Annotated in this window: 206 protein-coding genes, 2 tRNA genes and 2 pseudogenes (2 of these 210 only partly in view); 123 read left to right on the forward strand and 87 right to left on the reverse strand. The window is 67.3% G+C overall.

All coding sequences use genetic code 11. The features are described from left to right. The 6 genes and pseudogenes from BACI71_RS14380 to hflX all read left to right on the forward strand — a co-directional run. Positions 1-843, forward strand: the 3' portion of a protein-coding gene (locus BACI71_RS14380) for a two-component system sensor histidine kinase NtrB (RefSeq protein WP_159759736.1). It extends 219 nt beyond the left edge of the window; only the last 843 of its 1,062 coding nucleotides appear in the window; the start codon falls outside the window, past its left edge; its stop codon occupies positions 841-843. After that, positions 840-2,246 carry a nitrogen regulation protein NR(I) gene (gene ntrC / locus BACI71_RS14385; protein WP_159759738.1) on the forward strand — a complete coding sequence of 469 codons (1,407 nt, stop codon included), beginning with the start codon at positions 840-842 and terminating at the stop codon, positions 2,244-2,246. The genes BACI71_RS14380 and ntrC overlap by 4 nt, the downstream gene beginning before the upstream one ends. 310 nt (positions 2,247-2,556) lie before the next feature. After that, positions 2,557-4,794: a sensor histidine kinase gene (locus BACI71_RS14390; RefSeq protein ID WP_159759740.1), complete on the forward strand. Its 2,238-nt coding sequence runs from the start codon at positions 2,557-2,559 to the stop codon at positions 4,792-4,794. A 5-nt stretch (positions 4,795-4,799) separates the two neighbouring features. Further along, positions 4,800-6,170 (forward strand): nitrogen assimilation response regulator NtrX, encoded by a 1,371-nt coding sequence (gene ntrX / locus BACI71_RS14395; protein WP_159759742.1) that lies wholly within the window; start codon positions 4,800-4,802, stop codon positions 6,168-6,170. A gap of 344 nt (positions 6,171-6,514) precedes the next feature. Next, a pseudogene (gene hfq, locus BACI71_RS14400) lies at positions 6,515-7,033 on the forward strand (RNA chaperone Hfq); the annotation flags it as partial. Between the two features lie 10 nt (positions 7,034-7,043). Then, positions 7,044-8,336 (forward strand): GTPase HflX, encoded by a 1,293-nt coding sequence (gene hflX, locus BACI71_RS14405; RefSeq protein ID WP_159759746.1) that lies wholly within the window; start codon positions 7,044-7,046, stop codon positions 8,334-8,336. Between the two features lie 107 nt (positions 8,337-8,443). On the opposite strand, the gene mazG is transcribed toward hflX, so the two are convergent. The 14 genes from mazG to BACI71_RS14475 all read right to left on the reverse strand — a co-directional run bounded on the left by mazG (position 8,444) and on the right by BACI71_RS14475 (position 24,437). Next, positions 8,444-9,181 (reverse strand): nucleoside triphosphate pyrophosphohydrolase, encoded by a 738-nt coding sequence (gene mazG / locus BACI71_RS14410; protein ID WP_159759748.1) that lies wholly within the window; start codon positions 9,179-9,181, stop codon positions 8,444-8,446. Between the two features lie 18 nt (positions 9,182-9,199). Next, positions 9,200-11,668, reverse strand: coding sequence for a T6SS phospholipase effector Tle1-like catalytic domain-containing protein (locus BACI71_RS14415; RefSeq protein ID WP_159759750.1), 2,469 nt, complete (start codon positions 11,666-11,668; stop codon positions 9,200-9,202). Positions 11,669-11,699: 31 nt separating this feature from the next. After that, a complete protein-coding gene (locus BACI71_RS14420; protein ID WP_159759752.1) occupies positions 11,700-12,002 on the reverse strand; it encodes a GCN5-related N-acetyltransferase in 303 nt (100 codons plus the stop codon). A 157-nt stretch (positions 12,003-12,159) separates the two neighbouring features. Then, the gene (gene lpdA / locus BACI71_RS14425; RefSeq protein ID WP_159759754.1) at positions 12,160-13,560 is read right to left on the reverse strand and encodes a dihydrolipoyl dehydrogenase; all 1,401 of its coding nucleotides are present in this window, start codon (positions 13,558-13,560) and stop codon (positions 12,160-12,162) included. 129 nt (positions 13,561-13,689) lie between these two features. Further along, positions 13,690-14,916, reverse strand: coding sequence for a 2-oxoglutarate dehydrogenase complex dihydrolipoyllysine-residue succinyltransferase (odhB, locus tag BACI71_RS14430; RefSeq protein WP_159759756.1), 1,227 nt, complete (start codon positions 14,914-14,916; stop codon positions 13,690-13,692). Positions 14,917-14,990: 74 nt separating this feature from the next. Beyond that, complete coding sequence (locus BACI71_RS14435; RefSeq protein ID WP_159759758.1) at positions 14,991-17,960, reverse strand: 2-oxoglutarate dehydrogenase E1 component; 2,970 nt, start codon at positions 17,958-17,960, stop codon at positions 14,991-14,993. 130 nt (positions 17,961-18,090) lie between these two features. Next, positions 18,091-18,981 carry a succinate--CoA ligase subunit alpha gene (sucD, locus tag BACI71_RS14440; protein ID WP_159759760.1) on the reverse strand — a complete coding sequence of 297 codons (891 nt, stop codon included), beginning with the start codon at positions 18,979-18,981 and terminating at the stop codon, positions 18,091-18,093. Between the two features lie 66 nt (positions 18,982-19,047). Then, positions 19,048-19,344 carry a GIY-YIG nuclease family protein gene (locus tag BACI71_RS14445; protein ID WP_159759762.1) on the reverse strand — a complete coding sequence of 99 codons (297 nt, stop codon included), beginning with the start codon at positions 19,342-19,344 and terminating at the stop codon, positions 19,048-19,050. A 54-nt stretch (positions 19,345-19,398) separates the two neighbouring features. Continuing rightward, positions 19,399-20,364, reverse strand: a complete 966-nt coding sequence (mdh, locus tag BACI71_RS14450) for a malate dehydrogenase (protein ID WP_159759764.1) — start codon at positions 20,362-20,364, stop codon at positions 19,399-19,401. Positions 20,365-20,481: 117 nt separating this feature from the next. Then, positions 20,482-21,576: a cell division protein ZapE gene (gene zapE, locus BACI71_RS14455; RefSeq protein WP_159759766.1), complete on the reverse strand. Its 1,095-nt coding sequence runs from the start codon at positions 21,574-21,576 to the stop codon at positions 20,482-20,484. A 280-nt stretch (positions 21,577-21,856) separates the two neighbouring features. Beyond that, entirely contained in the window at positions 21,857-22,639 is a 783-nt protein-coding gene (locus tag BACI71_RS14460; protein ID WP_159759768.1) for a succinate dehydrogenase iron-sulfur subunit, read from the reverse strand. A gap of 138 nt (positions 22,640-22,777) precedes the next feature. Next, positions 22,778-23,248, reverse strand: coding sequence for a VOC family protein (locus BACI71_RS14465; protein WP_159759770.1), 471 nt, complete (start codon positions 23,246-23,248; stop codon positions 22,778-22,780). Then, positions 23,248-24,024, reverse strand: coding sequence for a VOC family protein (locus tag BACI71_RS14470; RefSeq protein ID WP_159759772.1), 777 nt, complete (start codon positions 24,022-24,024; stop codon positions 23,248-23,250). Before BACI71_RS14470 ends, BACI71_RS14465 begins: the two co-directional genes overlap by 1 nt. After that, positions 24,021-24,437: a VOC family protein gene (locus BACI71_RS14475; protein ID WP_159759774.1), complete on the reverse strand. Its 417-nt coding sequence runs from the start codon at positions 24,435-24,437 to the stop codon at positions 24,021-24,023. The genes BACI71_RS14470 and BACI71_RS14475 overlap by 4 nt, the downstream gene beginning before the upstream one ends. Positions 24,438-24,638: 201 nt before the next feature. Between BACI71_RS14475 and cobS the strand changes: the two genes are divergently transcribed. The 7 genes from cobS to BACI71_RS14510 all read left to right on the forward strand — a co-directional run bounded on the left by cobS (position 24,639) and on the right by BACI71_RS14510 (position 31,827). Next, entirely contained in the window at positions 24,639-25,643 is a 1,005-nt protein-coding gene (cobS, locus tag BACI71_RS14480; protein ID WP_159759776.1) for a cobaltochelatase subunit CobS, read from the forward strand. A gap of 46 nt (positions 25,644-25,689) precedes the next feature. Next, positions 25,690-25,974 (forward strand): type II toxin-antitoxin system Phd/YefM family antitoxin, encoded by a 285-nt coding sequence (locus BACI71_RS14485; RefSeq protein ID WP_159759778.1) that lies wholly within the window; start codon positions 25,690-25,692, stop codon positions 25,972-25,974. Beyond that, positions 25,974-26,360 (forward strand): type II toxin-antitoxin system VapC family toxin, encoded by a 387-nt coding sequence (locus BACI71_RS14490; protein WP_159759780.1) that lies wholly within the window; start codon positions 25,974-25,976, stop codon positions 26,358-26,360. Before BACI71_RS14485 ends, BACI71_RS14490 begins: the two co-directional genes overlap by 1 nt. After that, on the forward strand, positions 26,360-28,183 hold the full coding sequence (gene cobT, locus BACI71_RS14495; protein ID WP_159759782.1) for a cobaltochelatase subunit CobT: 1,824 nt from the start codon (positions 26,360-26,362) through the stop codon (positions 28,181-28,183). The genes BACI71_RS14490 and cobT overlap by 1 nt, the downstream gene beginning before the upstream one ends. A gap of 93 nt (positions 28,184-28,276) precedes the next feature. Continuing rightward, entirely contained in the window at positions 28,277-28,579 is a 303-nt protein-coding gene (locus tag BACI71_RS14500) for a ribbon-helix-helix domain-containing protein (RefSeq protein WP_159759784.1), read from the forward strand. A gap of 32 nt (positions 28,580-28,611) precedes the next feature. Beyond that, entirely contained in the window at positions 28,612-31,035 is a 2,424-nt protein-coding gene (locus tag BACI71_RS14505; protein ID WP_159759786.1) for a TonB-dependent receptor, read from the forward strand. Between the two features lie 108 nt (positions 31,036-31,143). Continuing rightward, positions 31,144-31,827, forward strand: a complete 684-nt coding sequence (locus tag BACI71_RS14510) for a Fe2+-dependent dioxygenase (RefSeq protein ID WP_159759788.1) — start codon at positions 31,144-31,146, stop codon at positions 31,825-31,827. Positions 31,828-31,831: 4 nt separating this feature from the next. On the opposite strand, the gene BACI71_RS14515 is transcribed toward BACI71_RS14510, so the two are convergent. From BACI71_RS14515 to BACI71_RS14530, 4 genes are all read right to left on the reverse strand, one after another. Further along, positions 31,832-32,533 carry an FkbM family methyltransferase gene (locus BACI71_RS14515; protein ID WP_159759790.1) on the reverse strand — a complete coding sequence of 234 codons (702 nt, stop codon included), beginning with the start codon at positions 32,531-32,533 and terminating at the stop codon, positions 31,832-31,834. Between the two features lie 219 nt (positions 32,534-32,752). Continuing rightward, positions 32,753-33,607, reverse strand: a complete 855-nt coding sequence (locus BACI71_RS14520; RefSeq protein ID WP_159759792.1) for a manganese catalase family protein — start codon at positions 33,605-33,607, stop codon at positions 32,753-32,755. Positions 33,608-33,777: 170 nt separating this feature from the next. Then, positions 33,778-38,406: an NAD-glutamate dehydrogenase gene (locus tag BACI71_RS14525; protein WP_159759794.1), complete on the reverse strand. Its 4,629-nt coding sequence runs from the start codon at positions 38,404-38,406 to the stop codon at positions 33,778-33,780. Between the two features lie 73 nt (positions 38,407-38,479). Beyond that, complete coding sequence (locus tag BACI71_RS14530; protein ID WP_159761229.1) at positions 38,480-39,709, reverse strand: hypothetical protein; 1,230 nt, start codon at positions 39,707-39,709, stop codon at positions 38,480-38,482. A gap of 163 nt (positions 39,710-39,872) precedes the next feature. Here BACI71_RS14530 and BACI71_RS14535 point away from each other — a divergent pair. Further along, positions 39,873-39,948 (forward strand) — tRNA-Thr (locus BACI71_RS14535). A 166-nt stretch (positions 39,949-40,114) separates the two neighbouring features. After that, positions 40,115-41,017: a GIY-YIG nuclease family protein gene (locus BACI71_RS14540; protein WP_236552997.1), complete on the forward strand. Its 903-nt coding sequence runs from the start codon at positions 40,115-40,117 to the stop codon at positions 41,015-41,017. 38 nt (positions 41,018-41,055) lie between these two features. Here BACI71_RS14540 and BACI71_RS14545 read toward each other — a convergent pair. From BACI71_RS14545 to BACI71_RS14565, 5 genes are all read right to left on the reverse strand, one after another. Then, positions 41,056-41,813 (reverse strand): IS5 family transposase gene (locus BACI71_RS14545; protein WP_159759798.1). Its coding sequence is split into 2 segments (ribosomal slippage): positions 41,056-41,480 and positions 41,480-41,813, totalling 759 coding nucleotides; the frame shifts between segments, so codons are not numbered across the junction. A gap of 190 nt (positions 41,814-42,003) precedes the next feature. Further along, positions 42,004-42,618 (reverse strand): hypothetical protein, encoded by a 615-nt coding sequence (locus BACI71_RS14550; protein ID WP_159759800.1) that lies wholly within the window; start codon positions 42,616-42,618, stop codon positions 42,004-42,006. Positions 42,619-43,301: 683 nt separating this feature from the next. Next, positions 43,302-44,258, reverse strand: a complete 957-nt coding sequence (locus BACI71_RS14555; RefSeq protein ID WP_159759802.1) for a hypothetical protein — start codon at positions 44,256-44,258, stop codon at positions 43,302-43,304. Further along, positions 44,255-45,037 carry a TauD/TfdA family dioxygenase gene (locus tag BACI71_RS14560; RefSeq protein WP_159759804.1) on the reverse strand — a complete coding sequence of 261 codons (783 nt, stop codon included), beginning with the start codon at positions 45,035-45,037 and terminating at the stop codon, positions 44,255-44,257. Before BACI71_RS14560 ends, BACI71_RS14555 begins: the two co-directional genes overlap by 4 nt. Beyond that, complete coding sequence (locus tag BACI71_RS14565) at positions 45,019-45,903, reverse strand: helix-turn-helix domain-containing protein (protein ID WP_201297385.1); 885 nt, start codon at positions 45,901-45,903, stop codon at positions 45,019-45,021. Before BACI71_RS14565 ends, BACI71_RS14560 begins: the two co-directional genes overlap by 19 nt. A 110-nt stretch (positions 45,904-46,013) precedes the next feature. Here BACI71_RS14565 and BACI71_RS14570 point away from each other — a divergent pair, with 110 nt between their 5' ends. From BACI71_RS14570 to BACI71_RS14580, 3 genes are read left to right on the forward strand one after another with little or no spacing between them, the layout of a single operon-like run. Beyond that, a complete protein-coding gene (locus BACI71_RS14570; RefSeq protein ID WP_159759807.1) occupies positions 46,014-46,310 on the forward strand; it encodes a type II toxin-antitoxin system RelE/ParE family toxin in 297 nt (98 codons plus the stop codon). Further along, on the forward strand, positions 46,310-47,449 hold the full coding sequence (locus BACI71_RS14575; protein WP_159759809.1) for a HigA family addiction module antitoxin: 1,140 nt from the start codon (positions 46,310-46,312) through the stop codon (positions 47,447-47,449). The genes BACI71_RS14570 and BACI71_RS14575 overlap by 1 nt, the downstream gene beginning before the upstream one ends. Before the next feature lie 9 nt (positions 47,450-47,458). Continuing rightward, the gene (locus BACI71_RS14580) at positions 47,459-47,956 is read left to right on the forward strand and encodes a hypothetical protein (RefSeq protein ID WP_159759811.1); all 498 of its coding nucleotides are present in this window, start codon (positions 47,459-47,461) and stop codon (positions 47,954-47,956) included. A 736-nt stretch (positions 47,957-48,692) separates the two neighbouring features. Here the strand turns inward: BACI71_RS14580 and BACI71_RS14585 are convergent. Continuing rightward, a complete protein-coding gene (locus tag BACI71_RS14585) occupies positions 48,693-48,905 on the reverse strand; it encodes a helix-turn-helix domain-containing protein (protein ID WP_159759813.1) in 213 nt (70 codons plus the stop codon). 247 nt (positions 48,906-49,152) lie between these two features. Here BACI71_RS14585 and BACI71_RS14590 point away from each other — a divergent pair, with 247 nt between their 5' ends. The 12 genes from BACI71_RS14590 to BACI71_RS14640 all read left to right on the forward strand — a co-directional run bounded on the left by BACI71_RS14590 (position 49,153) and on the right by BACI71_RS14640 (position 60,533). Beyond that, positions 49,153-49,722: a DUF805 domain-containing protein gene (locus tag BACI71_RS14590; RefSeq protein ID WP_159759815.1), complete on the forward strand. Its 570-nt coding sequence runs from the start codon at positions 49,153-49,155 to the stop codon at positions 49,720-49,722. Between the two features lie 101 nt (positions 49,723-49,823). Then, complete coding sequence (locus BACI71_RS14595; RefSeq protein WP_159759817.1) at positions 49,824-50,051, forward strand: hypothetical protein; 228 nt, start codon at positions 49,824-49,826, stop codon at positions 50,049-50,051. Positions 50,052-50,123: 72 nt separating this feature from the next. After that, positions 50,124-50,549 carry a hypothetical protein gene (locus BACI71_RS14600; RefSeq protein WP_159759819.1) on the forward strand — a complete coding sequence of 142 codons (426 nt, stop codon included), beginning with the start codon at positions 50,124-50,126 and terminating at the stop codon, positions 50,547-50,549. Positions 50,550-50,677: 128 nt separating this feature from the next. Beyond that, positions 50,678-51,040, forward strand: coding sequence for a hypothetical protein (locus BACI71_RS14605; RefSeq protein ID WP_236552998.1), 363 nt, complete (start codon positions 50,678-50,680; stop codon positions 51,038-51,040). A 275-nt stretch (positions 51,041-51,315) separates the two neighbouring features. Then, complete coding sequence (locus tag BACI71_RS14610) at positions 51,316-51,636, forward strand: hypothetical protein (protein ID WP_159759823.1); 321 nt, start codon at positions 51,316-51,318, stop codon at positions 51,634-51,636. Next, positions 51,636-51,782 carry a hypothetical protein gene (locus BACI71_RS14615; protein ID WP_159759825.1) on the forward strand — a complete coding sequence of 49 codons (147 nt, stop codon included), beginning with the start codon at positions 51,636-51,638 and terminating at the stop codon, positions 51,780-51,782. The genes BACI71_RS14610 and BACI71_RS14615 overlap by 1 nt, the downstream gene beginning before the upstream one ends. Positions 51,783-51,831: 49 nt before the next feature. Continuing rightward, positions 51,832-53,082, forward strand: coding sequence for a VapE domain-containing protein (locus BACI71_RS14620; RefSeq protein ID WP_159759827.1), 1,251 nt, complete (start codon positions 51,832-51,834; stop codon positions 53,080-53,082). Positions 53,083-53,619: 537 nt separating this feature from the next. After that, positions 53,620-53,925 carry an SDR family oxidoreductase gene (locus BACI71_RS18155; protein ID WP_328804048.1) on the forward strand — a complete coding sequence of 102 codons (306 nt, stop codon included), beginning with the start codon at positions 53,620-53,622 and terminating at the stop codon, positions 53,923-53,925. A gap of 104 nt (positions 53,926-54,029) precedes the next feature. After that, on the forward strand, positions 54,030-54,386 hold the full coding sequence (locus BACI71_RS18160) for an SDR family oxidoreductase (RefSeq protein ID WP_328804049.1): 357 nt from the start codon (positions 54,030-54,032) through the stop codon (positions 54,384-54,386). 59 nt (positions 54,387-54,445) lie between these two features. After that, positions 54,446-56,803, forward strand: a complete 2,358-nt coding sequence (locus BACI71_RS14630; protein WP_159759829.1) for a DUF3772 domain-containing protein — start codon at positions 54,446-54,448, stop codon at positions 56,801-56,803. 206 nt (positions 56,804-57,009) lie between these two features. Continuing rightward, positions 57,010-58,815: a putative bifunctional diguanylate cyclase/phosphodiesterase gene (locus BACI71_RS14635; RefSeq protein WP_159759831.1), complete on the forward strand. Its 1,806-nt coding sequence runs from the start codon at positions 57,010-57,012 to the stop codon at positions 58,813-58,815. Positions 58,816-59,327: 512 nt separating this feature from the next. Continuing rightward, entirely contained in the window at positions 59,328-60,533 is a 1,206-nt protein-coding gene (locus tag BACI71_RS14640) for an MFS transporter (RefSeq protein ID WP_159759833.1), read from the forward strand. Here BACI71_RS14640 and BACI71_RS14645 read toward each other — a convergent pair. From BACI71_RS14645 to BACI71_RS14655, 3 genes are read right to left on the reverse strand one after another with little or no spacing between them, the layout of a single operon-like run. Next, positions 60,530-61,321, reverse strand: a complete 792-nt coding sequence (locus BACI71_RS14645; protein ID WP_159759835.1) for a LysR family transcriptional regulator — start codon at positions 61,319-61,321, stop codon at positions 60,530-60,532. The two genes, BACI71_RS14640 and BACI71_RS14645, sit on opposite strands and share 4 nt — an antisense overlap. Before the next feature lie 4 nt (positions 61,322-61,325). After that, entirely contained in the window at positions 61,326-61,724 is a 399-nt protein-coding gene (apaG, locus tag BACI71_RS14650; RefSeq protein ID WP_159761231.1) for a Co2+/Mg2+ efflux protein ApaG, read from the reverse strand. Between the two features lie 14 nt (positions 61,725-61,738). Continuing rightward, positions 61,739-62,944: a trans-sulfuration enzyme family protein gene (locus BACI71_RS14655; RefSeq protein ID WP_159759837.1), complete on the reverse strand. Its 1,206-nt coding sequence runs from the start codon at positions 62,942-62,944 to the stop codon at positions 61,739-61,741. Positions 62,945-63,060: 116 nt separating this feature from the next. Here BACI71_RS14655 and BACI71_RS14660 point away from each other — a divergent pair, with 116 nt between their 5' ends. After that, positions 63,061-64,296 carry a glycosyltransferase family 39 protein gene (locus tag BACI71_RS14660; RefSeq protein WP_201297386.1) on the forward strand — a complete coding sequence of 412 codons (1,236 nt, stop codon included), beginning with the start codon at positions 63,061-63,063 and terminating at the stop codon, positions 64,294-64,296. Between the two features lie 8 nt (positions 64,297-64,304). Here the strand turns inward: BACI71_RS14660 and BACI71_RS14665 are convergent, their stop codons facing one another. From BACI71_RS14665 to BACI71_RS14725, 13 genes are all read right to left on the reverse strand, one after another. Beyond that, complete coding sequence (locus BACI71_RS14665) at positions 64,305-65,399, reverse strand: glycosyltransferase family 2 protein (RefSeq protein ID WP_159759839.1); 1,095 nt, start codon at positions 65,397-65,399, stop codon at positions 64,305-64,307. Positions 65,400-65,519: 120 nt separating this feature from the next. After that, the gene (gene leuB / locus BACI71_RS14670; RefSeq protein ID WP_159761235.1) at positions 65,520-66,572 is read right to left on the reverse strand and encodes a 3-isopropylmalate dehydrogenase; all 1,053 of its coding nucleotides are present in this window, start codon (positions 66,570-66,572) and stop codon (positions 65,520-65,522) included. A gap of 29 nt (positions 66,573-66,601) precedes the next feature. Further along, positions 66,602-67,333 (reverse strand): DNA repair protein RecO, encoded by a 732-nt coding sequence (gene recO / locus BACI71_RS14675; protein ID WP_159759841.1) that lies wholly within the window; start codon positions 67,331-67,333, stop codon positions 66,602-66,604. 249 nt (positions 67,334-67,582) lie between these two features. Continuing rightward, positions 67,583-69,502, reverse strand: coding sequence for an excinuclease ABC subunit UvrC (gene uvrC, locus BACI71_RS14680; protein ID WP_159759843.1), 1,920 nt, complete (start codon positions 69,500-69,502; stop codon positions 67,583-67,585). Positions 69,503-69,696: 194 nt separating this feature from the next. After that, positions 69,697-71,502 (reverse strand): DUF885 domain-containing protein, encoded by a 1,806-nt coding sequence (locus BACI71_RS14685; protein WP_159759845.1) that lies wholly within the window; start codon positions 71,500-71,502, stop codon positions 69,697-69,699. Between the two features lie 251 nt (positions 71,503-71,753). Beyond that, entirely contained in the window at positions 71,754-72,377 is a 624-nt protein-coding gene (locus tag BACI71_RS14690) for a F0F1 ATP synthase subunit B family protein (RefSeq protein WP_159759847.1), read from the reverse strand. Further along, complete coding sequence (locus tag BACI71_RS14695) at positions 72,370-72,864, reverse strand: F0F1 ATP synthase subunit B family protein (protein WP_159759849.1); 495 nt, start codon at positions 72,862-72,864, stop codon at positions 72,370-72,372. Before BACI71_RS14695 ends, BACI71_RS14690 begins: the two co-directional genes overlap by 8 nt. Positions 72,865-72,924: 60 nt before the next feature. Further along, complete coding sequence (locus tag BACI71_RS14700) at positions 72,925-73,152, reverse strand: F0F1 ATP synthase subunit C (protein WP_019515901.1); 228 nt, start codon at positions 73,150-73,152, stop codon at positions 72,925-72,927. A gap of 41 nt (positions 73,153-73,193) precedes the next feature. After that, the gene (locus BACI71_RS14705; RefSeq protein WP_159759851.1) at positions 73,194-73,979 is read right to left on the reverse strand and encodes a F0F1 ATP synthase subunit A; all 786 of its coding nucleotides are present in this window, start codon (positions 73,977-73,979) and stop codon (positions 73,194-73,196) included. Between the two features lie 26 nt (positions 73,980-74,005). Further along, a complete protein-coding gene (locus BACI71_RS14710; RefSeq protein ID WP_159759853.1) occupies positions 74,006-74,338 on the reverse strand; it encodes an AtpZ/AtpI family protein in 333 nt (110 codons plus the stop codon). 332 nt (positions 74,339-74,670) lie between these two features. Continuing rightward, on the reverse strand, positions 74,671-75,042 hold the full coding sequence (locus tag BACI71_RS14715) for a YdbL family protein (RefSeq protein WP_159759855.1): 372 nt from the start codon (positions 75,040-75,042) through the stop codon (positions 74,671-74,673). A 9-nt stretch (positions 75,043-75,051) separates the two neighbouring features. Beyond that, positions 75,052-75,240 (reverse strand): YnbE family lipoprotein, encoded by a 189-nt coding sequence (locus tag BACI71_RS14720; protein ID WP_159761237.1) that lies wholly within the window; start codon positions 75,238-75,240, stop codon positions 75,052-75,054. A gap of 23 nt (positions 75,241-75,263) precedes the next feature. Further along, positions 75,264-78,335, reverse strand: a complete 3,072-nt coding sequence (locus BACI71_RS14725) for a YdbH domain-containing protein (protein WP_159759857.1) — start codon at positions 78,333-78,335, stop codon at positions 75,264-75,266. A 110-nt stretch (positions 78,336-78,445) separates the two neighbouring features. On the opposite strand from BACI71_RS14725, the gene radC reads away from it, so the two are divergent. After that, a complete protein-coding gene (gene radC, locus BACI71_RS14730) occupies positions 78,446-79,135 on the forward strand; it encodes a RadC family protein (protein WP_159759859.1) in 690 nt (229 codons plus the stop codon). 3 nt (positions 79,136-79,138) lie between these two features. Here the strand turns inward: radC and BACI71_RS14735 are convergent, their stop codons facing one another. From BACI71_RS14735 to pdxH, 3 genes are read right to left on the reverse strand one after another with little or no spacing between them, the layout of a single operon-like run. Next, positions 79,139-79,933 (reverse strand): PhzF family phenazine biosynthesis protein, encoded by a 795-nt coding sequence (locus BACI71_RS14735; protein WP_159759861.1) that lies wholly within the window; start codon positions 79,931-79,933, stop codon positions 79,139-79,141. Between the two features lie 10 nt (positions 79,934-79,943). Then, positions 79,944-80,891, reverse strand: a complete 948-nt coding sequence (locus BACI71_RS14740) for a cation diffusion facilitator family transporter (protein ID WP_159759863.1) — start codon at positions 80,889-80,891, stop codon at positions 79,944-79,946. After that, positions 80,888-81,469, reverse strand: a complete 582-nt coding sequence (pdxH, locus tag BACI71_RS14745) for a pyridoxamine 5'-phosphate oxidase (protein ID WP_159759865.1) — start codon at positions 81,467-81,469, stop codon at positions 80,888-80,890. The genes BACI71_RS14740 and pdxH overlap by 4 nt, the downstream gene beginning before the upstream one ends. A gap of 129 nt (positions 81,470-81,598) precedes the next feature. Between pdxH and ku the strand changes: the two genes are divergently transcribed. The 10 genes from ku (at position 81,599) to BACI71_RS14795 (ending at position 93,761) form a co-directional block, all read left to right on the forward strand. Then, positions 81,599-82,507, forward strand: coding sequence for a non-homologous end joining protein Ku (gene ku, locus BACI71_RS14750; RefSeq protein WP_159759867.1), 909 nt, complete (start codon positions 81,599-81,601; stop codon positions 82,505-82,507). A 27-nt stretch (positions 82,508-82,534) separates the two neighbouring features. Continuing rightward, positions 82,535-84,937 (forward strand): DNA ligase D, encoded by a 2,403-nt coding sequence (gene ligD, locus BACI71_RS14755; protein WP_159759869.1) that lies wholly within the window; start codon positions 82,535-82,537, stop codon positions 84,935-84,937. A 156-nt stretch (positions 84,938-85,093) separates the two neighbouring features. Then, complete coding sequence (locus tag BACI71_RS14760) at positions 85,094-87,478, forward strand: circularly permuted type 2 ATP-grasp protein (RefSeq protein WP_201297485.1); 2,385 nt, start codon at positions 85,094-85,096, stop codon at positions 87,476-87,478. A gap of 116 nt (positions 87,479-87,594) precedes the next feature. After that, positions 87,595-88,494: a transglutaminase family protein gene (locus tag BACI71_RS14765; protein WP_159759871.1), complete on the forward strand. Its 900-nt coding sequence runs from the start codon at positions 87,595-87,597 to the stop codon at positions 88,492-88,494. 60 nt (positions 88,495-88,554) lie between these two features. After that, positions 88,555-89,520, forward strand: coding sequence for a DnaJ C-terminal domain-containing protein (locus tag BACI71_RS14770; RefSeq protein WP_159759872.1), 966 nt, complete (start codon positions 88,555-88,557; stop codon positions 89,518-89,520). A gap of 6 nt (positions 89,521-89,526) precedes the next feature. Beyond that, positions 89,527-90,480 carry a YihY/virulence factor BrkB family protein gene (locus BACI71_RS14775; protein WP_159759874.1) on the forward strand — a complete coding sequence of 318 codons (954 nt, stop codon included), beginning with the start codon at positions 89,527-89,529 and terminating at the stop codon, positions 90,478-90,480. Between the two features lie 13 nt (positions 90,481-90,493). Next, entirely contained in the window at positions 90,494-91,297 is an 804-nt protein-coding gene (fabI, locus tag BACI71_RS14780; protein WP_268894067.1) for an enoyl-ACP reductase FabI, read from the forward strand. Next, positions 91,294-91,827, forward strand: coding sequence for a GNAT family N-acetyltransferase (locus BACI71_RS14785; RefSeq protein ID WP_236553001.1), 534 nt, complete (start codon positions 91,294-91,296; stop codon positions 91,825-91,827). The genes fabI and BACI71_RS14785 overlap by 4 nt, the downstream gene beginning before the upstream one ends. Before the next feature lie 66 nt (positions 91,828-91,893). Continuing rightward, a complete protein-coding gene (locus tag BACI71_RS14790; protein WP_159759876.1) occupies positions 91,894-92,214 on the forward strand; it encodes a hypothetical protein in 321 nt (106 codons plus the stop codon). Then, positions 92,211-93,761 (forward strand): methyl-accepting chemotaxis protein, encoded by a 1,551-nt coding sequence (locus BACI71_RS14795; protein ID WP_159759878.1) that lies wholly within the window; start codon positions 92,211-92,213, stop codon positions 93,759-93,761. The genes BACI71_RS14790 and BACI71_RS14795 overlap by 4 nt, the downstream gene beginning before the upstream one ends. 317 nt (positions 93,762-94,078) lie before the next feature. Here BACI71_RS14795 and BACI71_RS14800 read toward each other — a convergent pair whose 3' ends face one another. From BACI71_RS14800 to BACI71_RS14820, 5 genes are all read right to left on the reverse strand, one after another. Then, a complete protein-coding gene (locus tag BACI71_RS14800; protein WP_201297388.1) occupies positions 94,079-94,489 on the reverse strand; it encodes a reverse transcriptase-like protein in 411 nt (136 codons plus the stop codon). Then, positions 94,486-95,025, reverse strand: coding sequence for a pseudouridine synthase (locus BACI71_RS14805; RefSeq protein WP_159759882.1), 540 nt, complete (start codon positions 95,023-95,025; stop codon positions 94,486-94,488). Before BACI71_RS14805 ends, BACI71_RS14800 begins: the two co-directional genes overlap by 4 nt. Next, entirely contained in the window at positions 95,022-96,635 is a 1,614-nt protein-coding gene (locus BACI71_RS14810; RefSeq protein ID WP_159759884.1) for an NAD(P)/FAD-dependent oxidoreductase, read from the reverse strand. Before BACI71_RS14810 ends, BACI71_RS14805 begins: the two co-directional genes overlap by 4 nt. A gap of 218 nt (positions 96,636-96,853) precedes the next feature. After that, on the reverse strand, positions 96,854-97,870 hold the full coding sequence (locus BACI71_RS14815) for an LLM class flavin-dependent oxidoreductase (protein WP_159759886.1): 1,017 nt from the start codon (positions 97,868-97,870) through the stop codon (positions 96,854-96,856). A gap of 105 nt (positions 97,871-97,975) precedes the next feature. Further along, complete coding sequence (locus BACI71_RS14820) at positions 97,976-98,350, reverse strand: winged helix-turn-helix transcriptional regulator (protein ID WP_159759888.1); 375 nt, start codon at positions 98,348-98,350, stop codon at positions 97,976-97,978. A 90-nt stretch (positions 98,351-98,440) separates the two neighbouring features. Here BACI71_RS14820 and BACI71_RS14825 point away from each other — a divergent pair, with 90 nt between their 5' ends. From BACI71_RS14825 to BACI71_RS14840, 4 genes are all read left to right on the forward strand, one after another. Beyond that, positions 98,441-99,565, forward strand: a complete 1,125-nt coding sequence (locus tag BACI71_RS14825) for an NADH:flavin oxidoreductase (protein ID WP_159759890.1) — start codon at positions 98,441-98,443, stop codon at positions 99,563-99,565. A gap of 153 nt (positions 99,566-99,718) precedes the next feature. Then, on the forward strand, positions 99,719-100,243 hold the full coding sequence (locus BACI71_RS14830) for a ferritin-like domain-containing protein (RefSeq protein WP_159759892.1): 525 nt from the start codon (positions 99,719-99,721) through the stop codon (positions 100,241-100,243). Positions 100,244-100,246: 3 nt separating this feature from the next. Further along, entirely contained in the window at positions 100,247-100,789 is a 543-nt protein-coding gene (locus tag BACI71_RS14835) for a hemerythrin domain-containing protein (protein ID WP_159759894.1), read from the forward strand. 48 nt (positions 100,790-100,837) lie between these two features. Then, positions 100,838-101,086, forward strand: coding sequence for a hypothetical protein (locus BACI71_RS14840; RefSeq protein WP_159759896.1), 249 nt, complete (start codon positions 100,838-100,840; stop codon positions 101,084-101,086). 101 nt (positions 101,087-101,187) lie between these two features. On the opposite strand, the gene BACI71_RS14845 is transcribed toward BACI71_RS14840, so the two are convergent. Then, complete coding sequence (locus tag BACI71_RS14845; protein ID WP_159759898.1) at positions 101,188-101,436, reverse strand: hypothetical protein; 249 nt, start codon at positions 101,434-101,436, stop codon at positions 101,188-101,190. 127 nt (positions 101,437-101,563) lie between these two features. On the opposite strand from BACI71_RS14845, the gene BACI71_RS14850 reads away from it, so the two are divergent. The 5 genes from BACI71_RS14850 to BACI71_RS14870 all read left to right on the forward strand — a co-directional run bounded on the left by BACI71_RS14850 (position 101,564) and on the right by BACI71_RS14870 (position 107,134). Then, positions 101,564-102,073, forward strand: a complete 510-nt coding sequence (locus BACI71_RS14850; protein ID WP_159759900.1) for a 2Fe-2S iron-sulfur cluster-binding protein — start codon at positions 101,564-101,566, stop codon at positions 102,071-102,073. Then, on the forward strand, positions 102,070-103,035 hold the full coding sequence (locus tag BACI71_RS14855; RefSeq protein ID WP_159759902.1) for an FAD binding domain-containing protein: 966 nt from the start codon (positions 102,070-102,072) through the stop codon (positions 103,033-103,035). Before BACI71_RS14850 ends, BACI71_RS14855 begins: the two co-directional genes overlap by 4 nt. Continuing rightward, positions 103,032-105,281 (forward strand): xanthine dehydrogenase family protein molybdopterin-binding subunit, encoded by a 2,250-nt coding sequence (locus BACI71_RS14860; protein WP_159759904.1) that lies wholly within the window; start codon positions 103,032-103,034, stop codon positions 105,279-105,281. The genes BACI71_RS14855 and BACI71_RS14860 overlap by 4 nt, the downstream gene beginning before the upstream one ends. Before the next feature lie 271 nt (positions 105,282-105,552). Then, positions 105,553-106,476, forward strand: coding sequence for an XdhC family protein (locus BACI71_RS14865; RefSeq protein WP_159759906.1), 924 nt, complete (start codon positions 105,553-105,555; stop codon positions 106,474-106,476). Continuing rightward, entirely contained in the window at positions 106,463-107,134 is a 672-nt protein-coding gene (locus BACI71_RS14870) for a nucleotidyltransferase family protein (RefSeq protein ID WP_159759908.1), read from the forward strand. The genes BACI71_RS14865 and BACI71_RS14870 overlap by 14 nt, the downstream gene beginning before the upstream one ends. Before the next feature lie 122 nt (positions 107,135-107,256). Here the strand turns inward: BACI71_RS14870 and BACI71_RS14875 are convergent, their stop codons facing one another. The 3 genes from BACI71_RS14875 to BACI71_RS14885 all read right to left on the reverse strand — a co-directional run bounded on the left by BACI71_RS14875 (position 107,257) and on the right by BACI71_RS14885 (position 110,646). Further along, a complete protein-coding gene (locus BACI71_RS14875; RefSeq protein WP_159759909.1) occupies positions 107,257-108,465 on the reverse strand; it encodes an ABC transporter permease in 1,209 nt (402 codons plus the stop codon). Positions 108,466-108,566: 101 nt separating this feature from the next. Further along, complete coding sequence (locus BACI71_RS14880; protein ID WP_159759911.1) at positions 108,567-109,286, reverse strand: ABC transporter ATP-binding protein; 720 nt, start codon at positions 109,284-109,286, stop codon at positions 108,567-108,569. Further along, positions 109,276-110,646: an efflux RND transporter periplasmic adaptor subunit gene (locus tag BACI71_RS14885; RefSeq protein ID WP_159759913.1), complete on the reverse strand. Its 1,371-nt coding sequence runs from the start codon at positions 110,644-110,646 to the stop codon at positions 109,276-109,278. The genes BACI71_RS14880 and BACI71_RS14885 overlap by 11 nt, the downstream gene beginning before the upstream one ends. Before the next feature lie 43 nt (positions 110,647-110,689). On the opposite strand from BACI71_RS14885, the pseudogene BACI71_RS14890 reads away from it, so the two are divergent. Continuing rightward, a pseudogene (locus tag BACI71_RS14890) lies at positions 110,690-111,040 on the forward strand (OmpA family protein); the annotation flags it as partial. Positions 111,041-111,279: 239 nt separating this feature from the next. On the opposite strand, the gene ygfZ reads toward BACI71_RS14890, so the two are convergent. Then, positions 111,280-112,014, reverse strand: coding sequence for a CAF17-like 4Fe-4S cluster assembly/insertion protein YgfZ (gene ygfZ / locus BACI71_RS14895; RefSeq protein WP_159759915.1), 735 nt, complete (start codon positions 112,012-112,014; stop codon positions 111,280-111,282). A gap of 54 nt (positions 112,015-112,068) precedes the next feature. On the opposite strand from ygfZ, the gene BACI71_RS14900 reads away from it, so the two are divergent. Next, complete coding sequence (locus BACI71_RS14900) at positions 112,069-113,406, forward strand: dihydroorotase (RefSeq protein ID WP_159759917.1); 1,338 nt, start codon at positions 112,069-112,071, stop codon at positions 113,404-113,406. 22 nt (positions 113,407-113,428) lie between these two features. On the opposite strand, the gene BACI71_RS14905 is transcribed toward BACI71_RS14900, so the two are convergent. Beyond that, on the reverse strand, positions 113,429-114,193 hold the full coding sequence (locus BACI71_RS14905) for a DUF1134 domain-containing protein (RefSeq protein WP_159759919.1): 765 nt from the start codon (positions 114,191-114,193) through the stop codon (positions 113,429-113,431). A 158-nt stretch (positions 114,194-114,351) separates the two neighbouring features. On the opposite strand from BACI71_RS14905, the gene BACI71_RS14910 reads away from it, so the two are divergent. Beyond that, positions 114,352-114,441, forward strand: a tRNA-Ser gene (locus tag BACI71_RS14910). Between the two features lie 33 nt (positions 114,442-114,474). Here the strand turns inward: BACI71_RS14910 and BACI71_RS14915 are convergent. Both BACI71_RS14915 and BACI71_RS14920 read right to left on the reverse strand, forming a co-directional pair. Further along, the gene (locus BACI71_RS14915; RefSeq protein WP_159759921.1) at positions 114,475-115,428 is read right to left on the reverse strand and encodes a glycosidase; all 954 of its coding nucleotides are present in this window, start codon (positions 115,426-115,428) and stop codon (positions 114,475-114,477) included. Continuing rightward, positions 115,425-116,192: an SDR family oxidoreductase gene (locus tag BACI71_RS14920; protein WP_201297389.1), complete on the reverse strand. Its 768-nt coding sequence runs from the start codon at positions 116,190-116,192 to the stop codon at positions 115,425-115,427. Before BACI71_RS14920 ends, BACI71_RS14915 begins: the two co-directional genes overlap by 4 nt. A gap of 153 nt (positions 116,193-116,345) precedes the next feature. On the opposite strand from BACI71_RS14920, the gene BACI71_RS14925 reads away from it, so the two are divergent. Genes BACI71_RS14925 through BACI71_RS14935 form a run of 3 tightly spaced genes read left to right on the forward strand, consistent with a single transcriptional unit; the run spans position 116,346 to position 119,493 of the window. Beyond that, complete coding sequence (locus BACI71_RS14925; RefSeq protein WP_159759923.1) at positions 116,346-117,083, forward strand: 3-keto-disaccharide hydrolase; 738 nt, start codon at positions 116,346-116,348, stop codon at positions 117,081-117,083. Continuing rightward, on the forward strand, positions 117,080-118,777 hold the full coding sequence (locus BACI71_RS14930) for a GMC family oxidoreductase (protein WP_201297390.1): 1,698 nt from the start codon (positions 117,080-117,082) through the stop codon (positions 118,775-118,777). Before BACI71_RS14925 ends, BACI71_RS14930 begins: the two co-directional genes overlap by 4 nt. Continuing rightward, complete coding sequence (locus BACI71_RS14935; RefSeq protein WP_159759925.1) at positions 118,774-119,493, forward strand: gluconate 2-dehydrogenase subunit 3 family protein; 720 nt, start codon at positions 118,774-118,776, stop codon at positions 119,491-119,493. The genes BACI71_RS14930 and BACI71_RS14935 overlap by 4 nt, the downstream gene beginning before the upstream one ends. Before the next feature lie 146 nt (positions 119,494-119,639). Here the strand turns inward: BACI71_RS14935 and ruvA are convergent, their stop codons facing one another. The 3 genes from ruvA to lnt all read right to left on the reverse strand — a co-directional run bounded on the left by ruvA (position 119,640) and on the right by lnt (position 123,358). Further along, on the reverse strand, positions 119,640-120,236 hold the full coding sequence (ruvA, locus tag BACI71_RS14940) for a Holliday junction branch migration protein RuvA (RefSeq protein WP_159759927.1): 597 nt from the start codon (positions 120,234-120,236) through the stop codon (positions 119,640-119,642). 317 nt (positions 120,237-120,553) lie between these two features. Further along, complete coding sequence (metK, locus tag BACI71_RS14945; protein WP_159759929.1) at positions 120,554-121,771, reverse strand: methionine adenosyltransferase; 1,218 nt, start codon at positions 121,769-121,771, stop codon at positions 120,554-120,556. 42 nt (positions 121,772-121,813) lie between these two features. Next, entirely contained in the window at positions 121,814-123,358 is a 1,545-nt protein-coding gene (gene lnt, locus BACI71_RS14950) for an apolipoprotein N-acyltransferase (RefSeq protein WP_159761249.1), read from the reverse strand. Positions 123,359-123,517: 159 nt separating this feature from the next. Between lnt and BACI71_RS14955 the strand changes: the two genes are divergently transcribed. Then, positions 123,518-123,820 (forward strand): polyhydroxyalkanoic acid system family protein, encoded by a 303-nt coding sequence (locus BACI71_RS14955; RefSeq protein ID WP_028967200.1) that lies wholly within the window; start codon positions 123,518-123,520, stop codon positions 123,818-123,820. 166 nt (positions 123,821-123,986) lie between these two features. Here the strand turns inward: BACI71_RS14955 and BACI71_RS14960 are convergent, their stop codons facing one another. Further along, positions 123,987-126,899, reverse strand: a complete 2,913-nt coding sequence (locus BACI71_RS14960; RefSeq protein ID WP_159759931.1) for a M16 family metallopeptidase — start codon at positions 126,897-126,899, stop codon at positions 123,987-123,989. 151 nt (positions 126,900-127,050) lie between these two features. Here BACI71_RS14960 and BACI71_RS14965 point away from each other — a divergent pair, with 151 nt between their 5' ends. The 17 genes from BACI71_RS14965 (at position 127,051) to BACI71_RS15045 (ending at position 138,860) form a co-directional block, all read left to right on the forward strand. Next, a complete protein-coding gene (locus tag BACI71_RS14965) occupies positions 127,051-127,839 on the forward strand; it encodes an aspartyl/asparaginyl beta-hydroxylase domain-containing protein (RefSeq protein WP_159759933.1) in 789 nt (262 codons plus the stop codon). Between the two features lie 93 nt (positions 127,840-127,932). Then, positions 127,933-128,505: a NifU family protein gene (locus tag BACI71_RS14970; protein WP_159761251.1), complete on the forward strand. Its 573-nt coding sequence runs from the start codon at positions 127,933-127,935 to the stop codon at positions 128,503-128,505. Positions 128,506-128,540: 35 nt separating this feature from the next. Next, positions 128,541-129,134 carry a malonic semialdehyde reductase gene (locus BACI71_RS14975; protein WP_159759935.1) on the forward strand — a complete coding sequence of 198 codons (594 nt, stop codon included), beginning with the start codon at positions 128,541-128,543 and terminating at the stop codon, positions 129,132-129,134. Then, positions 129,134-129,763 (forward strand): tRNA (adenosine(37)-N6)-threonylcarbamoyltransferase complex dimerization subunit type 1 TsaB, encoded by a 630-nt coding sequence (tsaB, locus tag BACI71_RS14980; protein ID WP_159759937.1) that lies wholly within the window; start codon positions 129,134-129,136, stop codon positions 129,761-129,763. The genes BACI71_RS14975 and tsaB overlap by 1 nt, the downstream gene beginning before the upstream one ends. Beyond that, positions 129,760-130,245: a ribosomal protein S18-alanine N-acetyltransferase gene (gene rimI, locus BACI71_RS14985; RefSeq protein WP_159759939.1), complete on the forward strand. Its 486-nt coding sequence runs from the start codon at positions 129,760-129,762 to the stop codon at positions 130,243-130,245. Before tsaB ends, rimI begins: the two co-directional genes overlap by 4 nt. 59 nt (positions 130,246-130,304) lie before the next feature. After that, positions 130,305-130,724: a Fur family transcriptional regulator gene (locus BACI71_RS14990; RefSeq protein WP_159759941.1), complete on the forward strand. Its 420-nt coding sequence runs from the start codon at positions 130,305-130,307 to the stop codon at positions 130,722-130,724. A 1-nt stretch (position 130,725) separates the two neighbouring features. Beyond that, the gene (locus BACI71_RS14995; protein WP_159759943.1) at positions 130,726-131,439 is read left to right on the forward strand and encodes a lysophospholipid acyltransferase family protein; all 714 of its coding nucleotides are present in this window, start codon (positions 130,726-130,728) and stop codon (positions 131,437-131,439) included. Next, positions 131,436-131,864, forward strand: coding sequence for a c-type cytochrome (locus BACI71_RS15000; RefSeq protein WP_159759945.1), 429 nt, complete (start codon positions 131,436-131,438; stop codon positions 131,862-131,864). Before BACI71_RS14995 ends, BACI71_RS15000 begins: the two co-directional genes overlap by 4 nt. Then, positions 131,861-132,322: a GNAT family N-acetyltransferase gene (locus BACI71_RS15005; RefSeq protein WP_159759947.1), complete on the forward strand. Its 462-nt coding sequence runs from the start codon at positions 131,861-131,863 to the stop codon at positions 132,320-132,322. Before BACI71_RS15000 ends, BACI71_RS15005 begins: the two co-directional genes overlap by 4 nt. A 24-nt stretch (positions 132,323-132,346) precedes the next feature. Continuing rightward, positions 132,347-133,681 carry a tRNA (N6-isopentenyl adenosine(37)-C2)-methylthiotransferase MiaB gene (miaB, locus tag BACI71_RS15010; protein ID WP_159759949.1) on the forward strand — a complete coding sequence of 445 codons (1,335 nt, stop codon included), beginning with the start codon at positions 132,347-132,349 and terminating at the stop codon, positions 133,679-133,681. Positions 133,682-133,907: 226 nt separating this feature from the next. Continuing rightward, positions 133,908-134,906 carry a PhoH family protein gene (locus BACI71_RS15015; RefSeq protein WP_159759951.1) on the forward strand — a complete coding sequence of 333 codons (999 nt, stop codon included), beginning with the start codon at positions 133,908-133,910 and terminating at the stop codon, positions 134,904-134,906. Positions 134,907-134,954: 48 nt separating this feature from the next. Beyond that, positions 134,955-135,209, forward strand: a complete 255-nt coding sequence (locus tag BACI71_RS15020) for a type II toxin-antitoxin system VapB family antitoxin (protein ID WP_159759953.1) — start codon at positions 134,955-134,957, stop codon at positions 135,207-135,209. Next, positions 135,206-135,604: a type II toxin-antitoxin system VapC family toxin gene (locus tag BACI71_RS15025; RefSeq protein ID WP_159759955.1), complete on the forward strand. Its 399-nt coding sequence runs from the start codon at positions 135,206-135,208 to the stop codon at positions 135,602-135,604. Before BACI71_RS15020 ends, BACI71_RS15025 begins: the two co-directional genes overlap by 4 nt. A 1-nt stretch (position 135,605) precedes the next feature. Next, positions 135,606-136,115, forward strand: coding sequence for an rRNA maturation RNase YbeY (ybeY, locus tag BACI71_RS15030; protein WP_159759957.1), 510 nt, complete (start codon positions 135,606-135,608; stop codon positions 136,113-136,115). 11 nt (positions 136,116-136,126) lie between these two features. Beyond that, positions 136,127-137,041, forward strand: coding sequence for a hemolysin family protein (locus BACI71_RS15035; protein ID WP_159759959.1), 915 nt, complete (start codon positions 136,127-136,129; stop codon positions 137,039-137,041). Positions 137,042-137,190: 149 nt separating this feature from the next. Further along, positions 137,191-138,519: a PQQ-dependent sugar dehydrogenase gene (locus BACI71_RS15040; protein WP_159759961.1), complete on the forward strand. Its 1,329-nt coding sequence runs from the start codon at positions 137,191-137,193 to the stop codon at positions 138,517-138,519. A gap of 56 nt (positions 138,520-138,575) precedes the next feature. Further along, positions 138,576-138,860 carry a GIY-YIG nuclease family protein gene (locus tag BACI71_RS15045; protein WP_159759963.1) on the forward strand — a complete coding sequence of 95 codons (285 nt, stop codon included), beginning with the start codon at positions 138,576-138,578 and terminating at the stop codon, positions 138,858-138,860. Between the two features lie 179 nt (positions 138,861-139,039). Here the strand turns inward: BACI71_RS15045 and BACI71_RS15050 are convergent, their stop codons facing one another. Beyond that, on the reverse strand, positions 139,040-140,824 hold the full coding sequence (locus BACI71_RS15050; protein WP_159761253.1) for an AMP-dependent synthetase/ligase: 1,785 nt from the start codon (positions 140,822-140,824) through the stop codon (positions 139,040-139,042). 116 nt (positions 140,825-140,940) lie between these two features. Here BACI71_RS15050 and ggt point away from each other — a divergent pair, with 116 nt between their 5' ends. After that, positions 140,941-142,686 carry a gamma-glutamyltransferase gene (ggt, locus tag BACI71_RS15055; protein ID WP_159759965.1) on the forward strand — a complete coding sequence of 582 codons (1,746 nt, stop codon included), beginning with the start codon at positions 140,941-140,943 and terminating at the stop codon, positions 142,684-142,686. 84 nt (positions 142,687-142,770) lie between these two features. Here the strand turns inward: ggt and BACI71_RS15060 are convergent, their stop codons facing one another. Next, positions 142,771-143,796, reverse strand: coding sequence for a quinone-dependent dihydroorotate dehydrogenase (locus BACI71_RS15060; RefSeq protein WP_159759967.1), 1,026 nt, complete (start codon positions 143,794-143,796; stop codon positions 142,771-142,773). A gap of 304 nt (positions 143,797-144,100) precedes the next feature. On the opposite strand from BACI71_RS15060, the gene BACI71_RS15065 reads away from it, so the two are divergent. From BACI71_RS15065 to BACI71_RS15130, 14 genes are all read left to right on the forward strand, one after another. Beyond that, positions 144,101-144,547, forward strand: coding sequence for an SUF system Fe-S cluster assembly regulator (locus tag BACI71_RS15065; protein ID WP_159759969.1), 447 nt, complete (start codon positions 144,101-144,103; stop codon positions 144,545-144,547). A 2-nt stretch (positions 144,548-144,549) separates the two neighbouring features. Continuing rightward, positions 144,550-146,013: a Fe-S cluster assembly protein SufB gene (gene sufB, locus BACI71_RS15070; protein WP_159759971.1), complete on the forward strand. Its 1,464-nt coding sequence runs from the start codon at positions 144,550-144,552 to the stop codon at positions 146,011-146,013. Between the two features lie 110 nt (positions 146,014-146,123). Further along, positions 146,124-146,999: a Fe-S cluster assembly ATPase SufC gene (gene sufC / locus BACI71_RS15075; RefSeq protein WP_159759973.1), complete on the forward strand. Its 876-nt coding sequence runs from the start codon at positions 146,124-146,126 to the stop codon at positions 146,997-146,999. Positions 147,000-147,222: 223 nt separating this feature from the next. After that, entirely contained in the window at positions 147,223-148,287 is a 1,065-nt protein-coding gene (locus tag BACI71_RS15080; RefSeq protein ID WP_159759975.1) for a SufD family Fe-S cluster assembly protein, read from the forward strand. A gap of 127 nt (positions 148,288-148,414) precedes the next feature. After that, positions 148,415-149,620: an aminotransferase class V-fold PLP-dependent enzyme gene (locus BACI71_RS15085; RefSeq protein ID WP_159759977.1), complete on the forward strand. Its 1,206-nt coding sequence runs from the start codon at positions 148,415-148,417 to the stop codon at positions 149,618-149,620. Then, complete coding sequence (locus tag BACI71_RS15090; RefSeq protein ID WP_159759979.1) at positions 149,617-150,081, forward strand: SUF system Fe-S cluster assembly protein; 465 nt, start codon at positions 149,617-149,619, stop codon at positions 150,079-150,081. The genes BACI71_RS15085 and BACI71_RS15090 overlap by 4 nt, the downstream gene beginning before the upstream one ends. Continuing rightward, positions 150,081-150,434, forward strand: a complete 354-nt coding sequence (locus BACI71_RS15095) for a HesB/IscA family protein (RefSeq protein WP_159759981.1) — start codon at positions 150,081-150,083, stop codon at positions 150,432-150,434. Before BACI71_RS15090 ends, BACI71_RS15095 begins: the two co-directional genes overlap by 1 nt. A gap of 333 nt (positions 150,435-150,767) precedes the next feature. Further along, complete coding sequence (locus BACI71_RS15100) at positions 150,768-151,667, forward strand: YihY/virulence factor BrkB family protein (protein WP_159759983.1); 900 nt, start codon at positions 150,768-150,770, stop codon at positions 151,665-151,667. Positions 151,668-151,697: 30 nt separating this feature from the next. Then, positions 151,698-154,121 (forward strand): glycogen/starch/alpha-glucan phosphorylase, encoded by a 2,424-nt coding sequence (locus BACI71_RS15105; protein ID WP_159759985.1) that lies wholly within the window; start codon positions 151,698-151,700, stop codon positions 154,119-154,121. Beyond that, positions 154,118-156,289 (forward strand): 1,4-alpha-glucan branching protein GlgB, encoded by a 2,172-nt coding sequence (gene glgB, locus BACI71_RS15110; protein WP_159759987.1) that lies wholly within the window; start codon positions 154,118-154,120, stop codon positions 156,287-156,289. Before BACI71_RS15105 ends, glgB begins: the two co-directional genes overlap by 4 nt. Positions 156,290-156,553: 264 nt before the next feature. Then, positions 156,554-157,816, forward strand: a complete 1,263-nt coding sequence (gene glgC, locus BACI71_RS15115; RefSeq protein ID WP_159759989.1) for a glucose-1-phosphate adenylyltransferase — start codon at positions 156,554-156,556, stop codon at positions 157,814-157,816. Between the two features lie 4 nt (positions 157,817-157,820). Then, on the forward strand, positions 157,821-159,269 hold the full coding sequence (gene glgA / locus BACI71_RS15120) for a glycogen synthase GlgA (RefSeq protein WP_159759991.1): 1,449 nt from the start codon (positions 157,821-157,823) through the stop codon (positions 159,267-159,269). Continuing rightward, the gene (locus tag BACI71_RS15125; RefSeq protein WP_159759993.1) at positions 159,266-160,885 is read left to right on the forward strand and encodes an alpha-D-glucose phosphate-specific phosphoglucomutase; all 1,620 of its coding nucleotides are present in this window, start codon (positions 159,266-159,268) and stop codon (positions 160,883-160,885) included. Before glgA ends, BACI71_RS15125 begins: the two co-directional genes overlap by 4 nt. Continuing rightward, a complete protein-coding gene (locus BACI71_RS15130) occupies positions 160,882-162,630 on the forward strand; it encodes a glycogen debranching protein (protein WP_159759995.1) in 1,749 nt (582 codons plus the stop codon). The genes BACI71_RS15125 and BACI71_RS15130 overlap by 4 nt, the downstream gene beginning before the upstream one ends. On the opposite strand, the gene BACI71_RS15135 is transcribed toward BACI71_RS15130, so the two are convergent. Continuing rightward, positions 162,612-162,929: a PilZ domain-containing protein gene (locus BACI71_RS15135; protein WP_159759997.1), complete on the reverse strand. Its 318-nt coding sequence runs from the start codon at positions 162,927-162,929 to the stop codon at positions 162,612-162,614. The two genes, BACI71_RS15130 and BACI71_RS15135, sit on opposite strands and share 19 nt — an antisense overlap. 123 nt (positions 162,930-163,052) lie before the next feature. On the opposite strand from BACI71_RS15135, the gene BACI71_RS15140 reads away from it, so the two are divergent. Both BACI71_RS15140 and BACI71_RS15145 read left to right on the forward strand, forming a co-directional pair. After that, positions 163,053-164,234 (forward strand): M24 family metallopeptidase, encoded by a 1,182-nt coding sequence (locus BACI71_RS15140; protein WP_159759999.1) that lies wholly within the window; start codon positions 163,053-163,055, stop codon positions 164,232-164,234. A gap of 43 nt (positions 164,235-164,277) precedes the next feature. Then, positions 164,278-165,471: a multidrug effflux MFS transporter gene (locus BACI71_RS15145; protein ID WP_159761255.1), complete on the forward strand. Its 1,194-nt coding sequence runs from the start codon at positions 164,278-164,280 to the stop codon at positions 165,469-165,471. On the opposite strand, the gene BACI71_RS15150 is transcribed toward BACI71_RS15145, so the two are convergent. The 4 genes from BACI71_RS15150 to BACI71_RS15165 form a co-directional block, all read right to left on the reverse strand. After that, positions 165,426-166,742: a PepSY-associated TM helix domain-containing protein gene (locus tag BACI71_RS15150; RefSeq protein ID WP_159760001.1), complete on the reverse strand. Its 1,317-nt coding sequence runs from the start codon at positions 166,740-166,742 to the stop codon at positions 165,426-165,428. The two genes, BACI71_RS15145 and BACI71_RS15150, sit on opposite strands and share 46 nt — an antisense overlap. A gap of 47 nt (positions 166,743-166,789) precedes the next feature. After that, positions 166,790-167,173 carry a DUF2946 family protein gene (locus BACI71_RS15155; protein ID WP_159760003.1) on the reverse strand — a complete coding sequence of 128 codons (384 nt, stop codon included), beginning with the start codon at positions 167,171-167,173 and terminating at the stop codon, positions 166,790-166,792. A gap of 121 nt (positions 167,174-167,294) precedes the next feature. Beyond that, on the reverse strand, positions 167,295-167,765 hold the full coding sequence (locus BACI71_RS15160; protein WP_159760005.1) for an OsmC family protein: 471 nt from the start codon (positions 167,763-167,765) through the stop codon (positions 167,295-167,297). Continuing rightward, the gene (locus tag BACI71_RS15165; RefSeq protein WP_159760007.1) at positions 167,762-169,699 is read right to left on the reverse strand and encodes an OPT family oligopeptide transporter; all 1,938 of its coding nucleotides are present in this window, start codon (positions 169,697-169,699) and stop codon (positions 167,762-167,764) included. Before BACI71_RS15165 ends, BACI71_RS15160 begins: the two co-directional genes overlap by 4 nt. Before the next feature lie 169 nt (positions 169,700-169,868). Here BACI71_RS15165 and BACI71_RS15170 point away from each other — a divergent pair, with 169 nt between their 5' ends. Then, positions 169,869-170,405, forward strand: a complete 537-nt coding sequence (locus BACI71_RS15170) for an FMN-binding negative transcriptional regulator (RefSeq protein ID WP_201297391.1) — start codon at positions 169,869-169,871, stop codon at positions 170,403-170,405. 4 nt (positions 170,406-170,409) lie between these two features. Here BACI71_RS15170 and BACI71_RS15175 read toward each other — a convergent pair whose 3' ends face one another. Further along, on the reverse strand, positions 170,410-171,198 hold the full coding sequence (locus BACI71_RS15175; protein WP_159760009.1) for a DUF6454 family protein: 789 nt from the start codon (positions 171,196-171,198) through the stop codon (positions 170,410-170,412). A gap of 112 nt (positions 171,199-171,310) precedes the next feature. Between BACI71_RS15175 and BACI71_RS15180 the strand changes: the two genes are divergently transcribed. From BACI71_RS15180 to BACI71_RS15190, 3 genes are all read left to right on the forward strand, one after another. Next, the gene (locus BACI71_RS15180; RefSeq protein ID WP_159760011.1) at positions 171,311-171,793 is read left to right on the forward strand and encodes a GNAT family N-acetyltransferase; all 483 of its coding nucleotides are present in this window, start codon (positions 171,311-171,313) and stop codon (positions 171,791-171,793) included. A 342-nt stretch (positions 171,794-172,135) separates the two neighbouring features. Next, the gene (locus BACI71_RS15185; protein ID WP_159760013.1) at positions 172,136-173,422 is read left to right on the forward strand and encodes a homoserine dehydrogenase; all 1,287 of its coding nucleotides are present in this window, start codon (positions 172,136-172,138) and stop codon (positions 173,420-173,422) included. A 105-nt stretch (positions 173,423-173,527) separates the two neighbouring features. Continuing rightward, a complete protein-coding gene (locus BACI71_RS15190; protein ID WP_159761257.1) occupies positions 173,528-174,751 on the forward strand; it encodes a threonine synthase in 1,224 nt (407 codons plus the stop codon). Between the two features lie 14 nt (positions 174,752-174,765). Here the strand turns inward: BACI71_RS15190 and BACI71_RS15195 are convergent, their stop codons facing one another. The 3 genes from BACI71_RS15195 to murA form a co-directional block, all read right to left on the reverse strand. Further along, on the reverse strand, positions 174,766-175,479 hold the full coding sequence (locus BACI71_RS15195) for an O-methyltransferase (protein ID WP_159760015.1): 714 nt from the start codon (positions 175,477-175,479) through the stop codon (positions 174,766-174,768). A gap of 146 nt (positions 175,480-175,625) precedes the next feature. After that, positions 175,626-175,823: a hypothetical protein gene (locus tag BACI71_RS15200; protein ID WP_236553003.1), complete on the reverse strand. Its 198-nt coding sequence runs from the start codon at positions 175,821-175,823 to the stop codon at positions 175,626-175,628. Between the two features lie 150 nt (positions 175,824-175,973). Further along, positions 175,974-177,257 (reverse strand): UDP-N-acetylglucosamine 1-carboxyvinyltransferase, encoded by a 1,284-nt coding sequence (gene murA, locus BACI71_RS15205; RefSeq protein WP_159760019.1) that lies wholly within the window; start codon positions 177,255-177,257, stop codon positions 175,974-175,976. Between the two features lie 127 nt (positions 177,258-177,384). On the opposite strand from murA, the gene BACI71_RS15210 reads away from it, so the two are divergent. Beyond that, on the forward strand, positions 177,385-178,125 hold the full coding sequence (locus tag BACI71_RS15210) for a Crp/Fnr family transcriptional regulator (RefSeq protein ID WP_159760021.1): 741 nt from the start codon (positions 177,385-177,387) through the stop codon (positions 178,123-178,125). A gap of 6 nt (positions 178,126-178,131) precedes the next feature. On the opposite strand, the gene pgmG is transcribed toward BACI71_RS15210, so the two are convergent. From pgmG to BACI71_RS15225, 3 genes are read right to left on the reverse strand one after another with little or no spacing between them, the layout of a single operon-like run. After that, positions 178,132-179,502, reverse strand: coding sequence for a phosphoglucomutase/phosphomannomutase PgmG (gene pgmG, locus BACI71_RS15215; RefSeq protein WP_159760023.1), 1,371 nt, complete (start codon positions 179,500-179,502; stop codon positions 178,132-178,134). Continuing rightward, positions 179,499-179,765 carry a J domain-containing protein gene (locus BACI71_RS15220; protein WP_328804056.1) on the reverse strand — a complete coding sequence of 89 codons (267 nt, stop codon included), beginning with the start codon at positions 179,763-179,765 and terminating at the stop codon, positions 179,499-179,501. Before BACI71_RS15220 ends, pgmG begins: the two co-directional genes overlap by 4 nt. 2 nt (positions 179,766-179,767) lie before the next feature. Next, positions 179,768-180,550, reverse strand: coding sequence for a division plane positioning ATPase MipZ (locus BACI71_RS15225; RefSeq protein WP_159760025.1), 783 nt, complete (start codon positions 180,548-180,550; stop codon positions 179,768-179,770). Positions 180,551-180,666: 116 nt separating this feature from the next. On the opposite strand from BACI71_RS15225, the gene panC reads away from it, so the two are divergent. The 7 genes from panC to queA all read left to right on the forward strand — a co-directional run bounded on the left by panC (position 180,667) and on the right by queA (position 185,590). Continuing rightward, positions 180,667-181,509 carry a pantoate--beta-alanine ligase gene (gene panC / locus BACI71_RS15230; protein WP_159760027.1) on the forward strand — a complete coding sequence of 281 codons (843 nt, stop codon included), beginning with the start codon at positions 180,667-180,669 and terminating at the stop codon, positions 181,507-181,509. A 109-nt stretch (positions 181,510-181,618) separates the two neighbouring features. Continuing rightward, a complete protein-coding gene (locus BACI71_RS15235; protein WP_159760029.1) occupies positions 181,619-181,909 on the forward strand; it encodes a hypothetical protein in 291 nt (96 codons plus the stop codon). A 50-nt stretch (positions 181,910-181,959) separates the two neighbouring features. Further along, on the forward strand, positions 181,960-182,199 hold the full coding sequence (locus BACI71_RS15240) for an exodeoxyribonuclease VII small subunit (RefSeq protein ID WP_159760031.1): 240 nt from the start codon (positions 181,960-181,962) through the stop codon (positions 182,197-182,199). Beyond that, a complete protein-coding gene (locus BACI71_RS15245) occupies positions 182,196-183,104 on the forward strand; it encodes a polyprenyl synthetase family protein (RefSeq protein ID WP_159760033.1) in 909 nt (302 codons plus the stop codon). The genes BACI71_RS15240 and BACI71_RS15245 overlap by 4 nt, the downstream gene beginning before the upstream one ends. A 16-nt stretch (positions 183,105-183,120) precedes the next feature. Further along, positions 183,121-183,621, forward strand: a complete 501-nt coding sequence (coaD, locus tag BACI71_RS15250) for a pantetheine-phosphate adenylyltransferase (RefSeq protein WP_159760035.1) — start codon at positions 183,121-183,123, stop codon at positions 183,619-183,621. A gap of 243 nt (positions 183,622-183,864) precedes the next feature. After that, positions 183,865-184,545, forward strand: coding sequence for a peptidylprolyl isomerase (locus BACI71_RS15255; protein ID WP_159760037.1), 681 nt, complete (start codon positions 183,865-183,867; stop codon positions 184,543-184,545). 19 nt (positions 184,546-184,564) lie between these two features. Beyond that, positions 184,565-185,590: a tRNA preQ1(34) S-adenosylmethionine ribosyltransferase-isomerase QueA gene (gene queA / locus BACI71_RS15260; protein WP_159760039.1), complete on the forward strand. Its 1,026-nt coding sequence runs from the start codon at positions 184,565-184,567 to the stop codon at positions 185,588-185,590. A gap of 130 nt (positions 185,591-185,720) precedes the next feature. Here the strand turns inward: queA and BACI71_RS15265 are convergent, their stop codons facing one another. Then, entirely contained in the window at positions 185,721-187,748 is a 2,028-nt protein-coding gene (locus BACI71_RS15265; protein WP_236553004.1) for a right-handed parallel beta-helix repeat-containing protein, read from the reverse strand. A 366-nt stretch (positions 187,749-188,114) separates the two neighbouring features. Here BACI71_RS15265 and BACI71_RS15270 point away from each other — a divergent pair, with 366 nt between their 5' ends. Then, positions 188,115-189,599 carry a DUF6418 domain-containing protein gene (locus BACI71_RS15270; RefSeq protein WP_159760043.1) on the forward strand — a complete coding sequence of 495 codons (1,485 nt, stop codon included), beginning with the start codon at positions 188,115-188,117 and terminating at the stop codon, positions 189,597-189,599. Between the two features lie 396 nt (positions 189,600-189,995). On the opposite strand, the gene BACI71_RS15275 is transcribed toward BACI71_RS15270, so the two are convergent. Further along, positions 189,996-191,057 (reverse strand): glycosyltransferase, encoded by a 1,062-nt coding sequence (locus BACI71_RS15275; protein WP_159760045.1) that lies wholly within the window; start codon positions 191,055-191,057, stop codon positions 189,996-189,998. 134 nt (positions 191,058-191,191) lie between these two features. On the opposite strand from BACI71_RS15275, the gene rfbC reads away from it, so the two are divergent. The 5 genes from rfbC to BACI71_RS15300 all read left to right on the forward strand — a co-directional run bounded on the left by rfbC (position 191,192) and on the right by BACI71_RS15300 (position 196,318). After that, entirely contained in the window at positions 191,192-191,767 is a 576-nt protein-coding gene (gene rfbC, locus BACI71_RS15280; protein WP_159760047.1) for a dTDP-4-dehydrorhamnose 3,5-epimerase, read from the forward strand. An 11-nt stretch (positions 191,768-191,778) separates the two neighbouring features. Beyond that, positions 191,779-192,828, forward strand: coding sequence for a dTDP-glucose 4,6-dehydratase (gene rfbB, locus BACI71_RS15285; RefSeq protein ID WP_159760049.1), 1,050 nt, complete (start codon positions 191,779-191,781; stop codon positions 192,826-192,828). Beyond that, a complete protein-coding gene (gene rfbD / locus BACI71_RS15290; RefSeq protein WP_159760051.1) occupies positions 192,828-193,715 on the forward strand; it encodes a dTDP-4-dehydrorhamnose reductase in 888 nt (295 codons plus the stop codon). The genes rfbB and rfbD overlap by 1 nt, the downstream gene beginning before the upstream one ends. Further along, positions 193,712-194,584: a glucose-1-phosphate thymidylyltransferase RfbA gene (rfbA, locus tag BACI71_RS15295; RefSeq protein WP_159760053.1), complete on the forward strand. Its 873-nt coding sequence runs from the start codon at positions 193,712-193,714 to the stop codon at positions 194,582-194,584. The genes rfbD and rfbA overlap by 4 nt, the downstream gene beginning before the upstream one ends. Positions 194,585-194,851: 267 nt before the next feature. Beyond that, positions 194,852-196,318: a lipopolysaccharide biosynthesis protein gene (locus BACI71_RS15300; RefSeq protein WP_159760055.1), complete on the forward strand. Its 1,467-nt coding sequence runs from the start codon at positions 194,852-194,854 to the stop codon at positions 196,316-196,318. Positions 196,319-196,581: 263 nt separating this feature from the next. Here BACI71_RS15300 and BACI71_RS15305 read toward each other — a convergent pair whose 3' ends face one another. Next, the gene (locus BACI71_RS15305; protein WP_159760057.1) at positions 196,582-197,634 is read right to left on the reverse strand and encodes a ferritin-like domain-containing protein; all 1,053 of its coding nucleotides are present in this window, start codon (positions 197,632-197,634) and stop codon (positions 196,582-196,584) included. A gap of 51 nt (positions 197,635-197,685) precedes the next feature. Then, positions 197,686-198,681, reverse strand: a complete 996-nt coding sequence (locus BACI71_RS15310; RefSeq protein ID WP_159760059.1) for a ferritin-like domain-containing protein — start codon at positions 198,679-198,681, stop codon at positions 197,686-197,688. 147 nt (positions 198,682-198,828) lie between these two features. On the opposite strand from BACI71_RS15310, the gene BACI71_RS15315 reads away from it, so the two are divergent. From BACI71_RS15315 to BACI71_RS15335, 5 genes are all read left to right on the forward strand, one after another. After that, a complete protein-coding gene (locus tag BACI71_RS15315) occupies positions 198,829-199,413 on the forward strand; it encodes a sigma-70 family RNA polymerase sigma factor (protein WP_236553005.1) in 585 nt (194 codons plus the stop codon). Continuing rightward, the gene (locus BACI71_RS15320) at positions 199,403-200,107 is read left to right on the forward strand and encodes an anti-sigma factor (protein ID WP_159760061.1); all 705 of its coding nucleotides are present in this window, start codon (positions 199,403-199,405) and stop codon (positions 200,105-200,107) included. The genes BACI71_RS15315 and BACI71_RS15320 overlap by 11 nt, the downstream gene beginning before the upstream one ends. 149 nt (positions 200,108-200,256) lie before the next feature. After that, on the forward strand, positions 200,257-202,266 hold the full coding sequence (locus BACI71_RS15325) for a hypothetical protein (protein WP_159760063.1): 2,010 nt from the start codon (positions 200,257-200,259) through the stop codon (positions 202,264-202,266). Continuing rightward, positions 202,263-202,784, forward strand: a complete 522-nt coding sequence (locus tag BACI71_RS15330) for a TadE/TadG family type IV pilus assembly protein (RefSeq protein WP_159760065.1) — start codon at positions 202,263-202,265, stop codon at positions 202,782-202,784. Before BACI71_RS15325 ends, BACI71_RS15330 begins: the two co-directional genes overlap by 4 nt. Next, on the forward strand, positions 202,781-203,182 hold the full coding sequence (locus BACI71_RS15335; protein WP_159760067.1) for a TadE/TadG family type IV pilus assembly protein: 402 nt from the start codon (positions 202,781-202,783) through the stop codon (positions 203,180-203,182). Before BACI71_RS15330 ends, BACI71_RS15335 begins: the two co-directional genes overlap by 4 nt. A 72-nt stretch (positions 203,183-203,254) precedes the next feature. Here the strand turns inward: BACI71_RS15335 and BACI71_RS15340 are convergent, their stop codons facing one another. Next, a complete protein-coding gene (locus BACI71_RS15340; RefSeq protein ID WP_159760069.1) occupies positions 203,255-203,719 on the reverse strand; it encodes a glycine zipper 2TM domain-containing protein in 465 nt (154 codons plus the stop codon). Between the two features lie 345 nt (positions 203,720-204,064). Continuing rightward, on the reverse strand, positions 204,065-205,774 hold the full coding sequence (locus BACI71_RS15345) for an alpha-L-fucosidase (protein WP_159760071.1): 1,710 nt from the start codon (positions 205,772-205,774) through the stop codon (positions 204,065-204,067). Between the two features lie 151 nt (positions 205,775-205,925). Between BACI71_RS15345 and BACI71_RS15350 the strand changes: the two genes are divergently transcribed. Then, positions 205,926-207,842 (forward strand): CocE/NonD family hydrolase, encoded by a 1,917-nt coding sequence (locus BACI71_RS15350; RefSeq protein ID WP_159760073.1) that lies wholly within the window; start codon positions 205,926-205,928, stop codon positions 207,840-207,842. A gap of 77 nt (positions 207,843-207,919) precedes the next feature. Here BACI71_RS15350 and BACI71_RS15355 read toward each other — a convergent pair whose 3' ends face one another. Together BACI71_RS15355 and BACI71_RS15360 are read right to left on the reverse strand one after the other, a co-directional pair. Beyond that, positions 207,920-209,251 (reverse strand): sensor histidine kinase, encoded by a 1,332-nt coding sequence (locus BACI71_RS15355; protein ID WP_159760075.1) that lies wholly within the window; start codon positions 209,249-209,251, stop codon positions 207,920-207,922. After that, positions 209,248-209,925, reverse strand: a complete 678-nt coding sequence (locus tag BACI71_RS15360) for a response regulator (protein ID WP_159760077.1) — start codon at positions 209,923-209,925, stop codon at positions 209,248-209,250. Before BACI71_RS15360 ends, BACI71_RS15355 begins: the two co-directional genes overlap by 4 nt. Before the next feature lie 85 nt (positions 209,926-210,010). Between BACI71_RS15360 and BACI71_RS15365 the strand changes: the two genes are divergently transcribed. From BACI71_RS15365 to BACI71_RS15380, 4 genes are all read left to right on the forward strand, one after another. After that, entirely contained in the window at positions 210,011-211,273 is a 1,263-nt protein-coding gene (locus tag BACI71_RS15365) for an efflux RND transporter periplasmic adaptor subunit (RefSeq protein WP_159760079.1), read from the forward strand. Continuing rightward, a complete protein-coding gene (locus BACI71_RS15370; protein WP_159760081.1) occupies positions 211,270-214,452 on the forward strand; it encodes an efflux RND transporter permease subunit in 3,183 nt (1,060 codons plus the stop codon). The genes BACI71_RS15365 and BACI71_RS15370 overlap by 4 nt, the downstream gene beginning before the upstream one ends. Further along, positions 214,449-215,879, forward strand: a complete 1,431-nt coding sequence (locus tag BACI71_RS15375; protein ID WP_159760083.1) for an efflux transporter outer membrane subunit — start codon at positions 214,449-214,451, stop codon at positions 215,877-215,879. The genes BACI71_RS15370 and BACI71_RS15375 overlap by 4 nt, the downstream gene beginning before the upstream one ends. 215 nt (positions 215,880-216,094) lie before the next feature. Beyond that, on the forward strand, positions 216,095-218,500 hold the full coding sequence (locus BACI71_RS15380) for a TonB-dependent receptor (protein WP_159760085.1): 2,406 nt from the start codon (positions 216,095-216,097) through the stop codon (positions 218,498-218,500). A 69-nt stretch (positions 218,501-218,569) separates the two neighbouring features. Here the strand turns inward: BACI71_RS15380 and BACI71_RS15385 are convergent, their stop codons facing one another. The 4 genes from BACI71_RS15385 to BACI71_RS15400 all read right to left on the reverse strand — a co-directional run bounded on the left by BACI71_RS15385 (position 218,570) and on the right by BACI71_RS15400 (position 224,959). Next, positions 218,570-219,694 (reverse strand): acyltransferase family protein, encoded by a 1,125-nt coding sequence (locus BACI71_RS15385; protein ID WP_159760087.1) that lies wholly within the window; start codon positions 219,692-219,694, stop codon positions 218,570-218,572. Continuing rightward, a complete protein-coding gene (locus BACI71_RS15390) occupies positions 219,691-221,955 on the reverse strand; it encodes an alpha-N-acetylglucosaminidase (protein WP_159760089.1) in 2,265 nt (754 codons plus the stop codon). Before BACI71_RS15390 ends, BACI71_RS15385 begins: the two co-directional genes overlap by 4 nt. A gap of 207 nt (positions 221,956-222,162) precedes the next feature. Next, the gene (locus tag BACI71_RS15395) at positions 222,163-222,834 is read right to left on the reverse strand and encodes a hypothetical protein (RefSeq protein WP_236553006.1); all 672 of its coding nucleotides are present in this window, start codon (positions 222,832-222,834) and stop codon (positions 222,163-222,165) included. Next, positions 222,818-224,959: a nucleotide pyrophosphatase/phosphodiesterase family protein gene (locus tag BACI71_RS15400; protein ID WP_159760093.1), complete on the reverse strand. Its 2,142-nt coding sequence runs from the start codon at positions 224,957-224,959 to the stop codon at positions 222,818-222,820. Before BACI71_RS15400 ends, BACI71_RS15395 begins: the two co-directional genes overlap by 17 nt. 489 nt (positions 224,960-225,448) lie before the next feature. Here BACI71_RS15400 and BACI71_RS15405 point away from each other — a divergent pair, with 489 nt between their 5' ends. Then, positions 225,449-226,720: an acyltransferase family protein gene (locus BACI71_RS15405; RefSeq protein ID WP_159760095.1), complete on the forward strand. Its 1,272-nt coding sequence runs from the start codon at positions 225,449-225,451 to the stop codon at positions 226,718-226,720. A gap of 170 nt (positions 226,721-226,890) precedes the next feature. On the opposite strand, the gene BACI71_RS15410 is transcribed toward BACI71_RS15405, so the two are convergent. Next, a partial coding sequence (locus BACI71_RS15410) for a transposase (RefSeq protein ID WP_236553007.1) occupies positions 226,891-227,102 on the reverse strand: 212 nt, incomplete at its 5' end. A gap of 65 nt (positions 227,103-227,167) precedes the next feature. Between BACI71_RS15410 and kdpC the strand changes: the two genes are divergently transcribed. Continuing rightward, positions 227,168-227,740, forward strand: coding sequence for a potassium-transporting ATPase subunit KdpC (gene kdpC / locus BACI71_RS15415; RefSeq protein WP_159760097.1), 573 nt, complete (start codon positions 227,168-227,170; stop codon positions 227,738-227,740). Beyond that, a protein-coding gene (locus BACI71_RS15420; protein ID WP_159760099.1) for a sensor histidine kinase crosses the window boundary here: on the forward strand, positions 227,740-228,887 show its 5' portion. Its footprint extends 1,522 nt past the window's final position; 1,148 of the gene's 2,670 nt are visible here — the first part of the coding sequence; the start codon lies at positions 227,740-227,742; the stop codon falls past the right edge of the window. The genes kdpC and BACI71_RS15420 overlap by 1 nt, the downstream gene beginning before the upstream one ends.

Here is a 228,887-nt window from a genome sequence, read left to right on the forward strand (position 1 = left end):
GACGCCGATGTCGAGGCCGCGCGCGGGCTGCGGCTGCGCGTCGACCTGATCGAGGCGGCGGTGGTCGATCATCCCGGCTGGCGCACGATCACGCTCCACCATGCCGGCGCGTCGCGGCGGCTGGGCGTCTCGACCGACCGTGCGGCGGCGGCGCGCTCGGCGGTCGGTGCGGCGGCGATGCTCGCGCACGAGATCAAGAACCCGCTGTCGAGCATCCGCGGCGCGGCGCAACTGATCGCGGACGGCGTCGACACTGCCGAGCTGACGCAATTGATGATCGCCGAGGTCGACCGCATCACCGCGCTGATCGATCATATGGAGGATTTCACCGACACCCGCCCGCGCGAGGTGTCGCCGATGAACATCTATCCCTTGCTCGCGCACGCGCGCGGCGTCGCGCTGGCCGGCTTCGCGCGCGGCGTGACGATCGAGGAACGCTACGATCCGTCGCTGCCGCCCGCGATGGGCAACAGCGACTCGTTGCTGCAGGTGATCCTCAATCTGCTCAAGAACGCCGCCGCCGCGCTGGGCGAGCGCGGCGAGCGTCGCATCACGCTCGCCACCGCCTATCGTCACGGCGTGACGGTCGCGGCGGGGAAGGGGCGCGGGCGCACCCCGCTGCCGATCGAAATCTGCGTGATCGACAGCGGACCCGGCGCGCCCGCCGACATCGCCGACCACCTGTTCGACCCGTTCGTGTCGGGCCACCCGGAGGGCAAGGGGCTGGGGCTCGCTCTGGTCGACAAGCTGGTCCGCGACATGGGCGGGATCGTCCAATATTCGCGCGAGGGTACGCCCCACCAGACCGTGTTCCGCATCCTCCTGCCGCGGGCCAGCGCATGACCCGCGTCCTGCTGGTCGACGACGACGACGCGATCCGCACCGTCGTCGCGCACGCATTGCGCCGCGCCGGGCACGAGGTGCGCACCGCCGCGACCCTCGCCGAACTGGGGCGCGAACTGGCGAGCCACCCGCCCGACGTCTTGCTCAGCGACGTGGTGCTCCCCGATGGCGACGGGATCGACCATGTCGCGCAGGTGCTCGCCGCGCGCCCCGATCTGCCGGTGATCGTGCTGTCGGCGCGTAACACGCTGACCACCGCGGTGCGCGCCACCGAGGCCGGCGCCTACGATTATCTTCCGAAGCCGTTCGACCTTGACACGCTGACCCGCACCGTTGCCGCGGCGCTCGCACGCGGCGGGCGCGGCGGCGAGACGCAGGCGAATGACGACGACCCCTCGCTGCCGTTGATCGGGCGCTCGCCGGCGATGCAGGACGTGTACCGCGTGATCGCGCGCGTCGTCTCGAACGACCTGACCGTGCTGGTGTCGGGCGAGTCGGGCACCGGCAAGGAGCTGGTCGCGCGCGCGATCCACGATCTCGGCGCGCGGCGCGCCGCGCCGTTCGTGCCCATCAACATGGCCGCGATCCCGCGCGAGCTGATCGAGGCGGAATTGTTCGGGCACGAACGCGGCGCCTTCACCGGCGCGGCGCAGCGCAACGCCGGCCGCTTCGAGCAGGCGGCGGGGGGCACGCTGTTCCTCGACGAGATCGGCGACATGCCGATCGAGGCGCAGACGCGGCTGCTGCGCGTGCTGCAATCGGGCGAGTTCACGACCGTCGGCGGCGCGCGCACGATCCGCGCCGACGTCCGCATCGTCGCCGCCACCAACCGCGACCTGCAACAGGCGGTGGCAAGCGGCCAGTTCCGCGAAGACCTCTACTACCGGCTCAACGTCGTCCCGATCGCGCTCCCCCCGCTGCGCGAACGCCGCGGCGACGTTGCGGAGCTGGCGCGGCATTTCCTAGACCGCGCCGCTGCCGAAGGGCTGCCCCGCAAGACGCTCGAGCAGGACGCGGTTGCGGTGCTGGAGGCGCACGACTGGCCCGGCAACGTCCGCGAGCTGGAAAATCTGATGCGCCGGCTCGCCGCGTTATCGCGCGACGACCGGATCGGCGCGGCGGAGCTGAACGCGACGATCGGCGGCGGCGCGACGGCAGAGGCCGCGCCCGATCCGGGGATCGAGGCAGCGGTGCGCGCGATGATCGAGCGGCTGGCGCGGCAGGAACCGCGCGCGCTCGACGACGGCTCGCTCTACGCGCGGATCATCGGCGAGGTGGAACGCCCGTTGATCGAGGCGATGCTCGCGCGCCACGGGGGCAACCAGCTCCGCGCCGCCCGCGCGATCGGCCTCAACCGCAACACGCTGCGCAAGCGGCTGGATATGCTAGGGATCGACGTTTGAGGCCGGTCCTGTCGAATCTCGGACATTGACCCGTCATTGCGAGCGCAGCGAAGCAATCCAGGGCGTCCTGGTCCGGCACTGGATTGCTTCGCTACGCTCGCAATAACGGAAAGGCGCCGCCTTGGCCGTCACCCCGGACTTGATCCGGGGTCCCGCTTCTTGGCGACGCTTGTGTCGGTAGGCAGCGGAGCGCGGATCAAGTCCGGGGCGACGAGCGGCGCTACGCTCGCCCACCCCTGCTCCCTGATCTGCATCACTCATCGGCAATTATGTGTTTTCCATGCAACACTGATGCTGTAGCGAGGGGGGAATGTTCGCAGGAGTGACATCCTCCTCCGCTTCCTCGCCCGGTGCGCTGCGCCGTGTCGGCGTGTCACCGGCGATCGAGCTGATGGTGCTCGCCGCCGCGGTCGCGGTTGCGCTCGTCAGCTATTTCGCGCTGCGTGGCGAGGGTGATCCCGGCCGGCTGCTCGCGCCGCCGCTGGTCGCCTCGCTGCTCGTCGCCAATCTCGTCTGCGGCATTGCGTTGATGATGCTGTACGGCCGGCGCGTCGCACTGCGCCGCGCGGAGCGGTCGTCGATCGGTGCGGGCGGCCGGTTGCACGTCCGGCTGGTGCTCCTTTTCTCACTGGTCGCCGCCATCCCCGCGTTGCTGGTGACGATCTTTGCCTCGCTGCTGTTCCAGTATGGCGTGCAATTCTGGTATTCCGACCGGTCGCGCGGGATGTTCGAGAATGCGGCGTCGCTGACCCGCACGTCGTACGAACAGATCGTCCAGCGATGGCAGGAAGCGACCTTCACGATGGCGTCGGATCTGTCGGTCACGCTGCAGGAAGTCTCGATCGACACGCTGTCGTTTCGCTCGACCTTCGGCCGGCAGGTCTATTACCGCAGCCTGTCGGAAGGGGCGTTGTTCGTCCTCACGCCGCAGGGGGAAGTGCGGACGCTGGCGGTCGTGAATCCGTATGACGTCGATTTCTCGAGGTTCGTGACCCGGCCGGCAATCGCCAAGCTGCGTCAGGGGCAGAACGCGACGATCATCACCGGCGACCGTATCCAGGTCTTCACGCAAATCCCGGGCAGCGACGATCTCTACCTCTACGCAGCGCGGGTCACCGACCCGAAGGAGATGACCACCCAGACCGCGCGTGCCGAGGCCGCGCTGGCAAATTACCGCCAGCTGATCGCCCGCGCCCGCTCGCTGCAACTCCAGTTCAACGCGGCGCTGCTGATCGTCTCGCTGCTGATCGTCGGCGTTGCGGTCTGGATCGCGCTGACCGTCGCCGATCGCCTCGTCCGCCCGGTGGGTGAGCTGGTCGACGCCGCGCGCCGCGTCGAAGGCGGCGATCTGTCGGCGCGCGTTCCCGAAACGCTCGAACGCGACGAGATCGGTACGCTCTCCAATGCCTTCAACAGCATGACCGCGCGGCTGGTCGCGCAGAACACCGCGCTCGTCACTGCCAATGCGCAGCTCGACAGCCGCCGCGCGCTGATCGAGGCGGTGATGTCGGGCGTGTCGGCAGGGGTGATCTCGATCGACGCGCGCGATCGCACGATCCGGCTTATCAACAGCTCGGCGCAGACGCTGATGGGGCTGGCCGAGCCGCCGGTCGGCCGCAAGCTGTACGACATCGCCCCCGAACTCGACGCCTTGCTCGACCAGCCGGGGCGCGAGGCGGCGGTGCAGCTCAACGTCGCCGGCGAGATGCGCACCTTCGCGGCGCGGATCGCGCGCGACGGCAGCGGCCCGATCATCACCTTCGACGACATCACGCAGCAACTTACCGACCAGCGGCGCGCCGCCTGGGCCGATGTCGCGCGACGTATCGCCCATGAGATCAAGAACCCGCTCACCCCGATCCAGCTCGCCGCCGAACGGCTCCAGCGCCGCTACGGCAGCAAGATCGACGCCAGCGACACCACCTTTGCACGGCTCACCGATACGATCGTGCGGCAGGTCGGCGACCTTCGGCGGATGGTCGACGAATTTTCGTCGTTCGCACGGATGCCCAAACCGGTGTTCCGCGAGGAGTCGCTGGTCGACATCGCGCGCCAGACGATGTTCCTCCACGAAGTCGCGCACCCCGGCATCCGCTTCGTCCTCGACCACGCCGACCCCGCGCCGTCACTGGTGTGCGACCGGCGCCAGCTCGGCCAGGCGCTGACCAATATCGTCAAGAATGCGGTCGAGGCGGTCGAGGAAGCCGATGCCAGCGAGGCGAGCATCACGATGACGCTCGCCCAGGGCGATGGCCGCGTCACGATCGCGGTCGCGGACACCGGCGTCGGCCTCCCGCTGGAGCGCGACCGGATCGTCGAGCCCTATATGACCACCCGTGCGCGCGGCACCGGGCTCGGCCTGGCGATCGTCAAGAAGATCGTCGAGGAGCATTTCGGCACGATCAGCTTCGCCGATCGCCCCGGCGGCGGCACGATCGTCACCCTGTCCTTCGACACCGCGCCGCTGGCTGCACTGGCCAGCGACGACCATTCCCCTTCCCACGACGACGATCGTACGATCGCGGCGTTGACCAGAAATCGGATTTGAGACCCATGGCGATCGACATCCTTGTCGTCGACGACGAACTCGACATCCGCGAACTCGTGGCCGGCGTGCTGGAGGACGAGGGCTATGACACGCGCATGGCCGGCGACAGCGATGCGGCGCTGGAGGCGATCGCGACGCGCCGCCCCAGCCTTGTGCTGCTCGACGTGTGGCTGCAGGGCTCGCGGCTCGACGGACTCGACCTGCTCGAGGAGATCAAGCGTCGCGATCCGTCGATCCCGGTGTTGGTCATTTCCGGGCACGGGACGCTCGACACCGCGGTGGCCGCGATCCGCAAGGGTGCGTCCGACTTCATCGAAAAGCCGTTCCAGGCCGAGCGGCTGCTGCTGATGGTCGAGCGCGCGACCGAAACCGAGCGGCTGCGCGCCGAGGTCAAGTCGTTGCGCGCCGCGACGGGGCGCGGCACCGATCTGACCGGCAGCTCGACCGCGATCAACGCGGTCCGCGCGACCCTGAAGCGCGTGGCGGCGACCGGAAGCCGCGTGCTCATCATGGGGCCGGCCGGCGTCGGCAAGGAAGTCGCGGCGCGGCTGCTCCACGGCTGGAGCCAGCGCGCGCACGCCAATTTCGTAATCGCCAGCACCGCGGGGATGAACCCGGAGCGGATCGAGGAGGAACTGTTCGGGGTCGAGGAAGGCGGCGACCTCGTCCGAACCGGGCTGCTCGAACAGGCGCACGGCGGCACGCTGTTCCTCGACGAGATCGCCGACATGCCGCCGGCGACACAGGCACGCATCCTGCGCGTGCTGACCGACCAGAGCTTCACGCGTGTCGGCGGGACGCGCGTCGTCAAGGTCGACGTCCGCGTCGTCTCCGCCACCGCGCGCGACCTGAGCGTCGAGATCGCCGAGAGCCGCTTCCGCGAGGACCTCTACTACCGGCTCAACGTCGTGCCCGTCACGATTCCGCCGCTCGCCGAGCGCCGCGAGGACATCCCCGCGCTGGTCGAACATTTCACTGCGCATTACGCTGCCGACCGCCGCGTGCCCCCGCCCGAGATCGCGACCGACGCGCTGGTCGCGCTGCAATCCTACGAATGGCCCGGCAACGTCCGCGAATTGCGCAACGTCGTCGAGCGGACGATCATCCTCGCGCCCGGCGACCGGATCGGGCGCATCGACCTCGACCTGCTGCCCGCCGAGGTGCTCGGCACGCAGGATGCCGGCACCGGCACCAGCGCGATCATGGGCGCACCACTGCGCGAGGCGCGCGAGACGTTCGAGCGCGAATATCTGCGCGTCCAGATCCGTCGCTTCTCGGGCAACATCTCGCGCACCGCCAGCTTCATCGGCATGGAACGCTCCGCGCTCCACCGGAAGCTCAAGCTGCTCGGCATCACCGAGACGCGGGAAGACTGACATTCGTCATTCCCGAAGGCGGGAATCCAGATGCGCAGCTCCTGTTTGAGCCTCCAGCGTCAGGGGTTCTGGATTCCCGCCTTTGCGGGAATGACGAGGTGGCGGCTGTCCTACACCCTCCAACATCCGCTACGATCGAGGCGCCCCCGCGCATCGTCCGCCACCCGAACCGCGCGCCACCCCCGTTTGGCGCCACCTTCGCAAACTTCCGCCGCGCGCCCGCCGCGCATCTGGACGTTGGCCGACCGGAACCCTAACTTACGCCTGTCGTATTCCGATGCGATGCCACCGACGCCGGCAACGGCGCACGTCGCGGGGAACCTCCCGCCAAGAACAAGGACAATTCTTACATGGCCGAAAAGCCGACGTCGCTTCAGGACCTGTTCCTCAACGCGCTGCGCAAGTCCAAGACGCCCGTCACCATGTTCCTCGTCAAGGGGGTGAAGCTTCAGGGCATCGTCACCTGGTTCGACAATTTCTCGGTCCTGCTGCGCCGTGATGGCCAGTCGCAGCTGATCTACAAGCATGCGATCTCGACGATCATGCCCGCCGGCCCGGTCGACGTCGCCGGGATCGTCGGCCAGATGAACGACAATCCGCGCAAGCAGCCGCTGCTCCAGGACATCTTCCTCAACGCAGTCCGCAAGTCGGAAGACCCGGTGACGATGTTCCTCGTCAACGGCGTCATGCTGCAGGGCGCGATCGCCGGCTTTGACCTGTTCTGCATGTTGCTCCAGCGCGACGGCATGGCGCAGCTCGTCTATAAGCACGCCGTCTCGACCATCCAGCCGTCGCGCCCGCTCAACCTCTCCGACAATGGTGAGGATGACGACGATTCCGGCGACGACGACGGGGAGGATTGATCCACTGTCCGTGACCACTGGCTTTGAGCGCGACCGCGACGAATTCACCCGCGGCGCCCGCGCGATCGTCGTCTATCCCGACCTCGGCGGATCGAGCCGCGATGCCGAGGCGCGGCTGGAAGAAACCACCGGGCTTGCCGAGGCGATCGGCGTGCTCGTCGTCGACCGCGTCGCGCTGCGCATCCGCACCCCGCGCGCCGCGACCCTGCTCGGCTCGGGCCAGATCGAGGAACTCGCGACGCGCGCGCGCATGGAGGAGGCCGGGCTGATCGTCGTCGACGGCAGCCTGACCCCGATCCAGCAGCGCAACCTCGAAACCGCGCTCGAGGCAAAGGTGATCGATCGCACCGGGCTGATCCTCGAAATCTTCGGTGAGCGCGCCGCGACCGCCGAGGGTCGCTTGCAGGTCGAACTGGCGCACCTCGATTACCAGTCGGGACGGCTGGTGCGCAGCTGGACCCACCTCGAACGCCAGCGCGGCGGCTTCGGCTTCCTCGGCGGTCCGGGCGAGACGCAGATCGAGGCCGACCGCCGGCTGATCCGCGACCGGATGGCGCGGCTGCGGCGCGAACTGGATCAGGTTACCCGCACCCGCGGGCTGCACCGCGAGCGGCGTCAGCGTGCGCCGTGGCCGGTGATCGCGCTGGTCGGCTATACCAATGCGGGCAAGTCGACGCTGTTCAACCGGCTGACCGGCGCGCACGTCATGGCCGAGGATTTGCTGTTCGCGACGCTCGACCCGACGCTGCGGCAGGTGTCGCTGCCCGGCATCGACAAGGCGATTCTGTCCGACACGGTCGGCTTCGTCTCGGAATTGCCGACGCAATTGGTCGCGGCGTTCAAGGCGACGCTGGAGGAGGTCGTGTCCGCCGACCTGCTCATCCACGTCCGCGACGTCGCGCACCCGGACAGCGCCGCGCAAAAGGCCGATGTCGAGGGCGTGCTCGCCGATGTCGGCGTGACCGAGACGACCCCGGTGATCGAGGCCTGGAACAAGCTCGACCTGCTCGACGGTGACGCGCGCGACGATCTGCTCGCCGAGGCGGCGCGGCGCGACGACGTGGTGCCGCTCTCCGCGCTCACCGGCGAAGGCGTCGACGCGCTGGTCCGCCACATCGGCGACCTGCTGACGCAGGGGCACGTCCGCTACACGCTGGCGCTTGAGGCGGCGGACGGGGCAGCGGCAGCGTGGCTCCACGCGCATGGCGAGGTGCTCGACAGCCATGTCGAGGATGATCGCGTGGTCTACGAGGTCCGCATGTCCCCCGCCGACCACGAACGCTTCCTGACCCGCGGGGAGTGACCCCGCCCAAACCGTCGCCCCGGACCTGATCCGGGGCCCCGCTTCTTCTTCACCGGCCCGTGGGAAAAGCGGGATCCCGGATCAAGTCCGGGATGACGGGGGAGCGCCTACTCCCCCGCCTTGACCTCTACCCACAGCGCCTCTTTCGCCTCCAGCGCCATCCCCTCGAAGGCCGCCCCAGCGGCCGCCTCCATCGCCCGAAAGCGCCGCTCGAACTTCCCCGTGGCCGCGCGCAACGCCGCCTCCGGCTCCACCCCCAGATGCCGCGCCCAGTTCACGACCGCGAACAGCACGTCGCCGACTTCGTCCGCCACCTCGGCCGGCGTCGTCGCCGCTGCCACCTCGGCCAGCTCCTCGTCGATCTTCGCGCGCGGTCCTTCGGTATCCGGCCAGTCGAAGCCGACCCGCGCCGCCCGGTTCTGGATCTTCTCGGCGCGCAGCAGCGCCGGCAGACCGCGCGCCACCCCGTCCAGCGGGCTTGCCGCGCCCTTGGCGGCTCGCTCGGCGGCCTTCACCTCTTCCCAGCGATGATGCCCGCCCTCGGCCTCGCCGCCGAAGATATGGGGGTGCCGCCGCTCCATCTTGTCGCTGATCGCCGCCGCCACGTCATCGAACGCGAACGCGCCCGCTTCCTCGGCGATGCGGCTGTGGAACACCACCTGCAGCAACAGGTCGCCCAGTTCGTCCTTCAGCTCGCCCGGATCGCCGCGCTCGATCGCGTCGGCGACCTCATACGCCTCCTCGATCGTATAGGGCGCGATCGTCGCGAAGGTCTGCGCGCGGTCCCATTCGCAACCGTCCGGCCCGCGAAGCCGCGCCATGATGGCGATCAGCCGTTCGATCATCTCCGAAATCCTCGTCGCTCAGCGCGCGACCCGCGCACCACACGCGATCGCTGGTGGCGGGGGCAGCGCGATCGCGCAACCGTCCTCACGGCATGACGGCGCGCGCTCCTCGGTAATCGTCACCACGGCTGCGCCCGTGTTGTTGGCGTAGAAGAGCTCCGGGCGAAACGGCGGCGCGGCGTCGTTGAGCGCCAGATAGAGCTGTCCGCCCCATGCTGGTGCGATCAGCCGCGCGCGGTAGCGGCCGGCGCCCAGATAGTCGAAATCGAGCGGATCGATCCGCACCTTTGCACCCGGCACCCGGCCGTCCTCCGAATCGGGGCGGCGGACAATCGCCACCGGCTTCAGCCAGTTGGCACTGGTGACACGCCGGTGGAAGCGCAACGGGGTCAGCCACCAGCCGCCGGTGGCACCGCGTACCGGATCGGCGGCCAGTCCGCCATCGCACCATTGCCGCGTCACCTGCAGCGTGATCGCGTAGGCCGCGTGCGGCTTCAGCATCCGGCGCAGATCGGTGCACGGCTGGTCCGCGGCGAAGGAAATCGTCTCGGCGTTCGCATCCGGGCGCGCACCGGGATCGTGACACAGGGTGCCATCGCGCTCGGCCTTCGCCAGCCACCATTGCATCGGCAGCGCCAGCGGAACAGCGGCCAGCGCCACCAGCACCGCCACGGCCGCGAGGCCCGGCAGCAGCCGCCATTTAAGGAAGCGCAACGTTCCCAGCCATAGCGCCGAGCAGCGGATCGCGCGCGCCACGCCGCCCCGGTCGGGCGCGGCGGGCGTTCCATCGAGCACGCACCGCCACGCCGCCGCTGAGCGCGCGCGGATCGTGCCGCCCATTCGCCCGCCCAGCATCATCCCCACGACGAGCAGCACCAGCAGCGCGCTCGCCGTCACCGGCTGCGCGGTATAGCGGTCGATCCACGGGGAGGCCGCGCCGGGCAGCACCGCCTTGAGCGGGCTGAACAGCCCGGGCAACAGGCAGCGGCTATCGTCGCACCACGGCTCCATGCCCGCGGGGGCCGGCCACAGCGGCATCGAGGCCAGCGCGGCGGTGACGAGGACCGTGGCGAAATAGCCGACGCGTCGCCACCAGACGAGGTCCCAGATCGCCGGCATCATCGCGGTGCGAGCGGCTTTGCGCGCCGCGTCGCGCAGCGTTGCGACATCGGCTGCCGACAGCAGCGGCTTTACGTCGCCCCGGTCCGGTGCTGATCTGGCGTCCGCACCGCTGGCGGGCTGCGGCACGTTTTCGCCGGCGCGCTGCGGCGGATGGATCTCGAAAGTCTCGGGGATCGTGATCGGCGCATAGCGGTCGGTGCCACGGATGATGCGCGCGAGCGCGCTCTCATGGATGCGCGCCGCCGTCAGCAGCCCGCGGCCATCGCGTCGCTCGGGTGGCCAGGTGAGCCGTGTCTCGGGCGCGGGCGGATCGAGCAGCGCGTCGATGCGGCGGGGGAGGTAGCGATAATAGCTGCCCAGCCCCGCGCGGCTGTCATGGATCGGCCCCGCACTGTTGGCGAGCGCGCGATGCCGGTCGGTAATGACGTCGAGCGTGCGTAGACCCGCTTTCTGCGCCTCCTCCAGCATCCACAGCAGCGAGACATAGCTGAGGCTTTCGTCCGGATAGCCGCCGCCGACATCGGCGTGCATCCCGGTGAACCAGAACTGCCGCAGCCGGTCCTCGCGGACCAGCCCACGCACGATCAACTCGCGCTCCGCCAGTTCGTCCCATACGAGCGGGTGGAAGGCGTCGCGCTCGTCGTCGAGCGCCAGCGCGTGGCGCGCGCGGCCGACGCGCTTGCTCAGCGCGTAATTGGGCATCGACAATGGATAGAGCCAATTGTCGATCGCGCGCGTGATCTCGACGCTGGGTCCGCCATAGGCCGCGACCGTGTCCCACACCCCGACGAAGCGGATTTCGGGCCGGCGGTTGCGACGCAGGCGGTAACGATCCTCGGGTCGTCGCAGCGCGTGAATCAGCGCGAGATGGGCGGCGCGCCACAGCTTCGTTGGCCACTGCAGCCGTCGCGGCAGATAGCGTCGGCGATAGGCGCGCCACGCATCCGCGGTTCCCTGCCGCAAGGCGGCTTCGGTGTCGGCAGGCACCAGCCCCTGCGAGGCGATCAATGCGATCACCAGCCGGATCGTGAACGCGCCGCGACTGAAGCCGAAAGCGTAGATCGTGTCCCCGGGAGTGTAATTCCGGCACGCAAAGCGGTACAGATCGAGCACATTGCGCTTCAATCCAATCCCGAAAATGCCGCCGAGGATGGCCAGGGGCCGGAACCACGACGTCCCGACGCCGTCGTCATAAAACGCGATCTGCGGCCGCAGTCCGGGTGGCGGCGGGCCGAGATCGGCGGCTTCATAGGTGCGCCAGACGTTGGTCTTGAACAGCTTGCCGCTGCTGTTGCCGGTGCCGTCCGAGAACAGGAGGATCGATTTGCCGCGCTTCGGTTCGCCCAGCCCTCGATCCTCCGCCATCTCCACCCCTCTTCGGCCTTATGCTGCGCCGTCATCCCCGTCGAGGCAAGCGCGGACGCTTCCCCCGCCAATTCAGCGACGTGTTGTTGAGCGCGGCGAGATCGGCCGCGCCGTTCGCCACCGCCTCGCCCAATGCGATCGCCGCATCGAGGATCGGGTCGGGCGCGTGCGCATAGGCCGGGCGCCGCGCGATATGGTCGTACCAGCACCCGCCACAGGCATGGTCGAGCAGGATCCGCTGGAAGCAATGATCCGCGCTGACCGGCCAGTCGCGCGTGCGTGCCAGCTGCGGCAACCTGACGCGCGTAAGGCTCAGCCAGTGCTGCTCGCGCATTGCCCGGTCGGCTGGTACGGGAGGAAGGGACACCATCCCACGTCTATAGCGGCCTTGCCGGCCCCGCGCTGGCCGAAAAGGAGACGGGGGCCGCACCCGCGACCCCCGCTCCGACTGCATCATGTACGCCGCGGAAGGGCCGCGACGCTGCCTTACGTCAGATGTGGATCGGCTTGCCCTGCACCGCCATCGCGGCTTCCTTGACGGCCTCCGAATGCGTCGGGTGCGCGTGGCAGGTGTAGGCGATGTCCTCGCTGGTCGCGCCGAATTCCATCGCCTGCGCCGCCTGCGCGATCATCGTGCCGGCGACGCTCGCAATGCACCACACGCCCAGCACGCGGTCGGTCTTGGCGTCGGCGATCACCTTAACCAGGCCATCCGGCTCGTGATTGGTCTTGGCGCGGCTGTTGGCCATCATCGGGAACTTGCCGACCTTGATCTCGCCCTGCTCGCGCGCCGCTTCCTCGGTCAGGCCGACGCCCGCGATCTCGGGCCAGGTGTAGACGACCGACGGGATGATCGCGTGGTTCACGATGCCGTGCTGGCCGGCGATATTTTCCGCGACCGCAATGCCTTCGTCCTCGGCCTTGTGCGCGAGCATCGGGCCGGGAACGACATCGCCGATCGCCCATACGCCGTCTGTCTTGGTACGGAAATCGTGGTCGATCTCGATCTGCCCGCGCTGGTTGGTCGACAGGCCGGCGGCTTCGAGGTTGAGGCCATCGGTGTTCGGACGCCGCCCGATCGACACCAGCACATGGCTTGCCTCGATCGTCGTCGCTTCGCCACCGGCGGCAGGCTCGACAGTCAGAACCGCCTTGTCGCCCTCGACCTTGATCGCGGTGACCTTGGTCGAAAGCTGGAATTCAATGCCCTGCTTCTTGAAGATCTTGTTCGATTCCTTGCGGATGTCGCCATCGAACCCGGGCAGGATCTGGTCGAGATATTCGACGCACGTCACCTTCGCACCGAGGCGGCGCCATACGCTGCCCAGCTCGAGCCCAATCACCCCGCCGCCGATCACGACGAGATGCTCGGGGACGGTCGGCAGGTCGAGCGCGCCGGTCGAATCGACGATGATCTTCTGGTCGATCTCGACGCCCGGCAGCGGCGTGACGCTGGAGCCGGTCGCGATCACGATGTTCTTGGCGGTGACGGTTTGCCCGGCGACGTCGACGCTATGCGCATCCTTGAACGCCGCGCGGCCCTTTAGCCACGTCACCTTGTTCTTCTTGAACAGATATTCGATGCCGCCGGTCAGTTGCTTCACCGCGTCGCGACGCTGGCCATGCATCGTGTCGAGGTCGAGTTCGACCGTCGTCTTGATCCCCAGCTTCGCCATCGCGCCATTGGCGGCGTGATCGTAAAGCTCCGACGCGTGGAGCAGTGCCTTCGACGGGATGCAGCCGACGTTGAGGCAGGTACCGCCCAGCGTCTCGCGGCTTTCGGCGCACGCGGTCTTGAGCCCGAGCTGCGCGGCGCGGATCGCCGCGACATAGCCGCCGGGGCCGGCACCGATCACGAGGACGTCATAGTCGTACTGCTGTTCGTCAGCCATTTCCATGCCTCCACCCCGGCGGGCGCCGGAGTCCAGTTTCGGGGCGGAGATAGGAAACGCCGCGCCCGGTTACATCTGCCATCCCAACTGGACCCTGGCGTTCGCCGAGGTGGTACGTTGGGCCGCGTCTTACAGGTCGATCAGGATGCGCGTCGGATCCTCGATCGCATTCTTGAGCGCGACGAGGAAGGTCACCGCTTCGCGGCCGTCGATCAGCCGGTGATCGTAGCTGAGCGCCAGATACATCATCGGGCGCACCACGACCAGACCGTCGCGGACCACCGGGCGCTCCTCGATCCGGTGCAGGCCGAGCACCGCCGACTGCGGCGGGTTGATGATCGGGGTCGACATCAGCGAGCCGAAGACGCCGCCGTTCGAGATCGTGAAGGTGCCGCCCTTCATCTCGTCCATCTTGAGCGTGCCGTCCTTGGCGCGCCTGCCGAAGTCGCCAATTGTCTTCTCGATGCCCGCGACCGACAGGTCCTGCGCATCGCGGATCACCGGCACGACCAGACCGTTCGGTGCGCTGACCGCGACCGAGATGTCGGCGTAATCGTGATAGACGATCTCGTCGCCCTCGACCGATGCGTTGACCGACGGGATGTCCTTCAGCGCCATCGTCGCGGCCTTTACGAAGAAGCCCATGAAGCCCAGCCGGACGCCATGCTTCTTCTCGAACAGGTCCTTGTACTTGGCGCGTGCCTCGATCACCGCGGTCATGTCGACGTCGTTGAACGTTGTCAGCATCGCGGCGGTGTTCTGCGCCTCCTTCAGGCGCTTGGCGATCGTCTGGCGAAGCCGCGTCATCTTGACGCGCTCTTCCTTGCGCCCGCCCGACGCCGGAGCCGGAGCCGCAGCCGGTGCGGCTTGCGGTTCCGGTGCGGTGGCCGGCTTGGTCGACGCCGCGGCGGCGACGTCTTCCTTGGTCAGGCGACCGTCCTTGCCGGTGCCCTTGACAGTCGAGGGATCAACACCGTGCTCGAGCACCGCGCGGCGCACCGACGGCGATAGCGCAGCGGCGGCATCACCCTGCGCAGGAGCCGGCGACGATGCCGCGGCCGGAGCCGGGCTCTCGGTCACCGCCGGCTGCGGCGCGGCGCTCTTGGCGGGCGCGCCGTCGCCGCTCTCGATCGTCGCGATCAGCGCGCCGACCTCGACCGTGTCGCCGACCTTCACCGCATGCTGCCCCATCACGCCAGCAACGGGGGAGGGGACCTCGACCGAGACCTTGTCGGTCTCGAGGCTCGCAATAGGCTCGTCGGCGGCGACCGCATCGCCGGGCTGCTTCAGCCACTCGCCGACCGTCGCTTCGGTGATCGATTCGCCCAGCGTGGGGACCAGAACTTCGGTTGCCATCTCAAACCTCGTCGTCGCGGCCGTGGCCGTCGGGTGTCGTTAGCAGATCCCGGCGTGTGCCGGGACCGTGATCGTCAGGCGGTCGGCGCCGCTGCGTTCTTCGTCGTCTCGGCCTCGCGCGTACGACGAATCTCGTCGCGCACGTTATGGCCCAGAGCGTCGGCGATCAGCGCGCCCTGTTCCGCCTGATGACGCTTCATCAGGCCGGTGGCAGGCGATGCCGCCGCGGTCCGGCCGGCATAGCGCGGCCGCGCGACGCGCGCCTTCGCGATGCCCAGCGCCTCCTCGATGAACGGCTCGACGAAGAACCAGTAACCGTTGTTACGCGGCTCTTCCTGCGCCCAGATGACCTCCTCGAGGTTGGTCATCCGCGCGATCCGTGCAGCCAGCGCCTCGGTCGGGAACGGATAGAGCTGCTCGACACGGACGATCTGCGTGTTCTTGTCGCCCGCGGCGTCGCGCGCTTCCATCAGGTCGTAGGAGACCTTGCCGGTGCACAGCACCAGCCGCTTCGTCTCGGTATCCGCCGGTGCCGACGGGTCGGACAGGATGCGGCGGAAGTGCGAGTCGCCGAGGAAGTCCGCCGCGCTGCTCACTGCCAGCTTGTGACGCAGCAGCGACTTGGGCGTGAACACCACCAGCGGCTTGCGGAAGTTGCGATGCATCTGCCGGCGCAGCAGGTGAAAGTAGTTCGCCGGCGTGGTGCAGTTCGCGACCTGGATATTGTCGCCGGCGCAGAGCTGCAGGAAGCGCTCGGGTCGTGCCGAGCTATGCTCCGGCCCCTGACCTTCGTAACCGTGCGGCAACAGCATCACCAGGCCGTTGGCGCGCAGCCACTTGGCCTCGCCCGACGCAATGAACTGGTCGATCATGATCTGCGCGCCGTTGACGAAATCGCCGAACTGCGCCTCCCACATCACCAGCGTTTTCGGGTCCGCCAGCGCATAGCCGTATTCGAACCCGAGCACGCCATATTCGGACAGCGGGCTGTCGAGCACCTCGAAGCTGCCGTGCGGGATCGTCCACAGCGGCACGAACTTGTGCTCGTCGGCCTGGTCGACCCACACCGCGTGGCGCTGCGAGAAGGTGCCGCGGCCCGAATCCTGACCCGACAGGCGGACGCCATAGCCCTCGTGGAGCAGCGAGCCGAACGCCAGCGCCTCGCCGGTCGCCCAGTCGAAGCTGCTGCCGCTCTCGAACATCTGCCGCTTGGCGTCGAGCACGCGCGACAGCGTCTTGTGGATCGCGATCGTCTCGGGAACCGTCGTCAGCGTGCGGCCGATCGAATCGAACAGCTTCTGCTCGATGCCGGTCTCGACGCTGCGCCGCGCGCTCTCGGCGTCGGCGGGGGCGTGGAGCCCCGACCAGCGACCCGCGAACCAGTCGGCCTTGTTCGGCTTGTAGCTCGCGCCCGCATCGAACTCGCCTTCGAGCAGCGTGACATATTGCTTGACGTTGTCGTCCAGCCACGCCTGATCGATCACGCCCTCGGCGATCAATCGCTTGCTATAGACGTCGCTGACCGGCGGATGCTCGCGAATTGCCTTGTACATCAGCGGCTGGGTGAAGCCGGGCTCGTCGCCCTCGTTGTGACCGAAGCGGCGATAGCACCACATGTCGATCACGACGTCGCGATGGAACTTCTGGCGATATTCGATCGCCATCTTCGTCGCAAAGGTGACCGCCTCGGGATCGTCGCCGTTGACGTGGAAGATCGGCGCCTGCACGCCCTTCGCGACGTCGGACGGGTAGGGCGACGAGCGCGCGAACTGCGGACTGGTCGTGAAGCCGATCTGGTTGTTGATGACGAAGTGGACGCAGCCGCCGGTGTTGTAACCACGGATGCCCGAGAAGCCGAGGCATTCCCACACGATACCCTGGCCCGCGAACGCGGCGTCGCCGTGGATTAGCACCGGCAGCGAGCGCGAATGCGTCTCCAGATCGCCCGCGATCTGCTGGATCGCGCGGATCTTGCCGAGCACGACCGGATCGGCCGCCTCGAGATGCGACGGATTGGCGACCAGTGACATATGGACGTGGTGCCCATCGAACTCGCGGTCGGTCGAGGTGCCGAGGTGATACTTGACGTCGCCCGAGCCGCCGATGTCGTCCGGGTTGGCCGAGCCGCCCGCAAACTCATGGAAGATCACGCGCAGCGGCTTGCCCATCACGTTGGCGAGCACGTTCAGGCGGCCGCGGTGTGCCATGCCGAACACGATCTCGTTGACGCCCGCCGCGCCGCCATACTTGATGACGCTCTCCAGCGCGGGGATCATGCTCTCGCCGCCGTCGAGCCCGAAGCGCTTCGTGCCGACATATTTCCGGCCGAGGAACTTCTCCCACTGCTCGGCCTCGATTACCTTGTTCAGGATCGCCTTCTTGCCCTGCGCGGTGAACTCGACCTGCTTGTCCTTGCCCTCCATGCGCTCCTGGAGGAACTTGCGCTCCTCGACATCGGCGATGTGCATGAACTCGAGCCCGACGTTGCCGCAGTAATTGGCGCGTAGCGTGTCGACCAGCTCCCGGATCGTCGCCCATTGCAGCCCCAGCGAGCCGCCGAGATAGACCGGGCGATCGATGTCGCTGTCGGAGAAGCCGTGATATTCGGTGGTCAGATCGGCCGGCAACTCGCGCAAGCCCGACAGACCGAGCGGGTCGAGGTTGGCGGCGAGATGGCCGCGCACACGATAAGTGCGGATCAGCAGCTGCGCGCGAATCGAGTCCGCCGCCGCCTTGACGATCGCATCCTGCGACGGTGCTGCGACGGCCGGCGCCGCGGCGGGCTTGCCGCCCTTTAGGGGCTTGGGGGCCGGCTCCATCTGCGTCGGGTCGAGCCCGGCGGTCAGGTCGTCGGTGGTGGTCAGCGGCCAACGCTTGTTGGTCCAGGACGGCGCGCTCATCGAGCCTTCAAGCCCTTCGAAGAAGTTGCGCCAGCCGATGTCGACCGAGTCGGGCGATTCCTTGAAGCGCGCATAGAGCGCGTCGATGAACTGGGGGCTGACGCCTCCGGCGATGTCGCTGAAATCTTGGCCTTCGTAGCCCATGTCACGCTTCCCCGGCCGCTCGGCTTCTTCTTTGACGCGTCACCCCGGCGATGGCCGGGGTCCGGAGCCGCGAGCGGCCCGCCTGCCGCTCCGGATCCCGGCCTGTCCGCCGGGATGACGTCGGATCGTCTTACTTGTTGAGCACGCTCAGCAGCGTCGAGCCGAGCTCCGAAGGGCTCGCCGCGACCTTGATCCCGGCGGCTTCCATCGCCGCGATCTTGCTCTCCGCGTCGCCCTTGCCGCCCGACACGATCGCGCCGGCATGGCCCATGCGACGCCCCGGGGGCGCCGTGCGACCCGCGATGAAGCCGGCCATCGGCTTCTTGCGGCCACGCTTGGCCTCGTCGATCAGGAACTGCGCCGCCTGCTCCTCGGCGTCGCCGCCGATCTCGCCGATCATGATGATCGACTGCGTTTCCTCGTCCGCGAGAAACAGTTCGAGCACGTCGATGAAGTTGGTGCCGTTGACCGGATCGCCGCCGATCCCGACCGCCGTGGTCTGACCCAGGCCGGCGTTCGAGGTCTGGAACACCGCCTCATAGGTCAGCGTGCCCGAGCGCGACACGACGCCGACCGAGCCCTTCTTGAAGATGTTGCCCGGCATGATGCCGATCTTGCACTCGCCCGGCGTCAGCACGCCCGGGCAGTTCGGACCGATCAGCCGCGACTTGCTGCCAGACAGCGCGCGCTTCACGCGCACCATGTCGAGCACCGGAATGCCCTCGGTGATCGCGACGATCAGCGGCACCTCGGCGTCGATCGCCTCGAGGATCGAATCGGCGGCGAAGGGCGGCGGCACGTAGATGACGCTGGCGTTGGCGCCGGTGACGGCGACCGCCTCCGCAACGGTGTTGAAGTTCGGCAGGCCCAGCTCTTCGTGGGTCGTGCCGCCCTTGCCGGGCGTCACGCCGCCGACCATCTGCGTGCCGTAATCCAGCGCCGCCCTGGTGTGGAAGGTGCCGGTCTTGCCGGTCATCCCTTGCGTGATGACCTTGGTGTTCTTGTCGACGAGGATGCTCAATGCCGTCTCCCTAAATCCGGGAAGGATTGTGCCCCGGCGAAGGCCGGGGTCCAGTCAGGAAGGCGGTCATGGCAGGGCGATGCGATCGTAAAGGTCTTCCCAATCGGGATTGATCCCCTCGATCTCGCGCACCTTCCAGGCTCGCTTCCACTCCTTCATCTGCAGCTCGCGCTGCCGTGCCACATCAATGCTGTCATACGCCTCGTACCAAACGAGAAGATGACAGCCGTACTTCCGCGTGAAGCCACCGATGACGTCGTTGCGATGTTCCCAAACCCGCTTGGGAAGGTCGCTGGTGACGCCTAGGTAGATCGTGCCGTTGCGTCTGCTCGCCATGATATAGACGAACCCGGCCTTTTCCACTTCGGGGCCTCTCCCAACTGGGCTCCGGCCTACGCCGGGGCACGAAGGGAAGTCCTACTTTTCCAACGAACCGTCGATGCCCTTGCAGGCGACCAGCAGTTCCTTGACCGCGTCGACCGAGACCTGAAGGTTGCCCTTCGCCTCGTCCGACAGCTTGACCTCGACGACCTTCTCGACGCCGCCCGCGCCGATCACCACCGGCACGCCGACGTACAGATCGTCGATGCCATACTGACCGGTCAGGTGCGCCGCAGCAGGCAGGATGCGCTTCTGGTCGTACAGATAAGCCTCGGCCATCGCGATGCCGCTGGTGGCGGGCGCGTAATAGGCCGAGCCGGTCTTGAGCAGCGCGACGATCTCGCCCCCGCCACCGCGCGTACGCTTGATGATCTCGTCGACCTTCTCCCTGGTGGAGAAGCCCATCTCGATCAGGTCGGCAACCGGGATCCCGCTGACGGTCGAATATTCGAGCACCGGCACCATCGTGTCGCCGTGGCCGCCGAGCACGAACGTGTTCACGTCCTTCACCGACACGCCGAATTCCTCGGCGAGGAAGTGCGAGAAGCGTGCCGAGTCAAGCACACCCGCCATGCCAACGACCTTGTTGTGCGGCAGGCCGGAGAATTCGCGCAGCGCCCAGACCATCGCGTCGAGCGGGTTGGTGATGCAGATCACGAACGCGTCGGGCGCGTTGTCGCGGATGCCTTCGCCGACCGCCTTCATCACCTTCAGGTTGATGCCGAGCAGGTCATCGCGGCTCATGCCGGGCTTGCGCGCGACACCGGCGGTGACGATGATGACGTCCGCGCCGGCGATGTCGGCATAGTCGTTCGAGCCCTTGATCGAGGCGTCAAAGCCTTCAACCGGACCGCATTGCGACAGGTCGAGCGCCTTGCCCTGCGGCACGCCTTCGACGACGTCGAACAGGACGATGTCGCCCAGACCCTTCAGTGCTGCGAGGTGCGCGAGCGTGCCGCCGATGTTGCCGGCGCCGATCAGCGCTATCTTCTTGCGGGCCATCCCATCCCTTCCGTCGTTGACGTGTGAATGGTCATGCCGCCTACGCCCTTCGGGGGCAGGGGGCAACCCGTAAAGCGCGCTTCCTCAAACTTTAATTGCAAATGGTTCGCAGCATCATTAACTAGTGCCGTGCCCTTCGACGAGGTAGTTTTCGGAGCGCATCTCCTCCAGCCGGCTTACCGTTCGCTGGAACTCGAACGCGCCGTCGCCGCGCGGATAGAGCTGGTCCGGCTCGGCATCCGCAGAGGCGAGCAGCTTGACCTTGTGCTCATACAACGCGTCGATAAGCTGGACGAAGCGGGCGGCTTCGTTCCGGTTGTCCGGCCCAAGCACCGGAATACCCACGAGGATCACGGTGTGATAGCGACGCGCGATCACGAGATAGTCGGCCGAGCCACGCGCTTCACCGCACAGCTTCTTGAACGCGAAGACCGCGACGCCCTTCAGCGTCTTGGGAACGCGCAACGTGCGGCCCTGCACGATCAGTTCCTCCGCCGGCACATGCTGACGATCTTCGGGTGGGTAATCGGTGAGACGGAAGAAGGCGGCAGAGAGATCGGCGGTCGCCTGCTCGCCATTTGGAACGCACCACGTCCTTTGCGAGCCGAGCCGGTCGCGGCGATAATCAACCGGGCCGTTGAGCGCGATCACGTCCAGCCGTTCCTCGATGAGCGCGATAAACCCAAGGAAATGCTCGCGATTCAGGCCGTTCTTGTAGAGGTCGGCGGGGGCGCGGTTGCTGGTGGTCACCACCGTCACCCCAGCCTCGATCAGCGCGGTAAACAGCCGCGAAAGGATCATCGCGTCGGGCGAGTTGGTGACCATCATCTCGTCAAAGGCGAGCAGTCGCGCTTCCTCCGCCAGCGCCGCGGCGACGGGGAGGATCGGGTCGCCCTGTTCCTTGCGGCGCTCGACCGCGATGCGGGCGTGGATCTCCAGCATGAACTCGGCGAAGTGGACGCGGCGCTTCTTCGCAATGTCCAGATGATTGAAAAAGAGGTCCATTAACATGGACTTGCCGCGGCCGACGCCGCCCCACATGTAGGTGCCGCGCGCCGGAATCGTGCGGCGTCGGAACAGGCCGGTGGTGCGTGGGCGCTCCAGCTCGGCGGCCAGCGTGTCGAGGCGGGCGGCGCCGGCGGCCTGCTCGGGGTCGGGACGCAGTTCGTCGGCCGCGATCAGCGTTTGATAGGCGGCCAGCACCTTGCCCATGTCGTTCCTTCCAGCGTCGATGTTGCTGTGCACAATAGGGGCTGCTTTGGGCGAGCCGGCGCGATGGATCAAGTCGGCGTCCGGTGACGCTTCTGCCGGAGCGGGTGCCGGAGCGTGCCCGAAAATACCCCCGTCCAGACGCGAGCCGTGCCACGTTCAAGGCGATTCAGGCACCAATCGGCGGCCCCGGTCGCAATCGGGAACACAAAAAAACCAGCGCCCCGCACAGGGCGCTGGTTCGTGTAACTTCGCTCGGGATGGCGGCGGCGAGCGCGCGGCGTCAGACCAGCCGCTCGACTTCCATCTTCTTGATCTCCGCGATCGCCTTGGCGGGCGACAGCCCCTTCGGGCAGGTGTTCGCGCAGTTCATGATCGTGTGGCAGCGATAGAGGCGGAACGGATCCTCCAGCGCGTCGAGCCGCTCGCCGGTCATCTCGTCGCGGCTGTCGGCCAGCCAGCGATACGCCTGAAGCAGGATCGCCGGGCCGAGGAACTTGTCAGAATTCCACCAGTAGCTGGGGCACGACGTCGAGCAGCAGGCGCACAGGATGCACTCGTACAGGCCATCGAGCTTCGCGCGCTCCTCGGGCGACTGGAGCCGCTCCTTGCCGGCGGGCGGCGGGGTGACGGTCTGCAGCCACGGCGTGATCGACGCATATTGCGCGTAGAAGCGCGTGAAGTCGGGAACCAGATCCTTGATGACGTCCATCGCGGGCAGCGGCGTGATCTTGATCTCGCCCTTCACGTCCTCGATCGCGATGGTGCAGGCCAGACCGTTGCGCCCGTCGATGTTCATCGAGCATGAGCCGCAGATGCCCTCGCGGCACGAACGACGGAAGGTCAGCGACGGATCCTGCTCCGACTTGATCTTGATGAGCGCGTCGAGGACCATCGGCCCGCATTCATCGAGGTTGACCTCGAACGTGTCGTAGCGCGGGTTCTGGCCCGAGTCGGGATCGTAGCGATACACCTTGAAGTTGCGCATCGTGCCGCCGGGCTGCGGCGAAGGGTGCTTCTGCCCGCCCTTGATCTTGCTGTTCTTCGGGAGCGTGAACTCGGCCATGCGCGCGTCTCGTCTTGGTCAGAATCGTCGGCGCACAGAAGGCGCACCGGCGCCATTACTCGGGCGGCGGGTACACGATCGCGAGGCTGGCCGCAAACATGCCCGTCGCCCGCCTAGTTAGCTATTATGCCCCGCGGCTCAAGAGGCGATCGCACGTTCCAGCGCCGCCACGTCGATCCGCACCATCTCCATCATGGCCCCCATCGCCTTGGCCGCGTGTCGCGGGTCGTTCATCAGCTCGGTCAGGCGACGCGGCACGATCTGCCACGCCACGCCCCAGCGATCCTTGAGCCAGCCGCACTGCATCGCCGCGCCGCCACCGGCGAGAAAGGCATCCCAGTAAAGATCGACCTCCGCCTGATCGGCACAGTCGACCGACAGTGACATCGCCTCGCTGTGCGTCGGTCCGGGGCCGCCGTCGAGCAGCGCGAAACGGCGACCGGCCAGCGTGAACTCGACCGTCAGCACCTTGCCCGCCGTGCCGCCGGGATAATCGAGCGGTGCGCGCATGATCCGGTCGATCGCGCTGTCCGGGATCAAGGCGGTGTAGAAGCGCGCCTGTTCCTCCGCGGTGCCGTTGCACCACAGCCACGTCGTCACCTTGTCCATTACCCCCTCCGTGGCCCGACGAAGCCGATCCGCGCGCCGTCCGGGTCGGCGGCGACGACCGAGAAATTGTCATGCGGGATCGGATCGGGGCCCTGGAGAACGGTCCCGCCGCCCGCGGTGAGGCGCGCCACCGCCGCGTCGATGTCATCGACCTGCGCGTAGAAGAGCCATCCCGGCACGCCGACCGGCAGCACCGGCATGGTCGCGCCGAGGCAGGTGTCGCCGATGTGCACGAACCGATAGTCGCCGGCCGGGCCCATCGGCATCCCGCCCTCGTGCCGCCAGCCGAACACGTGCGCGTAGAACGCCAGCGCCCGATCCTGATCGGGCGTGGTCAGCTCGTTCCAGACCATCTGCCCCGGTCCGTCATAGGGCGGGGTGACGAAGGCGCGTGACGGTTCGTCCATCGCGCCGCGCATCACATAGAAGGGCCGCCCTTCCGGATCGGCGAGCAGCGCCATCCGTCCGACGCCATCCATGTCAATCGGAGGCATCAGCACCGTGCCACCGTTTGTCTGCGCGGTGGCGATCGCCGCATCGACGTCGTCGACACCGACGTAGAACAGCCATCCCGGTGCCGCGTCGGGATGCGGGCGCGGCATCAGCCCCGCGACTCCCTCGCCGGCGCCGGTGCTGACGATCCGATAATCCATGCCCGCCACATCGCCAGACGGGGCGATCTGCCAACCAAACAATCGTTCGTAGAATGCCTGTGCGCGATCGGCGTCGGTGGCGTGATATTCGTACCAGATCGGGGTGCCGTGCGGATTTCTCATGCTGCGTCTCCGGTCGGGGCACAGTCGCCCATTTCCATGTGGACGGTTTCCCATGTGTGGCCGTCGGGGTCCTCGAACGCCCCGCCGTACATGAACTGCTGATCGACGATCGGGCGGGTTTCGCGACCACCCGCGCCACGCGCCGCGGCGTGGATCGCATCGACCGCCGCGCGATCGTCGAACGACAGGCACAACAAGGCGGCGCTGACGCTATGGGTGTCGGCGATCGGCTTGTCGGTGAAGGTCGCGTAGAAGCCATGGTCGAGCAGCATCACGCTGATCGCGTCCGACCAGCGCATGGCGGAGGCGGCATCGTTCGAGAAAGCGGCGTTCCTTTCGAACCCGATCGCTTCGTAGAACGCCGTTGATCGCGCCACGTCGCCGACCGGCAGGTTGATGAAGATCATCCGCATCGCGCTCGTCCTCTCCGAGTCGTTATTGCCGCATCATGCGCCGCCTGCCGCGTCGGGCAAGTGCAGGAAACCGCGACCGAAGGCGCGCGTTCTGCCCCCTGTCTTCCAGCCCGGCCCGGCCGAGCGAGGCGCGCGGCGGGTTGACGCGGGCGCGCCGGCTTCGCAGTGGTTCGGGAAACTCCAGCGAAACGGCGTTAACGCATGACCGACATCCCGAACACGCAGCCCGACAGCCGCGACACCACGATCCTCGACGCGCCTGACAAGATGGTGCGCGTGCGCGACCTGTTCGGCATCGATTCGGACATGGAAGTGCCGGCCTTCTCGGTCGCCGACGAGCGCGTGCCCGATCTCGACCCCGCCTATGTCTTCGATCCCGACACGACGCTGGCGATCGTCGCGGGCTTCGCGCACAATCGCCGCGTGATGGTGCAGGGCTACCACGGCACCGGCAAGTCGAGCCATATCGAGCAGGTCGCGGCGCGGCTGAAGTGGCCGTGCATCCGCATCAACCTCGACGCGCACATCAGCCGCATCGACCTTGTCGGGCGCGACGCGATCGTGCTGCGCGACGGACAGCAGGTGACCGAGTTCCGCGAAGGGTTGTTGCCGTGGGCGCTCCAGACCCCGACCGCGCTGGTGTTCGACGAATATGACGCCGGGCGCCCGGACGTGATGTTCGTGATCCAGCGCGTTCTGGAGACCGAGGGCAAGCTGACATTGCTCGACCAGAACCGCGTGATCCGCCCGAACCCGTATTTCCGGCTGTTCGCGACCGCGAACACGGTCGGGCTCGGCGACACCAGCGGGCTGTATCACGGCACGCAGCAGATCAATCAGGGGCAGATGGACCGCTGGAACGTGGTCGTCACGCTCAACTATCTGCCGGCGGTCACCGAGGCGCGGATCGTGCTTGCCAAGTCGGGCGAGTATGACAAGCCCGAGGGCAAGAAGCTGGTCGAGAACATGGTCCGCGTCGCCGACCTGACGCGCAAGGGCTTCGTCAACGGCGATATCTCGACGGTGATGAGCCCGCGCACCGTCATCACCTGGGCGCAGAATGCGCTGATCTTCGGCGATGTCGGCTTTGCGTTCCGGCTGTCATTCCTCAACAAGTGCGACGAGGCGGAGCGCGCGCTGGTCGCGGAATATTACCAGCGCGTGTTCGGCAAGGACCTGCCCGAAAGCGTGGTGGCGAAGGCTTGATGGTCCGGGTGGACCAAGGTACTTAGTCCACCCGAGGAGACAGGCGATGGCCGAGGCCGATCCGCAGAAGACCTTCAACGTTCATGAGGCCAAGACGCAGCTGTCGCGGCTGATCGAACGTGCCCATGCGGGCGAGGAGATCGTGCTGGCCAAGGCCGGTGTCCCTTATGCCAAGCTGGTTCCGATCGACCCGCCGGTGCCCGCGCGGCGGACGCCGGGGCGGTTCAAGGGTTTGATGGACATGTCGCCGGAAGAGTCGCTCGCCTCCTGTTTTACCGACGAGGAACTGGAGGAGCTCGAGAACCGCAGTATCTTCCCGCCGGCGCCTTGATGCGTCTGTTGCTCGATACGCATGCGCTGCTGTGGTGGTGGTTCGACGATGCGACACTGCCGGATCGGGCGAAGGCGGCGATCGGCGATCGCGCCAACGAGGTTCACGTCAGCGCGGCATCCGGCTGGGAGATCGCGACCAAGATCCGCAAGGGGCATTTGCTGGGGCTTGCCGACCGCATGGCGAATTTCGAGCGGTATCTGGCCGATGATGGCTTTCGCGCGTTATCGATCACGATGGCGCATGGCGTGCGCAGCGGTGCGCTGCCGGGTGCACATAAGGACCCGTTCGACCGTATGCTGGCCGCACAGGCGCTGATCGAGGACCTGACGCTAGTGACGTGCGACCGGGTGATGACTGATTTTGGTTGCGAGACATTCTGGTAATGGCCACCGATACCCCCCTCGACCGCTTCAAGGCCGTGCTCGGCGGCACCGCGCGTGCGCTGTCCGACGAGGCGGAGCTGGAGCTCGCCTATACCGCCGATGCGCCCGCGCAATCCGGCAAGCATCTGCGCGTGCCGATGCCGGCGCGGACCTTGCCGGCCGAGCAGGTCGCCGAGGCGCGCGGGTTCGCCGATGGCTTCGCGCTGCGGTTGCGTCACCATGACGACACGCTCCACGCGCGCGGCGCGCCGGCGGAGGCGACCGCGCGGTCGGTTTATGACGCGATCGAGACGGCCCGGGTCGAGGCGCTGGGCAGCCGCGGCTATGATGGGATCGCCGACAATCTCGCGCGCGCGCTCGACGTGCGGCTGCGCAGCGATCCGATCACGCGCGCACGGACCAGGAGCGAGGTGCCGCTCGCATCGGCTTTGGGGCTGATGGTGCGCGAGGCGCTGACCGGACGGCTGCCGCCGGTCGAGGCCGAGCCCGGACTGGCGCTGGTGCGCGAGTGGATCGATGGCAAGGTCGATCTGTCCGCGCTCGCGCTCGCGCTCGACGACCAGCGTGCCTTCCAGGGGCTGACCCGCAAGTTGCTCGAACAGCTCGAACTCGTCGAGGGCGAGCAGGAGCCGCAGGACAGCGACGAGGGCGGCGAGGACGAGGAAGGCGAGGAGGGGCAGGACACCGACGAGGCCGACGAGGGTGAGGCGGAAGGATCGGAGGGTGAGTCCGAGGTCGAGGCGCGGGGCCAGCAACGCGACGATCAGTCGCAGGAAGGCGAGAGCGAGCAGCTCGAAGGCGACGACATCGACGATGCCGAAGGCGAGCCGGGCGACGACGGCGAGGAGGGCATGCAGCCGGTGCGCCCGAACCGCCCGTCTGCGGACATGGCCGCGCAGTTCGACTATAAGGTGTGGACCGAACGATATGATGAGGTCGTCGCCGCGACCGAATTGTGCGACGCAGAGGAACTGGCGCGGCTGCGCGGCTATCTCGACCAGCAGCTCGTCCACCTGCAATCGGCGGTGTCGAAGCTCGCCAACCGGCTCCAGCGGCGGTTGATGGCGCAGCAATCGCGGTCGTGGGACTTCGATCAGGAAGAGGGACTGCTCGACGCCGCGCGGCTGGCGCGCGTGGTGGTCAATCCGACCCAGTCGCTGAGCTACAAGATCGAGCGCGATACCGATTTTCGCGATACGGTGGTGACGCTGCTGATCGACAATTCCGGATCGATGCGCGGACGGCCGATCTCGATCGCGGCGATCAGCGCCGATATCCTTGCGCGGACGCTGGAGCGGTGCGGGGTGAAGACCGAGATCCTCGGCTTTACGACGCGCGCGTGGAAGGGCGGGCAGAGCCGCGAGACGTGGCTCACCGCCGGTCGCCCGCCACAGCCGGGGCGGCTGAACGATGTCCGCCACATCGTCTACAAGCGCGCCGACGAGCCGTGGCGGCGCGCGCGCCCCGCTTTGGGTCTGATGATGCGCGAGGGGCTGCTGAAGGAGAATATCGACGGCGAGGCGCTGCTGTGGGCGCATGGCCGGATGATGGCGCGGCCGGAGGAGCGGCGCATCCTGATGGTCATTTCCGACGGCGCGCCGGTCGATGATTCGACGCTGAGCGTCAATTCGGGCTCGTATCTGGAGCGGCATTTGCGGCAGGTGATCGCGTGGATCGAGAAGCGCTCGCCGGTCGAACTGGTCGCGATCGGGATCGGGCATGACGTGACGCGCTATTACAGCCGCGCGGTGACGATCATGGATGCCGAACAGCTTGGTGGGACGATCATCGAGCAGCTCGCCGCGCTGTTCGATGCGGAGTGAGAGCAGTGCGACGGCGGTTTACCGCCAGCATGCTCCGGCCAGCCGATGTCGCTCCCTGAGCGGCTGCGGTATTAATGCAGACGTGAGCTTGGCATGATCGCGCCGCCACGCGGTGGCTTTGTCGGGCCGGTCAAGCGCTCGGTCACGATCGCAGGGCATTCGACGTCGGTAAGCCTCGAACCTGTCTTCTGGAGCGCACTCGAGCGGGCTGCGGTGGCGCACGCATTGCCATTGTCGGCGCTGGTCGCGGAGGTCGATGCGCTGCGTATCGCCGAGCCGGACCCGCCGAACCTTGCCAGCGCACTCCGCACGTTTCTGGCGAACGAACCCGTGCATTTCGGCCAGATCCTGCAATCCAATCGCATTAACGTTGACAGTGAAAGTCAGTCGCAATAGCTGGGCCGCCATAACAATGGGGGTTCACCGGAATGTCTTCGTCGTCGGCTTCGTTTCTTGCGCTATCGTGCATCGGCTTCATCGCGTCCGCTCCGGCGACCGCCGATACGCCGGAGCGACCCGCAGCGGCACAGGACGGCCGGACGCGGATCGATCGTGACGATGTGGTGGTAACGGGTGCCCGCGAACGCGCACCCGACCAGCTCGAAAGCCCCAAGGCGACCGCCGCGCTGCTCGATACGCCGCAGACGGTGACGGTGATCTCCGATCAGGTGCTTCGCAAACAGAATTTGCTGACGCTCCGCGACGCGCTGCAGACGCTGCCCGGCATCACCTTTGGCGCGGGCGAGGGCGGTGGCGGCTATGGCGACAGCATCAACCTGCGCGGCTATTCGGCGAACAACGACATCACGATCGACGGCATCCGCGACAGCGCGCAATACAGCCGTACCGATCCGTTCAACCTGCAGCAGATCGAAGTCTACAATGGCGCAAATTCGGTCTTCAACGGCTCGGGCTCCGTCGGCGGAACGATCAATCTCGTCAGCAAGGAGCCGCGTCCCGAAGATCTGACGATCGCGCAGGCGGCGGTCGGGACCGACAATTACTATCGTGCGGCGATCGATGCCAATGAGCGGGTGAGCGATCTGGTCGGCGTCCGCCTCAACGCGGTGTATCATCGCAACGACCTGCCCGGCCGCGATGTCGAAAAGTACAAGCGTTGGGGCGTCGCTCCGGCGGTGACGATCGGGATGGACGGCCCGACCAGCCTGACGCTCGCCTATGTCCACCAGCAGGATCGCAACACGCCGCTTTACGGCATTCCCTACTTCAACAACGATGTGGTCGGAGGGCTCATCCCCGGTGCGGATCGCAGCGACTATTATGGCTATCGCAATCTCGACCGGCAGGACGTGGACGTCGACCGGCTGACCGCGACGTTGCGCCACGAGATTGACGACCATCTGTCGGTGCGCAACCTGACCCGCTGGCAGCGCGTCGGGCAGTATAGCGTCACCAGCGCGCCGCAGGGGACCTTCTGTCTGGCAAGCGGAACGCAGCCGGTGCAGGTCGCCGGCAAGGCAACCGGGGCGGCGTGCACCACGACCGTGAACGGCACGAATATCACCATCCCCGCAGGGCAATGGCTACCGTCCGGCCCGCGCGGGCTGGTGCGCGATCAGGTCAATCAACTGCTCGCCAACCAGACCGATGTCCGGCTGGAGCATGGCGAGAAAGGCGGCCTGCGCAACGTCGCGAACATCGGCGTGTCGTGGATGGTCGAGGATTACCGGATCGTGACTGGCTCGCTGCTGCGCAACGCCGACGGGTCGGCGATCGCGCCGCTGCCGCTGCTGGCGATCAGCAACCCGGACACCCATTATCGCGGGCCGATCAACTACGTCACCACCGTACATTCCAAATCGTCGACGCACAACGTTGCGGTCTACGCGTTCGACACGCTGGAGCTGGGGCGGCATGTCGAGGTGAACGCCGGAGTCCGCTGGGAACAGCAACATGCCGACTTCGACCAGCTTCCGGTTGCCGCGGCGCCGGGCGTGACGCAGCCGGTCGCCGCACAGGCGCGTCAGCGCAACCGCGAGCGGCTGTTCTCGTATCGGGCCGGGCTGGTCTATCATCCGGTCAAGGACGTCAGCGTCTACGCCAGCTATGGCAACGCCAAGACCCCGTCGTCGGCGACGGTGCGGCTGGGCTGCGTCAGCGTCTCCAATGCGGTGGTCACCAACACCTGCGGCGTCGCGCCGGAGACCGCGCGCAATTACGAAGTCGGGGTCAAGGCCGGGCTGTTCGGGCGGCGACTGGAGCTGACCGCCGCGGCGTTCCGCAACGAACGGAGCAATTACCGCGTCGCCTCCAACGATCCCCTGCTGCCGACCGTGCAGGTGCTCGACGGGCGCAGCCGCGTCGATGGCATTGCGCTGGGGGCGTCGGGCAACCTGACGCCAAACTGGACGATCTTCGCCAATTACACCTATCTCGACAGCGAGGTGCGGCAATCGGTGTCGAACTTCTGCCTTGCCCATCCCGGCGGAAATGGTTGCGGCAACTCGGTCGCCAGCCCCGACCCGCTGCGCGGCAGCCCGCTGGTGCAAACACCCGAGCATTCGGGAAGCCTGTTCACCACCTACAAGCTGCCGTTCGGGCTCGAGCTCGGCTATGGCCTGACCTATCAGGGCGCGTTCACGACCTATGTCCCGACGCTTGCCAATGCCGCGTTGTTGAAGACCGACGATTACCTGATCCATCGCGCCTATCTGGCGTACAGCTTCCGGCAGGGGCTGACGATGCAGCTCAACGTCCAGAACTTTACGGACGAAAAGTACCTGACCAACGTCCGCAACAACATCAATGCGACGACCGGGGTGGTCACCGGCGGCTGGGCAATGCCGGGCGAGCGGCGGCAGGCGGTGCTGAGTCTGTTCTATAGCTTCTGACGCACGTACATCAGCTGTCATTGCGAGCGTAGCGCAGCAATCCAGTGTTCCGCGAGCTGCCCTGGATTGCTTCGCTCCGCTCGCAATGACGGTAGCAAAGGATCATTTATGCTGATCGCGATCCCCGACGTGCTTGATGCCGAGGCGCTGGCACAGGTGCGCGCGACGATCGACGCGGCGGACTGGGTCGACGGCAACGCGACCTCGGGTCCGCAGGCGGCGCTCGCCAAACGCAACCGGCAGTTGCCCGAGGACGGCGCGGCGGCGCGCGCGGCGGGGGCGATGATCCTCGATGCACTCGGTCGCACGCCGCTGTTCGTGGCGGCGGCGCTGCCGGCGAAGGTCTTTCCGCCGCTGTTCAATCGCTACGAGGGCGGGCAGGATTTCGGCGTCCATGTCGACAATGCAATCCGGATGAAGCGCGGCAGCGACTTCCGGCTGCGCAGCGATCTGTCGGCGACGCTGTTCCTCGCCGATCCGGACAGTTACGATGGCGGCGAGCTGGTGATCGAGGAGCAGTTCGGGACGCAGGCGGTCAAGCTTCCCGCCGGTCACATGGTGCTTTACCCGGCCTCCAGCCTGCACCGCGTCGCGCCGGTGACGCGCGGGGTGCGGCTGGCGAGCTTCTTCTGGATTCAGTCGATGGTTCGCGACGATAGCGCGCGGCGCATCCTGTTCGAGCTGGATCAGGGCGTGCAGGCGGTCGCCGCGGCGCAGGGGCAGGGCGCAGCGGCGACGCTGCAACTGACGGGTGTGTACCACAATCTGCTCCGCCGCTGGGCGGAGGTGTAGCCGGCTATTTGCGGCGAAACAGGCAGTCGAACTCGATTGCGCACGCCGGATCGTCGGCGATCGTGTTGACCGTGCGGAACTGCGCCGGCGTGAAACCGAGTGCGTCGATATAGGCGAGCGCCTCGTTGAACGACCAGCTCTGTTCATAAAGCGGCAGCACCGGCAATTCGAGCAGCAGCGCCGTCGTGCGGTCCAGCACCGCGCGGGCGCCTTCCAGCACCGCGCGTTCGTGCCCCTGCGTATCGATCTTGAGGAAGATCGACATGGCCGGATCGTTCGCCAGCACGTCGTCGAGCGTTGCGATCGAAACGGTCTCGGTGCCGAGCACCGTAGGGTCGACATCGAGCCGGCGCGCATTGCCATCGTCGAGCGCGTGCAGCGAGTTGAGCGTGTGATTGTCGTAGAGGTTGATCTGCACCTCGCCCGGCGCGGCGCCCAGCGCAGTACGCGTCGCCTGCCACTGCGGATCACGCGCCACGCGCTGTTCGAGCGCGGCGAAGATCTTGCCGACCGGCTCGAACGAATGGATGCGACCGGTATAACCGCGTTCGCGCACGTCGCCCGCGAACTGGCCGAGGTTCGCGCCGACGTCCACGACCAGATCGATGTGCCGGGTCTTGAGGAAGTTGCCGAACGTCGCGGCGCGCACCACCTCGACACCGAAGCGGTTCATCACAGTCTTGGCCAGCGCGCCCAGCATCGTCATCCCCGTCAAAGCCCTGCCACACGTCCGCATGTCAGAGCCGGGGTAGGCGCGCCATCCTAATTTTTCGGTAGGGTCGGGACATTCCGTCGGCATTTCCTGCCCGTCGCCCCGGACTTGGTCCGGGGCCCCGCTTCCTCGTGGCGATCGGGGAAGAAGCGGGATCCCGGATCACATCCGGGATGGCGGAGCGAGGTAACGCGCCCCGCACGCGGCCGGCGGTCAGCCGATCTGCTTGTCCTGCGCGCCGCTGTCCGGTCGCGCCGGGCCGAGGATCGGTTCCTCGCCGAGCGGCTTGTTCGGGAAGACGGTGAATTCGCCGCGCCCGTCGATCGACGGGCCGCTCGTCCAGCGACCCTCGGGGTAGCTGCCGTCCGCCGCCGTGGCGTAGAAGTTGTAGTTGTTCTCCTGATCCTCCTGCTCCTGCGGGAAGGAATTGGGGATCGGGAGATTGCCCGCGGCGCCGCCGAGTTCCTCGATCACCGCCAGCCATTGCTGCTGGTGCATCGTGTCGCGCGCGATCATGTAGTGGAGCATCTTCTTCATGCCCTCGTCATGCGCGGCGTTGAACAGCCGCACCGCCAGCACGCGCCCGGTGCTCTCGGCGGCGACGTTGCAATACATGTCGGCGGCGACGTTGCCGCTGGCGTAGATGTGGCTCATGTTGAACGGGACGCCGTCCGAGTCGACCGGCATCGCCGCGAGCCCGCTCGACAGCAGGTTCTTGTGGATCAGCCCTTCGATCTCCTGCCGGCCGTTGCCGCCGCCCATCACTGCACCGACGATCCCGTCCGCCGCGCCTTCTTCCTGAAGCGAGGCCGGCGCCTTGTCGAGGTTCAGCGCAACCGCAGTGGCGAGCATCTCGATATGGCCGATCTCCTCGGTGGCGGTGTGGAGCAGCATATCGCGGTATTTCGGCGTCGGCGCGCGATTGCCCCATGCCTGGAAGAAGTACTGCATGCAGACGCGGATCTCACCCTCCACGCCGCCGATCGCCTGTTGCAGCATCCGCGCGAAGGCCGGATCGGGCTTCTCGACGGTGACGGGGTACTGAAGGCGCCTGTCGTGATAATACATGCTGCTTCTCCGGTTGTGGATACGGATAGGCAATGCACGGGCGCGCAATAAGTCGTTCGGGTCGCGATATGAAAACGCTGATTTCACAATGATTTAGATCAACGGCGGTTCCGCGAATGTTGAGGCGTCGGCGGGGTAAAGGAGTTGTGGCGGTGTGGAACTTCAAGGGGTCAGCGCCCGAGCAGCACGCGCGCCTGTCCTGCGATCTGCGCCAGCATCGCCGCGTTCGGGGCCTGTGCGTTGCGGGCGCGGTCGATCACGGCGCGGAATTGGCCGACGCGGGCGGCGTTCTTCGCCAGCCATGCGTCGACCAGCGCGACCGGATCGCCCGTGCCGCCACGGCCGAGGAAGTCGAGCCGCAATTGCTGGAAGTCGCGCGCGAGGCCGGCGATCAACAGCCGCTCCCAGGGATCGCTGGGGTTGATGCGCGTGGCGGTGCCCTGCGCCCAGTCGAGCCCGAGACCTTCGCCGAGCCGGGTGAAGGCGCGCGCAAGCTGCGTCTCGTCGATCGCGGCGCGCTCGCCGAGGTCGGCGAGCCCGACCGCGCCGTCCAGCTCGAACAGCCGCACGACGCTGAGCGCCAGATCGTGCGGTGCGCCGGCCGCCTCCAGCGTGTCGGCGATGCGCCGCGAATGCGCGCGTGCCTCGTCGAGCAACAGGTCGTCGGTCGCCGCCGCCAGCCGGTCGATCCCGCCCGACAGCCGCGCGAGCACGGTCGAGGGCACCGTGCCGGGCGCGGTGGCGCGGAGCAGGTCGGCGATCTGCGAGCGGACCGCGACCGCGACCTCGTCGAACAATGCCAGCCGCCCGGCCTCCGGCATCGGGGTGGTTTCGATCGCCTGCCACAAGGTCGCGAGGCCGAATTGCCGTTCGGCGACGACGAACATCGCGGCGATGTCGGCGAGCGTGGCGCCCTCCTCCTCGGCCAGCTCGAACGGGTGGAGGATGCCGATGCGGTTGACGATGCGGTTGGCGAGCTTGGTCGCGACGATCTCGCCGCGCAGGCGATGCGCGTCGATCGCGGGGGCGAACCGCTCCTGCATCGCGCGCGGGAAAGCGGCGTGGAGGTCGGGGAGCAACGCCTCGTCCTCGCCGAGCGCCGAATGCTCGATCTCGTCCTGCAACGACAGTTTCGCGGTCGCGAGCAGCACCGCGAGTTCGGGGCGGGTGAGCCCGCGGCCCTCGCCGGTGCGGCGCAACAGGTCGGTGTTGTTCGCCAGCCCCTCGACATGGCGATCGAGCCGCCCGGCTTCCTCGAACACCTCGATGAGCCGGACATAGCTGGGCAGCGCCTGCGCACCCCCGCGCTCGGCGATCGACAGGCCGAGCGTCTGGAGGCGGTTGTCCTCCAGCACCAGTTGCGCGACATCGTCGGTCATGCTGCCGAGCAGGACGTTGCGGTCCTCGAACGACAGCCGGCCTTCGATCATCTCGCGGTTGAGTGCGATCTTGATGTTGACCTCGTTGTCCGAGCAATCGACGCCCGCCGAATTGTCGATGAAGTCGGTGTTGATGCGCCCGCCTCGGGCGGCGAAGGCGATGCGCGCCGCCTGCGTGACGCCGAGGTTCGCGCCCTCGCCGATCGCGATCGCGCGCAGTTCCTCGGCATCGACGCGCAACCGGTCGTTGGCGGGATCGCCGACGGTGGCGTTGTTCTCGGCCGCGGCCTTCACATAGGTGCCGATGCCGCCGAACCAGATCAGGTCGGCGGGGCTCTTGAGGATCGCCGAGATCAGCGCGGTCGGCTCCATCCGGTCGACGGTGATGCCGAGCGCGGCCTGTACCTGCGGGGTCAGCGGAATCGACTTCATGTCGCGCGCGAACACGCCGCCGCCGGCGGAGATCAGCGTCGGATTGTAATCGGCCCAGCTCGACCGTGGCAGCGCGAACATGCGGGCGCGTTCGTCCCAGCTCGCTGCCGGATCGGGATCGGGGTCGAGGAAGATGTGGCGGTGATCGAACGCGGCGACCAGCTTGATCGCTTTCGACAGCAGCATGCCGTTGCCGAACACGTCGCCCGACATGTCGCCGCAGCCGACGACGCGGATCGGGTCCGCCTGCACGTCGACGCCGCGCTCCGCGAAGTGGCGCTGGACCGAGACCCACGCGCCCTTGGCGGTGATGCCCATCGCCTTGTGGTCGTAGCCCTGCGAGCCGCCGCTGGCGAAGGCGTCGCCGAGCCAAAAGTCGCGGTCGAGCGCGATGGCATTGGCGACGTCGCTGAACGTCGCGGTGCCCTTGTCGGCGGCGACGACGAAATACGGGTCTTCGCCGTCGAGGATCGTCACGCCCTGCGGATGAACGACCGCGCCGTTCTCGATATTGTCGGTGATCGACAAAAGCGTGCGGATGAAGATGCGATACGCCTCGGTCCCCTCCGCGAGCCAGGCGTCGCGGTTCGAGGGTGAGGGGAGTTGCTTGGCGTAGAAGCCGCCCTTCGCGCCGGTCGGCACGATGACGGCGTTCTTGACGCGCTGCGCCTTCATCAGCCCGAGGATCTCGGTGCGGAAATCGTCACGACGGTCGGACCAGCGCAGGCCGCCGCGCGCGACCGGGCCGGCGCGCAGATGGATACCCTCGACCCGCGGCGAATAGACCCACACCTCGCGCCACGGCAGCGGGGCGGGGAGGCCGGGGATCTTCGCACTGTCGAGCTTGAACGCCAGCGCCTCGTTCGCGGCCTCGGTGAAGGCGTTGGTGCGCAGCGTCGCGTCGATCACGGCGCGGAAGGCGCGCAGGATGCGGTCGTCGTCGATGCCAGTGACCGCGTCGAGCCCGGCGTCGATCACTCCCTGCGCCGCTTCGGGGTCGGCGGTCGAGGCGGGGTCGTGGACCGCGACGAAGCGTTCGACCAGTGCCTTGGTGACGGGGCGGACGCGTGTCAGCGTATCGACGACGTTGGCGGGGCCGTAGCTCATCCCCGCCTGCCGCAAATAGCGATACCAGGCGCGGAACAGCACGACCTCGGACGGCGACAGCCCCGCCTCCAGCATCAGCCGGTTGAAGCCGTCATCCTCGGCGCGGCCTTCAAGCACCTGCGCGAGTGCTTCCTGCAAGGTCTCGGCGCCGGCGAGCACCGCGGGGATGTCGGCCCTGGTCTCGAGCGTGAAATCGTGGATCGAACTGCGCTCCTCGTCGGTCAGCGCGGTCGGCATTTCCTCGATCACGCGGAAGCCGAAATGCTCGAGCGCGGGCACCGCGTCGGACAGCGCGAGCGGGCCGCCCTGCCGATAGACCTTGAGATGGAGCATCCCGTCGCCACCGGCGGTGAAACGCACCTCGCGGTCGGCATCGCCGTCGAGATTGGCGATCGACACGATGTCGCGTGCTGCCTCGTCGGCGCTCGCACCAGTGCGGTAGCGGACCGGGAAGGCGGCGGCGTGGCGCAGCGCGAGCCGCGCGGCGCGCGCCGGGCCGACCTCATCGGCAAGCGCGGCCTCGATCGACGGCGTCCAGCCGCGCACCATCTTTTCGAGCTGTGCGTCGAGCGTCAGCGCATCGGGGAGCACGCCGGCGCCACGCAGGTCGATCGTGTAGCGAAGCAAGGCAACCCGTCCGTCCTCGACGCTGGTCGACCAGTTGAGCACCTGCCCGTTAGCGGCCTCGGCGAGCATCTCGCCGATCGCGACGCGGCGCGCGGTGGTCATCTCGTCGCGCGGCAGCCACACGAACGCATACAGGTGGCGGCCGAGCGGGGAGGGGACCAGCACCAGCTTCGGGCGCGGGCGGTCGGCGAGGCTCATCGCGGTGAGCGCCAGCTCCTCCATCGATGCCGCGCTGATCGCGGTCATCAGATCGTGCGGCAGCGTGGCGATCGCGTGGGTCAGCGCCTTGCCGGTGTGGCCGGCGGGATCGAAGCCGAACTTGGCCTCGCTTGCCGCCAGCCGCTGGCGCAGGACCGGCACGCTGCGCGGCGGGGCGTTGAGCGCCGCCGAGGTCCACAGCCCGGCGTGGATCGAGAGCCCGGTGACACGCCCGCCGGTCTGGATCGGCACCACCAGCAGATCGAGCGGCACGCGGCGGTGGACCGGCGAGATCAGGCTGGATTTCAGCAGCAACGGCGCCGAATTGCCGGCGGTGAAATAGTCGACCGCCAGCCGCCGCGAACGATCGGCGAGGATCGGCACCGCATGGTCGTTGACGACGATCCCGAGCGGCGCGGCGGCGTCGACCTTGCCGTCGGCGTGCCAGCGCTCGTGCCCGAGCAAGGTGAAATGCCGGTCGAGGAACCAGCGGAGCAGTGCCGCGCCTTCCGGATCGCCGCCGACATCGTCGATCACCCCGGCGTCGGCCGCGAGCGTCGCCTGCATCGCGCGCCAGTCGCGCACCGCGACACGCACGTCGGCGAGCAGGCGCTCGATCTCGTCGGTCAGCGCGCGCCGGTCACGCGCGTCAACGCGCTCCAGCTCGATATAGATCATCGATTCGGGCTTGCCGTCGGCGCCCTCGATGTCGGTCAGTTGTCCCGCGGCGTCGCGCGAGACGCGGATCACCGGGTGGATGACGCGATCGACCGCGATGTCACGGTCGCCGATCACCGCCGCGACGGAGTCGACGAGGAACGGCATGTCGTCGTTGACGATCGCCAGCCGCATGCGCCGCCGCGCGCCGTCGCCCGGTAGCTGCTCCAGCGCCAGCGCCGGGGTGCCGGGCGCGCGCACCGCCGCGGTCTGCGCGAGGAAGGCGGCCGCCTCCGCCTGCTTGTCCTCGCCGAACCCGGCAAGCTCGCCCGGCAGCGCGCGATAGGTGAGGCGGGCCGCCAGCGCGGCAGACAGTATCTGAAGAGACTTATCCGGCATGGGCGAAGCTATGCGCCCCTCCCGCGCCTAGCTCAAGCGTTGCCGTACTGCATTGGTGCAGCGTCGCAGTGCATCAATGCAGCCGGCGCAGTACCTGCGCAGCAAGCTTCGCGTCGTCGCCGACGGTGCCGACGACGACGATTCCGGTGGCGGTGGCGCGGCCGAGCAGCACCACCGGCGCGCCCTCGTCGAGTCCGCTGTCGATCGCCACTTCAGCCAACGGCGCACGCTCGGCCAGCGGGAGCGCGGCGGCGTCATCGCCATCGGGCTGACGCAGGGCGCGCTCGGCAGCGACGATCCCCTTGATGCCGCCCTCGGCGCGCTCCAGCGCATGGGCGAGCGCGCCGGGGGCGATGCCAGTGCGCTGCGCCCAGGCGAGCACGGTCGCGGCCTCGGTCAGCCGCGTCTTGTCGTGATCCGCGCCGAACACGAGCTTGGTGATCGCGGTCAGCGGTGCGCGCGCCTGCACACGGATGTCGGCGGCGGCGAGCAGTTCCTCCAGCCGCGCCGGATCGGCAGCGGCAGCAAGCGCGACGTCATGCGCGCGGCCCAGCGCGCGGTACAGCGCGGCATGGCTGCGCAGCCGCGCGGCGCGGGCCACGGCGGCGCTGTCGCGCGCGGCGGCGAGCAGGTCGTCGAGCGTGGTGGGGGCGACCTCCGGCTCCGGTACCGGCGCGGCGGCGCACGGACCGTCCGCCCAGACGCCGCTGGGCAGCGGATCGTGGCGCGGGGCGCGGATCGCCGCGGCCAGCTCGGCATCGAGCCCGGCCTGATCGTCGGCGGCGACCAGCTCCTTCCAGTTGATGACGCCGTAGATATAGTCGATCGTCCGTGCGTCCGACGAGAAGGGCATCAGGATGCCGCGGTACATCGTATTGTGCCCGCGCGTGCCGGTGAATTCGGCTTCGAAGCCGATCGGCGTGCGATTGGCGATGATCTGGAGATAATGGTCGGTCAACCGCGACAGCAGCGAGCGCGACGGCACGTCGGAGATCCGCGCGATCGACTGATCCATCGCGCATTCCTCGCGCAGCGCGCGACCGATGAACTGGATTGCGGGGTCCTCGACCCCGGCCGAGAAGTCGAGCAGCACGCTGTGCGGACCGAAGTCGGCGATGCTCTCGGGCTCGAGATCGTCGATTGCCGGATAGGGGCGGCCGCGTAGCAGCGACACCCAGTGATGATAGGCGCGGACGTGCATCCGGCGCTCGTCGGGGCCGACCGGTGCCGGAGATTCGCCGACGCCGCCCTCAGTCGGGTCGTCGTCCTGGCGTAGGTCGTCGTAGCCGTGCGCGCTGTCCATGCTCATCGTCCGTTCCGGCGAGCGGCCTGTAATTCGGCCGGATTCGCCGGACGCTTTTGCCCTGTGGATGGTAAACGCCCAGTAAAGCCGCAAGACGCTTGTCAACGCCGTTTCGCGCTGCTAAGCGCCGCCTCCACGACGTTTCCCACGCGGAAGCGCGTTGGCCGCTTTAGCTCAGCTGGTAGAGCATCGCATTCGTAATGCGGGGGTCACAGGTTCGAGTCCTGTAAGCGGCACCACCCCTTCCAGTAGGAAACCTCGAAACGCGCGGGCGAAAGCTCGTGCGGCTGATCGGGCGTTTGGGTCCTGCTTGGGGCGCTTTTGGGTAGGGAGGTGGGCTCGACCTACGCTATAGCCACTCAACGCAGGCAGCCTCGCGCTTCCTCCAGTTGAGAGATCACTCGTATGGAACCGGGATCAGCTGAAACGCAGCGCGTGTTCTTCACCTACGTTTGGGGGCCGCCCGGAAATCCAGCTTGGCCCTTAACTTTCACCAATAAGGCAACCCGTTCGCATGCCCTGAAGGCGCTGACCGAAGGCGATTTGATCTTTACGGTCTGCACCAGAGGCGAGCCAACGCCGTTCGATCACCGAGGGCGGGTCTCCGGCCTGTATCGGGTGTCAGATCTGGAAGTGAACACTCAGGAGTACGACATCCCGAGGGCTCTCGATCAGCCCGAATTCGATAGCGTCTCCCGGTTTCCTTATGCGCTGCATCCCATAGCGGTCTGGGAAATCAATTCGCCGGACAACATTTTCTCCGCGCTGGTTGGTCCGCTCACCCCCACCCACCATCTCCAAGCGCAATCGAAGATCGTGGAACTTGATGCGATAACAGCACAGCCTTTGCTGGCCCTTGCACGGCGGGAATTGGCCGTAGCGTTGCCCAGAACCGAACTAGGCAGGGGACGCGTGTTGCAAAAGAACAGTAAGCTGGCTCCGAAACATCAGGGCACCTTTATCGGCACGTTCGGCAATCACGAGACATGGTTCGTTTACACGCTGGTGTTGCGCGATTCAGCGAGGAAAGCCTTGGCCGTCAAGGTTGGCTACGCGAATAATCCTCAAGAGCGGGCCGACGCTCACAACGGTCCAATGGCCTATGAAGCTACCGGCTTACGGTGGCACATCGATCTGCAGCAGCCAACCACGTCCGAAGACGTGGCCCGCAACGTCGAACAGGCTGTTCTTACGAGGTATGCGGGTCATCGACTCGCCAGCAATGGTGAGATTTTAAGAGGCGTCGATCCGGCGTCCGTGGCCACAGCAGTAGCGATCGTGATGCGCTCGTTGGCAGCGGTTGATTAGCCTACGGCATACGCTTCGTTAGGGTCAGGACTCATTGGTCATAGCCAGAAGATGACGGTGGCAGCGAGGGCGGCGGCAGAGAAGAAGACCGTTGGGCATCGGTCGTAGCGAGTAGCGACGCGGCGCCAGTCCTTCAGGCGGCCGAACATGATCTCGATGCGGCTGCGACGCCGGTAGCGTCGCTTGTCGTATCTGACCGGCTCGTTGCGCGATCGTCGGCCCGGGATGCAGGGTTCGATGCCCCTGGCCTGAAGAGCGTCCCTGAACCAGTCGGCGTCGTAGCCGCGGTCTCCGAGCAGCCACTGCGCTTTTGGTAGGTCGTCCAGCAGCGCTGCCGCGCCAGTATAGTCGCTGACTTGCCCGGCGGTCATGAAGAAGCTCAAAGGGCGTCCGTTGGCATCGGCGATGGCATGGAGCTTGGTGTTCATGCCGCCTTTGGTGCGTTCGATCAGGCGGCCAAGATCCCCTTTTTAACCCGCAGGCTCGATGCCGTGCGGTGCGCCTTCAGGTATGTCGCGTCGATCATGACGGTCTTGGGTTCGGCATTGCCTGCAGCCAGCCCCTCCATCATGCGCGTGAATACGCCACGCTCGCCCCAGCGCTTCCACCGGTTGTACAGCGTCTTGTAGGGGCCATAGGCGCTCGGAGCATCGCGCCAGCGCAGCCCGTTGCGGTTGACGAAGACGATGCCGCTCAGCACCCGCCGGTCATCCACACGAGGCTTGCCATGGCTCTTGGGAAAGAACCGCAGCAGCCGCCCCATCTGATCGTCCGTCAGCCAAAACAGGTCGCTCATACCAGTCTCCTTGCGGAGCCTGAATCAGACCGCGACGCTCACATCAATGGGTCCTGACCCTAGCGGGGTGCGCGCTGATTTGGCTCCCGCCTGCATGATAACCTGCCTAGGTTAAGCCCAGTTTGTACCAAGGGAAGAGGAGCAGCTGCGCGGCAATTTCGTGACCAAAAGAGTTGAGGCGCAAGTCAAATCAACGGAGGATTTCATGCAAAGAGCTGTAGTCGATTTCCCGGTCGTCCATGCCTAGTGCATGCCGAGCCAAGCGCGTCTCCGCAATTGACAGACGACGCCTATGAGAGGCTCTGTGCCTGAACGGCGAAGTTCGTAACGGAGCCGATAGTTGCGAAGCAGCTGTCCCCAGCATCTTTTTCAAGATGCGATCGTCAATGTAACAGAATTTATTTATCGTTATCCGATAACTGTCGTGGAATCGCTCGGAGAAGCCATGCGAGCGGTTGATTGCCGGCGTGCTTCTTAGTATCAGTATGTATTGAAAGCCAAAAGATTCTGCGATCTTGCGCCCGAGCGCATGGTCATATTCGTATTTTCCTCGAGGATCGCCGAACACCCGGCGCGCTACGGCTGCATAGTTAAGGTAATTGGTCGAAACGTAGAGCAATCTAAGATTGCCGCGGACCACTACAAAGGCGCGATTGGCCCAGATCCGCCCAACCCGGTAGGTCTTGCCGTCCAAGTTCATCCGAAAAGAGGGGCGCTTGGAACCGGCAATCGGAATCTCCCCGATGGACAGTCCGCCGAGCAGCTCTGTGCTACGGGTCGACAGGAAGATTGGCGTAATCGTCATCGGGGTATTATACGCATTGCAGTGATCAGGCGCAACATTGTGCGACCATATGAACCCTTGGTCCAATTATCGGCGGCGGCAACGGCGCTGCTTGGCTAAACTCGCCCCCGCCAGCCCTGTTACCGGTAAGGTCTTCTTCGTAAACCTATTGTTCTGCCTCAGAAAGTTTGTTCTTTTTTCGGGCGGGCCGTTCGCTATCGGGGGTGCGAGTAGCAAGAACTGGTCGGAAGCGGTCGAGAGGAGAAGAGGGGGGGGCAGGAATTTGCGCGCCTACTTCCCGCCTTCCGTATGTGTTCGCGGACTTTCCAAAGAGGACATTGCCGTATTACACTTCAAGATTGGTGCCAGCGATTGTTGCGTAACACCTTATTGAGTGGGCTGTCGAGTTCCTTTTCGTGTCACCGAAAGGGACGGCGAGATCTAGTATCTCGCTCTAGTTGATCGGAATAGGGGCTCCAGCTGACACACCGTTTTGGGCTGAGCGAACGACTGGCTCGGGCGGAGGATTCCGTTCGAAGCACGCTCTGCGAACTACGCATTCTGGTCGACTGTTCCCGGTCGTCTGTGGAAAAGCTGAAAGTCGCACATTCCTAAGTAACGTTCCGCTCTAGTTAGGAGCGGCTATTCGAGAGCGCTTGAGCTTCGCCAGCCAGCTTGATCGAAACAGCCCCGCGCCGGCGGCATCAAGGCTCGTTGTTGTCGTCCTCGTACCCCGCCCATTCGTCCTCGGGGGGCGCATAGTACTCGGCAGCGTCATATTCCTGCTTGTTGGTATAGCGATCCGCGAGTCCGACAACCGCCAGCTTTGCGAGCGTATTGATTTTGAGCCCACACGCTATGCATTCGAAGTGGGTTGGAAGGTGTTCCTGTTTCTCGACAATGACGTCATCCTCGAGCTTTCTCGTCGCCGCGGCAACCGGTCTGCCAGACACAAGCGCAGCCGAACCGCAGGCGGGACAATCTACGCGATGCCCGGTCTGCCGCGCAGCCCAGATATTGGCTTGCTTGGAGAGCGTCGTGCGTTCGTCCTCGCCCTTGCCCTTCCACACCCTTTGGTGCGCATCAATGTCGCCTTTGACCGCCTTCGCGCTCTCGTCGGCGGCGGCCTCGATCAGCTCCTCCGCAGCCTTGGCCTCTTCGGCGCCGACGTAGCCCTCGAGCGTGAGGTCCATAGACATCAGCAGGACTTTGCACGTCGCGTAAAACCGGGGCTGCCAAGATGCCCCCCTCAGCCCGTCGAACGCCAATTCGCCGGAATGCAGTTCGGCATTTCGCTGACCAGTATGCTGAATTCCAAAACTCTCGTGATCCGCTTGGAAGTTTGGTAGCAAGTTCGTCAGGCGTCGGAACACTTCGGCAATTGAGATCGATTTAGGAGCGAACCTCTTCTCTACAGGCTCGAAGCCCAGCGCGCTGATTATGTTCGAACCAGGCTTATCCGGCTCTGCCAGAAGAACCGGATGCACGTTTGCGAGGGCTGCGCGCGCGAGCAGTTCGAGCGACAGACTGGTCCAGAGGGCGTAAGCCCACTGATCTTTGTCGAGCGCCTGCGCTTGCTGAATGTAGCGTTCCGCTTTGTCGTAAAGTGCCCGCGGATCCCATGCTGTCGTAACCGGACTAGGCGTCACTGTCTGCTTCATGCAAGGCTCCTGAGATAAACGCGCTGTAGCCTCCGATCCCGTCGGTTCGGCGCAATAGCCGGCCTAGCGTGAAGCATGCGCCAGTTGTCGATGATCAAGACATCGCCATCGTCGACCATGACGGCAGCCGTTGGAGTTGCCTCCTCGACCCTGTTTTGAAAGTTCGAGAAGACCAGTTCGCCGACGTGGCTCGCTGGCTTCAGGTACTCTATGTCCCAACGGATGATATCGTCGGTACCATCCGACTGTCGCAATCGGAGCATCCGTACTTCACCGCGCCGAGGACGGCGAGGCCTCACCAGCGCCCGGCCCATCAAATCGGCTCCGACATCGGAAGCAATGGCGCGGCCGTCCAAGATCATCGTGGGAACATCCGCATACCCGCGGATGCATCGCAGAAGAAGGTACCTCGGGGGGATGAGCCAGTGAGCTAAATCCGTGTGAAAGGGAAAGCGGTCGAGTCCGAATAAGCCGCTATAGGTGTTCGGCGTAGAAGTCGCTTTCGGTGTCAGCTCTTGAACGAGCTTTCCACCCGACAATAACATAACCTGGCCGAGTTCCTCCGCAACCCGATCGGTCGGCCGGCCTGCAGCTATGCCTGGAAGCACCACATAACCGTCCAGGTCGGCAAGCATCCGCAGTTCGGACCTGCCCGATCCTTCGTCAATAGCGATCTCTGACGTCATAGCGCATGCGTTATAGGTGAGGCCGATATCTCGAAGAAGCGCTAATTCAGATATGGTGCCAATGCCGGTAGTGGTCAGTTTGAAATCCGACACTGCTTTTTGTACGGGCCGCGCTTGGTGGGCTTTGCCTCGGCATCTTCTACCAGCTTTGCGATATCCGCGATCTCCCAAAGCCGATCAGTGACGCTTGCTGCCATCGCCGGGGTGACACGCAGCGTCTCCTGGATGCGGACGAAGTTGTAATACATCATGTGGAGAGCGACGGCATAGGTATGGCTCTCAACTTTCTTTAAAAAAGTGTTGTTCAGGCAGGTGAGGCGCCGCATGCGCATCCGCATCGTCAGGTTCTGGCGCTCGACATAGGACGTGGATACGTCTGTAGGGTTCGGACTGCCGGTGACGCGGACCTTCTTAGCGCCGGTGCATTCGGCAGGGCTGTATCGGCCCGGTGCGGTGATCGTGGGGCCGTACAGCTTCACGAGCTGCGCATAGTCCGCGTCATCGCCGAACGCGCCTTCTACGGCCTCTAGGTAGGCTCGGTGTCCATCGCTAGTGAGCCGGACGCGGTTGGCGAGCCGGTCGCGCAGATCGTCCATAAACCACATGGCGTATTCGGCATCGCGACCGCCAACGAGGTAGGACACGATCAGCTTGCTATCGGAGTCAAGGGCGGTCCACGTCCACGTATCGCCAGCTCCTTCCGGGGCGTCCTTCGCGGTCGCGACGTTCTTTTGCTTGGCGTAAGTGAACGACCAGATTTCGTCGACCTGAACCCGGCTCGCTTTCACGTTGCGCACTTTGGCGTCGTGATAGGCGGCGCATGCCTTACCCGCGTCCACGAGCAGCTTGGCTACAGTGTTCTTGCTCGCGCCGGTCAAGCGGGTGACGGTCCGGATGCTCATGCCTTCACAGAGCATGTGGAGGATTCTGGCGCGGTCGTCGTTCGATAGCCTGTTCATGCATTTTCTATCTGATCCTTCGGGCACCTCGTCAAGCATAAGGGTCAGTTTGACTTTACTAATCAATTTACACTTGCGTGTCAGAATCCGTGCGTGGTAATGCGTCACCAATGAGGATCGTGTTTGCTGATGACGCCCTGGCGTTGATCGAGACGGATGAAGCGGGGGCTACCCGCCTTCCAGTCAGCGTGATCAAATCGGCGCGTCGAAAGCTTACGCTCCTAAGGGCGGCGATCGACGACCGTTCATTAAGGAATTGGAAAAGCCTGCACTACGAAAGACTAAAGGGGGATCGTGAGAGTCAGCGGTCAACTCGATTGAACGATCAATATCGAATGGTTTTCGAGTTGGACGAGGAAACCGAGCCGCAGACTGTCACAATATTGCAGATTGAGGACTATCACTGATGGCCAAGGCCTCACCATTGCCGGTCGATCATCCCGGTAGGTTCATCGCGGACGAGCTTGAAGCCCGAGGATGGCTTCAGGCCGATCTGGCATACATTCTCGGCATTGATGTCAGCCAGCTCAATAGGCTGATCAAGGGAACTACCGATATAACCACGGATTCTGCCGTGGCTCTGGGCGATGCGTTCGACATGCCTGCCGAGTTCTTCCTAAATCTTCAGAAGATGTATGATCTCGCCAGGGCGCGCAAAGCGGACCCCGGCGTTCGCACGCGCGCATCTTGGCTTTCAAAATTTCCCATCCGGGAGATGATTAAGCGCGGCTGGATTGAGGACGCCGAGCCCGCGTTGCTCGATCTCCAGATGATGCGGTTTTTCGGAAAAAATAGGGTCGAAGATATTCCGTTTGTAGGCGACGCTCCACTGTTGGCGCACGCTGCAAAGAAGACTGATACAGGCAACTATTCTGGCACCACAGAAATTCAGTATGTGTGGCTGAGCCGAGTGCGCAAAATTGCCGAGCAAATGGAGTGTCCGCTTTATTCCGAGCAGGCGCTTCGTGATAGCCTACCATCAATCCGCGAGCACATGCTGATCAAGGAGGATTTGATCCATATCCCTTCGATCCTGAAAAAGTGTGGCGTGCGCTTCGTATTGGTCGATTTCCTTGCTGGATCGAAGATCGATGGCGTTTGCCTCTGGCTTGATGGCCAGCCTGTCATTGGCATGACTCTGCGGTTGGATCGTCTCGACAACTTCTGCTTTGTGTTGAGGCACGAAATCGAACACGTTTTGAATGGCGACGGGAAGGAAGCGTCGTTTGCGCCGGTCGATAGTGACACCAGCACAGACACGGATATCGATTGCGAAAAGCTGGCAAGCGATGCGGCGGCGGAATTTTGCATTCCTCGTGATCAAATTGACTCATTTATCGCTCGCAAGAGCCCGTTCATTTCCCGCGAAGATGTCTTGAAATTTGCCGCTCGCTTGGAAGTGCATCCTGCGATTGTGGTTGGGCAAATCCAGCATCGAACGAAGAAATGGGGCTGGCTCAAGGAGTACCAGATCGGCGTGCGTGAGCATCTGATGGATTGGGAGTTCAAGGACGGTTGGGGCTATCACGCCCCGACCGGCCTTTAGGAGGCGGTGATGGCGGACTATAACGAACAGGTTGACCGACTCTGGGATGAGTGGGCCGGACAAACGGGTCAGGATTCCGGCGACCCGAACGAGTTCATCGATTGGGCATTGGGCGCTCGCAAACTAGCCGTGCGTCCACAGGACGTGCGCAAAATTCTTCGCGAGCAGGTCACTCGCGCGTTGCGGCAGTCGAAACGGTGGGATGAGAAAGGCGGCTTCACATACCGCGCCAAGCAGTCAGTTACGCTGATGATCGATGGGGTTGCGACCAAGCACTATTTTGACACCGATAAGGGCGGAACGCCTACCAAGCGGCAGAAATCGGTGAGGCAACGCCGTGAGGCTATCGCCCATGACGTTTACCGCGCGCACTGCGATGTCGAGCGGATGAACAGCAATTTTCCTAGCGACCCGCAGCTAAACTTTTTTCCGAACTTTGCAGACGACATTCTGGAGCATCGCGCTGCCGAGCAGGCTGAACCAAAAGAAGAGAAAGGCGGGCGCTAGTTGCTCTTCTTCCACCGGGCCGAGGCCGCGAGGCTGGCAATCTCGGCTCGCTGCGCCGGTGTAAGTGCCTTCGCTCGCGCAGGGCCCCCGATGGCCCCCGCCTTTGAAGCGCGTTGCTCCGTGGCGCTCCCGGCGCCCTCTTCAACTTCACCCGTCGCGATATCTACGATCGCCTTGGCGAGCTGGTTCGGGTCGCGGGGTCGCTTGGGGGGCTTATCAGTCATCGAACCTTCTTACCGCATTCTTCGCAGCGGACCTTGGCTGTGTCAGGGTAGGCCGCCCCCGACACGAGGAAGCCTGGTGTCACGTCATTGACGTAGGTTTCAGTGCTGTAGGGGTGGTCCGTTTCCGAAATCTCAGCGGACCCGCTCACCTTGCACTTCTTGCATCTGAACGTGATGACGTTTCGCAGCGTGGCCATGATCTCGTCATAGCGCACTGCAAACGAGATTGCGCGCTAGATTTCAAACTGACCCACTACCCCAATGCCCGTCCCCTTGACGGCTAAACGCCGGGGTAGCGCTGGCGGGACCCGGGTGACATGGGCCGCTGGCCTGTCCCCAGTGCCTTCCTCCACATACTCAAAGGGCAGGCGGCCATCGCGGGCGTCTAGGACTACACCAGCTGCCGGATGAGCAAGCATCCGGCTTCAACGATCAACTTATGAGAGTGGGCATGCCGCTAGATGCCAGTGCCGGTGACTCGCGCGACAGGAATACCACCTTATACGCATAGGTCACTGAACTTCCTCGAGCAAGACTGCCGGCTTGACCTTCAACGCCTCCGCCAATCTGCCCAACGCTCTGACCGTGGGATTGCGCGTCCCACGTTCCAAGTCGCTGACGTAGCTGCGCTTCAAGCCTGACTCCAGCGCCAGCGCCTCCTGCGACATGCCGGCGAGCTTTCTGCGCCGACGTACGTTCGCGCCGAGAAGCTGCACTACATCCATGCGCCGATGTGGCCGCAAACGGCTGCCGCCGTCTGTCCACCAAACGTGTCATTTTACTTGCTTCTGGTGGGGTCGTCGAGCCAAGCCCTGATCAAGGGGCGGCTAGAGGATCGAGCCGAAGGTCGCGCCACAACAGGGGGCGACATTACCATGACGGCATCAACAGCAACGTCGGCGCGTGCAGCGTCCGGCGCGATGCCGTGCGTCCGCGTCACTGACGCCCAACTCACATCAACGGAGAACACACGTGATTGACAACGAGACACTCGCTAGCATCGAGAACCTGCATCGGCTCAAGACCGAGGGCGTCATCACCGAAGAGGAGTTCGAACGCTCCAAGGAGAAATTGCTGTTCGGGAACAAGACCGCGCCGCGTCCTGCTATGACGTGGCCGCTGTCAGCGCCGACCGGCGGCTTGCCCGACGAAGCCGATCACATCGGCTGGATCACGCTTCCGCTGCGTCGCTTTGCCGACTTCCAAGGTCGGGCGACGCGCAAGGAGTTCTGGATGTTCCAGCTCATCTACGTCGCGTTGCTGGTGATCGGCGTTGTCTTCATCGGCGGCACGACCGGCAGCTATGGCGAGTTCAGTCCGTTCGGCAACGTCGTCCTCGCGCTGATCGTGTTGGCAATTATCGGCTTGCTAGTGCCGCAAACGGCCGTCCAGGTACGTCGCTTACACGATCAGGATCGCTCGGGGTGGTTGATCCTGCTGAACTCCATTCCCTACGTCGGCACACTGGTCATCCTCGTCTTGATGATCCTGAAGGGGACGGAGGGGGAGAACCGCTTCGGACCTGATCCGTACAGCGCCTGACCCTATCCACCCGTCTTTCACGTCGCCTTCGGCCTCACCGCCGGGGGCGTCTTCATTTTGAGGGCCATGCCATGCCGATACCTACCGAGCGGCGACGCTGAATGGCGCGCGTCATCCTCACCATCATCGCGCTCGTACTGGCGATCACCGTTATCAAGGCCGCGATCATCGCGCTTGTCGTCGCGGGGCTCATCTTCCGCACGCAGCAGACGATCGGCCTACTTGCGATCGGCGGCCTCGCCACGCTGGTCGGCGCCTATCCTCCAATCGGCTTGGGGCTCGTAGCCGTCCTGATCATCGCGGCTGTCGCCAGAGCCGTCCGCAACTAACCCATCACCCATCAACCACCCGCAGCCCTCGGCCTCACCCGCCGGGGGCGTTTTGCGTTTCAGGAGAACAACATGCTCATCATCAACGACGCTTACGAGCTGGTCGCGGCGCTGGACTCGTCGCTACCGCCCGACATCAAGCGCTTGCTTCAACTCCGCTGCGACCTGATCGACCTTGCAACCTTCGTGATCGTCTCACCGGGCGACGCGGTCGGGGCGGTCGAGGCCGCCGCCGGTATTCCGATCATAACCAATATCGTCGATGGCAGCCACTTTGGCGAGGCCGACTTCCAACCGTCTGCCGAGTGGGTCGCCGATCACGGTGGCCTGTTTGAAGCGCCCTTCATCCTGTCCGATGACGGGGCAGGGGTCGTGCTGATCGTTCCCGACGATGACGGCGTTGACGCGACGCTGTTGGCCCTACTGCGCACCTATGGCGAACGTGCGCTCGGCGATGATCTCAGCGGCACCAAGTCCGGCAGGGCAGCTAGCGCCTGAGAGCGTCCAATAGCCCTGCCTCTCGAATCCGCAACTCGACCGAAACCAACCCCCGCGGGACCTGCTCCTGGCGGGCTTCTTTTTACTCGGAGCCCAACCTCATGCTGCACCTATACGATAGCGCGACGATGGCGCGCGCCCTCACACTCGACCTTGAACCTTGCTTACACGCGCTGCTGACTGACCGTATTGGTTCGCTCGTGACAGCCAATCATGACCTGACCGACCAGACCGAGTTCCTCGTCATAGAGCCCGGCGACACAGAGGAAGACGTCATTAGGGCAGTCGGCTTCTCCCCGCTCGTGGAGCCAATCGACGGACTGCGATTCGGTGAGCCCGGCTTCTACTCGTGGTGGGACTGGCTGGCTAATCGCGAGGGCTGGTTCGAGATGATCGTCACGTTCGGCAGCGTGTTCGCTCACGTGCTGTTGATCAGCCACCACAACCATCCTTACGCCAGACTCTGCAGCCAGTTCTGCCCATCCAGTTAGCATCAAAACGTAAAGCTTTTAGGACAGCAATGATGTCGTAAAAAAATCGTTTTAAAACAATGACTTCGAACCCGTTGACTTAACCCTGTAAGGGTGTGTCGATTTCCAGGGCTTTTTGATGCAAATTCGACCCCTTCAACTCGCTCGCTAGCGCCTTGAAGCGCATCGAACGCCCGCCCGCTTATGGCCGCACAAGCGCTGATTAGCGGGGGCGGAAATGGCAGCTCTTCTGCCGCGCGCTCCTTGCAGGGAAACCAACCTCAACGGAGTCTAGAATGCAAATTCACATCATCGACCGTTCACTCATCGAACGCGGCCGCGCTGTTTTCGAAGCCGGCTTGCGTTGTGGATCGGGACGTGGCCTCTCGATCGTGCCAGGCGCGATCGCCGCAGCTATCGAGCACGGCTTCACTACCGCCCTCGATATCGAGTCCGCCGTATCGTTGCACACACGCTGTTCCAGAAGCACGGTGGGGACTGTTCTGATGACCCTCGATGCGGCTCGCAACGCCAATGGCCTTTGGACCCGGAACGCTGATGGCGAGTACCGCCTGACGGAAGAGCCGGTCCGAACCTTCACGATTATGGCTCAGTGATGGAAGCCCGTACCTACCCGCGTCCGGATGTCGTCTGGCGTTCGATCATCGATCGACTCGACTTTCTGACCGCGTTCGCGATCAACGTCATCGGGACCGAGGCCGAAGAGCCACAGCCCGAACCTGATCAGCCGGAAAAGCATTGAAATCGGACGCCGTCGTCACCTCGGCGGCGGCGTCAACATGCAGGCACCTATGAAGCTAGATGAACTGCCAGACCAACCACGGTCGGGTTCGGATCGCACGCTGTCGACGATCGCCAATGTCGCGGCCATCATGACTGAAGCGGGTATCACCGCCCGCTATAACGTCATCAAGAAGAAGACCCAAATTCTGCTGCCGGACCACGGCGGGACCGCTGACAATCTCGACAACGTTTCCCTCACTACCATCGTCAGCCTCGCCGCCCAGCACGGTATGCCCACCGGTCACGTGGGCGAGTACGTGAATGCCATTGCAGACCGTCACGCCTATAACCCGGTCGCCGACTGGATCAGGAGCCAGCCGTGGGACGGCACCGATCGCCTCCGGGCCTTCTACGCCACCGTCACCGAGCAGGAGGGCTACCCGGTCGTCCTGAAGGAAGCGCTCCTGCACAAGTGGCTGCTGAGCGCGGCGGCGGCGGCACTCCACCCCAAGTACCACGGGCGAGGTGTGCTGACCCTGCAAGGGCCGCAGGGCATCGGCAAAACCAGCTGGGTTCGGTCTCTCGTGTCCGATCCCGACCTTTGCGAGGCGGTGGTGAAGCTCGACCATCACCTCGACGGCAGCAACAAGGACTCGGTGTTGCTGGCCATTTCAAACTGGCTCGTCGAGATCGGCGAGCTAGACAGCTCGTTCAAGAAGGACGTCGCTCGGCTCAAGGGCTTCCTGACCGCCGACAGCGACAAGGTACGGCGGCCCTACGATCGGCGCGAGTCCGAGTACCCGCGTCGCACCGTGTTCGCCGCCACCGTCAACGAAAGCGCCTTCCTCGTGGACACTACGGGGAACAGCCGGTGGTGGACAATCTCGGTGGCCAAGCTCGACTTCCAGCACGGCATCGACATGCAACAGCTGTTCGCGCAGCTGGAAGTCGAACTTGGGGACAATGGCGAGTGGTGGCTCTCGCCTGACGAAGAGGCGATGTTGGCGGCGCTTAATGCCCGACACACCGTTACCAGCGTCGTCGTCGAGCGGGTGATGGCCGTCATCGACATGGAAAGGCAGCAGACTGAAGCTGTCACCGCGTCCCAGCTCCTCCGCATTGCCGGGATCGATAACCCGACCAACCCGCAAGCCAAGGAATGCGGTGGTCTCCTCCGTGAGCTGCTCGGGGAGCCGTCGCGCATCCAAGGCATCATGAAGTGGAGGGTGCCACTGCGGGAGCCTCAACTCGTGGAGCGGCGGCGGCGGCGAGATCGGGATGGCACCTCGGTCAATGGCGATCCCGACGAGACCTTCTAACCTCTTCCGATCCTTCCAGGTGGGGGGAGGGGTAGGAGAAATGAGAGGTTAAGTGAGGGGGGAGGGGTAGACGTCCCCGTGAGCTGAAATCGGCGAATGCTGCCGCCCTTCCCCCCACCACCATCGCTGTCCTGAACGGGCGCAACCTCGTGCCCCGTTANAACAAACCGGACAATCGATCAATCCCGCTATCTCTAGCGAAAGACCGCTGTCCGTCTATGTGGCGACCAACAGAACCGCGCCTCAGTGGTGCGCCCCGTCGGTGAAAAGCCCTCTACGGGGAGGAGCAGGTTCGGTCAAGCGATTCGGTGACACTTTTTTTGCTCCGGCGCGACGAACGTGCGTCAGCACCCGCACAACGGGATCCGCGAACTTGTTGATCAAGGTGAGGTCGCGGACCGACGCGGCAGAACGGCTCATTGAACCGGCTTCGTTTCAGGAGCCCGGAGCCATGACCGATCGCCCCACCCCACCCTATCCCGAACAGCAGCAGTCGATGCCGGGCAGCACCGCTGCAATGACGCCGCGCCCCGACCATTGCGGGGACAGCTTTGTCGGCCATGGTCGGCTGACCGATCGCAAGACGTTGATTACCACGGCGATAGCGGGATCGGTCGGGCGGTCGCGCTGGCCTATGCGCGCGAGGGCGCTGATGTCGCGATCGCCTATCTCAACGAGCACGACGATGCCGCGGGAACCAAGCGGCTGGTCGAGGCGGCCGCGCGGCAGGCCTTGCTGGTCCCCGGTGACATCAGCCACCCGGCCCATGCCCGCGCCGTGATTGACCGGACCGTGGCAGCGTTCGGCTGGATCGACGTGCTGGTCAACAACGCCGCGCACTAGGCGACTTTCCGGTCGCTCGCGGACATCGCCGACGAGGAATGGCAGCTGACGTTCGCGGTCAACATCCATGCGATGTTCTATCTGTCGAAGGCAGCGCTGCCGTCATGCGTGCGGGATCGTCGATCATCAACACGACCTCGATCAATGCCGACAGTCCAAACGAGCAGCTGCTGGCTTATACCACCAAGGGCGCAATCCACAATTTCACTGCCGGACTGGCGCAGATGCTCGCAGACAAAAAGATCCGCGTGAACGCAGTCGCGCCCGGGCCGGTGTCGGCGGCGCTGATCCCCTCGACGATGCCGGCGGAGAAGGCGAAGGCTTTTGGGAGCAACACACCGCTGGGGCGTGCGGCGCAACCCGCCGAACTGGCACCGCCTTACGTGATGCTGGCCAGCGATGAAGCGAGCTACATCACCGGCGCGACGATCCCCGTCACCGGGGGGCGTCCCTTCCTCTGACACAAGGCAGCGAGCCCTGTCCGTCGCGCGGGCAGGGCCGGTCTGCTATCAGGCACGCCATGCCGATCCGTTCCCCGATCCACGCGGCGCTGGCGCTGCTGCTCCTGCTGTTTGCGCTGCCGGCCTTTGCGCAGGATGGCGACACCAGTCCGGCGACACGGCTGGCGCGTGCCGAGGCCGACGTGCGCGCCGTCGACCGCGCGATGGACCTGCGGGTCGACGACGATGCGCGAGGTGCCTTGCGCGAACGGATCATCGCTGCGCGCGTCGCCGCCACCGCCGCGACCGCCGATCTCGCGGAGCAACTCGCGCTGGTTGACGCCCGGCTTGCCGGGCTCGGTCCAGCCGGCGGCGCCGAGGCCGCGGACCTCGGCGCGCAACGCCAACGGCTGTCGCGTCAGCATGTCGCGCTCGATTCGAGCGTTAAGCGTGGGCGGCTGATCGGGGTCGAGGCGCAGCAACTCGCCGACGAGCTTGACCAGAGCGTCGCCGAGCGATTCAGCGCGACGATCGCCGCGCGCAGCCCGTCGCCAGTGATGCCCGCGTTCTGGGTGGCGGTGGTCGATGCGATGCCGCGTGATCTGCGGCGGACCGAAGGATATCTCGCCACGGGCGCCGACACGATTGCGCGCGGTCGCGGACAGATCTGGCCGGCGCTGCTCGGCCTGATCGCGGCGCTGGCGATCGGGTTTCCGGCGCGCGTCGCCGCGCAGCGAGTGGGACAGCGTTTCCTGATCGAGGATGCGCCGGGGCACCGTGTTCGCCGCTCCGCCGCCGCGATCTGGCGCGTGCTTGTCGGGACGCTCGCGCCGTTTCTCGCCATAGCGGTGCTGATCGCCGGGCTGGGCTGGGCGCGGCTGCTCCCGGCGAGCTGGGAAGCAAGCGCGGAAGCGCTGACCACCGCAACCACCTATGCCTGTTTCGCTTCCGCGGTCACCGGTGCGCTGTTGATGCGGCGCCAGCCGAGCTGGCGGGTTGCACCAATCGCCGACGACGTCGCGACAGAACTGCGGCCGTACAGCCTGTTGCTCGCCGCAATCGCATTCGTGAGCTATATGCTGGAGGCGCTGAACGGCGCAATCGGCACCAGTCCCGCGGCGCAGAGCGCCACGCATGTGCTGGAGATCATCCTGCACCTCGTGCTGCTGGCCGGCGCGTTGCTGGCGGTCGGCCGGTTGCGCGCCAATCGTGCCGACGAAGACGGTACGGCACCGGTTCGTGCGGGTTTGGGGGCGGTGGCGTTGTTCGCGTGGCTGCTCGCGCTCGCGACGCTGGCGGCGCTGTTGCTCGGTTTCCTCGGCTTCGCCTTGTTCGTCATGCAGTTGATCGGCTGGAGCGTCGTGCTCGCGGCCGCAACGTATCTGCTGATGGCCGCAGCCGACGACCTCGCGGTCACCATTTTCGCGCGGGACAGCGCGCTCGGGCGCGCCTTGTCACGCGGATTGGGGCTGCGGGGCGCGGTTGTCGACCAATTTGGCGTGCTTCTGTCCGGCGTGGTGCGCGTCACGCTCGCCCTGATCGCGCTCGGGCTGTTCTTCGTGCCGTTCGGGACCGGCAGCGGGATCGGCACGCTGGTGGCGCGGCTCGGGCTGCTGGCGCAAGGCGTGCAGGTCGGCGGGATCGCGGTGTCGCCGGGCGCGATCGTCCGCGGGGTCGCAGTGCTGTTCATCGGGCTGACGCTGGTGCGCGCATTCCGCCGTTGGCTGGAGGACAAATACCTGCCGGCCACCGATCTCGACGGATCGGCGCGCAACTCGGTCGGGCTGGTGGCGCGCTACGTGGGCACCGCGCTGGCGGTGATCTGGGCGCTGGCGTCGCTGGGGATCGGGGTCGAGCGGATTGCGCTGCTGCTGTCGGCACTGTCGGTCGGGATCGGCTTCGGCCTTCAGGCGATCACGTCGAATTTCGTCTCGGGGCTGATCCTGCTTGCCGAGCGGCCGATCAAGATCGGCGACTGGATCCGGGTCGGCACCGACGAGGGCGACGTCAAGCGGATCAGCGTCCGCTCGACCGAGATCGCGCTCGCCGATCATTCGACGCTGATCGTGCCCAATTCGGAGCTGATCACCAAATCGGTGCTCAACAAGACGCTGGCCGGGCCGCTGGGCCGCATCCAGATCCAGTTCTCGGTTCCGCTGGAAACCGAAGCCGATCGCGTCGCTACGATCGTGGCCGAGACGTTCGCCGCCGAATCGGATGTACTCGACGACCCGGCGCCCAAGGTGTTCATCGATTCGATCGCCGATGGCCGGATCGTCTTCAACTGCTTCGCGCATGTCGCCTCGCCACGCGTCGCCTATGGCGCGCGCAGCGCGATCCTGCTGACCTTGCTGCGGCGCTTTCGCTCCGAAAGCATTGACATAGGCACGGTCCCGCAGCGCATGGAACTGATCGGGCGGCACGAAGAGATAAATTAGTGCGCGCATAGGCGTTCCCCGCTACAGGGCGGCCGGGGTAAGTCGACGCGGGGGCGGACGTGCTGAAGGTAAAGTGCCGGCGGATTTATCGCTGGTATGCAGAACTGGGGAATGACCCCCGTCTGGCAGTCGCGCAGATTGTCGCGCTGCAACGGCAATTAGCGTTCATTTACGCCGTGTTACTCGTCAATTCTCTGGCGATCGTCGTGACCCACCGTGATGTCGCGCCCTTCGCGCTGAGCACGATCGTCCCGATCGGTCTGTTCGCGCTCAGCAGCTTGCGGCTCATCCACTGGTGGCAGCGCGGCCGACGCTCCGAATGGCCGGGCGCCGCCGAGGCGCGTCGCCGGTTGCGGATCATCACCGTGCTCGGTCCGCTGCTCGCGCTTACCTACGTGTCCTGGTCGATCGCACTGCTCGACTATGGCAATCCGCTCCAGCAGGCGCATGTGATGATCTACGTGACGACCACGTCGATCGGATGCATCTTCTGCCTCAGCGCCCTGCCGCAGGCCGCGGTGCTGGTCGGCCTCGTCGTGATGCCGGCATTCATCGTCGCCTGTCTCGTGCGGCACGACGTAATGTACATCGTCATTGCAGTGAACATCGCGCTGGTGCTGACGGTGCTGCTCCGCGTCCTCTTCAACAGCTTCGACCATTTCCGCCAGCAGGTGCGCTCGCAGACGCAGCTCGAGCGGCAGCATGACGAGCTGATCCGGCTGAACCACGACAACGAGCGGCTGGCGCATACCGACAGTCTGACCGGGCTGCCCAACCGTCGCCGCTTCCACGACGATCTCGCCGATCTGACGGCGCGCGGCGATGCGGCATCGTTCGGGGTCGGACTGCTCGACCTCGACCGCTTCAAGCCGGTCAACGACACCTTCGGCCACCATGTCGGCGATCTTCTGCTCGCGCAGCTCGCGGTGCGGGTGCAGCCGCTGCTCGGCGACGCGACCCTGTATCGGCTCGGCGGCGACGAGTTCGGCCTGCTCGTCCCGGGCGGCGCCTGTGCGGCCGCGATCGTCGGCGAGCGGCTGTGCGCCGCCCTGTCCGCGCCGTTCGCCATCGCGGAGCTGACGGTCACGGTCGGCGGCTCGATGGGGATCGCATTGTTCCCCGGCGCCGGGCACGTCGCGGCCGACCTGTTCGACCGCGCCGACTACGCGCTCTATCATGCCAAGCGGACGCAGGGCGGCGGGTTGTGTATCTTTACCCACGATCTGGAACGCGCGATCCGCCGCGACCGCGCGATCGAGGCGGCGTTGCACGCCTGCGATTTCGATGAGGAATTGCACCTGTACGGCCAGCCGATCGTCGGCGCGCGCAGCGGTCATGTCGAGGCGGTCGAGTTCCTGGCGCGCTGGCGCAGCCCGCTGATCGGCGACGTCGCGCCGGGCGATTTCATCACGGTCGCCGAGCGCTCGACGCTGATCCACGCCATAACGCTGGCGATGTTTCGCAAGGGACTGGCCGCAGTGCGGCTGTTGCCGCCGCATGTCGCGCTGTCGTTCAACGTCTCGGCCTGCGACCTTCATTCCCCCGCGACGCTGACCGCGATCGAGCGGGCGCTGCTCGCCTCGGGGGTCGCGCCGGCGCGAATCTGGGTCGAGGTCACCGAAACCGCGGTGATGCGCGATCCGGCCGCGGCCGGGCGGGCGCTGCAACGGCTGCGCCGGTTGGGCATGAAGGTCGCGCTCGATGATTTCGGCACCGGACATTCCAGCCTCAGCACCCTCCATCAACTACCGCTCGACAAGGTGAAGATCGACCGCAGCTTCATTGACGACCTCAAGGCGCAACGCGGCTGCACAGTGGTGGAGGCGATGGTCAGCCTGTGCCGCGCGCTGTCGCTCGACTGCGTCGCCGAAGGGGTGGAAACCGCCGACCAGCTCGAGACGCTGCTGCGAATGGGATGCGAGCATATGCAGGGCTTCCTGTTCGGGCAGCCGCTGCCGATCGCGATGCTTCCCGATGCGGTGCGGATCATCGGCCGGCGTGCAGCAGCCTGATGCGGGCGGGGGCGCTTGCTGGCGGGCCCTGCCCTGTTGCCCCGAAGCTGATCCAAAGGCTTCTTTTCTCGGTGTCCAAGAAGCAGGGCCCCGGATCAAGTCCGGTTCGACGTGGGCGGGAGCCGGACAGCCAATGAAGAGGCCGATCAGCTTTGAAATCCCTAAGTCTCGATCGGCCATGATGACCTGGAGCCGAATTCGTCATTGCAAGCGTAGCGAGCAACCCAGGGCCGGACCGGGACGTCCTGGATTGCTTCGCTACGCTCGCAATGACGATCAGGTTGACGGTGTCACGTCTCAAAGCGCGCAGAGTGGCGAGGACGTCGCGAGCGCCGGGTTGCGTGATTGCTGTGGCCTCTATCCACGTCGCCCCGGACTGATCCGGGATGACGGGTGGAGAGGATGATCGGACCGGCATGCTGCTGTCGCCAGACGACATCGGCCACGCCACAACCGCCCGTAAAACATCACGATCCTTGTTGTGATTGCCGGCACATCCTAACGCGCCGCGGATGCCGCGCCCCTTCGCTCCGACCTACCGGTTGCTCGCCGCTTTCTCGCTCGCGCATGCCGGGGCGGTAATCGGCTATCTGCCGTTCCTGTCGCTGCTGCTTCCGCTCAAGATCGACCGGCTGGCCGGGGAGGCGCGGATCGGCTGGCTGACCGTGGCGGTGGTGCTCGGTGCGGCGACCGCGAGCGGCGCGAACGTCCTGTTCGGCTGGCTGAGCGACCGGTCGTTCGCGCGCGGCGGCGGGCGGCGCGGCTGGATCGCCGGCGGCCTCGTGGCGCTCGCGCTCAGCTATGCGGCGATCGCGCTGGCCGCACGACCCGCGACGCTCATCGTCGCGGTGCTGGCGTTCCAATGCGCGGTCAATGCGGTGCTCGCGCCGATGATGGCGATCATGGCCGACGAAATCCCCGACGAGCAGCGCGGGCTGGCGGGCGGGCTGCTCGCGATCGGTCCGCCCGCGGCGGGGGCGGTGTCGGCGCTGCTGGTCGCCGACGCCGGCTGGACCGAGGCGGCACGGCTGGCGCTGATCGCCGCCCTGACGACCGTGGCGGTGTGCCCGCTGCTCATGATCCGCCGGCCTGCGGTTGCCGCAGCGCCGCGGATGCCCGAACTTGCCCCCGCGCAACGCCTGTGGGTCGCGAGCGTCGCGCGGCTGCTGGTCCAGCTCGCCGGTGGGGCGCTGTCGCTGTACCTGCTCTATTATTTCCAGACCGTTGCCGGCAGCGTCCCGCCGGCGACGCTCGCCGCGCGCGTCGGGACGCTGCTGACGATCAGCTATATCCTGCCGCTGCCGGTCGCGGTGCTCGCCGGCCGGCTGTCGGATCAGGCGGCGCGCCGCACGCCGTTTCTGGTCGGCGCGGCGAGTGTGGCGACGCTCGGGTTGCTGACGATGGCGACGGTGCCGCATCCGGTGGCAGGAGCGATCGGCTTCCTCGCCTATGCGGTCGCCGGGGCGGTGTTCCTCGCATTGCATCAGGCGTTTGCGGTGCGGCTGCTTCCCGACCCGCGCCACCGCGGACGCGATCTGGGGCTCATCAACCTGTCGAATACCGTGCCGTCGCTGCTCGGCCCGCTGCTGACCTGGGCGTTGGCGACGCCCGGCGATTTCACGTTGTTGCTGGTGGTGCTCGCCGCACTGACGCTGGCGGGGGGCGTGCTGATCCTGCCGCTGCGCCGGGCGCGCACACCGGACGGCACCGGGCGCTAGCGCCCGAGCGCCTCGACCAACGCCTGCACCTTGCGCTGCCGCCACTGCGGCGTGGGTGCGACGAGCCAATAACCCATCCGCGACGGCTGCGCCTCGCCAACCACCACGATACGTCCGGCGGCGATGTCGCGCGCCGCCAGCATCTCGGGCACCGTCGCGCGGCCCAGCCCGGCGGCCGCGGCGTCGATCGCCAGCCCGGCGTCGCCGACCCGCACCTGCCCGGCGCTGTCGGGTTCGGGGGCACCCGGCCACAGGATCGCAGTGTCCGCCGCGCCGGTAGCGCGCGCGACGGTCACCAGTCCCTCGCTTTCGATCGCCTCGCCCTCGTGCGGGCCCGGTCCCTCGCCCCAGCGGATCGCGAGGTCGAGGTTGGCCTCGGTAAAGTCCATCCCCTCGTCCGCCGCGACCAGTACGAAGCGCAGGTCGGGGTCGGTCGCGGCGATCTCCGCCAGCCGCGGGAGCAGCCATTTCTCGGTCACGTCGCGCGGGCAGGCGATCGTCAGTGACTTGGACGATTGCCCGGCCTGCATCGCGCGCACCGCTTCCTCGAATTCGAGGAACGCCTGGCGCAGCGGCGCCAGCCCCGCCTCGCCCTCGGGAGTCAGCTCAAGCCCCTTGGTGGTGCGGCGGAACAGCACCACGCCCAGCGTATCCTCCAGCGCGCGGATCTGCTGCCCGACCGCCGCCGGGGTCACTGCCAGCTCGTCGGCGGCGCGGGTGAAGGACAGATGGCGTGCCGCGGCATCGAGCACGCGCAGTCCGTTGAGCGGCAGATGGGTCCGCTTCACCGCGTCACTCCGCCACCGCGGGCGCATGAAGCGCGAAGCGCGGGATCGCGACGTCGAACACGCGTCCGTCCTCGGCCAGCATCCGGTAGCTGCCCTGCATCGCGCCGCTTGGCGTGGCGAGCGGACAGCCGGACACGTAGTCGTAGCTGCCCTCGGGCTGGATCACCGGTTGCTCGCCGACGACGCCCTCGCCCTCGACGGTGTGGCGCGCGCCGTTGCCGTCGGTGATGATCCAGTGCCGGGTCAGCAGTTGCACCGCGCCCGCGCCGTCGTTCTCGATGCGGATGTGATAGGCCCAGAACCAGCGCCCGCGCCCCGGCTCGGACTGTTCGGCGAGGTAGCTGACTGAGACGCGAACGGTGACATCCTCGGTCGTGGCGGCGTCAGTGAACAACGCCTCCATGCCGGTCGCGGTGCTCACAGTCCGACCTGCCGCAGCGCGCGGTCGAGATCGTCGATCAGGTCCTGCGGATCCTCCAGCCCGACGTTGAGCCGGAGCAGCCCCTCGGTCACGCCCATCTCGGCGCGCGCCTCGGCCGAGACACCGTAGTGGGTGGTCGAGGCGGGGTGCGTCATCAGCGAGCGCGAGTCGCCGATGTTGTTCGAAATGTCGATCAGCTCCAATGCGTTGAGCAAGGCATGCGCCTGCGCACGATCGGCGACCTCGAACGCGAAGATCCCGCCGACCGCGCTCATCTGCGCCATTGCCAGTTCGTGCTGCGGGTGGCTCGGCAGACCGGGGTGGAGGATGCGCGGGACGCGCGCCGCGAGGAAGCGCCCGACCGCCAGCGCATTCTCCGACTGGCGGCGGATGCGCAGGTCGAGCGTCTCCAGCCCCTTGAGCACCACCCAGGCGTTGAAGGCGCTCAGCGTCGGGCCGGTGTTGCGCGTGAACGGCAGCAGCGTGTTGTCGATGAAATCCTGCGTCCCGCACACCGCCCCGGCGAGCACGCGGCCCTGCCCGTCCATCATCTTGGTCGCGGAATAAGCGGTGACGTCGGCGCCGAATTCCATTGGCCGCTGGAGCGCGGGGGTGGCGAAGGCATTGTCGACGACGCTGGTGATCCCGCGCTCGCGCGCGATCCCGCACACCGCGCGCAGGTCGACGATGTCCATGGTCGGGTTGGCGGGCGTCTCGAAGAAGAACACCTTGGTATTGGGGCGCACCGCGTCCTCGAACGCCTGCGGATCGCGCGCGTCGACGGTGGTGGTCTGGATGCCGAACTTGGGCAGCAAGGTATCGACCAGCCAGCGGCACGAGCCGAACGCCGCGCGCCCGGCGACGACATGATCGCCCTGTTGCAGCTGGCAGAGCAGCACCGCGGTCATCGCCGCCATGCCGGTGGCCATCGTCCGGCACGCCTCGGCGCCCTCCAGCAACGCGATCCGCTGTTCGAGCATCTCGACGGTCGGATTCTGGAGTCGCGAATAGGTCATGCCGGTCTGTTCGCCGGCAAAGCGCGCCGCCGCATCCTCGGCACGATCGTAACAATAGCCCGACGTCAGGAACATCGCTTCGGATGTTTCGCCATATTCCGACCGGGCGGTGCCGCCGCGAACCGCAAGGGTCGCAGGGCGCCAGTGCTGGGTGATCGACCGATCCTGTCCGCTATGCCGCTTCATGCCCCCGCTTAGCCTCCGCGCACCCGCCAGAACAAGTCAAACCGTCATCGCGCGGGCTTGTCGCCGACGCGCTGCTGTCGCAAGTCCGCATAGGGCGTGACGGAGGGATTGCCGCAGTGACGAGGGCCGGACGACAGGAGGGAACGCCGCGACTGCTGGCGCTGGCCATCGCGCTGGTCAGCTGGCTGGTGTTCGTCTTTCGCCTGTCGGTGCCCGCCAAGCCGGTGTTCGACGAGGTCCACTACCTCCCCGCCGCGCGCGCGCTGCTCGCGCTGTCGGGGCCGACCAATATCGAACATCCCTTGCTTGCCAAGGAGTTGATCGCGGCCGGCATCCATCTGTTCGGCGACGTGCCGTTCGGATGGCGCATCGCCTCGACGCTGGCGGGCAGCGCGACGGTCGCGGGGGTGTTCGCGCTGACCCATTTGCTGACGCGCCGCACGCGCCCCGCCCTGTTCGCCACCATCTTCGCGCTGCTGGGCTTCACGATCTACATCCAGGCGCGGATCGCGATGCTCGACACGTTCATGGTCGCGTTCCTGATCTGGGGCATCGTGTTGCTCAGTTCGGCGATCCGCGACGGCAGCGTCGCGCGATGGAGCGCGGGCAGCGTGCTGATGGGGCTGGCCACCGCGTGCAAATGGACCGCTGCCCCCTATGTCGCCGCGGCAGCCGTCACCTTGGTGCTGATGCGGCGCGAACGGCCGCAGCGCTGGCCGGGGCTCGGCACCGTCCCCGCGCTGGCGCTGCTCGGCGGATTGTCGGTCGTCACCTATTTTCTGACTTTCGCGCCCGCGTTCTTCTACGCCCATGACGCGCTGACGCTCCGCACGCTCCCGCACTTCCAGTGGGACATGTACCTGCGCCAGACACAGAAACTGCCGCCGCACACCTATCAGTCGAACTGGTGGACCTGGCCGCTGCTGATCCGCCCGATCTGGTATCTGTACGAGCCGGTCGACGGGGCGCAACGCGGCATCCTGCTGCTCGGCAATCCGGCGGTGATGTGGGGCGGGCTGGTCGCGGTCGTCGCCTGCTATCAGGCGTGGGTGCGGACCGGCGCCGCGCGGCTGCTCGCACCCGCCGCGCTATGGACCTTCTCGGTGGCGATCTTCGCAATCATCCCCAAGTCGCTCGGCTTCTATTATTACTATTATCCGTCGAGCGTGCTGCTGTGCGTCGCGCTGGCGGTGGCGATCGATCATCACCGCGCTGCGCTGGGGCGGTGGGTGGAGGCGTATCTGCTGCTGGTGTTCGCGCTGTGGCTGTATTTCCTGCCGGTGCTGAGCGCGCAGGCGCTTGCCAACGCAGCGGCGTTCCATCGGTTTACGTGGTTCAACAGCTGGGTGTGAGACCAGCTTCAGCGATACCGCCCCCAGGTGAAGCGCGACGACAGTGCATAATTCCACACCGCGCCGACCAGCACGCCGAGCAGCGCCGACGCCGCCCATGCTCCCTGCCGCACGTCGTGGAGGAACGCCGCGACGCCGACGTTCGCCACCGCCCCGACCGAGCAGACGAGGCAGAATGCCACCCAGCCGTCGAGCAGCGCGCGCGCGCCGCGCAGCCGCCGGTCGCGATAGGTCAGCGCATTGTTGAGAAAGAAGTTGAACGTCATCGCCGCAAAGGTCGCGACGATCTGCCCGGTCAGGAATGTCAGCCCGGCGACGACATAGAGCAGCGTCAGCACGCTCATATGCACCCCCGCGCCCAGCGCGCCGATCATCGAAAACATTGCGAAGCGCACTGGCACGACGCGTCCCAGCCGGCGGTCGTAGAGCGCGATCAGATATTCCATCGCGACGACGTGATCGAGCTTGCTCTCCCCCACGGCGCGGGTGCGGAAGACATAGGGCAGTTCGACGAAGCGCAGCGGGCGCGGCGATGCGCCGATGATGTCGAGCAGGATCTTGAACCCAATTCCGCCGAGGTGCGGCACCAGTCCGCGCAGCACGTCGGTGCGGATCGCGAAGAAGCCGCTCATCGGATCGCTGAGTTCAGTGCGCACCACCCGTGCGGCGATCCGCGTCGCGAGCGCCGATTTCGCGACGCGGTCGCGATCCCACTCGCCGGTCCCGCCGCCCGCGACGAAGCGCGAGCCGATTGCGAGGTCGAGCGCCGGGTCGTCGCGCAGCGCGGCGGCCATCTTCGGCAGCAACGTCTCGTCATGTTGCAGGTCGCCGTCCATCACCGCGACCACCGGAGCGGCGGTCGCGCACATGCCCTCGATGCACGCGCTCGATAGCCCGCGCCGGCCGATGCGCTGAATGACGCGCACGCGGGGATCGTGGCGCGCGAGGTCGCGTACCGCCTGCGCGGTTCCGTCCGGGCTGTCGTCGTCGACGAACAGCACTTCCCAGTCGAGTCCCTCCAACGCCGCCGCCAGCCGCTCCACCACCGCCGCGACATTGCCACGCTCGTTGAAGGTCGGGACGACGACCGCGAGGTCGAGCATCACGGTCGGCTCGTCATTGCGCGCGTAGCGAAGCAATCCAGGGCCGAATCAGGACGCCCTGGATTGCTTCGCCACGCTCACATTGACGATTCATTTTGGCTCCGCTGTTCGTCGTCGCGCCTACAGCGCCGCCAGCACCGCATCGCCCATCGCGCGCGTCGTTGCGGTGCCGCCCAGATCGGGGGTCCGCGCGCCGGTCGCCAGCGCCGCCGACACCGCCGCCTCGATCCGATCCGCCGCCACGCCGGCGTCGAGCGAATGGCGCAGCATCATCGCTGCCGACAGGATCGCCGCGCACGGATTGGCCTTGCCCTGCCCGGCAATGTCGGGCGCGGAGCCGTGGATCGGCTCGTACAGTCCCTTGCCGTTTGCATCGAGCGATGCCGAGGGCAGCATCCCGATCGACCCGACGCACATGCTCGCCTGATCCGAGAGGATGTCGCCGAACAGATTGCCGGTCACGATCGTGTCGAACGCGCCCGGATTGCGGACGAGCTGCATCGCGGCATTGTCGACGTACATATGCGTCAGCTCGACATGCGGGTATTCCGCCGCGACTTCGATCACCACGTCGCGCCACAATTGCGAGGTTTCCAGCACGTTCGCCTTGTCGACCGAGCAGAGCTTGCCGCGCCGCTTCGCGGCGGTCTGGAAGCCGACATGCGCGATGCGGCGGACTTCGCTTTCGTCATAGCGCATCAGGTCATGCCCCTCGCGCAGGCCGGCCTCGGTGGTGCCGCGGCCCTTGGCGCCGAAATAGACGTCGCCGTTCAGTTCGCGGACGATCACCAGATCGATCGCGTTCGCCACCTCCGGCTTGAGCGTCGAGGCGTCTTCCAGTCCGGCGAACATCCTGGCGGGGCGCAAATTGGCGAAGGTCGTCAGATCCTTGCGCAGCCCGAGGATCGCCTGTTCGGGGCGCAGCGCACGTTCGAGCGAATCGAACTCCGGATCGCCGACCGCGCCGAACAGCACCGCGTCGGCGCGCTTCGCCAGCGCCAGCGTCGCGTCGGGGAGCGGATGCCCGCTCGCGCGATAGCCCGCGCCGCCGACCGCCGCTTCCTCGAACACCAGCCCGAGGTCGAGCGCGTCGAGCACGCGCCGCGCCTCGGCGGTCACTTCGGGGCCGATCCCGTCGCCGGGCAGGATTGCGATGAGCTTGCCGTGTGTCATGCCCGCAGCGCATGGCGCGCTGGCGCGCGTCACGCAACCGCCCTCTTCAATCGCTCGACCAGCCGCGCGCGCGCCGGCAACGGATCGCGGCGTCGTTCGAGCAGCACGTCGCGCGCGAGGAAATGGCCGGTGATCGCCAGCGCCTCAAGCACTTGCGCGCCGTCCGCCGCGCCGCCGTCACGCAGGAACGCCGGCAGCGGGAACAGCCGCGCCTCATAGCCCGCCGCCGCGCCGCGCGACACCGCCGCGCCGCTCTTCGGACTGACGAAGGCGAGATGGTCAGTATCACCGGTCGCGATGCACGTCGTCAGGTCAAGGCCGAAACCCAGCTCGGCGAGCAGCAGCAGTTCGTAACGCGCCATCGCCGCCGCCCAGCCACGCGCGCTCGGCGCGGCTTCGATCGCGTCGAGCACGCCGCCGAGCGCGTCGTAGAGATAGGGGTAAGGCTGCGCCTCGGGCAGCGCCGCCGCGGTTAGCGCAGTCATCCAGTCCAGCCCCGCCGCCGGCAGCGCTGATTCGTGCAGCGCCGCGCGGCTGTGCACCAGCTCGCAGGTGAGCGCGGCGAGTTGCTCCTCGGTGCGCGCGCGCCACTCGCCGCGGATGAGGTTGCCCGGCTGTAGTACCGGGCGCAGCCCACGTGCGTGACCGCCGCGGACGTAGCCGGGGCGGACGCCATCCTCGCGCGTCAGCGCCCGCGCCACTGCGCCATGCTCGCCGTGCGCGCGGACGGAGAGCAGGATCGCGTCGGCGATCAGGTGCATTCGACTTCGCCAACCACAACACCGTCATTTCCGCGCAGGCGAGAATCCAGAACCTCGGAAGGTGGTGCTTCTATCGACGGACCTGCGCGTCTCCATTCTCGCCTGCACGGGAATGACGGCTGGAGATATACCGTCGCCCCGGACTTGATCCGGGGCCCCGCTTCTTCCTGCAGGCGGCGGGAGAAAGTAGCGGGGCCCCGGATCAAGTCCGGGGCGACGTAGAGGGGAGGAACCCGACCACCGATCGCCTCACTTCGCATGATAGAAATCGTACACCTGCTGCGCGACCGCGGCGCTGACCCCCGGCGCTTTCCGCAGATCCTCCAGCGACGCATTCCGCACCGCGCGCCCGGTGCCGAAGTGCATCAGCAGCGCCTTCTTGCGCGCCGGGCCGATCCCCGGCACCTCGTCGAGCGGGCTCGCGCCGATCGCCTTCGCGCGCTTGGCGCGGTGCGCGCCGATCGCGAAGCGGTGGACCTCGTCGCGCAGCCGCTGGAGATAGAAGAGCAACGGCGCGTTGACCGGCAGCGTCAGCTCGCGCCCGTCCATCAGGTGAAACACCTCGCGCCCCTCGCGCCCGTGGTGCGGCCCCTTGGCGACGCCGACCAGACACACGTCCTCGATCCCGAGGTCCTCGAGCACCGCCTTGGCGGCGTTCAACTGCCCGCGCCCGCCGTCGAGCAGCACCAGATCGGGCCAGGTCTCGCCATCACGATCGGGTTCCTCCTCCAGCGCGCGCGAAAAGCGGCGCGTCAGCACCTCACGCATCATGGCGTAATCGTCGTCGGTCGCGGCCTGCTTGATGTTGAACTTGCGATACTGGCCCTTACGGAACCCCTCCGGCCCGGCGACGACCATCGCGCCGAGCGCGTTGGTGCCGGAGATATGGCTGTTGTCATACACTTCGATCCGGTCGGGTGGATCGCCCAGCTCGAACAGCTCGGCCAGCTCGCGATGCAGCCGCGCTTGCGTGGTGCTCTCGGCGAGACGGCGCTCGAGCGCTTCCTTGGCGTTCCGCGACGCCTGATCGAGCAGCCGCTTGCGCACCCCGCGCTGCGGCACGTTCATCTCGACCTTGCGCCCGGCCTGTTCAGACAGCGCCTCGACCAGCACCTCGGCGTCGGGCAGCACGCGATCGATCAGGATCGTCCGCGCCGGCGGCACCTCCTCGTAGAATTGCGCCATGAACTGCGTCAGTACCTCGTCCTCGGGTACGTCGGCGGTGTGCGCGGGGAAAAAGCTGCGGTGGCCCCAATTCTGCCCGCCGCGGATGAAGAACGCCTCGATCCCGATCAGCCCTTCGTGGCACGCGAGCGCGAAGATGTCGGCGTCGCCGACCCCCTCGGCATTGATGAATTGCGTACCCTGGATGAAGGTCAGCGCTTTCAGCCGGTCGCGCAGGATCGCCGCCAGCTCGAAGTCCATATTGGCGGCGGCCGCCTCCATCTGCGCGCCAAGCTTGGCCTGCACGTCGGTGGCCTTGCCGGCGAGGAACTTCTTCGAGTCGGAAACCAGCTCGGCATACCCTTCTTCGTCGATCCGCCCGACGCACGGCGCGGAACAGCGCTTGATCTGGTACAGCAGGCACGGGCGATCGCGGGTCTTGAAGAAGCCGTCGGTGCACGACCGGAGCAGAAACAGTTTCTGCAGAGCGTTGAGCGTGTTGTTGACGCTCCCGGCGCTGGCGAACGGGCCGTAATAATCGCCCTTGGCGCGGCGCGCGCCGCGATGCTTCTGGATGCGTGGAAACTGATGATCGGCGCGCAACAGGATGAACGGGAACGACTTATCGTCGCGCAGCAGCACGTTGTACGCCGGGCGGTAGCGCTTGATGAGCTGCGCCTCGAGCAGCAGCGCCTCGGCCTCGTTGTTGGTCGTGACGATCGTCATCGACCGCGTCTGCGCGACCATCCGTTGAAGGCGACGGGAGAGCCGGTCGACCTGCACATAATTGCCGACGCGGTTCTTCAGCGCGCGCGCCTTGCCGACGTAGAGCACGTCGCCCTTGGCATCGTGCATCCGGTAGACGCCGGGCTTGAGCGGTAGCGTCTTGAGCACGTTGCGGATCGCCGCCACCCCGCCGTCCAGATCAGGCGCATCGGCGCCGCGGATCGCGTAGGTGGCCTTTTCCTCGTTGAAGCGGTCGGGGGGGCCGTAGCTGCCTGTCATCCCCCGCGATCTAGGTAGTGCGGCGGGGTGGGGCAACGGGGGTGGCACCACACACCGTCGCCCCTGCGCAGGCAGGGGCCTATGTCTGTCTCGTGCGTCGGAGGGTCCGACACAGGGAGCGCGCTGCGTGTGTCAGGCAGGGCGCATCATTCGACAGACATGGGCCCCTGCCTGCGCAGGGGCGACGGTAGTGCTTACTTCCCGCCCGCCTTCACCCAGTCAGCGATCTTCTTCTCCAGCACCGGCATCGGCAGCGCGCCGGTGTCGAGCACCTGCGCGTGGAACTTGCGCGGATCGAAACGCGCGCCAAGCTGCTTCTCCGCATCCGCCTTCACGCGCGAGATCGTCAACTGCCCGATCTTGTACGCCAGCGCCTGCCCGGGGATCGCGATATAGCGCTCGACCTCGGCGGTCGCGTCGGTGCGCGACATCGGCGAGTTGGCGAGCATATAGTCGATCGCCTGATCGCGCGTCCAACCCTTGGCGTGGATTCCGGTATCGACCACCAGCCGCATCGCGCGCAGCATCTCGTCGTTGAGCCCGCCCATCCGCTGATAGGGATCGGTCTCCATGCCGAGTTGCGGCCACAAGGTCTCGGAATAGAGCGCCCAGCCCTCGACGTAGGCGGTGTTACCGCCGAAGCGCATGAAGGCGGGGAGCACGTCATTTTCCTGCGCCAGGCTGATCTGGAAGTGATGCCCCGGCACGGCCTCGTGCAGGTACAGCGTCTCCATCTCCCACATATAACGCGTCGGCAGGTCATAGGTGTTGTAATAGAAGACGCCGGGCCGCGAGCCGTCGGGGGTGCCCGACTGATAGGAGCCGCCGGCGTCGGTCTTCTCCTTGAACGCTGGCACCGGGCGAATCTCCAGCCGGGTTTTTGGGATCAGCGAGAATTGCTCGCGCACGCGCGCGTCGACGCGACGACCAATCGCCTCATATCCTTCGCGGAGCTGCGTCGCCGACGACGGCTGGAAGCGCTTGTCGGTGCGCAGGAAAGCGAAGAACTCCGGCAGCGTGCCCTTGAAGCCGACCTTGACCTTCTGCGCCTCCATCTCGCGGGTGATCCGCGCGACCTCGGACAGTCCGAGTTTGTGCACCGCGTCCGCCTTAAGCGGCAGCGTCGTGTTCGATTCGATCAGATAATCGTAGAGCTTCGCGCCGCCCGGCATCGCCGACAGCCCGACACTGTCGCGCGCGACCGGCAGGTATTCGTCCTGCAGGAAGGTGCGCAGCCGCTGCTGCACCGGATTGAGCACCTCGGTGATCTGGCGCGTGTAGGCCCGACGGAGCCGCGTCTGGTCCGCAGCCGGGATCTCGGACGGGAAGGTCTTGACCGGACCGTAGAACGGCGACGCCTCGACGCCGCCCGCGAGCAGATTGTCGAGCTGGCCAATCATGTTGCGGACCACCAGCTTGGGCTGGACGATCCCGCTCTTGATGCCTTCGCGGAAGCGGGTAATCGCGGCGTCGATCTGAGCGGCATATTGCGCGTTGCGCTTCAGATTGTTGTCGTAGTCGGCGACGGTCTTGAACGGTGCCGCGCCCTGCCCCGACGCCAGTTCGGGGTAGAAGGTGTGCAGCCCGTAAAAGTGATCGAGCGGGCGGACGATCTGCACGGCGATCAGGTCCGGCGCATAGCCGCGCAGATTCAGCTCGGCCTGCTGCCTGAAGACGTCATAGGCGATCTGGTCGACAGGCGTCAGCTTCGCGCGATCGATCGTCGCGAGCGTCGCCAGGTCCTGCCGCGTCGCCGTTTCCTCGGCGGCGAGATGCGCGTCGGAGAAGAAGTCGCCGAGCTGGTCGGCATAGCGCATGTCGCCGCGGAACAACGCCTGCACCGGGTTGCGGCGCAGACTGCCCTCGTCGCTGTCATGGAAGAGCTGGCGGAGCCGCGCGTCGGCGCTAGCGGGGGCGGCGGCCGGGGCAGCAGGCGCCTGCGCCATCGTGGGCCCGGCGGCCGAGGCGAGCAGCAAGGCGGCGGTGATCGAGAAACGCATTGTCGGGCTTCCTTCGAGTCGGACGGCACTCGCCTGACGCGTCATTGCGAGCGTGGCGAAGCAATCCAGGGCGTCCTGATCCGGCCCTGGATTGCTTCGCTATGCTCGCAATGACGAAAGAAGGTTCCTTGTCAACGCTGTGGCACCGATGTCGTTAGTGGCAGGGGAGATGGCGCGAACGAGCAACCCCCCAAACGAAAACGGGCGCCGATGGCGCCCGCTCTGTCTCGTCGATCCCGATGGCGATCAGCTCAATTGAGCCGCCCCACGCCGGAGATGGCGCGGTCGATCAGCGCGCGGTCGGCGCCGGCGTCATGACGCTCGGCAATCAGCGCCGCGGCGGCGGCGGTCGCCGCTTCGGCGGTGCGCGCGCGGACCTCGGCGATCGCCGCGCGCTCGGCAGCGGCGATCTTGTCCTCGGCCATCCGTGTGCGACGCTCCATCAGCAATTCGGTGTCGCGCTTGGCCTTGGCGACGATCTCGGCCGCCTCGTGATGGGCATTGTCGCGCATCTTGGCAGCGTCGACCTCGGCACCGCGGGCGCGTGCGGCATATTCGTCGCGTAGCGCCTCGGCTTCCTTGCGGAGCGCGGCGGCTTCGTCGAGCTGGTGGCGGATTTCACCGATGCGCTTGTCGAGCATCGCACCGATCGCCGCGGGCACCTTCCACACGACCATGCCGATCAGCACGACCAAGGCCGCGATACCGACCCAGCCGGTGTCGTTGAAGCCCAGCGCGGTCGGTGCGGCATGCGACAAGCCATCACCGGCGCCGGTGCCGGTGCCGGCGTGGATGCCGCTGCCGTTCGCCATGTCCTGATGCTCGAGCGGCTGCGCCTCGAGATCCTGCGCCAACGTCGAAGAGGAATTAGCCATGATTCAGCTGCCTGCGGACCGCCTCGTTGGCGGCGTCCGTGGGGACCGCGACGCCGGACAGGCGCTGCACCAGCTCCTGCGCGGCCTCGGTCGCGATCGTCTGTACGTTGACCATCGCCGCCGCCTTGGCATTGCCGATGGCGACGTCATGGTGTGCGATCCGCTCGGCCAGATCGGCGTCGGCGCTACGCAATTGCACCTCGGCCGCCGCCTGGGCACGCGCCTTGGCAGCCGCGACCTCAGCCTGCGCCGCGGCACGTGCCGCGTCCATGTCGGCGTTCCATGCCGCCTCGGTCCGATCGGCCTCGACCCGAGCCGCCTCGGCGGTGGCAAGGTCCTGTGCGATCTGCGATTCGCGCAGCTCCATCACGCCCTGCACCCTGGGCACCATCATCTTGCCGATCCCGAAATACAGGATGCCGAAGGTGATGAGCAGCCAGAAGAGCTGTGAAGCGTAGGTGGCGGCGATCTGACTGATTTGGGGCATGGTGATCCGCTTCCTAGGTCAGCCCCGCCCGACGCGGGCGGGGCCATATCGTCGGCGTGATTACGCGACGAACACCAGGATGATCATCGTCACAAAGGCGAGCAGGCCCAGAAGCTCGGCACCGGCGAAGCCGATGAACAGACGGCCCTGCTGACCATCAGCGGCACCCGGGTTGCGCAGCGCGCCTTCGAGGAAGGCGGCAAACACGTTGCCCACACCCAGCGCGGCAATGCCCATGCCGATCGCAGCGAGACCGGCGCCGAGCAGCTTGGCGGCGTTTGCGTCCATGATAATAACTCCCGTTGAAATTCAGTGGTGGAAAAGGAAACTCAGTGCAGGTTGACCGCGTCGTTCAAGTAAACGCTGGTCAATAGTGCGAAGACGTACGCCTGGATCGCCGCGACCAGCAGCTCCAGCAGCGTGATTCCGATCATCAGCACGAAGCTGGGCAGCGAGACGATCGCGATGTAGCCCGGCCCCATATTGATGCCGTTGATGACAAACGCCGCCAGCACCTTGAGCAGGATATGCCCCGCGGTCATCGCGACGAACAGTCGCAGCCCCAGCGAGAACGGACGGACGAGGAAGCTCAGCAGCTCGACCACGAAGATCAGCGGGATCATCGGCAGCGGCGTGCCGTGCGGCACGAACAGGCTGAAGAAGTGGAAGCCGTGCTTGCCGAAGCCGACGATCAGCACGATCCCGAAGCTGATGATCGCCAGTACGCCGGTGACGGTCAGGTGGCTGGTGATCGTGAACGGGTGCAGACCGAAGACGCCGACCGGCATCAGCCCCAACACGTTGGCGAACAGGATGAACATGAACAGCGAGAAGACGTAGGGGACGAAACGCTTGCCCTCCGGCCCGACGTTCGAAACCAGCATGTTCTGGACGAACCCGGTGAAGCCTTCTACCGCGGCCTGCCAGCGGCCGGGCACCAGCTCACGCTTCATCCCGCCGAGCATGAACAGCCACAACGCGACCAGCGTGATGACCATCCACAACGCCGAATTGGTGAACGACAGATCATAGCCGCCCACCACCCAGGGCCGACCGAGCAAGGGCTCGATCAGGAACTGGTGCATCGGATCGATCTTGCCGCCTTCTGCCGCCACTGCGAGGTTCCCGTTTGTCACATACGTCAAGCGCCCGGATCACCCGGACGCTTGCTCGTCAACCGAATGATCTGCCTGAACGCCACCGCGATTCCGAGGAACAGCATGACGATCAGTCCCCAGGGCGCGGTGCCGATCCAGCGGTCGATACACCAGCCGATCAGCGCCGATCCGACGAGACTTCCGATCAGAGCGGCGAGTACGCGATTTCCGAGCGAATACCCTGCATCCGCGTCGTCACGTACCGTTCCCTGCCGAGTCGCTTCGTCCCGGCGCGCCTGTTCCAGTCGACGATCGAGCTGGGTCAGGCGCGGGTCGTCCGCGTCGTGGAAATCCCGTCCGGAACCGTTCTCCGCCACGCAGCCACCCTCACCCTGGTTTTTTCTCGCCGGGGACACGGGTGCGCGCAAGCGGCGAGCAGCCCCGCCAAGGCCCGGCCCGGTTAGACGGGGGGTTAAGGGGTGTCAACCGTTGCGAACGCCTTGCCGGTCCCGCGACGCCCGCCGTCGCTCCTGCGCCGCCTCCGTCGCTCCTGCGCAGGCAGGAGCCTATGGCTGTGTCGTGGCTCGAAACATCTGACACACGGAGCTCGGCATATGTGTCTGGCTTCAACGCAGGACGACACAGACATGGGCCCCTGCCTGCGCAGGGGCGACGGGATGGAGGGGGCCGCCTTCCGCCCGCTCTCCTGTCAGACACAGCGCGGGTCGCGCTGCGGCGCGCCGGCGCCGCGCGTCTCCCACGAACCTCCCGGCGTGCGATACTTCTCGCCCGGCTTGGTTTGCGCGATCAGGTTGCAGCCGCTGGTAAAAGCGAGCTGCTCGACGGTCGCGCCCGACGCCTGCGCCTTTTGCGTATAGGCAGCCTTGCGTTGAATATTGATGTTGCTGACCAGCGCACGCAGCGATGCCGAGCCGCTGCCGACCACGCCGAGATACCCGTCGGGCTGCTCGCCGACCTCGCCCGCCGCACGGGCAGCGGCATAGGCGGGGTCGCGCTGCGCCCAGGCGGCGACCGGCACCGCGACCGCGCCCAGCGCGGCGATCAGGACAAGGCTCTTCATACGCATGGCTTAAAAAATCCCCGGATTCTGCTGGATCAGCGACTTGGCGTCATTGTCGAGACGGTACACCACTTCCTGGGTGACGTTGATGTTGAGGTTGATCTGGATCGGCTTGTCGGGAGCGGAAATGTTCACGCACCCTCCCAGTCCGCCGCTCAGCGTCAGCATCGCCATCAGGGCATAGGTCGTGGGGCGCATCGCGTTCGTCAATCCTGTTGCGGTCATGGCACATTCTCGCTTGCGGGCGGCTGAACGCCCGTCTTCCGGTTCTGCTCGTCGATCAAGGTCTGGAGGTTGCGCTTCACCAGCCGCTGTGGGTCGTAGAAGCTCGCCGCCGAATCGATCAGCCCGCGGAAGGGCGCGCGGATGGTGATGTTGAAGCGGATCGGCAAGCGGGTAAGCCGGCGGAGCAGGAAGTTGCTCTTCGCGCCCGCACCCTGCTTGATCCCGGTAAAGCTGACCCCCGTCACCATCTCGCCCGCCAGCGGGCCGTTCATCTGCACGTCAAGGCTGCGATAGGTCAGCGAGCGCAGCGACTGGAAAGCCAGATTGCCCCAGACGCCAAGGTCCTTTTTGGTCAGCTCGCCCAGATAGGCGATCGATCCGCCGCCCTCGCGCGCAGTCAGCCGTCCGTCTGCAATCCGGCCGCCCTGTTCGTCGAAGATCATCGGCAGCACGCCGTCGAAGGTGCCGGTGGCGTTGAGATTCGAGAAGTCGAACTGCTGCAGGAACTTGCCCGCGTCCATACCGTCGACGCGGAACGTCATGCGCCGCGCGGCGTCCGAGCCGAAATCAAGTGTCGTCGGATCAAGCGTCAGCGTACCGCCCGCAAATGGCCAGCGCGCCGTCTCGACCCGCACCTGGAGGTTGGGGAGCAGCCGGTAGACGATCCGGCCGTCCGTCACCGCGATGCCCGGGTTGATCGAGGTGACGGTCGCGACCTGATCGGGCGCACTCACCAAACCGAGGAGGTCGGTGAAGCGGATCGTGCCGGCCAGACCCGTGACGGGGCCGAAGGCGGCGGCGAGATTGATCGCGTCGGTCGAGAAGGTACCGGTGCTGTCCACGCCCTGCGGGGTCCAGCGGATCTCGCCCTGCCCGCGCATCGTTCCCGCGACGTCGGCGATCACCCCGAAGGTCAGCCGCGTCAGCAACTCCGGCTGAAAGCCTTTGGTGAAGGTGATCCCCGGCACCGTCAGCATCGCCTCGCCGCTGCCGCTCGACAAACGATGGGCGATTGCCAGCTGCGCGACCGGTGTGCTGGTGGTCGGCTCGACCAATTGGCCGGTCGCGTGGATCGTCCCGCCATCGAGCACGAACGCGATGTCGCGCGCTGCCATCGGCTGGAAGCGCGGCGCGGCGGCGGCATCGGCGACGCGCAGCGCGCCGTCGAGTACGAGCCGCCGACCGTCGAACCGCCAATTGCCCTCACCCGCGCTCATCAGCAGCGGTACGGTCCCGATCTGCCCGCCGCCACCGGCGAACGTCCCCTGCGCACCGCCGCCGGTGACCTGCCCGGCGAGCCGCGTCGCCGCAATCCGGGTCGTGCCGATCGTCGTCGCGACATCGGTCAGCGCAAAGCGGCGATCCGCGAGCGCCAGCGTCGCGCCGCCGGTGTCGAGCCGGAACGGCGATCCGCCCAGCGTGCCGCCGAGACGCGTCGCTCCCAGCCGTGCGCCACCCCGTACGTTGCCGCCGTCAACATCGACCAGCGCAGAACCCGTCGGGCAAAGCCGCAGTGCGCCGCCAGCGAGCAACAGGCTTGAGATCGCCAGTCGCTCGAAAGCGACGGAGGTACAATCGCGATTGACGGTCAGCCGCCCGCGCCGATTCCACAGCGCGGCAATCGGAATGCGCAGCCGCTCGACACGGCCGCCCGCCAGCGGTCCGCTGAGCGTCGCCGCGGTCGTGATCCGCGTCGCACCCTGTCCACCCGTCGTAAACCGCACCGGCGTCAGCGTGAGCGCCGCACCGTCGCGGGCGTAGGGCGCGATCTGCGCCGTCCCGCTGATCGCCGCGCCGGGCGCCGCCTGCGCGAGCCGGATCGTCGCGACCGGAAGTCCGCCGCCGCCGAGCGTCAGGCGTCCGGCCAGCTGGACGCCCGCCGGATGCCCGATCGTCACCGCGCCATCGTCCAGCGCCGCATGCGCACCGGTTGCAGCGGTAATCGTGGCGCGCTCGATCGTCAGCAAGGTGCGGTCGCCGGTTGCCAGCGCCAGCTCGGCGGCGATCTGCATGTCGCGGCTCGCGCGGGCCGCATCGCCGGCCGCCCCCGCCAGCAACGGTGCGACCGGCAGCCCTGCCACACCATCGCCGAGTGTAGCGATCGCGCGCTGTTGTGGCGCGGGCAGTGCGACATGCTGTGCGACGAGCCGCCCCGCCAGCGTCGCACGACCGTTCGTCAGCCGCCACTGGCCGCGCCAGTCGGTTGCGCCGCTGCTCGCCGCAGCCGTTCGGACGCCGTCGACCATCGCCGTGCCAACGCCGGTCGTGCGGGCGGCATCGCCGCGGAAGCGGGTCGCAAGATTGACGTTGCGCAGCGTCGCCGCCGCAGTCTGCACGCGCGCCGCCGTCACCTGCGTCCGCCCGAACCAACGATCGAAGCGCGGGGACAGGCCGAGGTCGAGATCGCCCGCGATCGCCTGCCCCGCCACGCCGTCGCAGGCGATCGCATCGGCGCGCGCCGGTCCGGCGATGCGCGGTGCCGTCGCGGTCACGCGCAGCGCCATATCGGCCCGCAACGCACCGACCTGGCATCCCGCGACCGCCAGCCGCGGCGCGGTCGCCGACAGCCGCCCACGGAAGCCATCGTTGAGCCGGCCGCGCCCCCTCAACCGCAACGCCGCCGCGCCATAGGGCGTGTCGAGCGCGATCCGGGCGTCGGCAACGTCGACATCCAGCGCGGGCAAGGTCATGGGGCCGCCCGATGAGGCGGGGAGCAGCCGGTCGATCGCACCCAGCGACAATTTGCCGTCACGCAGCCGAGCCGCCACACGGACCTGCCCGGCGCGCACCGCGATCAGCTTCGGTCCGGACAGGGTCAGGTCGGTCTGCGTCTCGATCCAATCCGCGACCAGGTCGGGCCGGGCCGGATCGCCGATCACGACATCGGTCAGCCGCTGCCGCCCCAGGCCCAGATCGGCGATGCGATAGCGCGCAGGCACACCCTTGGCCGCCAGCTCCCTGTCGATTACCCGCGTCGCGATCGGCACGCGCGACAGCCACAGCCCACCCCCGGCCGCGAGCGCCAGCACCGATACCGCCATCGCAATGCGCCGGCCCGCGTCGCTCACGCGCGCCCTGTCAGTTGCTGGCCTGCATCGCTCATGGTCTCGCCGTCATAGGGCAGCGCGCGCGGCCCGTGCAATTGCGCGGTGCGGCGATCCGACATAGTCCGGCGCGCATGGCCGACGACGACACGCACGCGCTGGATGCGAAGGGGCACCGCGCCCGGCTGCGCGCGCGATTGCTCGCCGACCCCGACGGGATGCTCGACCATGAGCTGCTCGAATATCTGCTCGCGCTGGCGATACCGCGACAGGATACCAAACCGCTCGCCAAAGCGCTGCTGCGCGAGTTCGGTGGCCTTCCGGGTGTGTTCGCCGCCGACTCCGCCGCGCTCGCGCGTGTTCCCGGCATGGGCGAAACCAGCGCCGCGGCGGTCCGGATCGCGCACGCCGCCGCCATCCGATTGGTCCGCACCCGCACGCGCGAGGCGCCGGTGTTGTCGAACTGGCAGGCCCTGTCCGATTATCTTCATGCCGATATGGCGCACGACATGGTCGAACGGTTCCGCGTGCTGCATCTAAATACCCGCAACATGCTCGTCCGGGACGAGGTTATGGCACGCGGCACGATCGACGAAGCGGCGGTGCATGTGCGCGAGGTCATCAAACGCGCGCTCGATTTCGGGTCGGCGGCAATGATCCTCGTCCACAACCATCCGTCGGGCGATCCGTCGCCGAGCCGCGCCGACATCGACATCACCCGCGCGATCGTCGCGGCGGGCAAGCCGCTCAACATCGCGGTCCACGATCATCTGATCGTAGGGCTGAACGGCCAGGTCAGCCTGCGCGCCAAGGGGCTGATCTGACGATCAGGGCAGCAGGAACGTGCCCTCGATCGTCGTCACGCACGTGCCGCTCAGCATGACGCGATCCTCGACGACCCGGCAGCTGAGCCGCCCGCCCCGCGCGCTCGCCTGAGATGCCGAGAAGCTGTCCCGCCCGAGCCGCTCGGCCCAATATGGCGCGACGACCGCGTGTGCGCTCCCGGTGACGGGATCTTCGGGGATGCCGAACGCCGGGGTGAAGGCGCGGCTGACGATGTCGCTGGTCTCGCCGGGTGCGGTGACGATCACCAGCCATCGCCCCTGCGCGGCGAGCGCAATCTGATCGGGCGCGCAGTCGCGCACCGCGGCCTCGTCCGCCAGCACCGCCACTGCATAACCGCCGTCGTGCCACAGCGTCTCCACCGCTCCGACGCCCAGCGCAGCCACGACGCCGAGCAGGTCGCGCGGCACCGGGGGGAGCGCCGGGAGCGCCAGCGCATAGCCCGCCCCGTCACGCGCGACCTCCAGCATCCCCGACTGTCGGGTGCGGAAGCGCACCACGTCGCGGTCCGGATCGGATGCGAGCACGACATGACCGCTGGCAAGCGTCGCATGGCCACACAACGCGATTTCGGCGGCGGGCGTGAACCACCGCAATTCATAGTCCGCCACCCCGCTGACATCCGCCACCAGAAAGGCCGTTTCCGACAGGTTGTTCTCCTGCGCGATCTGCAGCAGCGTCGCGTCGTCGAGCCACGCCGACAGCGGCATCACCGCCGCCGGATTTCCCTCGAATGCCTGCGCCGCAAAGGCATCGACCTGCGTGAACGGAATGCGCACCCGCGCGCGCCTACAGCCGCTTCGAGAACCAGTGCGGTGTCACATCCGCTTCGACCAAGGGGTTGTCGGTATCGACATGCCCCTCGGGATCGAGGTGGATCAGCGTCTCGACGCGCGGGAAGGTGTCGCGCAGCGCGCGTTCGACGCGCTCGACGATGTCATGCGCGTCGCGCACCGACAGCGCGGCATCGACCTCCATGTGAAATTGCGCGAAATCGTGGCTGCCGGCGCGGCGGGTACGGAAATCGTGGATGCCACGAATGCCGGGCTGGCGCGCGGCGACCTCCATGAAGGCGGCGCGCTGCGCCTCCGGCCATTCCTTGTCCATCAGCATGTCGATCGCCTGGCTCGACGCCTGGAACGCGCCCCAAACCAGCCACGCGGCGATCGCAATGCCGAACACCGGGTCGGCACCCGAAATGCCGACATATTGGTCGAGCACCAGCGCCGCGATCACCGCGACGTTAAGCAGCATATCCGACTGGTAGTGCACGTTATCGGCCATGATCGCGATCGAGCCGGTCTGGCGGATGATGCTGCGCTGATAGGCGAGCAGCGCGAAGGTCGCGACGATCGCCACGATCGAGACACCGATACCGAGCCCGGCGTCTTCGTTGGCGACCGGATCGGAGAAGCGGCGGATCGCCTGTACCGCGATCCCGATCGCCGAGGCGGTGATGAGCACGACCTGGAACAACGCCGCCAGCGCCTCCGCCTTGCCATGACCGAAGCGATGGTCGTGATCGGCAGGCTCGGCCGCGAGCTTCACGCCATACAGCGTGACGAGGCTGGCGAGCAGGTCGAGCCCGGTATCCGCAAGGCTGCCGAGCATCGCGACCGATCCGGTATGCCACGCGGCATAGGCCTTCACGATCAACAGGGTACACGCCATCGCCACGCTCGCCAGCGCGGCGCGCATCGCGAGCGGGATGATCCGGCGACGTTCGTCGCGGGTCATGGGAACAGCAACCCTTCGCGCCAGCCGCCCTGCGCGTCGGGCGTGAACACGCGCCGTTCGTGCAGGCGATGCGCGCGGTCGTGCCAGAATTCGAAATGGCCGGGCGTAATGCGATAGCCGCCCCAATTTGGTGGGCGTGGGACATCCTGCCTGTCGAAGCGCGCCTTCATCTCCTCGAAGCGCGCCTCGAACGTCGCGCGATCGGCGAGCGGTCGCGATTGTTCGGAGGTCCAGGCACCGAGCTGCGAATCGCGGCCGCGGCTCGCGAAGTAAGCGTCGCTCTCCTCGTCGCTGGCGCGGGTCACCGCACCCTCGATCCGAATCTGCCGGCGCAGCGATTTCCAGTGGAAGAGCAACGCCGCCTGCGCATTGACGGTGAGATCGCCGGCCTTGCGGCTGCCGCGGTTGGTGTAGAAGACGAAGCCGTCCGGCCCGTGCCCCTTGAGCAGCACCATCCGCACCGACGGACGCCCATGCGCATCCGCAGTCGCCAGCGCCATCGCATTGGGGTCGTTCGGCTCGCTGTCGCGCGCTTCGGCGAACCAGCGGTCGAACAAGGAAAAGGGATCGTCAGCCATGCCGGCGCTCTTACCGCCATCCGCCCCAAAGGTCATCATCGTCGTGGCCACTCGCTAGACACAGATCAACCGGCGGAACCGTGTCCCCGCCCGAAGATTGAATCGCCTTCGCAACGAGAGGCTGATCCGATGGCGGCGCGCGCATATTGGCAGGGACAGATCCGATTGGCGCTGGTGTCGATCCCGGTCGAAATTTACTCCGCCACCAAATCCGGCGCGCAGGTGGCCTTTCACCAGATCCACGAACCGAGCGGTCAGCGGATCAAATATGAGAAGGTCGCGCCCGGCGTCGGCCCGGTCGACACCGACGAGATCATGAAGGGCTTCGAGATCGAGAAGGGCGAGTACGTCCTCCTCGAACAGGACGAGATCGATGCGGTCAAGCTCGAGTCGAAGAAGACGCTGGAGCTGACGCAGTTCGTCGATGCGCATGAAATCGACGTCCTTTATTACGAGAAGCCGTATTTCGTGGTTCCGGCCGACGATCTTGCCGAGGAAGCGTTCATCGTGCTGCGCGAGGCGTTGCGGCGCACGAAGAAGGTCGGACTCGGGCAGCTCGCGATGCGCGGGCGCGAATATGTCGTCAGCCTCAAGCCGTGTGGGCGGGGCATGATCCTCGAAACCTTGCGCTACGCCGACGAGGTGCACCGCGCGCAAGGGTATTTCCGTGATATTCCCGACGGCAAGCCCGATGCCGAGCTACTCGATCTCGCCGAGGCGCTGATCGAGAAGAAGGCAGCGGCGTTCGATCCGGCCGAGTTCCACGACCGCTATGTCGATGCGCTCAAGGATTTGATCGAGCGCAAGCGCAAGGCGAAGGGCCGCAAGATCATCGAGGACAAGGGCGACGATGGCGCGCGTTCGGGCTCGAACGTCGTCGACCTGATGGCGGCGCTCAAGAAGTCGATGGAAGGCAAGGGTAATACAACTGCGAAGAAGGCCGCAACGGACAAGCCTGCACCCCGCAAGCCCGCGGCGAAGACGTCCGCGGCGAAGGCGTCCACCGCCAAGACGTCGACGGCGAAGAAGCGTGCTTGAGCCTCGGGCTCGTGAAGGGAGGTACATGTGACGACCGACCCACTCGCTTCCTATAACGCCAAGCGCGATTTCGCGAAAACCGCCGAGCCGGCCGGGACGCTCGCGCCGGGCAAGGGCAACAGCTTCATCGTCCAGAAGCATGATGCGACCCGGCTGCACTGGGATTTTCGTTTGGAAGTCAATGGTGTCCTGAAAAGCTGGGCGGTCACCCGCGGCCCCAGTATCGACCCGAACGAGAAGCGGCTTGCGGTCCGGACCGAGGATCATCCGCTTTCTTACGCCACGTTCGAGGGGTCGATCCCAGCGGGGGAATATGGGGGCGGGACGGTGATGTTGTGGGACCGCGGCACCTGGTCGCCGGTCAAGGGCAAGAGCGCCGCCGATATTGACAAGGGGCACCTCCATTTCATCCTCGATGGCGAGCGGATGAAGGGCGAGTGGCTGCTGATCCGGCTGCGCCCGCGCGGCAAGGAAAAGCGCGAAAACTGGCTGTTACGCAAGATCGAGGATGCCGAGGCCGGCGGCACCGACACGCTGGTGGAGACCGCGCTGACCAGCGTCGCGACCGGGCGGACGATGCAGGAGATCGCCGAGGGCAAGAAGGGAAAGCCCGCCAAGAAGCGCCAAGCGGGCAAGGCGCCGGTCTACGAGCCGCCGCAGCTCTGTACGCTCGTGGATCACGTTCCGGGCGGCGCGGAGTGGATACATGAGGTAAAATACGACGGCTATCGCGCGTTGGTCGCGCTCGGGGGCGGCAGGGCGAAGGTTTTTACGCGCAGCGGGCTCGACTGGAGCGACAAATTCCCCGGCATCGCCGAGGCCGCCGCCGCCCTTCCCGCATCGACCGCGCTGATCGATGGCGAGATCGTCGCGTTCAAGGATGGCCGGCCCGATTTCTCGACGCTCAAGGACGCGATCGGCGCGGGCGGCGCGATGACGCTGTTCGCGTTCGACCTGCTCGAAGTCGACGGCGAGGATCTGCGCGACCAGCCCAATGTCACGCGCAAGGAGCGGCTGCGCGCGCTGGTCGGGGATGGCGAGGAGCGGCTGCGCTTTTCCGAGCATATCGTCGGGTCGGGCGAGCAATTGTTCGAGACGATGTGTCGCGAGGGCTATGAAGGCGTCGTCTCCAAGCGCGCCGATGCGCCGTATCGCGGGCGCCGGACGTCGGCGTGGCTGAAGATCAAATGCATCCGGCGGCAGGAGTTCGTAATCGTCGGCTGGCTGCCCTCCACCAAGTCGCGCGGGCTGCGGTCGCTGCTGCTCGGGGTGCATGACGGCGACACCCTGCGCTATGCCGGCAAGGTCGGCACCGGGTTCGATGCGGCGACGATGGACAATCTGCGAACGCGGCTCGACAAACTGGCGCGCAAGACCGCCACCGTCGAGGCACCCCGTGCCGCCGTCAAGGGCGCGCACTGGGTGAAGCCCGAGCTGGTCGCGGAAGTGGCCTTTGCCGAGACGACCCCCGATGGCGTGCTGCGCCATTCGAGCTTCATCGGGCTGCGCGGCGACAAGCCTGCGGCGGAGGTCGTCGCCGAGCGGCCTGCCCCCACACCGAAGGTCGAGTCGCGGATCAAGGTCACCAACCGCGACCGCGTGATCTTTCCGGAGAGCGACGTCACCAAGGGGCAGCTCGCCGATTATTACGCCGCGGTGGCGGGCATCATGCTCCCCTGGGCCGGGCATCGGCCGGTCAGTCTCGTGCGCTGCCCGCAAGGGCGGGCACGGCAATGCTTCTTCCAGAAGCACGACGCCGGATCGTTCGGCGACACCGTGCATCAGGTGCCGATCCGCGAGAAGGACGGCAGCACCGAAAACTATCTGTATGTCGACGATGCCGACGGGCTGGTCGCGTGCGTGCAGATGGGGACGATCGAGTTCCACGGCTGGGGATCACGCGTCGACGCGCTCGAACGGCCTGACCGGATGGTGTTCGACCTCGACCCCGACGAAGGACTCGGCTTCGAGGAGACCAAGCGCGCCGCCGTGCACCTGAAGGAGCAGCTCGCCGAACTGGGGCTGGTCAGCTTCCCGCTGCTGTCGGGGGGCAAGGGCGTCCATGTCGTCGTCCCGCTGACCCCCAAGGCCGAATGGCCGGCAGTGCGCGATTTCGCCGACCGCTTTGCCCGCGCAATGGCCCATGCCGATCCCGAGCGGTTCGTGGCGGTGATGAGCAAGGCCAAGCGCAAGGGACGGATCTTCATCGACTATTTGCGCAACCAGCGCGGCGCGACCGCGATCATGCCCTATGCGGCGCGGGCACGGGCCGGCGCACCGGTCGCGGCCCCCGTGTCGTGGACCGAGTTGCGCGATCTCGACAGCGCCGCGCACTGGCACGTCGGGGAGGCGGAGGCGCTGATCGCGCGCGCCAACGGGCGGTCACTGAAAGGCTGGGGCGTCGCCGATCAGGTGCTGCCGGACCTTTGAGACGGCTTCGTCGATTCCGATTGCTTAACCCGATGGCCGCATTAGGGTCCGCCGCAGTTGGCTAAGGAGGAACCGCTGGCCACGCAGCCCCTCTTTGACGCCGGTACGCTGGCCCGCCGCCGCTTCGACGATTATGCCGGCACGCCGTCCGACACGATGCGCGCCGGTGCCGCCGCGCCGTGGCTGGCGGTGCTGGAGGAATTGTCTGCGGTCGCGGGCGACGATCTCGGCCATGCGCGCGAGCGGGTGCAGCGGCACGCGATCGATATCGGCACCGGTTTCCGCATCATCGGCGAGGACAGCGAGCGGCCGTGGCCGGTCAGCCCGGTGCCGCTGCTGATCGAGGCGCAGGAATGGGCGCGGATCGAGCGCGGGATCGTCCAGCGCGCCGATCTGTTCGAGACGATCCTCGCCGATCTCTATGGCCCGTCGACGCTGGCGGAACGCGGCTATTTCCCCGCGACGCTCGTCACCGGCAGCCCGTTCTTCCTGCGGCCGCTGGTCGGGCTCGCGCCGCCGGGCGGACACCATCTGCATTTCGTCGCGATCGACCTCGGGCGCAGTCCATCGGGCGAGTGGCGCGTGCTCGCCGACCATCTGCGCGCGCCGACCGGGGCGGGCTATGCGCTGGAAAACCGGCTGGCGGTCAGCCGGACGCTCGGCGGGTTGCAGGCGCGGCTCAACGTCCGCCGCCACGCGCCGTTCTTCGCGGCGTTCCGCGAGGGGCTGGCGGCAGCGTGCCAGCGCAGCGATCCGCGGATCGGGCTGCTGACGCCGGGGCGCTACAACCCCAGCTACCCCGAACAGGCGCATCTGGCGCGCTATCTCGGGCTGTTGCTGGTCGAGGGCGACGATCTCGCCGCGCTGGAGGATCGGCTGTACGTCCGCACGATCGCCGGGCTGAAGCGCGTCGATGCGCTGTGGCGGCGGCTCGATCCGCGGCTGCTCGATCCGCTGGCGTTCGATTCGCACTCGCGGATCGGGGTGCCGGGGCTGATCGACGTCTGGGCGCAGGGCAATGTCGTGCTCGCCAATGCGCCGGGTGCAGGGGTGCTGGAAAGCCCGGCGTTCGGGGCGTTCCTGCCGCAGCTCAGCACGCGGCTGACCGGTGCGGACCTGATCCTGCCCAATATCGCGACCTGGTGGTGCGGACAGCCGCGCGAGGCCGGGCATGTCGCGGGCGAGTTTGAATCGATGCTGCTATCCCCGGCGTTCGGGGCGCGGACGCTCGGCCTGCCCGGCGAAGCGCCGGTCGCGGGGGCCGATCTGACGCCCGAGCAGCGCGCCGCCTTCCTCGACGACCTGACGCGTCGCCCGCAGGACTATGTCGGGCAGGAAGTCGTGCGGCTTTCGACAATGCCGGTCATCATCGAGGACCGGCTGGAGCCGCGTCCGTTCACGTTGCGGGTGTTTGCGGCGCGCGATGCGCATGGAAACTGGCAGGTACTGCCCGGCGGTTTCGCGCGGATCGGCGAGCATCCGGACCCGCGCGCGGCGGTGCTGGGCGAAGGCACGTGGTCGGCGGATGTCTGCGTGCACGGTGCGGAGCCGGTGTCGCCGGTCTCGTTGCTGCCCGCGCCCGATTCGCTGCACATCCGGCGCAATCCGGGGACGCTGCCGAGCCGCGTCGCGGACAATTTCTTCTGGCTGGGGCGCTATCTGGAGCGCGGCGAGGCGTTGCTGGCGGGGATCCGGGTCATGCTGGGGCACTCCATCGATGCCGACACCGGCGCGGCGCCCGACGAGGCGACGATCGCGAAGCTGGTCGCCGAGATCGTCGACAGCGGTGCGGCCCCTGCCCCGGGCGGTTTTCGCCGGGCCGACCTGATCGCGTTCGCGCGGATCGCGATGGAGGCACGCGACGGCTGGCAATCGGTGGCGGCAATAAACACCCATGCGCAGCGGATCGCGGGCGGGTCGCGCGACCGGCTGTCGGTCGACATGGTGCGGTTGCTCGATGCGCCCTTCCCGACGCATCGCGGGATGCTCGATCGTGCCGGCTCGCTCCAGCGCCGCTATGCCGCGATCGCCGGGCTGTCCGCCGAGCATATGGGGCGGACCGCGGCGTGGCGGTTCCACGATCTCGGACGGCGGATCGAGCGGGCGCGGGCAATCACGCGCGCGGCGCGGATCTTCGGGATGAGCGGCGCGTCGGCGGGCGATCTGTCGACGTTGCTCGATCTCGCCGACAGCCAGATCAGTTATCGCCAGCGCTATCTGACCGGGATCGCGCGCGTGCCGGTGGTCGATCTGACCGTGCTCGATCCGGGCAATCCGCGCGCGCTGGCGTTTCAGGTCGAGCGGATTCGGGAGCATCTCGCCGCGCTGCCGGTGCTCGATGACGACGGCATGGCCGAGCCGCAGCAGATCGAGGCAACCGAGCTTCATGCGCTGGTCGCGCCGGCGCAGGCGGCGCTGCTCGATCCGGAAACGTTGTCGGAGATCGAGCACCGGCTGTTCCGGCTGTCCGAGGCGATTGCGCGGCGGTACTTCCTGCAAGGGGCCGAGCCGTTGCGGGCGAGCGGATTGACGCTGGCGTGAGGGTTATATCTTCACGCCGTCATTGCGAGCGCAGCGAAGCAATCCAGAGCCCGGCGCGTAACGCCCTGGATTGCTTCGCTACGCTCGCAATGACGGAGGGGAATTAGGCCTGACCGATGCGCTATGACATCCGCCACATCACCCGCTTCGACTATGGCAATGCGGTCAAGTTCGCGCGCTGCAACCTGCGGCTGAAGCCGATCGACTGGCCGGGGCAGAAGCTGGAGGAATATGCGCTGCACGTCGCGCCGTCCGGTCGGACCACCGCGGCCTATGCGGAGGCGGGGCTGGCGCATGTCACGCGGCTGGTGGTCGACGAGCGCGTGCGGCGGCTGACGATCGAGAGCGTCGCGCGGCTGACCGTCGACCGGCTGGTGCCGGTGCCCGATTCAAGCGACCTGACGATCGCCGAGGTTTGCGCGCTCGCGCGGGCGTCGGGCGACGTGTCGGCGGCGGGGCCGGCGGCGTATCTGTTCCCCTCGCCGCTGATCCCGCTGGACCGCGCGATCGCCGATTATTGCGCGCCCGACCTTTCGCCGGACCGCAACGTGATGGAGGCCGGGATCGCGCTGGCGCAGCGCATCCAGCGCGACTTCGCCTTCGATCCCACCGCCACGTTGGTCGACACGCCGCCGCACGAGGCGTTCGCCAAGCGCAGCGGCGTCTGTCAGGATTTCGCGCAGATCATGCTGACGGGCCTGCGCGCCGCCGGGCTGCCCGCCGCTTATGCCTCGGGCTATATCCGCACCATCCCGCCGCCCGGGGAGGACCGGCTGGTCGGCGCGGACGCCACTCATGCGTGGGTGCTGATCTGGTGCGGGCCGGTGCGCGGCTGGGTCGGGGTCGATCCGACCAACGGCATCTGGATGGCGGGCGATCATATCGTCGTCGCGATCGGGCGCGACTATGCGGAGATCGCACCGGTCGACGGCGTGGTGCTGGGATCGGGGGCGCAGGCGATGGAGGTCAGCGTCGACGTCGCACCGATCGGGGAGCTGATCGGGGAGCCGGCGTAACGATTGCGCTTCGCGCGACGCTGCCCCACATAGGCGAGTAACACACCAACCGGGGAAGACATGGCCGATCCATATGCGACGCTGGGCGTGGCGCGCGGCGCCAGCGAGGCGGACATCAAGAAAGCGTATCGCAAGCTCGCGAAAGAGCTGCATCCCGACCGCAACCGCGACAATCCCAAGGCCGCGGAGAAGTTCGGGCAGGTCACCAGCGCCTATGACCTGCTGACCGACAAGGACAAGCGCGCGCGGTTCGATCGTGGCGAGATCGACGGCGACGGCAACCCGGCCGCGCCGTTCGGCTTCGGCGCGGGCGGGCGCGGACAGCCCGGCGGTGGCGGGTTCCGCGCCGAGGGCTTCGACATGAGCGGGATGGGCGGCGGCGCGGGCGGCCCGGACATGAGCGACATCTTCGAGGGGCTGTTCGGCGGCGGGCGGGCGCGCGCCGGCGGTGGCGGTGGCGCGGGCGGCGGGTTCGCCAGCGGCTTCGGGCGGCGCCAGCCCCCGGCGAAGGGCGGCAATGTCGCCTATTCGCTGCGTGTGCCGTTTACCGACGCCGCGACGCTCGCGCCGCAGCGCGTGACGCTGGCGAGCGGCAGCACGATCGACCTCAAGCTGCCCGCCGGGGTCGACACCGGCACGCAGATGCGGCTCGCGGGCAAGGGTGACGACGGTCCCGGCGGCGCGGGCGACGCGATCGTGACGATCGAGGTGCAGCCGCACCGTTTCTTCACGCGCGACGGGGATGACGTACGCCTCGACCTGCCGATCACGCTCAAGGAAGCGGTTGAGGGCGGCAAGGTGAAGTGCCCGACGGTCGACAAGCCGGTGATGATCTCGGTCCCGACCGGGGCAACCTCCGGCAAGACATTGCGTTTGAAGGGGAAAGGCTTTCACCGCAAAGGCGGCGAGCGTGGCGATCAACTGGTGACGCTGATCGTCGACGTGCCGGCCGACGATGCGGCGCTGAAGGCGTTCGTCGCCGACTGGGATGGCGGCGGGAACCCGCGCGCGGCGATGGGCGTCTGATCGTGCGTGACCGACGCCCCCCTTTCGCTGACGCCTGAGGACCGCGCGCGCCACCACGGCGCCGCGCGGCGCCGGCTCGACCGACAACTCGCCCGCGTCCGGCCCGGCGCCTATGCGTGGGAGGTGTTCAAGCGTGCGATCATCGGCGTGTGGACCGACGGGTTCATCTACGCCGGCAACCTCGCCTATCTCGCGCTGATGACGGTGTTTCCGTTCTTCATCGTCGCCGCCGCCGTCGCGTCGATCTTCGGGCAGAGCGACGAGGTCCGCCACGGGCTGGCCAGCTTCCTGTCGGTGCTGCCGCGCGACGTGGCGGAGGTGCTGCGCACGCCGATCGCCAATGTCCTGCAGGCGCGGACCGGGCCGCTGCTGTGGTTCGGCGCGCTGGTCGGGCTGTGGACGGTCGGCAGCTTCGCCGAGACGATCCGCGACATCTTCCGCAAGGCCTATGGCACGCGTTCGTCGCAGTCGCTGTGGCGCGCGCGGCTGGGGCTGAGCATCGCGATCATCGCCTCGGTGGTGATCGCGCTGTTCGCGTTTCTGGTGCAGGGCATCCTGACCGCCGCCGAGCAGTTCATCTATCGCCTGCTGCCGGTCGCGCAGCATGTCGCGGAGTGGCTCAACATCGCGCGGCTGGTGCCGGCCGCGATCATGTTCGGCGCGCTGTACATGCTGTTCTATTCGGTGACGCCCGGCAAATACCGGCGCAGCGACGCGCGCAAATGGCCGGGTGCGCTGTTCACGACGCTGTGGTGGGTCAGCATGACCGCGGGGCTGCCATGGGCGCTGTCGCAGCTCGGCGGGTACGACCTGACCTATGGCAGCCTTGCCGGTGTAGTCGTCATGCTGTTGTTCTTCTATCTGATCGGCCTGGGACTGGTCTTCGGGGCGCACCTCAACGCGGCACTGGCGGAGCCGCCCGAACCGGTTGTAGAGGGGACCGGACAGGGTGAACGATAATGCAGGTACACGCGTGAACGGATTGATGGCGGGCAAGCGCGGGCTCATCATGGGGCTGGCCAATGACAAGTCGCTGGCCTGGGGGATTGCCAAGAAGCTGAGCGAGGCCGGCGCGGAGCTTGCTTTCTCCTATCAGGGCGCGGCGATGGAGAAGCGCGTGCGTCCGCTCGCCGAGCAACTGGGCGTTGCGCGGCTGTTCGATTGCGATGTCGCGGACATGGACGCGCTCGACGCGACCTTCGCGGCGCTGGCGGCGGAATGGCCGACGATCGACTTCGTGGTCCATGCGATCGGCTTTTCGGACAAGTCGCAGTTGCGCGGGCGCTATTACGACACGACGCTCGATAACTTCCTGATGACGATGAACATCTCGGCCTATTCGCTGGTCGCGGTGGCGCAGCGCGCGCGGCGGATGATGCCCGAGGGCGGCGCGATCCTGACGCTGACCTATTATGGCGCGGAAAAGGTCATCCCGCATTACAACGTGATGGGCGTGGCGAAGGCCGCGCTGGAGACGAGCGTGAAGTATCTCGCGGTCGATCTCGGCCCCGACAACATCCGCATCAATGCGATCTCGGCCGGGCCGATCCAGACACTGGCGGCGCGTGGAATCGGCGACTTCAACTATATTCTCAAGTGGAACGAGCTGAACGCGCCGCTGCGCCGCACCGTGACGATCGAGGATGTCGGTGGCGCCGGGCTCTACATGCTCTCCGATCTGGCAAGCGGCGTGACCGGCGAGATCCACCATGTCGACGCGGGTTACAACGTGATCGGGATGAAGGCCGAGGACGCGCCGGATATCGCGCTGGCGTGAGCACGGCCGGCGTGACGATCGCGATCCGCCCGGCGGCCGGCGGCGACGTCGCCGCGATCGACGCGCTGCTCCGCGCGGTGTTTCCGCGCGCCGACGAAGCCGATCTGGTGCGGCAGCTCTGCGTCGACGGCGACATGGTGCTGATGATGGTCGCCATGGATGAAGAGAGCGGCGTGCTGGTCGGGGCGGTGGCGTTCAGCCGGATGGCAGTCGAGGTCGGGGGCAAGGCAATCGCCGCGGTGGCGCTCGCGCCGGTCGCGGTGGCGGTAGGCTATCGCCGGCAAGGGGTGGCCGAGGCATTGATCCAGGCGGGGATCGAGCGGATCGAGGCGGCACGGGTCGTGCTGTGCTTCGTGCTGGGCGAATCGGCCTTCTACGAACGCTTTGGCTTCCATGCCGATTATGCGAAGAATTTCGATTCGCCTTATGCGGGCGAGCATTTGCTGGCCATGCCGGTGCAAGGCGGGTTGATGCCGTGCGGTGCGCGCGGCGCGGCCACGCACGCAGCGGCGTTCGCGCGGCTCGGCTGAGCGCGACGCGCAAATACCGTTCCTCGATTACCCTAAGTTAAGTTCCGATTCTTACAAGCTTGCGGGATGGATCACCGTTCCGACCGGCTGTTACTCGTGACGCAAGCCAGCGTCGGCGTCATCGCGCTCGCGATCATGAGCCTGTATCCGCCGACGGAGGGGCGTATCCTGCTGATCCCGATCGTCGATCGCGACGTCAACGCCACCGCGCGGCTGGCGCTGTCCTCGGGGGCGGCGCTGCTCGGCGCCGGCCCGCTACGCGGCTCGCTGGTGGTGGTAGGGAACCGCGCGCGACTGGCGGCGCAGCTGCGACCGTGGCGCATCCTGATGCTCGCCGCCCCGCCCGCCGGGTGCGGCACTCCTTCGCGACAGGCGGCCGCCGCATGACCAGCTTGACCGATCCGCTCGACCGGATGCGCCTTTACGGGGTGCGGGGCTGGGCCTGGGCGGGCTGGATCGTGCTCGCCGGGCTGTGCGCGGGTGACGTGCTGATCGGCGGCGGCAAGCTGCCGATGGTGCTGGCGATCGGGCTGCTCGCCAATGCGGGGCCGACCGCGATGCTGCTGCTGCGGCGCCATGATGCGGTGGCGCGCGCGATGGTGGGGTCGCTGGCCTCGGTGTTGCCGGCGCTGCTGGTTTTCGTGCTGCAAGGACGCGCGTGGCAGATGGACGCGCACATGTATTTCTTCGTCGCGATGGCGGCGCTGCTGGTGCTTGCCGACTGGCGGCCGATCCTGCTCGCGACCGCGCTGACCGCGGTGCATCATGTGCTGCTGGAATGGTTCGCCCCCGACTGGGTGTTCGACGGCAATGGCGACCTGGGACGGTTGCTGTTCCATGTCGTCGCGGTCGGGTTGCAATTCGGCGCGTTGACGATGGTGACGCTGATGCTGGAACGGCTGTTCGCCGCGCAAGAGCGCAGCCTGCGCCGCGCGCGCGAACTGACCGCAATCGCCGAGGAGGGCCGACGCGCCACCGAAAGCGCGCTGGAGCAGGCGCGGCTTGCGGAGGATCGCGCGGCGCGCGAGCGGCGGCGGCGCGAGGAGCAGGCAGCGCAGCTCGCGCAGGAACGGCGCGGCGAGCTGATGATGCTGGCGGGCGAGTTCGAGCGGTCGGTCACCTCGATCGTCGGCGGGATCGCGCAGGCCAGCGAGCAGCTGGAGCAGGCGGCGATCCAGCTTGAAGGCGGCACCGCCGCCGCACGCGGCGATGCAGTGTCGGCCGCAACCAGCGCCGGCGCGGCGGCGACCGGCATCGCGCAGGTCGCCGCGTCGATCGGCGACCTGACGCGCTCGATCCAGACGATCGCGGTCGCGGCCGAGCGCCAGTCACAGTTGACCGATGACGTCAGCACCGCCGCGCAGCGCAGCGTGCAGACCGCGGCGATGCTGGAGGCGCAGGCGGTGCAGATCGAGGGCTTCCTCGACGACATTCGCCGGATCGCGGCGCAGACCAATCTGCTGGCGCTCAACGCCACGATCGAGGCGTCGCGCGCCGGCGAGGCGGGGCGCGGCTTTGCGGTGGTCGCGGGCGAGGTGAAGACGCTGTCCGCCGACACGACCCGCGCCAGCGACCGGATCGGCGTGTTGATCGCGGGCATCCGTGCGGGGGTCGCGGAAACCGGCGTGAAATTGCGCAGCGTGACGCAGGCGGTCGCCGAAGTGTCGGGCGCGGCGCGCGGGATCAAGGTGGCGGTCGACGAACAGCGCAGCAGCGCGCTGGAGGTCGATGGCGGCGCGACCCGCGCGGCGACCATGGCCGAGGCGATCGGCGGCGGGATCGGCGCGCTGGTCGACACGGTCGGCAAGGCCTCGACGCTGTCGGCGACGGTGCGCAACAGTGCGGGTGCGCTGGCGACCAGCGCGCGCGATCTGAATGGGTCGACCCATCGCTTCGTGGCGTTCCTGACGCGTGAGCGGGCGGCGGCGGAGTAGCGGGCGTTTCCACTTGCGAGCGTCCGTCGCCGCGGACTTGATCCATGAGGCAGGCCAATTTTTCGTCATTCCCGCGCAGGCGGGGATCCAGACGCGCAGGTCTGTCGATAGCGGCGCAACGTTGGAGCGTGAACACGCCAAGTTGATCCGTCATTGCGAGCGTAGCGAAGCAATCCAGGGCCGCATCACGACGCCCTGGATTGCTTCGCTACGCTCGCAATGACGGCCGAGTCATCCTATCTCACGTCTATAGGTTCTGAATCCCGCCCTTGCGGGAATGACTGGCAAGGCCGGAGGACGCGAAGCGGGGTTCCGGGTCAGGCCCGGGACGACGGCGGGGTAATGGTGGGCAACGGCGGCGGCGGGGTCCAGCGCTGCACCGCCTCCAGCGCGATGCCGGCGAGGTTCTGCGTGCGCTTGATGTAGCGGATGCGCAGCCGCCCGGCGGGGCGGGGCAGCGACTGGAAGTGTTCGTAATGATCGCGACAGGCCGGCGGGCAGCGGATCGCGCCGTGCGCCTGTGCGATCACCGCCGCGGCGTCGCCGAGCAACACCGCCTCGGGCAGCGCCAGATCGTTGGCAAGCGTCAACGCGGCGATCAGCGCCAGCCACTCGGCCGCCATGCTGCTGCCCTCGCCCAGATCGCGACGCATGTACGTCCGCCCGCCGGCGACCAGCGCATATTCCATCCCGGCGGGCGAATAGCCACCGTCGAAGAAGATCTTCATGCGCGCCGCCACGCCCCCGGCGCAAGATCGCCGAGCGACCAGTCGCCGACGCGCCAGCGGATCAGCCGCAGCGTCGGGTGGCCGACCGCCGCGGTCATGCGGCGCACCTGCCGGTTGCGCCCCTCGCGGATCGTCAGCGCGATCCAGGTGTCGGGGATGCTCACGCGATAGCGGATCGGGGGCGTGCGCGGCCACATCTCGGGGCTCTCGAGCCGTTCGATCTCCGCAGGCAGGGTCATGCCGTCCTTGAGCAGCACCCCCGTGCGCAGCGCCGCCAGCGCGGCCTCGTCGGGGACCCCCTCGACCTGCACCCAATAGGTCTTGGGCAGCTTGAACTTCGGGTCGGCGATCCGTGACTGGAGGCGTCCGTCGTCGGTGAGCAGCAACAGTCCCTCGCTGTCGCGGTCGAGCCGGCCGGCGGGATAGACGCCGGGCACATCGATGAAATCAGACAGCGTCGCGCGGGTCGTCGGCGATCCGCGATCGGTGAACTGGCTCAGCACGTCATAGGGCTTGTTGAACAGGATCAGCGTCATGCGCGCGCGATCTGCTGCGCCACCGCCTCCGCGACGCGGATGCCGTCGACCGCCGCCGAGAGGATGCCGCCGGCATAGCCCGCCCCCTCGCCCGCCGGGTACAGGCCGCGCGTGTTGAGGCTCTGCATGTCCTCGCCGCGCGTGAAGCGCACCGGCGAGGAGGTGCGCGTCTCGACCCCGGTCATCACGACATCGGGGTGATCGTAGCCCTTGATCTGGCGACCGAACACCGGGATCGCCTCGCGCATCGCCTGAATCGCGAAGTCGGGCAGGCATTCGGCGAGATCGGTGGGGGTGACGCCGGGCTTGTACGACGGCACGACGCTGCCGAGCGTCGTCGACGCGCGGCCGGCGAGGAAGTCGCCGACGCGCTGCGCGGGGGCGTAATAGTTCGAGCCGCCCGCGACATAGGCCTGCGCCTCGATCTCGCGCTGCAAGGCGAGACCGGCGAGCGGGTCGCCGGGATAGTCGCGCTCGGGGTCGATCGCGACGACGAAGCCGGAATTGGCGTTGCGCTCGTTGCGCGAATATTGGCTCATGCCGTTGGTGGCGACGCGCCCTTCCTCGCTGGTCGCGGCGACGACGGTGCCGCCGGGGCACATGCAGAAACTGTAGACCGTCCGCCCGTTCGAGCAGTGATGCGAAATGTGATATTCGGCCGCGCCCAGCACCGGATGCCCGGCATCGGGGCCGAAGCGGGCGCGATCGATCCACGATTGCGGATGCTCGATGCGGACGCCGATCGAGAAGGGCTTGGCCTCGGCATGGACGCCGGCCTCGACCAGGGTCGCGAACGTGTCGCGCGCGCTGTGGCCGATCGCCATCACGACATGCCCGGCCTCCAGATAGCCACCGTCGTGGAGGTGCAGGCCCTTGATGCGGCGTTCCCCGCCCTGCTCCGCGACGTCGAAGCCGGTGACGCGGGTCGAGAAGCGGTATTCGCCGCCGAGTTCCTCGATCGTCGCACGCATGCTTTCGACCATCGTCACCAGCCGGAAGGTGCCGATATGCGGGTGCGCTTCGGTGAGGATGTCCTCTGGCGCGCCGGCCTTGACGAACTCGGTCAATACCTTGCGGTTGAGATGGCGCGGGTCCTTGATGCGGCTGTAGAGCTTGCCGTCCGAGAAGGTTCCTGCCCCGCCCTCGCCGTATTGCACGTTCGATTCGGAGTTGAGGACGCTGCGCCGCCACAAGCCCCAGGTGTCCTTGGTCCGCTCGCGCACCACCTTGCCGCGCTCGAGGATGATCGGGCGATAGCCGGCCTGCGCGAGGATCAGCGCGGCGAACAACCCGCACGGGCCGGCACCGATCACCACCGGGCGCGGCGCGCCGTCCTTGGCAGATTCAGGCGCGCGGTAGCGGGTGTCGGGGGTGAGCGAAACGTCGCGGTCGCGGCGATTGCGCGCGAGCACGGTGCTTTCATTCTTCACCGCGACATCGACGGTGTAGACGAGCTGGATCCTGCCATGTTCGCGCGCATCACTGCCGCGCCGCGCGACCGTGAAGCGGATCAGGTCGCGCGGGGTGATGCGCAGCCGCTTGACGATCGCGGCGGGCAGCGCCTCGTCGGCATGGTGGAGCGGCAGTTTGAGGTCGGTGATGCGGATCATGGCGGCGGGGCTTTAGCGGGGTTCGCGGGGCGAGGCGAATGTTGCGAATGTTGAGACGCTGGCGGGGGTGTTGATCGGGTCTGCGGCTCGGGAATGACTAGCCTATTGCGGGTGATGTAGGACATGGCCCTTCCCGTCATTGCGAGCGGAGCGAAGCAATCCAGGGCGTCCTGATCCGGCTCTGGATTGCTTCGCTCCGCTCGCAATGACGGCGAGGCTCAGCGCCAGCCCAAGGCCGGCGCGATGTGGCGGAGGATGTTTTCCAGCACGTGCGTGTTGTAATCGACGCCGAGTTGGTTGGGGACGGTCAGCAGCAGCGTATCGGCCTCGGCTACGCCCTCGTCGGCGCGGAGTTGCTCGATCAGCCGCTCGGGCTCGGCGGCGTAGGAGCGGCCGAACACCGCGCGCATATTGTCGATCACACCGATCTGGTCGCCGCCGCCGTCGCGCCCGAAATAGGCGCGGTCGCGGTCGTCGGTCAGCGCGAAGATCGAGCGCGATACCGAGACGCGCGGGGTGCGGGTGTGCCCCGCCGCCTTCCACGCCTCGCGATAGGCGCGGATCTGTTTGGCCTGCTGGACGTGGAACGGCTCGCCGCTTTCGTCGGCCTTCAAGGTCGAGCTTTGCAGGTTCATCCCCATCTGCGCCGCCCAGACCGCGGTGGCGTTCGACGCCGAGCCCCACCAGATCCGCTCGCGCAGCCCCTCGGCGTGCGGTTCGAGGCGGAGCAGGCCCGGCGGGTTGGGGAACATCGGCTGCGGACTGGGCCTGGCGAAGCCCTCGCCCTGCAACAGCCGCAGGAACAATTCGCTGTGGCGGCGACCCATATCGGCGTCGCTCTCGCCGGCGGCGGGGGCGTAGCCGAAATAGCGCCAGCCCTCGATCACCTGCTCGGGCGAGCCGCGGCTGATCCCGAGTTGCAGGCGGCCGCCCGCGATCAGGTCCGCCGCGCCGGCATTCTCGGTCATGTAGAAGGGGTTTTCGTAGCGCATGTCGATGACGCCGGTGCCGATCTCGATCGTGCGCGTCTTCGCGCCGACCGCGGCGAGCAACGGGAACGGCGAGGCGAGCTGCTGCGCGAAATGGTGGACGCGGTAATAGGCGCCGTCCGCGCCGAGTTCCTCGGCGGCGACCGCGAGGTCGATCGACTGGAGGAGCACGTCGCTCGCCGAGCGGGTGGCGGAGCCGTGTGCGTCGGACCAGTGGCCGAAGGAGAGGAAGCCGATCTTTTTCATGGGTTCAGTCCAGACGGATGGTCGTCATTGCGAGCGGAGCGAAGCACTCCAGAGTCGGACCAGGACGCCCTGGATTGCTTCGCTCCGCTCGCAATGACGAAGGGGTTACGCCGCGATCTTCTCGTCGAAGCTGCGGCGGGCTTCCTCGACGTGCGGCATGTTCTCGATCGTCCAGCGGTACAGCGCCTTGAACGGCTGGTGGAGCGAGCGCCCCAGCGGCGTGATGGCATACTCGACCGCGACCGGCGACGCCGGGATCACGCGGCGCGAGACCATGCCGTTGCGCTCCAAGCGGCGCAGGCATTGCGTCAGCGCCTTTTGCGTCACGCCCTCCAGATGACGGCGGATCGCGTTGAAGCGCATCGGACCGGCATCGAGCACGGTGAGCACCATCATCGACCATTTGTCGGCGATCTGGTCGAGCAGCGCGCGGCTCGGGCAGTCGACGTGAAAGTGCTGACAGGTGCTGACGGTTTCCATGAGTATACCTAGGGGTGCGCAGGTGCGTTATTGACCTCAGGTTTCCAATATATACCTCAGGGGCCGCAATCACAAGAAAAGGCGCCGTCGATGTCCTCCGCTTCGGTCGATACGTTGTTCCGTCCCTTCTCGCTCGGCTCGCTGGAGTTGCCCAACCGCATCGTCATGGCGCCGATGACGCGCACGATGGCGCCGGGCGGCGTGGTCGGCGAGGCCAACGCCGCTTATTATCGCCGCCGCGCCGAGGGTGGCGTCGGGCTGATCCTGTCCGAGGGAACGGTGATCGACCGCCCCTCGTCGCGCAATCACCCCGGCATCCCGTTCTTCCACGGTGACGACGCGCTGGCCGGCTGGAAGGGCGTGATCGATGCCGTGCACGACGCGGGCGGCAAGATGGGGCCGCAGATCTGGCACACCGGCGCGACCAGCGGCCCGCCCGCCAGCGACTGGGCACCGCCGCAGCCGGTCGAGAGCCCGTCGGGGTATAATGCGCCCGAGGAAGCGCGCGGTCAGGCGATGAGCGACGAGGATGTCGCCGACACGATCGCCGCCTTCGCACGCGCGGCCGCCGAGGCCAAGGCGCTCGGCTTCGATACGGTCGAGATCCACGGTGCGCACGGCTATCTGATCGACCAGTTCTTCTGGGGCGGCACCAACCAGCGCAACGACACGTACGGCGGCGCGACGATCCGCGAACGGTCGCGGTTCGCGGGCGAAGTCGTCAAGGCAGTGCGCGCCGCGGTCGGCCCCGAGATGCCGGTGATCCTGCGCGTCAGCCAGTGGAAGCAGCAGGATTATCGCGCGCGATTGGCCGAGACGCCCGCGGCGATGACCGACTGGCTGCTCCCGCTGGTCGAGGCGGGCGCGAACGTGCTGCATTGCTCGCAGCGGCGCTTCTGGGAGCCCGAGTTCCCCGAGCTGGACGGCGAGCAGGGTCTCAACTTCGCGGGCTGGGCCAAGAAGCTGACCGGCGCGACGACGATCAGCGTCGGCTCGGTCGGGCTGTCCGGCGAGTTCCTCGCGGCGTTCGGCGGCGAAGGGTCGACCAGCACCGATCTCGACCGGCTGGTGACGCGGATGGAGCGCGACGAGTTCGACCTGATCGCGGTCGGCCGCGCGCTGATCAGCGACCCAGAATGGGTCGCCAAGGTGCGCGCGGGCGACGCCGCGGGGCTGAAGGGCTTCGAGGCGAGCGCGTTGGCCGAACTGGTGTGATGTAGTCCCCGATCTTCGTCGCTCCGGATCAACTCCGGAGCGACGGATAACGGGGTTCAGCGATCTGGATCAGGCTGTTTTTGCACCTGATTTCAGGAACGTCGCCGCCGAGGCACGGGTTCTTTTCCTATCGAGAACGGGAGAAGAACGAAGATGCCGACCGATCAGGACACGCTGCGCGAATTGTTCGTCACGGGCCTGCGCGACGCGCATGCCGTGGAGAAACAGGCGCTGTCGATCATGACGCCGCAGGTCGCGCGGCTGGAACATTATCCCGAGGTCGCCGAGCGGCTGCGGCTGCATATCGACGAGACCCACGGGCAGGTCGAACGGCTCGACGAACTGCTGGCGTCGTTCGAAACCAGCAGCTCGGCGCTCAAGGACGCGGCGCTGAGCATGAGCGGCGGGATGGCCGCCATCACGCACACGTTCGCGGGCGACGAGATCGTCAAGAACAGCTTCGCGAACTTCGCGTTCGAGCATTTCGAGATCGCCGCGTACAAGTCGCTGCTGGTGCTCGCCGAGGATGGCGGGTTCGGGCAGGCGCTGACCCCGCTGCGCCAGACGCTCGACGAGGAACAGTCGATGGCGCATTGGCTCGACGAGGCGTTGCCGATGGTCACGCGTCGCTATGCCGAGCTGTACGCCGCGGGTGGCAGCGGCGCGGCGAAGGTCTGAGCGATGGCCGCGAACACGCGCAGCGGCGTCGCGGTCGCCGCCGGGATCGCGCTCGGGCTGTCGGCGCACTGGCTGCGCAAGGCAGCGGTGCAGGGCGCGAGCGCGGCGACCGGTGCATGGGACACCGCGCTGGCGGCCGAACATGCCGCCGCGCTGCGCGTGTTCTACCTGATCGAACAAACGGACACGCACCAGAGCGCGCGCCGCAAGGTGCTGCTGGCGTCGCTGAAATATGCGATCGCGCGGCACGCGTTTCAGGAAGAGAACGTCATCTATACGATGATGCGCGACCATGGGCTGACCGAGGCGGCGGATCATCTCCATCACGACCACGGTTATGTGAAGCAGTATTTCTTCGACCTCGGCGAGATGCCGGCGGACAGCCCGGAGTGGCTGCCCAAGGTGCAGGAATTCCGTGCGATGATCGTCGAGCATATGCGCGAGGAAGAGGACGAGCTGTTCCCGCGGCTGCGCGGGTCGCTGTCCGAGGCGCAGAACCGCCATGTTACGGTCGCGATGCACCGTGAGGGCGTCAAGCTGGCGTAGCTGCGTCCGTTTCGCGGAGCCGTGCGTAGGTGACATGAGGAGGATTTCATGACCGACAAGCAACCGATGCAGGCCGATGGCGAGGGCACCGCGCCGCACGATCCCGATGGCAGCGGCGAGGTGGCGAGCCGGCGCGACAGCAGCGGCGAGAGCCAGGGTGGCGCCTATCCCAACCCGCATACGGGCAAGGAGGGCGGGCACTTCCACGGTGGCCAGACCGAGCGCGGCTATCATGGCGGGAGTCAGGCCGGCGAGGAGAAGGACGGGCATCAGCCGAATGCGCCGTCGACGGAGTGAGGTCATCCGTCCGTCATTGCGAGCGTAGCGAAGCAATCCAGGGCCGGATCAGGACCCACTGGATTGCTTCGCTACGCTCGCAATGACGGCTGCGTTGCGGCTCAGTAACCCGCCGGCGAGCGCTGCCCCTGATCGCACGTCTCGGGATGCTTGCGGCATTCCTTGTCGCGGCGTTCCTGCTCCTTGCGCAGCTTGCGAACGTATTTCTCGTCGCGCTCCCTAGGGCTGGTCGTCATCAGGTCGGCGGTCTTGCCGACCGCCTTCACCGGCAGCGTCGCGACGTTCCACGCGGTGCGCACGCAGCCGCTGGTCGCCAGCAGCACCGCGCCCGCCATCATCACCTTACGCATCATACCGACCTCCCGCCTTTCCCCGTCGCATAGCAGCGCAAAGCTGAACGAATCCCATGAGAATCGTTCGCACGGACCCTCCCCGTCCCCGCCGACGTTCTTGGCGGGTCAGCGAGAGGCGGAACACATGCACTTCACGATCAATGGCCAGTCGCACGAGGCGGAGGTGGATGTCCGGACCTCGTTGCTCGACCTGTGCCGCGAACATCTGGGGCTGACCGGCTCCAAGAAAGGTTGCGACCACGGCCAGTGCGGCGCGTGCACGATGCTGGTGAACGGGCGGCGGATCAATTCCTGCCTGACGCTGGCGGTGATGCACCAGGACGACGAGATCGTGACGATCGAGGGGCTGGGCACGCCCGAGAACCTCCATCCGCTGCAATCGGCGTTCGTGCTACACGACGGTTACCAGTGCGGCTATTGCACGCCCGGGCAGATCTGCTCGGCGGTCGGGATGCTCGACGAGGTGAAGAAGGGCTGGCCGAGCCATGCCTCCGCCGACCTGACCAGCGCCGACCTCGACAATGCCGAGATCAGCGAGCGGATGAGCGGCAACATCTGTCGCTGCGCCGCCTATCCCAATATTGTCGACGCGATCCGTGAGGTCGCTGACGCCGATGCGAAGGTGGACGCATGAAGACCTTCGACTATGCGCGCGCCGACAGTGTCGCCGACGCCACGCGCGCGGGCGGGCGGTTCATCGCTGGCGGCACCAACCTGCTCGACCTGATGAAATTGCAGGTCGAGACGCCCGAGAAGCTGGTCGACATCAGCCGCCTCGATCTGAACACGATCGAGGAACGTGAGGATGGCGGGCTGACGATCGGTGCGTTGGTGCCGAACAGCGACCTTGCCGCGGACCCGCGCGTGATCGCCAGATATGAGGTGCTGAGCCGCGCGTTGCTGGCGGGTGCATCGGGGCAGTTGCGCAACAAGGCGACGACCGGCGGCAACCTGCTCCAGCGGACGCGCTGCTATTATTTCTACGACACCGCGGCCGGCTGCAACAAGCGCCAGCCGGGCAGCGGATGCGAGGCGATCGGCGGATTCAACCGCATCCACGCGATCCTTGGCACCAGTGACCAGTGTATCGCGACGCACCCCGGCGACATGCCGGTGGCGATGCGCGCGCTCGACGCGGTGATCGTCACGCAGAAGCCGGACGGCGACAAGCGCCGCGTACCGATCGGCGACTTCTACCGGCTGCCCGGCGACACGCCGCATGTCGAGAACGTGCTGGAGGCGGGCGAACTCATCACGCATGTCGAGCTGCCCGCGCCGACGGGCGGGCGGCATCTGTATCGCAAGGTGCGCGACCGTGCGTCCTATGCCTTCGCGTTGTTCTCGGTCGCGGCGGTGGTGACGGTCGAGGACGGCCTTATCACCAAGGCGGCGCTGGCGTTCGGCGGGGTCGCGCACATGCCGTGGCGGAACCCGGCGGTCGAGGCGGCGCTGGTCGGCAAGGCGCCTTCCGACGACACCTTCAACGCCGCTGCCGATGCGCTGCTCGACGGCGCGAAGGGCTTCGGCACCAACGATTTCAAGATCCCGCTGGCGCGGCGCACGTTGATCGCCAGCCTGCGCGAGGTGACGCAATGACGCTGATCGACAAGGTGCTCGGGCGCGAGGATACGCGCTCGCTGACGATGAACGAAGCGCATCCGCATAGCTGGCTGGATGCGGGCATTCAGGGCGTGATCGGCAAGCCACTCGACCGGATCGAAGGGCCGCTGAAGGTGTCGGGACAGGCGACCTATGCCGCCGAATATCCTGTCGAGCGGCTGAGCTATGGCGTGCTGGTGCGCGCGCCGTTCGGATCGGGGAAGATCACCGACGTGGTCGCCGACGCGGCGCGCGCGCTGCCCGGGGTGATCGACGTCATCACCGACTACCCCAGCTTCATCCGCAACCCGCAGCAGGGCGGCGAGAAGAAGGCCCCGACGCAGGGCGTCGAGAAGGTCGACTATCACGGCGAGATCGTCGCGATCGTCGTCGCCGAGACGTTCGAGGCGGCGCGCGACGCCGCGGCGCAGGTAAAGGTCGCCTACGAGCCGGCCGAGGGTGCGTATGTCTTTGCGGCGCATCGCGATCAGGCGACCCGCCCGCCCCCCGACCAGATCCCGCCGCACATGGCCAAGGGCGATCTCGACAAAGCGATGGCCGAGGCCGCGTTCACGATCGACGCGACCTACACCACGCCGAGCCAGAATTCGGCGGCGATGGAGCCACATGCCTCGATCGCCGAGTGGAAGGACGGGGCGCTGACGCTGCACGGCAGCTATCAGATGGTCGCCTCCGACCAGATGCAGCTCGCGGCTGCGCTGGGGGTCGGCAAGGACAAGGTGCGGATCATCTCGCGCTATGTCGGCGGCGGGTTCGGGTCGAAGCTGGGGATCGCGCCGGAGAGCGTCGCGGCGGCGATCGCGGCTAAGCGGCTCGACCGGCCGGTCAAGGTCGCGATGGCGCGCCAGCAGGTGTTCGACGCCACCGTCCGCCGCTCGAATACCGAGCAGCGCATCCGGCTGGCGGCCGACGCGCACGGCAAGCTGACCGGGCTGGGTCATGAGACGCTGGCCAGCAACCTGCCGGGCGAGGATTATTTCGAGCCGGCCGGGATCGGGACGCAATTCGCTTATGCCGCGGAGAACCGGCTGATCGACCACAAGCTCGTGCGGCTCAACTGGTTGCTGTCGGGGTCGATGCGCGCGCCCGGCGAGGCGGTCGGGATGCTGGCGCTGGAAGCGGCGATGGACGAGCTGGCGTACAAGGTCGGCATCGACCCGATCGAATTGCGCCGCCGCAACGAGCCGGCGATCGATCCGACCAACGACGTGCCGTTCTCGACACGGCAGTTGATCCCGTGTCTCGACAAGGGTGCGGAACTGTTCGGCTGGTCCGAGCGCAAGGCCGAACCGGCGGGCGACCGGCGCGGCGAGTGGCTGCACGGCGTCGGCGTCGCGGCGGCGGTGCGGTCGAACATGCTCCAGAAGTCATCGGCGACGGTCGAATTGACCGGCGACGGCCACGCGATCGTCTCGACTGACATGACCGACATCGGCACTGGCACCTATACGATCCTCGCGCAGATCGCGGCCGAGACGCTGGGGCTACCGCTCGAAAGCGTGACGGTGCAGCTGGGCGACGGTGCGGCCCCGCCTTCGGCGGGCTCGGGCGGATCGTGGGGCGCAGGGTCTTCGGGCTCGTCGGTGTATCTGGCGTGCGAAGGGCTGCGCGAGAAACTGGCCAAGGCGATGGGCGTGGAAGTCGACGCGATGACGCTGAAGGACGGGCGCGCGATCGCCGAGAACCGCGCGGTCGAGATCGGCGAACTGGTCGGCGAGGGCATGACCGTCACCGGCACGATCGCGCCGGGCAAGCAGGAGAAGCTGCACCGTCAGGCGAGCTATGGCGCGCATTTCGCCGAGGTGAAGGTGAACGTGACGACCGGCGAGGTGCGGGTCGAGCGGATGCTGGGCGTGTTCTCGGCCGGGCGCATCCTCAACGAGAAGACCGCGCGCTCGCAATGCCTTGGCGGGATGACGTTCGGGATCGGCGCGGCGCTGACCGAGGAGCTGGTCCACGATCCGCGCAACGGCAAGGTCGTCAACCGCGATCTCGCCGAATATCACGTACCGGTGAACGCCGACATTCCGCAGATCGAGGTCGCGTTCCTCGACGAGCGCGACATCCACGCGAACCCGATCCACGCCAAGGGAATCGGCGAGCTGGGCATCTCGGGCGCGGGCGCGGCGATCGCCAATGCGATCTATCACGCGACGGGCGTGCGGGTGCGCGACTATCCGATCACCTGCGACAAGTTGCTGGCGGACTTGCCAGCGGTTTGAGAACGGGGTCAGCCCTTTCGATCGTCGCCCCGGACCTGACCCGAGGCCCCGCTTCTTCCTTGCGACGAAGAGAAGAAGAAGCGGGATCCCGGACCAGGGCTCTCCTGAGCTTGCCGAAGGGTCCGGGACGACGGTGTTGGGGAGATCAGCGCTTATGTCGATCCGCTCCAAGCCTTTACCGTCATTGCGAGCGGAGCGAAGCAATCCAGTGTTCCGCGCGGTGCCCTGGATTGCTTCGCTCCGCTCGCAATGACGAACTATAGAGACAACAATGGCCGACAATGATTCCGTCCTCGCCGCCGCGGCCGCCTGGAAGGGCGAGCCGCTGGCGCTCGCCACCGTCGTCTCGACATGGGGCTCGGCGCCGCGGCCGCGCGGGAGCCATATGCTCGTCCATGCCGACGGGCGGTTCGAGGGATCGGTGTCGGGCGGGTGCGTCGAGGGCGATATCCTCGACACCGCCGCGCAGGTGATCGCGGGCGCGCCGTTCGCGGTGAAGACCTATGGCGTCGCCGACGATAGCGCGTGGCAGGTCGGGCTGCCGTGCGGCGGCGAGATTTCGGTGATGGTCCAGCCGGTCAGCGCCGATGGCTTCGATCCCGAACTGTTCGACCGGATCGCCGAGGCGCGCGCGGCAGGCCGGTCGCTGACCGTCACCACCGATCTTGCCACCGGCCATGCCGATCTGCGCCCGGAGGAGACGGGGGACATGTTCGTCAACCGCTACGACCCGCCGCGCCGGCTGCTGATCGTCGGGGCGGTGCAGATCGCGCAGAGCCTCGCCGCGCTTGCGACGACGTTGGGGATCGAAGTGGTGGTGATCGACCCGCGCGGGCGCTTCCTGACCGAAGAACGTTTCCCCGGCGTGACGCTCGACGATCGCTGGCCCGACGAGGCGGTCGCAGCGTGGAAGCCGGGGCGCGCGACCGCGGTCGTCACGCTGAGCCATGACATCAAGATCGACGATCCGGCGCTGATCGCCGCACTGGCGAGCGATGCCGCTTACGTCGGTGCGCTGGGCAGCCGCCGCAGCCATGCCGCGCGGCGGGAGCGACTGGCGGCGTCGGGCGTTGACGCGGATCAGCTCGACCGCATCGATGGCCCGGTGGGCATCGACATCGGCGCGATCGGGCCGGCGGAGATCGCGCTGTCGATCGCCGCCGCGATGGTGGGAGCCTTTCATGATCGCCGTTGAAGATACCGTCCTGATCCTGCTGGCCGCCGGCCGCTCCGACCGCTTCGGCCCGGGCAACAAGCTGGAGGAGCCGTTCCTCGCGCGCCCGCTGGGGCTGCATGTCGCGGTCGCGCTGGAGGACATGCCGTTCCGCGAGCGGATCGTCGTCGTCGATGGCTGCACGATCGATTATGCCGCGCATCACTTCACGGTGCTGCACAATGACGCCGCGGACCGCGACATGGCGTCGTCGGTGCGGATGGGCGTGGACTGCGCGCGGGCGCGCGACGCCAAAGCGGTGCTGATCGCGCTGGCCGACATGCCACGCGTGACGGCGGCGCATATCTACCGCCTTTTCGATGCCGCTGCCGATCTCGACGATCACGCGGTCGTGGCGTCGAGCGACGGCACCACGCCGCGCCCGCCCGTGCTGTTCGGGAGTGACCGGTTCGAGGAAGTGCTGGCGATCACCGGCGACCAGGGCGCGCGCGACATGATCCAGGCGGGCCGGCATGTCGTCGCGAACGCCGCCGAGCTGATCGACGTCGACACGCGCGAGGATCTGGAGCGGTTACGCGAGCTGGTCCACGCGCCCGAGGCGCTGATGCGCCCGGACTCGCACCTGCTGCGCGCCGGATCGAGCGAGGAGCGCCGCGCGGCGTTCGACGGCACGCTGTAGGACCTGATCCGGCCAAGCCGGAGCGTGATGTCGTCGACCAGTTCCGTCATGGCGAGCGTAGTTCGACCTCATGTCCTCCCGCTCTGAGCCTGGATCGATCATGCCGTGACGGTCCGCCGTCTTCATTCGTGGCGGAGCGCGTCGATCGGGTTGAGCGCCGCGGCGCGCCGTGCCGGGAAATAGCCGAAGACCACGCCGATCACCGCCGAGATCGCGAAGGCGACCATGTTGATCTGCGGATCGAACGTCCACGGCACGTCGAGCAGCGGCGTCAGTCCGGCGATCACCGCCTGCGCGATCACCAGCCCGATCAACCCGCCGAGGCACGACAGCACCACCGCCTCGACGAGGAATTGCAGCAACACCTCGTTCGCGACCGCGCCGATCGCGAGCCGGATGCCGATCTCGCGCGTGCGTTCGGTGACGCTGACCAGCATGATGTTCATGATTCCGATTCCGCCGACCACGAGGCTGATCGCCGCCACCGCCGCGACGATCCGGGTCAGCGCGGTGGTGGTGCCGGTCAGCGTGTCGCTGATCTGCTTGGTATCGAAGATGTTGAAATTGTCCTCGCGCCCGTCGGTGATCGTGCGGCGCTCGCGCAGCAGGTCGGTGATCGCGGACTGCACCCCGGCGGTCTGGTAGCGCTGGTCGACGCCGACCAGCATGAGCCGGATGTCGCGGCTGCCGGTGAAGCGGCGCTGGACCGCCTTGATCGGCATGATGACGACATCGTCCTGATCGCCGCCGAAGCCGGCCTGCCCGCGCGTGCTGAGCGTGCCGATCACGTCGCAGCTGACGTCGCCGAGCCGGAAGCGCTCGCCGACCGCCTCGCCGCCGCGGAACAGGTTCTGGCGGACGGTGTTGCCGATGATGCAGACTGCCTTGCCGGCCTGCTCCTCGGGCACCGTCCAGAAGCGCCCGCTGGCGAGCGGCCACGGCTGGACCTGGAAATAGGCGGCGGTGGTGCCGTTGATCGTCGTCGACCAGTTGGCGCCTTCGTAGATCGCCGTCGCGCTGGCCTGCGCCTGCGGCGCGACCGCGGTGACGCCGGCGATCTGCGTGGCGATCGCGGTGACGTCCTCGGGGGTGAAGTCGGGCGGGCGCGGGCCGCCGCCGCCACGGCCGAAGCCCTGACCGGGGCGGATCTGGAGGATGTTGGTGCCGAGCGCGGCGATCTGCGACTGGACCGCCGCGGTGGTTGCCTTGCCGAGCGTCACCATCGTCACCACCGCACCGACGCCGATGACGATGCCGAGGATCGTCAGGAACGAGCGCAGGATGTGGCGGCGGATCGAGCGCAGCGCGAGGAGGAGCGTGGTGCCGAACATCTACGCTACCTTCGTCATTGCGAGCGTAGCGAAGCAATCCAGAGCGGCACGCGCGCGGCTCCGGATTGCCGCGTCGCTCCGCTCCTCGCAATGACGAGTGGTCACGACACCCTCTCCCCCTGCGCGTGCTGGGTTTCGATCCGCTCGACCAAGCCGTCCTTGAAGTGGACGACGGTGCGCGCGAAGGCGGCCATGTCGGGTTCGTGGGTGACCATCAGCACGGTGATCCCGCTCTCGCGATTGAGGTCGGTAAGCAATTCCATGATCTCGATCGAGCGCTCCGAATCGAGGTTTCCGGTCGGCTCGTCGGCGAGCAGCACGTCCGGGCGGGTGACGATCGCGCGCGCGATCGCAACGCGCTGCTGCTGCCCGCCCGACAGTTCGGCGGGGGTGTGATCCCACCAGCGATCGAGCCCGACCTTTTCCAGAGCGGCCATCGCGGTCGCGCGGCGCGCGCGCTTCTCGTCACCGCGGTACAGAAGCGGGAGTTCGACATTCTCGAGCGCGGTGGTGCGGCTGAGCAGGTTGAAGCCCTGAAACACGAAGCCGAGATAGCGGCGGCGGAGCAACGCGCGCTCGTCGCGGTCGAGTGTCTCGACATGATGGCCGCGGAACAGGAACGTTCCCGCCGAGGGCACGTCGAGACAGCCGAGGATGTTCATCGTCGTCGACTTGCCCGATCCCGACGGCCCCATCACCGCCACGAAATCGCCCGTCGCGATATCGAGGTCGACGCCCTTGAGCGCCTGGAACTGCGTCGCGCCCTGACCATAGACCTTGGTCACATTGCGCAAGGCGATCAGCGGCGCCTCACTGGCCACGCGACCGGCCGCCCTTCGCCGCGCCGCCCGCTGCGCCCGCGCTCTCGCCCGCCGCGAGTTGCCCGGTGATGACCTGCTGGCCCGGCTGGAGCGCGCCGGCGGTCACCTCGGTCAGCGTGCCGTTGGTGTCGCCGGTCGTCACCTGCACCGGCTGCGGCGTGCCGTCCGCGCCCTGGACGTAGACCGTCTGCGTCGCGCCGCGCCCGAGCGTCGCGCTGCGCTGCGCGGCGTTGCGGCGCGGCGGGCCGGCGAGGATCGTGCCGGTGATCCCACCGCGCTTGCCGCCGCCAGCACTCGGCTTGAAGCGGAAGGCGGCATTGGGGACGAGCAGTACGTTCTGGCGGTCGGCGGTCACGATGTCGGCGGTGGCGGTCATACCGGGGCGCAACTGCAAGGTCGGGTTGGCGACGGTGAGGTCGGCGGCATAGGACACCACCTGCCCGGTCGTGCTGGTGCTGCCGGTGCTGCTCGACGACGAGGCGGTCGCGTTGCTGACGGTCAGGTTGGAGCCGAGGTCGACGCGGGTGATCGCAGCCGGGAAGGTCTTGCCGGGGAAGGCGTCCACGGTAAAGGTCGCCTTCTGCCCGACCTGCACCTCGCCGACGTCGGCCTCGTCGATCGCGACCTCCAGCTTCATGCGCGTCAGGTCCTCGGCGATCACGAACAAGGTCGGCGTGTTGAACGACGCCGCGACGGTCTGGCCGGGATCGACCTGCCGCGCCAGCACCACGCCGTTGACGGGCGAGCGGATGATCGCCCGCGCGCGCTGCGTCTGCTGCTGCGACAATTGCGCGCGCGCGGCGGTGACGTTCGCCTCGGCGACGTTGAGCGCGGCCTTCGCGCGCTGCGCGTCGGCCTGTCCGGTCTGCAATTCGGTCTTCGACGGCACGCGGCCCTTTGACAGACGATAGACTTCGTTGAGCCGTGCGAGCTGTGCCTGCGATTCCGCCAGCGTCGCGCGCGCCTGCGCCACCTGCGCCTCGTTGGCGGCGAGCGTCGCCTTGGCGGCGTTGATCTGGTCGTCGATCTGCTCGGGATCGATCAGCGCGAGCGGCTGACCGGCGGTGACACGATCGTTGACGTCGACCACGACCTTGGTGACGAGCCCCGAGAGCTGCGAGCCGACGGTCACCTGATTGGTCGGCGCCAGCTTGCCGGTCGCCGACACCGAGACGGTCAGCCGCCCGCGCGTCACCGGGGTGGTGGCGTAATCGACCTTGTCGGGATCGCCGAACACGCAGCGCGACAGCAGCAGCCCGACCAGCACGACGGCCGCGAGCACCAGCACCCATTTGCCCCAGCGCCGCCACGCCGGCTGCGGCTTCACACCGAGGAAATCGTCGAGATTGGGGTCGGCCATCAGGGATTCCTGTTGGTGGTGCCGGGGGTGGAGGGAAGTGGTCTGCTCGCCGGGTCCGTTCATCGTGTTCTTCGAGTGGAACAAGTCGGACGTTACCCCGGAAGCGGCGTCGATCCTCGACAACGCGGTCACCCAGTACCAGAGCTGCAACAACGCGCAGGTCATGCTGGCTGGTTACACCGACACCTCGGGTTCGGCGAAGTACAACGTGGGCCTTTCGCAGCGTCGTGCAGACGGCGTGAAGGCGTACCTCGCGTCGAAGGGTATCCCCGACGGCGTGATGACGACCGAAGCGTTCGGCGAGACCAAGCTGCGCGTCGAGACCGCCGATGGCGTCCGCGAAGTGCAGAACCGTCGCGTCGAGATCACCTACGGTCCGGGTTCGGGTCAGTAAGGTCGATCACTTCGGTGACCGGAAAAAGGGAGGTCGGCGCAAGCCGGCCTCCTTTTTTGTTGTGGGTGGATCGCGTGAGCCGGCGGTGGTCTTGCGTCTTTGACCGCCTCCGTTTCGTTGCGGAAATAGCGGCTTCAGCCCACCGCGATTGCGAACCCAGCGAAGCAATCCAGAGCCGGATCAGGACGCCCTGGATTGCTTCGCTACGCTCGCAATGACTAACAGCGCGACCCTAGCTTTCAGGTGTCACCGGCTCCGGCTGCGATCACCGCCGCCAGCCAGTCCGGTACGCGTGCCTCGCCGAGCGCATCGACACGGCGCAGTGTGACCATCCATCCCAGCTCGGGATAGGCCGAACGCCTTCGCGCGTCGCTTTCGTCGATCGGCGCGACGACCAGCCGACGCCGAACCTTGTCGCGATGATGCATGCGCGCAGTATTCTCCTGCCCGACGTAGCAGCCCTTGGTGAAGCTGACGCCGTTCAACTCGCGCGCATTCGCCTCGAGCCACAGCGTCTCGCCCGATCCGAGATCGGCTACCCCCTCGGCCACCCCAAGCGACAGGCGACGCGCGTGCCAATCAGCCGCAGCCGATGCGGGCGGCGCAAGCCAGCGGGCTCCGAGCGCCGCCAGCCGCGGGTCGAGGGTCGGTCCCGAGGCGTCGCGGCTCCAATGCACTGCCAGCCCGTCCTCTGGCGCGATCGTGATCGCGCGGCGCAGGCGGTACATCGTCAGGCGCCGCGCGATCGCGTCACGCTGCTCCCGCTCGACGTCGAGCAGGAGGTCGTCGCCGTCCGCCCAGACGATCAGGTCGAACAGCGCCTTGCCCTGCGGGGTCAGCAATCCCGCCCAGACCGGAAGCGCGCCGGTGACATCGTTGGTCAGCAGGCCCTGAAGAAAGCCGCGCACATCCTCGCCGGACAACCGCAGCAGCGCGCGGTCGGCCAGCATCGTCGCCGGGGTGGTATCGTCCATGACGCCAAGGTAGGGAGAGCGGCGACCCCGCGAAAGAGCCGGAAAGGGCTGACGATGGCGACCTACGATCTCCTGCTGACCGGTGGCACGGTGCACACGCCCGGTGGCCCAGTCGTCGCCGATGTCGGCGTGCGCGACGGGCGGATCGTCGCGATCGGCGCGCGCGGCGATGCGGGGCGGACGATCGACTGCGCCGGGCTCGATATCCTGCCCGGCGTCATCGACACGCAGGTGCATTTCCGCGAGCCGGGGCTGGTCCACAAGGAAGACCTCGCCACCGGCAGCGAGGCCGCGGTGATGGGCGGCGTGGTCGCGGTGTTCGAGATGCCGAACACCAAGCCCAACACCGACTCGGCCGAAGCGATCGAGGACAAGCTGACCCGCGCCAGGGGGCGGATGTGGTGCGACCATGCCTTTTACGTCGGCGCGACCAACCATAATGCGCGCGATCTCGCCGAGCTGGAGCGATTGCCGGGCACCGCGGGGGTGAAGATCTTCATGGGCGCGTCGACCGGCGACCTGCTGGTCAGCGAGGATGCGCGGCTCGCCGAGGTGCTGGCGAGCGGGCATCGGCGGGTCGCGATCCATGCCGAGGACGAGGATCGCATGAATGCGCGCGCCGGCGAGCGCGTCGAGGGCGATCCGTCGTCGCATCCGGTGTGGCGCGACGACGAGAGCGCGCTGCTGGCGACGACGCGTATCCTGCGGCTGGCGCGCGCGGCGCGGCGGCGCATCCACGTCCTGCACGTCACCACGCCCGCCGAGCTGGAGCTGCTCGGGCAGAACAAGGACATCGCGACCTGCGAGGTGACGCCGCAGCACCTGACGCTGGCCGGCGAGGAGGCCTATCCGCGGATCGGCACGCTGGCGCAGATGAACCCGCCGATCCGCTCGGGCGCACACCGCGACGGGCTTTGGTACTGGCTCAACCAGGGCGTGCCGGACGTGATCGGTTCCGATCATGCGCCGCACACGCTGGAGGAGAAAAGCAAGCAATATCCGGCGAGCCCAAGCGGGATGCCGGGCGTTCAGACGCTGCTCCCGCTGCTGCTGGATCATGTCGCGCATGGCCGGCTGACGCTCCAGCGCGTGATCGAGCTGACCAGCGCGGGTGCGCAGCGGATCTTCGGGCTGACCGGCAAGGGGCGGATCGCGGCGGGTTACGATGCCGACTTCACGATCGTCGACCTCAAGAAGCGCTGGACGATCGAGGAGCGCTGGCTCCGCTCGCGCGCGGGCTGGTCGCCGTTCACGGGCATGGAGCTGACCGGCAAGCCGATCGGGACGATCGTGCGCGGGCAGGTGGCGATGTGGGAGGATCAGCTCGGCGAGGCGCCGCAGGGTGCGCCGATCCGCTTCGAGACGACCGGCTTCCCCGGCGGGCGGCGCTGACGCGCCGCCGGTCGGGCGCGCGTCAGAAGGGAAGCCACTTCGACGTTTCGGTGAACTTCATGTAGCCGACGTTGACCCCGGCGCGCCACCCGACGCCGAGCCGGACCGGGATCAGCACGACATTGCCCTTGCGCAGATAGGTCGCGGCGAATCCGCCGACGAAATACAGCCGCCCTTCGGCGCCCGGAAAGCGCGTGAACAGATCGTGCGAATCGTAAAGGTTGTAGACGAGCACGAACACCTTGTTCGCATCGCCGCCGACGTCGAAGCCGACCGACGGCCCGGTCCAGTAGACCGGGCGCTGCCCCTCGACCTTGTGAGTCATGATTCCCGAGCCATAACGGACGCCGAGGATGAATGCCCCCGACGCCTCGCGCCCGGCGATATAGGCGTTCGGTTCGCCCTGATCCTTGAGGATGCTTTCGATGATCTGCCCAAATCCTTCCGCGCCCTTGCCGAACACGCCCTCGCCTGCGGCAATCAGATCGTCGCGCTTGTAGGTCGCGGCGGCGGTAGTCGTCGCGTCCGCACGCGTTTCCGATCCCGGTGTGGGCGCCGCGGTTTGCGGTGGGGGTGCAGGATCCTGTGGCGGCGTTGCCGGGAGCGGACGCGCCGGCGCGGGCGCGGTCGGCGTCCTGACGCTGCGCGGCGGCACGGTGGTGACGTCGCCATCGATCGCGGCATTCGGGTCGATCGTCCGCACCTGCGCCGCGGCGCCCAGCGGCGCGCCGATGAGCGCGGCGACCAGCATCGCCACCCCGACGCCGTGTTGTGCGATCCGCTTCATGCCTGCCCCCTCGATCATCGCCGGGTTATAGGCGGTTTGCTGCTGTCGCGGCAATGAACGGCACGACGACCCGAGTCGGACGCGCGATATGCGGAAATCGCGCGCACCCGGTTGATCGCCGCGATTGCTCTCGCTATAGCCGCGCCTCACGCCGACCCGGAGACGTGGGTGAGTGGCTGAAACCAACGCTTTGCTAAAGCGTCGTACGGGAAACCGTACCGAGGGTTCGAATCCCTCCGTCTCCGCCAAACCTTGACAGCACAGCTACTCCCCTTCGGCCTTCAGCTGCGGCGGATCAGTGCGCGCGCGAGGCGGCGGTCTTCCAGCGAATAGTACAGCCAGATCGCGCCCGCCGCGTCGACGACCACAGCGGCGGCGAAGGCGATGTCGGTCGCGGCTCGGTCGTCCACCGGCGGTGGCGTGACCAGCGGCTGGATGCCGCGCGCCACCACGTGCGTATAGTCGGCGTCGAACGCGACCCAGCCGATCCGCCAGCGCGCATCGCGCGTCGCACCGTTGTAGAACATCACCGGTGTCGTCGGATCGTCGGTCAGCAACGGGCCGGTGGAGAGATGCCAGTCGTCCCAGCTGTCGGTGCGCGGCATGAAGGGCGTAGGCTGCTCGTTCCACGGCCCGCCCGGCGCGGTGCCGATCGCCAGCCCGACGCGCGACGCCTCGTCGGCGGCATATTCGTAGAACAGCCGCCAGCGCCCGTCCGGCGTGCGGTCGATCGTCGCTTCCTTGGTGTTGCCCTCCGACTTGGTGGACGCGAGCGCAACGCCGCTCTTGATCAGGCGGTCGAGCGTCGGGCCGGTCGCATAGGAAAGTTCGCTGTGGGCCTGATCGGCGCGGACACCCGAGTAATAGACGATATAACCGTCGTCGCCACGGATGACAGTCGGGTCCTCGACACCGCCGGCGTCATGATCGCCGGGGCCGGGCGCGAGCGAAGGCGCGTCCAGCATCGTGAAATGCACGCCGTCGTCGCTCCACCCGCTCCAGATCAGCCCGGTGTCGGTCAGCGGCGCATCCGGACGGACGACGGCGCGAACCATCAGCCCCCAGCGCCCGTCAGGCTCGCGCCAGACATAGGGGCTCATCAGATCGCGCTCCATCAGCGCAGGCGGGCCCTGCAACGCTACCGTCTCGATCCGCTTGACGTTGAAGTCGAGCGCGACGTCGGAGCCGGCGACGACATCCTTGCGGTGCGGATCCGCGATCGTGTCGTCGGTCATGCGCCGAGCGCCTGCATCAGCGACAGCCCGCCGTCGATGACGATCCGCGCGCCGGTGATGTAGCGCGCCCGGTCGGAGGCGAGGAACACGGCGAGGTCGGCCACCTCGTCCGGTTGCCCGGCACGGCCGAGCGGAATGTTCTTCTCCAGCGTCTGGCGATAGCGCGCGTCCTGCTCCGCGCGCGCGTTCATCGGTGTCAGGATCATGCCCGGCTCGATCGCATTCACGCGCACGCGATGCGGCGCCTCCTCGATCGCCAGCGTCTCGACCAGATTGGAGAGCCCGCCCTTGGCCGCGCAATAATCGGCGCCCCCGGCGCGGACAGCATAGGCGTGGATCGACGAGATGTGGATGATCGCCGCATCGCTGGACGCATCGCCGCGGCCGGTGAGGAAGCGCCGCGAGGTGAGGAACGCGCCGGTCAGGTCGGTGTCGAGCAGCCGCCGCCATTGCTGAAGCGTCATCGCGCGGACCGTTACGCCGCTCATGTTCAACCCGGCCGAATTGACGAGGACGTCGGCCGGCCCCCATTCGGCTTCGACGGCAGCGTAGGCCGTATCGACCGACCCTTCGTCGTCGACATGCGCCTGAACGGTCAGCGCGGTGCCGCCCGCCGAGCGGACGACCCCGGCCGTCACCTCGGCGGCGGCGCGATCCGCATAATAGAGGATCGCGACGCGGTCGCCGCACGCGCCGAATGCCGCGGCGCAGGCGGCGCCGATGCCCGATTCCGCGCCGGTGACGATGATCGTTCGCTGGGCCATGGGCTATGTCTCCCGTGATGGACGCAGCGCCTAACGCGCATCAGGGCAAAACGTCCCCGGGTGAATCCCGGACGTTTCTTGTAAACAAAAATGAAAGCGTTAAGCCTCTTGGCAAAGGCGGCTTCGGGCGCGCGACAATTCGGGAGAGTGAAGATGCGTTGGACGATGGGCATCGCGGCGGCGCTGGTGGTGATGGCACCGGCGACCGCGCTGGCGAAGGACAACGGCCTCACTGCTGCCGAGCGTGCGCAGGGCTGGAAACTGCTGTTCAACGGGCGCGACCTGACGGGCTGGGGAGGGTTCGGCGGCGGCGCGGCGCCCTCGACCTGGACGGTGCGCGACGGGACGCTGCTGCTGACCAAGGCCGACGGCAAGATGAGCGGCACCGACCTCGTCACCGCCGAGCCCTATGGCGCGTTCGAGCTGACGCTGGACTGGAAGGTCGAGAAGGGCGGCAACAGCGGCGTGCTGTATCTGGCGCGCAACGTCCCGGGTGCACCGTTGCTCTACGAGAGCGGGCTGGAGATGCAGGTGCTCGACGACGTCGGTCATTCGGACGGCAAGATCCCGACCCATCGTGCCGGATCGTTGTACGACATGACGGTGCCGCCAGCCGGTATCGCCAGGCCAGCGGGCAGCTGGAACCATGCGCGGCTGTTCGTCGAGAACGGGCGCATCCGGCAGTGGCTGAACGGCACGCCGACCGCTGACGTCTCTTATGGCGACGACGCCTGGCGGCAGCGGGTGGCGGGCTCGAAATTCGCCAAGATGCCGCACTTCGGCACCTTCGACAGCGGGGTGATCGGGCTGCAGGATCATGGCGAGCCGGTGGCGTTCCGCAACATCAAGCTACGGCGGATCGGTGCGTCGGCGACCGGGGCCGCCCGGTGACCGCGGCGGGGGGCGACGGTTCGGTTGATGTCATCATCGTCGGCTCCGGCGCGGCGGGCGGGATGGCGGCCTATACGCTGACCAAGGCCGGCGTGCGCTGCCTGATCCTCGAGGCCGGGCGCGATTACGATCCACAGGCCGAGGTCAACATGTTCGCCCCCGAAAGCGACGCGCCACTGCGCGGGACCGGCACCCCCGACAAGCCGTTCGGCTATTTCGATGCAACCGTGGACGGCGGCTGGCAGGTCGAGGGCGAGCCGTACACGATGACCGAGGGCAGCGACTTTCGTTGGTATCGACCGCGAATGCTGGGCGGGCGCACCAACCATTGGGGACGCCACGTGCCGCGGTTCGGCGCCTATGACTTCAAGCCGTTCTCCCGCGACGGGCTCGGGGCGGACTGGCCGATCGGCTATGACGATGTCGCGCCCTTCTACGACCGCGTCGAGCGGATGATCGGCGTCAACGGCGGCGCGATCGGGCTGGAGAACCATCCGGACTCGCCCGCCGGCTGCCTGATGCCGCCGCCCAGGCCGCGCGTGCCGGAAATGCTCATCACCGCGGCGGCGGAAAGCCTCGGTATTCCCGTGCGCGCGGCGCATACCGCGGTGCTGACCCGCGACATGCCCGACAAGGTCGCACCGCGCAGCGCCTGCTTCAACGCGACGCCGTGCACGCGCGGTTGCACGATCGGCGCGATGTTCCAGACGACCACCTCGCTGCTGCCGATGGCGAAGGCGACCGGCCGCTTGCGCGTCGTCACCGACGCGATGGTGTCGCGCGTCGTGATGGGCAAGCGCGGCCGGGCGGCGGGGGTCGAGTATGTCGACCGCAAGACCGGGCAGCGCCATCAGGTGACGGCGCGCGCTGTGGTACTGGCGGCGGGCACCGGCGAGACGACGCGGCTGTTGCTTAATTCGGGCGAACAGGGGCGCGGGCTCGCCAATTCGTCGGGCGAGCTGGGGCGCAACCTGACCGATTCGACCGGCGCGTCGTTCCGCGCCTTCATCCCCGGCCTCGCCGGGCGTCCGCGCTACAACGAGGACGGGATCGGCGGGCAGCACATCTATATCCCTTTCTGGCTGTACGAGCAGCAGAAGCGCGGCGAGCTGGACTTCGCGCGCGGCTATCATTTCGAGATCGGCGGGCGGTTCGGCGTGCCCTCGGAGGCGGCGCTGCCGCGCGTCTGGGGCAAGGACCTGAAGCAGGCGGTGCGCAACGCCTCGGGGGCGACGATCAACCTGACGTTGCGCGGCGAGATGATCCCCAACAAGGACACGTTCTGCGAGATCGATCCGAACGTGAAGGACAAGTTCGGCATCCCGGTGCTGCGCTTCGCGTTCCGCTGGTCCAGACACGAGGTCAATCAGGTCGCGCACGGCCGCCGTGCCGCGCATTCGGTGTTCCAGCGACTGAACGGCACGATCCTCGACCCCGATCTGCCGCCCGAGCAGATCATGACCGCGGGTGGCGAGATTATCCACGAACTCGGCACCGCGCGGATGGGCGCCGATCCGAAATCGTCGGTGGTCGACAGCTATGGCCAGACCTGGGACGTCGACAATGTCGTGCTGATGGACGGCGCGACGTTCGCGTCGGGGCCGCACAAGAACCCGACCCTCACCATCCTCGCGCTGGCGCTGCGCGCGTCGGAGCGCCTCGCCACCCGTCTGTCGTCAGGAGCGCTGGCATGACCTTCACCCGCCGCACGACGCTGCAATGGCTCGCCACCGCGACGGCGCTGTCGCTTGCCAACCGCGGGGCGGTCGCTGCCGCCACGCCGCCGGCGACCGGCGCGCCGCCGCCGTTCAAGGTCGTCGACTGGCCGGCGAGCATCGCGCCGATGGCCCCGGCGAAAGGCTATGGCCGCGACCCCGATCTGACCGCGCCCAAGGTGCCGTGGTCGCTGACGCTGACCAGGTCGCAGCGTGCGACGGTCGACATGCTCGGCGACATGATCCTGCCCGCCGATGCCGCCTCGCCGGGGGCGGGGACGCTGGGGGTCGGTGCGTTCATCGACGAATGGATCAGTGCGCCCTATCCGCAGCAACAGGCCGATCGCGCCAAAATCATCGCCGGGCTGGCGTGGCTCGATGCGCAGAGCCGGGTGCTGCACGGCGGCGCCTTCACCGCGGGCACGGCGGCGCAGCGCACGACCTTGCTCGACGCGCTGACCGTCGCGACACCCAGCGCGGCGATGGCGCAACCGGTCGCGTTCATGGACCGGCTCCGCAACCTGTTCGTGCTCGGCTTCTACAGCCTGCCCGAGGGCAAGGCGGATATGGGCTATATCGGCGACCAGCCGACCGAGGGGCCGTATCCCGGCCCGACGCCCGAGGCGCAGGCGCATTTCACCGCACTGCTGGCGACGTTGAAGCTGACCCTGCCGGCAACCGCGGCGCGGGGGTAGGCGCACGCGCCACCTGCCTCCGTCATCCCGGACGTGATCCGGGAACCCGCTTCTTCCTGCCGGCACAAGCAGCGGGGCCCCGGCTCAAGGCCGGGGTGACAGAGGAGGAGCTTGGCGTGGCAAGGAAGCGCCCGCGACGGGGCCCGCTACTTCGCCGCCTTGCGCAGCGCCAGCCGCACCAGCGCGTCCAGCGATGCGCCATCGCCCAGCTCGTCCTCCGCCGCCGCGACCGCGCTCGCCGCCTCCGCCGGGCGGAAGCCGAGGTTGAGCAGCGCCGACACCGCGTCGGACCCGGCGCCGACCGGCACCACCTGCGCCGCCGCCGATGGCCCCAGCGCGACTCCGCCGACCTTGTCCTTCAACTCGCGGACGATCCGTTCGGCCAGCTTGGGGCCGACACCGTTGGCACGCGCCACCGTCGCCTTGTCCTGCGCCATCACCGCGCGGCTGATGTCGGCGGGCTCCAGCGCCGAGAGGATCGCCAGCGCCACGCGCGCCCCGACCCCTTGCACCCCGGTCAGCAACCGGAACCAGTCGCGCTCGGCCGCGCTCGCAAAGCCGACCAGCCGGATGAAGTCCTCGGCGACCAGCATTTCGGTGAACAGGGTAGCGGCCTCGCCGATCGGGCCGATCGCCGCCATCGTCCGCGCCGATGCGCCGACCAGATAGCCGACCCCGTGCACGTCGATCACCGCATGGTCGGTGCCGGTCGAGGTCAGGATGCCCTTTAGATGCGCGATCATGGGCAAGGGCGGTAGAACAAAGCGGGGGCTGCGTCACGGGGGCTGTGATGGCGAACAGCCGTTGCCTTTGAGTCGCCGTCACCCCTGACCTGTTCCGGGGGTCACCGCGTCGCTTAGCCGATGGCCTGTGGTCGTGCCGAGCGGTGGATGCCGGCACACGCCCGGCCTGACGTCTGCAGAGTCGAAGTGCTTGCGCCAATCTTGTCGTCATTGCGAGCGTAGCGAAGCAATCCAGGGCGTTTTGGTCCGGCCCTGGACTGCTTCGCTACGCTCGCAGTGACGAGAGGGGGCTCGATCGAACCGCCCACTGCTTCAAATCAGGCGACCGCCTTCTTCAGCGCGTCGACCAGATCGGTCTTTTCCCAGGTGAACAGGTCGCCCTCGGCATCACGGCCGAAGTGCCCGTACGCCGCGGTCTTCGAATAGATCGGCTTGTTGAGCGACAGATGCTCGCGGATACCCTTCGGGGTCAGGCGCACCAGCTGCGGCAGCGCCGTCTCCAGCTTCGCTTCCTCGACGGTGCCGGTGCCGTGCAGGTCGACATAGACCGACAGCGGCTCGGCAATGCCGATCGCATAGGAAAGCTGGATCGTGCAGCGCTTGGCGAGGCCTGCGGCAACGACGTTCTTCGCCAGATAGCGCGCGACATAGGCCGCCGACCGGTCGACCTTGGTCGGGTCCTTGCCGCTGAACGCGCCACCGCCGTGCGGCGCCGCGCCGCCGTAGGTGTCGACGATGATCTTGCGCCCGGTCACGCCGGCGTCGCCGTCCGGTCCACCGATCTCGAACTGGCCGGTCGGGTTGATGTAGATCTTGGTGGCGTCGTCGATGAAGCCGTCAGGCAGCACGTCCTTGAACGCGCCCATCACGTAATCGTGCAGGACCTTGTACTTGGCGGCGTCGGCATTGTCGCCCTTCTCGCAATAACCCGGCGCATGCTGCGTCGAGACGACCAGTGCGGTCGCCTTGACCGGCACGCCGTTCTCATACTGCAACGTCACCTGGCTCTTGGCGTCGGGCTCGAGGAAGGGCGCCGCGCCCGAATGGCGGTCGGCGGCGAGCCGCTCGAGGATCTTGTGGCTGTAGTAGAGCGTGGCGGGCATCAGGCCGGGGGTCTCGTCGGTCGCATACCCGAACATGATGCCCTGGTCGCCCGCGCCCTCGTCCTTGTTGCCGCTCTCGTCGACGCCCATCGCGATATGCGCCGACTGGCCGTGCAGTTCGTTCAGGAAGCGGAACTCGTTCCAGTGGAAGCCCGACTGCTCATAGCCGATGCGCTTCACGGTCGCGCGGACGGTCGCCTCGATTTCTTCCTCGATCCCCGGCGCCCACTGGTCGTTCTCGTAGACGCCCTTGCCGCGGATCTCGCCCGCCAGCACGACGAGCTGGGTGGTGGTCAGCGTCTCGCACGCCACGCGCGCCTCGGGGTCCTTGGACAGGAACAGGTCGACGATCGAATCCGAAATCTGGTCCGCGACCTTGTCGGGATGGCCTTCGGACACCGACTCGGACGTGAAGATGAACGACTGACGCATGGAGGCTCCGGGAGATAACGATATAAAGATAGCTTTATGTCGTTACCGCGATCGACGCCGCAACGCAAATGCGACGAGCGTCAGGACCGTCCCGACCAGCAACGCCATCCAGTTTCCGAGCCGGGAGAAGAGCGTAGCGACGTGGGCGGGCGGGATCGGCACGACGATCGCGCCGCTGACATCGCGCGGGACAGCCGCCAGCACCGCGCCGTTCGCGGCGATCACCGCAGAAATACCGGTTGGCGTGTCGCGGATCACGGGCAGCCCTTCCTCGATCGCGCGCAGTCGCGCCTGTGCGAGAAACTGCGGCGAGCCCCAATTGCCGAACCAAGCGTCGTTCGAGGGATTGAAGATCAGCCGTGGGCGCTGTGCCGGGTCGACGACCTGCCCCGAGAAGATGATCTCGTAGCAAAGCTGCATCCCGATCGCGCCGAATCCCGGCACCGCCATTGTCCGCGGCCCCGGCCCCGGCGCGAAGTCCATGTCGCCCGGCACCAGCCGCGACAGGCCCAGCGGCTTGAGCAGCCACGGCATCGGCAGATACTCGCCATACGGCACCAGATGCGCCTTGTCGTAGCGTCCACGAATCCGCCCGCGCGCATCGAGCGCGAACACCGAATTGCTCGCGGTCGTCACGTCGCCCTTGCTGTCGAATTGCAGCGCGGTGCCGCCGGTCAGCAGCATGTCACGAGGGCCCAGCACCGACGCCATCCGCGTCCGCGTCCGCCACGGGCTGGCGTTGCCGTAGACCCAATAGGGGTAATCATCCTCGATGAAGTCGCGAATCACGCCCTCGGGCCACATCACCAGCCGGGGCGCCGCGCCGGGGGTGCCCGACAGCCGCAACAGCCGCGCGAGCATCATGGCCTGATCGCTCTCGCCGCGCTGGTCCTGTGGCACATTCGGCTGCACGACGACCAGTGTCGGCGCGGTCGCGGCGGCGGGCGCCGGTGCCGATCGATAGCTGAGCAGCTCCGCCACGGTCAGGATCGCGAACGCGACCACGCCGATAGCGATCTGTTTGCGCCCCGCGGGCAGCAGCAACAGCCCCCCGGCCACCGCGACGGTGAGGCCCGACAGCGCATAGGTGCCCACCAGCGTCGCCAGCCACGCCACCGGCTGCACCGGCACCCACATCACCGCCAGCGGGTCCCACGCGTAACCGGTGAACAGCCAGCTCCGCATCCACTCGGTCAGGATCCAGCACGCACCGAACAGCAGCACGAACCCGGCGTCGATTCGCGCCCTTCGCCCACGCCACGCCAGCCCCGCGCACAGCGCCGGGAACACCGCCAGATACAGCGCCAGCGCGAACGGCGCGGCATAGCCCAGCCAGTGCGGCATCTGGTCCTGGAAGGTGAAGGCATGCTGGAACCAATTGTCGTTGATCGTGAAATGCCCGACCCCGAACGCCCAGCCACGCCACAGCGCCTGGCCGCGCGTCGGCGCGGCATGGACCAGCGCGATCCAGCCGGCGAAAGCGGCGACCGCCAGCCACCACAATTCCAGCGGCGCGAACCCGCATGCAGCTGCGGCGCCCAGCAACAGCGCGCCGAGCGCCGGATAGCGCCGCGGAAACGCTTCGATCGAGGAACGATAGGACAGGGCAGGGCTTCCTTTGCCGCGGGTTACGATCGCCTCCTGCGACGCCGCGCGCGGCACCGCAAGCCATGCGCGCGAGGTAGGACGTGACGATGACGCTTGCGAGGCGTATCAGTACAGCATGACACGTCATGGATGGAGCGCATGAGCAAGCCGATTGAAGTGGACCTGCCGCACCAGCTCGGCGTCGCCGGCGCCCGCGCGCGGATCGAGGGCGGGTTCGACAAGCTCGCCGGCTATATCCCCGGCGGGCATGTCAGCGAGCATCGCTGGGACGGCGACACGCTGCATTTCGTGATCGAGGGGATGGGCCAGCGTGTCGCGGTCCAGCTCGATGTCACCGAACGCAACGTCCACGCGCTGTTCGAGCTGCCCGGGCTGCTCGGCATGTTCGGCGAGCAATTGCGCGCGAAGCTGCAGAAGGACGGGCCGAAGCTGCTGGCGTAACCGCCGCCAAACCGACCGTCGCCTCTGCGCAGGCAGGGGCCCATGTCTGTGTTGTCCGTCGATCGGGCTGACACACAGCGTGACAGCCATTTGTCAGATGGCGCGCGGCACGACACAGCCATGGGCCCCTGCCTGCGCAGGGGCGACGGGCATTCGGCCACGGTGTTTACTTTGCCGCCGCAGCCCCCTTCGGCACCACCGCCATCGTCCAGTCCTTCTCCGGCTTCAGATATCTCGCCGCGGTCGCCTGCAACAGCGCGGGGGTGATCGTTGTGAAGTCACTTACCAGGCTCTGGCTCGCCTCGATCCGCTTCGGGTCGAACGTCCCGCCGCTGGTCTGGAGCAGCCAGAACTGGTTCCCGGACGAGGCGCGCGCCATATATTGCAGCATCGGCACGATCGTCCGGCGCAACTCGTCCTCGCTGACCGGCGTCGACACCAGCTCGCTCGCGATCTGGCGCGACAGCTGGAAGAACAGCGGTACCTTGTCGGGCGCGACCTTGCCGATCGCGATCAGCCGTCCGCCGCCCGGCTGCCCGACCGGCCACTGGCTCTGCGCGCTCGGCGAGTAGCTCGCCCCCGCTGCCGAGCGCAGCCGGTCGAACAGGCGGTCGTTGAACACCGCCGCCAGCACGTCGAGCCGTCGCTGCTCGGCATGATCCGCCGAGCCGCCGCCGGTCGGCCACGCGATCACTGCCGCGGCCTGATTGTCGTCGCCATCGTGCGTGCGCAGCACCGGCTGCGCGACATGCGCGGGGAAGCGCACCGCTGGCGAGCGCGGATCGTCCGCACGCCGCGCCTTGAGCGCGCCGAAGCTCTTGGCCACCGCCGCGATCGCCTCGTCGCCCTTCACGTCGCCGAAGATATCGACCTCGATCGGCCCGGTGGCGAGCAGCGGCTGCCACAATTTCTTGAACGCGCCAGCATCAAGCTGCTCGATCTGCTGCAGCGTCGGAACGCCCCAGCGTGGATCGCCGTCGCGCAGCAGCCCTTCAAGATCGCGCGCCAGCACCCCGTCGGGTGACGACGACAAACCGGCATAGCCTGCCAGCATCGCCGCGCGCGCGCGCGCCACCGGCGCCTTGTCCCAGCGTGGCGCGGCCAGCTTGGCGGCCATCAGCGTCAGATTGTCCGCATAATCGCCCGGCGTGGTCTGCGCGCCGAACAGGAACGCGTCGTCGCCGATGTCGAAATCCAGCCCCATCCGGCGTCCGGTGGTCAGCTGGTCGAGGTCGCTCTGGTTGAGCGTGCCGATCCCGCTGGCGATCAGCGCCGTGTCGCCGGCCCACGCCGGGGTCGGCCGGTCGCCGGGCAGCGCCTGATAGCCGCGCCCGAAGCGCACGCGCAGATAGACGCGCCCGGTTTCGGAGGCATTGGGATAGATCAGCGCGCGAACACCATTGGCGAACGTCACCTGCTCCATCGGCGGATCGCCGACCCGCGCCTGCGCGACCGCCTTGCCGGGCTGCCCGAGCTTCGGGACGCGCGAGAAATCGACTGCCGCCTGCTGCGTGCGCTTGCCAGCCAGCTTCGAGACGTCGGCCTTCATCGCCGCCGCCAGCTTCGCCGCCGCCGCCGGATCGGCGGTGCGGGTGTTGACCAGCGCGCGGTCCGCATCGCCCTTGAACAGCCGGTTGGTCGACTCGACCATCGCCGCGGGGGTGAACATGCCCTTGGTGCGCGCCTGCTTCAGGATATCGTAGCTGGTCTGCGGCCCGGCGACCGTCTCGCGGATGTCGAGCGCGCTGACCATGTCGTCGGCCTGTTTCGCGCCCGCCTCGACGCGCGCGGTGTCGACGTCGTTCTTCATCGCGGCGTCGAACTCGGCCAGCTCGCGGTCGATCTCGCCCTGCGTCGGCGCGGTGGCCATCGCATCGGCGATCACACCGCGCACGTCTTTCAGCGCGCCCTCCCAGTCGGTGCCAATCGGGATGACGTTGGTGAAGGTGCCGTTGGCCGAGCGCGAGACGTCGTCGAGCGAGACCGACGCCTGCAGGAAGCTGCCCCCGGCGCGCGCCCGCGTTTCCAGCCGGCGGTTGATGAGCCGCATCGCGAGCTGGTCGACCATCCGCTTCTGGTTGAAGATCATCGTGTCGCTCTGGTACTTCCAGGGGCGTAGCACCGCAGTGGCGACGATCGGCGGCAACGATGGCTCGGCGATCGTCTTGACGATCGGGTCGCCGGTCCGCGGGGTGCCGAAATCGGGATCGGCGGGGTTCGGTCCCTTGCCCTGCCAGCCGCCGAAATTCTTGACGACCAGCTTGGCCGCGACCTCCGGGTCAATGTCGCCCGAGATGATGACAACCGCGCGCGACGGGCGGTACCATTTGTCGTGAAAGGCCTGCACGCTGGCCGGGTTCGCCGCCTCCAGCGTCTTGATCGTCCCGATCGGCGAGCGGCTGGCGAGCGGTTGCCCCGCGAAGAACGTCTCGCGCAGCATGTCGCCATAGCGGACCTGCGGCCCCGGTGCCTCGCGCTGCTCCGCAAGCACCGCTGGGCGCTCGGCGGCGAGCCCGGCGTCGCTGATCGCGGGTGCGGCCATCATGCCCGAGAAGATCTTGAGGCTCTCGTCGAGTTTGACGTCGGTCGCGCCGGGCAGGTCGAGCTTGTAGACGGTCTGCGTCGGGGTGGTCGAGGCGTTCGAATCGCTGCCGAAGGTCGCGCCGAATCGCTGCCACACGCGCTTGGCCTCGCCATCGGGAACGTATTTCGAGCCGCGGAACGACAGATGCTCGATCAGATGCGCGAAGCCCTGTTCGGCGTCGGTTTCGTACAACGAGCCGGCGTCGATGCGGACGCGCACCGCGACTTGCCCCGGCGGCACCGAATTGCGCCGCACCGCATAGCGCAGCCCGCTGGGCAGCGCGCCGAACTGCCAGTTGGTGTCGGGCGGAATGTCCGAGTCGGCGAACAACCACGGACGGGTGTCGACCGTGATCGGCGCGGCCGCCTGCGTGGGGACGGAGTTGGTCGCGACCGGCGCGCGCCGCGCGCGCTGCTGCGCGGGAAGCGGCAGCGCGACGGAGACGAGCAGGAGGGCGACGAGCGGCTTCGCGAGCGCGCGCGAATAAGAATGCATCCGGCGATTGTAGGGACGGCGAAGGCGCGCGGCAACGGCTGCCCGCCTTTCCTTCGCCGTGGTGCGCCACGTTCTGGCCGCGATGCGGGTTTATTCGCCGCCGCTTTCCAGCTGTTCGGGGGCGGGCAACGGATTGATCGACAAGCGAATAATGAAGTCCGACCTCAGTATTTCCGTTTCGGGATCGCTGGCCGCGTGCCCATCGTCCGCGCTGGTCGCCGAACCCGGTCGCCCGTGGCCGGTCCGCCTCGGCAAGCGGCTGCGCGGAACGTTCGACCGGCTGATCGCGGGATCGTCACTGGTCGCCAACGCGCCGGTCCTCGACGTGCGTGATTTCGTCTGGACCGCGCTGCTCCGCGACCAGTGGCAGGACATACTCGCCGAGGCGCGCACGGTCGCGTTGGTCGCGCCCAGCCTCGCCACCATTTCGCCCGATCACCGCGCGATCGCCGAGATCGGCAAATGGCGGTCCTATTTCCTGTGGGGCTATGGCTATCGCATCGACGACAATCTGACGCGCTGCCCGCGCACGCGCGACGTGCTGGCGAGTATTCCCGGTCTTGCCACCGCCTTTTTCTCGATCCTTGCGCCCGGCACGCACATCCCGCCGCATCGCGGCGTATCGAAGGGACTGATCACCTGTCATCTCGCGCTGATCGTTCCCCGCGCCGGCGACGTGCGGATGCGCGTCCAGGATCGGATCGTCCGCTGGTCAGAGGGCGAGACCCTGGTGTTCGATGATACCTACGATCACGAGGTCTGGAACGACACCGACGGTACGCGGGTGGTGCTGCTGATCCAGTTCGAACGCCCGCTGCGCCGCCCCGGCAAATGGATCGCCGACCTGTTTCTCGGCGCGGTCCGCCGCTCCGCCTTCGTGCAGGAGGCGCGCGCGAACATCGCCAGATGGAATGCGGTGGTGGAGCAGATGGACGGCTGACCATGGGGCGGGAACGACGACCTATCCGGCCCGAAACGATCGCTTTCGCCCTGCGTGCTTGATCCGGCGCGCCGCACGCGCCACATCGCCGCCATGCTGATCGAAACCGAAGCCACGCCCAACCCGGCGACGCTCAAGTTCCTGCCCGGCCGCACCGTCATGGATGCCGGCACGCGCGACTTCGCCACCCCCGAGGAGGCGGAGGCAAGCCCGCTGGCCGACGCGCTGTTCGGGCTGGGCGACGTGACGGGCGTGTTCTTCGGGCGCGACTTCGTGTCGGTAACGGCGGCGCCCGGCGTCGACTGGCGCAATCTCAAGCCGGACGTGCTCGCGATCCTGATGGATCATTTCACCGCGCAGATGCCGCTGTTCCGCACCGGCGGCGCCGGCTTCAGCGTTCCGGCCGAGGAAGAGACCTTTGCCGAGAACCCCGAGGACGCCGACATCGTCGCGCAGATCAAGGAACTGATCGATACGCGCGTCCGCCCGGCGGTCGCCAATGACGGTGGCGACATCGTCTATCGCGGCTTCGACCAGGGCAAGGTGTTCCTGCGGATGCAGGGCGCGTGTGCCGGCTGCCCGTCGTCGAGCGCGACGCTCAAGAACGGCATCGAGCAACTGCTGCGCTACTACGTGCCCGAAGTGACCGAGGTCCGCGCGGTCTGACCGCGCGCCGTCCTTCCCGACAATTGGAGTTCCCGATGGCCGCCCCGCTCGACGACCAAGCGCTCGACCAGCTGTTCCGCACCGCGCGCACCTTCAACCATTATCGTGACGAGCCGGTCGGCGAGGACACGCTGCGCGCCTTGTGGGACCTGTTGAAGATGGCGCCTACCTCCGCCAACCAGCTGCCGGCACGGTTCGTGTGGTGCGTGTCGGACGAGGCGAAGGCGACGCTCGCCGCGGCCTGTTCGGACACGAATCGCGACAAGGTGCTCAAGGCACCGGTTAGCGTCGTGATCGGCATGGACGTCGAGTTTCACGACCATCTCCCCGAGCTGTTCCCGCACGTCGATGCCAAGAGCTGGTTCGACGGCAATCGCGAGTTGCGGGAGGCGTCGGCGTTCCGCAACTCGTCGTTGCAGGGCGGCTATCTGATCCTCGCCGCGCGCGCGCTGGGGCTGGATGTCGGACCGATGTCGGGCTTTGATGCCGGCGCGGTCGACAAGGCGTTCTTCGCCGATACGCCCGCGGTGCGCACCAACTTCATCGCCACCCTCGGCTATGGCGACGCCGCAACGCTTCACCCGCGCAACCCGCGCCCGGCGTTCGAGACCTTCAACCGCCTCGCCTGATGCGCACCCTGGTGATCGACACCGCGACCGCCGCCTGCTCGGTCGCGCTGTTCGAGGACGAGCGACTGATCGCGCACACGCATGACGTGGTCGGGCGCGGCCATGCCGAGCGGCTGGTGCCGATGATCGCGGCGCTGCCTGACGGCGGGCGCGCGGACCGGGTACTGGTGGATGTCGGCCCGGGCAGCTTCACCGGCATCCGCGTCGGGATCGCCGCCGCGCGCGCGCTCGCGTTCGGCTGGGGGGCGGAGGTCGCGGGCTATGGCGCGCCGTCGCTGGTCGCGGTCGCCGCGCTCGCCGTCGACCCGCGCCCGCTTGCGGTGGTGATGGAAGGCGGGCACGGTGAGGTCTTCATGCAGGGCTTCACCGCTCCCTTCGCCGCGCTCGACGCACCCCGCTCGTTGACCCCGGCGGCGGCGCTGGCCGCGCTCGTCGGCCGCCGCGCGATCGGCAGCGGCACGCGCTGGCTCGCCGCGCTCGTCGCCGATGTGCCGCTCGACGAGACCTTGCCCGACGCCCGCCATGCGCTGCTGCTGCCGCCCGCGGCGCGGGCGCTAGCGCCGGTGCCGTTCTACGGCCGCGCGCCCGACGCGAAGCTGCCCGCCGTGGCGACCCCGACCGCCGTATGACCACGCGGGTGCGGCTGATCGAGCTGGCACCGGGCGGCGCGGGCGACGCCGAGGCGGTCGATCGCATCATGCTCGCCGCCTTCGACCCGCGTTATGGCGAGGCGTGGACGCGCAGCCAGTGTATCGGCATCCTCGCCATGCCCGGCGTCTGGTTGACGCTGGCGCGAGTCGACGAGGCGGTGGTCGGCTTCGCGCTGGTCCGCGCGATCATGGACGAGGCCGAATTGCTGCTGATCGCGGTCGACCCGCCCGCGCGTCGCAGCGGCGTCGGTGCGGCGTTGCTGCGCGGGGTGATCGCCGAATGCGAGGGGCGCGGCGTGGCGAAGCTGCATCTGGAAGTGCGCGCCAACAACCCGGCGGTCGCGCTCTACGCCGCGCACGGCTTCCGCCACGCCGGGGTGCGCCGCAACTACTATCGCGGTCGCGACGGACTGGCGTTCGACGCGCACACCTATGCGCGCGCGCTCGAAATCCACCGATAATCGGTTTTTGCGAGTCGGTAGCGCTTTTCGCAACAAGCCCGATCCATTACATGGCGGGCATGGCTCGCAAGATCGATCTCGAAGCGCTGTGTCACGAAAAGGGCCTGCGTATCACCGAACAGCGCCGCGTTATCGCGCGCGTCCTGTCCGAGGCGGAGGACCATCCCGACGTGGAAAAGGTCTATGCGCGCGCCTCGGCGATCGATCCCGGCATCTCGATCGCGACGGTCTATCGCACCGTGCGGCTGTTCGAGGAGGCGGGCATCCTCGACCGGCATGACTTCGGCGACGGCCGCGCGCGCTACGAGCCCTCGCCCGAGGCGCATCACGACCATCTGATCGACGTCGAAACCGGCAAGGTGATCGAATTCGTCGATCCCGAGCTTGAGCTGCTGCAAAAGGCGATTGCCGAGCGGCTCGGCTTCCGGCTGGTTGACCACCGCATGGAATTGTACGGCGTCGCGCTCCGCAGGGACTGAGGTGCGGCTCAACGCGCGTGGCTGGGCGCGGCTTGCCGCGCTGTTGGCGGCGCTGATCGTCGCGCTGCTGTTGCACGGAACGTGGCGGCTGTTTCGCCTGCGCTCGCCATGGCCGCGGCGGTTCCTCGGCTGGGTAGCGCGGATCGTCGGCGCGCGGGTGCGCGTCCTCGGCACGCCGCTGTGCCGCGATGCGGTGCTGCTCGCCAACCACGTGACATGGATCGACATCCTCGCGCTGGCCGGCGCGAGCGGCGCGGCGTTCGTCGCCAAGGCGGAATTGCGCGACGCGCCGCTGGTCGGCTGGCTGTGCACGCTCAACAACACGTTGTTCGTCCGCCGTGGCGACCGGATGGGGATTGACGCGCAGGTCGCGGCGCTCCGCGACCAGCTTGCCGGCCCGCAGCCGGTGGCGATCTTCCCCGAGGGCACGACCGGCGACGGCGTGACGCTGGGGCCGTTCAAGGCGGGACTGCTCGCCGCGCTCGCCCCGCCACCTCCGGGCGTGCGCGTCCAGCCGGTACGCATCGATTACGGCGCGGCGACCCCCGACGTGGCGTGGGTTGGTGCTGAGAACGGCGCGGTTCATGCCAAACGCGTCCTCAACCGGCGCGGCACGTTCGTCGCGACGCTGCACTTCCTCACGCCGTTCGTACCCGACGGCGACCGCAAGACAATCGCCGCAGCAGCGCGCGCGCAGATCGAAGCGGCGGCATGAACCTGCGGCTTGTCGTTGCCGCCACGCTCGCGCTCGGCGCCTGCTCACGTGACGACAGCGCCGAGCGGCGCGCGCGGCTCGGACCAAACCCGACCTTCGCGCAGCTCATGCAGGTCGCCGATGCGAACGCCGGGGCACGGCGCTTCGGGCAATGCGCCGCCTGCCACTCGATCGCTGCCGGCGGCGCGGATCGCAACGGGCCGAACCTGCACGGTGTCTATGGCGCGCCGATCGCGCAGAATCGTCCGCGCTTCGGCTACACCGATGCATTGCAGGCGCAACGCGGCGTCTGGGACGACCGGCGGCTTGACGCGTGGCTCGCCGATCCGCGCGGCAACGTGCCGGGAACGACCATGACCTTCGCCGGGGTCAGCGATCCGCTCGCCCGCGCCGACCTGATCGCCTATCTCAAGACGCAACGATGACCGAGACGTGCGTCCGCGCATATGACGTCGCCGGCCGCACCGCCTGTCTCGCGCTGTTCGACGGCAACACGCCGAGATTCTTCGCCGCTGGTGAGCGCCCCGACTTCGCCGCCTTCCTCGATGCGCATCCCGCCAGCTGGGCGTTTCAGGTCGTCGAGCGCGGCGGCGCGATCGGCGCGTGCGGCGGCCACCGCGTCGCCGCCGACGGCGAAACCGCCGGCTTCTGCTGGGGAATGGTCGACCATCGGCAGCATCGCACCGGCCTCGGCAATATCCTCACGCAAGCGCGGCTCGACGCCGCCCGCGCCGCGCCGGGCGTGCGGCAGGTGCGGCTCGACACCAGCCAGCACACGCAAGGCTTCTACGCGCGCTTAGGTTTCGGCGTGGAGCGGGTGGTGCCCGACGGCTATGCTCCGGGGCTGGACCGCGTCGACATGCTGCTGCGCTGGCCAGCCTGACGCATTTCCGCTAAGGCGCGCGCCATGTCCGTGCCTCAGAAGACCCCGCCGAAGACCTTCCACGTCAAGTCGTTCGGCTGCCAGATGAACGTCTATGACGGCGAGCGGATGGCTGAATTGATGGCGGCCGAGGGCATGACCGCCACCGACGACGCCCATGCCGCCGACCTCGTCGTACTCAACACCTGCCACATCCGCGAGAAGGCGACCGAAAAGGTCTATTCGGACATCGGCCGCGTCCGCAAGGTCGCCGCCGCCGCAGGGCGCACGCCGATGATCGCGGTCGCCGGCTGCGTCGCGCAGGCCGAGGGCGAAGAGATCGTCCGCCGCGCCAAGGTCGATGTCGTGGTCGGGCCACAGGCCTATCACAACCTGCCGAAGCTGGTCGCCGATGCGGTGAGCGGCACCGCGGCGCTCGATACCGACATGCCGCTCGCCTCGAAGTTCGCGGCGCTCCCGGCGCGGCGAAAGGTCGCGCCCGGCGCGTTCCTGACCGTGCAGGAAGGCTGCGACAAATTCTGCACCTATTGCGTCGTCCCCTATACGCGCGGCGCGGAGATCAGCCGCCCGTTTGCGGCGATCGTCGACGAGGCCAAGGCGCTGGTCGATGCCGGCGCGCGCGAGATCACGCTGCTCGGGCAGAACGTCAACGCCTGGACCGATGGCGAGGGTCGGGGGCTCCACGACTTGATCCGCGCGCTCGACCGTATCGCGGCGCTCGCGCGGATCCGCTACACGACCAGCCATCCCAACGACATGGCGCAGGGGCTGATCGACGCGCACCGCGATGTCGAGAGCCTCATGCCGTTCCTCCACCTGCCGGTACAGGCCGGCAGCGACCGCGTGCTGCGCGCGATGAACCGCCAGCACACGCGCGACGGCTACCTCCGCCTGCTCGACCGCATCCGCGCTGCGCGTTCCGATATCGCGCTGTCGGGCGATTTCATCGTCGGCTTCCCCGGCGAGACCGAGGCCGACTTTGCCGAGACGCTGAGCCTCGTCGATGCGGTCGGCTATGCGCAGGCCTACAGCTTCAAATATTCGCCGCGTCCCGGCACCCCGGCGGCGACGCTCGGCGAGCAGATCGCCGCGGAGGTGATGGACGAACGCCTGCAACGTTTGCAGGCGGCGCTCAACCGCGATCAGATGGCGTTCAACGCCGCCTCGGTCGGACGCGAGTGTAGCGTGCTGATCGAACGTCGCGGCAAGCGCGACGGGCAATGGCTCGGCAAGTCGCCGTGGCTGCAATCGGTGCATGTCGTCGGCCCGCACGCGATTGGCGACGTCCTCGACGTGACGCTGACGCAGGCCGGGCCGCTGTCGCTGACCGGCGAGGTACGCACGCTGGCGGCGGCGTAGCGACTTCGTCATTGCGAGCGCAGCGAAGCAATCCAGGGCGTCCTGATCTGGCCCTGGATTGCTTCGCTCCGCTCGCAATGACGGTAAAAGCGGATGACGATTCCGCCTTCCCCCCGCGCACATCGCCTGTCACATTCTCCGGCGATGCCATTGTGCCGTCACGCGCTGCACCTATCTCGCCTCTTGCGGCGATCTGCCGCGTGTCGCCCATCGCCACAGGAGCCGCATGAGCCGTAAACCCGTCCCCGCCCAGGCGGGCGAGCGTTCGCGCGTCGAGGTCGTCTTCGACCGCCCGCAATTGCTGAGCCGGCTGTTCGGTCAGTACGACCAGCATCTGGTGGCGCTTGAGAACCGGCTGGGGGTGTATATCACCGCGCGCGGCAACCGGGTCGGGCTGGAGGGCACCGCCGAGCAGGTGGCGCTGGCGCGCGACGTGCTCCACGATCTCTACGCCCGCATCCAGCGCGGCGAGGACGTCGATACCGGCCTCGTCGACGCCTCGATCGCGATGGCGGCTGAGCCGGTGCTCGACGGGATCATCTCGGTCGAACGCAGCCCGGCGCCATCGGTGATGATCCGTACGCGCAAGAAGACGATCGTCCCGCGCACCGCGGCGCAGGCGCATTACATGCGCGAGCTCACCACGCACGACATGATCTTCGCGCTGGGGCCGGCGGGCACCGGCAAGACCTATATCGCGGTCGCGCAGGCGGTGGCGCAGCTGATTTCGGGCAGCGTCCAGCGGCTGATCCTGTCGCGTCCGGCAGTGGAGGCGGGCGAGCGGCTCGGCTTCCTGCCCGGCGACATGAAGGAGAAGGTCGATCCCTATCTCCGCCCGCTCTACGACGCGCTCTACGACTGCCTGCCCGCCGAACAGGTCGAGCGGCGGATTGCCTCGGGCGAGATCGAGATCGCGCCGATCGCCTTCATGCGCGGCCGGACGCTCGGCGACGCGTTCGTGATCCTCGACGAGGCGCAGAACACCACCCCGGCGCAGATGAAGATGTTCCTGACCCGCTTTGGACAGAACAGCCGGATGGTGATCTGCGGCGACCCCAACCAGACCGACTTGCCCGGCGGGGTCGGCGCGAGCGGGCTCGCCGACGCGACGACGCGGCTGGAGGGGGTGGAAGGCATCTCGCTGTGCCGCTTCACCGCCGCCGACGTCGTCCGCCACCCGATCGTCGGGCGGATCGTGGAGGCGTACGAGGGCGTGTCTGGTTGACGCGGCGGGATATCCTTCATAGCTTGTCGGGATATACCGGAGGCTGTCATGGCGTCGCTGTTCATCAAGGATGAAGAGACTAATCTGCTGGCGGAACGGCTGGCCTCGGCGCGCGGACTAACCAAGACCGCGGCAGTGAAGCTGGCCTTGACCCACGAACTCGAGCGCGAGGCTCCCCGCCATCGACGACCGGCCGTCGAAGTGCTTGAAGAGTTCTGGCAGACGCACAAGCTTGGCGAACCGACCGGGCTTGAGGCGGACAAGTCGTTCTACGACAGCCTTAACGACGAAGACGACGATTGACCATTCTGGTCGATGCATCGGCGCTCGTCGCCATGGCGGTCAAGGAAGAGGACGCTCGCGCGCTGGCCGCGCGACTGGATGAGCATGACGATCGCCTCTATTGCCCGACGGGCGAGTGGGAGGCTGTCCTCGCGATCGCGCGCAAACGGACATTGTCACTCGATGAAGCGCGTGGCGAACTCGGTATCCTTATCGAAAGGCTGGAATTGCGTCCCGTCGTGATTGGAGAACGCGAAGCGCTCCTCGCGATCGATGCCGCCACGCGATACGGCAATGGTACGGGACACCCCGCACAGCTCAACATGGGCGATTGCTTCGCCTACGCGTGCGCCAAGGCCCAAGACGCGACCCTGCTCTACAAGGGCAACGACTTCTCCCACACGGACCTCGGCTGATATGATCCACATCGAACTCACCCGCGAAGACCCGTGGCCCGACGCCGATTGGGAAGCCCGCGCGCTCGCCGCCGCACGCGCCGCGATCGCGCGCACGCCATACGGTGACCTCATCACCACCCCCGCGCATGTCGAGATCAGCGTCCGCCTCGCCACCGACGACGAGGTGCAGGGGCTAAACCGCCAGTATCGGCAGAAGGACAGGCCGACTAACGTCCTGTCCTTCCCGATGGTGCAAGCCGACCTGATCGACACCGTCAGCCAGAACAGCGACGACGGCGAATTGCTGCTTGGCGACATCGTCCTCGCGCACGGCGTCTGCGAACGCGAGGCGGCGGAGCGGAACATCACGCCCGCGGATCATTTCACGCATCTGGTGGTGCATGGCTGCCTGCATCTGCTAGGCTATGACCATATGACCGACGACGAGGGCGACGCGATGGAGCAGATCGAGCGCGACGCTTTGGCCGATCTGGGCATCGCCGACCCCTATCTGATTCGCGAGGATTGAACACCACGGCCATGGCCGACGACCGAAGTAGCGCCGCGAACGGCGGCGAGCACCATGAAGGTGGCCTGTGGACCGGGCTGCGCAACATGATCTTCGGCGAGCCGCGCGAGGCGACCTTGCGCGAATTGCTGGAGAAGGCGATCGACCGGTACGAGGAAGATCCCGCGCCCGAGATCAAGGGCGACCTGACGCAGCTGGAGAGGCAGATGGTCCGCAACCTGCTGCATTTCAGCGAGCGCGATGCCGGCGATGTCGGCGTGCCGCGCGCCGACGTGATCGCGGTCGAGGAAGCGACGACCTTCGACCATCTCGTCCATGTCTTCCACGAAGCCGGTGTCAGCCGCCTGCCGGTGTACCGCGGCAATCTCGATCATGTCGTCGGGATGGTGCACCTGAAGGACGTGTTCGCGATCCTCGCCGCCGGGGGCGAGCGCCCGACTGATATCCTGACGCTGATCCGCCAGCCGCTCTATGTGCCGATGAGCCGCGGCACGCTCGACCTGCTCGCCGACATGCGCCAGTCGCGAATCCACCTCGCGATCGTGCTCGACGAATATTCGGGCACAGAAGGTCTCGTGACGATCGAGGACCTGATCGAGGAGATCGTCGGGGAGATCGAGGACGAGCATGACGACGCCCCCGAGGTGCTGCTCGTCCCGCTCGACGGCGGCGCGTGGGACGTCGACGCGCGCGTCGAGCTGGAGGATGTCGGGACCACCGTCGACGCGCGGCTCGCCGAGGCGGAGAGCGACGTCGACACGATCGGCGGGCTGACGGCGGTACTCGCCGGGCATGTGCCCGAGCCGGGGACGTGCATCGACCATCCCAGCGGCTGGCGGATCGAGGTGACGGACGCCGACGAACGCCGCATCAACCGCCTGCGCCTCCACCCGCCGGTGCCGGTGCCCGAAGGGGTCGACGAATAATAGACCGTCACCCCGGACTTGATCCGGGGCCCCGCTTCTTCTTCTCCTTCGCGAACGGCAAAAGCGGGATCCCGGATCAAGTCCGGGATGACGAAGGTCGGGGCACGAACCCGGTGGCGTCCCTCGACCCGCACGCCTACATTCGCCTCATGCGCAAACACGTCCTCGCCGTCATCGGCCTGCTGATCGCCCTCGGCGTCGCGATCTTCCTCTATCTGTCATGGCCCGACGCCGCCCGCCGCGACGTGGCGGCGGTGAGCGGTGCGCGCCCCGACATCACGCCACCGCGCGAACAGGTGCTCCCGACCGTCAAGACCGCCGACCCGATCGGCTGGAAGGCCGGCGAGACGCCGACCGCCGCCGCCGGGCTGAAGACCGCCGCGTTCGCGACCGGGCTCGATCATCCGCGCTGGCTGTACCGCCTGCCCAACGGCGACGTACTGGTCGCCGAGACCAACTCGCCGCCGCGTTCGGGCGGCGGCGTCAAGGGCTGGGTGATGCGCCAGTTGCTCGGCCGGGTCGGCGCGGGCGTACCGTCCGCCAATCGCATCACGCTGCTGCGTGACGCGAACGGCGACGGTGTTGCGGAAGTGAAAACGCCGTTCCTCGGCGGGCTCAACTCCCCGTCGGGCATGGCATTGCTGAACGGCCAGCTCTACATCGGCAACACCGATGCGCTGGTGCGCGTGCCGTATCGCGACGGCGAGACGAAGATCACTGCGCGGCCCGAGACGGTCGTCAGCTATCCCGGCGGCGGCAACCACTGGTCGCGCAACGTGATCGTCGCGGAGGACGGCAAGACGCTCTACGTCTCGGTCGGCTCGGCCACCAACATCGCCGACGTCGGGCTCGACGCCGAGCATGATCGCGCCGCGATCCTGCAGGTCTATCCCGACAGCAAGAAGTATCGCGTCTTCGCCGCCGGCATCCGCAACGCCAACGGCATGGCGCTGGTGCCCGGCACCAACCGGCTGTGGACGGTCGTCAACGAGCGCGACATGCTCGGCTCCGACCTCGTTCCCGATTATCTGACCGCGATCGAACTGGGCGACCATTTCGGCTGGCCCTGGTATTATTGGGGCGGCTATATCGACACGCGCGTCGAGCCCAGGAACCCGCAATTGCAGCAATATGTGAAGCGGCCTGATTATGCGCTGGGCCCGCACGTCGCCGCGCTCGGGCTGACCTTCGCGGCGGACGCGAAGCTCGGTGACCGTTTCGCGCGCGGCGCGTTCATCGGCGAGCACGGCTCGTGGAACCGCAAGCCGCTATCGGGCTACAAGGTTGTCTTCGTCCCCTTCGATTCGAGCGGCTGGCCGGTGAAGGGCGCCAAGCCCGTCGACGTATTGACCGGCTTCCTCAACAAGGACGACGAAGCGCACGGCCGGCCGGTCGGCGTCATCACCGACAAGGCGGGCGCGCTGCTGGTCGCGGACGATGTCGGCAACACGATCTGGCGGGTCAGCGCCGGCGGTTGAGCGTCGCCCCTGCGCAGGCAGGCGCCCATGTCTCTTTCCCGGAACGATGCCGCCCAATGCCTTGGGTCTACATCATGACCGATCCGCCCAGCGGCACGCTCTACACCGGCGTGACGGGGAACCTCGCGGCGCCCGTCCAGCAACACAGCGAGAGTAGGGGCTCCGACTTCTGTCGAGAGCACGGCCTCACGCGGCTGGTGTATGTCGAGCAGCACGACACGATGCTTGAAGCGATTGCGCGCGAAAAGGCGCTCAAGAAGTGGAAGCGTGCGTGGAAGCTGAACCTGATCGGTAAGATGAACCTCGATTGGGAAGACTTGTGGGCCAAGATCAACATGTGACTACCCACCGTCGCCCCTGCGCAGGCAGGGGCCTATGTCTGTCGCATACTGTGTGACAGCGCGGACACACGACCGGCCCGTGTGTCCGTACCCGCCCACAACCACTCGACAGAAATAGGCCCCTGCCTACGCAGGGGCGACGGCACTATTAGGCAAGCGAGTCGGCCAACCCGCGCCGCTCACCCCGCCCCGTAAAGCGCATCCAGCCGCGCGCCATAAACCTCCCGCAACACATGCCGGCGGATCTTCAAACTCGGCGTCAGCTGCTCGTTCTCGATCGCAAACGGTTCGTCCGCCAGAATCCACCGCCGCACCCGCTCGGTCACCGACAGCATCGCATTGGTGCGATCCACCGCCGCCTGCACCGCAGACCGAAACGCCGGATCCTCCGCCAGCACCACACTCGCCTTGCCGTGCGCCGCCGCCCATTCCGCGCTCCACTCGGCATCGGGCACCAGCACCGCCACCATATGCGGCTTGCGGTCGCCCGCGATCATCGCCTGCCCGATCTCGGGCTGGAGCGTCAGCAGCCCCTCGACCTTCTGCGGCGCGACATTCTCGCCCTTGTCGTTGATGATGAGGTCCTTCTTGCGGTCGGTGATGCGGATGCGCCCGGCGGGATCGATCTCGCCGATGTCGCCGGTGTGCAGCCAGCCGTCCTTGAGTACCCGCGCGGTCTCGGCCTCGTTGCGCCAATAGCCGTGCATCACCAGCTCGCCGCGCACCAGGATCTCGCCGTCCGCGGCGATCTTCACCTCGGTCGCGTGGAGCGGCGGGCCGACCGAATCCATCGTCACGCCCACGCCGGGACGGTTGCACGAGATCACCGGCGCCGCCTCGGTCTGGCCATAGCCCTGCAGGAAGGTGACCCCCAGCGACTGGAAGAACACGCCCACTTCCGGGGTGAGCGGCGCGCCGCCCGAGATCATCGCCTTCATCCGCCCGCCGAACTTGCGCGAGATCTTGGGCTTGAACAGCGTATCCACCAGCAGCGCCTTGGGCCGGTCGGTCAGCCGTAGCCGCCCCGCGTCGCGCTTCGCCCCGATATCCAGCGCGGCGGCGAGCAGTTTGGCGGGCACGCCGCCCTGCCGCTCGATCGCCTTGCTGATCCGCGTCCGCAGCACCTCGAACAGCCGCGGCACGACGAACATGATCGTCGGGCGCACCTCCTCGATATTGGCGGCGAGCTTGTCGATCCCCTCGGCATAATAGATCTGCCCGCCCATCCCGATCGGGAAATGCTGTCCGCCGGTATGCTCATAGGCGTGGCTGAGCGGCAGGAACGACAGGAACACCTCGTCGCCCCAGCCGAAATCCTCCGCGACCACCGCCGAGCAACCCGCGACATTGTGCAGGATCGCGCCGTGATGCTGCATCACCCCGCGTGGTGCGCCGCCGGTGCCGCTGGTGTAGATGATGCAGGCCAGATCGCCGCGCGCAAAATCGGCCTGCGCCGCGACGGTCGCGACATCGGCGGGATGCCGCTCGATCAGCGTCCGCCAGTCATGGACATCGATCGCGGTCTGCCCCAGCCGCATCGCGTCGATCCCGATCAGCATCTGCGGGCGGATCGAACGCAGGATCGCGGGCATCAGCGCCTGCGCCAGTTTCGAGGTCGAGACGATCACCGCCTTCGCGCCCGAATTCTCGATGATGTGCGCGTGGTCGCGCTCGGTATTGGTGGTGTAGGTCGGCACGGTCACGCAGCCCGCGGCCATGATCGCCAGATCGGACAGGCACCATTCGGGGCGGTTCTCGCTGACCAGCATCACGCGATCGCCACGCTCCAGCCCGACCGCACGCAACCCCGTCGCCAGCCGCGCGACGGTCTCGGCGGCCTGACGCCAACTGATCGACGCCCATTGGCCGTCACGCTTCTGCCACAGGAACGGCGCATCGCCCTTCGCCGCGGCGCGGGTGAAGAACATCGTCACCAGATTGGGGAATGGTTCCAGCCGACGGATAATGGTGCCGCTCCTCTCCATGACGGGCGTGTCGCCCTTTCCGTTGCGTCATGCCAAGGATTTCAACGCTGCGCCAGCATGGACGCTGTCCTGGCCCGGGGCTATCGCTTGACGCGATGACCGATACGACAAACGCTATCCCGCGCTTCGGCGCCCTCCTGTTCGGCGCGGCCTTGCTGCTGGGAGCGTGCGCCGCGCCGCAGCGTGCCGTCGCACCCCCGGCAGCGGCGACCGCGCCACATGCCGCGCAGATCTTCGTCGTTGCGGCCAATCCGCTCGCCACCGATGCCGGGATGGCGGTGCTGCGCCGTGGCGGCTCGGCGGCCGATGCGGCGGTGGCGGTGCAGGCGATGCTGTCGCTGGTCGAGCCGCAAAGCTCCGGCGTCGGCGGCGGCGCGTTCCTGACGTACTACGACGCCGCCGCGCGACAGGTGCGCGTCTACGACGGTCGCGAGACCGCCCCGGCGGGTGCGACGCCGGACATGTTCCTCGACGATAACGGGCAGCCGCTACCGTTCGCACAGGCGGTGCTCAGCGGGCGTGCGACGGGCGTGCCCGGCGCGGTGAAGATGCTGGCGCTGGTGCAGGCGGAACATGGCAGGCTGCCGTGGAATACCTTGTTCGGCGACGCACGCCGCACCGCCAGGGACGGTTTCGTCGTCTCGCCGCGGCTCGCGCGCTTCCTCGGCGGTAATTATGCCGAGCTGAGTGCGCCAGATGTCCGCGCCTATTTCGCGCGGCCGGGCGGCGGGCTGTTGCGCGCAGGCGACCGGCTCCGCAACCCCGCCTATGCCGCGTTCCTCGCGCGGCTGGCCGACGAAGGCCCCGACGCGCTCTACACCGGCGCGACCGCGCGGCGGATCGTCGCCCGCATCACGCAAGGCCCGCTCGCCGGCACGATGACGCTCGCGGATCTCGCCGCCTATCGCCCGGTTGTGCGCGAGCCGGTCTGCGCGCCGTACCGCGTGCTGCTGGTCTGCGCGCCGCCGCCGCCCGCGAGCGGGGTCGGGCTGCTCGAATTGCTCGGGCTGCTCGAACGCACTGACATCGCGACGCGCGAGCCCGAGGACCCACAGGCATGGTTCCTGTTCGCCGAGGCAAGCCGGCTGATGTACGCCGATCGTGACCGCTATGTCGGCGATCCCGCGTTCGTCGACGTGCCGGTCGCCGGGCTGCTCGCCGCCGACTATCTGGCGAAACGCGCGCAACTCATCGGCACCCGCGCCGGCCCCGCGCCCGCTCCGGGCAATCCCGACGGCGCCCCGGCCGCTGCGGCCGATCGCACGCTGGAGCCGACCGGCACCTCGCACTTCGTTGTCGGCGATGCGCGCGGCAATGTCGTGTCGATCACCACCACCGTCGAATCGATCTTCGGCTCGGGACGGATGGTCGACGGCTTCTTCCTCAACAACCAGATGACCGATTTCTCGTTCAGCCCGCGCGACGCCGCCGGACGCCCCGCCGCCAATGCGGTCGCGGCGGGCAAGCGCCCGCGCTCGTCGATGACGCCGCTGGTGCTGCTCGATGGCGGGCGCCGCTTCGTCGGGGCGCTCGGCTCGGCCGGGGGCAACGCGATCCTCGCGTATGTCGGCAAGGCTGCGATCGCGGCGATCGACTGGAAGCTGCCGATGCAGGAAGCGCTCGGGCTACCCAATCTGATCGCCAAGGGCGACAATTATCAGGGCGAGGCCTCGCGCTTCTCCCCGGCGGTGCGCGACGGGCTGGCGGCGCGCGGGATCGTCGTACGACCGGGGCAGGGCGAGGATTCGGGGCTGCACGGCATCATCCTGCGCGACGGTCGCCTCGACGGCGGCTACGACCCGCGCCGCGAGGGTAAGGTCGCGATCGAGCCGGCGCCCTGATCGTCATTGCGAGCGTAGCGAAGTTATCCAGGGCGTCCTGGTCCGGCTCTGGATTACTTCGCTACGCTCGCAATGAGGGGACCGTCACGCCCCCACCGCCTCCGCGACGCTCGCGAAGCCATCGCGCGCCAGACACGCCGCCAGCTCGGTCACCACCCGCCGCGGCAGCCCCGGCCCTTCATAGACCAGCGCCGAATAGAGCTGCACCAGACTCGCCCCGGACCGGATCCGCGCATAGGCCTCCGCCCCGCTGTCGACACCACCCGCCGCGACCAACGCCACCTGTCCGCCGGTCGCCGCGCGCACCTCCGCCAGCTTCGCCGCCGCCAGCGCGCGGAGCGGCGCACCCGACAGTCCACCCGCCTCGCCCGCATGACCACTGCGCAACGGCGGACGCGAGATCGTCGTGTTGCCGATTACCAGCGCATCGATCCCGCGCGCGATCGCCGCCTTCGCCACGCCATCGATCCCGCCCGTGTCCAGATCCGGTGCGATCTTCAGGAACAACGGCGTCGTCCCGCGCTCCGCCGCGCACGCCGCGAGCAATTCGTCGAGCGCCGCGCCCTCTTGCAGGTCACGCAGGCCCGGTGTGTTCGGCGAGCTGATGTTGATCGTCACATAATCAGCGACCGGTGCCGCTGCGCGCACCCCGGCGACATAATCGGCGACACGGTCGGTGGCGTCCTTGTTCGCGCCGACGTTGATCCCCAGCACCCCGCCGCGCCGGTGCGCGGCCCTGGCGCGCGCGACGCCGTCCGTCAGTCCGCCGTTGTTGAACCCCATGCGGTTGATGACCGCGCGGTCCTCGGTCAGGCGGAACAACCGTGGCCTGGGGTTTCCCGGCTGCGCGCGTGGCGTCAGCGTCCCGATCTCGACCGATCCGAATCCCAGCGCCATCAAGCCGGTGATCGCTCGTGCATCCTTGTCGAGCCCCGCCGCCAGCCCGACCGGGTTGGGGAAGCTCACGCCCGCTACGGTCGTCTCGAGCCGCGGCATCTCGCCCGCCAGTGGCGTGCCGCTGCGTCCCCAGCCGCCGAGCGCACGGATCGCCCAGACATGCGCGGTTTCGGGATCGAGCGTGCGCGCGAGGCGGGAGAGCAGGTCAGCCATGGCATCGCGTTTCGTCCCCGGCGGCGAAGAGATCAAGCGCCGACGAGACCGCAGCCAAATTGTAAATTTTGCTGTGGCTTGCGTCGCATCCATCCAATCTTTGCGGCCGAATCGGAGTCATAACACTCCTGCGACCCGAAGGGCTTCCTCAGGGAAGTCTCTTTCCTGAAGGGCCCGGCAGCAATGTCGGGCCCTTTTTTTGATCTGCACGCAGCGGTTGATTTCGCGCGAACAAACGACCATCTGCCAATCGGAACAATTTAATCCGATTTGAGAGTGGTTCGCAAGTAATGCGCCAGGTGTCATGAGACTTTCCAGCCTGACCGATTATGCGGTGGTGCTGCTTGGCGCCGCCGCGCGGCATTGCGGCGGGATGGCGCGGCAGAATGCGACGTTGCTTGCCGAGGAAACCGGCGTGCCGCTGCCGACCGCGCAGAAGCTGGTCAGCAAGCTCGCGGCGGCCGGGCTGATCGACAGCGCGCGCGGCACCGGCGGCGGCATCCGCCTGTCGCGACCGCCGGCGTCGATCACGCTCGCCGATATCGTCGAGGCGGTCGAAGGACCGATCGCGATGACCTCGTGTGTCGACGCCGCGAACCACGATTGCGCGATCGAAGGAAATTGCCGGGTGAAGCCGCACTGGAGTGCGGTCAACCAGGCGGTGCGCGGGGCGCTGGCGGGGATCACGCTGGCGCAACTCGCCGCAGACGCGCCCGTCGTGGCGCAGCAGCAGATGAAGGTTGAGGCATAATCATGGCCATCAAGAACGCCGAGGCACACGCCGCTGTCGCCAAGAAGTACGAATGGGGCTTCGCGACCGACGTTGAGCAGGACTTCGCGCCCAAGGGGCTGAACGAGGACACCGTCCGCTACATCTCGGCGAAGAAGAACGAGCCGGAATGGATGCTCGACTGGCGGCTGAAGGCGTTTCGCGTCTGGCAGACGCTGGAGGCGCCCGATTGGGCGAAGCTCAACGTGCCGCCGATCGACTATCAGGATGCGTATTATTACGCCGAGCCGAAGGTGAAGAAGACGATCGCCTCGCTTGACGAGCTCGATCCCGAAATCCGCCGCACCTATGAGAAGCTCGGCATCCCGATCGCCGAGCAGGAAGTGCTGGCGGGCGTCGAGGGCGCGCGCAAGGTCGCGGTCGACGCGGTGTTCGACAGCGTCTCGGTTGCCACCACCTTCCGCGCCGAGCTGAAGGCGGCGGGGGTGATCTTCCTGTCGATCAGCGAGGCGATCCGCGAATACCCCGAGCTGGTGAAGAAGTGGCTCGGCAAGGTCGTGCCGCAGCGCGACAATTACTTCGCGACGCTCAACTCGGCGGTCTTCTCCGACGGCACGTTCGTCTACGTGCCGAAGGGCGTGCGCTGCCCGATGGAGCTGAGCACCTATTTCCGCATCAACGCCGAGAACACCGGCCAGTTCGAACGCACGCTGATCGTCGCCGACGAGGGTGCGTATGTCTCCTACCTCGAAGGCTGCACCGCGCCGATGCGCGACGAGAACCAGCTCCACGCCGCCGTGGTCGAGCTGGTCGCGATGGACGATGCCGAGATCAAATATTCGACCGTCCAGAACTGGTATCCCGGCGACGAGAACGGCGTCGGCGGCATCTACAATTTCGTCACCAAGCGCGCGCTTTGCCAGGGCAAGAACAGCAAGGTGAGCTGGACGCAGGTCGAGACCGGCAGCGCGATCACGTGGAAATATCCGTCGTGCGTGCTGGCGGGCGATGGGTCGGTCGGCGAATTCTATTCGGTGGCGGTGACCAACAACCGCCAGCAGGCCGATACCGGCACCAAGATGATCCACCTCGGCAAGAACACCAGATCGACGATCGTGTCGAAGGGGATCAGCGCCGGGCGCTCCGACAATACCTATCGTGGACTGGTGCGCGTCGCGGCGAGTGCCGAGAACGTCCGCAACTTCACGCAATGCGATTCGCTGTTGCTGAGCGATCAGTGCGGCGCGCACACCGTGCCGTATATCGAGGTCAAGAACCCCAGCGCGCAGATCGAGCACGAGGCGACGACCAGCAAGATCAGCGAGGATCAGCTCTTCTACGCGATGTCGCGCGGGCTGGACGCCGAGGCGGCGGTCGCGCTGATCGTCAACGGCTTCGCGCGCGAGGTCTTGCAACAACTCCCGATGGAGTTCGCGGTCGAGGCGCAGAAGCTGCTCGGGATCAGCCTTGAGGGTTCGGTCGGTTAATCGTCGTCGTTCCTGCGAAGGCAGGAACCCATGTCTGTCGCCATTAGCGGCACCGCGTGTTGATAGAGAGATAGGCCCCTGCCTGCGCAGGGGCGACGGGTTGGGAAGCAATGCTGAAAATCGAAAACCTCCACGCCGAAATCGACGGCAAGGAAATCCTCAAGGGCCTGTCGCTCGAGGTGAACGCGGGCGAGATCCACGCGATCATGGGGCCGAACGGCGCGGGCAAGTCGACGCTCGGCTATGTCCTCGGCGGGCGCCCCGGCTATGAGGTGACCGCCGGCTCGATCCTGTTCCGTGCCCCCCTCCCTGCAAGGGAGGGGCCGGGGGTGGGTCCTGTGTCCCAGTACGGCGAGCAACGCGCGGATCGGCCGAGTTCCGCGAGCACGCCACCCACCCCCGGCCCCTCCCTTGCAGGGAGGGGAGAGGAATGGATCGACCTGCTCGAGCTCGAACCGCACGAGCGCGCCGCTGCCGGCGTGTTCCTCGGCTTCCAGTACCCGGTCGAGATCCCCGGCGTCTCGAACGTCCAGTTCCTCCGCGAATCGCTCAACGCGCAGCGCACCTCGCGCGGCGAGAAGCCGCTGTCGGGCGCGGAATTCCTGAAGCTCGCGCGCGCGCAGGCCGACGCGCTGGGGCTCCAGCAGGACATGCTCAAGCGCCCGGTCAACGTCGGCTTCTCGGGCGGCGAGAAGAAGCGCAACGAGATGGTGCAGATGGGCATCATCGACCCCGCTTTCGCGATCCTCGACGAAACCGACAGCGGCCTCGACATCGACGCGCTGCGGATCGTCGGCGACGGCATCAACCGCATCATGCGCAAGCCGACCAAGGCGGTGCTGCTCATCACCCACTATCAGCGCCTCCTCGATTACGTGCAGCCCGACCGCGTCCACGTCCTCGCCGACGGCCGCATCACGCGCTCGGGCGGGCCGGAGCTGGCGCACGAACTGGAACGGCAGGGCTATGCCGAGGTGGCGGCGTGATGGTCACGCGAAGCCGCGACGCCGCGAAGGTTGTTGTTCGCGCAGAGACGCGGACACGCAGAGAGGTCGTGCCTTGCCGCGCGAGCGGCTCTCCTGTTCGGCGTCGGAGAGGGGGAGGGCGCGCTGCCGCGCGCGCTACCTCTCTGCGCCTCTGCGCCTCTGCGCGAGATCATCTTCTTCGCGCCTTCGCGCCTTCGCGTGAACAAAACCAGAGTAGCGCCGCATGACCCTCGACCTCCCCTCGAACCGCGAGGAAGCGTGGCGCTGGGCGGATCTCGGCGGGATCGCCGCAGCCGCCGCGCTCGCGCCGATCACGCGCCCCGACGCGCAGTTCCTCGACCTGCCCGGCGCGAAGCTGCTGTTCGTCGACGGCGTCCTCGATGACGCCGCCAGCGACCTCCACCGCGTCCGCGTCGGCGACCTCACCCCCGGCGCGCACGCGCTCGGCAAGCGCGCCACCCGCGGCTGGTCGCTCCACCTCGATACGCAGGCGGTCGCGCACCCGGTGCAGGTCGTCCATGTCGCGACCGGCGCGGAGAACCACCTCGCCGCCGAGATCGTCCTCGACGCCGACACCTCGGCGCAGGTCGTCGAGACGTTCGTCGGCGCGGGCTGGTCGAACCGCAACACCCGCATCCGCCTCGGCAAGGCGGCACGGCTGATGCGCGCCGTCCGCATGACGCAAGGCGCAGGCTTCGTCACGCTCCGTGACGAGGCGGAGCTGGGCGAGGGCGCGAGCCTTGTCGGGACGATGCTCGCGGCGGGCGATCAGGGCGTCCGCATCGACGCCGCGATCACGCTGGCGGGCGAGGGCGGCTATGCCGAATACGGCGGCGCGCTGCTCACGCGTGACCGACTCCGGCAGGAATGCGCGGTGCGCGTCCGCCATGCCGAGCCCAACGGCCAGTCGCACCAATTGTGGCGCGCGGTCGCCGCCGACCAGTCGCAGGCGAGCCTCGCCGCCGCCGTCGAGGTCGCGCGGCACGCGCAGAAGACCGACGGCGAACAATCGCTGCGCGGGCTGCTTCTGCACCGCACCGCGACCGTCAACCTGAAGCCCGAGCTGGAAATCTTCGCCGATGACGTGAAGTGCGCGCACGGCGCGACGGTCGGCGAACTCGATGCGCGCGCCTTGTTCTACATGGAGAGCCGCGGCATCCCGGCGGCGCGCGCCAAGGCATTGCTGACCCGCGCGTTCGTCGCCGACGCGATCGACAGGATCGGCGACGAGACCGTCCGCGCCGCCTTCGCCGCCGATGCGGACGCGTGGCTGGAGAGCGCGTCGTGACCTCCCCTCCCTGCAAGGGAGGGGCCGGGGGTGGGTGGCGTCCGGGAGATACGGTCGCCTCACTCCGTCGGAGCCGTAGCATGGGCACGCGACCCACCCCCAGCCCCTCCCTTGCAGGGAGGGGGGTATGACGATGCTTGAAGCGCCGCTCGATCTGGTCGCGGATTTCCCTGCGATCCCGGCGGGTTGGGCGTATCTCGATACTGCCGCGACCGCGCAGAAGCCGAAGCCCGTGATCGACGCGATCACGCGCGGCTACGACACCACCTATGCCACCGTCCACCGCGGTGTGTACCAACGTTCGGCGGACATGACCCTGGCCTATGAGGCCGCACGCGCCAACATCGCGAACCTTATCGGAGCCTCCGCGAACGAGATCGTCTTCGTGCGCGGCGCGACCGAGGCGATCAACCTCGTGGCGCAGTCATGGGCCGCACAGAACCTCAAGGCGGGCGACCGCATCCTGCTGTCGATGCTCGAGCATCACAGCAATATCGTGCCGTGGCAGATGGTCGCCGAGCGCGTCGGCGCGGCGATCGACGTGATCCCGCTCACCGCCGACCACCGTATCGACCTCGACGTGATGGCGGCGATGATCCGCCCCGAGCACAAATTGGTCGCGCTGGCGCATGTCTCGAACGTGCTCGGCTCGATCCTCGACGTCGCGAAAGCCGGCGCGATCGCGCATTCGGTCGGCGCGAAGATCCTGATCGACGGCTGCCAGGCAGTGCCGCGCGTTTCGGTCGACGTGGCGGCGCTCGATTGCGATTTCTACGTCTTTTCCGGTCACAAGCTCTACGGCCCGACCGGCATCGGCGTGCTATGGGCGCGCGCCGAGCTGCTCGACGCGATGCCCCCCTATCAGGGCGGCGGGTCGATGATCGACCGCGTGTCGTTCGAGCGTACCACCTACGCCCCCGCGCCGACACGCTTCGAGGCGGGGACGCCGCATATCGTCGGCGCGCTCGGCCTGTCGGCCGCGGTCGACTACGTCCGCGCGATCGGGCTCGACCGCATCCACGCGCACGAAACCGCTTTGGTGCGCGAGGCGCGCGCCGCGCTGTCGCACATCAATTCGATTCGCGTGCTCGGGCCGGACGACAGCGCCGGGATCGTCTCCTTCGTGATGGAGGGGGTGCATCCGCATGACATCGGCACCATCTTGGACGAGAGCCGGGTCGCGATCCGCGCCGGGCATCATTGCGCCCAGCCGCTGATGGCGGCGCTGGGCGTGGAGGCGACCGCGCGCGCCAGCTTCGCGGTCTATAACGGCCCCGAGGACGTGGCGGCGCTGGCGGCCGGGATCGAGCGAGTGAAGAGGATTTTCGGATGAGCGACTCGGTGCGGAGCGAAACGGTCGAGGCGGTCGACAAGCCACCGCGCGCGCAGGTGTCCGACGCGGTCGACACGGGCGGTGTTGAGCGCCAGCGCGACTACCTGTCGGGCTTTCTCGCACAAAAACCTACCGGCGAGGCCGCCAACGAACCCGGCGGCGCGCTGTACGAGGCGGTGATCGACGCGCTCAAGGACATTTTCGACCCTGAAATCCCGGTCAATATCTACGACCTCGGACTGATCTACGGCGTCGACGTTACCGAGGACGGCCATGCCGCGGTGACGATGACGCTGACCACCCCGCACTGTCCGGTTGCCGAGTCGATGCCCGGCGAGGTCGAGATGCGCGTCGCGGCGGTGCCCGGCATCGCCTTCGCTGACGTCAACCTCGTCTGGGATCCGCCCTGGGACCCGCAGAAGATGTCCGACGACGCGCGGCTCGAACTGGGGATGCTGTGATGGCCACCACGCTTCGTGCGCGCCCCGCGCCGCTGCTGCTCACCCCGACCGCCGAGGCGCGGATCGCCGACCTGATGGCCAAGGCGCCCGCCGGTGCGATCGGCGTCAAGCTCTCCACCCCGCGCCGCGGCTGTTCGGGGCTGGCCTATTCGGTCGATTACGTCACAGAGGCCACGCCGATGGACGAGCGGATCGAAACCACGGGCGGGACGCTGTTCGTCGATGGCGGGTCGATCCTGTACCTGATCGGCTCGACGATGAACTGGGTCGAGGACGATTTCACCGCCGGCTTCGTCTTCAACAATCCCAACGCCAAGGGCGCGTGCGGTTGCGGCGAAAGCTTCACGGTCTAACCGCCCTCGTTGCACAGGCAGGGGCATGTGTCTGGATTACTTGGATAATCTGACACATTGCCCGACGCGCCTGTGTCATGCCGACCGGAAAGCGGTCCAGCCATAGGCTCCTGCCTTCGCAGGGGCGACGTAAGCGAGGCGCACCACCTCCGTCATTCCCGCGAAGGCGGGAATCCAGGCGCGCAGGTCTGGCGATAGAAGCGACGCTCCAGCGGTCCCTGGTTCCCGCCTGCGCGGGAAGTACGGAAACGGGCAGGCCGGCAGCGTGCCAGACTAACCCAGGCTAATCCGTCCGCCGGGAGCCTACGCCGCCGCGCGGCGTTCGCCCCCGTAATGAACATCGATCTCTCCTCGACCGACCTCTGGCGATCCTTCCGGCGCGACTGGTGGGGCCAGATGAAGGCCGCCTACACCGCGTCGAACGACGACAATCTCGGGCTGATCGCGGCTGGCGCGGCCTTCTACATCATTTCGTCGATCGCGCCGATCCTCGCGGTCACGGTGTTCACCTACGGCCTGTTTGCCGACGCGGCGACCGTGCAGGAGGACATCCGCGCCTTGTTCACCTCGCTGCCGGGCGACGTCGCGAGTCTGGTCGGGCAACAGCTCGACATCGTCACCTCGGGATCGCAGGGACGCAAAGGGCTGGGGTTGATCGTCGCGCTCGTGATCGCGCTATACGGCGGCAGCAAGGCGGCAACCGCGATGATGACCGCGCTCAACGTCGCCTATGAGGTGAAGGAAAAGCGCAACTTCTTCGTCTGGACGCTGACCTCGTTCGCGATCGTGCTCGGCGGCATCCTGCTGATCTTCCTTGGTATCGCCGCCAGCGCGGTGGTGGCGTTCATCGGCACGCTGATCCCGTGGTTCCCCGGCATCGTCCTCGCGCTGATCCGCATCGCCACCTATGCGCTGCTCGCGACGATCGTCATCACCGGCGCGTCGCTGCTGTTTCGCTTCGGCCCGTATCGCCATGGCGCACGGCTGCGCTGGGCGACGCCGGGGACGGTGACCGCGACGCTCGTATGGCTGCTCGCGACCACCGGTTTCAGCCTCTACGTCGCCAATTTCGGCAATTATGGCGCGACATATGGCTCGCTGGGGGCGATCATCGTCGCGCTGACGTGGCTGTGGCTCAGCGTCTACGCCTTCCTGCTCGGCGCCGCGCTCGACGTGCAGGCGTATCGCGGCCGGTCGGTGGAAAGCGTTGCTGGTGGGACAGTCACCGCCTAGGCATTGTACGTACGAACAAGGGGGTTAGGCGTGATCGAGACCGAAACCGGGCGGCAGCGGGGCCCGCTGGCGCTCAACATCCTCGACACGCTGGTGCACCGCATCGGCAAGGACGAACAGGCCGCGCGTCCGCACGACTGGTTGACGGCGACGATCCTCACCGTCCGCAACGAGATCATCGAACGCTGGATGGTCTCCACCAAGGCCGCGCATGCGGCCGGGGCCAAGCGCGTCTATTATCTCAGCCTCGAGTTCCTGATCGGGCGGCTGCTGCGCGACACGCTCGCCAATCTGTCGGCGCGGGACGAGGTGGCGCAGGCGCTGCGCGAACTCGGGGTCGACCTCGCCGCGCTGGAGGAGATCGAGCCCGACGCCGCGCTCGGCAACGGCGGGCTCGGGCGACTGGCGGCATGCTTCATGGAGAGCCTCGCGACGCTCGACCTGCCCGCCTACGGCTATGGCATCCGTTATGTGAACGGCATGTTCCGGCAGCGGATCGACGACGGCTGGCAGGTCGAACTGCCCGAGACATGGCTGCAATACGGCAACCCATGGGAATTCCGCCGCCGTGAAAGCGCCTACGTCATCGGCTTCGGTGGTGAGGTCCACGGTGACGAAAGCGGCACGGTGACGTGGAAGCCGGGCGAGATCGTCGAGGCGATGGCGGTCGATACGCCCGTAGTCGGATGGCGCGGGCGGCGCGTCAACACGCTGCGGCTGTGGACCGCGCGCAGCCTCGATCCGTTCAAGCTCGACGCGTTCAATCAGGGCGATTTCGCCGGCGCAATGGCCGATCAGTTGCGTGCCGAAACGCTGGTGCGCGTCCTCTATCCCAATGATTCGACTGCGGCCGGCCAGGAGCTGCGGCTGCGGCAGGAATATTTCTTCTCCTCCGCCTCGATCCAGGACATCGTCCGCCGCCACGTTCAGTATTTCGGCGACATCCGCACGCTGCCGACGCGCGCCGCGATCCAGCTCAACGATACGCACCCTGCGGTGTCGGTCGCCGAGCTGATGCGGCTGCTGCTCGACGAGCACGGCCTGTCCTTCGACGAGGCGTGGGAGATCACGCAGGCGACGTTCGGCTACACCAACCACACGTTGCTGCCCGAGGCGCTGGAAAGCTGGCCGCTGCCGCTGTTCGAGCGGCTGCTGCCGCGCCACATGCAATTGGTCTATGCGATCAATGCGAAATTGCTCCGCGCCGCACGCAAGGCGGAGGGAATGGACGACCGCGCGATCGCCGCGATCAGCCTGATCGACGAGGGCGGCGAGCGCCGCGTTCGCATGGCCAATCTGGCGTTCGCCGGCTCGCACAGCGTCAACGGCGTCGCGGCGCTGCACACGGGCCTGATGAAGACCACCGTCTTCTCCGACCTTCACCGGCTCTATCCCGAGCGGATCAATAACAAGACCAACGGCATCACCCCGCGCCGCTGGTTGCAGGAATGCAATCCCGGGCTCACGTCGCTGATCCGTGAGGCGATCGGCGACGGCTTCATGGACGATGCCGGCAAGCTGACCGCGCTCGCGCCGTTCGCCGAGGATACGTCGTTCCGCGAGCGCTTCGCCGCGGTAAAGCGCGCGAACAAGGCCGTGCTGTCGGATTATCTGCGCACCGAGATGGGTGTGCGGCTCGATCCGTCCGCGATCTTCGATGTGCAGATCAAGCGCATCCACGAATACAAGCGCCAGCTGCTCAACATCATCGAGACCGTGGCGCTCTACGACCAGATCCGCAGCCACCCGGAGCGCGACTGGACGCCGCGCGTCAAGCTGTTCGCGGGCAAGGCGGCGTCGAGCTATCATCAGGCCAAGCTCATCATCAAGCTGGCCGGCGATGTCGCGCGGCGCGTCAATGCCGATCCGTCGATCGGCGGGCTGCTCAAGGTCGCGTTCGTCCCCAATTACAACGTCAGCCTCGCCGAGCGGATGGTGCCGGCCGCCGACCTGTCCGAACAGATCTCCACCGCCGGGATGGAGGCGTCGGGGACCGGCAACATGAAGTTCGCGCTCAACGGCGCATTGACGATCGGCACGCTCGACGGCGCGAACGTCGAGATCCGCGATCACGTCGGCGCGGAGAATATCGTGATCTTCGGCCTGACCGCCGACGAGGTCGCGGCCAAGCGCGCCGATGGCTATAATCCGCGCGACGTCATCGAAAATTCGGCCGAACTCGCGCAGGCGGTGAACGCGATCGCGTCCGGAGTGTTTTCACCAGATGACCACGACCGCTATCGCGACCTCATGAACGGCCTTTACGACCATGACTGGTTCATGGTGGCGGCCGATTTCGACGCCTATGCCGCCGCGCAGCGCGACGTGGACGCGCGCTGGGCGGATCGGGATGGCTGGAGTCGCAGCGCGATTCGCAACGTCGCGAACATGGGCTGGTTCTCGTCGGACCGGACGATCGGCGAATATGCGCATGAGATCTGGGGCGTGAAGTGAAGCCGCCCGCCGCCGCGATCGATGCGCTGCTGGACGGCACCAATGAGGATCCCTTTGCGCTGCTCGGTCCGCACCGCGGGCCGGAGGGCACGTTCGCGCGGGTCTGGATACCGGGTGCGGACAGTGCCGTCGCCTACACGCTGGCTGGAGAGGCGCTGGGCGCGCTGCAGCGGGTCGATGATCGCGGGCTGTTCGAGGGGGTGATCGAGGGCGATCCGCAGCCGCTGCGCTATATTGCGCAGGGCGGAGGTGCGGAATGGTGGGTTACCGACCCGTATAGCTTCGGCCCGGTGCTCGGGCCGACCGACGATTTCCTCATGAACGAGGGCACGCATTTCCGCCTTCACGACAAGATGGGTGCGCATCTGATCGTGCACGAGGGTGCGGAGGGTGTGCATTTCGCCGTCTGGGCGCCCAATGCGCGGCGTGTTGCGGTGGTCGGTGACTTCAACGACTGGGATGTACGCCGCCACGGGATGCGCCGGCGCAACGATACCGGGGTCTGGGAGCTGTTCCTGCCCGATCTGGGCGCAGGCCGTGCCTATAAATATGCGATCACCGGCCCGGACGGCGCGCTCCAGCCGCTCAAGGCCGATCCGTACGCCTTCGCCGCCGAGCTGCGCCCGAAGACCGCCTCGCTCACCACCGCGCCGATGCACCACGAATGGGGCGACGCCGCGCATCGCGAGGCGTGGGCGTCGGTCGATCCGCGCCGCGCGCCGATCAGCATCTACGAGGTCCATGCCGGCAGCTGGCAGCGCGATGAGAACGGCTGGTTCCTGACGTGGGACCAGCTTGCCGAGCGGTTGATCCCCTATGCGGTGTCGATGGGCTTCACGCACATCGAGTTCATGCCGATCTCGGAACATCCTTACGATCCGAGCTGGGGCTATCAGACCACCGGCCTCTATGCCCCCAGCGCGCGGTTCGGGGATCACGAGGGCTTCGCGCGCTTCGTCGACGGCGCACATCGCGCCGGGCTCGGCGTGCTGCTCGACTGGGTGCCGGCGCACTTCCCGACCGACGCGCATGGCCTGTCGCGCTTCGACGGCACCGCGCTGTACGAGCACGAAGACCCGCGGCTCGGTTACCACCCCGACTGGAACACCGCGATCTACAATTTCGGGCGGCGCGAAGTGTCGGCGTTCCTCGTCAACAACGCGCTGTTCTGGGCCGAGCGCTATCATGTCGACGGGCTGCGCGTCGATGCGGTCGCCTCGATGCTGTACCGCGATTACTCGCGCAAGGACGGGGAGTGGATCGCCAACCCCGAGGGCGGGCGCGAGAATTGGGAGGCGGTCGATTTCATGCGCGCCACCAATCGCGCGCTCTACGCCCGTCACCCCGGCACGTTCACGGTCGCTGAGGAATCGACGAGTTGGCCCGGCGTCTCCGCCCCCGCCTACGACGAGGGGCCGCGCACCGCGCTCGGCTTCGGGTTCAAGTGGAACATGGGCTGGATGCACGACACGCTGAAATACATGGCGCGTGAGCCGGTCCACCGGAAGCATCACCACGACGCAATCACCTTCGGGCTGGTCTATGCCTTCGACGAGAATTTCGTGCTGCCGATCAGCCATGACGAGGTCGTGCACGGCAAGGGCTCGATGCTGACCAAGATGCCCGGCGACGATTGGCAGAAGTTCGCCAATCTCCGCACCTATTATGCGATGATGTGGGGCTACCCCGGCAAGAAGCTGCTGTTCATGGGGCAGGAGTTCGCGCAGCGCGCCGAATGGAGCGAGGAACGCTCGCTCGACTGGGACCTGCTCCACTCGCACGCGCACGAGGGCGTCCGGAAGCTGGTGCGCGACCTCAACCGCCTCTACCGCGAGAAGCGCGCGCTCCATGCCCGTGATTGCGAGCGCGACGGCTTCCGCTGGCTGGTGCGGGATGATGCCGCCAATTCGGTGTTCGTCTGGCTACGCACCGCGCCGGGCGCCGCACCGATCGCGGTAGTCGTTAACATGACCCCGGTGGCGCGGATGCCGTACCGCGTGCCGTTGCCGCACGACGGCCGCTGGCGCGAGGTGCTCAATTCCGACGCGCACGATTACTGGGGCTCGGGGCTGGGCAATCTGGGCGGGGTGGTCGCGAGCGGCGGTCATGCGGAAGTGACGCTGCCGCCGCTGGCGACGGTAATGCTCGAATGGGAACCGGAAGCGTGATCCTGGTTCAGACGATCCGGCCGACGAGCGCGAAGATCGCGCCCCACGCGAGCAGCGACGGGACGAGCGCGCAGGCGACGCCACGGATCAAACCGTCGGCGGAACGGGGTTGGCAGGCGGGGTGCATCGGCGATCCTCTCGATAGTCGTCTTGTTCTGACTACGCACACACTCACGTTACCCGCGCCTTTTGGCGTCAAGACCGTGACAACATGGTTAACGCGTGATGAACGACAAGTAAAGATGCAGGGAAGGAGAGCCTGACGTGGACGAACGCAAAGGTCAGCCGCTGGCGCGCGACGCAATGGCCTATGTCCTCGCCGGGGGCAGGGGCAGCCGGCTAAAGGAACTAACCGATACGCGTGCGAAACCAGCTGTTTACTTCGGCGGTAAGAGCCGCATCATCGACTTCGCCTTGTCCAACGCGATTAACTCCGGCATCCGCCGCATCGGTGTTGCAACGCAGTATAAAGCGCATTCGCTGATCCGCCATCTCCAGCGCGGCTGGAACTTCTTGCGCCCCGAGCGCAACGAGAGCTTCGACATCCTGCCCGCGTCGCAGCGGATCAGCGAATTTCAATGGTATGAGGGCACCGCCGACGCGGTCTATCAGAACATCGACATCATCGCGGAGAGCGCGCCGGAGTTCATGGTCATCCTCGCCGGCGACCACATCTACAAGATGGACTATGAGATCATGCTGCGGCAGCACTGCGACAGCGGTGCCGACGTGACGGTCGCGTGCATGGAGGTACCGCGGATGGAGGCGGTGGCGTTCGGCGTCATGCACGTCGACGGCAACGACCGGATCGTCGATTTCGTCGAGAAGCCTGCCGATCCGCCGTCGATCCCCGGCCAGCCCGATATCGCGCTGGCCAGCCTCGGCATCTATGTCTTCAACACCAGGCTGCTGCTCGAGGAACTGCGCCGCGACGCCGCGACCGAAGGGTCGTCGCGCGACTTCGGCAAGGACATCATCCCCTATCTGGTCAAACATGGTCATGCGCACGCGCACCGGTTTTCGGCGAGCTGCGTCCGCTCGCCCGAAGAGCCCGCGGCCTATTGGCGCGATGTCGGGACGGTCGACGCTTATTGGGAGGCAAGCATCGACCTGACCGATGTCGTTCCGCAGCTCGACCTCTACGATCGCGAGTGGCCACTATGGACCTATTCGGAGCTCACCCCGCCCGCCAAGTTCGTCCATGACATCGAGGGGCGGCGCGGGCAGGCGGTGTCGAGCCTCGTCGCCGGCGACACGATCATCTCCGGATCGAATGTCCATCGCAGCCTGATCTCGACCGGGGTGCGCACCCACAGCTATTCATCACTCGATGAGGCGGTGGTGCTGCCCTATTGCAAGATCGGTCGTAACGCGCGGCTGAGCAAGGTAGTGCTCGATCGCGGCGTCATCATCCCCGACGGGCTGGTCGTCGGTGAGGACCCGGTGCTCGACAGCCATCGTTTCCGCCGCACTGACAAGGGCGTGTGTCTCATCACCCAGCCGATGATCGATCGGCTGGAGCTGTAAGCGCATGACGATCTCGGTCCTGTCGGTCGCCTCCGAAGCCTATCCACTCGTCAAGACCGGCGGGCTCGGCGATGTGGTCGGCGCGCTGCCCGCGGCGCTGATGCCGCATGACGTGAATGTCGTCACGCTCGTCCCCGGCTATCCGCGCGTGATGGCGGCGGTACAGGGTTCGACGGCGCTTCATGACTGGCCGGACCTGATCGGCGCGCCGGCACGGCTGCTGTCGGGGACGATCGGCGGCCACAAATTGCTGGTGCTCGACGCGCCGGGCTATTTCGCGCGCGAGGGCGGGCCGTATGGCGATCCGTCGGGGCGCGACTGGGACGACAATTGGCGACGCTTCGCCGCGTTCGGGCGCGCGGCGGCCGATCTCGCCTCGGGCGCGGTCAAGGGCTTTCGCTTCGACGTGCTCCACGCGCACGACTGGCAGTCGGGGCTCGCGCCGGCCTATCTGCGCTTCGCCCCGGCGGGCGGGCGCTGCGCGCGGTCGGTGATGACGATCCACAATATCGCGTTTCAGGGCCGCTATGACGCCGGCATCTTCGGATCGCTGGCGCTGCCCGACCGCGCGTTCGCGGTCGACGGCGTCGAATATTATGGCGGGGTCGGCTATCTGAAGGCCGGGCTGGAGGCCGCCGACGCGATCACGACCGTCAGCCCGACCTATGCCGCGGAAATCCTGCGTCCCGAGTTCGGCATGGGATTGGAAGGCCTGATCGGCACGCGTCGCGACCGGGTGTCGGGGATCGTCAACGGCATCGATCCGGCCGTATGGAACCCGGCGGCGGACGCGGCGCTGCCCGAATGCTATGATTTCAGCAACTTGGCGCTGCGTGCCATCAACAAGCGTGCGCTGGAAAAGGCCTTCGCGCTTGAACCCGGCGACGGACCGCTGTTCTGCGTCGTCTCGCGGCTGACGTGGCAGAAGGGGATGGACGTGCTCGCGGACACGCTCGACGCGCTGGTCGCGGGCGGCGGACGGCTCGCGTTGCTCGGGTCGGGCGATGCGTGGATCGAACATGCCTTCCAGGAGGCCGTCGCGCGGCATCCCGGCCGGATCGGGGTGCGGATCGGCTATGACGAGGCGCTGTCGCATCTGATGCAGGGCGGGGCGGACGCGATCCTGATCCCGTCGCGGTTCGAGCCGTGCGGGCTGACGCAGCTCTATGGCCTTGCCTATGGCTGCGTGCCGGTCGTCGCGCGCACCGGCGGGCTGGCGGATACGGTGATCCACGCCAATTCCGCCGCGCTCGACGCCGGCGTGGCGACCGGTATCCAGTTCGATGCCGTCACGCACGAGTCACTGGCGCAGGCCATTGCGCTTGCGTTACGGCTATTTGCCACCCCCGAACGCTGGGCATCGATCCAGCGCGCGGGCATGGCGGCGGACTTCTCCTGGGCAACCAGCGGACGCCGCTACGCCGATCTCTACCGGGAGCTGCTGTCCGCATGATCCGTACCGTCTCGACCTCGCCCTTCACCGACCAGAAGCCCGGCACCTCCGGGCTGCGCAAGAAGGTAAAGGTATTCCAGCAGCCGAACTATGCCGAGAATTTCATCCAGTCGGTCTTCGACGTGGTCGAGGCCAAGGAGGGCGCGACGCTGGTGATCGGCGGCGACGGCCGGTACCTCAATCGCGAGGTGATCCAGACCGCGATCCGCATGGCGGCGGCGGCGGGCTTCGCACGTGTCGTCGTCGGGCAGGGCGGCATCCTGTCGACCCCGGCCGCCTCGAACGTGATCCGCCAGCGCGGTGCGCTCGGCGGGCTTGTGCTGTCCGCGAGCCACAATCCGGGCGGGCCGGACGAGGATTTCGGGATCAAGTATAACGTCGCAAACGGCGGACCCGCACCCGAGAAGGTGACCGAGGCGATCCATGCGCGCACGTTGTCGATCGACGAATGGCACGCCGCCGATACCGCCGATATCAATCTCGACACGCTTGGCGAGACGCAGGTCGAGGAGCTGACGGTCGAGGTGATCGACCCGGTCGCGGATTATGCGACGTTGATGGAATCGCTGTTCGACTTCGACGCGATCCGCGCCGCGAAGCTGACGATGGCGTTCGACGCGATGAGCGCGGTGACCGGGCCGTATGCGACCGAGATCCTCGAACGCCGGCTCGGCTTCTCGCCGGGCACGGTGCGCAACGGCGTGCCGCTGGAGGATTTCGGCGGGCATCATCCCGATCCCAACCTCGTCCACGCGCATGAGCTCTACGAAACGATGATGGCGGCGGACGCGCCCGATTTCGGCGCGGCGTCGGACGGTGATGGCGACCGCAACCTCATCATCGGGCGCGGGCGGTTCGTGACGCCGTCGGACAGCCTCGCGATGCTCGCGGCCAATGCGCATCTGGCGCCCGGCTATGCCGGCGGGCTGAAGGGGATCGCGCGCTCGATGCCGACCAGCGCCGCGGCGGATCGCGTCGCGGAGAAGCTCGGCATCCCGTCGTTCGAGACGCCGACCGGCTGGAAGTTCTTCGGCAATCTGCTCGACGCCGGGATGGCGACGATCTGTGGCGAGGAAAGCGCGGGGACCGGCAGCGATCACGTCCGCGAGAAGGACGGGCTGTGGGCGGTGCTGCTGTGGCTCAACATTCTTGCCGCGACGGGCAAGAGCGTCGACCGGATCGCGCGCGATCACTGGGCGGAATATGGCCGCAACTATTACGCGCGCCACGATTACGAAGGCGTCGACAGCGCCGCGGCCGATACGCTGATGGCGGAGCTGCGCGGCAAGCTGGGCACGCTGCCCGGCACGGCGTTCGGCGCGCTGACCGTCGCGGCGGCCGACGACTTCGCCTATGAGGACCCGACCGATGCGTCGGTCAGCCGCAACCAGGGCGTGCGCGTGCTGTTCGAGGGCGGCAGCCGCGTCGTGTTCCGCCTGTCGGGCACGGGGACGAGCGGTGCGACCTTGCGCGTGTACCTCGAACGGTACGAGCCGGTCGGCGGCGACATGGATGCCGAGACCGGCGCGATGCTGGCGGACATCGTCGCCGCGGCCGAGGCGATCGCCGGCATTCGCGCGCATACCGGACGCGAGCAGCCCGACGTCGTGACGTGACCGCGACGCTCGTCGCCGGTGGCGTCGACTTCACGATCCGCACGCCGCGCGCCGACGCGGTATGGCTGTGCCTGTTCGACGGAGATGTCGAGCGCCGCGTCGCGATGGCGCGCACCGGCGACGACTGGCGCGCGCATGTCGACGGGGCGGGCGAGGGAACGCGCTACGGCTTCCGCACCGATGCGGACTCGGCCAAGCTGCTGGTCGATCCGCATGCGGTGACGCTCGACGGTCGCTTCGTCTACGACCCGCACCTGCGCGAGCCGCGGATCGACACCGCGGCGCTGGTGCCGAAGGCGATCGTCACCGCGCCATTGCCGCCGCTGGACCTGCCGCCGCTGTTTCGCCGCGGCGGGCTGATCTACGAGGTCAACGTCCGCGCGTTCACGATGCGTCACCCCGACGTCCCCTTGGCGCAGCGCGGGACGATCGCTGCGCTCGCGCACCCGGTGGTGATCGCGCACCTCCAGCGAATCGGCGTCGCTGCGGTCGAGCTGATGCCGGTCGTCGCGTCGATCGACGAGCGCCATCTGCCACCGCTCGGGCTCGGCAACGGCTGGGGCTATAACCCGGTCGTGCCGATGGCGCTCGACCCGCGCCTCGCCCCCGGTGGCGTCGCCGAACTGCGCGCCACCGTCGCGGCGTTGCGGGCGGCGGGGATCGGCACGATCCTCGACCTCGTGTTCAATCACACCGGCGAGAGCGACCTGCTCGGCCCGACGCTGTCGCTGCGCGGGCTGGATGACGCGGCCTATGCGCGCGCGCCCGACGGGGCGCTCATCAACGACGCCGGCACCGGCAACACGCTCGACTTCGCCAACCCGGCGGTGCGCGCGCTGACGCTCGACACGCTGCGCCACTTCGTCACGCAAGGAGGGGTCGACGGCTTTCGCTTCGATCTCGCCACGGTAATGGCGCGCGGTCCTGGCTTCGATCCCGGCGCGCCGATCTTCGCCGAGATCGCCGCCGACCCCCTTCTGCGCGACCGCGTGCTGATCGCCGAGCCCTGGGACATCGGCCCCGGCGGCTACCAACTGGGAAACTTTCCCGACCACTGGCTCGAATGGAACGACCGCTACCGCGACGACGTGCGCCGCTTCTGGCGCGGCGATGGCAGCGCCGGGGCGCTCGCGACGCGAATGATGGGCTCCAGTGACCTTTTCGGTGACCGCACGAGGGGCGTGAGCTTCGTCGCTGCGCATGACGGCTTCACGCTCGCCGACACCGTCGCCTTCGCCACGCGCCACAATCACGCCAACGGTGAGGACAATCGCGATGGCCATGCCGGCGAGATCGCGTGGAACAATGGTGTGGAGGGTGAGAGTGACGCCGTCGCCGTGCGCACCGCTCGCGGTGCCGATGTGCGCGCGCTGCTCGCAACCCTGTTCGCGACGCGCGGGACGATCATGCTGACCGCCGGTGACGAGTTCGGGCGCACGCAGGCCGGCAACAACAACGGCTACGCGCAGGACGAATTGCTGTGGCTCGATTGGGAGAGGCGCGACGTCGCGCGCGAGTCGTTCGTTGCAGATCTCGCACGGGCACGCGCGGCATGTGCATCGCTCGCCGATCCGACCATCGCGCACGATGCGTCATGGTCGCGCGCGGAAGGTCAGCCGATGCGCCCCGAGGACTGGCAGGACGCCGCCGGCTTCGTCCTGCGCCTGCGCGACGCCACGATCACCGTCGATCGTGGCACCCGCTCGGTGACGGTGGCGCCATCAGATCACGCACAGATCGCGTAAGGCGCCGCATTGGCGGTAGCGTCGATCAGATCGCGCAACTCCTTGGCGTTCAAAGGCTTCATGAACTCGCAGCCGAAAACGTGATCGTCCACCCACGCGATGCGCGCATGGCGCTCGGCACCGCCGGGCAGCGTCAGCTTCAGCAGCGTGCCCGAGGCCAGCGGCATCCCTGCGCGCGCGCGCAGCCCGGCGGCCGACGCGTCGAGAATTTCGATCGAGATCGCCAGCCGCGCCAGCCCGCGGCACTCGGCTGGAATGCGCGGTTCGCGACGGTTGTCGATCGGCGGTTTGGATGCCATGGCCCCTTCTCACTTCTTCTGCCCTGCCCTCCGTCTACGGAGGCAGAGGTAAAGAAGCAGTAACCACCTATGTTACGAAGAGCCGCGCTGGCGGCGGCATGACCCATTTTGACGGAGCGTGGCATGACGATCGGCGGATCCAGCGCGGCGGCGGAGCTCGCGGCGATCACTCCCTGGGCAGATCGGGCGGCACCGATCGACGGTGCCGAGCGCAATGCGCGGCTGGAGCGGGCGCAAGCGCTGACTGCCAGGCTGGGAGCCGATGCGCTGCTGGTGCAGGCCGGCCCGTCGCTCCATTATTTCACCGGCGTGGCGTGGCAGCCGACCGAGCGGCTGGTCGCGCTGCTGCTGCCCGTCACCGGCACGCCGCGGCTGATCTGCCCGGCGTTCGAGCGCGGTTCGCTGGAGGCGGAACTCGCCATCAGCGCCGATCTGGCGCTGTGGGAAGAGGATGAAGACCCGGTCGCGCTGGTCGCCGACGCGCTCCCCGCCGGGGCGACGCTCGCGCTCGATCCGATGCTGTTCTACAGCTGGGTACGCCGGCTTGACGGTGCGGGGCTGACGACCGTGGACGGCGCGCCCGCGATCGACGGTTGCCGGATGCTCAAGTCGCCGGCCGAGATCGCACTGATGAAGCAGGCGATGCAGATGACGCTGGCGGTGCATGCCGCCGCCGCGCGCATTCTGCGCCCCGGTATCCGCGAGAGCGAGGTCATCCGCTTCATCGACGACGCGCATCGTGCGATCGGCGGCGGCCCGTCGTACTTCTGCGCGGTGCAATTCGGCGAAGCGACCGCCTATCCGCACGGCCTGCCCGGCGACCGCGCGCTGGCGGAGGGCGATCTGGTGCTGGTCGACACCGGCTGCCGCGTTCACGGCTATCATTCCGACATCACGCGCACCTACGCTTTCGGCCCGGTCGCCGATGAGGTGCGCGCGATCTGGGACATCGAGCATGCCGCGCAGGCCGCCGCCTTCGCCGCGGTCGCACCGGGCGTACCGTGCGAGGCCGTCGACGCCGCCGCACGCGCAGTGCTGGTGCGCGAGGGGCTGGGCCCCGATTATCGCCTGCCCGGCCTGCCGCACCGCACCGGCCATGGGATCGGGCTGTCGATCCACGAGCCGGCCTATCTGGTGCGCGGCGACAGGACCCCGCTCGCGCCGGGCATGTGTTTCTCCAACGAGCCGATGATCGTCGTGCCCGGACGGTTCGGCATCCGGCTGGAGGATCATTTCTACGTCACGGACGCTGGAGCGGCGTGGTTTACCGAGCCACAACCGAGTATTGACCGCCCATTCGATTGAAAAACGGACTGAATTCATGAAGCCCCACGCCGCGCCTCCGGGCATGCACGCGACCGAGTTCGTCATTTTCGTGGCAGCGGTCATGGCGGTCAACGCGCTGGGGGTCGACCTGATGCTCCCGGCGCTCGCGGATATCGGGCGCGATCTGGCGATCGATCAGGCCAACCACCGGCAATGGGTGGTGACCGCCTACGTGCTGGGGTTCGGCGTCGGCCAGTTGCTCTATGGCCCGCTCGCCGATCGCTACGGACGCAAGCCGGTGCTGATCGCGACGCTGATCGGGTTCGTCGGCGCGAGCGTCTTCGCCGCCGCGTCAGTGACGTTTACGGCGCTACTCGGCGCGCGGGTGTTGCAGGGGCTGATGTCCGCCTCGACGCGTGTGATCGCGGTCGCGGTGGTGCGCGACAATGCCTCGGGCCGAGCGATGGCGCGCACCATGTCGGTGGCGCAGATGATCTTCTTCCTCGTCCCGATCCTCGCGCCGACGATCGGGCAGGGGCTGCTGGTGATCGGGCCGTGGCGGTTCGTCTTCTACGCGCTCGGCGGGTTTGCGGGGCTGGTGCTGGTCTGGACGCTGACACGGCTGCCCGAGACGCTGCCGGTCGAGCGGCGCACCTTGATCTCGCTTGCCAATCTTTCCAGCAGCTACCGGCTGACGCTCACCAACCGCTATTCGCTTGGCTATGCGCTTGCCGCCTCGCTGACGTTCGGCGGGATCATCGCGTTCGTCTCCTCGGCGCAGCAGGTATTCGTCGACGAGTTCGGCGCGGGCGACCGCTTCACCGTGTTGTTCGCGATCTGCGCCGGGGCGATGGGAGTGGCGTCGTTCATGAACAGCCGGCTGGTCGAGCGGCTCGGTACGCGGCTGATCTCGCAGACCGCGGTGCTGGCGCTGATCGTGCTCTCCGTGCTGCACCTCTCGGTGGTGTGGATGGGATGGGAGACGCTCGCCAGCTACATGGTCTTCCAGTCGCTCAGCATGACCTGCATCGGCCTGTGCGGGTCGAACTTCGGTGCGATGGCGATGGAGCCGGTCGGGCGGATCGCGGGCACCGCCTCGTCGGTACAGGGCTTCATCACCAGCGTCGGCGCGGTGCTGGTCGGATCGGCGATCGGCCAATCCTATGCCGGCACCACGCTGCCGCTGACGCTCGGCTATCTCGCGATCGGCGTCGCGGCGTTCGTGATCGTCTATGTCGTGGAGGAGGGCCAGCTCTTCCGCGCCCGGCTCGCCTGAGCCGCGGCCAGCGTGGACTTGATCCGGCCATAGCCGAGCGCAACGAGCATCGTCAGCCCGGTCAGCGGGAAGAGCAATCCCGCCACGCCCATGATCGCGAGCAATCCGGCGCCGGTGCGTGCATCGGGGAGCGTCGTCCGCCCGCGCGGCCCACGCTTCCACCACATCACTGGCGCGGTGATCGTCAGCAGCGCGAGCGCGGCGCAGGCGAACAGCATGATCAGCCGGTTCGCCTCGCCATATTCCTTGCCCTGGTGGACGGCCGCGCTCCACTCGATCACCTGACCGGGGCGGCCGAAGTCCCTGAACCCGGCGTCCTGCAACACCCGCCCGGTGCCGGCATCGACATAAACGACATGCGCCGCCTCCGACGGCCCGAGCGACGCGCTCACCAGATACGGCGCGCCCGGACCTTCCGGCCAGGTCAGTGTCCAGTCGGGCGCCATGCCACGCGCCTGCGCCGCCGCCAGCGCGCGGTCGGCGGAAATGCGCGGGCCGTCGTGCCCCATCGGCATCGCATGTTGCTGAAGCGACCACGGCAGGTCGTGCCCGGCGTGTCCCTCGCCACCCGGCGCAGCAGGGCGGCCCCAGCCGGCGCCGGCGACCCCCGCCTGGACGTTCTTTCCCCACACCGCGCTCCACGGCATCCCGCTGATGGCGAGAAACAGGATCAGCCCGCCCGCGAACAGCCCGGTCACGGCATGGAGGTCGCGCCAGAACAGCCGCCCGCTGGTGCGCCCGCGCACCGTCACCGTCCGCCCGCGTCCCCACCACAGATACAGCCCGCTGACCACGAGGATGATCGACCAGCCGGCGGCCATTTCGATCAGCCAGTTGCCGACCCAGCCGGTGATCGCGAGGCTGTGGAGATGCTTGACGGTCTGCATGACGCCGCCGGGGTTGGTGGTGCCGAAGACACGCGCGTCATGTGGATCGACGAACGCCATCCGCTGCGTACCGTCGGCGCGCCGCACCGTGACGCGCCAGCTCTCGTCGAGCGTGGCGGGCTTCTGCACCTGCGTCACTACGCCGCCGACCGACGCACCGACCCGCGTCGCCAGCGTGTCGAGCGGCAGTGTCGGGCGACCAGGTTCGATGTGGATCCAGTCGGCATAGACCTGCCGCTCGATCTCGGGCTTGTAGAGATACAGCGCGCCGGTCACCGCCAGCCACAGCAGGAACGGGAGCACCAGCAGGCCGGCGAAAAAGTGCCAGCGCCACACCGCGCGCTGGAGTTCGGCCGCGATCGCGGCCGGACGGGAAAGGGTCATGACGATTCCTCGGGTTCGGCGCGCACGGAACGCGCCGCGACAGCAGGTCAGCGGGTCGGGAGGATCGTCGGTGGGGCGCGGAGTGGTGGACGCCAGCGGAGCGCGCTGCGTGGCGCGGGCTGTGTGTCGGGAGGGAGAAGACGCCGAGACACCGCCGCCAGCGGCAGGACCAGCAGCAGCACCATCGCGAGCAAGGTCGCGGGCGCGGCGACCGCTGCAAAGGCGCACGGTCGCTCGAAGCCGTCGTGCGCGGGCGCGTCATGCCCGTGATGATGCGCGGTGCCCGCCATCGCCATGCCGGGGCAGGCGACGATTGCGACCTGCCCGTGCGCGACCTGCGGCATGAACCCGGCCGGCACCAGCAGCCGCACCAGCAACGCCAGCGCGGCCACGATCGCGAACAGCGATGATCGTGTACGGACGCCGCTCACCACGGGCTCCCCGTCATTGCGAGCGCAGCGGGGCATCCGGACCGGATCAGGACGCCCTGGATTGCCTCGCTGCGCTCGCAATGACGATTGACTGCCATCCCCGCATCTTACCGGGAGATGGTTAACCAGAACATACCGCGGTGACCGCAATCACGGCCGCATGGCGCACGGGGAAGGCGACCGACCGCGCAATAAAGCAGCGCCGCTGCGCCTCCGCATGGAGCACCTCGGCAAGCGCGGCGTCGTCCCCGGCGGCGATCGTGACGTGCGGGCGCAGCGTCGCCTCGGAGACCTGCCCGTTGCCGTCCTTGTCCAGCGTCAGAACCGCGTCCGCCTCGTCGCGATAGTCGGTGACGACGATCCCGGCATCGGCGCACAGATGCAGATACCATAATTGATGACACGCGCTGATCGCGCCGAGCAGCAGCTCCTCCGGGTTCCAGCGCGCGGCATCGCCGCGGAAGCGCGGATCGGACGAGCCGGGGATCACCGGCTTCCCCTCGGCGGCAATCTCATGATCGCGCGCATAACTGGTATAGCCGGCAGTGCCGACGCCGCGGTTGCCGGTCCAGTGCAGCCGGATGCGCGTCATGCCGCGTGCAGTCGGCGCGTGCGGCGATACAGCCACCACGCGACCAGCGCGAACAGCAACGTCCCCGCGATCAGCGCCGGCCCCTCGAACCCGTCGACCAGCGCCAGCGGCGTCTCGGTGCCGGTCTCGTAGACGATCCCCGCGAAGACGACGTTCCACAGGCTCTCGCCGACGATCATGCCCGTCGCAGTCAGCACCCCCAGCCGCTTCGCCGCCTCGGCATCGGGCAGCGCATCGGCGCGCTTGTCATAGAGATGGCCGATCACCGCACCGACCACCACGGTCAGCGTCGCGCTCATCGGCAGGTAGATGCCGAGCCCCACACCCAGCGGCGGCAGGCGCAGCCGCCCGGCGCGCCCCAGCGCCTCGTCGAGCACGACCGCCGCAGCTCCGGCAAGCGCGCCCCAGCCGATCATCGTCCAGTTGAGATTGCCGCCCAGCACGCCCTGCGCCAGCGCGGAGATCAGCGCCGCCTGTGGCGCGGCAAGCGCGTTCGGTCCCGCGCCCGGCATCCCCGCAAACCCGAACGACGTGTAGAGCAATTGCATCACCGGCGGCACCACCACCGACCCGAAGCACACGCCGATCACCAGCGCGACCTGCTGCTTCCACGGCGTCGCGCCGACCAACTGCCCGGTCTTCAGATCCTGCAGATTGTCGTTCGAGATCGTCGCCACGCCGAACACGATCCCGGTCACGATCAGCGCATAGGCGACCAGCGCCTGCGTCTGCGCAACCTCGCCGCCGCGTCCGAACAGCCCGACCAGCAAGGTCGCGGCGGCGATCACCGACAGGATGCCGATCCCCGACACCGGCGAGTTCGACGCGCCGATCAGCCCGGCCATATAGCCGCACACCGCCGCGATCACGAGCCCGATCACCGCCACGAACAGCAGGCTGCTCGCCACCAGCGCCCATTCATACCCGGCGAGCGGCCCGCCGCTCACCACCGAATGGAGCAGCACCGCGATCGGCACGAGCGTCGCAAGGCTCACCGCCGCGACGACGCCAATCGGCAGGTCGCGTTCCTCGATCGCGACGCTGTCGCCGCGCGTGGCGGTCAGCGAGGCGCGCAGCCCGCCGATCACCGGCCGCGCGATCCGCAGCAGCGTCCAGATCGCCGCCACGCCGATCACGCCCGCGCCGAAGAAGCGCACGTCGCTGCGGAACACGCTATTCGCCCAGGCCGCGACATCGCCGGCCTGCGGCGCGGCGGCGGTCAGGATCGGCAGCACCACCCACCAGCCGACCACGACGCCGAGCAGGATCGCGAGCCCCGCCGACAATCCGATCAGATGCCCCGCACCCAGCAACGCGAACGACAGTCCGGCACTCACCCCCGTCGCGCCTGCACCGACGCGGAAGAATTGCGCAGCCTCGCCCGCGATCAGCCGCGTCTGCGTCAGGATCGAAAAGGCCGCGGCGGCCAGCGTGCTTGCCACGATCGCTGACAGTCCCTTGGCGCTCTCCGCCCCGCCGTGGCGGCTCTCCTCGCCGACCTTGAGCACTTCGGCGGCGGCGCGGCCTTCGGGGAAGGGCAGCACGGTGTCGACCACCAGTGCCCGGCGCAGCGGCACCGAGAACATCACGCCGAGAATGCCACCGGTCGCGGTGATCGTCGCCGTGGTGACGAACGGGAAACCCTGCCACCAGCCGATCATCACCAAGCCGGGCAGCACGAAGATAATCGCCGCCAGCGTCCCCGCCGCCGAGGCGACGGTCTGGACGATGTTGTTCTCGAGGATCGTCGAATCGCGGAACGCGCGCAGCACCGCCATCGAGATCACCGCGGCGGGGATCGAGGTGGCGAAGGTCAGCCCGATCTTGAGCCCGAGATAGACGTTGGCGGCGGTGAACAGCAGGGTGATGATGCCACCGAGCAGCACGCCGCGCAGCGTGAGTTCGACGGGGGACCGAAGAGAAGCGGAAGTCATGCCGGCTTCGTGCCACAAGTCCGCCGCCCGCGACAGGGCGGGCTCACCCATGATGGTCAACCCGGATGCGCCACCGTAGAAGCCATTCGATGTACCGGCCGCCTGCCTTTCGCGAAGATCGTCCGGATGTGCTCCGTGCGCGATACGGGCGCATCCGCTTGCGACGCTCGTGACAGCAGGCAACTGTGGCATCGTCGCGAACGTGGTTCCTTTCAGCCTTGCGGTCTCGGCACAGGGCGACGTGCTCAGAGCGCATCTCGCTCGGGCGAACGAGCAGGTGGCCGACCTTCGCGGGGGCGCAGCGGCGCTCGTCCTCTTTCGGGGACCGCATGCCTATGTCAGCCCCTCATGGTATGCGAGCAAGCGCGTGCACGGGAAGGTCGTGCCCACGTGGAATTACGTCGTCGTGCAGGCGCGCGGCACGACGCGCGTGATCGACGATCCGGCCTGGTTGCTGGAGCAGATCGCCGCCCTGACGACCGCGGCGGAGAGCGATCGGCCCGAACCATGGACGGTCGCTGATGCCCCGGACGACTTTGTTCGGGCGCAGCTTGAAGGAATCGTCGGGGTGGAGATCGCCGTCGATCGACTCGAAGGGAAATGGAAGGTCAGCCAGAACCGTAGTCGCGAGGATCGCGTCGGCGTGGCCGATGGACTACGCGCCGCCGGCCACCATGAAGCAGCCGGCCTGATCCCGCTCGATTGAGCCGCTACGCCGAAGCGCCATCCCTCAGCCGGAACCGGTACATCCGACCCGGCCCGTCCTCCGGCGCGAAATACAGATCGCGTCCCTCGATCGCCATCCCCTCGGCGGTATAGGCCCCGGCATCGATCGAGCGGCGCAGCGTCAGCTTCGGCCAGTCGAGCCAGTCGACCGTCCCGCTCCACCACGACCGCGGGCCACCCCCGACCAATTGGCCACCGGCGAACTTGATGTCCTGATAGCGGGTTGCCGACGGATTGGGGACGACCCGCATCCGCGTCGGCGCATCCCGGTCGATCACGTACAGCAACCGGCTGTTCCAATTGCCCGCGACCAGCCAGCGCCCCTGCGCAGCGACGCAGCCGAGATGATCGGCAACCCGGATGCGGCGCCGCACCTGCAGCGTCTCGGTATCCAGCTCGATCAGCACCGCCGAGCTGTTCGCGCGCAGTTCCGCTACCGGCACCCACAAGGAATGGCCATCGACCGAGATGCCGCCGGGATGATAGCGCGCGCCGTCGGTCAGCTCGACCCGCCGCACGAACCGCCCGGTGACGCGGTCGAACAGGTGCAGGAAGCCGCGTCGCGAAAAGCGATCGACCGAAGTCACCCACACGCGCCGTCCTTGCAGCGCCAGCCCCTGAACGTGGAAGACGTCGCCGTCCAGCGCCGTGGCACCGCGGAAGCGCGCGCCCTCCACCTCGTCCTCGGCGGTCTGCGGCGCGGCGGCGACCGACAGGCTCGACAGCAGCAACAGCGCCGCGGTGGTCCCCGATCGTATCCATCGACGGTTCATGGCCGGACTCCGCAACCTTTGCCGCTACGCCCATGCCCGCCCTTCGTGTCAGCGTCGCGCAAGTCGCGTTGCGGTTTGATGAGCGCCGCGTGTCGGCTTAAAGACGTCGCCGATGATGATCCGTTCTGCCTCCCCCGATGATGCGGCGGCGATCGCCGCGCTGATCCTTCCCGAGATCGCGGCGGGCGATACTTATGCTTTGTCACGCGACATGAAGGCGGCCGCCGCGATTGCGCATTGGTGTGGTGCGGATCGCGAAACCTTTGTTCTCGAAGCGGAAGGTCATTTGCTCGACAGCTATTATCTGCGTGCGAACCAGGCCGGCGGCGGCGATCACGTCGCCAATGCCGGCTATATGGTCGACCCGCCTGCGCGCGGGCGCGGCGTGGCGCGCGTGATGGCGCCCGACTCGTTCGATCGAGCACGCGCCGCCGGCTTCACCGCGATGCAGTTCAATTTCGTGGTGTCGAGCAACATGCGCGCGGTGACGCTTTGGCAGGCGCTCGGCTTCGCGATCGTCGGGCAGCTGGCGGGCGCGCTTCGCCATCCCGCGCTGGGTCCGGTCGACGCGCTGGTGATGTTTCGATCGCTGTAGCGCGAATCGCCTAGGGGAACGGCCCGCCGACCGTTCCCCGCTCCGCTGCCGGTTCGACCGGCGCATCCTGTCCTGTTTTTCCTGTTCGTTCCGCGCTCTTCGGTGCGGCGAGTCGCTGCCTAGCGGACGACGGGGCCAAAAAAAAGCCGGGCAAAGCCCGGCCGTAAAAGTTTTTAGGAGAGGATGCCTGAAAGGCACACCTTTTTTGCGCCGCAGCACGTCAGGACGCAAGTGCAATAATTCCCACTTCGATTGCAGGAATTGCAACCCGGTCGATTTCATCGCGCTCGACAGCATCTGTCGCACCGCCTAGCAGCGCCGGCTAAGGATACGGAGGCGAACATGACGCAGGCGTTGCGGGTGGCATTGGCGGGGCTGGGGACGGTCGGAGGCGGGGTGATCCGCGTGCTCGACGAGAACCGCGAGCTGATTACCCGCCGTGCCGGTCGCCCGATCGAGGTCGTCGCCGTGTCGGCGCGCGACCGGTCGAAGAACCGCGGCGTCGACCTGTCGCGCTTCGCATGGGTCGACGACACCGCGTCGCTGGCCGAGGCGGAGGCCGATGTCGTGGTCGAGCTGATCGGCGGCTCGGACGGGCCGGCGCTGGCGCTCGCCCGCCGCACGCTGGCGGCGGGCAAGGGGTTCGTCACCGCCAACAAGGCGATGCTCGCGCATCACGGGCTGGAGCTGGCGCGCGTCGCGGAGGGCGCGGGCGTGCCGCTGAAATTCGAGGCCGCGGTGGCGGGCGGTATACCGGTCATCAAGGGGCTGCGCGAGGGCGCGGCGGCGAATGCGATCGCGCGCGTCTATGGCATCCTCAACGGCACCTGCAATTTCATCGTTTCGAAGATGGAGGCGGAGGGACGCGATTTTGCCGAGGTGCTCGCCGAGGCGCAGGCGCTCGGGTTTGCCGAGGCCGACCCGTCGTTCGACATCGATGGCGTCGATGCTGCGCATAAATTGTCGATCCTCGCCAGCCTCGCCTTCGGCACCGCGCCGGCGTTCGGCGACGTGGCGATCAGCGGCATTCGTCATTTGCTCGCCGCCGATATCGCCGAGGCAGCGGCGCTGGGGTATCGCGTGCGGCTGGTCGGGGTCGCGGAGGCGGATGGCGAGAAATTGTTCCAGCGTGTTCATGCGCATCTCGTCCCCAACGACCATCCGCTCGCGCATGTCACCGGCGCGACCAATGCGGTGGTCGCCGAGGGCAATTTCGTTGGCCGGTTGCTGTTCCAGGGCGCGGGCGCCGGCGAGGGGCCGACCGCGAGCGCGGTGGTCGCCGACCTGATCGACATCGCGCGCGGCGAGTCCGGCCCGCCGTTCGCGATGCCCGCCGACGCGCTGGCGACGGCCGCGGCGGCGGACAGCGGCGAGCGACGCGGGCGCGCCTATCTGCGCTTCGCCGTGGCGGATCGCGTCGGCGTGCTCGCCGAGATCGCGGCGGCGATGCGCGACGCGGGCGTGTCGATCGAGAGCCTGATCCAGCGCGGTGCGCACGCCGATGGCAGCGTGCTGGTTGCGATCGTCACCCATGACGGCCCGGAACGCTGCGTCGCCGCCGCGCTGGAGCGGCTGCGCGGGTCGCAGAGCCTGACCGGCGAGCCACTGTGGATGCATATATTGGGATGAGGTCATTCCCGTCATTCCCGCTCCGCGGAAATGACGAAGGTGGCGGGTTTTACGATCGACTGGCCGGGGATGACGCTTCTTCGCCCGGTCGTTAAACCCGGCGGCATGAACGAAAACCTCACCGCCGACCGCGCGACGTTCGTCACGCATCTCGAATGCTCGCTGACCGGCGAGCGCTACGAGGCGGATCAGCTCCACAACCTCTCCCGCGCCGGACGGCCGCTGCTCGTGCGCTACGACCTCGACGCGGTGCGCGATGCGCTCCGGCGCGACACGCTCGCCGCGCGCGCGACCGATCTGTGGCGGTGGCGAGAGTTGCTGCCCGTGCGCGAGACGCGCAACATCGTCAGCCTCGGCGAGATCGAGACGCCGCTGATCCCGATCCCCGCCAGCGCCGGCCCCAACGTCTGGGTCAAGGATGAGGGCCGCTTGCCGACCGGCAGCTTCAAGGCACGCGGGCTGGTGATGGCCGTCGCGATGGCGAAGGAACTCGGCGTCACGCGAATAGCGATGCCGACCAACGGCAATGCCGGCGCCGCGCTCGCCGCCTATGCCACGCGCGTCGGGATCGAGACGATCGTCTTCTGCCCCGAGGATACGCCGGAGGTGAACGTCCGCGAGATCGCCGCGCAGGGGGCAAAGGTGTGGCGCGTCAACGGGTTGATCGACGATTGCGGCGCGATTGTTGGCAAAGGTGCCGCAGAGGGGCGATGGTTCGACTTTTCGACCCTGAAGGAGCCATACCGGATCGAAGGCAAGAAGACGATGGGGCTGGAACTGGCCGCGCAGCTCGGCTGGCGGCTGCCCAAAGCGATCTTCTATCCGACGGGGGGCGGCACCGGGTTGATCGGGATGTGGAAGGCGTTCGACGAGCTGGAGAAGCTGGGCTGGATCGGGGCGGAACGGCCGCGGATGTTTGCGGTACAGGCCGCGGGATGTGCCCCGATCGTGCGCGCGTTCGAGGCGGGCGAGGAACATGCCGAGCGCTGGGAGGACGCGCACACCGTCGCGGCGGGCATCCGCGTGCCGCGCGCGGTCGGCGACTTCCTGATCCTGCGCGCGGTGCGCGAGAGCGGCGGCAAGGCGCTGGCGGTTGGCGATCCCGCGATCCTCAGGGCGGTCGACGATGCCGCGCGTCGCGACGGGCTGTTGCTGTGCCCCGAAGGCGGCGCGACGCTGGCGGCGTACCGGCAGGCGCTGCGCGATGGCGAGGTCGACGAGGACGAGGAGGTGGTGCTGTTCAACTGCGCGACCGGGCTCAAATACCCGCTGCCCGCCGCCGAGCAGCGGCTCGACCGGCATGGAGCGATCGACTTCGACAGACTGTAGATCGGCAGCATCGCTCAGCCGCCGGCCGAGCGGCAGACGTGGATTGCCACATCGTGTAAAAAGGTCTGGCCAAGCGCCTGTGTCGCGATGCTCGCCACGCGATAGCCGTTCGCGATGTCGGCCAGATAGTCGAGATACGCGGCGGCACGATCACCGTCGCCACCATCGGCGTCCGCCCGGTCGCTGACCACCACGCCGCCCTTCCGCAGCGACGGCTCCAGTAAGCGGAGCACGTCGAGGTAGAGATCCTTCGCCGCATCCAGGAGAATCAAGTCGATCGGCTCACCGCCGTCCGGCATCAGTGTCTCGCGCGCATCTCCGACCCGGATTTCGACGAGATCGGCCAGACCGGCCTCCCGCAAATTGGCTTCGGCACGTGCTGCCTTCGCGGGGAACAGCTCGGTGCTGATGATCTGCCCGCCGCCGTTGTCGCGCAGAGCCGCGGCAAGGAAGAGCGTCGACACGCCAAATGACGTGCCGAACTCGATGATCCGGCGCGATCCGGTTGTGCGTGCCAGGACGTAGAGGAGATGGCCGAATTCCGGTGTGACCGGCATCCGCGCGTCCGTCATCGCCGCGTAGAAGCCTCTGTGACTCTCGTTCGCCATCCCGCCGGCCAAGGCCATGTCGCGAACGCGCGGATCCTGCTCGATCGTCTCCGTATAAAGGCGGTTGATGACGTTCTGGATCGCTGGCGGAAATTGCGGATGAAAGAGCGGCGCTGCCATGTCGTTCCTCAAGCCATTCGTGGCTGGCGATTACATCTCGTTCGCCGTCAGCCGGGGCCCTTCGCGACGACCGTTTCAGCCTGGATTTTCGGTGCTGTGCGAAGCCGCACCGACGGGTGGCGTCCCAACGCGCGCGCCATCGCGGCTCAATGCGGCGCGCAGGATCGCCGCAGTTCCATGCCCTTGAACGTCAGCACCAGATGGCCCAGTCGCTCACGGACCAGCCCCTGATCGAGCATGTGGCGAATGGCTGCCGGATCCTGCCCGCGCGAGATGATGAGCGACGCGCCGGCATTGCGCGCGGTCCACAGGATAGTTTCGAGCTGCGGCACGTTGCCGGTCATCACGTCCATCGTTTCCCACCTCTGGGCATGCGCGCGACTCGTGCCGGCGCAGGGCAAGACAGGACCTGTCGCGAGCCCGTTCGTCAACGCCCCACGACGACGATGACCGGAATTGGTTGATGAAACGTTAAGTGGGTCCGCCAAAGTGGGTCAGCCGCCACCGTCCCGCTCGATATCGGCGCCGACCGCCTGCAATTTTTCTTCCAGCCGCTCATAGCCGCGATCGAGGTGATAGACGCGCGAGACGGTGGTCTCGCCGTCCGCCACCAGCCCGGCGATGATCAGGCTCATCGACGCGCGCAGGTCGGTCGCCATCACCGGCGCGCCGACCAGCCGGTCGACCCCGGTCACCTCCGCGGTGCGCCCGCGCACGCTGATGTCCGCGCCCATCCGCGCCAGCTCGGGCACGTGCATGTAGCGATTCTCGAAGATCGTCTCGGTCAGCGTGCTGGTGCCCGGTGCCTTGCACAGCATCGCCATAAGCTGCGCCTGCATGTCGGTCGCGAAGCCGGGGTATGGCGCGGTCGACAGCGACAGCGGCTTCAGCTCCGCTTCGGACGTGACCATGATCGACCCGCGCCGCTCCTCGATCCCGACGCCCGCCTCGCGCAGCGCGTCGAGCGTTGCACCCATGTCGGCAGGGTTGACGTTGGTCAGCTCGACCGCGCCGCCGGTCACCGCGACCGCGCAGGCATAGCTGCCCGCCTCGATCCGGTCGGGCATCACCGCATAGGTGGCGCCGTGCAGCTCGTCGACGCCCTCGATCTCCAGCGTGCCGGTGCCGACGCCCTCGATCCGTGCGCCCATCGCGATCAGACAGCGGCACAGGTCGACGATCTCGGGCTCGCGCGCGGCATTCTCGATCCGGCTCGATCCCCTGGCGGTCACCGCCGCCATGATGACGTTCTCGGTCGCGCCGACCGAGACGACCGGGAAGCTGTAGCTGCCGCCCGAGAGCCGCCCGCCCGGCGCGGTTGCGGTGACGAAGCCCGCGCTCATCTCCAGCGTTGCGCCGATCGCTTCCAGCGCCTTCAGGTGCAGGTCGATCGGGCGATTGCCGATCGCGCACCCGCCCGGCAGCGAGACGCGCGCCTGCCCGGCGCGGGCGAGGATCGGCCCCAGCACCAGGATCGAGGCGCGCATCTTGCGCACGATGTCATAGGGTGCCTCGGTCGAGGTCAGTTGCCCGGCGCGGATCGTCATCACGCGGCCGAATTCGTCGGGCTTGCTGCCCTCGATCCGCGTCGAGGCGCCCAACTGGTTGAGCAGATGCCCGAAACCGTCGACGTCGGCGAGCCGCGGAAGGTTGCGCAGCGTCAGCGGCTCGTCGGTGAGCAACGCGCAGGGCATCAGGGTCAAAGCGGCGTTCTTGGCGCCGGAAATCGGAAGCTTGCCGGTCAGGCGGCGGCCGCCGCGGATGATGATACGGTCCATCGGCCACGCTCTATCGGACCCGTGGCGTCGCGCCAAGAGAACGAACGCTGTCGCCGGTTGATCGGTTTTAATGCGGCAGATGCCCACGCCCGCGTAACGATCCGAAGAACTTGAGGATCAACATTGCGTGCCAGCGCTTAGTTTCGCCGACCGGGTCGGCGATTTCCTATCTCTTTCCGCGATCGAGCGCGGCGTGTTGGCAGGGCTGGCCGAGCGGGAACGCCCGCTTCGCCGCGGCGCGACACTCGTGCGCCAGAACGAACGCGGCACCGATCTCTTCGCGCTGAAAAGCGGCATGATGATGGGCTATGTGTTGCTGGGCGACGGCGGTCGACAGATCCTGCGGCTGATCTTCCCCGGCGATCTCTTCGGCACGCAAGTGATGGTCTATGGTAAGGCACAACAAACACTTGTTGCCGCCGCCGACAGCGTGGTCGCACCGATCGACCGTGCCGCCCTGGCCGAGGCGACGCTGCGTCATCCGCGGCTTGCGCTGGCGCTGACCGCGCTGGAGCAGATCGAGAGCGCATCGCTGGCCGACCGGCTGGCGGCGGTCGCCAAGTTGCCGGCCCGCGCACGTGTGGCCGGGATGCTGCTGGAAATCCGCGCGCGGATGCGGCGCGGCGATCCGGCGGTCGAGAACAGCTTCGCGCCCGGACTGACGCAGGAGGAACTCGGCGACGCGATCGGGCTGACCGCCGTCCACGTCAACCGGATGCTGCGGCAGTTGGAAGACCAGGCCCTGATCGCGCGCACCGCGGGACGGGTGACGATCCTCGACGAGGCCGGGATGCGCCGTGCAGCCGGGCGCAACGATCGCGGCGACGGCGCCGATCTGTCGTGGCTGCCGGAGGTGCAGCCGGCGTAAGCTGCGTCAGCCGGTGCGCGACAGGCCGCACGCCGCCAGCTGCGCGTCGATCGCAGCGACCAGCCGGTCGAGCGCCGCGGCATCGCGCCCCTCGGCCCGCAAGGTCAGCGCCGCCTGCGTGTTCGAAGCGCGCAGCAGCCACCAGCCGTCGTCGGTCGAGACGCGCACGCCATCGGTGACCGTCACCCGGGCGCCCTGTTCGACCAGTCGCGCCGCGACCTCTTCGACCACCGCGACCTTGCGCACCTCGGCGACCGGCACGCGCCATTCCGGCGTCGCGACCCGCGCCGAGGTGCCCTCGCGCAACGCGGTCAGCGTCCGCCCCGACAGATGCACCGCATGGATCAGCCGCACCGCGGCGTAGAGCGCGTCGTCGAACCCGTAATAGCCGTGCGCGAAGAAGATATGCCCGGACAGTTCGCCGGCCAGCGGTGCGCCCAGCGCCTTCATCTTCGTCTTGATCTCGCTGTGCCCGGTTCGCCACATCACCGGTGTGCCGCCAAGATCGGTGATCCGCTCGAACAGCGCGTCGCTCGATTTCACGTCGGCGACGATCGTGCTGCCCGGCAGCGCGGCGAGGATCGGCGCGACGAGGAGCGACAGGATCTCGTCCCCCCACAGGACGCGCCCCTGCGCGTCGACGGCGCCGATCCGGTCGCCGTCGCCGTCGAAAGCCAGTCCGAAATCGAGCTTCTTCTCCGCGACCAGCGCCTGCAGGTGCGCCAGATTTGCTTCCACCGTCGGATCGGGATGGTGGTTGGGGAAGGTGCCGTCAATGTCGCAGAACAGCAGATGATGTTCGCCCGGAAGCTGCGCGGTGAGCGCGCGGATCGCCGGTCCGGCCGCGCCGTTCCCGGCATCCCAGCCGATCCGGTACGTTCCGCCCGCATAGCCGGCGAGCAGCCGGCCGACGTAAAGGTCGAGGATGTCGGCGTTGGTAACGGTGCCCGCGCCGACCTCCCAGTCGCCCGTCTCGGCGAGCCGCGCGAGGTCGCGCACGTCCGCGCCGCAGAAGCTGTTCCCCTGCATCACCAACTTGAAGCCATTGTCCTCGCGGGGATTATGGCTGCCCGTTACCTGTACGCCGCCATCCACCTCTAGCGTCGCGGCAGCGTAATAGAGCATCGGCGACGGTCCAAGGCCGACCCGGACCACGTCGACGCCCGCGGCGGTGAGCCCCGCGACCAGCGCCGCCTCCAGCATCGGCGAATGCGTCCGCCCGTCATAGCCGACGGCGACGCGCGTCCCGCCCGCGCGGCGGATGCGCGTCGCGAAGCCGCGCCCGACTGCCCAGGCATCCGCCTCGGTCAGCGTGTCGCCGACGCGGCCGCGTATGTCATAGGCGCGCAGGATCTCGGGCGAGAGCCGGTGAGTCATCGCGCGTCCTTCAGCGACGCCAGCAGCGTGTCGCGCGCGGCATTGACGCGCCGCGCACGCTGTTCGGAGCCACCGCGATCGGGGTGCAGCTCGCTCATCAGCCGGCGGTGCGCGGCGCGGATCTCGCCCGCATCGGCGCGCGCGTCGACCCCCAGCACCCGCCGCGCCTCGCCGAGCGGGGACGGGCGCTTCTTCGCCGGCTTGCGCAGCAGCACCCACACGCCCCACACGATCAGCGCCGCGACGATCCATTTCATCAGCATCGTCAGGCGGCCTGCGTCGCGCCGACGTCAGGCAGCGCCAGCGCCGCCATCATCTCGCGCAGCTCCTGCCGCGCGGCGACATGGCTCAGCCCCATGCCGCCGAACTCCTTGGCGTCGAGCAGGGTCAGCCCCTTGGGGAACAGTTCGCGATAGATCACGCGCTCGCCCAGCCCCGGGATGATGCGGAAGCCGACGCGCCGCGCCAGTTGGTCCAGCGCCTCCGACACGCGGCGCATGTTGCGCGCCTCCAGATATTGCAGGCGGTTGCGCAGCACGACCCAGTCGATCGTCGTTCCGTCCTCCCGCGCGCGGGCCTTGCGCGCGTCCCAGATCAGTTCCGAATAGAAACTGGGGCGCACCACCTTGTAGGTCTCGGGATCGACCTGCCCGATCAGGTCGAAATCGACGAAACTGTCGTTCATCGGCGTCACCAGCGTATCGGCGAGCGCCGCGGCGATCCGCGCGGCCGGGTCGTCGCGCCCCGGCGTGTCGATGACGAGGAAGTCATAGCCATCGGTGAAGTCGCGATACAGCGACGGGAATACCCCGTCGGCGCGTCCGTCGCCGGTGGCATGGACCGGCACCACCAGATCGATCGCCGCGCGCGTCACGGTTGCGGCGCGATTGTCGAGATAGCGCCCCAGCGTGCGCTGGCGATGATCGAGGTCGATGCACGCGACGCGCGCGCCCTTCGACGCCAGGCCGATCGCGACGTGAACCGCCGTCGTCGACTTGCCCGTTCCACCCTTTTCGTTGGCGAACACGATCACATGCGTGCGTGGCACTTGCGTGCGATCGTGTGGCGCTTCCGTCCCCGTTTCGGACAATTCGTCGCATCCTCGATTGATTGCGTCCTGTCGCGACCATAGAACCCCCGACCGCGAGTTTCGAGGGGTAACGGGTGGAAGTGTATCGTGATCTCGCCGGCCTGCGCGCCGCGCTGGCGGAAGCGCGGGCAGGCGGGCGTGAGGTGGCGCTGGTGCCGACGATGGGCGCGCTCCATGCCGGCCACATCGCGCTGGTCGAGGCCGCGCGTCGTCCCGGCGCGCTCGTCGTCGCCTCGATCTTCGTCAATCCCAGGCAGTTCGGCGCCAACGAGGATCTGTCGCGCTACCCCCGCAAGGAGGTCAGCGACATCGCGATGCTCGCCGATGCGGGCTGCGATCTGCTGTGGCTGCCACCGGTCGAGCAGATGTACCCGGCCGGCTTTGCCACCAACGTCTCGGTGTCGGGGGTCAGCGAAGGCTGGGACGGCGCGGCGCGCCCGGGGCATTTCGACGGAGTCGCCACTGTCGTCGCCAAGCTGTTCAACCAGGTCCGCCCGACTCGCGCCTATTTCGGCGAAAAGGATTTCCAGCAGCTGGCGGTGATCCGCCGGATGGTCGCCGATCTCGATTTCGACATCGACATCACCGGCGTCCCCACCCAGCGCGAGGACGACGGGCTCGCGCTGTCATCGCGCAACGTCTATCTGCTCCCCGATGAGCGCCAGAAGGCGGTCGCGCTGCCGCGCGCGCTGGGGGTCGCGGCGCGGGCGGTGCTCGGCGGCGGTGATCCCGCCAAGGCGGTGGCGGATGCGCAGGCGGCGCTGGCCGCGGCCGGGTTTACGGTCGACTACGTCGCGCTGGTCGATGCCGAGACGCTGGAAAGCGATCCCGCCCCCGGCCGACGCCGGCAATTGCTCGCCGCCGCGCGGCTCGGCAACACGCGCCTGATCGACAATCTGGCCGTCGACGTCGGCTGATCCGCACAATCTTTGTATGTCAGCGACTTAGATGATCGCCGCTTTAACCATTTGGTGAGCCGAATCAGTGCAAACCTCTCATCACATTGAAGGATTGAGGGGTGATCCGATGGTAACCGATTTCGATACCGCGCTGCTGGCGCGCCGCATCAACGAAGCAACCCGCGGCGATACCGATGCCGCCTACGACCTTGGTGTCGCTTATTCGACCGGCACCATGGGTGCGGCGCTCGACCTGATCGAGGCCCACAAGTGGTTCAACCTGTCGGCCGCCTGGGGCAACGATGCCGCCGCCGCGGCGCGCTCGGACATCGCCGAGGACATGACCGCGCGCGAGATCGCGACCGCGCAGCGCGCCGCACGCGACGTACTCGGCGGGATGCAGCGCCGCGCGGCCTGACCTGCGGCATCTCCTTGACCCGTCGCGCTTGCACAGCGCATAGCCCGGGCATGGAGAATTCGACCGAGACGCTGTCCTTCGAAGCCGGCCTGCGCGAACTCGAGGAGATCGTCGCGCGGCTTGAATCCGGGGATACCCCGCTGGAGGAGGCGATCCGCCTCTACGAGCGCGGCAGCGTATTGCGGCAACGCTGCGCCGATCGGCTGGATGCCGCCCAGGCACGGATCGAGGCGATCCGTACCGGCGCCGACGGGCGCCCCGTTGCGGTCGAGCCGTTCGCCGCCGGATGAGCGTCGCCGCCAATGCCTCGCCGCAGCTGAAAGCGGCGCTCAGGGAAGTGTCGGCGGAGATGGACCGGCGCTTCGACGCGCTGCTGCCGATCCCGAACGATCCGCGCGCGGACCTGTACCGCGCGATGCGCCACGCCACGATCGGTGGCGGCAAGCGGCTGCGCCCGTTGCTCGTCTTTGCGACCGCGCGGCTGTTCGACGTCGCGCGCGATGCCGCGGCGCGCGTCGCGGTCGCGCTGGAGGCGATCCACGTCTATTCGCTGATCCACGACGATCTGCCCGCGATGGACGACGACGATTTGCGCCACGGCAAGGCGACCGTCCACAAGGCGTTCGACGAGGCGACCGCGATCCTCGCCGGCGACTGCCTGCACGCGCTGGCGTTCGAGGTGCTCGCCGATCCGGCGACGCACGCCGATCCGTTCGTCCGCGCCGAGCTGATCGCCGACCTCGCGCGCGCCTCCGGCCCATCGGGCATGGCGGGCGGGCAGGCGATGGACCTGAAGGCCGACGGCACGCGCTTCGACCTGAATACCGTCACCCGGCTCCAGCAGATGAAGACCGGTGCGCTGATCGGCGCGGCGGTCGAGGGCGGGGCGATCCTCGGTCGCATTCCGCCGGAGGGCCGGCGCCACCTGCGCGGCTATGCGCACGACCTCGGGCTCGCCTTCCAGATCGTCGACGACCTGCTCGATGTCGAGGGCGACGAGCAACTGGCCGGCAAGAAGCTGCGCAAGGACGGCGAACAGGGCAAGGAGACGTTCGTCTCGCTGCTCGGCGTCGACCGTGCGCGCCAGCAGTCGCGGATGCTGGTCGATCAGGCGATCGACCACCTGCGCAGCTATGGCGAAGAGGCCGAATTGCTCCGCGCGATCGCCCGCTTCGTCATCGATCGTCGCGGCTGACCGGAAGGCTTCTCCCATGCGTATCGGCGTCTACCCCGGCACCTTCGACCCGATCACGCTGGGGCATATGGACATCATCCGGCGCGGCGCGAAGCTGGTCGACCGGCTGGTGGTCGGCGTCACCACCAATCCCGGCAAGTCGCCGATGTTCTCGCTCGACGAGCGGATGGCGATGGTCGAGCGCGAGGTCGCCGACATCGGCGGCGACATCCGCGTCGTCTCGTTCGATTCGCTGCTCATGGACTTCGCCGAGCGTGAGCGCGCGACGATGATCGTCCGCGGCCTGCGCGCGGTCGCCGACTTCGAATACGAATATCAGATGGCGGGCATGAACCAGCAGTTGAACGACCGGATCGAGACGGTCTTCCTGATGGCCGACGTCTGCCTGCAACCGATCGCGTCGCGGCTGGTCAAGGAGATCGCGATCTTCGGCGGGCATATCGGCAAGTTCGTCAGCGCCGCGGTGTGCGCCGAGGTGGTGGCGCGGGTGGAGCGCGACGGCCGGCGGGGAAGCTGAGTTCGCTTCTCGCCCATCGTCATTCCCGCGAAGGCGGGGATCCAGACGCGCAGGTCTTCGCAGGAGTCGAATCGACAGAGGTTCTGGATTCCCGCCTGCGCGGGAATGACGATGTGTAGGGGCCTTCGCGGGAATGACGATTCAGGATCTTCCCGTCCCAACGCTGCCATGCGTTCAGTTTGGCGCAAGCGCGTTTCTGGTCTAGGGCGGCATTGAACCCACTGATCCGATCCGAAAGACCCGATGCGCCCGTTCGCCCTTTTCGCCGCCGCGCTCGCCGCGACCGTGTCCGTCGTCAGCCCCGCCGCCGCGCAGGACCGGCTGCCCGCGCCGCCGCTGACCGACAAGACCAATATCTGGGTGCTCGATCTCTCGACCGGCGGCCGGGTCGAGGTGGCGCTGCGTCCCGATGTCGCGCCGAAGATGGTCGACCGGATCAAGACGCTGACCCGCCAGCATTTCTACGACGGGCTGCTCTTCCACCGTGTCATCGACGGGTTCATGGCGCAGGGCGGCGATCCCAAGGGTGACGGCACCGGCGGCAGCACGCTCCCCGACCTGCCCGCCGAGTTCAACTATCTGCCGCACGTCCGCGGCGCGGTGGCGGCGGCGCGCGCCGACAAGGAAGACAGCGCCAACAGCCAGTTCTACATCGTGCTGCAGCCGCGTTTCCAGCTCGACAAGAAATACACCGTGTTCGGCCGCGTGCTGACCGGCATGAATTATGTCGACGCGATCGAGAAGGGCGAGCCGCCGCAGAACCCCTCGCGGATCGTCCACGCCTATATCGCGTCGGACAATCCCCCGGCGTACCAGCCGCTGCCTGCCGCGGTTGCGCCGACGCTGCCGACGACGCTGCCGACGCTGCCCGGCACCACGTCGGCGGCGAAGCCCGCGCCGAAGAAGTCCGCTACCCGCCGCTGACGCCCCGTCCGCTGAAACAATGAACGTCGATCTGTTCGACTTCACGCTCCCGGCGGAGCGGATCGCGCTGCGGCCCGCCGCCCCGCGCGACGCGGCGCGGATGCTGGTGGTCACGCCCGCGGGGCTGGCCGACCGCATCGTCTCCGACCTGCCTGCGCAACTCCGCGCCGGCGACCTGCTGGTCTTCAACGACACGCGCGTGATCCCGGCGCAGCTGGAAGGCACACGTGGATCCGCAAGGATCGGCGCGACGCTCCACAAGCGTGAGGGGCCGCGGCGCTGGCGCGCGTTCGTCCGCAACGCGCGGCGGCTGCGCGACGGCGATGCGATCGACTTCGGACAGGCGGTGGTCGCCACTGCACACGATCGTGCCGAGGACGGAAGCTGGGCGCTCGTTTTCGCGGGCGAGGAGCCGGTCGAACTGCTGCTCGAACGTGCCGGACGGATGCCGCTGCCGCCCTATATCGCGGGCAAGCGCGACACCGACGCGCGCGATGCGCAGGATTACCAGACGATGTTCGCGGCCGAGCCGGGCGCGGTCGCCGCGCCGACCGCTGCGCTGCACTTTACCCCCGCGCTGATCGAGGCGCTGGCGGCGGCGGGGATCGAGCACGCCACGCTGACCCTCCACGTCGGCGCGGGCACGTTCCTGCCGGTCAAGGCCGAGGACACCGCCGACCACAAGATGCACGCCGAATGGGGCCGGATCGACGCCGCCACTGCCGCGCGGCTCAACGCGGTGCGCGATGGCGGCGGGCGCGTAATCGCGGTCGGCACCACCTCGCTACGGCTGATCGAGAGCGCCACCGGTGCAGACGGTCGGATCCAGGCGTTCGAGGGCGATACGTCGATCTTCATCACGCCCGGTTACCGCTTTCGCGGCATCGACGGGCTGATGACCAACTTCCATCTGCCGCGCTCGACGTTGTTCATGCTGGTATCGGCGCTGATGGGGCTCGACCGGATGCAGGCGGCCTATGCGTATGCGATCGAGCACGATTATCGTTTCTACTCCTACGGCGACGCTTCGCTGCTTCTTCCATAACGCTCGGCCAGGCGGTCGCGAGCCGGGGACGGGCTTGTCCCGGCGGCGAGGGTCGCGACTGCCTCGATCCCTCCCACAGGGCTTTTCATCCGCTCCCGGTCGCAGTGGCGACCGGGAGCGGATGACCGGGTCAGGAAGAATGATCGATGTTCGAGGTCGACAGGGGATCGATCCAGATGCCGTTGCCCTGGCCGAGATAGCTGGTCTTGGCCGACAGGCGCTTGATTCCCGCCACCGGATCGGTCTTCTCGACGAGCAGCTGGCCTTTATCAAGCCTTCTGTTGAATCCCTGACAGCGGTTTCCGGTGATCCTGACGTGCGCACTGCTCGCCACCGAGATACAGCCTTGGTCGACGCCCGAGATGGTGTTGTCGGCAATCAGCACGGTGTCGTTGACCGTCTGCGTCGCGACGGCCGGCTGATCCTGTCCGCCATCGTCACCCAATTCGGCGTAAAGCGTGATCGCGCCCCAGACGACACCCCTCCGGCCATCGTCGCCGGTATCCGTGATGATGTTGTCGCGGACGACGACGTTTCTGACCGCCGAGCCTTCGTGCCACCACGCGCTGACGACCAGCCTGATCGCGTTCGCCCGCAGCGACGTGAAGCGGTTGCCCGCGATGATCCCGTTGGGAGTCTGCGCCAGCACGCCATGGCATTGGCAGCGGAAGATCTCGTTGTTCAGGATCGCATATCGTGAAGAGAGCAAATCGACGTTCCGGGCATAGCGCGCCCCCTGCGGCACGGTGTCGGAGAAAGCGACGCCGATCTGCGCGTCGGGGCTCCGTGATGATCTCTTGACGATCCGGTCATTGCCCAGCCAGCGGAGATCGGCATCGAAGAACGCGAGCGTTGCGCCAAGATACACGCCCCCGGTCTTCGCCTTCAGCGTCACGTCCTTCGCATCCGATCCCGGCGACACGTCATAGATCGGACTGCTGATGTTGATGGCGTCGTCGCCACTGGCGGTGAACTGGTTCCCGCGCAGGAGAATGTTGCCGGTCATCGCCGTGACATGGAGCGCGTCGTACGCGACCGTCACCGCGTTGGAGGTGGGCGATCGAACGCCGATCTGCGAGTTCAGCACGGCGAGGCCGCTGCCCATGAGATCAACTGCAATGCCCATGCCGGGCGAATTTTGCACCGTCAGGCCATCGAAGGTGATGTCCGCGGAAACGGGCGTGTCGCCGGGATCCGCGATCCGGACCGCGGCGCCATTGTAGTAGGACAGCTTCACCTCGACCGGGCGACCGTCGGCGAAGTCATTCAGCTTGCCCGACGGCAGCGTAAAGCCGCGCGCACCGTCGCCGACGGGACTTTCGCCATTTCGTCCGAGCAGCAGTCTGCGGGCCTTCGGAACGAAGCCTTTCCCCGCTTTGTCATATTCGGTCACCTGATAGATCTTGGCGCCGTTGAGCGCTGTCGTCTGGGAAGGCGCTACCATCAACTCGTTGCCACGGGCCGTTTGTCGGACGACCGCCGCCAGCACCGCCGGTTTCGCATATCGCAGCGACAGGCCTCGCACCGCCAGCCGCTGACAATTCTGGATGGCGATACCGTCGCCCCATGCCGAAAAGGTCAGCGTGGCTCCCCGCCCCTCGATCGCGACATCCTTGAGTCCGGAAAGCGCCAGCGCCGGAGGGCCACCGGCGAGAACGTACTCACCCGGCGACAGCCTGAGCGTGCCGCCACCCGCGGCCTTGAGCCGCGACAGGGCCGCATCGATTTGCGGCCCGTTATCGCCGGACACCGGTGAGATGCTTTCGGTCGGACGGCCGGCGACATTGGGCGCTGCAACGGAAACAGAGATGTTCCGCTTGTCTGCTCCGGTCCACGTATAAGAGGCCGCTGGTCCGGCAGGCCGCGCACTGCTTCCGCCACTTGCCTTCAGCATGTCGAACCAGCCTCCGCGCATGCTCGCCGGGGTTGAATTCTGCACGGTTGCGCAGGAGCAGGCCGCCGCGAAGACCACGAGAGCCGATCGAAGTCCGACGCGAAGGGCTGACGTCCGGTCGACTGGCTCGACATTGCTACTCATGGGCTGCTCCTTGTGGGCTTGACTTCCACTACGGTCGGAATGGCGCGGGCAGGTGCCCGCTAAAAGGTGCGTCGTCAAGTTGTTGCGCCGGCGTCCCGGAAATTTCATCATGCGTAACATTTACAATTCCGGTGGCTGATCATGCGAGTATTTGTCATCGTCGCAACGTCCCGCGCCTGTTGATAGTCGCCGCATGAAGAACTTTTAATGGATGTCGCCAGGGCAGGGTGGCAAGCCGGGCCGAAAACGCGCTCGTTGGCGAGCCACAGGCAAGCACCGCCGCCCCCGACTGTCGTGTCACGAACGCGTTGGCGCGCAACCCGCATCCGGGAGCTCGGCTCGCGCCGCTCAGGGTTTCGGCTCGCGAGGTGATGTGGCGGGGTCGCAGGTCCGGGCAGGCCGGTCACCGGTCGCTCTGGCGGTTGACATGTTGAACGCCGCACTATCATGCACCGTCATCGACATTCACGTCCGAGGAACCTGATTATGCCATTAGTCGGCGTCCGGCGCCAGACAGCGACCGGTCAGGCGGATACGCAGCGGGTACGCATGGCCCCCTATGGGCAGCGGGCGCGCGGCTTCGTGGGCATGTTCGCTCTGCATTTCCTTCTGGCAGCAGCCGCTGCCGTCGGCGCCGAGGCGCTGCCCTCGGCGGCATGGGCCTATGCCGCGCTCGCAATCTATCTGTCGCTGCTGCTCGGGCTTCTTCGCACGTCGCCGGCCACGTTCCTGCTCTTCATCCCGCTTCTGGCGAACAGGGTGACGGAATTCATCTCGGGCGCCGCGATCGAAAGCGGCGCCTACATGGTCGAGACCACGACCTACGGGCACGCGACGGGTGCTTTCACCCGGTTGCTGCTGATCTATATCCTCTACATGCTCACCGCGACGGCCGCGGTCGAGGCGATGTGGCCGAGGCTGCGTGTCCTGTTCCGGGACGCGCCGGAACGCTGGGAGAAGCAGGCGCCGCTCATCTGGCGTGGCCTGTTGATCGTGATGCTGGCAGCATCATTGTACCTGATCAGGTTGGGGATCAACAACGGCTTCCCGCTCTTCTCGACGATCGACCGGTTCTCCTATCTCGAGCAGGTCGATTCGCCGATCTACAGCGCCTGGATGACGAACCGACTGGTGCTCGTCCCCTTCGTCGGTGCGCTCTTCTCCCTGCCGTCGTATCGGCTGCGGAGCGGCCTGCTGCTGCTGTGGCTTCTTTCGCTCTCGATCATCTTCGGCGAGAAGTTCGGATCGATTCTGCTGATCCTCAGCATCTTCGGCATTCCGGCAGGGCTGGTGCATATCGCCAACGATCGGAAGATCCCGATCAACATCATCGCCGGCGTCTCCGGCGCGATCGTCGTGATCACCATACCTGCGGTGCTCATCGCTTATGGCGCCTTGACGAATTTCGACGCCGCGGCCCAGCGTTACGGGCAGCGCGTCGCGCTCCAAGGGCAACTCTGGTACGTGACCGACAATCGCTCGCTTTCGGCGACGAATTTCGACGACCGGGCGCTTTATGCCGACATCTCCACCTGGATGAAGCCCGGCGAGCAGAGCGCGACGAAGGTCGGGACCCGCTTCGGCCTGTATTACGTCATGCAGCCATTTACCGCGTCCCGGCTTCTCGGGTGGACGATGGAGGGCGGCGGTGGCTTCATCGGCTCGCTATATCCCTATCTGTTGATGACGACCGGGATCGTTGGCCTCCTGATCATCTCCTCGCTGATCGCGCTGTACCATGCCGTGCTCATGAGAATGCTGGCGTCATCGTTCGCGCACTCCAACTGGATCGCGGCCGTCCTGTACGGTCGCGTGATGTCGTCGTTCTACGCGACCTACTCCACGGGCTATCTCTGGAATATTTTCGGGATCAAGACGCTGGCGACGCTGTTCGTCGCGCTGTTCTTCTCCTGGGAGTTCAACCGCCCGCTCAGCACCAGTCGCAGGTGGCTCAAGCAATCGTCCGGCTGACGCAAGCTCCGGCATCGCGATCCTTCGATCGGCGGCCTGTCGCCGCACGCGGCGGCGGTGACGGCCGTCGCCGCCGCCGGCGAATGTCGAGTGAGTCCTGAAGGAGCGCGCTCCGGCGCAACCAACGGCCGACGGCCCGTGTCGCTGCGCGGGTGTTTTGCTGACCGCCTGACGATGGCCGATCAGGCCGCGCCGCAGCGGCCACGATCAGCAATCAAGCCATTCTGCGATATCGTCGGCCAGCCCGGCCTCGTGAAGTGTGGCGGGACACGCCGACAGCATCGCTATCGAACGAGCCCGTCGCCGCCTTCAAGATCAACAACGACAATCGCTGGTCACAGCGGCGACAACTCGCCTTCGCTCATAGCCATTGATGAAAATTTCGTCGAACAGCAGCTACGCCTGGCTGCCGCGCTCATCATCCGCGTCCTGCAACATAGGGAGGGGATATTCCGGACTGGTTCCGAGGCGCCCGATCGAGGCGTCACGTATCGCGGCCCTGAAAGGCGCCAGCGCCACATTTGCCGCAGCGAGGCTCCGATGTTTTATCAGCGCTTCTGCATAAAGGCGCGCGAGCAGGACAGATTTGTTCAGCTTGAGCGCAAACTTTGCCTTTGGCTCGGTCAGCTCAATATAATGCTGATTTCTCGCAGCATAGTAAATCCTCCAGCGAGGTGCCGACGTATCGATCCACCGCGAGCCCGAGTTCTTGACGGTCACCCACGATTGATCGATATCGGAGATGGAGACGATGTCGGTCAGGTAGATCTGCACGCCATTCTGACTCAGTCGCCTTGTATATTCGTGGTCGTCGCCATAAAGTACGAAGTCAGTGCGTGGCAGTCCGGCATCGCTTATGCAGGCCGCTGGCAGGAACAGGCCTCCATAAGGCGCGCGATCTATTATGCGTAGCCTTACCTGCGCTGCCGGGTCTCGTCGCCGTGCCAGTTTCGCCAGCCCACGTTTGACTAGCGAAGGCACGTCGAACCCCATGAACGAGCCGGGCACGTGGTGCACCTTGCGCGCGTCGGATAGCAACCGCATATATTGCTCGCGGTCGCTTCTTACGGCGCAGAACGCCACCTTGTCACTGCCGCCCAATTCGCGATGCAACTCGATCAAGGCGTCAAAGTAGTTGTCGCTGACGAGATTATCGTCGTCCAGAATGGCAACATAATCAATGCCATTCTCGTTGCCGGCCTGCTCGATCCCAAGGCGAAATCCGGCGGCCGAGCCAAGATTCCTTGCCGATCGGGTAATCTTTACTCGCTCGTCGCCCGCAAAGTGGTCGAGGTCAAGTGCGGTGCTGCTGCCGTTATCAACAATAATAACGGCAGCCACGCTCTTGAACGATAGCACCTTTTGAGTTGTCGCCTGAATTAGTGAAAGGCGATCGCCGTAAGTCACGAAGACGACGGCTACCGTTGGCGTGTCGACTGTCTCGTTATCTTTGTTCATCTTTGCCCCTCGGGCGCGTCGAGTTTGATGTCCGGTTTTGACATCGATAACGCATATTTACGGTTTAGCCATGGCCATGTACAGGCACTTCTCGTGTAACGAATTCGGGATGGCTATGTGGGTCGACACCTCCAATGAGTGAGCCAATTTGCTCGGCGGTCGAATTGATCCGCCCGCGCCGCTTCGGCGACGCGCGCGGCTGGTTCACCGAGGTCTATTCGGTGCCCGCGTTCGCCGCGCTTGGCATCGACTGCACGTTCGTACAGGATAATCACTCGCTGTCTGCTCCGGCGTTCACGCTGCGTGGGCTGCATTTCCAGACCCCGCCGCGCGGCCAGGACAAGCTGGTGCGCTGCGTCCGCGGGCGGATCTACGACGTCGCGGTCGACGTCCGCGCCGGCTCGCCGACCTACGGCCAGTGGGTCGGTGCCGAACTCAGCGCCGAGAACGGCCACCAGCTCTTCATTCCGATCGGTTTCGCGCACGGCTTCGTCACGCTCGAGCCCGATTGCGAGGTCACCTATAAATGCTCGGACACCTATGCCCCCGCGCATGATGGCGGGATCCGCTGGGACAGCGTCGGAATCGACTGGCCGCTTCCCGCCGGCATCACGCCCGAACTGAGCGCGAAGGACAAGGTGCAGCCGACGCTCGCCGAGTTCGACAGCCCCTTTGCCTATGACGGCCGTCCGCTGACGCCGCTCGCCTGAGGAACGATCACATGCGCATCTTCGTCACCGGCGGCGCCGGGTTCATCGGCTCGGCGCTGGTCCGCCACCTGATCGAGCATACCGAGCATGAGGTGCTCAATTTCGACAAGCTGACCTATGCCGGCACGCTGTCGACGGTCGAGCGCGTCGCGTCATCGAACCGCTATCGCTTCGTGCAGGGCGACATCTGCGACGCCGACGCGGTGCGCGCCGCAATTGCCGAGTTCCGCCCCGACGTGGTCACGCATCTGGCGGCGGAAAGCCATGTCGACCGCTCGATCGACGGGCCGGGCGCGTTCGTGCAGACCAATGTCGTCGGCACCTATACGATGCTGGCCGAGGTGCGCAGCTACTGGCTGTCGCTCGACGACGCGGCGAAGACGGCGTTCCGCTTCCACCATATCTCCACCGACGAGGTGTATGGCTCGCTGGGCGAGGACGGGCTGTTCACCGAGGATACGCCCTATGATCCGCGCTCGCCCTATTCGGCGTCGAAGGCCGGGTCCGACCATCTCGTCAGCGCCTGGGGGCATACCTACGGGCTGCCGGTGCTGATCACCAATTGCTCGAACAATTACGGGCCGTACCACTTCCCCGAGAAGCTGATCCCGCTGATGATCGCCAAGGCGCTCGCGGGGGAGCCGCTGCCGGTCTACGGCGCGGGCGATCAGGTGCGCGACTGGCTGTTCGTCGAGGATCACGTCCGCGCGTTGCAGGCGGTGTTCGAGCGCGGGCAGGTCGGGCGGACCTACAATGTCGGCGGCCATAACGAGAAGCAGAACATCGAGGTCGTGCACACCGTCTGCGCGATCCTCGACCGGCTGCGCCCGCGTGACGACGGCGCAAGCTATGCCGCGCAGATCACCTCGGTCGCCGACCGCCCCGGCCACGACAAGCGCTATGCGATCGATGCGACGCGGATCGGCGACGAACTCGGCTGGCATCCGCAGGAAACCTTCGAGAGCGGGATCGAGAAGACGGTGCGCTGGTATCTCGACAACGAGCGCTGGTGGCGGCCGCTGGTCGCGGCCAAGGCGTCCGAGCGACGCGGGATCGCGTGATGCGTGAACTGCTGGTCACCGGCGCGAACGGGCAGCTCGGGCAGGAGCTGCAACGCGCGCAGCTGCCCGAAGGCTGGCGGGTGGTGGCGCTCGACCGCGCCGCGCTCGACCTGACCGATCCGGCGGCGATCGCCGCGAAGGTGGCGGAGCGGCCATGGGCGGCGGTCATCAACGGCGCCGCCTATACCGCGGTGGACAAGGCCGAGAGCGATCAGGTCGCGGCATGGCAGGTCAATGCGCTCGCCCCCGCCGCCTTCGCATCGGCGTGTGCGACGGCGGGCATCCCGCTGGTACAGGTGTCGACCGATTACGTCTTCCCGGGCGATCGTGACGGCGCATGGGCGGTCGACGATGCGGTCGCGCCGCCCGGCGTGTACGGCGCGTCGAAGCTGGGCGGCGAGCTGGCGGTGCGCACCAGCGGCGCGCGCCACGCGATCGTCCGCACCGCCTGGGTGGTGTCGGCGCACGGCAACAATTTCGTCAAAACGATGCTGCGGGTCGGAGCGGAGCGTGGCGCCTTGCGCGTCGTCGCCGACCAGCACGGCAGCCCGACGAGCGCCGCCGACCTCGCCGACGCACTGGTGCGCATCGCGGTGCGGCTGGCCGACGATGCCGCGGCGCCGACCGGCACCTTTCATTTCAGCAACGCCGGCGCGACGACCTGGGCGGGGTTCGCGGAAGAGATCTTCCGCCAGTCCGCCGCACGCGGCGGCGCCACCGCGACCGTCGAGCCGATCGCGACCAGCGAGTATCCGACCCCGGCGCGGCGACCCGCCAATTCCTTGCTCGCGCATGATGCGATCGAGCGCGCCTACGCTATTACCCCGCGCCCGTGGCACGATGCGCTGGGCGACATCCTCGACGAACTGATCGGAGCGAAGCAGTGAAGGGCATCATCCTGGCGGGCGGATCGGGCACGCGGCTCCACCCGGCGACGCTGGCGGTCAACAAGCAGTTGCTGCCGGTTTATGACAAGCCGATGATCTATTATCCGCTGTCGGTGCTGATGCTCGCCGGCATCCGCGAGATCCTGATCATCTCCAGCCCGGAATATCTCGGCAACTACCAGCGGCTGTTCGGCGACGGCAGCGCGTTCGGGCTGTCGATCGCCTATGCCGAGCAGCCGCGCCCCGAGGGGCTGGCGCAGGCGTTCACGATCGGCGCCGACTTCATCGGCAGCGACAATGTCGCATTGGTGCTGGGCGACAACATCTTCTTCGGCGCGCACTTGACCGACCTGCTGGCCAGCGCGGTGGCGCGGACGCACGGTGCGACGGTGTTCAGCTACCGCGTCGAGGACCCGGAACGCTATGGCGTGGTCGAGCTGGGCGGGAACGGCAAGGCGCTCAGTCTTGAGGAGAAGCCCACGCAGCCGAAGTCGAACCATGCGGTCACCGGCCTGTACTTCTACGACAATCGCGTCGTGGAGCTGGCGCGCAACCTCCAGCCGTCGGCGCGCGGCGAGCTGGAGATCACCGATCTCAACCGGCTCTATATGGAGGCGGGCGACCTGTACGTCGAACAGATGGGGCGTGGCTATGCGTGGCTCGACACCGGCACGCACGACAGCCTGCTGGAAGCCGGCGAGTTCGTCCGCACGCTCCAGCATCGGCAGGGCATCCAGATCGCATGTCTGGAGGAGATCGCGTTCGAGATGGGCTTCATCACGGCCGAGCAGGCGCGCGCAGCGGGTGAGAAGTTCGTCAAGACCGCATATGGCCGCGCCATTCTGAGGGCGGTGGAAAGCCGGAACTGAGAAGTAATTTTTTGCGCAGCCGCCGCGAATGGTCCCGGCAGCAACGGCGGGTCAGGTCAAGCGACGTCCGGCGGGGTGCGTGGCAAGGCGTGAGGCGCGACACGGCGCGCCGGGAGGGTCGAACGGTCGCGGCAGCTTTGCGGGCTGTTCCCAGACCTGACCCTCCCTCTGCTTCGGTCTGGCTGAACCAGAATCGTCAGCCGGATTTCGGTGCAGCGGCTTTCCCGTAACGATCTGACAAGGTCTCGGCTTTTTGGTGGTCTTTCGATGAAGAAGATAAGTCCATCGCTCATCACGACAGCAGCGCTGGTCATCTCGAGTGCGATCAATTTCGTCGGAGTGATGATCTGGGTGCGTGCGTTGGGTCCGAAGGAATTTGGCATCTACGCCGTCCTGTCGGCGACGGCGCTGTTGCTTAACTCGCTCCTGTTCGAGTGGGTTCGCTCCATCTCGGGGCGTTTGCTGTACGACTCGCGCGGACGGTATCTTCTGAACGCGGGCAAGTCGTACATCCTGTTCGGCATAACCCTTTCGCTTACAGCCATTCTATTGTTAAGCGCGTTGCTGATTTACACCCTGAATATCACATTGGGTGGTATCAGCTCCGATCTGGTCCTCTACGTTGCGGTATTTTGCGTAAGCGAAATGGTGCTTGGCTTGATCAACTCGATCAGCAGGGTCCGGAAGCTCTACTGGCAATATTTTACGGCGATGGTGCTAAGAGCGGTCCTGGTGATCCTTCTCGGCATTCTTTTCGTTCATTACTTCGGGCAGGGTGCGAAAGGACTCGCTCTGGCCACCTGCATTGGCCAGCTTGCGACCGCCTTGATCGTTATGGCGGCCGATCCAATCTGGCGGTCGGTAAAGCCCGCAACGATGATCAGGGCGTACACACGAAAGGACGTTGCCGAGCTGTTTTCCTTCGGGGCGCCGATGATGCTCAGCAACGGGATCGTCTACTTCGTCTCGGTGGCCGATCGGTACATCATTGCGGCATTTTCCGGCAGTCTGCTCGTCGGGTTTTACGTCGCGCCTCTTGATCTGACGAACAAGACCATCGGCGTTCTGATGCTTGCGCTGAATATCTCGTTCTATCCCAGCATCGTTCGCGCCTATGAGGATCATGGCAAGCTGGCGGCGACAAGGAAGCTTGATGAGAATTTCACCGGGCAGCTGTTGGCGCTGATCCTGCCGATCCTGATCATGGTCGCCTATCCACAACAGGTCTGTGCGATCATGCTGGGTTCGAAGTTCGAGGCGAACTCAGCTCCCGTGTTGCCCGCACTCGCAATTTCGGTGGCGGTGCGATTGCTGATCGCCAATTACCTGATGCTGGTCTTTCAGCTCGAAAAGCGCATGACGGGGGTCATTGTCGTTCCCTTGATCACGCTCGCGCTCTTTCTTCCGATGGCGTTTTTCGGGGTCAAGCACAGCGGTATCGTCGGCGTCGCGCTTGCGGCCGCCATCTCGCAGATTTTGACGTTCGCGATCTGCGCGATGATGACGCGAAGGATCATGCGGACCGAGATGTTATCGAGAGACAACGTCATCGTCGTGACGCTTGGTGTGGCGCTGATCGCCGTATCGAAGTTGATCGCGGCGCCGGCCACGACCGGCGCCTTCCTCGCCCTCTGCTTCCTTGTTTCGGCACTCTTCGGCGCCGGACTCCTCATACTGGACGTTGGTGCGATCCGGCCAGGAAGGGATTACATCCGGAAGCGGCTCCCCTGGTGACACGAAGGCGCCGAACCAGATCGGTGCGGCCGACCACGGCAATGTGCTGAGGGTTCGCGATCAGCGGTGCCTTATGCGGATCGGTGATCGGCGTGGCCTGGCAGCTCTTCGGAAGGACGGCGAGAGATCCGCTGCCCGGACGGCTGACGCCCCATGTACGGCGGCGTTGCAAGTCGGGCCGGCGCTCAGCGCCCGACGCGCGCCGGGAGTGTAATCAAAAACCGTCCGGGCGCGCCGTAGCGCTGCCCGGACAGTCAGAACCCTTACGACGAAAGGCCGACGCGCAATGCGGCGTTGGGGTTGTTCGTGCCGTTCGGGAAGAAGCCGCCGCCGGTGCGGTTGGCGCCGGTCGCGTTCAGGTACACGATGTTATGCACCTGCTCGCTGCTGCGGCTGTAGGCGAGGCCGTTGACGTTCGCCGGCACCAGGTTGGCGGCCTTGTTGTCGTCGACCAGCCCCTGATCGTCGTCGGAACCGATCCCGCGCACCGCATCGTCGGTCGGCTTGCCGTCGAGCGCGTCGCGCGCGTCGGAGATCTTGGTCGTCGCGGTGATGAGCGCGGTGGTCGACATGCCCTTGGCATAGAGGACCGTGCGCACGATCCCGGCGTGATAGGCTTCAGCTGCGAGAATCCCCGCCGCCGCTTCCAGATAGGTCTTGTTGGTCAGCAATGGCGCGGCGCCCTTGTAGGCGGTGACGCCGACATCCTCGAACAGGAACGCCGCGAGCAGGAAGTTCTCGGGCGAGCCATAGGGATCGAACGTATCGGTCATCGTGATGACCCCTGCCGCGCGCGCCGCTGCGGTGAAGGCGCCGTTCGCGCCGCCGTCGATGTTGATGTTGGGCATCGCCACTGCCGCCGAACCGAGCGCCGAGCGCAGGAAAGCGACGTGCGCCGCCTCGTCCGCAGCGATTTCGCGGGCATAGGCGCCGACCATGCGGTCGTTCGCGAAATTGACCTTTGCCCCGCCGGTGACGGTGCCGCCGGCGGTGCCGGTGCCGCTGGCGGTCTGCGCGGCGGACAGGCCGGTGCCGTTGACCGCGTAGAGATAGAATTGCGCCTCGAGATATTCGAGGTTGAGCGCAAGGTTCAACACGTCGCTGTCGGTGATCGCGGTCGGAGTCGGCGTGGGGGTCGGCGACGGCGTGGGCGTCGGGTCGGTCGTGTCGCCATAGTCGCCATAGCAGCCCGACAGCAACGACGCGCCGCCCAGCAGCACGGCACCGCCACCGGCCGCCTTGAGGAAGCCGCGGCGCGCGGCACGTCGCGCATCGGCGGCGGACAGGATTTCGAGAGCCTTGAACGGGTCGATCATGGAAAATTCCTTGCAAGCATCACGGGAACATCATCGGGCGCGTCGCCGCGCTCAGGTGGTCGACTTGATGTTTCCGTTGACGCCGTTGGGGAAGAAGCCGCCCATCGTCGCGGTGCCCGCGTTCAGATAGACGATGTTGAGCACCTGTCCCGGCGTGCGGCTGAACGCGAGGCCGTTGCTGTTGAGCGGCGACAGATTGGCGGTCAGCGTATCGTCCGACCCGGAAGGCTTGATGCCCTGATCGTCGACGGGGCCGATGCCGCGCACCTTGTCCTCGGCCGGCGCGCCGTCGAGCGAATCGCGCGCGGCGGCGATCAGCTCGGTGGCGTCGATCAGCCCCTGCACGCCCTTCGAATAGAGCGTCGTCCGCACGATCGCGGCGTGATACGCCTCCACCGCCAGGATGCCCGCAGCGGCCTCAAGGAAGGTCTTGTTGCTGAGCAACGGCGCCGCGCCCTTGTAGGCGGTCACGCCGACGTCCTCGAAGATGAACGCGCCGAGCAGGAAGTCGGTCGGCGAAGCATAGGGGTTGAAGATCCCGGTGGTCTTGTCGACCACCCCCGCGGCGCGTGCGGCGGCGGTGAACGGTCCGTTTGCGTCGCCGCTGATGTTGATGTTCGGCATCGCGACCGCGGCGGTGCCGAGCGCGGTGCGCAGGAACTTGACGTGCGCCAGCTCGTCGGCGGCGATCTCGCGCGCATAGGCGCCGACCAGCGGATCGTCGGTGAACGTCACCGGCGCGCCGCCGATGACGGTGCCGCCGGCCGTGCCGCTGCCGCTGGCGGTCAGGTCGCTGCTCAGCCCGCTGCCGTTGACGGCGTAGAGATAGAATTGCGCCTCGAGATATTCGAGGTTCAGCGCGAAATTGAGCACGTCGCTGTCGGTCACGCTGGTCTGTGCCAGTGCCGGATCGGCATAGGCGAAGGCGCTGCCGACCGCGGCAGCCCCCAGCGCGGCGGTGAAGAAGGCACGACGGTTATCACGCCGTCGGGCGCGACCGTCAAAGGTCTCGATCAGAAGATCCTGTTCGGTTCGGGCGTCTTGCATCGTCACTTCGCACCTCCCACAACCCACGGGGCGGACACGAAGCGTCTTCCTCGACATGGGTAAGATCAGGTACGAGGCCTGACTGGATCAGGATGCAGGGTCGGTAAAAAGAATCTTAAGATCTGATCCTGTTGGTGGAGGGACGCGGTGACGGCGAGCGAGACGCAGGCGGCGGAGACGCGAAGAGCGACGCTGGTCGCCGCTTTGACCATGAGCGCGACGGGCGACCGCGCGGCGTTTCGCCGCGTCTACGACCTGACGGCCGCGAAGCTTTTCGGGATCTGCCTGCGTATCTGTGGCGAGCGACAGGCCGCGGAGGACGTGTTGCAGGAAGTGTATGTGATCGTGTGGCGCCGTGCCGCCGCCTATCGGCCGGAGCGTAGCCATCCCGTAACCTGGCTGGCGACGATCGCGCGCAATCGCGCGCTCGACTGGCGTCGGTCGCCGCGCGGGCGGGCGTTCGCCCCGGTGCCCGAAGGCGAGGCCGGCGCCGCGGTCGACGATGCGCCGCGCGCCGATGAGGCGCTGCTCGCGCTCGAGGACGGCCGGCTGCTCGATCACTGCCTCGACGAACTTGACGATCGGCCGCGCCACGCGATCCGCTCGGCCTTCCTCGACGGGCTGACCTATGCCGATGTCGCCGGGCGCGCGGGCGTGCCGCTTCCGACGATGAAAAGCATCATCCGCCGCGCGCTGATCCGTTTGCGGGAGTGTCTGAACGATGACGCCTGACGATCGCCTGCTGGCTGCCGAATGGGTGATCGGCCTGCTTTCGCCGACGGAGTCGGCGGCGGTCGAGGCGCGCTGCGCGCAGGATGCCGCATTTGCCGCGGAGGTCGACTGGTGGGAGGCGCGGCTCGCGCCCTTGTTGGCGCACTATCGCGAGGTGCCGCCGCCGCCGCATCTCGCGGAGCGGATCGAGGCGCTGCTGACGCTGCCGTCCGTTCCGGTGCGGGCTGGCCGCGTGCACTGGCGATCGCTGGCGATCGGCGCGACCGGCGGCGCGATCGCGGCGTCGTTCGCGGCGTGGCTGCTCGTTCCTGTCGCGGTTCCGCCCCCCGCCCCGCCGGTGGCAGTCCCGGCACGACCGGTCGGGCTGATGATCGCGCAGCTCGCCTGGACCGAGCCGCTGAAGGTGCCTGCGCCGGTGGCGATCGTCGAGCCGGCGACCGGATCGGTGCGGCTGACGCGCGGCGTCGACACGCCCGCCGGGCGCGACGGCCAGCTGTGGCGGATCCCGGCCGGCGGGAAGCCGGTGTCGCTGGGGCTGCTGCCGCGTGGCGACACCCGCGCGGTGCGCGTGGCGCAGGCGAACCTGCCGAGCGCGGGCAGCACGCTGGCGATCTCGATCGAGCCGCGCGGCGGGTCGCCGACCGGTCAGCCGACCGGCCCCGTCGTCGCCGCCGGCACGATCGAACAATGGTGAGCGGCGGGGCCGTGCCGCTGGCTCGATCGTGCTCCGACGCACGCGGGAAACCGTTTTGTTGGCAAGGCCTTCCGGCAAAATCTTGATCTGAATTTGTTTACGAAGCCGGGTTAGTACCGGCGCCTGTGGAATCGAGGCAGACAGGCGCCATGTGGCTGAAGAACGTCATCGCCGATCGCGGCGGCGGCGTCAGCGTGCTTGCCGCCCTGTCGCTGGTCTGCGTGATCGGCATGGGCAGCTTCGCGGTCGACCTCAACCGCGGCTATGAGATGATGGTCTCCAACCAACGCGTCGCCGACATGGCGGCGCTGGCGGCGGGGGTCGCATATGGCGCGGCGAAGAACGAGGCGATCCTGCAGCCGACCGCGCAGGATCTCGCCACCGTCCACGGTATCACGGGCGGCACTGTCGTCGCGAAGCTGGTGACCGACGTGCCTACTCCCGGCGCCAAGGCGGTGCAGGTGACGATCACCATGCCGCTGACCGTCACGATCGGACGTGTGCTCGGCGTCGGCGCGAGCTTTCCGGTCAGCACCACCGCGACCGCGAGCCTTGCCACGCAGACGACCGCCGGCTGCATCGTCGGTCTGGCGAATTCGGGCAATGCGATCGAGACGCAGGGCGGTGCCACGATCAACGCGCCGGCCTGCACCGTCGGCGGCGTCGGGACGGTCGCGAACAACGGCAACGGGATCACCGCGAAGAACATCATCTCGGGTGCGGGCGACATCGTGAACAATTACGGCACCCTCACCGCCGACCTGCTCCGCTACGCCGGCAGTTTCACCAATCCCGACTGGAACAACAATGTGCCCGCCGCCGACAAGCGCGTGAAGCAAAGCTCGACCGTCAGCGATCCGCTCGCCGACAACCTCGATCTCGGCAGCGCGCGCTCGCTGCTCGGCACGTGGCGTACCCCGGTGACGCTCGCCAATCCGACCACGCTGGCCGGCGGCGCGGTGTGGACGTTCAGCAGTACGCCGTCCGCGGCGGTTGCCGGGTTCCGCAAGGGGGGCAGCAGCAACTTCACCGTTCCCGCCGGCAATTACACGATCGATACGCTGTCGATCGGCGACAGCATGACCGTGACCTTCAGCCCCGGTTCGACGGTGACGGTCGCGCGCGGGGTGACGATCGGCGCCTCAACGGTCGTGTTCGGCGACGGCATCTACCGGATCAACGGGGGGTTTTCGAGCGGGTCGACCGGCGTCACCTTCGGCGACGGCGAGTTGTCGATCGGGCAGGGGACGGTCAGCTTCGCGGGTACCAACCGCATCGGCAACAGCATTGTGACGATCAACGCGCCGCTGTCGATCGGCGGTGGCGCGACGCTGACGATGGGGGCGGGCGCGCATGCGTTCGGCGGGATTTCGGTCGGTGGCGGCAGCTGGCTGACGCTGGGTGCCGGCGCGCTCGACGTTACCGGCGCGATCTCGGTCGCCGGCGACTCGACGATCATCGCGGGCGCGGGCGACGTCACGCTCTCCAATCCCGGGGCGAAGGCGATCGACCTGAGCGGCAGCGGGCGCTTTTTCATGGGCGACGGCCGCTTCAGCGCCAATGGCTCGATCGTCACCGCGGGCGGCAGCCGGCTGGTGTTCGGAAAGACCGCCAATCACCTCGTCAACGGGGACCTGTCGATCGCGGGATCGGTGCTGTTCGGCGCCGGCCGCTATACGGTGAAGGGCAATTTCGTGAACGGTACCGGCGGCACGACCTGGCCCTACACCTCGCCGATCAACAACCAGACGTGGGGCGATTATCTCGAGGGCACCAGCGTCTCCGGCTATGACATGGCCGGGGTCAACGTCACCTTCATCCTGTCCGGGACGATCAATCTCGCCGGCGGCGCCAAGACGCTGCTGATCGCACCGGCGACCACCACGACCAACGGTGCGATCGCCGACATGCTGATCGACAGCCTGACCTCGACCGACACCAACTGGAGCGGCGGCGCGACCAGCGTGTTCAGCGGTGCGGTCCATCTCCCCAATTCGGCGCTGACCAGCAGCGGCGGCAATGCGACGCAGGCCGGGGTACGCTGCTTCATGCTCGTGGCGTATCGCGTGACGCTCACCGGCGGCGCCACCGCCGGATCGACCTGCTCCGGGATCGGCGCCAGCGGCGGGGGCAGCGGGACGGTGGACCTGATCTCATGAGCAAGCACCCTTTCCTCCGCCGGCTGTCGCATGACCGGCGTGGCGTCGCCGCCGTCGAGTTCGCGCTGTGGATGGTGCTGTTCTTCATCACCATGCTCGGCGCGCTCGATATCGGCACCTTCTCGATCGAGCGCGCGCGGCTCGCGCAGGCGATGAGCGGCGCGTCGATCGCTGCCTTCAAGTCGCGCGACGCGGTCAATTACACCGCGCTCCCCACCTATCTCCGCGCCGCCGCCAACATGACCACGCCGGGCGCGCTGACCGTGACGGTCGGGTGCAACGGCGGGCAGGACAATTGCGTCAACACATCGCGGACCTGCTCGTGCCTTACCTCGTCGGCGACGCTGGTCCCGGCCGGCAGCTGTGGCGCGCCGTGTGGCAGCGGGTCGTCCGCGAACAGCCAGTCGGGCTATTATCTCAGCATGACCGCCTCCTATCCGTTCCGCCCCGCGCTGCTGCCGCGCGGGATGCTCGGCAACGGCGTCGTTCGGCAGAGCACGACGGTGCGGCTGCAATGATCCGCGACGAACGCGGTGCGACCGTGGTCGAGTTCGGGATCATCCTGCCGCTGCTGCTGATGGCGCTGTTCGGGCTGATCGAGGGCGCGCGGCTGATCTGGATGGACCAGGCGCTCGACCAGGCGGCGTACAGCACCGCGCGCTGCCGCACGATCGCGAGCGCGGCGTGCGACAGCGCCGCCAAACAGGTGAGCTATGCGGTCCAGCGCGCGAAGGCGAACGGCGTCACGGTTCTGCCGGCCAATGTCGTCATCGATCCGGCGGCGACCTGCGGCGGGTCGAGCGGCGCGCTGCTCGTGACGCTGACCGTCAGCTTCGGATCGCCGGTCGGCAAGCTGTTGCCGCTGCCGCAAACGGTGCGCGGTCGCTCGTGCGTGCCGGCGCTGCCGAAGGTGTAAGCGGCCCGCGCAGGCCCACGGGAATAGCCCCTCCCGGCGGGGAGGGGCTCGTCCAGCGTGACGTTCGGCGCCTCAGCGCTGGCAGTAGCGCGGATTGTCGGACCGCTCGACCGCATTGCCGGCCAGCGCACCCGCGCCGGCGCCGATCACGGTGCCCAGCGTACGGTCGCCGCCGCGGTCGATCGTGCGGCCGAGCAGCCCGCCCGCGATCGCGCCCAGCAATGTGCCGGTCGTTCCGCTCTGGCAGCGCGCGCGATAGCGATAGCGGCGGTCGTCGCGGTCGTAGCCGCGGTAGCGATCGTCACGATCATAGCCGCCGCGGTCATATTCGGCATAGCGCGGACCGCGGTTCCAGCCGTCGCGATACGCGCCGCGATAGGCGCGGTCATGATCGCGATAGCCATCGTCGTCATAGCCGCGATAGTCGCGCTCGGAATAATCGCGCTGCTCCCACCGCTGCGCCTGCGCCGCGACCGGCGTCAGCGCCGCCATCGCCAGCGCCACAGAACCGAAACCGACCGAGATCTTCTTGAGCATGATCCAGCTCCCCTCACGCACTACCGACGCAGACCGGAGCGGCTGCGACGATGTAAGGCGTAGACCCGCGCGATTGAGCGGAGACTGAATGCGTCCGTTATCCTGCGTTAAGGTCGCTGTTCAAACCGCCACCTTCATCTTCCCGTCATCCCGGACTTGATTCGGAATCTCGCTCCTTCTTCCTCGGCCGCGCGAAGCAAGCGGGAGCCCGGCTCAGGGGCGGCGTGATGGGGCGGATCCGCCCGTCATTGCGAGCGTAGCGAAGCAACCCAGGGCGTCCTGGTCCGGCTCTGGATTGCTTCGCTACGCTCGCAATGACGGAGCAACCTGACGTCATCGCGCTCTCTAAGCCACCGACCCCTCGGTCAGCCCCGAACCGCTGAGGATCAGCGCGATGCCGATGTCGTTGCGCAGCGCGGGCGGCAGCGTCACCTCCAGAGCGTCGCCGGTGCGCACGAAGCGCAGCGGCGCAGCGCTGCCCGGCACGGTCACGCGCTGCACCGTCCCGCGCCCGACGCGATTGTCCTTCGCGAGCAACGTCAGCCGCGCGACCCCGTCCTCCGGCCAGCCAAGCACCAGCGCGTGCAACTGCTGACCCTTCGTCACATAGCGGATGTCCTTGGCGCCATAGAGCGACTTTGGCCCGCCTTCCGAGAACAGCCCGCCGCCGGCGTTGCGCGGCCCCTCGCCATGCACGCGCCACGGGCGCGTGGCGTAGATCGCATCGCCATAGCGCTGCATCCACGCCGCAATCCCCTCGACGATCCGCTCTTCCTTGTCGTCGATCGTGCCGTCGCCGCGCAGCGGCACGTTGACCATCAGGTTACCGTTCTTCGACACCACGTCGCACAGCGTATGGATCACGGTCGCGGCCGATTTGTAGCGATCCTGATCGTAGACCGCCTGATCGTAATGCCATTCGCCAATGCAGGTGTCGGTCTGCCACGGGAAGCGCTCGATATAGGTCTTGCCACCGCGCTCGACGTCGTCGACCACGCCCATCCGGCGTTGCGGCGGGATGTTCTTGCCCGTCACCACCGCCTGCAACTGTCCGCGGTTCCACGCCATGCTGCGGTTGTAGAAATAGGCGGTGATGTCGAGCCCGGCCTGTTCGAGCGGCAGATCGAAATTGTCGAAATAGACCATGTCCGGGCGATAGCGGTCGATCAGCTCCTGACAGCGCGCATACCAGTTGCGCACGAAAGCCTGATTGGCGGGCGTGCCCTCGTTCCACAGCCGGTCGTGCGCTTCATGCCACGCATCGGCCTCCAGCAGCGTCTCGATGCCATCGGGCATGATGTCGTCGCGCCCGGTATAAAGCTGTTGCGGGTCGAGCCCCTCCCACCATTTGCCCTTGCCGTCGGCGACGGTCAGCCGGAACGCGTCATAGCGCTGCCCGCGCCGTGGTCCCTCGGGGTCATAGCCATACGCCGCCTGGTTCCAGTGCCAGGCGTGCGCCGAATGGTTCGACACGCCGAAGCGTAGCCCGCGCTCGCGCGCCAGTTTCTCCCACGTGCCCACGATGTCGCGCTTCGGCCCGACGCGGGTGCTGTTCCACGCGTGATGCGTCGAGGCATAGCAATCGAGATTGTCGTGATGGTTGGCGAGCGCCATGAAATAGCGCGCCCCGGCCTTCTGATAGAGGTCGATCAGCCGCACCGGGTCCCACTTCTCGGCTTTCCAGCGGTTCTGGATTTCCATGAAGCCGGTGTCGGCGGGGTGGCCGTAGTTCTTCAGGTGATGCGCATATTGCGACGACCCCTGCAGGTACATGTTGCGCGCATACCAGTCGCCCGCGGCAGGGACGCATTGCGCGGTCCAGTGCGCCCAGATCCCGAACTTGGCGTCGCGGAACCAGTCCGGCACGCTGTAGCCATCGGTCAGCGAGCGCCAGTCGCCGGTGAAGGCGCGCGGGGCGGGGACGCGCACCGCGCGCGTGCCGCCGGGCCGCGTGCCATAGCTGCAGGTGCCCGGCGTCGCCGCGCCCGCGGGCAGCGCCGCCACTGCCGCTGCGGTCGCGCCCGCGCCCAGCGTCTGCCTGCGTGTGACCTTCATGGCTGCTCCTCTCCCGACTGTTCTTCAATTTGAGAACTGGTTTTCACCATAATGCCCGCTGCCCCGCTGCAAGACCACCCCCTTTCGACGCGCTTGCGGCGGCCGGCGTCCTGCCGCACAGATCGCGACAACATTCCTACCGGAGTTTTCCATGCGCCGTTCCGTGCTGTCGCTGCCGCTCATCGCTCTTGCCACCGTCGCGGCGCAGGCGCCCCGGACCGGGACACAGACCCAGCCGCCCGCGGGTGGCGATATTCCCCCAAACTTCCGGCTGCCCACGGTCGAGCGCGACTATATCAAGCAGGACGTGATGATCCCGATGCGCGACGGCGTGAAGCTCCACACCGTCATCGTCATCCCGAAGAACGCGACCAACGCGCCGATCGTGCTGACGCGCACCCCGTATAATGCCTCGGCGCGCGCCAACCGCAGCGACAGCCCGTCGATGCTGAACGCCTTGCCGCTCGCCGACGAGATCTTCGTGAAGGGCGGGTACATCCGCGTCTATCAGGACGTGCGCGGCAAATATGGATCGGAGGGCGATTATGTCGTGACGCGACCGGTGATCGGCCCGCTCAATTCCACGAAGGTGGATCACGTTACCGACGCTTATGACACGATCGACTGGCTGGTGAACAAGGCGAACCTGCCGCAGTCCAACGGCCGCGTCGGGATGATCGGTTCGTCCTACGAAGGCTTCACCGTCGTGATGGCGCTGCTCAACCCGCACCCCGCGCTGAAGGTCGCCGCGCCCGAAAGCCCGATGATCGACGGCTGGATGGGCGACGACTGGTTCCATTACGGTGCGTTCCGGCTCGCCAACATCGCGTGGCTCGGCGGGCAGACCGGCTACAAGAGCGGCGGTCCGTTGCCGCCGACCGGCGGCTATGACGATTACGACAATTTCCGCGACAAGTCGGCGGGCGACTGGGCGAAACAGTCGGGCTACGACCAGCTTCCGTACTGGACGCGCATGTCGCAGCACCCCGCCTATGACGGTTTCTGGCAGGGGCAGGCGCTCGACAAACTGCTCGCCGCCAACCCCTCGAACGTCCCGACGCTCTGGGAACAGGGGCTGTGGGATCAGGAGGACATGTACGGCGCGATCACCGCGTGGGAGGCGCTGAAGAGCAAGGGCAAGATCGGCAACAACTTTCTCGTGATGGGGCCGTGGCGGCACAGCCAGGTCAATCGCGAGGGGCGCAGCCTCGGCCCGTTCCAGTGGAACGGCGACACCGCCGCGCAATTCCGCGAGCAGATGGTGCGCCCGCTGTTCGACCAGTATCTCAAGGACGGCGCACCCGCGAACCTGCCGACCGCCGCGATCTACAACACCGGCGAGAACCATTGGGACCGCTTCGCCACCTGGCCGCTGGCGTGCGAACAGGGTTGCGCCGCGCCGCTGACGCCGCTGTATCTTCAGGCAGCCGGTGGCCTGTCGCTGGTGAAGGGCGCGACCGGCGGCGACGATTACGTCTCGGACCCGGCCAGGCCGGTCCCGCACCTGCCGCGCCCGGTCAATTTCGATGACGGTCGCTGGGGTGACTGGCTGGTCAGCGACCAGCGTCCGGCCGACGGTCGTACCGATGTGATGACCTATATGACGCCGGTGCTGACGCAGCCGATGCGCGTCTCGGGTGCGCCGATCGCCGACCTTTATGCAAAGACGACCGGCACCGACGGCGACTTCGTGGTGAAGATCATCGACGTGCTGCCGGCGAACGTCGCCGACGCGAAGATGGGCGGCTATCAGCTCCCGATCAGCCTCGACATCTTCCGCGGCCGCTACCGCGACAGCTTTGCGAAGCCCAGCGCGATCCCGGCCGGCAAGGTCCAGCGCTATCGCTTCCGCCTGCCGACCGTGAACCACGTCTTCCAGCCGGGCCACCGCGTGATGGTGCAGGTCCAGTCGAGCCTGTTCCCGCTCTACGACCGCAACCCGCAGACGTACGTGAAGAACATCTTCTTCGCGCAGCCCGGCGATTACCGGAAGGCGACGGTGACGATCGAACGCGGCGGTGCTCAGGCGAGCGCGGTGCTGCTCCCGATCGTCCCGGTGGCGCAATAGGAGGTCGTCATTGCGACCCCGGCGAACGCCGGGGGGAAGCAATCCAGGGCGTCCTGGTCCAACCCTGGATTGCTTCGCTACGCTCGCAATGACGGTGAAGCGTCCCCCAACACGACACACGCCCGCAACCCGCGCCCGTCATCCCCCGGCGCCAGCGTCAACACCCCGCCATGCGCCGCGGCGATCCGCGCGACGATCGACAGCCCCAGCCCCGACCCGCCGCTGCGCGCCTCCCCCTTCCAGAACCGCTCGCGCATTTTCGCCAGCCGCTCGGGCGGGATCGGCGCGCCGTCGTCGCACACGCACAACCGCGCGCCAAGCCCGACGGCGACCGCGATCCGCGCCCCGGCCGGCGTGTGCCGCACCGCATTGTCGACCAGATTCTCCAGCGCCAGCACGATCGCCGCCCGCTGCCCCGGGATCGCCCGGCCCCGGTCGACCTGCAACGCGATCGTCCGCCCCGACGCGAGCACCGCCGGCGCCCGCTCCGCCACCACCTCCTCCGCGAGCGCGCCGAGATCGACCACCCCGCCGTCGTCCTGCACCGGCCGCTCCAGATCGGCGAGGCTCAGCAATTGCGCGATCACCCGCGCCGCGCGATCGACCTGCTGCAACAACGCCGCGCGCGCCCCCGCATCCGTCACCGCATCCGCGCGCAGCCGGATCGTCGCCAGCGGCGTGCGCAGCTCATGCGCGACATCCGCCGCGAACGCCGCCTGCGCCGCGAACGCCTCCTCCAGCCGGTCGAGCGCGGCATTGGTCGCCGCCGCCAACGGCTCGATCTCGGCGGGCAGCGTCCCCGGCGACAGCCGCCGGTCGAGCGTCGTCGGCCCGATCGCGGCGGCGGTCTGCGCCGCGGCTCTCATCCGCTCGCGGATCCCGCGCGTCAGCCACGCCGCCATCAATGGCCCCAGCATCACGAACGGCAGCAGCAACAGCACGAACCGCTTGAGGAAGGTCGTGACGATATCGTCCGTCACCACCTCGGGCGCGGTGCTGTCCTGCGACACCACGATCCAGCGCGCGCCCGCCGGCCGGCTCAACGCCGCCACCCGCCCGCGCCGCACCAGCGCCGCGTGCCGCCCCAGCGGCACCGCCGCCAGCACCTCGGCCCGTGCCGGCCCGCGCGCACCGACGACATGCCGCCCGGCATCGACGATCGCCAGCGACAGCCCGCCCGCCAGCAGGTCGACGCTCGCCATCGCCCGCACCGCATCGCCGTGATCTGCGTTCAGCCGGTCGGCGACCCGCTGCGCCTGCTGGTGCAGCACTTCATGCTGGTAATGGCGCGCCACGCGGTGGAGCAGCGCCCCCACCGCGACCGGCAGCGTCACCGCGGCGGCCAGAGCGATCGCGACGTGAAGCAGCGCGAGCTGCCCGAACAGCGACCGCGGCCACCACCGCCTCATGCCGCGCTGCGCAGCAGATAACCGACCCCGCGCACCGTTTCGATCCGCGCGCCGGTCTTCGCATCGTCGAGCCGCTTGCGCAGCCGGTGGACATAGACCTCGACCGCGTTCTTCGACCCCTGATCGCCGCCCGCCCCGAACAACTGGTCCTCCACCACGCGCTTGGGCACGACATTGCCGGCACGGCGCAGCAGCAGCTCCAGCAACTCGGTCTCGCGCGTCGACAGCGTCAGCAGCGTCTCGCCGACCCGCACCGTCCGCGTCTCGACATCGAAGGTCAGCCGCGCGCAGGTCAGCGACACGCCCAGATAGCCGCCCTGCCGCCGCAGCACCGCCAGCAACCGCGCGTGCAGCTCGTCGGCGTCGAACGGCTTGACGATATAATCGTCCGCCCCGTCGTGCAGCCCGCGCACGCGCGCCTCGACGCTGCCGCGCGCGGTCAACGCCAGCACCGGGCGCGTCTCGCCCGCCGCACGCCGCCGCCGCAACCACGCCAGCCCGTCGCCATCGGGCAACCCCAGGTCGAGCAGGATCGCGGCATGGTCGACCGCCGCCATATACCCCTCCGCCTCGTCCAGCGACGCGGCATGGTCGAGCGTCAGCCCGCGTTGCAGCAGCGCCGCGGTCAGCGCCTCCGCCAATGCGCTGTCATCCTCGATCAATAATATGCGCAAGATTCCCCCGCGGCGCAGCAATAGTAAGAAACATGTAAGCCGGCATCGCTAGGCGCCTTACGGTTCACCGTACGCAGAGTCGATCATGCACGCAGCCGACGAATCCGTTCCGCTTCCCCCCGCGAACCGCCTGTCGCGCCCGGCACAGTGGCGCTGGCTGGCGATCGCCGCCGCCGCGCTGGTCGGGATCGTGCTGCTGGTCACGCTGATTGGCAAATGGACCCATAAGGAAGAGGCGCCTCCCGCGCCGCCGCCGCCGGGCACGTTCCGCCCGACCCCGACGCAGCTTGCGGGGCTGCAGACGCTGCGTGTCGGCGAGGGCGGATCGGCCGAGCAATTGCTGGCGAGCGGCGCGATCACCGTCGATGGCGACCGCAGCACCCCGGTGCTGATGCCCTATGCGGGTCAGGTCGTGAAGGTGCTGGTCGAGGCCGGCGAGCGCGTCGTGCAGGGCCAGCCGCTGATGCTGGTGCGCACCGGCGATTTCGTCGAGGCACGCAGCGGGCTGTTCGCGGCCCGCGCCGGCTATCAGAACGCGCAGGCGCAGCTCGTCGCGGCGCAGCGCGCGGCGGATCGCCAGAAGCAGATCTACGAAACTGCCGGCGGTGCGCTGAAGGATTACCAGCAGACGCAGGCCGATCTCGCCGCCGCGCAAGCCAGCGCGCGCACCGCCGCCGCCTCGCTCGGCGCGGCGCGTGACAAGCTCGCGGTGCTCGGCAAGACGCCCGCCGAGATCCGCCGGCTGGAAAATGTCAGCGAGGTGTCGGGCATCCATGACGTCACGACGCTCCACGCGCCGATCAGCGGGCTGATCGCGTCGCGCGACGTGTCCGCCGGGCAATATGTCGGGCAGGGCGGCGACAAGCCGGTGATGACGATCACCGATCCGTCGCGCGTCTGGCTGGTCGCGCAGGTCGCGGAAGGCGATGCCGAGTCGATCCATGTCGGCGATGCCGCCACCGTTACCACCCCGGCGCTGCCTGGCCGCACGTTCAGCGCGCGGATCGATCTGGTCGGCGCGGCGCTCGATCCGGTCACGCACCGTCTGCCGGTCCGCGCCGCGATCGCCAATCCCGGCGGCGCGCTCAAGCCGCAGATGTTCGCCAGCTTCGCGATCCGCCGCGCCAGCGCCAGCGCCGAGATGCGCGTCCCCGCCGCTGCGGTGATCCATGAGGGCGAGCAGGCGCGCGTCTGGGTGGTCCGGCCGCACGGCGTGCTCGCCTCGCGCGACGTCGTCACCGGCGACAGCCAGGACGGGCAGGTCGCGATCGTGAAGGGGCTCAACCCCGGTGAGCGGATCGTCACCGCCGGCGCGCTGTTCGTCAACGAAGCGGGGCTCGGCGAGTGAACCGCATTGTCGCTTTCGCGCTGCGCCAGCGGCTGCTGATCGTCGGCATCTTCGTCGCCATGCTGGCGGCGGGGGTGATCGGCTTCGCCAATCTGAATATCGAGGCCTATCCCGATCCCGTCCCGCCGATGGTCGAGGTCATCACCCAGACGCAGGGTCTGTCCGCCGAGGAGATGGAGCGCAACGTAACGATCCCGATCGAGGTGCAGATGGCGGGCATCCCGCATCTGACCGCGATCCGCGCGATCAGCCTGTTCGGCCTGTCGGACATCAAGATCCAGTTCAGCTACGATTACACCAACGAACAGGCGCGGCAGCAGGTCATCAACCGCCTGTCGCAGCTGCCGCCGCTGACCGGCGGGGCGCAGCCGACGCTGTCGCCGACCAGCCCGGTCGGTGAGATCTATCGCTACCGGATCGCCGCTCCCAAAGGCTATTCGGTCATGGATCTCAAGACGTTGCAGGACTGGGTGCTGCAACGCCGCTTCAAGCGCATTCCCGGCGTGATCGATGTCACCGGCTGGGGCGGCAAGCTGCGCGCCTATGACGTGGTGATCGACAACGACCGCCTCTCGGCGCACGGCGTCACCGTCAACCAGGTGTTGCAGGCGATCGCCAAGAGCGACGGCAATGTCGGCGGCCAGACGATCAACTTCGGCGCGCAGGCCGCGATCGTTCGTGGCGTCGGGCTGATCCAGACGCCGGCGGGCATCGAAAACGTGCTGGTCGGCACCGCCGGCGGCCAGCCGGTGCTGGTGAAGGACGTGGCCAAGGTCACGATCGGCAACACGCCGCGGCTCGGCATCGCCGGCTATAACGATCAGGACGACATCGTGCAGGGCATCGTGCTGATGCAGCGCGGTGCGCAGTCGATGCCGACGATCGAACGCGTCCAGAAGGAGGTCGCCGAGATCAACGATTCGGGTGTGTTGCCCCCCGGCGTCCGGCTGGAGCGCATCTACGACCGCTCGGACCTCATCAAGCTGACGATCCACACCGTGCTCGAAAACATGGTCGTCGGCATCCTGCTGATCTTCGCGCTGCAGTGGCTGTTCCTCGGCAATTTGCGCAGCTCGATCATCGTCGCGGCGACGATCCCGTTCGCGCTGGCCTTCGCGATCCTGATCCTCGTGTTGCAGGGCGAGAGCGCCAACCTGTTGTCGGTCGGCGCCCTCGATTTCGGGCTGGTGGTCGATGCCTGCGTCATCATGGTCGAGAATATCTTCCGCCACATGGTCGAGCGATCGGCGAACGTCGAATCGGGCAAGGGGCACTATTCGCTCGCCAATCGCTTCTCGGCGGTGCTCGGCGCGTCGAGCGAGGTCAGCCGCGGCATCTTCTTCGCCGCCGCGATCATCATCGCCAGCTTCCTGCCCTTGTTCACGCTCACCGGGGTCGAGGGGCACATCTTCGGCCCGATGGCCAAGACCTATGCCTATGCGATCACCGGCGGGCTGCTCGCGACCTTCACGGTCGCGCCGGTGCTCGCGACCCTGCTGCTGCCGGACAAATTGTCGGAGGTGGAGACGTTCATCGTCGGTCGCCTGCGCCGCGTCTACGAGCCGACCGCCGCGTTCGCGCTCGGCAATCGCGTCCTCGCGCTCGGCGGCGGCGTGTTGCTGCTGCTGGTCGCGATGGTCGGGGTACGCTCGCTCGGGATCGAGTTCCTTCCGCATCTCGAGGAAGGCAATATGTACATCCGGGCCACGTTGCCGGCGTCGATCAGCCTCGAGGCGGGCGAGCCGACCGTCAACGGTATCCGCCGGATCATCGCGGAATATCCCGAAGCGACCGCAGTGCTGTCCGCGCATGGCCGCCCGGATGACGGCACCGACGCCACCGGCTTCTTCAACGCCGAATTCTTCGTGCCGCTCAAGCCCGCCGACGAATGGCCGACGGGCATGACGAAGGAAAAGCTGATCGACGAACTGTCGAAGCGGCTCAGCGCCAAATATCCCGGCGTCGATTTCTCCTTCTCGCAGATCATCGAGGATAATGTCGAGGAAGCCGCCTCGGGGGTGAAGGGCGCGAACTCGATCAAGCTGTTCGGCCCCGATCTGCCGACGCTGGAAAAATACGCCAACCAGATCAAGGAGCAGATGGGCAAGGTACGCGGGATCGAGGATCTCGGCGTCTTCCAGTCGCTCGGTCAGCCGACCGTCCGCATCGACGTCGATCGCGCCCGCGCGGCGCGCTACGGGCTCACCCCCGATGACGTGAACGGTGTCGTCGCGGCGGCGATCGGCGGCAGCAGCTCGGCCGATCTGTACGAGGCCGGCACCGACCGCCACTTCCCGATCGTCGTGCGGCTGAAGTCCGAACAGCGCGACTCGCTGGAGGCGCTGCGCCGGATCACGATCGGCGCGCCCGCGCTCGACGGCAGTGCGCAGACGATCCAGGTGCCGCTGTCCGAAGTCGCCAACGTCCGCCTGACCTCGGGCGCGTCGTTCATCTATCGCGAGCATCAGGAACGCTACATCCCGATCAAATTCTCGGTGCGCGGGCGTGATCTGGGCGGTGCGGTCGACGAAGCACGCGCGCGGATCCAGCGCGAGGTGCATCTGCCCGCCGGCTATCATCTCGAATGGGCGGGCGAGCTGGACAATCTCAACAATGCCATCGCGCGGCTGGAGATCGTCGTGCCGATCAGCCTGCTGCTGATGCTGTTGCTGCTCTACGCCAATTTCGGCTCGATCCGCGACAGCCTGCTCGCCTTCGCCGCGATCCCGCTGGCGGTGGTCGGCGGGGTGCTGGCGCTGGCGCTGACCGGCACCGCGTTCAGCATCTCGGCGGCGATCGGCTTCGTCGCCCTGTTCGGGATCGCGGTGATGGACGGCATCCTTGTCGTCACCACTTTCAACAATGCGATCGACGAGGGCGTCGACCGCGCGGGGGCGATCGCGACGACGGTGCGCCACTCGCTGCGCCCGGTGGTGATGACCTGTCTGGTCGCCGCGATCGGCCTGCTCCCCGCCGCGATGTCGCACGGGATCGGCAGCCAGGTGCAGAAGCCGCTCGCGCTGGTCGTGGTCGGCGGCATGACGCTCGCGCCGGTGCTGATCCTGCTGATCCTGCCGGTGCTGATCGACCGCTTCTCGAAACGCGTCGCCCCCGCCGATCGCGGCGCGCATGGCCGCGACGTCGGCCACCATAACGGCGGATCGGAGGTGACCGCATGACCCGCACGCTCGCTCTGCTGCTCGGCTGCACCGCGATGGCGGCGTGTTCCGTCGCGCCGCGTGATCTGGACCCGCATATTGCGCTACCGCCTGCAACCACGCCGGCGCCGATCACCCCGGAAAGCGCACCGGGGCAGGTATTTTCGGGGTCATCTGTGTCCCGGGCGGGATGGTGGACGGCATTTGCCAGTCCCCAGCTCGATGTTCTGGTCACCGAAGCGCTCCGCCACAACAACGACATCGCCACCGCCGATGCCTCGCTTCGGCAGGCCGCGGAGCAGGCGCGCGCGGCGGGCGGGGCGTTGCTGCCGCAGGCCGACGCCAGCTATCAGGCGGAACGGGCACGGGTTTCTGACTCGATCTCGCCGGTGATCGCCAACCAGAACCAGCAACTCTACACGCTCCACACCGCGCAGGTGAACGTCAGCTACACGCTCGACGCCTTCGGCGGCACCCGCGCCCGCCTCCGCTCCGCCCGCGCCGCCGCCGCCGTCCAGCGCAGCCGCCTCGACGCGGCAAGAACCTCTGTTGTCAGTAACTTGGTGCAGGCGGTGATCCAGCGCGCGGCGCTCGCCGACCAGCTCGACGCGGCGCGCACGGCCGTAACGGTGAACCGCGACATCCTGAATCGCCTGCAACTCCGCCAACGCCTCGGCGCCGTCGGCGCGGCAGACGTGGTCACACAACAAACCGCCCTCGCCGCCGCCGAGGGCGCACTTCCCGCGCTGGTCCGCCAGGAGGCGCATCAACGCGTTGTGATCGCGGCGCTTCTCGGCCGCGCTGCGGGTGATCCGTTGCCCGATCTGCCGACGCTCGCCCAGCTTTCACTGCCGACACAATTGCCCGCGGTGCTGCCGTCCGACCTCGTCGCACAGCGCCCCGACGTGCAGGCCGCGCGCGCGCAACTGGAAGGGGCGGGGGCCGACGTGCAGACCGCCATCGCCGCGCGCCTGCCATCGATCACGCTCAGCGCCAACGCCGGCGGCTCGGCGCAACGTTTCGGGGATATGTTCAAGGATGGCAATCCGTTCTGGACGCTCATCGGCGGAATCACCCAGCCGTTGTTCCACGCCGGACAGCTGCGGCATCAGCAACGCGCGGCGGAAGCGGCGCTGGACGGCGCCAAAGCGGGGTATCGCACCGCGGTCCTGACCGCCTTCGGTGATGTGTCGGACGCGTTGACCGGTTTGTCGACCGATGGCGTCGCGCTCGACGCCGCGACCCGCGCGGCGAACGCGTCGAACCAGGCGCTGACCTTCGCACGGCGCCGGCTGGCGCTCGGCGACATTGACACGCTCGCGCTGCTTAACGCCAGCGCGGCCGACGCACAGGCACGCGCGCAGCTTGTGCAGGCGCGTGCGGCACGGCTGACCGACACGGTAGCGCTGTTCGCAGCGGTGGGTGGGCGGATCGCGCCGCCGGAATAAACACTTAACAACAAATATCGAATCGAGGCTGTCCGGGTTCTATCGTTGAACCTCGGGCTGCTTCGTCATGCGAGTAAATCGACCGTCCTGAATTCCAAGATGAAGCTATCGTGAAATCCAAACGGATTTGCTTGTCATCAATGCGTCACAAGGTTGCAGCCGAATCAACCTAGACGCGCCTCGTCAGGCCAATCGGCCGGAAGGGGATCATCAACATGTCGAATAGTTCGCGGATGCGCGTGCGTCTGCTCACCGGGATCGCTGCGCTGGCCCTGCCGCTCGCCGCGCAGGCCGAAACGCCGGCCGCCGCCGCAATCGCCGATCCTGCGGCCAGCGCCCCCGACGCCGCTGAGCCGCAAGGGATCACCGAGGTCGTCGTCACCGCGACGCGGCGCGAGACCAACCTGCAGAAGACGCCGATCGCCATTTCGGTGATCGATCCGGTCATCATCAAGGATCGCCACATCCAGAGCCTGCTCGATCTCGGCGATGGCGCGATCCCGTCGCTGCGCGTTGCGACCTTCGAGGCGCGTCAGTCCGCGCTCACGATCGGCATCCGCGGCATTGTGCCGTTCGATCAGAACCAGACTGCCCGCGACACCGGCGTTGGCGTGTATGTCGACGGCGTGTATCTCGGCCGCTCGCAGGGGCTGAACGCCGCGCTGTTCGACGTGGCACGGATCGAGGTCCTCCGCGGACCACAGGGTACGCTGTTCGGCCGCAACACCGAAGGTGGCGCGCTGTCGATCGTCACTGCGGCGCCGACCGGCCAGTTCGGCGGTACGCTGACCGCAGGCTATGGCAATTATGGCGCGTACACCGGCCAATTCCACGTCAACATGCCTGAGTTCGCGAACATTTTGCTGAAGTTCGACGGTGTGGCCCAGCATCAGGACGCAACCGTCAGCAACCCGCTGCCGGGCAGCTATGGCTGGAACTATTACAACCGCGTGGGCGGTCGCGCCACCGCGCTGTGGAAGCCGGCACCGGGCTTGTCAGTGACCGTCGCCTATGATCAGGCAAAGGACGAGAACACGCCGTTCTACAGCCAGCTGGTCAATTATAATCCGAATAAATACCCGGTCGCGACGCTGGCGCAGCTCGCCGCGAACAAGGGCAAGGCGCCATCGGGTACAATTGCGCCGCTTCCGTCCCTGGTCGTCGTCGCGGGCGACCGCCGCATGACCCGCGCCGACATCGGCGTGCCGCAGCAGCTCAGCACCGATCGCACGCACGGCGTGTCGTCGACGGTCAAGTGGGAGGTCGCGCCGTCGATCGAGCTGCGCTCGATCACCGCGTGGCGCGGTGTCGACACCGATCAGTGGGACAATTCGGGCGGCGCGCATCGCACGGTCTTCGCGCCGAACGGCAAGTTCAGCCGCTACAGCCTGTCGTGGATGACCCAGCGCCAGTTCAGCCAGGAATTCCAGGCGGTCGGCAGCATCCCACAGCTCGATTACGCCGCCGGCCTGTACTACTTTCAGGAACATGCCGAAGAGTCGGCCGCGACGCCGAGCACCAACCAGTGGAACGCCGACGGCACCGCCTACACGATCCTGCCGCCGCTCGTGAGCGGCACGATCACCAGCGATAACCAGGGCTGGGCGGTCGGCTCACGCTTCCTGCAACGCGCCAGCAAGGCGACCGCGCACAGCTACGCCGCGTTCGCACAAGCGACGTTCACGCCGGAAGCGTTCGACATCTTTCACCTGACGGTCGGCGGGCGCTACACCAAGGACAAGCGCGACGGTACGTTGTTCACGGTCGTGAATAACAAGGCCAACTTCAAGTTCCTGTTCGATCGCAGCCGCTTCGATCCGATGGTGACCGCCGCGGTCGACGCCAGCGACACGGTGCACCTCTATGCCAAATACGCGACCGGCTATCGCGCCGGCGGCGCCAACGATCGGTCGCAGACCTTCGCGTCCTTCGGTCCGGAAGTGGTGAAGTCGTATGAGGTCGGGTCGAAAATGGATCTGTTCGACCGCCACGTCCGGCTGAACCTCGCCGGCTACATTATGGATCGCACCGGCACGCAGATCGACTTCGACAATGTCGATACCGTGACGACCAGCCCGACGTTCAACCTCCACACCGAGGAAACGCGCAATGCGCCGGGCAAGTCGAAGATCCGCGGCGTGGAAGCCGATCTTACCGTCAACCCGGTCGACGGGCTGACGCTCACCGGGTCGTATGCCTACACCTATACCGACGTGCCGGCGACGGCGAACCCGTTCCTGAACAATGCCCTGACCAAGGTGTTCGTGGTCTTCACACCCCGCAACGCCGCATCGGCATCGCTGGATTACGAGCTGCCGGTCGCGATCGGCGAGGCGAAGGCGCGCTTCCATCTCGACGGCAACTATTCGGATGCAATGTACAGCTTCCAGAACGAGGCGACGAAGACCGACAAGAGCTTCATCGTCAATGGTCGGCTGGCGCTGGCCGATCTGCCGCTCAACGCTGCGGGAACGAAGGTGACGATCTCGTTGTGGACCCGCAACCTGTTCGACGAAACGCACATCTATCGCCGTTCGGCCGCCAACGCCAAGACGCTCGGCGATTACGCGAACTTCAACCCGCCGCGCACCATCGGACTTGAAGGTTCGATCAAGCTCTGACGCACGGCGTTGTGCTTATCTGACGCCCGTCCCGGTTTTCGACCGGGGCGGGCGTTGTCCCTTCATCTCTCACACCTTCAGGATGATGCCGCGGCGGTCGAGCGCGCGGCCGAACCAGCAGCACAGCAACGTATAGGCGAGCGCGCACAGCAACGAGCCGAGCGGCCCCGGCGCAAGCGCCTGAAACCACGTCTCGCCGATCCAGCGGTACAGGCCTACGCCCGGCCGGACATGGATCAGCTCGATCGTGACGACGAGCAGTTCGGAAAACAGGTAGATCGCCAGCGGATTGCGCCCAAGCATCTGAAGGAAGTCGCGCCCGACGCGGACGCCTTTCACCTCGACAACGCCGATCACCGCGCCGATTAGGATCATGTCGAGCCCGACCGTCAGCAGCACGAACGACCCGGTCCACAATTTCTTGGCGATCGGCAGCACCGGTGTGAGCAACAACGCGCCGATCACCAGTCCCGCGCCGATCAGCACCATCCGCCCCACCGTTGCGGTGTGCTTGCCCCAGCGCTGGATCACTACCCCCGCGAGATAGCCCGCGACGACATTGGCGGTCGCAGGCAAGGTACCGAGCAATCCCTCCGGATCGAAGCCGCGATCCTTGCGATACAGATGCTCGGGACCGATCAGCCGCAGGTCGAGCAACGTTCCGGCATTGCGATAGCGCCCGAACGCTTCACCCGCCGGGCTAAACCCGGCAAGGATCGCCCACTGCGCCAAGACCAGCGCGACGGCGGCGACGAGCAGCCAGCGCGGCGACAGGTATCGGGCGAGCAGCCCGGCGAGCAGGTAGCAGAGTGCGATCCGTTGCAGCACGCCGGTCACGCGAGTGTCGGCGAACGGCTTGATCGCCCAGCTGCCGTCCGCCGCATGGGTGACGAACGGATACCAGTACATCATGAACCCGAGCAGGAAGATCAGTGCGGCACGTTTGAAGATCCGTCGCAGGAACACGCCGTCGGTCATCGGCCGGGTCAGCGCGAAGCTCATCGCATTGCCTACCGCGAACAGGAACGACGGATAGACGAGATCGGCGAGCGTGAAGCCGATCCACGGCGCATGAACGAGCTGTGTGAATGGCTGCCCCGCGCCCGCGGTGTTGACGACGATCATCAGAAAGATCGTGGCGCCGCGGAACATGTCGAGCGAAGCGAAGCGCTCCGGACGCGGCGCGACTGTCATGGCCGCGCCACCTGCGCCATCAATGCGCGCGCCGCCCCGACCGCATCGGCGGGCGCGGCGGCGCGGTAGGCGCGGCCGTCCCCGACCCAGCGCCCCTCCCATGCGTGCAGCCGCTTGAGGAAGGCTGCCTCGTCGACCGGCCGACGGGCAAGTGCGGCGGCGCGCGCTTCGCCAAGATACATCGTCCAGCGCGGCAGATAGAAGTCGGCGTACAGTCCCGCCCACGCCTTGGACGCATAATCGCCGAGATGCCCTGCGCCGCCCCAGATCGTCACCTGCGCCTTGGCATCCTCCTCGAAGCGACGGCGATCGGCCGGCGTGTCGCCATAAGCGCGCGCATCGTCGATCCAGCTGGCGAGCGTCTCCTGCTGTCCGCCGATCAGGCCGTCGATCGCCTGCGCCATCGCGGTAATGCGCGCAGTTTCCCGGTCGCCCGCCGCAACGTCGCCGTGCTGGTACGCCGCCACGGCGGCCTTGAGACGGTCGTCGAGCGTCAGGGTCGCCTCGTGGCGGACGAGATCGACCAGATCGTAGCGGAACAGCGCACTGTCGCGATGCTGCGCCGCCACTTTCAGCAACGCGTCGATCCCGGCGCGCGCCTTCGCGCGGTCACCCGGCGTGGCGGGGAAGGTCGGCGCATCTGCCGCCGGGCGCTTGAAGAACAGATAGGCGCCCGCCCGCTGGTTCCACCAGCGCGGCGTCCAGTAGCGCACGTCATAGACGCCGGCGGCGACGTCCTGCCACGCCGCCACCATCGCAGCGTCGCTCCAGCCGTAGCGCGCGCGGGTGTAGCGCGCGAGCCACGGCACCAGCGTCATGTCGCCCGAGGGCCACGCCGCGTCGAACGCATAGTCATAGGCGAGGCTGTTGTTGTGCAACCCCTCCGGGAACATTCCGAAACCGCGCACCCGCCCACGCGCCGGATCGGCCAGCAACGCGGCAAGGTCGCGGCGGTAGAAGTCGGGCGCGCCATAGACGGGGTTGCTGCCGCCGTAATTGTGGACGTAGCCGTAGATCCAGTCCTTGCCGTCGAAGCCGTTGGTCTGCTTCCAGATCCCCGGATAGCGATCGTTGCCGATGTCGAGGATCAGCATCCGCTGGTCGGGAACGTCACGCAGGAAGGCGGCGATCGCGTCGCGCGTCCAGAACTCCTTGTCGGCGCCGAACAGCCAGCCTTGCATTACCCAGGTTGCGCCCGGCTGCGCCGCTGCGATCGAGGCGTAGAGCCGCTTGCCATAGGCGGCGAGCCGCGCGTCGCGCACCGCGCGCGGCAGCGCGGCGGCGCGGGTAGCGGCGGTATTGGCGGTGCTGTCGCCGTAGCTGGCATGCGCGGTGTCGCTGCCGTCGTCGGCGATCGGCGGCACCATCTCGTTGAACGCGTCGGCGAGATAATAACGGCCGGCGCCATATTCCGCCGTGTAGAGTTTCAGAAACCGCGCCGCGAGTTTCGCGAAGAGGGGATCGGACGGATCGAGCCAGTACGTCCCCGGAAAGCCCTCCCATTCGCGCATCCGGTAGATGCGGGCGTCGGGATGCGCCTTGGCGAACGCCTCGGGGACGTAGCCGGCAAAAGCGGGCAAGATCGGCGTCATGCCCAGCGCGCGCATCCGGGCGAGGATACGCTTTTGCAGGACACGCTTTTTCTCGATCCAGTGGCGCGACAAAGGCGCACGATAGCCCGCCATATTGCCCATCCGCTCCCACGGGAGGAACGGCGCGCCCGCAAAAAGCTGATCGACCTGCGTCCCGCTCAGCCCCTGTTCGCGCCAAAGGGCGCGCCAGACGTGCTCCTGACCCTCCATCGCGAGCGGCATGTCGACGCCATGCACCGCCATCAGGTCGATCTCGCGTTCCCAACGCGCCCAGTCCCACCACGGCGTGGTATAGCCATAGGTGCAGGTGTTCAGATATGCGCGAAAAGCAAACGGTGACGTTACCCAGCCGCTATCCCGGGTGGCGAGCCCGGTCAGCGAACCCACCCGGTTGCCCTCCCATGATGCATGGAAACGACCCTGCGCGGTGAGCGCCGCAGTGACGCCGCGCACTGCCGCGACCGGCGACGAAGCGGTGACGGCGACCCGGTCGTGCGCAATCTGCACCCGGTATCGTGCACTGGGCCCGGATTTGAGCGTCACCAACACACGCGGTGCCGGAATACCGAGCCGTGCGAGCGCTGCCTGCGCATCCGTGGCAGTCTGGGCCGCCGCCGGCGTCGCCCACAGCACTGCTGCGAGCAGTGCCATTCCACGCCGGAGCGGCATGGCGCGCGCCACACGGCGCCGCGGATCAAGATCGCCCAAGTCTTTCCCTCCCTGTCGTGCGTGCGGCCTCACGCGCCGACGGGATGGTGGCCGGGCGATCACGGCACGAATTGGTCTTCCCTGAAGAGCAATTTGTAATGTTCTGGTATTATTGCTCGCACGGGCTTCGCCGCGCTGTCAATCGCGAGGGGGCGACAAAAGTGCGGCTCAGTCGCCGGCGATATCGCGCGCGGCGTTGTTGACGATATAGCCTTTCTCGTCCGGCCGGAACAGGGCGGCGGCGGGCGCAGCGTTATCGAAGGCGGTGACGCGCCAGATCTCCCGTCCGCGGCTATCGCGCATCAGCATCGGAAACGCTTGTTCACGGCTCCAGCAGATCAGCGTCCGGTGACCCTCCGTCTCGAGCGCGTACCAGCGGCACGCCGCGGGCGCGTCGCTGCCTTGTGGCACCGCCACCACACTGTAACGGTCCGCGGGGGGGCGAATCCCGAACGCGAGATCATTCCAGTCGGTAAAGCGGCCCACCCGGTACAGGCTGGTGCGGTCGACGATTGTGTGAAGGCGGCGGGACCGGTCGAACAGGTCCAGCCGGAAGTCGGTGTCGCGCGCACGGCGGCGGGTCGCGATCGAGATCAGTCGTCCGTCGGTGTCGCGGCGGACCCGCGTTGCGCCGTCGCGCCATACTTCGACGTGGTGGACGCCATCGGGCGCGCGATAGGCGAGGCGCGCATGGAAGTGCGCGGGTGCGCCAGCGGTCGCGAACGCCTGTTCGAAGCGTGGCCCGGCGCCTGCGCGTGCCGCCGCGTCGATGGTGGTGGGCAGTGCCGCCACCACCATCGACGACATCAGGATCGCCCGCCGCTTACTGGCGGATCGCACGGGCATAATCGAAGTAACGATAGGTCCGGTCATCGATCTTCACGTCCTTGACGACGAGCTGGATGGTATAGCTGCCGCCGGAACGCGTCGTGTCCTTGGTCGCGCCCGTCGGGTCGAGCGGCGTTTCAAACGTCAGCCCGGTCGCGGTGCTGGTGGGGTTCAGGACATGTGGCCAAACCGTCGCAGTCGCGGTGCTGCGCGGGCTGACCAGGGCCTCGTTCAGCACGCGGCCGTCGGCTTGCGGCATCGACAGGCCGAGCAGCCAGGCAACGGTCGGTGCGACATCGACATTGCCGCTGGGCCCGTTGACGATCAGACCCCTGCGGAAGCTGGGGCCAGCGGCGATCAGCGTATTGTGCACGTCGGTGATGCCAAAGCTGCCGTGCATCCCGCGCTGGCCACCCGCACTCTCGAATTCGATGCCGGGCTTGCCCTGCACGACGGTATTCTCGTCCCAGTTGAATGACACGACGATGTCGGGCTGGCCCTTGTCGCGGCGAACACTGTTTTCGAGATTGATGTCCTTCAGCGGCAAGGTGCCGGGGATGCTGTCGTAGCGGCTGTCGACGAAGATCGCGCCATATTCCTCGCGGCGTTGCAGGATCGCGACGATCTGCTGGACCAGCGCCTTGTCGTGGCTGGGCACGTAGATGTAGTCCGAGCCGCCGTTTGCCGCGACGACCACACCGTTGGCGGGCAGCGCGCCGGGAGCGGGGACCTTGAAGCTCGCGACCGGTTTGGCGAGCGTGGCGCTGATCGCCTGATATTTGGCGTTCGCCGTTCCGCACAGCGCGCCCGTGGTGTCGCTGCGCAGCGGCACCGTCGGTGTGCCATCGGCGCGCAGCCCGTACATCGCGCTGGTGGTGCAGCCGCTGCCGTCGAAGGCGGCGATGCCACGATAGGTCAGCAGATCCGCGGTGCGCACGTCGCCGGAGAAGGAATAGCCGGTGCCGCTGAGGCCACCCAGCGTCGCCGGCGCGCCGCCGCCCGCCGCATTGATCGCTCGCAGCGGATAGAGGCTGGTCGGCCCCGACACGGTGGAATGGCCATGGTCGGAGACGATGACGACGTTGGTCGAGCCATCCAGCCCTTGCGCCTTCAGCGCGGCGAGCAACTCGCCCAGCCGCGTATCCTGCGAACGCAGTCCGGCTTTCACGTTCGCGGTGCCGGGGCCGTAGCCGTGCTCGACATTGTCGGGGGTGCGGAACCAGACGAGCGAGAGCATCGGCTTCTTTTTGGGCAGGATGTAGCTGGTGAAGACCGACATCATATATTTGTTGGCGGCATCCTCAGGTGCGCCACTGGCGTCGGAGGAGTCGCGCGCCGTGACGGTCAACTTGCCGTCCGGATCGAAGGCGGTGGTGTTGAACGTCGCATAGCCGGCGCGGCCCGTCGGGTTGCCGTTGGCGGCGGTAAGCGTCACGTCTCCATCCGCATAGGTTTTGGTCGTGTTCGCCGGGACTGCGATACCGGCGGCCTGCAGTTCGGTGACGAGACTGCGCGGGCGTACCGTGTTCTCGTCGACGAAGAGGCTGTTCTGGCCCAGATCCTGAATATAGGCCGCGCCGGTCTTGCCGATCGTGGCGGTGGTGATCCCCGCCGCCTGCGCGGTGGCGAACAGGCTCTTCACCAAAAGCAATTGATTGCCGTAATACCCGTTGAGCGTGTCGAGGATCGCATAATCCTCGGTAAAGACCGGATCGACATAATCCGCCGCCGCGCCGGAGGCGCCATTGCCGGCCGGAACCGCGTTGCCGCTGCCCTGCGGCGGGGTCCAGAAGGTATTGCCGTAGAAGCCGGTGGTCGCCGGGAACGACCCGGTTGCGAAACTGGCGCCGTTCATCATCGTGAAGGTCGGATAGGTGGAGTGGTGGTCGGTGAACTGCACGCCGGACTGTTGCAGCGCGTACAGATTGGGTGTGTCGTTGGCGTTGACGTCGTCCGGGCGCAGGCCGTCCCAGACGAACACGATCGTCCGCGTCGCGGCGAGCGGCGTGGGGGAAGGGCTGGGCGTCGGTGTCGGCGCCGATGCGACCTGGCCCTTGTCGCGGTCGTCGTGACAGGCAGAGAGTGTCGCCGCCATCGACAGCATGATCGTCGTTGCCAACAAACCCGTGCGCTTCATCGATTATGCCCCCGTGAGAATCAACAAGTGGCGCGCTAGGTCTGCTTGATGACAGCGTTATGAAAACAAAAGGGTTGGCCTGCTGGATGACGTGAAAGCAAAATGAAAAATATGCGATAGAATGTCGCAGAGATAATCTGGTCATTACTTGCAACCCGACGGAATGGTTTTGTCGGCTCATGATGTCGTTGTTGTTGCTCCACTCGCCGCACTGCTGATCGGGGTGACCGGCCACGACCTCGATCGACCCAAGAGCCACGGTCAAGACCGACAAGTGGCAGCGTAGCTCATAGGGATCGGCCAGTGCGCGGGTGCTGATGCTGCGCGCCGAAGCGTCGCTCACCTTTGCCGCGGAGCGATGTTTCGATGCTGCCGGATCGATCACGCGCAGCATCGGAACATCGCGGGCGCAAGGTGAGTCTCATTCCCTGACGCCGGAAACAATCGCCCACATTGCGCTGTCGGCGCATCTCGCTACGACCCGCTCCCATGATTCGCCACACTGCGGGGGCAGCAATGCGGGCTCTGAACAGCTTTCAGACTTTCGGTACGATACTCGACAAGAACCGTGGTGCCGGCAAAGGCTTCGATCTTCTCAGGCTCGGGCTGGCGCTGCTCATCCTGGTGAGCCATCTGTCCTCGATCGTCGGCCACAGCGGTACGACGGCGTGGTTGACGTCACTTCTTTTCGGCACCGATGCGAGCGTTCACGCCGCGACCGCGGATGTTGCCGCGCGGGCGCCGACGCTCATGCCTCCAGCTCTCGCCCGCCCGACCGGTGGACTTGCCGGGATTTCCGGCCCGTTCATTCGCGCGCTGGTGCCGATGTTCTTCGCCCTAAGCGGCTTCCTCGTTGCCGGCAGTGCGCTGCGCACACGCAAATTGCTGCCGTTCCTCGGGTTGCGCGTGCTGCGGATCGTCCCGGCGTTGTTCGTGGAGGTGTTCCTCTCCGCCATCGTGCTGGGCGCGGTGTTCACGAATCTGCCGCTGCCGTCCTATTTCTCGCATCCACAGTTTGCCGCCTATTTCTGGAACATCGTCGGCGTCGTGCAATTCCATCTGCCGGGCGTTTTCCAGAACAATCCCGACCATGTCGTCAACGCCAATCTCTGGACGCTGCCCTTCGAGCTCGAATGCTACCTGGTCATGTCCGCCTTCATCATTCTCGGCGTGCTGCGCAACCGGATCGCCTTCACGACGCTGTTCACGGTCGCGACCGCGGCGCTGATCGTTGCCAACATGGCCTATGGCTATAGCGCCAAGCTGGAGATCTTCAGCGGGCGCGTGCTGATCTATTACTTTACCTGCGGCGTGCTGTTCTTCCTCTGGCGCGACAGGATTCCGTTTTCCTACGTCGGGTTGGCGGTCAGCCTCATCGTCAGCTATTTTTTGCTGCGGTTGACGAACGCGACCTTCATCACACCGTTCTTCCTGACCTATGCCACGGCAGCGATCGGACTGGCGGAACTCCCACAATTCAAGATATTGAAGACCGGCGACTACTCCTACGGAATCTATCTCTATAGCTTTCCGGTGTCGCAGGCGGTTGTGGCCTCGATGGGAACTGACGCCTTGCCTTATTGGGTATTGGTGGCGGTCGTGACGGTGCTCACCTGCCTGTTCGCGGCCTTCTCGTGGCACGGTGTCGAGAAGCATTTCCTCAAGCTGAAGCGCTTCATCTCCAAGCCATCGGCAAAGATGACGGAGCACCTGCATCCGACGGTGGTCGGTGCGACGACGCTTGCCGGTTCCCCTGCCTAGGTGACGACGTCTGCCCGTCGCGATGCGACCGCTCTCCAAAGACGCGGTCGCATCGTGTGGGCGATTTGCTGGTGCCGCACCGTCGCTGGTCATGATGGTGGGCCAAATGTTTCGCCGAACTGGCCGGTTGGCGTGATCGGCGGCGGTCCGGGCATTAGAGTGCGATCCATCTAAGTTGAAGCGTAGCCGCTGTTGCGGAGATAGTTGGCGCATTCGTGGGGTGGGAAGGCGTCGAGAAGCGAGCCGATCTGCTGCCATGTCGTCTCGACCGATCGGGTGTTGGCCTTGCGCAGCAGCGTCTTGAGTTTGGCAAAGACCTGCTCGATGGGATTGAGGTCGGGCGAATAGGGCGGCAGGAACAGAAGCCTGGCGCCGACGGAGCNGCCTGTGACTCCCCCACCCCAACCCCTCCCCTGAAGGGGAGGGGCTTTAGGTAAGGAGCCTTCAATGAACACCGACATCAAAACTGCCGTGCGGCCGGCGATCGCCATGACGATCCTGTTCGCGATCCTGCTCGGTCTGGTCTATCCTGTTGCGATGACAGGCATTGGCCAAGTGATCTTCCCCGCGCAGGCGAACGGCAGCCTCGTTCGCGATGCGACGGGGCGCGTGATCGGCTCGACCGTCGTCGGGCAGGCATTCGTCGCCGAACGCTATTTCCAGACGCGGCCGTCGGCGGCGGGCAAGGGCTATGACGGGCTGGCCTCGTCGGGGTCGAACCTCGGGCCGACCAGCAAGGCGCTGGTCGAGCGCGTGACGCAGGATGTCGCGACGCGGCGTGGCGAGGGGGTGACGGGTGACATGCCCGCCGATCTGGTCACCGCCAGCGGCTCGGGGCTCGATCCCGATCTGTCGCCCGCCGCCGCGCAGGCGCAGGTGCCGCGCGTCGCGCGCGTGCGCGGGGTGCCGGTCGATCGGGTGCGCGCGCTGGTCGCGGCGCAGACCGAGACGCTTCTGCTCGGCGACGCGCACGTCAACGTGCTGGCGCTCAACCGCGCGCTGGACGCCGCCGCACGCTGATGCCGCCGAACGGCGACGCCCGGCCCGATCCCGACGCCCTGCTGCGCGCCGCCGCGCAGGAGGGGCGCGGGCGGCTGAAGATCTTCCTCGGCGCGGCGCCGGGCGTCGGCAAGACCTATGAGATGCTGTCCGAGGGCAAGGCGCGGCGTCGCGACGGGGTCGATGTGGTCGTCGGCGTCGTCGAGACGCACGGCCGCGTCGAGACCGAGGCGCTGACGCGCGGGCAGGAGATCGTCACGCGGCGCGCGGTCAACCATGATGGGCATCTGCTGCACGAGATGGACCTCGACGCGGTGCTGGCGCGCGCGCCGCGGCTGGTGCTGGTCGACGAGCTGGCGCACACCAATGCGCCGGGCAGCCGGCACCCCAAACGCTATCAGGATGTCGAGGAACTGCTCGCCGCCGGGATCGACGTCTATTCGACGATCAACATCCAGCATGTCGAGAGCCTCAACGACGTCGTCGCCAGCTTCACGCGGGTGCGGGTGCGCGAGACGGTGCCCGACAGCATCCTCGAGGCGGCCGAGATCGAGGTCGTCGACATCCCGCCCGACGAGCTGATCGAGCGGCTGAAGGCGGGGAAGGTCTATTTGCCGCAGGAGGCGACGCGCGCGCTGGGGCATTTCTTCTCGCGCTCGAACCTGTCGGCGCTGCGCGAGCTGGCGCTGCGGCGCGCGGCGCAGGCGGTCGATGCGCGGATGCTCGACGACGTGCGCGCGCTCGGGCTCGGCGGCACCTGGGCGGGGAGCGACCGGATCGTGGTCGCGATCAGCGAGCTGCCGGGCAGCGACGTGCTGGTGCGCGCCGCCAAGCGGATCGCGGATGGCCTGCGGGGGCCGTGGACCGCGCTGTTCGTCGAGACGCCGCGCGCCGCGCACTTCACCGACGCGCAGCACGCGCGGGTGGCGGCGGCGATGACGCTGGCGACGCAGCTTGGGGCGGCGGTGGCGACGGTGCCGGCGACGCACGTGGTGGAGGGGATACAGGGGTTCCTCGCCGATGCGCGCGCGACGCAACTGGTGCTCGGCAAGTCGCCGCGCTCGCGGTGGTTCGAGTTGCGGCACGGATCGGTGGTCGACCGGCTGGTGCGCGATACGCCCGACGTGACGGTGCACGTCCTGCCGGTGGCGGCGGCGCGAACCGAGCG

The sequence above is a fragment of the Sphingomonas sp. 8AM genome, from assembly GCF_902506455.1.
GTDB lineage: Bacteria > Pseudomonadota > Alphaproteobacteria > Sphingomonadales > Sphingomonadaceae > Sphingomonas.

Excerpts from the sequence above, each read along its gene's own strand:
- BACI71_RS14390 (WP_159759740.1), top strand. The coding sequence starts at position 2,557 with ATGTTCGCAGGAGTGACATCCTCCTCCGCTTCCTCGCCCGGTGCGCTG.
- BACI71_RS14525 (WP_159759794.1), bottom strand. The coding sequence starts at position 38,406 with ATGCCGGATAAGTCTCTTCAGATACTGTCTGCCGCGCTGGCGGCCCGC.
- tsaB (WP_159759937.1), top strand. The coding sequence starts at position 129,134 with ATGCGCACCCTGGTGATCGACACCGCGACCGCCGCCTGCTCGGTCGCG.
- BACI71_RS14855 (WP_159759902.1), top strand. The coding sequence starts at position 102,070 with ATGAAGACCTTCGACTATGCGCGCGCCGACAGTGTCGCCGACGCCACG.
- ntrX (WP_159759742.1), top strand. The coding sequence starts at position 4,800 with ATGGCGATCGACATCCTTGTCGTCGACGACGAACTCGACATCCGCGAA.
- BACI71_RS15355 (WP_159760075.1), bottom strand. The coding sequence starts at position 209,251 with ATGAGGCGGTGGTGGCCGCGGTCGCTGTTCGGGCAGCTCGCGCTGCTT.
- rfbB (WP_159760049.1), top strand. The coding sequence starts at position 191,779 with ATGCGCATCTTCGTCACCGGCGGCGCCGGGTTCATCGGCTCGGCGCTG.
- ygfZ (WP_159759915.1), bottom strand. The coding sequence starts at position 112,014 with ATGGACGATACCACCCCGGCGACGATGCTGGCCGACCGCGCGCTGCTG.
- BACI71_RS14665 (WP_159759839.1), bottom strand. The coding sequence starts at position 65,399 with ATGCTCGACCTCGCGGTCGTCGTCCCGACCTTCAACGAGCGTGGCAAT.
- BACI71_RS15325 (WP_159760063.1), top strand. The coding sequence starts at position 200,257 with ATGTGGCTGAAGAACGTCATCGCCGATCGCGGCGGCGGCGTCAGCGTG.
- BACI71_RS14435 (WP_159759758.1), bottom strand. The coding sequence starts at position 17,960 with ATGGGCTACGAAGGCCAAGATTTCAGCGACATCGCCGGAGGCGTCAGC.
- BACI71_RS14490 (WP_159759780.1), top strand. The coding sequence starts at position 25,974 with ATGCGTCTGTTGCTCGATACGCATGCGCTGCTGTGGTGGTGGTTCGAC.
- BACI71_RS15385 (WP_159760087.1), bottom strand. The coding sequence starts at position 219,694 with ATGACAGTCGCGCCGCGTCCGGAGCGCTTCGCTTCGCTCGACATGTTC.
- BACI71_RS14860 (WP_159759904.1), top strand. The coding sequence starts at position 103,032 with ATGACGCTGATCGACAAGGTGCTCGGGCGCGAGGATACGCGCTCGCTG.
- ntrC (WP_159759738.1), top strand. The coding sequence starts at position 840 with ATGACCCGCGTCCTGCTGGTCGACGACGACGACGCGATCCGCACCGTC.
- rfbC (WP_159760047.1), top strand. The coding sequence starts at position 191,192 with ATGAGTGAGCCAATTTGCTCGGCGGTCGAATTGATCCGCCCGCGCCGC.
- BACI71_RS15195 (WP_159760015.1), bottom strand. The coding sequence starts at position 175,479 with ATGGCAGCGCCGCTCTTTCATCCGCAATTTCCGCCAGCGATCCAGAAC.
- BACI71_RS14845 (WP_159759898.1), bottom strand. The coding sequence starts at position 101,436 with ATGCGTAAGGTGATGATGGCGGGCGCGGTGCTGCTGGCGACCAGCGGC.
- pdxH (WP_159759865.1), bottom strand. The coding sequence starts at position 81,469 with ATGGCTGACGATCCCTTTTCCTTGTTCGACCGCTGGTTCGCCGAAGCG.
- BACI71_RS15020 (WP_159759953.1), top strand. The coding sequence starts at position 134,955 with ATGGCGTCGCTGTTCATCAAGGATGAAGAGACTAATCTGCTGGCGGAA.
- BACI71_RS14460 (WP_159759768.1), bottom strand. The coding sequence starts at position 22,639 with ATGGCCGAGTTCACGCTCCCGAAGAACAGCAAGATCAAGGGCGGGCAG.
- BACI71_RS15365 (WP_159760079.1), top strand. The coding sequence starts at position 210,011 with ATGCACGCAGCCGACGAATCCGTTCCGCTTCCCCCCGCGAACCGCCTG.
- BACI71_RS15275 (WP_159760045.1), bottom strand. The coding sequence starts at position 191,057 with ATGAACAAAGATAACGAGACAGTCGACACGCCAACGGTAGCCGTCGTC.
- BACI71_RS14530 (WP_159761229.1), bottom strand. The coding sequence starts at position 39,709 with ATGGACAGCGCGCACGGCTACGACGACCTACGCCAGGACGACGACCCG.
- BACI71_RS15150 (WP_159760001.1), bottom strand. The coding sequence starts at position 166,742 with ATGACCCTTTCCCGTCCGGCCGCGATCGCGGCCGAACTCCAGCGCGCG.
- sufC (WP_159759973.1), top strand. The coding sequence starts at position 146,124 with ATGCTGAAAATCGAAAACCTCCACGCCGAAATCGACGGCAAGGAAATC.
- BACI71_RS15390 (WP_159760089.1), bottom strand. The coding sequence starts at position 221,955 with ATGCCGCTCCGGCGTGGAATGGCACTGCTCGCAGCAGTGCTGTGGGCG.
- BACI71_RS14720 (WP_159761237.1), bottom strand. The coding sequence starts at position 75,240 with ATGCGCCCCACGACCTATGCCCTGATGGCGATGCTGACGCTGAGCGGC.
- BACI71_RS15165 (WP_159760007.1), bottom strand. The coding sequence starts at position 169,699 with ATGACTTCCGCTTCTCTTCGGTCCCCCGTCGAACTCACGCTGCGCGGC.
- BACI71_RS14695 (WP_159759849.1), bottom strand. The coding sequence starts at position 72,864 with ATGCCCCAAATCAGTCAGATCGCCGCCACCTACGCTTCACAGCTCTTC.
- BACI71_RS14765 (WP_159759871.1), top strand. The coding sequence starts at position 87,595 with ATGCGCTATGACATCCGCCACATCACCCGCTTCGACTATGGCAATGCG.
- BACI71_RS14970 (WP_159761251.1), top strand. The coding sequence starts at position 127,933 with ATGCTGATCGAAACCGAAGCCACGCCCAACCCGGCGACGCTCAAGTTC.
- BACI71_RS14605 (WP_236552998.1), top strand. The coding sequence starts at position 50,678 with ATGGCGCGCGCCCTCACACTCGACCTTGAACCTTGCTTACACGCGCTG.
- BACI71_RS14520 (WP_159759792.1), bottom strand. The coding sequence starts at position 33,607 with ATGTATTATCACGACAGGCGCCTTCAGTACCCCGTCACCGTCGAGAAG.
- BACI71_RS15335 (WP_159760067.1), top strand. The coding sequence starts at position 202,781 with ATGATCCGCGACGAACGCGGTGCGACCGTGGTCGAGTTCGGGATCATC.
- cobT (WP_159759782.1), top strand. The coding sequence starts at position 26,360 with ATGGCCACCGATACCCCCCTCGACCGCTTCAAGGCCGTGCTCGGCGGC.
- BACI71_RS14715 (WP_159759855.1), bottom strand. The coding sequence starts at position 75,042 with ATGAAGAGCCTTGTCCTGATCGCCGCGCTGGGCGCGGTCGCGGTGCCG.
- BACI71_RS14690 (WP_159759847.1), bottom strand. The coding sequence starts at position 72,377 with ATGGCTAATTCCTCTTCGACGTTGGCGCAGGATCTCGAGGCGCAGCCG.
- BACI71_RS15405 (WP_159760095.1), top strand. The coding sequence starts at position 225,449 with ATGATTCGCCACACTGCGGGGGCAGCAATGCGGGCTCTGAACAGCTTT.
- ku (WP_159759867.1), top strand. The coding sequence starts at position 81,599 with ATGGCGGCGCGCGCATATTGGCAGGGACAGATCCGATTGGCGCTGGTG.
- BACI71_RS14835 (WP_159759894.1), top strand. The coding sequence starts at position 100,247 with ATGGCCGCGAACACGCGCAGCGGCGTCGCGGTCGCCGCCGGGATCGCG.
- BACI71_RS15045 (WP_159759963.1), top strand. The coding sequence starts at position 138,576 with ATGCCTTGGGTCTACATCATGACCGATCCGCCCAGCGGCACGCTCTAC.
- BACI71_RS14925 (WP_159759923.1), top strand. The coding sequence starts at position 116,346 with ATGCGTTGGACGATGGGCATCGCGGCGGCGCTGGTGGTGATGGCACCG.
- BACI71_RS15125 (WP_159759993.1), top strand. The coding sequence starts at position 159,266 with ATGATCCGTACCGTCTCGACCTCGCCCTTCACCGACCAGAAGCCCGGC.
- cobS (WP_159759776.1), top strand. The coding sequence starts at position 24,639 with ATGACCGACATCCCGAACACGCAGCCCGACAGCCGCGACACCACGATC.
- lpdA (WP_159759754.1), bottom strand. The coding sequence starts at position 13,560 with ATGGCTGACGAACAGCAGTACGACTATGACGTCCTCGTGATCGGTGCC.
- BACI71_RS14935 (WP_159759925.1), top strand. The coding sequence starts at position 118,774 with ATGACCTTCACCCGCCGCACGACGCTGCAATGGCTCGCCACCGCGACG.
- BACI71_RS14475 (WP_159759774.1), bottom strand. The coding sequence starts at position 24,437 with ATGCGGATGATCTTCATCAACCTGCCGGTCGGCGACGTGGCGCGATCA.
- BACI71_RS15005 (WP_159759947.1), top strand. The coding sequence starts at position 131,861 with ATGACCGAGACGTGCGTCCGCGCATATGACGTCGCCGGCCGCACCGCC.
- BACI71_RS15160 (WP_159760005.1), bottom strand. The coding sequence starts at position 167,765 with ATGACGCGCATCCGGCTGCACTGGACCGGCAACCGCGGCGTCGGCACT.
- leuB (WP_159761235.1), bottom strand. The coding sequence starts at position 66,572 with ATGACACACGGCAAGCTCATCGCAATCCTGCCCGGCGACGGGATCGGC.
- BACI71_RS14885 (WP_159759913.1), bottom strand. The coding sequence starts at position 110,646 with ATGGCCGACCCCAATCTCGACGATTTCCTCGGTGTGAAGCCGCAGCCG.
- BACI71_RS14905 (WP_159759919.1), bottom strand. The coding sequence starts at position 114,193 with ATGAAGCGGATCGCACAACACGGCGTCGGGGTGGCGATGCTGGTCGCC.
- BACI71_RS15380 (WP_159760085.1), top strand. The coding sequence starts at position 216,095 with ATGTCGAATAGTTCGCGGATGCGCGTGCGTCTGCTCACCGGGATCGCT.
- BACI71_RS14620 (WP_159759827.1), top strand. The coding sequence starts at position 51,832 with ATGAAGCTAGATGAACTGCCAGACCAACCACGGTCGGGTTCGGATCGC.
- BACI71_RS14820 (WP_159759888.1), bottom strand. The coding sequence starts at position 98,350 with ATGGAAACCGTCAGCACCTGTCAGCACTTTCACGTCGACTGCCCGAGC.
- mdh (WP_159759764.1), bottom strand. The coding sequence starts at position 20,364 with ATGGCCCGCAAGAAGATAGCGCTGATCGGCGCCGGCAACATCGGCGGC.
- BACI71_RS14915 (WP_159759921.1), bottom strand. The coding sequence starts at position 115,428 with ATGACCGACGACACGATCGCGGATCCGCACCGCAAGGATGTCGTCGCC.
- BACI71_RS15180 (WP_159760011.1), top strand. The coding sequence starts at position 171,311 with ATGATGATCCGTTCTGCCTCCCCCGATGATGCGGCGGCGATCGCCGCG.
- BACI71_RS14655 (WP_159759837.1), bottom strand. The coding sequence starts at position 62,944 with ATGAAGCGGCATAGCGGACAGGATCGGTCGATCACCCAGCACTGGCGC.
- miaB (WP_159759949.1), top strand. The coding sequence starts at position 132,347 with ATGTCCGTGCCTCAGAAGACCCCGCCGAAGACCTTCCACGTCAAGTCG.
- BACI71_RS15245 (WP_159760033.1), top strand. The coding sequence starts at position 182,196 with ATGAGCGTCGCCGCCAATGCCTCGCCGCAGCTGAAAGCGGCGCTCAGG.
- BACI71_RS14550 (WP_159759800.1), bottom strand. The coding sequence starts at position 42,618 with ATGACGATTACGCCAATCTTCCTGTCGACCCGTAGCACAGAGCTGCTC.
- kdpC (WP_159760097.1), top strand. The coding sequence starts at position 227,168 with ATGAACACCGACATCAAAACTGCCGTGCGGCCGGCGATCGCCATGACG.
- glgA (WP_159759991.1), top strand. The coding sequence starts at position 157,821 with ATGACGATCTCGGTCCTGTCGGTCGCCTCCGAAGCCTATCCACTCGTC.
- BACI71_RS14515 (WP_159759790.1), bottom strand. The coding sequence starts at position 32,533 with ATGACGATGCTGGGCGCGCTGGCCAAGACTGTGATGAACCGCTTCGGT.
- BACI71_RS15000 (WP_159759945.1), top strand. The coding sequence starts at position 131,436 with ATGAACCTGCGGCTTGTCGTTGCCGCCACGCTCGCGCTCGGCGCCTGC.
- BACI71_RS15185 (WP_159760013.1), top strand. The coding sequence starts at position 172,136 with ATGACGCAGGCGTTGCGGGTGGCATTGGCGGGGCTGGGGACGGTCGGA.
- metK (WP_159759929.1), bottom strand. The coding sequence starts at position 121,771 with ATGCGTCAGTCGTTCATCTTCACGTCCGAGTCGGTGTCCGAAGGCCAT.
- BACI71_RS15040 (WP_159759961.1), top strand. The coding sequence starts at position 137,191 with ATGCGCAAACACGTCCTCGCCGTCATCGGCCTGCTGATCGCCCTCGGC.
- BACI71_RS14540 (WP_236552997.1), top strand. The coding sequence starts at position 40,115 with ATGGAACCGGGATCAGCTGAAACGCAGCGCGTGTTCTTCACCTACGTT.
- BACI71_RS14505 (WP_159759786.1), top strand. The coding sequence starts at position 28,612 with ATGTCTTCGTCGTCGGCTTCGTTTCTTGCGCTATCGTGCATCGGCTTC.
- BACI71_RS15080 (WP_159759975.1), top strand. The coding sequence starts at position 147,223 with ATGACCCTCGACCTCCCCTCGAACCGCGAGGAAGCGTGGCGCTGGGCG.
- BACI71_RS14830 (WP_159759892.1), top strand. The coding sequence starts at position 99,719 with ATGCCGACCGATCAGGACACGCTGCGCGAATTGTTCGTCACGGGCCTG.
- BACI71_RS15015 (WP_159759951.1), top strand. The coding sequence starts at position 133,908 with ATGAGCCGTAAACCCGTCCCCGCCCAGGCGGGCGAGCGTTCGCGCGTC.
- sufB (WP_159759971.1), top strand. The coding sequence starts at position 144,550 with ATGGCCATCAAGAACGCCGAGGCACACGCCGCTGTCGCCAAGAAGTAC.
- BACI71_RS14790 (WP_159759876.1), top strand. The coding sequence starts at position 91,894 with ATGGATCACCGTTCCGACCGGCTGTTACTCGTGACGCAAGCCAGCGTC.
- BACI71_RS14615 (WP_159759825.1), top strand. The coding sequence starts at position 51,636 with ATGGAAGCCCGTACCTACCCGCGTCCGGATGTCGTCTGGCGTTCGATC.
- BACI71_RS15235 (WP_159760029.1), top strand. The coding sequence starts at position 181,619 with ATGGTAACCGATTTCGATACCGCGCTGCTGGCGCGCCGCATCAACGAA.
- mazG (WP_159759748.1), bottom strand. The coding sequence starts at position 9,181 with ATGATCGAACGGCTGATCGCCATCATGGCGCGGCTTCGCGGGCCGGAC.
- BACI71_RS14840 (WP_159759896.1), top strand. The coding sequence starts at position 100,838 with ATGACCGACAAGCAACCGATGCAGGCCGATGGCGAGGGCACCGCGCCG.
- BACI71_RS14975 (WP_159759935.1), top strand. The coding sequence starts at position 128,541 with ATGGCCGCCCCGCTCGACGACCAAGCGCTCGACCAGCTGTTCCGCACC.
- murA (WP_159760019.1), bottom strand. The coding sequence starts at position 177,257 with ATGGACCGTATCATCATCCGCGGCGGCCGCCGCCTGACCGGCAAGCTT.
- queA (WP_159760039.1), top strand. The coding sequence starts at position 184,565 with ATGAACGTCGATCTGTTCGACTTCACGCTCCCGGCGGAGCGGATCGCG.
- BACI71_RS14955 (WP_028967200.1), top strand. The coding sequence starts at position 123,518 with ATGAGCAAGCCGATTGAAGTGGACCTGCCGCACCAGCTCGGCGTCGCC.
- BACI71_RS14815 (WP_159759886.1), bottom strand. The coding sequence starts at position 97,870 with ATGAAAAAGATCGGCTTCCTCTCCTTCGGCCACTGGTCCGACGCACAC.
- BACI71_RS14875 (WP_159759909.1), bottom strand. The coding sequence starts at position 108,465 with ATGTTCGGCACCACGCTCCTCCTCGCGCTGCGCTCGATCCGCCGCCAC.
- BACI71_RS14485 (WP_159759778.1), top strand. The coding sequence starts at position 25,690 with ATGGCCGAGGCCGATCCGCAGAAGACCTTCAACGTTCATGAGGCCAAG.
- BACI71_RS14420 (WP_159759752.1), bottom strand. The coding sequence starts at position 12,002 with ATGCGCGAGCAGCACTGGCTGAGCCTTACGCGCGTCAGGTTGCCGCAG.
- BACI71_RS15095 (WP_159759981.1), top strand. The coding sequence starts at position 150,081 with ATGGCCACCACGCTTCGTGCGCGCCCCGCGCCGCTGCTGCTCACCCCG.
- BACI71_RS14640 (WP_159759833.1), top strand. The coding sequence starts at position 59,328 with ATGCCGCGCCCCTTCGCTCCGACCTACCGGTTGCTCGCCGCTTTCTCG.
- BACI71_RS18160 (WP_328804049.1), top strand. The coding sequence starts at position 54,030 with ATGCGTGCGGGATCGTCGATCATCAACACGACCTCGATCAATGCCGAC.
- BACI71_RS14570 (WP_159759807.1), top strand. The coding sequence starts at position 46,014 with ATGAGGATCGTGTTTGCTGATGACGCCCTGGCGTTGATCGAGACGGAT.
- ybeY (WP_159759957.1), top strand. The coding sequence starts at position 135,606 with ATGATCCACATCGAACTCACCCGCGAAGACCCGTGGCCCGACGCCGAT.
- BACI71_RS15375 (WP_159760083.1), top strand. The coding sequence starts at position 214,449 with ATGACCCGCACGCTCGCTCTGCTGCTCGGCTGCACCGCGATGGCGGCG.
- BACI71_RS15140 (WP_159759999.1), top strand. The coding sequence starts at position 163,053 with ATGACGATCGGCGGATCCAGCGCGGCGGCGGAGCTCGCGGCGATCACT.
- rfbD (WP_159760051.1), top strand. The coding sequence starts at position 192,828 with ATGCGTGAACTGCTGGTCACCGGCGCGAACGGGCAGCTCGGGCAGGAG.
- recO (WP_159759841.1), bottom strand. The coding sequence starts at position 67,333 with ATGCACCTGATCGCCGACGCGATCCTGCTCTCCGTCCGCGCGCACGGC.
- BACI71_RS14805 (WP_159759882.1), bottom strand. The coding sequence starts at position 95,025 with ATGACGCTGATCCTGTTCAACAAGCCCTATGACGTGCTGAGCCAGTTC.
- BACI71_RS15330 (WP_159760065.1), top strand. The coding sequence starts at position 202,263 with ATGAGCAAGCACCCTTTCCTCCGCCGGCTGTCGCATGACCGGCGTGGC.
- BACI71_RS14575 (WP_159759809.1), top strand. The coding sequence starts at position 46,310 with ATGGCCAAGGCCTCACCATTGCCGGTCGATCATCCCGGTAGGTTCATC.
- BACI71_RS14415 (WP_159759750.1), bottom strand. The coding sequence starts at position 11,668 with ATGGCGGAGGATCGAGGGCTGGGCGAACCGAAGCGCGGCAAATCGATC.
- zapE (WP_159759766.1), bottom strand. The coding sequence starts at position 21,576 with ATGGGCAAGGTGCTGGCCGCCTATCAAACGCTGATCGCGGCCGACGAA.
- BACI71_RS15255 (WP_159760037.1), top strand. The coding sequence starts at position 183,865 with ATGCGCCCGTTCGCCCTTTTCGCCGCCGCGCTCGCCGCGACCGTGTCC.
- BACI71_RS14870 (WP_159759908.1), top strand. The coding sequence starts at position 106,463 with ATGATCGCCGTTGAAGATACCGTCCTGATCCTGCTGGCCGCCGGCCGC.
- BACI71_RS14865 (WP_159759906.1), top strand. The coding sequence starts at position 105,553 with ATGGCCGACAATGATTCCGTCCTCGCCGCCGCGGCCGCCTGGAAGGGC.
- BACI71_RS14825 (WP_159759890.1), top strand. The coding sequence starts at position 98,441 with ATGTCCTCCGCTTCGGTCGATACGTTGTTCCGTCCCTTCTCGCTCGGC.
- BACI71_RS15265 (WP_236553004.1), bottom strand. The coding sequence starts at position 187,748 with ATGTTACGCATGATGAAATTTCCGGGACGCCGGCGCAACAACTTGACG.
- BACI71_RS14555 (WP_159759802.1), bottom strand. The coding sequence starts at position 44,258 with ATGAAGCAGACAGTGACGCCTAGTCCGGTTACGACAGCATGGGATCCG.
- BACI71_RS15190 (WP_159761257.1), top strand. The coding sequence starts at position 173,528 with ATGAACGAAAACCTCACCGCCGACCGCGCGACGTTCGTCACGCATCTC.
- BACI71_RS14595 (WP_159759817.1), top strand. The coding sequence starts at position 49,824 with ATGGCGCGCGTCATCCTCACCATCATCGCGCTCGTACTGGCGATCACC.
- BACI71_RS15100 (WP_159759983.1), top strand. The coding sequence starts at position 150,768 with ATGAACATCGATCTCTCCTCGACCGACCTCTGGCGATCCTTCCGGCGC.
- BACI71_RS15135 (WP_159759997.1), bottom strand. The coding sequence starts at position 162,929 with ATGGCATCCAAACCGCCGATCGACAACCGTCGCGAACCGCGCATTCCA.
- pgmG (WP_159760023.1), bottom strand. The coding sequence starts at position 179,502 with ATGACTCACCGGCTCTCGCCCGAGATCCTGCGCGCCTATGACATACGC.
- BACI71_RS15085 (WP_159759977.1), top strand. The coding sequence starts at position 148,415 with ATGACGATGCTTGAAGCGCCGCTCGATCTGGTCGCGGATTTCCCTGCG.
- BACI71_RS14810 (WP_159759884.1), bottom strand. The coding sequence starts at position 96,635 with ATGATCCGCATCACCGACCTCAAACTGCCGCTCCACCATGCCGACGAG.
- BACI71_RS15305 (WP_159760057.1), bottom strand. The coding sequence starts at position 197,634 with ATGATCGACCCGTTCAAGGCTCTCGAAATCCTGTCCGCCGCCGATGCG.
- ggt (WP_159759965.1), top strand. The coding sequence starts at position 140,941 with ATGACCGATACGACAAACGCTATCCCGCGCTTCGGCGCCCTCCTGTTC.
- BACI71_RS14700 (WP_019515901.1), bottom strand. The coding sequence starts at position 73,152 with ATGGACGCAAACGCCGCCAAGCTGCTCGGCGCCGGTCTCGCTGCGATC.
- BACI71_RS14990 (WP_159759941.1), top strand. The coding sequence starts at position 130,305 with ATGGCTCGCAAGATCGATCTCGAAGCGCTGTGTCACGAAAAGGGCCTG.
- BACI71_RS14900 (WP_159759917.1), top strand. The coding sequence starts at position 112,069 with ATGGCGACCTACGATCTCCTGCTGACCGGTGGCACGGTGCACACGCCC.
- BACI71_RS14770 (WP_159759872.1), top strand. The coding sequence starts at position 88,555 with ATGGCCGATCCATATGCGACGCTGGGCGTGGCGCGCGGCGCCAGCGAG.
- BACI71_RS14585 (WP_159759813.1), bottom strand. The coding sequence starts at position 48,905 with ATGGATGTAGTGCAGCTTCTCGGCGCGAACGTACGTCGGCGCAGAAAG.
- odhB (WP_159759756.1), bottom strand. The coding sequence starts at position 14,916 with ATGGCAACCGAAGTTCTGGTCCCCACGCTGGGCGAATCGATCACCGAA.
- coaD (WP_159760035.1), top strand. The coding sequence starts at position 183,121 with ATGCGTATCGGCGTCTACCCCGGCACCTTCGACCCGATCACGCTGGGG.
- BACI71_RS15060 (WP_159759967.1), bottom strand. The coding sequence starts at position 143,796 with ATGGCTGACCTGCTCTCCCGCCTCGCGCGCACGCTCGATCCCGAAACC.
- BACI71_RS14465 (WP_159759770.1), bottom strand. The coding sequence starts at position 23,248 with ATGGACAAGGTGACGACGTGGCTGTGGTGCAACGGCACCGCGGAGGAA.
- radC (WP_159759859.1), top strand. The coding sequence starts at position 78,446 with ATGGCCGACGACGACACGCACGCGCTGGATGCGAAGGGGCACCGCGCC.
- BACI71_RS14795 (WP_159759878.1), top strand. The coding sequence starts at position 92,211 with ATGACCAGCTTGACCGATCCGCTCGACCGGATGCGCCTTTACGGGGTG.
- BACI71_RS15240 (WP_159760031.1), top strand. The coding sequence starts at position 181,960 with ATGGAGAATTCGACCGAGACGCTGTCCTTCGAAGCCGGCCTGCGCGAA.
- BACI71_RS14630 (WP_159759829.1), top strand. The coding sequence starts at position 54,446 with ATGCCGATCCGTTCCCCGATCCACGCGGCGCTGGCGCTGCTGCTCCTG.
- BACI71_RS15400 (WP_159760093.1), bottom strand. The coding sequence starts at position 224,959 with ATGAAGCGCACGGGTTTGTTGGCAACGACGATCATGCTGTCGATGGCG.
- BACI71_RS15090 (WP_159759979.1), top strand. The coding sequence starts at position 149,617 with ATGAGCGACTCGGTGCGGAGCGAAACGGTCGAGGCGGTCGACAAGCCA.
- BACI71_RS15145 (WP_159761255.1), top strand. The coding sequence starts at position 164,278 with ATGCACGCGACCGAGTTCGTCATTTTCGTGGCAGCGGTCATGGCGGTC.
- BACI71_RS14470 (WP_159759772.1), bottom strand. The coding sequence starts at position 24,024 with ATGAGAAATCCGCACGGCACCCCGATCTGGTACGAATATCACGCCACC.
- BACI71_RS15065 (WP_159759969.1), top strand. The coding sequence starts at position 144,101 with ATGAGACTTTCCAGCCTGACCGATTATGCGGTGGTGCTGCTTGGCGCC.
- BACI71_RS15320 (WP_159760061.1), top strand. The coding sequence starts at position 199,403 with ATGACGCCTGACGATCGCCTGCTGGCTGCCGAATGGGTGATCGGCCTG.
- BACI71_RS14920 (WP_201297389.1), bottom strand. The coding sequence starts at position 116,192 with ATGGCCCAGCGAACGATCATCGTCACCGGCGCGGAATCGGGCATCGGC.
- BACI71_RS14740 (WP_159759863.1), bottom strand. The coding sequence starts at position 80,891 with ATGACCCGCGACGAACGTCGCCGGATCATCCCGCTCGCGATGCGCGCC.
- BACI71_RS14800 (WP_201297388.1), bottom strand. The coding sequence starts at position 94,489 with ATGAAGATCTTCTTCGACGGTGGCTATTCGCCCGCCGGGATGGAATAT.
- BACI71_RS14965 (WP_159759933.1), top strand. The coding sequence starts at position 127,051 with ATGAAGTCCGACCTCAGTATTTCCGTTTCGGGATCGCTGGCCGCGTGC.
- BACI71_RS15345 (WP_159760071.1), bottom strand. The coding sequence starts at position 205,774 with ATGAAGGTCACACGCAGGCAGACGCTGGGCGCGGGCGCGACCGCAGCG.
- BACI71_RS14960 (WP_159759931.1), bottom strand. The coding sequence starts at position 126,899 with ATGCATTCTTATTCGCGCGCGCTCGCGAAGCCGCTCGTCGCCCTCCTG.
- BACI71_RS14565 (WP_201297385.1), bottom strand. The coding sequence starts at position 45,903 with ATGAACAGGCTATCGAACGACGACCGCGCCAGAATCCTCCACATGCTC.
- BACI71_RS14510 (WP_159759788.1), top strand. The coding sequence starts at position 31,144 with ATGCTGATCGCGATCCCCGACGTGCTTGATGCCGAGGCGCTGGCACAG.
- BACI71_RS14600 (WP_159759819.1), top strand. The coding sequence starts at position 50,124 with ATGCTCATCATCAACGACGCTTACGAGCTGGTCGCGGCGCTGGACTCG.
- BACI71_RS15350 (WP_159760073.1), top strand. The coding sequence starts at position 205,926 with ATGCGCCGTTCCGTGCTGTCGCTGCCGCTCATCGCTCTTGCCACCGTC.
- BACI71_RS14580 (WP_159759811.1), top strand. The coding sequence starts at position 47,459 with ATGGCGGACTATAACGAACAGGTTGACCGACTCTGGGATGAGTGGGCC.
- BACI71_RS14610 (WP_159759823.1), top strand. The coding sequence starts at position 51,316 with ATGCAAATTCACATCATCGACCGTTCACTCATCGAACGCGGCCGCGCT.
- BACI71_RS14500 (WP_159759784.1), top strand. The coding sequence starts at position 28,277 with ATGATCGCGCCGCCACGCGGTGGCTTTGTCGGGCCGGTCAAGCGCTCG.
- BACI71_RS15200 (WP_236553003.1), bottom strand. The coding sequence starts at position 175,823 with ATGACCGGCAACGTGCCGCAGCTCGAAACTATCCTGTGGACCGCGCGC.
- apaG (WP_159761231.1), bottom strand. The coding sequence starts at position 61,724 with ATGGAGGCGTTGTTCACTGACGCCGCCACGACCGAGGATGTCACCGTT.
- BACI71_RS14760 (WP_201297485.1), top strand. The coding sequence starts at position 85,094 with ATGCGCGCCGGTGCCGCCGCGCCGTGGCTGGCGGTGCTGGAGGAATTG.
- BACI71_RS15035 (WP_159759959.1), top strand. The coding sequence starts at position 136,127 with ATGGCCGACGACCGAAGTAGCGCCGCGAACGGCGGCGAGCACCATGAA.
- BACI71_RS15175 (WP_159760009.1), bottom strand. The coding sequence starts at position 171,198 with ATGAACCGTCGATGGATACGATCGGGGACCACCGCGGCGCTGTTGCTG.
- BACI71_RS14850 (WP_159759900.1), top strand. The coding sequence starts at position 101,564 with ATGCACTTCACGATCAATGGCCAGTCGCACGAGGCGGAGGTGGATGTC.
- BACI71_RS15310 (WP_159760059.1), bottom strand. The coding sequence starts at position 198,681 with ATGCAAGACGCCCGAACCGAACAGGATCTTCTGATCGAGACCTTTGAC.
- uvrC (WP_159759843.1), bottom strand. The coding sequence starts at position 69,502 with ATGACAGGCAGCTACGGCCCCCCCGACCGCTTCAACGAGGAAAAGGCC.
- BACI71_RS15220 (WP_328804056.1), bottom strand. The coding sequence starts at position 179,765 with ATGCTGATGAAATGGATCGTCGCGGCGCTGATCGTGTGGGGCGTGTGG.
- BACI71_RS14685 (WP_159759845.1), bottom strand. The coding sequence starts at position 71,502 with ATGCGTTTCTCGATCACCGCCGCCTTGCTGCTCGCCTCGGCCGCCGGG.
- BACI71_RS15340 (WP_159760069.1), bottom strand. The coding sequence starts at position 203,719 with ATGCTCAAGAAGATCTCGGTCGGTTTCGGTTCTGTGGCGCTGGCGATG.
- ruvA (WP_159759927.1), bottom strand. The coding sequence starts at position 120,236 with ATGATCGCGCATCTAAAGGGCATCCTGACCTCGACCGGCACCGACCAT.
- BACI71_RS15300 (WP_159760055.1), top strand. The coding sequence starts at position 194,852 with ATGAAGAAGATAAGTCCATCGCTCATCACGACAGCAGCGCTGGTCATC.
- rimI (WP_159759939.1), top strand. The coding sequence starts at position 129,760 with ATGACCACGCGGGTGCGGCTGATCGAGCTGGCACCGGGCGGCGCGGGC.
- BACI71_RS15270 (WP_159760043.1), top strand. The coding sequence starts at position 188,115 with ATGCCATTAGTCGGCGTCCGGCGCCAGACAGCGACCGGTCAGGCGGAT.